This is a genomic window from Perlabentimonas gracilis, from assembly GCF_011174675.1.
Lineage (GTDB): Bacteria > Bacteroidota > Bacteroidia > Bacteroidales > Tenuifilaceae > Perlabentimonas > Perlabentimonas gracilis.
Genome location: NZ_JAANIG010000002.1, coordinates 1 through 193627, shown reverse-complemented (window position 1 = coordinate 193627; position 193627 = coordinate 1). Strand labels below are relative to the sequence as shown.

General features: G+C 43.4%; 156 protein-coding genes, 1 tRNA gene and 1 CRISPR repeat array. Of the genes, 65 read left to right on the top strand and 92 right to left on the bottom strand.

Going from position 1 to position 193627, the window contains the following annotated elements:
• Positions 1 to 115 precede the first annotated feature (115 nt).
• A CRISPR array of direct repeats spans positions 116 to 12567; the repeat unit is 30 nt; unit sequence ATTTCAATTCCACTATGGGATGATTGTGAG.
• A gap of 229 nt (positions 12568 to 12796) precedes the next feature.
• From cas2 to G8O23_RS02015, 16 genes are all read right to left on the bottom strand, one after another.
• A complete protein-coding gene (cas2, locus tag G8O23_RS02090) occupies positions 12797 to 13057 on the bottom strand; it encodes a CRISPR-associated endonuclease Cas2 (protein WP_166361267.1) in 261 nt (86 codons plus the stop codon).
• A gap of 55 nt (positions 13058 to 13112) precedes the next feature.
• A complete protein-coding gene (gene cas1b / locus G8O23_RS02085) occupies positions 13113 to 14117 on the bottom strand; it encodes a type I-B CRISPR-associated endonuclease Cas1b (RefSeq protein ID WP_166361261.1) in 1005 nt (334 codons plus the stop codon).
• A 55-nt stretch (positions 14118 to 14172) separates the two neighbouring features.
• Positions 14173 to 14811, bottom strand: a complete 639-nt coding sequence (locus tag G8O23_RS02080; RefSeq protein WP_166361260.1) for a hypothetical protein — start codon at positions 14809 to 14811, stop codon at positions 14173 to 14175.
• Positions 14812 to 14880: 69 nt separating this feature from the next.
• Positions 14881 to 15387, bottom strand: a complete 507-nt coding sequence (cas4, locus tag G8O23_RS02075; protein WP_166361259.1) for a CRISPR-associated protein Cas4 — start codon at positions 15385 to 15387, stop codon at positions 14881 to 14883.
• Between the two features lie 60 nt (positions 15388 to 15447).
• On the bottom strand, positions 15448 to 16518 hold the full coding sequence (locus G8O23_RS02070; protein WP_166361258.1) for a CRISPR-associated protein Cas7: 1071 nt from the start codon (positions 16516 to 16518) through the stop codon (positions 15448 to 15450).
• 12 nt (positions 16519 to 16530) lie between these two features.
• Positions 16531 to 17853 (bottom strand): hypothetical protein, encoded by a 1323-nt coding sequence (locus G8O23_RS02065; protein WP_166361257.1) that lies wholly within the window; start codon positions 17851 to 17853, stop codon positions 16531 to 16533.
• A 2-nt stretch (positions 17854 to 17855) separates the two neighbouring features.
• Positions 17856 to 20015, bottom strand: coding sequence for a CRISPR-associated helicase Cas3' (gene cas3, locus G8O23_RS02060; RefSeq protein ID WP_166361256.1), 2160 nt, complete (start codon positions 20013 to 20015; stop codon positions 17856 to 17858).
• On the bottom strand, positions 20002 to 20601 hold the full coding sequence (locus G8O23_RS02055) for a hypothetical protein (protein WP_166361254.1): 600 nt from the start codon (positions 20599 to 20601) through the stop codon (positions 20002 to 20004). The genes cas3 and G8O23_RS02055 overlap by 14 nt, the downstream gene beginning before the upstream one ends.
• A 59-nt stretch (positions 20602 to 20660) precedes the next feature.
• Complete coding sequence (gene cas6 / locus G8O23_RS02050; RefSeq protein WP_166361252.1) at positions 20661 to 21317, bottom strand: CRISPR-associated endoribonuclease Cas6; 657 nt, start codon at positions 21315 to 21317, stop codon at positions 20661 to 20663.
• A gap of 28 nt (positions 21318 to 21345) precedes the next feature.
• Entirely contained in the window at positions 21346 to 22266 is a 921-nt protein-coding gene (locus G8O23_RS02045) for a helix-turn-helix transcriptional regulator (RefSeq protein WP_166361250.1), read from the bottom strand.
• 102 nt (positions 22267 to 22368) lie between these two features.
• On the bottom strand, positions 22369 to 22695 hold the full coding sequence (locus G8O23_RS02040) for an HIRAN domain-containing protein (protein ID WP_166361248.1): 327 nt from the start codon (positions 22693 to 22695) through the stop codon (positions 22369 to 22371).
• A 126-nt stretch (positions 22696 to 22821) separates the two neighbouring features.
• Positions 22822 to 24075 (bottom strand): MFS transporter, encoded by a 1254-nt coding sequence (locus G8O23_RS02035; protein WP_166361246.1) that lies wholly within the window; start codon positions 24073 to 24075, stop codon positions 22822 to 22824.
• Between the two features lie 120 nt (positions 24076 to 24195).
• Complete coding sequence (locus G8O23_RS02030; protein ID WP_166361244.1) at positions 24196 to 25188, bottom strand: dihydroorotate dehydrogenase-like protein; 993 nt, start codon at positions 25186 to 25188, stop codon at positions 24196 to 24198.
• 114 nt (positions 25189 to 25302) lie between these two features.
• Positions 25303 to 26487 (bottom strand): SpoIIE family protein phosphatase, encoded by a 1185-nt coding sequence (locus G8O23_RS02025; RefSeq protein WP_166361242.1) that lies wholly within the window; start codon positions 26485 to 26487, stop codon positions 25303 to 25305.
• Positions 26488 to 26568: 81 nt separating this feature from the next.
• Entirely contained in the window at positions 26569 to 28434 is a 1866-nt protein-coding gene (locus G8O23_RS02020; RefSeq protein WP_166361240.1) for a [Fe-Fe] hydrogenase large subunit C-terminal domain-containing protein, read from the bottom strand.
• Between the two features lie 13 nt (positions 28435 to 28447).
• Positions 28448 to 28696: a (2Fe-2S) ferredoxin domain-containing protein gene (locus G8O23_RS02015; protein ID WP_166361238.1), complete on the bottom strand. Its 249-nt coding sequence runs from the start codon at positions 28694 to 28696 to the stop codon at positions 28448 to 28450.
• 359 nt (positions 28697 to 29055) lie between these two features.
• Here G8O23_RS02015 and nuoE point away from each other — a divergent pair, with 359 nt between their 5' ends.
• The 8 genes from nuoE (at position 29056) to G8O23_RS01975 (ending at position 38266) form a co-directional block, all read left to right on the top strand.
• Positions 29056 to 29523: an NADH-quinone oxidoreductase subunit NuoE gene (gene nuoE, locus G8O23_RS02010; RefSeq protein WP_166361236.1), complete on the top strand. Its 468-nt coding sequence runs from the start codon at positions 29056 to 29058 to the stop codon at positions 29521 to 29523.
• A gap of 42 nt (positions 29524 to 29565) precedes the next feature.
• Complete coding sequence (locus tag G8O23_RS02005; RefSeq protein ID WP_166361234.1) at positions 29566 to 31509, top strand: NADH-ubiquinone oxidoreductase-F iron-sulfur binding region domain-containing protein; 1944 nt, start codon at positions 29566 to 29568, stop codon at positions 31507 to 31509.
• Positions 31510 to 31545: 36 nt separating this feature from the next.
• The gene (locus G8O23_RS02000; protein ID WP_166361232.1) at positions 31546 to 33264 is read left to right on the top strand and encodes a [FeFe] hydrogenase, group A; all 1719 of its coding nucleotides are present in this window, start codon (positions 31546 to 31548) and stop codon (positions 33262 to 33264) included.
• A gap of 53 nt (positions 33265 to 33317) precedes the next feature.
• On the top strand, positions 33318 to 35312 hold the full coding sequence (locus G8O23_RS01995; protein ID WP_166361230.1) for a [Fe-Fe] hydrogenase large subunit C-terminal domain-containing protein: 1995 nt from the start codon (positions 33318 to 33320) through the stop codon (positions 35310 to 35312).
• A 33-nt stretch (positions 35313 to 35345) separates the two neighbouring features.
• Complete coding sequence (locus tag G8O23_RS01990; RefSeq protein ID WP_166361228.1) at positions 35346 to 35738, top strand: response regulator; 393 nt, start codon at positions 35346 to 35348, stop codon at positions 35736 to 35738.
• Position 35739: 1 nt separating this feature from the next.
• Positions 35740 to 36867, top strand: a complete 1128-nt coding sequence (locus G8O23_RS01985; RefSeq protein WP_166361226.1) for a sensor histidine kinase — start codon at positions 35740 to 35742, stop codon at positions 36865 to 36867.
• 134 nt (positions 36868 to 37001) lie between these two features.
• On the top strand, positions 37002 to 37628 hold the full coding sequence (locus tag G8O23_RS01980) for a redox-sensing transcriptional repressor Rex (RefSeq protein ID WP_166361224.1): 627 nt from the start codon (positions 37002 to 37004) through the stop codon (positions 37626 to 37628).
• A 32-nt stretch (positions 37629 to 37660) separates the two neighbouring features.
• Positions 37661 to 38266 (top strand): autotransporter domain-containing protein, encoded by a 606-nt coding sequence (locus G8O23_RS01975; protein WP_166361222.1) that lies wholly within the window; start codon positions 37661 to 37663, stop codon positions 38264 to 38266.
• Here the strand turns inward: G8O23_RS01975 and G8O23_RS01970 are convergent.
• From G8O23_RS01970 to G8O23_RS01960, 3 genes are read right to left on the bottom strand one after another with little or no spacing between them, the layout of a single operon-like run.
• The gene (locus tag G8O23_RS01970) at positions 38263 to 38973 is read right to left on the bottom strand and encodes an ABC transporter ATP-binding protein (RefSeq protein ID WP_166361219.1); all 711 of its coding nucleotides are present in this window, start codon (positions 38971 to 38973) and stop codon (positions 38263 to 38265) included. The genes G8O23_RS01975 and G8O23_RS01970 overlap by 4 nt on opposite strands.
• A gap of 2 nt (positions 38974 to 38975) precedes the next feature.
• Positions 38976 to 39731, bottom strand: coding sequence for an ABC transporter permease (locus G8O23_RS01965; RefSeq protein WP_166361217.1), 756 nt, complete (start codon positions 39729 to 39731; stop codon positions 38976 to 38978).
• The gene (locus G8O23_RS01960; RefSeq protein WP_166361215.1) at positions 39712 to 40665 is read right to left on the bottom strand and encodes an ABC transporter substrate-binding protein; all 954 of its coding nucleotides are present in this window, start codon (positions 40663 to 40665) and stop codon (positions 39712 to 39714) included. The genes G8O23_RS01965 and G8O23_RS01960 overlap by 20 nt, the downstream gene beginning before the upstream one ends.
• Positions 40666 to 40934: 269 nt before the next feature.
• Here G8O23_RS01960 and G8O23_RS01955 point away from each other — a divergent pair, with 269 nt between their 5' ends.
• From G8O23_RS01955 to hydG, 3 genes are read left to right on the top strand one after another with little or no spacing between them, the layout of a single operon-like run.
• Positions 40935 to 41189 (top strand): TM1266 family iron-only hydrogenase system putative regulator, encoded by a 255-nt coding sequence (locus G8O23_RS01955; protein WP_166361213.1) that lies wholly within the window; start codon positions 40935 to 40937, stop codon positions 41187 to 41189.
• Positions 41182 to 43605 (top strand): TonB-dependent receptor, encoded by a 2424-nt coding sequence (locus G8O23_RS01950; protein WP_166361211.1) that lies wholly within the window; start codon positions 41182 to 41184, stop codon positions 43603 to 43605. The genes G8O23_RS01955 and G8O23_RS01950 overlap by 8 nt, the downstream gene beginning before the upstream one ends.
• Before the next feature lie 20 nt (positions 43606 to 43625).
• Entirely contained in the window at positions 43626 to 45053 is a 1428-nt protein-coding gene (hydG, locus tag G8O23_RS01945; protein ID WP_166361209.1) for a [FeFe] hydrogenase H-cluster radical SAM maturase HydG, read from the top strand.
• Here the strand turns inward: hydG and G8O23_RS01940 are convergent, their stop codons facing one another.
• Entirely contained in the window at positions 45054 to 46562 is a 1509-nt protein-coding gene (locus G8O23_RS01940) for a M28 family metallopeptidase (protein ID WP_166361207.1), read from the bottom strand. It lies immediately after the preceding gene.
• Positions 46563 to 46928: 366 nt separating this feature from the next.
• Between G8O23_RS01940 and G8O23_RS01935 the strand changes: the two genes are divergently transcribed.
• Positions 46929 to 48302, top strand: a complete 1374-nt coding sequence (locus tag G8O23_RS01935) for a tryptophanase (RefSeq protein ID WP_166361205.1) — start codon at positions 46929 to 46931, stop codon at positions 48300 to 48302.
• Positions 48303 to 48976: 674 nt separating this feature from the next.
• Positions 48977 to 50320 (top strand): MATE family efflux transporter, encoded by a 1344-nt coding sequence (locus tag G8O23_RS01930; protein ID WP_166361203.1) that lies wholly within the window; start codon positions 48977 to 48979, stop codon positions 50318 to 50320.
• Between the two features lie 135 nt (positions 50321 to 50455).
• On the opposite strand, the gene G8O23_RS01925 is transcribed toward G8O23_RS01930, so the two are convergent.
• The 4 genes from G8O23_RS01925 to G8O23_RS01910 all read right to left on the bottom strand — a co-directional run bounded on the left by G8O23_RS01925 (position 50456) and on the right by G8O23_RS01910 (position 57983).
• Complete coding sequence (locus tag G8O23_RS01925; protein WP_166361201.1) at positions 50456 to 51661, bottom strand: hypothetical protein; 1206 nt, start codon at positions 51659 to 51661, stop codon at positions 50456 to 50458.
• Entirely contained in the window at positions 51654 to 53717 is a 2064-nt protein-coding gene (locus tag G8O23_RS01920; RefSeq protein ID WP_166361199.1) for a DUF1538 domain-containing protein, read from the bottom strand. The genes G8O23_RS01925 and G8O23_RS01920 overlap by 8 nt, the downstream gene beginning before the upstream one ends.
• Positions 53718 to 53836: 119 nt before the next feature.
• Complete coding sequence (locus G8O23_RS01915; RefSeq protein ID WP_166361197.1) at positions 53837 to 55306, bottom strand: potassium/proton antiporter; 1470 nt, start codon at positions 55304 to 55306, stop codon at positions 53837 to 53839.
• A 478-nt stretch (positions 55307 to 55784) separates the two neighbouring features.
• Positions 55785 to 57983: a RelA/SpoT family protein gene (locus G8O23_RS01910; RefSeq protein WP_166361195.1), complete on the bottom strand. Its 2199-nt coding sequence runs from the start codon at positions 57981 to 57983 to the stop codon at positions 55785 to 55787.
• A gap of 168 nt (positions 57984 to 58151) precedes the next feature.
• Here G8O23_RS01910 and ligA point away from each other — a divergent pair, with 168 nt between their 5' ends.
• The 7 genes from ligA to corA all read left to right on the top strand — a co-directional run bounded on the left by ligA (position 58152) and on the right by corA (position 64951).
• Entirely contained in the window at positions 58152 to 60170 is a 2019-nt protein-coding gene (gene ligA, locus G8O23_RS01905; RefSeq protein WP_166361193.1) for an NAD-dependent DNA ligase LigA, read from the top strand.
• 7 nt (positions 60171 to 60177) lie between these two features.
• Positions 60178 to 60738 (top strand): DUF6913 domain-containing protein, encoded by a 561-nt coding sequence (locus tag G8O23_RS01900; protein WP_166361191.1) that lies wholly within the window; start codon positions 60178 to 60180, stop codon positions 60736 to 60738.
• A 53-nt stretch (positions 60739 to 60791) separates the two neighbouring features.
• Positions 60792 to 61670: a 4-hydroxy-tetrahydrodipicolinate synthase gene (gene dapA, locus G8O23_RS01895; RefSeq protein WP_166361189.1), complete on the top strand. Its 879-nt coding sequence runs from the start codon at positions 60792 to 60794 to the stop codon at positions 61668 to 61670.
• Between the two features lie 346 nt (positions 61671 to 62016).
• A complete protein-coding gene (locus G8O23_RS01890; protein ID WP_166361187.1) occupies positions 62017 to 62427 on the top strand; it encodes a Fur family transcriptional regulator in 411 nt (136 codons plus the stop codon).
• 35 nt (positions 62428 to 62462) lie between these two features.
• Positions 62463 to 62960, top strand: a complete 498-nt coding sequence (locus tag G8O23_RS01885; RefSeq protein ID WP_166361185.1) for a bacterioferritin — start codon at positions 62463 to 62465, stop codon at positions 62958 to 62960.
• Positions 62961 to 63020: 60 nt separating this feature from the next.
• On the top strand, positions 63021 to 63737 hold the full coding sequence (locus G8O23_RS01880; protein ID WP_166361183.1) for a peroxiredoxin: 717 nt from the start codon (positions 63021 to 63023) through the stop codon (positions 63735 to 63737).
• A 71-nt stretch (positions 63738 to 63808) separates the two neighbouring features.
• Positions 63809 to 64951, top strand: a complete 1143-nt coding sequence (corA, locus tag G8O23_RS01875) for a magnesium/cobalt transporter CorA (RefSeq protein ID WP_166361181.1) — start codon at positions 63809 to 63811, stop codon at positions 64949 to 64951.
• A 2-nt stretch (positions 64952 to 64953) separates the two neighbouring features.
• Here corA and G8O23_RS01870 read toward each other — a convergent pair whose 3' ends face one another.
• From G8O23_RS01870 to G8O23_RS01805, 14 genes are all read right to left on the bottom strand, one after another.
• On the bottom strand, positions 64954 to 66036 hold the full coding sequence (locus tag G8O23_RS01870) for an AMP-binding protein (RefSeq protein ID WP_166361179.1): 1083 nt from the start codon (positions 66034 to 66036) through the stop codon (positions 64954 to 64956).
• A gap of 280 nt (positions 66037 to 66316) precedes the next feature.
• Positions 66317 to 67354, bottom strand: coding sequence for an o-succinylbenzoate synthase (locus G8O23_RS01865; RefSeq protein ID WP_166361177.1), 1038 nt, complete (start codon positions 67352 to 67354; stop codon positions 66317 to 66319).
• A 20-nt stretch (positions 67355 to 67374) separates the two neighbouring features.
• Positions 67375 to 68277 carry a 1,4-dihydroxy-2-naphthoate polyprenyltransferase gene (locus G8O23_RS01860; protein WP_166361175.1) on the bottom strand — a complete coding sequence of 301 codons (903 nt, stop codon included), beginning with the start codon at positions 68275 to 68277 and terminating at the stop codon, positions 67375 to 67377.
• Positions 68278 to 68289: 12 nt separating this feature from the next.
• Complete coding sequence (menB, locus tag G8O23_RS01855; RefSeq protein ID WP_166361173.1) at positions 68290 to 69108, bottom strand: 1,4-dihydroxy-2-naphthoyl-CoA synthase; 819 nt, start codon at positions 69106 to 69108, stop codon at positions 68290 to 68292.
• A 1-nt stretch (position 69109) separates the two neighbouring features.
• On the bottom strand, positions 69110 to 70792 hold the full coding sequence (menD, locus tag G8O23_RS01850; RefSeq protein ID WP_166361171.1) for a 2-succinyl-5-enolpyruvyl-6-hydroxy-3-cyclohexene-1-carboxylic-acid synthase: 1683 nt from the start codon (positions 70790 to 70792) through the stop codon (positions 69110 to 69112).
• Positions 70793 to 70800: 8 nt separating this feature from the next.
• Positions 70801 to 71910 (bottom strand): chorismate-binding protein, encoded by a 1110-nt coding sequence (locus tag G8O23_RS01845; RefSeq protein ID WP_166361169.1) that lies wholly within the window; start codon positions 71908 to 71910, stop codon positions 70801 to 70803.
• Between the two features lie 30 nt (positions 71911 to 71940).
• Entirely contained in the window at positions 71941 to 72348 is a 408-nt protein-coding gene (locus G8O23_RS01840; protein ID WP_166361167.1) for a hotdog fold thioesterase, read from the bottom strand.
• Between the two features lie 186 nt (positions 72349 to 72534).
• A complete protein-coding gene (locus G8O23_RS01835; protein ID WP_166361165.1) occupies positions 72535 to 73419 on the bottom strand; it encodes a mevalonate kinase family protein in 885 nt (294 codons plus the stop codon).
• A gap of 2 nt (positions 73420 to 73421) precedes the next feature.
• Positions 73422 to 74528, bottom strand: a complete 1107-nt coding sequence (locus tag G8O23_RS01830) for a diphosphomevalonate/mevalonate 3,5-bisphosphate decarboxylase family protein (protein ID WP_166361163.1) — start codon at positions 74526 to 74528, stop codon at positions 73422 to 73424.
• A complete protein-coding gene (locus tag G8O23_RS01825; RefSeq protein WP_166361161.1) occupies positions 74525 to 75439 on the bottom strand; it encodes a GYDIA family GHMP kinase in 915 nt (304 codons plus the stop codon). Before G8O23_RS01825 ends, G8O23_RS01830 begins: the two co-directional genes overlap by 4 nt.
• A gap of 9 nt (positions 75440 to 75448) precedes the next feature.
• Entirely contained in the window at positions 75449 to 76756 is a 1308-nt protein-coding gene (locus G8O23_RS01820; RefSeq protein ID WP_166361159.1) for a hydroxymethylglutaryl-CoA reductase, degradative, read from the bottom strand.
• A gap of 168 nt (positions 76757 to 76924) precedes the next feature.
• Entirely contained in the window at positions 76925 to 78067 is a 1143-nt protein-coding gene (locus G8O23_RS01815) for an acyl-CoA dehydrogenase family protein (RefSeq protein WP_166361157.1), read from the bottom strand.
• A 61-nt stretch (positions 78068 to 78128) separates the two neighbouring features.
• Entirely contained in the window at positions 78129 to 78914 is a 786-nt protein-coding gene (locus tag G8O23_RS01810) for an enoyl-CoA hydratase-related protein (RefSeq protein WP_166361155.1), read from the bottom strand.
• Positions 78915 to 78920: 6 nt separating this feature from the next.
• On the bottom strand, positions 78921 to 80513 hold the full coding sequence (locus tag G8O23_RS01805; protein ID WP_166361153.1) for a carboxyl transferase domain-containing protein: 1593 nt from the start codon (positions 80511 to 80513) through the stop codon (positions 78921 to 78923).
• Positions 80514 to 80827: 314 nt separating this feature from the next.
• Between G8O23_RS01805 and G8O23_RS01800 the strand changes: the two genes are divergently transcribed.
• Positions 80828 to 81043 (top strand): hypothetical protein, encoded by a 216-nt coding sequence (locus tag G8O23_RS01800; RefSeq protein WP_166361151.1) that lies wholly within the window; start codon positions 80828 to 80830, stop codon positions 81041 to 81043.
• Positions 81044 to 81050: 7 nt separating this feature from the next.
• On the opposite strand, the gene G8O23_RS01795 is transcribed toward G8O23_RS01800, so the two are convergent.
• Together G8O23_RS01795 and G8O23_RS01790 are read right to left on the bottom strand one after the other, a co-directional pair.
• Entirely contained in the window at positions 81051 to 81584 is a 534-nt protein-coding gene (locus tag G8O23_RS01795) for a hypothetical protein (protein WP_166361149.1), read from the bottom strand.
• Positions 81585 to 81747: 163 nt separating this feature from the next.
• Entirely contained in the window at positions 81748 to 82968 is a 1221-nt protein-coding gene (locus G8O23_RS01790; RefSeq protein ID WP_166361147.1) for an NAD(P)-dependent oxidoreductase, read from the bottom strand.
• A gap of 323 nt (positions 82969 to 83291) precedes the next feature.
• Here G8O23_RS01790 and nifJ point away from each other — a divergent pair, with 323 nt between their 5' ends.
• From nifJ to def, 5 genes are all read left to right on the top strand, one after another.
• Entirely contained in the window at positions 83292 to 86822 is a 3531-nt protein-coding gene (gene nifJ / locus G8O23_RS01785) for a pyruvate:ferredoxin (flavodoxin) oxidoreductase (RefSeq protein WP_166361145.1), read from the top strand.
• Between the two features lie 172 nt (positions 86823 to 86994).
• The gene (locus G8O23_RS01780) at positions 86995 to 89952 is read left to right on the top strand and encodes a sensor histidine kinase (protein WP_166361143.1); all 2958 of its coding nucleotides are present in this window, start codon (positions 86995 to 86997) and stop codon (positions 89950 to 89952) included.
• A gap of 60 nt (positions 89953 to 90012) precedes the next feature.
• Positions 90013 to 90780 (top strand): LytR/AlgR family response regulator transcription factor, encoded by a 768-nt coding sequence (locus G8O23_RS01775; protein WP_166361141.1) that lies wholly within the window; start codon positions 90013 to 90015, stop codon positions 90778 to 90780.
• Positions 90781 to 90791: 11 nt separating this feature from the next.
• Positions 90792 to 91220, top strand: a complete 429-nt coding sequence (ruvX, locus tag G8O23_RS01770) for a Holliday junction resolvase RuvX (protein ID WP_166361139.1) — start codon at positions 90792 to 90794, stop codon at positions 91218 to 91220.
• Positions 91221 to 91222: 2 nt separating this feature from the next.
• Positions 91223 to 91774: a peptide deformylase gene (def, locus tag G8O23_RS01765; RefSeq protein ID WP_166361137.1), complete on the top strand. Its 552-nt coding sequence runs from the start codon at positions 91223 to 91225 to the stop codon at positions 91772 to 91774.
• 27 nt (positions 91775 to 91801) lie between these two features.
• Here def and G8O23_RS01760 read toward each other — a convergent pair whose 3' ends face one another.
• The 6 genes from G8O23_RS01760 to tamL all read right to left on the bottom strand — a co-directional run bounded on the left by G8O23_RS01760 (position 91802) and on the right by tamL (position 99311).
• Positions 91802 to 92413 (bottom strand): L-threonylcarbamoyladenylate synthase, encoded by a 612-nt coding sequence (locus G8O23_RS01760; protein WP_166361135.1) that lies wholly within the window; start codon positions 92411 to 92413, stop codon positions 91802 to 91804.
• A gap of 76 nt (positions 92414 to 92489) precedes the next feature.
• On the bottom strand, positions 92490 to 93146 hold the full coding sequence (gene fsa / locus G8O23_RS01755; RefSeq protein WP_166361133.1) for a fructose-6-phosphate aldolase: 657 nt from the start codon (positions 93144 to 93146) through the stop codon (positions 92490 to 92492).
• Between the two features lie 45 nt (positions 93147 to 93191).
• Positions 93192 to 94664, bottom strand: a complete 1473-nt coding sequence (locus G8O23_RS01750; protein ID WP_166361131.1) for an alanine/glycine:cation symporter family protein — start codon at positions 94662 to 94664, stop codon at positions 93192 to 93194.
• Positions 94665 to 94693: 29 nt separating this feature from the next.
• The gene (locus G8O23_RS01745) at positions 94694 to 95149 is read right to left on the bottom strand and encodes a hypothetical protein (RefSeq protein ID WP_166361129.1); all 456 of its coding nucleotides are present in this window, start codon (positions 95147 to 95149) and stop codon (positions 94694 to 94696) included.
• A 12-nt stretch (positions 95150 to 95161) separates the two neighbouring features.
• Complete coding sequence (locus G8O23_RS01740; RefSeq protein WP_166361127.1) at positions 95162 to 96526, bottom strand: sodium-dependent transporter; 1365 nt, start codon at positions 96524 to 96526, stop codon at positions 95162 to 95164.
• 373 nt (positions 96527 to 96899) lie between these two features.
• The gene (gene tamL, locus G8O23_RS01735; RefSeq protein ID WP_166361125.1) at positions 96900 to 99311 is read right to left on the bottom strand and encodes a translocation and assembly module lipoprotein TamL; all 2412 of its coding nucleotides are present in this window, start codon (positions 99309 to 99311) and stop codon (positions 96900 to 96902) included.
• A gap of 175 nt (positions 99312 to 99486) precedes the next feature.
• Here tamL and G8O23_RS01730 point away from each other — a divergent pair, with 175 nt between their 5' ends.
• Positions 99487 to 100254, top strand: coding sequence for a TrmH family RNA methyltransferase (locus G8O23_RS01730; protein ID WP_166361123.1), 768 nt, complete (start codon positions 99487 to 99489; stop codon positions 100252 to 100254).
• Here G8O23_RS01730 and G8O23_RS01725 read toward each other — a convergent pair.
• From G8O23_RS01725 to G8O23_RS01695, 7 genes are all read right to left on the bottom strand, one after another.
• Positions 100241 to 101803 carry an NAD(P)/FAD-dependent oxidoreductase gene (locus tag G8O23_RS01725; RefSeq protein WP_166361121.1) on the bottom strand — a complete coding sequence of 521 codons (1563 nt, stop codon included), beginning with the start codon at positions 101801 to 101803 and terminating at the stop codon, positions 100241 to 100243. The two genes, G8O23_RS01730 and G8O23_RS01725, sit on opposite strands and share 14 nt — an antisense overlap.
• 10 nt (positions 101804 to 101813) lie before the next feature.
• Positions 101814 to 102548 (bottom strand): type IX secretion/gliding motility protein PorT/SprT, encoded by a 735-nt coding sequence (gene porT / locus G8O23_RS01720; protein WP_166361119.1) that lies wholly within the window; start codon positions 102546 to 102548, stop codon positions 101814 to 101816.
• A gap of 85 nt (positions 102549 to 102633) precedes the next feature.
• Positions 102634 to 103344 carry a bifunctional demethylmenaquinone methyltransferase/2-methoxy-6-polyprenyl-1,4-benzoquinol methylase UbiE gene (gene ubiE / locus G8O23_RS01715; RefSeq protein ID WP_219932368.1) on the bottom strand — a complete coding sequence of 237 codons (711 nt, stop codon included), beginning with the start codon at positions 103342 to 103344 and terminating at the stop codon, positions 102634 to 102636.
• An 18-nt stretch (positions 103345 to 103362) separates the two neighbouring features.
• Positions 103363 to 105585, bottom strand: coding sequence for a phosphoribosylformylglycinamidine synthase subunit PurL (gene purL, locus G8O23_RS01710; RefSeq protein ID WP_166361117.1), 2223 nt, complete (start codon positions 105583 to 105585; stop codon positions 103363 to 103365).
• 241 nt (positions 105586 to 105826) lie between these two features.
• Positions 105827 to 106192, bottom strand: a complete 366-nt coding sequence (locus tag G8O23_RS01705) for an acetyl-CoA carboxylase biotin carboxyl carrier protein subunit (protein ID WP_166361115.1) — start codon at positions 106190 to 106192, stop codon at positions 105827 to 105829.
• A gap of 12 nt (positions 106193 to 106204) precedes the next feature.
• Entirely contained in the window at positions 106205 to 107749 is a 1545-nt protein-coding gene (locus G8O23_RS01700) for an acyl-CoA carboxylase subunit beta (RefSeq protein ID WP_166361113.1), read from the bottom strand.
• Between the two features lie 244 nt (positions 107750 to 107993).
• On the bottom strand, positions 107994 to 109127 hold the full coding sequence (locus tag G8O23_RS01695) for a DEAD/DEAH box helicase (RefSeq protein WP_166361111.1): 1134 nt from the start codon (positions 109125 to 109127) through the stop codon (positions 107994 to 107996).
• 234 nt (positions 109128 to 109361) lie between these two features.
• On the opposite strand from G8O23_RS01695, the gene G8O23_RS01690 reads away from it, so the two are divergent.
• Positions 109362 to 110057, top strand: coding sequence for a YjjG family noncanonical pyrimidine nucleotidase (locus G8O23_RS01690; protein WP_166361109.1), 696 nt, complete (start codon positions 109362 to 109364; stop codon positions 110055 to 110057).
• Between the two features lie 45 nt (positions 110058 to 110102).
• On the opposite strand, the gene dnaB is transcribed toward G8O23_RS01690, so the two are convergent.
• Both dnaB and G8O23_RS01680 read right to left on the bottom strand, forming a co-directional pair.
• Positions 110103 to 111641, bottom strand: a complete 1539-nt coding sequence (dnaB, locus tag G8O23_RS01685; protein WP_166361107.1) for a replicative DNA helicase — start codon at positions 111639 to 111641, stop codon at positions 110103 to 110105.
• 157 nt (positions 111642 to 111798) lie between these two features.
• Positions 111799 to 113214 (bottom strand): sugar transferase, encoded by a 1416-nt coding sequence (locus G8O23_RS01680; RefSeq protein WP_166361105.1) that lies wholly within the window; start codon positions 113212 to 113214, stop codon positions 111799 to 111801.
• A 212-nt stretch (positions 113215 to 113426) separates the two neighbouring features.
• On the opposite strand from G8O23_RS01680, the gene G8O23_RS01675 reads away from it, so the two are divergent.
• From G8O23_RS01675 to gcvP, 3 genes are all read left to right on the top strand, one after another.
• A complete protein-coding gene (locus tag G8O23_RS01675) occupies positions 113427 to 114071 on the top strand; it encodes a protein-L-isoaspartate(D-aspartate) O-methyltransferase (RefSeq protein WP_166361103.1) in 645 nt (214 codons plus the stop codon).
• Positions 114072 to 114093: 22 nt separating this feature from the next.
• The gene (locus G8O23_RS01670) at positions 114094 to 114732 is read left to right on the top strand and encodes an MBL fold metallo-hydrolase (protein ID WP_166361101.1); all 639 of its coding nucleotides are present in this window, start codon (positions 114094 to 114096) and stop codon (positions 114730 to 114732) included.
• A 179-nt stretch (positions 114733 to 114911) separates the two neighbouring features.
• The gene (gcvP, locus tag G8O23_RS01665) at positions 114912 to 117779 is read left to right on the top strand and encodes an aminomethyl-transferring glycine dehydrogenase (RefSeq protein WP_166361099.1); all 2868 of its coding nucleotides are present in this window, start codon (positions 114912 to 114914) and stop codon (positions 117777 to 117779) included.
• A gap of 144 nt (positions 117780 to 117923) precedes the next feature.
• Here gcvP and G8O23_RS01660 read toward each other — a convergent pair whose 3' ends face one another.
• The 10 genes from G8O23_RS01660 to G8O23_RS01615 form a co-directional block, all read right to left on the bottom strand.
• Positions 117924 to 118313, bottom strand: coding sequence for a DUF2721 domain-containing protein (locus tag G8O23_RS01660; RefSeq protein ID WP_166361097.1), 390 nt, complete (start codon positions 118311 to 118313; stop codon positions 117924 to 117926).
• Positions 118314 to 118653: 340 nt separating this feature from the next.
• Positions 118654 to 119643 carry a D-alanine--D-alanine ligase gene (locus tag G8O23_RS01655; RefSeq protein ID WP_166361095.1) on the bottom strand — a complete coding sequence of 330 codons (990 nt, stop codon included), beginning with the start codon at positions 119641 to 119643 and terminating at the stop codon, positions 118654 to 118656.
• Positions 119644 to 120023: 380 nt separating this feature from the next.
• On the bottom strand, positions 120024 to 121091 hold the full coding sequence (locus tag G8O23_RS01650; protein ID WP_166361093.1) for an RluA family pseudouridine synthase: 1068 nt from the start codon (positions 121089 to 121091) through the stop codon (positions 120024 to 120026).
• Positions 121085 to 123031: a T9SS type A sorting domain-containing protein gene (locus G8O23_RS01645; protein WP_166361091.1), complete on the bottom strand. Its 1947-nt coding sequence runs from the start codon at positions 123029 to 123031 to the stop codon at positions 121085 to 121087. The genes G8O23_RS01650 and G8O23_RS01645 overlap by 7 nt, the downstream gene beginning before the upstream one ends.
• The gene (locus G8O23_RS01640) at positions 123028 to 123912 is read right to left on the bottom strand and encodes a PASTA domain-containing protein (RefSeq protein WP_166361089.1); all 885 of its coding nucleotides are present in this window, start codon (positions 123910 to 123912) and stop codon (positions 123028 to 123030) included. Before G8O23_RS01640 ends, G8O23_RS01645 begins: the two co-directional genes overlap by 4 nt.
• 263 nt (positions 123913 to 124175) lie before the next feature.
• A complete protein-coding gene (gene rpmH / locus G8O23_RS01635; RefSeq protein WP_166361087.1) occupies positions 124176 to 124334 on the bottom strand; it encodes a 50S ribosomal protein L34 in 159 nt (52 codons plus the stop codon).
• A gap of 157 nt (positions 124335 to 124491) precedes the next feature.
• Complete coding sequence (locus tag G8O23_RS01630) at positions 124492 to 124761, bottom strand: SemiSWEET transporter (RefSeq protein WP_166361085.1); 270 nt, start codon at positions 124759 to 124761, stop codon at positions 124492 to 124494.
• Positions 124762 to 124793: 32 nt separating this feature from the next.
• Positions 124794 to 125414 carry a 16S rRNA (guanine(527)-N(7))-methyltransferase RsmG gene (gene rsmG / locus G8O23_RS01625; RefSeq protein WP_166361083.1) on the bottom strand — a complete coding sequence of 207 codons (621 nt, stop codon included), beginning with the start codon at positions 125412 to 125414 and terminating at the stop codon, positions 124794 to 124796.
• A 7-nt stretch (positions 125415 to 125421) separates the two neighbouring features.
• Positions 125422 to 126033, bottom strand: coding sequence for an RNA polymerase sigma factor (locus tag G8O23_RS01620; protein WP_166361081.1), 612 nt, complete (start codon positions 126031 to 126033; stop codon positions 125422 to 125424).
• Positions 126024 to 127169, bottom strand: coding sequence for a glycosyltransferase (locus tag G8O23_RS01615; protein ID WP_219932366.1), 1146 nt, complete (start codon positions 127167 to 127169; stop codon positions 126024 to 126026). The genes G8O23_RS01620 and G8O23_RS01615 overlap by 10 nt, the downstream gene beginning before the upstream one ends.
• Positions 127170 to 127298: 129 nt before the next feature.
• On the opposite strand from G8O23_RS01615, the gene tgt reads away from it, so the two are divergent.
• Both tgt and G8O23_RS01605 read left to right on the top strand, forming a co-directional pair.
• On the top strand, positions 127299 to 128429 hold the full coding sequence (gene tgt / locus G8O23_RS01610) for a tRNA guanosine(34) transglycosylase Tgt (RefSeq protein WP_166361079.1): 1131 nt from the start codon (positions 127299 to 127301) through the stop codon (positions 128427 to 128429).
• Positions 128426 to 129520: an LptF/LptG family permease gene (locus G8O23_RS01605; protein WP_166361077.1), complete on the top strand. Its 1095-nt coding sequence runs from the start codon at positions 128426 to 128428 to the stop codon at positions 129518 to 129520. Before tgt ends, G8O23_RS01605 begins: the two co-directional genes overlap by 4 nt.
• A 10-nt stretch (positions 129521 to 129530) precedes the next feature.
• Here G8O23_RS01605 and thpR read toward each other — a convergent pair whose 3' ends face one another.
• Positions 129531 to 130091 (bottom strand): RNA 2',3'-cyclic phosphodiesterase, encoded by a 561-nt coding sequence (thpR, locus tag G8O23_RS01600; RefSeq protein ID WP_166361075.1) that lies wholly within the window; start codon positions 130089 to 130091, stop codon positions 129531 to 129533.
• 97 nt (positions 130092 to 130188) lie between these two features.
• Here thpR and elbB point away from each other — a divergent pair, with 97 nt between their 5' ends.
• Complete coding sequence (gene elbB / locus G8O23_RS01595) at positions 130189 to 130845, top strand: isoprenoid biosynthesis glyoxalase ElbB (RefSeq protein ID WP_166361073.1); 657 nt, start codon at positions 130189 to 130191, stop codon at positions 130843 to 130845.
• 70 nt (positions 130846 to 130915) lie between these two features.
• On the opposite strand, the gene G8O23_RS01590 is transcribed toward elbB, so the two are convergent.
• Positions 130916 to 131533, bottom strand: a complete 618-nt coding sequence (locus G8O23_RS01590) for a DUF4294 domain-containing protein (RefSeq protein WP_166361071.1) — start codon at positions 131531 to 131533, stop codon at positions 130916 to 130918.
• Positions 131534 to 131699: 166 nt separating this feature from the next.
• Between G8O23_RS01590 and G8O23_RS01585 the strand changes: the two genes are divergently transcribed.
• From G8O23_RS01585 to G8O23_RS01560, 6 genes are all read left to right on the top strand, one after another.
• Entirely contained in the window at positions 131700 to 132209 is a 510-nt protein-coding gene (locus G8O23_RS01585; protein WP_166361069.1) for an RDD family protein, read from the top strand.
• A 66-nt stretch (positions 132210 to 132275) separates the two neighbouring features.
• Positions 132276 to 132761, top strand: a complete 486-nt coding sequence (locus tag G8O23_RS01580; RefSeq protein WP_166361067.1) for a (4Fe-4S)-binding protein — start codon at positions 132276 to 132278, stop codon at positions 132759 to 132761.
• A 6-nt stretch (positions 132762 to 132767) separates the two neighbouring features.
• Positions 132768 to 132968 (top strand): CDGSH iron-sulfur domain-containing protein, encoded by a 201-nt coding sequence (locus G8O23_RS01575; protein ID WP_219932364.1) that lies wholly within the window; start codon positions 132768 to 132770, stop codon positions 132966 to 132968.
• Between the two features lie 25 nt (positions 132969 to 132993).
• Positions 132994 to 133434 (top strand): YbaN family protein, encoded by a 441-nt coding sequence (locus tag G8O23_RS01570; protein ID WP_394351916.1) that lies wholly within the window; start codon positions 132994 to 132996, stop codon positions 133432 to 133434.
• 164 nt (positions 133435 to 133598) lie between these two features.
• On the top strand, positions 133599 to 134867 hold the full coding sequence (locus G8O23_RS01565) for an arginine deiminase (protein ID WP_166361065.1): 1269 nt from the start codon (positions 133599 to 133601) through the stop codon (positions 134865 to 134867).
• Positions 134868 to 134927: 60 nt separating this feature from the next.
• Positions 134928 to 135116 (top strand): YgaP family membrane protein, encoded by a 189-nt coding sequence (locus tag G8O23_RS01560; RefSeq protein ID WP_166361063.1) that lies wholly within the window; start codon positions 134928 to 134930, stop codon positions 135114 to 135116.
• Positions 135117 to 135172: 56 nt separating this feature from the next.
• Here G8O23_RS01560 and sucC read toward each other — a convergent pair whose 3' ends face one another.
• Complete coding sequence (gene sucC / locus G8O23_RS01555) at positions 135173 to 136360, bottom strand: ADP-forming succinate--CoA ligase subunit beta (protein WP_166361061.1); 1188 nt, start codon at positions 136358 to 136360, stop codon at positions 135173 to 135175.
• A gap of 87 nt (positions 136361 to 136447) precedes the next feature.
• On the opposite strand from sucC, the gene G8O23_RS01550 reads away from it, so the two are divergent.
• Positions 136448 to 136987 (top strand): RNA methyltransferase, encoded by a 540-nt coding sequence (locus G8O23_RS01550; protein WP_166361059.1) that lies wholly within the window; start codon positions 136448 to 136450, stop codon positions 136985 to 136987.
• A 44-nt stretch (positions 136988 to 137031) separates the two neighbouring features.
• On the opposite strand, the gene G8O23_RS01545 is transcribed toward G8O23_RS01550, so the two are convergent.
• From G8O23_RS01545 to rpsO, 5 genes are all read right to left on the bottom strand, one after another.
• Positions 137032 to 138750, bottom strand: coding sequence for a tetratricopeptide repeat protein (locus G8O23_RS01545; RefSeq protein WP_166361057.1), 1719 nt, complete (start codon positions 138748 to 138750; stop codon positions 137032 to 137034).
• Between the two features lie 107 nt (positions 138751 to 138857).
• On the bottom strand, positions 138858 to 139487 hold the full coding sequence (locus tag G8O23_RS01540) for a deoxynucleoside kinase (protein ID WP_166361055.1): 630 nt from the start codon (positions 139485 to 139487) through the stop codon (positions 138858 to 138860).
• Between the two features lie 69 nt (positions 139488 to 139556).
• Positions 139557 to 141671, bottom strand: coding sequence for a prolyl oligopeptidase family serine peptidase (locus G8O23_RS01535; RefSeq protein WP_166361053.1), 2115 nt, complete (start codon positions 141669 to 141671; stop codon positions 139557 to 139559).
• A 245-nt stretch (positions 141672 to 141916) separates the two neighbouring features.
• Positions 141917 to 144040, bottom strand: coding sequence for a polyribonucleotide nucleotidyltransferase (pnp, locus tag G8O23_RS01530; protein WP_166361051.1), 2124 nt, complete (start codon positions 144038 to 144040; stop codon positions 141917 to 141919).
• A gap of 145 nt (positions 144041 to 144185) precedes the next feature.
• Complete coding sequence (rpsO, locus tag G8O23_RS01525; protein ID WP_166361049.1) at positions 144186 to 144458, bottom strand: 30S ribosomal protein S15; 273 nt, start codon at positions 144456 to 144458, stop codon at positions 144186 to 144188.
• A 304-nt stretch (positions 144459 to 144762) separates the two neighbouring features.
• Between rpsO and G8O23_RS01520 the strand changes: the two genes are divergently transcribed.
• The 11 genes from G8O23_RS01520 to G8O23_RS01470 all read left to right on the top strand — a co-directional run bounded on the left by G8O23_RS01520 (position 144763) and on the right by G8O23_RS01470 (position 160254).
• The gene (locus G8O23_RS01520) at positions 144763 to 146394 is read left to right on the top strand and encodes a glycerol-3-phosphate dehydrogenase/oxidase (protein WP_166361047.1); all 1632 of its coding nucleotides are present in this window, start codon (positions 144763 to 144765) and stop codon (positions 146392 to 146394) included.
• Positions 146395 to 146437: 43 nt separating this feature from the next.
• On the top strand, positions 146438 to 148066 hold the full coding sequence (locus G8O23_RS01515) for an FAD-binding oxidoreductase (RefSeq protein ID WP_166361045.1): 1629 nt from the start codon (positions 146438 to 146440) through the stop codon (positions 148064 to 148066).
• 62 nt (positions 148067 to 148128) lie between these two features.
• Entirely contained in the window at positions 148129 to 149691 is a 1563-nt protein-coding gene (locus tag G8O23_RS01510) for an FGGY-family carbohydrate kinase (protein WP_166361043.1), read from the top strand.
• A gap of 142 nt (positions 149692 to 149833) precedes the next feature.
• On the top strand, positions 149834 to 152329 hold the full coding sequence (locus G8O23_RS01505; protein ID WP_166361041.1) for an endonuclease MutS2: 2496 nt from the start codon (positions 149834 to 149836) through the stop codon (positions 152327 to 152329).
• 158 nt (positions 152330 to 152487) lie between these two features.
• Positions 152488 to 154272 carry a hypothetical protein gene (locus G8O23_RS01500; protein ID WP_166361039.1) on the top strand — a complete coding sequence of 595 codons (1785 nt, stop codon included), beginning with the start codon at positions 152488 to 152490 and terminating at the stop codon, positions 154270 to 154272.
• Between the two features lie 231 nt (positions 154273 to 154503).
• Complete coding sequence (locus tag G8O23_RS01495; RefSeq protein WP_166361037.1) at positions 154504 to 155760, top strand: efflux RND transporter periplasmic adaptor subunit; 1257 nt, start codon at positions 154504 to 154506, stop codon at positions 155758 to 155760.
• Positions 155761 to 155804: 44 nt separating this feature from the next.
• Positions 155805 to 156506 carry an ABC transporter ATP-binding protein gene (locus tag G8O23_RS01490; RefSeq protein WP_166361035.1) on the top strand — a complete coding sequence of 234 codons (702 nt, stop codon included), beginning with the start codon at positions 155805 to 155807 and terminating at the stop codon, positions 156504 to 156506.
• A 26-nt stretch (positions 156507 to 156532) separates the two neighbouring features.
• Positions 156533 to 156841: a hypothetical protein gene (locus G8O23_RS01485; protein ID WP_166361033.1), complete on the top strand. Its 309-nt coding sequence runs from the start codon at positions 156533 to 156535 to the stop codon at positions 156839 to 156841.
• 136 nt (positions 156842 to 156977) lie between these two features.
• Positions 156978 to 158333 (top strand): TolC family protein, encoded by a 1356-nt coding sequence (locus tag G8O23_RS01480; protein WP_166361031.1) that lies wholly within the window; start codon positions 156978 to 156980, stop codon positions 158331 to 158333.
• A 193-nt stretch (positions 158334 to 158526) separates the two neighbouring features.
• Entirely contained in the window at positions 158527 to 159339 is an 813-nt protein-coding gene (locus G8O23_RS01475; RefSeq protein WP_166361029.1) for a hypothetical protein, read from the top strand.
• A gap of 72 nt (positions 159340 to 159411) precedes the next feature.
• On the top strand, positions 159412 to 160254 hold the full coding sequence (locus G8O23_RS01470) for a hypothetical protein (protein WP_166361027.1): 843 nt from the start codon (positions 159412 to 159414) through the stop codon (positions 160252 to 160254).
• A gap of 70 nt (positions 160255 to 160324) precedes the next feature.
• Here G8O23_RS01470 and G8O23_RS01465 read toward each other — a convergent pair whose 3' ends face one another.
• Complete coding sequence (locus G8O23_RS01465; protein WP_166361025.1) at positions 160325 to 161728, bottom strand: TlpA family protein disulfide reductase; 1404 nt, start codon at positions 161726 to 161728, stop codon at positions 160325 to 160327.
• Between the two features lie 136 nt (positions 161729 to 161864).
• Here G8O23_RS01465 and G8O23_RS01460 point away from each other — a divergent pair, with 136 nt between their 5' ends.
• On the top strand, positions 161865 to 163901 hold the full coding sequence (locus tag G8O23_RS01460) for a thioredoxin domain-containing protein (RefSeq protein ID WP_166361023.1): 2037 nt from the start codon (positions 161865 to 161867) through the stop codon (positions 163899 to 163901).
• 29 nt (positions 163902 to 163930) lie between these two features.
• Here the strand turns inward: G8O23_RS01460 and G8O23_RS01455 are convergent, their stop codons facing one another.
• A complete protein-coding gene (locus G8O23_RS01455) occupies positions 163931 to 165964 on the bottom strand; it encodes a M13 family metallopeptidase (RefSeq protein WP_166361021.1) in 2034 nt (677 codons plus the stop codon).
• Positions 165965 to 166197: 233 nt separating this feature from the next.
• Here G8O23_RS01455 and G8O23_RS01450 point away from each other — a divergent pair, with 233 nt between their 5' ends.
• From G8O23_RS01450 to G8O23_RS01435, 4 genes are all read left to right on the top strand, one after another.
• Positions 166198 to 166584 (top strand): BlaI/MecI/CopY family transcriptional regulator, encoded by a 387-nt coding sequence (locus G8O23_RS01450; protein ID WP_166361019.1) that lies wholly within the window; start codon positions 166198 to 166200, stop codon positions 166582 to 166584.
• Complete coding sequence (locus G8O23_RS01445; protein WP_166361017.1) at positions 166571 to 167848, top strand: M56 family metallopeptidase; 1278 nt, start codon at positions 166571 to 166573, stop codon at positions 167846 to 167848. The genes G8O23_RS01450 and G8O23_RS01445 overlap by 14 nt, the downstream gene beginning before the upstream one ends.
• Before the next feature lie 73 nt (positions 167849 to 167921).
• Positions 167922 to 169256 carry a tetratricopeptide repeat protein gene (locus G8O23_RS01440; protein ID WP_166361015.1) on the top strand — a complete coding sequence of 445 codons (1335 nt, stop codon included), beginning with the start codon at positions 167922 to 167924 and terminating at the stop codon, positions 169254 to 169256.
• A gap of 61 nt (positions 169257 to 169317) precedes the next feature.
• Positions 169318 to 169788 carry a methylglyoxal synthase gene (locus G8O23_RS01435; protein WP_166361013.1) on the top strand — a complete coding sequence of 157 codons (471 nt, stop codon included), beginning with the start codon at positions 169318 to 169320 and terminating at the stop codon, positions 169786 to 169788.
• Positions 169789 to 169811: 23 nt separating this feature from the next.
• Here the strand turns inward: G8O23_RS01435 and G8O23_RS01430 are convergent, their stop codons facing one another.
• Entirely contained in the window at positions 169812 to 170573 is a 762-nt protein-coding gene (locus G8O23_RS01430) for a hypothetical protein (RefSeq protein ID WP_166361011.1), read from the bottom strand.
• A 245-nt stretch (positions 170574 to 170818) separates the two neighbouring features.
• Between G8O23_RS01430 and G8O23_RS01425 the strand changes: the two genes are divergently transcribed.
• Positions 170819 to 171550, top strand: a complete 732-nt coding sequence (locus G8O23_RS01425) for a phosphorylase family protein (RefSeq protein WP_166361009.1) — start codon at positions 170819 to 170821, stop codon at positions 171548 to 171550.
• Positions 171551 to 171553: 3 nt separating this feature from the next.
• On the opposite strand, the gene G8O23_RS01420 is transcribed toward G8O23_RS01425, so the two are convergent.
• The 8 genes from G8O23_RS01420 to G8O23_RS01385 form a co-directional block, all read right to left on the bottom strand.
• Entirely contained in the window at positions 171554 to 172609 is a 1056-nt protein-coding gene (locus G8O23_RS01420; RefSeq protein WP_166361006.1) for an NAD-dependent epimerase, read from the bottom strand.
• 90 nt (positions 172610 to 172699) lie between these two features.
• Positions 172700 to 174001: a nucleotide sugar dehydrogenase gene (locus G8O23_RS01415; RefSeq protein ID WP_166361004.1), complete on the bottom strand. Its 1302-nt coding sequence runs from the start codon at positions 173999 to 174001 to the stop codon at positions 172700 to 172702.
• A 6-nt stretch (positions 174002 to 174007) separates the two neighbouring features.
• Complete coding sequence (locus tag G8O23_RS01410) at positions 174008 to 174958, bottom strand: Gfo/Idh/MocA family oxidoreductase (RefSeq protein ID WP_166361002.1); 951 nt, start codon at positions 174956 to 174958, stop codon at positions 174008 to 174010.
• An 11-nt stretch (positions 174959 to 174969) separates the two neighbouring features.
• Positions 174970 to 175548 (bottom strand): acyltransferase, encoded by a 579-nt coding sequence (locus G8O23_RS01405; RefSeq protein WP_166361000.1) that lies wholly within the window; start codon positions 175546 to 175548, stop codon positions 174970 to 174972.
• Positions 175549 to 175594: 46 nt separating this feature from the next.
• Positions 175595 to 176734: a DegT/DnrJ/EryC1/StrS family aminotransferase gene (locus G8O23_RS01400; protein WP_219932362.1), complete on the bottom strand. Its 1140-nt coding sequence runs from the start codon at positions 176732 to 176734 to the stop codon at positions 175595 to 175597.
• A gap of 115 nt (positions 176735 to 176849) precedes the next feature.
• Positions 176850 to 178385: a ribonuclease Y gene (gene rny / locus G8O23_RS01395; protein WP_166360998.1), complete on the bottom strand. Its 1536-nt coding sequence runs from the start codon at positions 178383 to 178385 to the stop codon at positions 176850 to 176852.
• Between the two features lie 308 nt (positions 178386 to 178693).
• Positions 178694 to 179008, bottom strand: coding sequence for a cell division protein ZapA (locus tag G8O23_RS01390; protein WP_166360996.1), 315 nt, complete (start codon positions 179006 to 179008; stop codon positions 178694 to 178696).
• 17 nt (positions 179009 to 179025) lie between these two features.
• Positions 179026 to 179319, bottom strand: a complete 294-nt coding sequence (locus G8O23_RS01385; protein ID WP_166360994.1) for a hypothetical protein — start codon at positions 179317 to 179319, stop codon at positions 179026 to 179028.
• 135 nt (positions 179320 to 179454) lie between these two features.
• Between G8O23_RS01385 and G8O23_RS01380 the strand changes: the two genes are divergently transcribed.
• From G8O23_RS01380 to G8O23_RS01350, 7 genes are all read left to right on the top strand, one after another.
• Positions 179455 to 181194, top strand: a complete 1740-nt coding sequence (locus tag G8O23_RS01380) for a M23 family metallopeptidase (RefSeq protein WP_166360992.1) — start codon at positions 179455 to 179457, stop codon at positions 181192 to 181194.
• Between the two features lie 83 nt (positions 181195 to 181277).
• Positions 181278 to 181976 (top strand): hypothetical protein, encoded by a 699-nt coding sequence (locus tag G8O23_RS01375; protein WP_166360990.1) that lies wholly within the window; start codon positions 181278 to 181280, stop codon positions 181974 to 181976.
• A gap of 12 nt (positions 181977 to 181988) precedes the next feature.
• A complete protein-coding gene (locus tag G8O23_RS01370; protein ID WP_166360988.1) occupies positions 181989 to 183071 on the top strand; it encodes an anhydro-N-acetylmuramic acid kinase in 1083 nt (360 codons plus the stop codon).
• Between the two features lie 152 nt (positions 183072 to 183223).
• Positions 183224 to 184972 (top strand): dipeptidase, encoded by a 1749-nt coding sequence (locus tag G8O23_RS01365; RefSeq protein ID WP_166360986.1) that lies wholly within the window; start codon positions 183224 to 183226, stop codon positions 184970 to 184972.
• Positions 184973 to 185150: 178 nt separating this feature from the next.
• Positions 185151 to 185513 carry a 50S ribosomal protein L19 gene (rplS, locus tag G8O23_RS01360; RefSeq protein WP_166360984.1) on the top strand — a complete coding sequence of 121 codons (363 nt, stop codon included), beginning with the start codon at positions 185151 to 185153 and terminating at the stop codon, positions 185511 to 185513.
• 90 nt (positions 185514 to 185603) lie between these two features.
• Positions 185604 to 185677, top strand: a tRNA-Arg gene (locus tag G8O23_RS01355).
• A gap of 219 nt (positions 185678 to 185896) precedes the next feature.
• Positions 185897 to 186427: a hypothetical protein gene (locus G8O23_RS01350; protein WP_166360982.1), complete on the top strand. Its 531-nt coding sequence runs from the start codon at positions 185897 to 185899 to the stop codon at positions 186425 to 186427.
• Positions 186428 to 186430: 3 nt separating this feature from the next.
• Here the strand turns inward: G8O23_RS01350 and G8O23_RS01345 are convergent, their stop codons facing one another.
• The 8 genes from G8O23_RS01345 to G8O23_RS01315 all read right to left on the bottom strand — a co-directional run bounded on the left by G8O23_RS01345 (position 186431) and on the right by G8O23_RS01315 (position 193514).
• Positions 186431 to 186652 carry a helix-turn-helix transcriptional regulator gene (locus G8O23_RS01345; protein ID WP_166360980.1) on the bottom strand — a complete coding sequence of 74 codons (222 nt, stop codon included), beginning with the start codon at positions 186650 to 186652 and terminating at the stop codon, positions 186431 to 186433.
• A 64-nt stretch (positions 186653 to 186716) separates the two neighbouring features.
• Positions 186717 to 187556 (bottom strand): agmatine deiminase family protein, encoded by an 840-nt coding sequence (locus G8O23_RS01340; RefSeq protein ID WP_166360978.1) that lies wholly within the window; start codon positions 187554 to 187556, stop codon positions 186717 to 186719.
• Complete coding sequence (locus tag G8O23_RS01335; protein WP_166360976.1) at positions 187553 to 188215, bottom strand: hypothetical protein; 663 nt, start codon at positions 188213 to 188215, stop codon at positions 187553 to 187555. Before G8O23_RS01335 ends, G8O23_RS01340 begins: the two co-directional genes overlap by 4 nt.
• A 146-nt stretch (positions 188216 to 188361) precedes the next feature.
• The gene (gene rhuM, locus G8O23_RS17360) at positions 188362 to 188562 is read right to left on the bottom strand and encodes a RhuM family protein (protein WP_235942228.1); all 201 of its coding nucleotides are present in this window, start codon (positions 188560 to 188562) and stop codon (positions 188362 to 188364) included.
• Between the two features lie 34 nt (positions 188563 to 188596).
• Positions 188597 to 188806 carry a hypothetical protein gene (locus tag G8O23_RS17355; RefSeq protein ID WP_235942227.1) on the bottom strand — a complete coding sequence of 70 codons (210 nt, stop codon included), beginning with the start codon at positions 188804 to 188806 and terminating at the stop codon, positions 188597 to 188599.
• Positions 188807 to 188857: 51 nt separating this feature from the next.
• Positions 188858 to 192076: a type I restriction endonuclease subunit R gene (locus G8O23_RS01325; RefSeq protein ID WP_166360974.1), complete on the bottom strand. Its 3219-nt coding sequence runs from the start codon at positions 192074 to 192076 to the stop codon at positions 188858 to 188860.
• A 32-nt stretch (positions 192077 to 192108) separates the two neighbouring features.
• The gene (locus tag G8O23_RS01320) at positions 192109 to 192699 is read right to left on the bottom strand and encodes a hypothetical protein (RefSeq protein ID WP_166360972.1); all 591 of its coding nucleotides are present in this window, start codon (positions 192697 to 192699) and stop codon (positions 192109 to 192111) included.
• A complete protein-coding gene (locus G8O23_RS01315; protein ID WP_166360970.1) occupies positions 192696 to 193514 on the bottom strand; it encodes a PD-(D/E)XK nuclease family protein in 819 nt (272 codons plus the stop codon). The genes G8O23_RS01320 and G8O23_RS01315 overlap by 4 nt, the downstream gene beginning before the upstream one ends.
• Positions 193515 to 193627: the final 113 nt, after the last annotated feature.

Here is a 193627-nt window from a genome sequence, read left to right as displayed (position 1 = left end):
ACTACTTCAGCTTTTCGCTTTGATGTCCAGTAACTGTTCTTTTTCATACCGTCAGAAATTTAGCAATTTTTCTGCTCGGTTTTAATTGGGGCTAATATAACCCCTTTAGATTTTTATTTCAATTCCACTATGGGATGATTGTGAGCCCGTATCGCCCCGTTCACATCCAGCATATACCCAGATTTCAATTCCACTATGGGATGATTGTGAGACTATAGATAATGTTTAACCCTAAATACATCAATCAATTTCAATTCCACTATGGGATGATTGTGAGGTCGCCCAGCAAATCATCAATTGGTATAAATCCGTATTTCAATTCCACTATGGGATGATTGTGAGTATTGAGAATCTTGATTTAACCCTGTCTACCATAAAATTTCAATTCCACTATGGGATGATTGTGAGGAATTTCGGTTCCAACCATACGAAGCTGCTTGCTCTATTTCAATTCCACTATGGGATGATTGTGAGGTGGATGGTGGCCTAATTTACAACGACAGGTTTATATTTCAATTCCACTATGGGATGATTGTGAGGGTGGCACATCGGGTGTAGGCCTCACCCTTGAGGGATTTCAATTCCACTATGGGATGATTGTGAGTTTGCGCAGAAAAGACTTGAATTAGCACAAGCCTTATTTCAATTCCACTATGGGATGATTGTGAGCCAACAACCTGCAGGTGAGTTTGTGCCTATCGATATTTCAATTCCACTATGGGATGATTGTGAGTATGCCGATCGGCTAATTAAGCGATTGATGGATAAGTATTTCAATTCCACTATGGGATGATTGTGAGAATGCAGGTTGGGCAAATTGTTGCATCAACAGCACATTTCAATTCCACTATGGGATGATTGTGAGAAACACGCCTAATTCAACCATTAAATGAATAACCTATTTCAATTCCACTATGGGATGATTGTGAGTTAGTGCCAAAACAGGTAAGGGCAACGAGGTATTATATTTCAATTCCACTATGGGATGATTGTGAGTAGCCTTAAAACATCTGAAGTAAGCATTTGGGTTATTTCAATTCCACTATGGGATGATTGTGAGGCTAAAGCTAAACTATGCACAGCAATATGTACAGCATTTCAATTCCACTATGGGATGATTGTGAGTACTTTTTGGTTTTGCTTACAATCCGAATTTGGCTATTTCAATTCCACTATGGGATGATTGTGAGGGTTGATGTTTTTAACCCCATCGAGGAGTATTTTAAATTTCAATTCCACTATGGGATGATTGTGAGAACCGTGGCTACACGTGAGGATGTGCCTTTGGCCAAATTTCAATTCCACTATGGGATGATTGTGAGTCGGCCACGGTAAGGCAGTACGCTCCCATCCCGCTATTTCAATTCCACTATGGGATGATTGTGAGTTTCTCCCGCAAAAAATCATACGCTTTTTTTTTATATTTCAATTCCACTATGGGATGATTGTGAGAGTCGGTTCAAGCCTATATACCACACTTCACCCTAATTTCAATTCCACTATGGGATGATTGTGAGGTGAGACTTAAGCATCTCTTCAACTTCGCTATTGCATTTCAATTCCACTATGGGATGATTGTGAGGTATCATTACGTGTTGAGAAGTTGAAAAAACCTAAATTTCAATTCCACTATGGGATGATTGTGAGCCGCTACCCACGATAACACCACCTATGGATGTAGTGGATTTCAATTCCACTATGGGATGATTGTGAGCTTGCTTTCTTTAATCGCGAAGGGATGTTTTACAAAATTTCAATTCCACTATGGGATGATTGTGAGCAACGTTGTAACATTTAATTCCGAGGCCTGTTATGCATTTCAATTCCACTATGGGATGATTGTGAGGAGAAGTCGCCACCACCACCAAGAAGCATTGATACATTTCAATTCCACTATGGGATGATTGTGAGAGTAGTGCGACGAAACGCCAACCCACTTGGTAAAATATTTCAATTCCACTATGGGATGATTGTGAGGCAACTGGTGAGGATTGCAGCAGGTTTAAGTGCAGCATTTCAATTCCACTATGGGATGATTGTGAGGAATAGGGTTTGTAACGGTAGGCGCATACAAAAAGCATTTCAATTCCACTATGGGATGATTGTGAGTTCGGTGATTTGGGTTGATTCCCTTCGTATTTCTTTATTTCAATTCCACTATGGGATGATTGTGAGTTTTTACTGAGTGCAGTTTTAAGGAGCATAGCATATTTCAATTCCACTATGGGATGATTGTGAGCAAACTCTCAACGGCCGTTTTGGTGTCCATTTTAGATTTCAATTCCACTATGGGATGATTGTGAGATAAGGCAATATCTTTATTTGCCGACAGTAAATCTATTTCAATTCCACTATGGGATGATTGTGAGTAGTTCAACCAGCTCGCCAGTGGATAGCTTTCGGAATTTCAATTCCACTATGGGATGATTGTGAGTTGAAAACTCACGGGGTGATTTACCTTACCAGAGTTATTTCAATTCCACTATGGGATGATTGTGAGGAAAAAGTTTGGCAACCACCGCATTTACAATGCGCATTTCAATTCCACTATGGGATGATTGTGAGTCTTGTTTTTAATAAGGTCGTTGAGAATATCTTTATTTCAATTCCACTATGGGATGATTGTGAGAATAGTTGATAGCATCGTAAATGCGCTTTTTGCAAGATTTCAATTCCACTATGGGATGATTGTGAGCTTTTGAAGTTTTCGGGCGCACTCGGTAATTGACATTTCAATTCCACTATGGGATGATTGTGAGAATGAGGTTGCCGTTCTCGTCGACATGGAAAGCGTATTTCAATTCCACTATGGGATGATTGTGAGGTTATCTATCACCGTGTGAATTAACCCCTTGTTATATTTCAATTCCACTATGGGATGATTGTGAGTTAGCCTCGGCGGGAGTCATTGCTCAGGTGAGTTTGAATTTCAATTCCACTATGGGATGATTGTGAGGGTGTTGGCTCTGTACTCAGGAGAGGTAATTGCGAATTTCAATTCCACTATGGGATGATTGTGAGGAAGGCCAGGCACATGAGGAAAATACACCTCAGCATCATTTCAATTCCACTATGGGATGATTGTGAGCGGTTCGACGATAGCTTTACCTACGTGGATCTATTATTTCAATTCCACTATGGGATGATTGTGAGCAGGCCGAGGAGAAACTTAAGGTTTTGAAATACGAATTTCAATTCCACTATGGGATGATTGTGAGAGAAAAGGAGTAGCAAGAATTATGTACTATACCTATTTCAATTCCACTATGGGATGATTGTGAGAAAGGCAAAGTTGCGATTGCTAAATATGTTACCATATTTCAATTCCACTATGGGATGATTGTGAGTTTGTACAAAAAAAGCCCACCGGAGCGGGCTTAGAAATTTCAATTCCACTATGGGATGATTGTGAGGTCGCCATCACCACCCGGATCATCATTGTTAGTAAAATTTCAATTCCACTATGGGATGATTGTGAGAATGATTGCTGTTTGCATATTACTGTTACTTTGTCAATTTCAATTCCACTATGGGATGATTGTGAGGGCTCGATTTGCCGAGTTCCGTAGCCAGTTTACGCATTTCAATTCCACTATGGGATGATTGTGAGACTGTAAGAATGTCGATTGGGCTATTTTTTATTGAAATTTCAATTCCACTATGGGATGATTGTGAGAATAGCCCGTGCAGGCGACGATGAGGCCAAGAAGCATTTCAATTCCACTATGGGATGATTGTGAGTACCCGAAAGTAATGATGAGTTCCCGGACTCGCACATTTCAATTCCACTATGGGATGATTGTGAGGCAGGCGCAAGTGCGAGAGTCACTTGTTTCGAACATTTCAATTCCACTATGGGATGATTGTGAGAAAAAGGATTAGCCCCTTGGCGTTCTTAATTCTATATTTCAATTCCACTATGGGATGATTGTGAGTGCCATCCAGTATTTCATCCAAGTAATTGCTAACTCATTTCAATTCCACTATGGGATGATTGTGAGCTTTGGGTTCACCGAGAGCGTTGGTTACTTTCAGGATTTCAATTCCACTATGGGATGATTGTGAGAGCCCTCGATGTGGTAACCATCCAACTGGTAGAGTATTTCAATTCCACTATGGGATGATTGTGAGCCAACGAGCAGGTAGCTGATGGGCTACTCACCTACATTTCAATTCCACTATGGGATGATTGTGAGCACCCGAGGCCACGGCTTGGTTAATGCTATCCTTTATTTCAATTCCACTATGGGATGATTGTGAGGGCTAGAAAACAAGAGCAGATTAAGGAGTATGGCAATTTCAATTCCACTATGGGATGATTGTGAGGGCAATGTTTAAGTTCCAGCAGCTACTAGCTCCCATATTTCAATTCCACTATGGGATGATTGTGAGCGTGAGCGGCCGTTCCACCAACGAGCAGGTAGCTGAATTTCAATTCCACTATGGGATGATTGTGAGGCTCATACCGTGCCCTCCTGTAGCGTTAGTTCAAATTTCAATTCCACTATGGGATGATTGTGAGTCGAGAGCAGAACCGTCCCGGATGTGCATATAAGATTTCAATTCCACTATGGGATGATTGTGAGAAGCATTATCTTGTCAACCTGCTTTATAGTCCCGTATTTCAATTCCACTATGGGATGATTGTGAGCGTAGTCGTTCACCTGGCAGGTGGGAATAATATCGCATTTCAATTCCACTATGGGATGATTGTGAGTTTAGGACAATTAAAGAGTTTTTCGAAACGCATAAACATTTCAATTCCACTATGGGATGATTGTGAGAAAAGGATGATGCGTGTTTTCTATCGTGATGCCAAATTTCAATTCCACTATGGGATGATTGTGAGCTGGTATGCTGCTAAGCTGCTGCCCAAGGCTTTGGTATTTCAATTCCACTATGGGATGATTGTGAGTATTAAACTCGCCCCAAAGCAGGTACATAAAGGCAGATTTCAATTCCACTATGGGATGATTGTGAGTGTGAGCGTAGGCGAAATTACCGCCTACGCAGCAGGATTTCAATTCCACTATGGGATGATTGTGAGTTCCAAGTTTTAGTGGCAGCAAGAACATTGGTGCTAAATTTCAATTCCACTATGGGATGATTGTGAGAGAAATGGAGTTGCTTATAGAGTCCATAAGAAAGTAATTTCAATTCCACTATGGGATGATTGTGAGATGCGAAACCTAGCCAAGGTGCCAAATGCAACCTTATTTCAATTCCACTATGGGATGATTGTGAGTACCATTCCGTAGTAGCGTATTTTGGGGTGGTTAAATTTCAATTCCACTATGGGATGATTGTGAGAAAAATTGAGGTATTGAGCTTATCCTCGTCCTTAAATTTCAATTCCACTATGGGATGATTGTGAGTTTTACTAAGGGGCAGCTCTTGCATCATATCTTCAAGATTTCAATTCCACTATGGGATGATTGTGAGTTATCCGTCAGGTTTGCTTTCCCCCATCCGATGAAATTTCAATTCCACTATGGGATGATTGTGAGATTTTAAAGAATAACCAAACCAAATGCCGTTTTAAAATTTCAATTCCACTATGGGATGATTGTGAGTTTATGGCTCTGAACTTGCGGGTGCGCCTATTGCGCATTTCAATTCCACTATGGGATGATTGTGAGAAAACTATCTAAATTTAAGGTAGGGGCATTGTTTAATTTCAATTCCACTATGGGATGATTGTGAGATTTAAGATCCTTGCCCGATATGTATATGTTTTGCTATTTCAATTCCACTATGGGATGATTGTGAGCCGCTAGGGCGGGCTTTGAAAGGACAGGAAATTTTATTTCAATTCCACTATGGGATGATTGTGAGCCGTTTGCGCCCCGCCCGACCCGACGAGGATGGCTATTTCAATTCCACTATGGGATGATTGTGAGGTTTTAGTCTGTCCTTATCGGTTTGGCTAATATCAATTTCAATTCCACTATGGGATGATTGTGAGGGAGTTTTTCGAGGTTAGTTTTTTGAGCTTCGTTGCATTTCAATTCCACTATGGGATGATTGTGAGATTCATCAGTAGTAAGATTAGCTTCTATTAATGCATTTCAATTCCACTATGGGATGATTGTGAGTTTTGGTTCAATAATTGGGATTTTCTTTATTCTTTCATTTCAATTCCACTATGGGATGATTGTGAGATTTTGAGGAATTCAAAAAGCAATACTCTATTACCGATTTCAATTCCACTATGGGATGATTGTGAGGATGGTGATATCAAAAAGTTTTATCCTATTTACGACATTTCAATTCCACTATGGGATGATTGTGAGACCCAGTCAAAACTGTCGGTTTGCGACATAATAAGATTTCAATTCCACTATGGGATGATTGTGAGCATCCAACTCGTGTGTGCTGGCTGCGTACACCATTATTTCAATTCCACTATGGGATGATTGTGAGTTATCCGTCAGGTTTGCTTTCCCCCATCCGATGAAATTTCAATTCCACTATGGGATGATTGTGAGTTTTTAAAGAATAACCAAACCAAATGCCGTTTTAAAATTTCAATTCCACTATGGGATGATTGTGAGAAACACGCATCATCCTTTTCATATTTGGCAGACCGTATTTCAATTCCACTATGGGATGATTGTGAGCCTCTTCCCTGGACCTAATGAACTTGCAAAATACTAATTTCAATTCCACTATGGGATGATTGTGAGATCTCTAAAATATCAATAGACAACAGCCCGTTTATATTTCAATTCCACTATGGGATGATTGTGAGTTGAAGACCTTGACCGACTGTTTTGGGAACTTTTATTTCAATTCCACTATGGGATGATTGTGAGCATCAGGGTTACGTTCCAACCCTTTTTGCTGAGTGATTTCAATTCCACTATGGGATGATTGTGAGTGTCATTAACTCCACTTACAACTAAATTCACGTTATTTCAATTCCACTATGGGATGATTGTGAGGGAGTTTTTCGAGGTTAGTTTTTTGAGCTTCGTTGCATTTCAATTCCACTATGGGATGATTGTGAGATTCATCAGTAGTAAGATTAGCTTCTATTAATGCATTTCAATTCCACTATGGGATGATTGTGAGTTTTGGTTCAATAATTGGGATTTTCTTTATTCTTTCATTTCAATTCCACTATGGGATGATTGTGAGTTTATGGCTCTGAACTTGCGGGTGCGCCTATTGCGCATTTCAATTCCACTATGGGATGATTGTGAGATTAGACTATTCGTTTTACAACGAGGTTACTTTCACATTTCAATTCCACTATGGGATGATTGTGAGAAAAAAACGGAAAAGGAAAATCGTTGCATTCTTTCATTTCAATTCCACTATGGGATGATTGTGAGGCTTTCCCCCATCCGATGAATGGCTAAAAGTTAACATTTCAATTCCACTATGGGATGATTGTGAGCCTGACAGGTTTTTTAATTACTAAACATTCAGCAAATTTCAATTCCACTATGGGATGATTGTGAGCCTTAAGAAGTTCGTTTGATTTCAAATCCTTCTGTTATTTCAATTCCACTATGGGATGATTGTGAGCAAAAAACCATTAAGGGTAGTTCTAAAATTGACCAGATTTCAATTCCACTATGGGATGATTGTGAGTAAAATAGAACTCGATAAGAGCAGCGAGAAGGAGTATTTCAATTCCACTATGGGATGATTGTGAGTCTGCTCAGGCTTCATATACGACTGCCAGTACTCTATTTCAATTCCACTATGGGATGATTGTGAGGATTGCCCAGAGCCAATCTACTACTATGATGTAACATTTCAATTCCACTATGGGATGATTGTGAGCGAGGGTGAAAAATGGATGAGAGATAAACACCCAAATTTCAATTCCACTATGGGATGATTGTGAGTAATTCAAACATTGCTACCTTATTAACGATTCTTTATTTCAATTCCACTATGGGATGATTGTGAGACCCTAACCACCGCCTCTGCAACATTTTTTGTGAATTTCAATTCCACTATGGGATGATTGTGAGCAGCTCTCGTTACTGCTTCAGGCAAATTCATACAAATTTCAATTCCACTATGGGATGATTGTGAGCTACTCAGTGCGCCTACAAAGCCTTACCCAAATAAATTTCAATTCCACTATGGGATGATTGTGAGAGTTCTGCTACTGCTGTAGCCAAAAAATCTAAAGATTTCAATTCCACTATGGGATGATTGTGAGGCTTGGGTAACCAACACATTGCCTGCAGGGATTTTATTTCAATTCCACTATGGGATGATTGTGAGAACACCCGCCCAGCGTGGCGAACTGCTGTTGGCACATTTCAATTCCACTATGGGATGATTGTGAGTTAGGTCGGCAATTAAATCGCCATTGCTTAGCGCATTTCAATTCCACTATGGGATGATTGTGAGCCTCGGTTGTTGCGTTGTCTATAAGCATTTGCCACATTTCAATTCCACTATGGGATGATTGTGAGTATAATTGTATGTACTACGATCTTACCGCCGATATATTTCAATTCCACTATGGGATGATTGTGAGTGCGACGATACGGAAACCCCAAATTTAGCCATTGACATTTCAATTCCACTATGGGATGATTGTGAGATTAATAGCCTCAATCTGCCTTTCAATTATTTGGTATTTCAATTCCACTATGGGATGATTGTGAGTATTATATCATATTTGATATATTATTTTAAGGGCATTTCAATTCCACTATGGGATGATTGTGAGTGTGACGGGACACACAATAATAAAAAGCAGTGTTTAATTTCAATTCCACTATGGGATGATTGTGAGTGTGGCGCACGATATTCGCGAGGCTCGCATTTGTAATTTCAATTCCACTATGGGATGATTGTGAGACCCTAACCACCGCCTCTGCAACATTTTTTGTGAATTTCAATTCCACTATGGGATGATTGTGAGACATAAACAACAAGTTTTCAAACCGCCAAGAGTACATTTCAATTCCACTATGGGATGATTGTGAGTGAACTCCTTTTTAAACTTTACTCCATTAATCTTTTATTTCAATTCCACTATGGGATGATTGTGAGACAGCCCAAAACTATTAATAAACAATCTTTTAAAACATTTCAATTCCACTATGGGATGATTGTGAGGGGTTCGCTTTTCAACCCACACTTCGCCCTTTTCTAATTTCAATTCCACTATGGGATGATTGTGAGAATTCACTTCGCTTAATCATAGCCTTTAAAATTAGATTTCAATTCCACTATGGGATGATTGTGAGTAGCAACGCTCCCATTTTGGATAGACGATAACCCCAATTTCAATTCCACTATGGGATGATTGTGAGTGAAAAACGTTATCCCAACGTAAAGGTTTTAACCTAATTTCAATTCCACTATGGGATGATTGTGAGATGGCCGATGCCGATATGATTTACTCCGATACACCTATTTCAATTCCACTATGGGATGATTGTGAGAACCCTAACCACCGCCTCTGCAACATTTTTTGTGAATTTCAATTCCACTATGGGATGATTGTGAGAAAGCGCACCCAGCCCGAAAAGTTTATAAACGAATTTCAATTCCACTATGGGATGATTGTGAGTCTGCTCAGGCTTCATATACGACTGCCAGTACTCTATTTCAATTCCACTATGGGATGATTGTGAGAAGAAAGGGATAAACTACCGTTCAGGATTTTCCGCATTTCAATTCCACTATGGGATGATTGTGAGTCTCAACTTTTTCTTATCTGCACCGAAGGCAAAGTAATTTCAATTCCACTATGGGATGATTGTGAGACAAAAGCAGGTGCTTTATGCCCTGCTCGAAAAGGTATTTCAATTCCACTATGGGATGATTGTGAGAGAGATTGAAAAATACGGGGGATTTGATTGCAAGCATTTCAATTCCACTATGGGATGATTGTGAGCAAAAAACCATTAAGGGTAGTTCTAAAATTGACCAGATTTCAATTCCACTATGGGATGATTGTGAGATTCTTAATTTTCAAGCTTTCGTCGCACACAATAAATTTCAATTCCACTATGGGATGATTGTGAGGAGTTAGCAAAAGACATCCCGCAGGGGAAACAACGAGATTTCAATTCCACTATGGGATGATTGTGAGAAAGGCGATGCTTATGGCCTTATGCCCCTTGAAGATTTCAATTCCACTATGGGATGATTGTGAGACCTAGGTGCTATTGCCCTGTGCTGCGAGAATCACCATTTCAATTCCACTATGGGATGATTGTGAGGGTTTTCCTTGGTTAATCCGTCGAGTTGAGCAGCAAATTTCAATTCCACTATGGGATGATTGTGAGACGGAATGGTAGGTTTTGGCACGCAGTTTACTATTGAATTTCAATTCCACTATGGGATGATTGTGAGTTGCACTTAATAAACACCAGCCCAAAGGTTGCATATTTCAATTCCACTATGGGATGATTGTGAGAACGAGACCCCAAGTACAGAGACTTTTACCCTCTCACATTTCAATTCCACTATGGGATGATTGTGAGAACCTCCGTCACCTCTGGCTATATGCTCGATGTGAAATTTCAATTCCACTATGGGATGATTGTGAGGAGTGATAATTGCAACGCAGAGCGCGACCTTAAGCTAAATTTCAATTCCACTATGGGATGATTGTGAGAACGCTATGCTGTCCGAGGAGATTGAAATCAAGTATTTCAATTCCACTATGGGATGATTGTGAGACCACGGTATCGAACCGCTTGGCCGTGCCGTTCCATATTTCAATTCCACTATGGGATGATTGTGAGACAACCCTATCAATACCCCACTTATTGCTCAAGGATTTCAATTCCACTATGGGATGATTGTGAGACCGGAGAGGTAAACTTTTTCTTATGATGAAAGAGCATTTCAATTCCACTATGGGATGATTGTGAGGGCTGCATTTGGTGATGAAAAATCGTTGGTGCTATATTTCAATTCCACTATGGGATGATTGTGAGAGGCCAAGCAATGAAGGCACTAATTATGAACCCCGTATTTCAATTCCACTATGGGATGATTGTGAGAGTGCGACGCTAAAAAGTACGAACCACACCTTTATGTATTTCAATTCCACTATGGGATGATTGTGAGATTACCCAGCGGCTAACCCAAAAGGATATACGCAACATTTCAATTCCACTATGGGATGATTGTGAGCTAGCTTCGCCTTAATGTAGGGATTGCCCACCTCGATTTCAATTCCACTATGGGATGATTGTGAGACTGAAACCTACGAAGGAGCAAAAGCCGAGATTGCATTTCAATTCCACTATGGGATGATTGTGAGGAAACACGCCTACGTTGCTGCTCGTTGTGAAGGAATTTCAATTCCACTATGGGATGATTGTGAGGCAGGAGCAAGCAAGAAGAGTTCCCCAAAATAGAGATTTCAATTCCACTATGGGATGATTGTGAGTAAAGCGCACCCAGCCCGAAAAGTTTATAAACAAGTATTTCAATTCCACTATGGGATGATTGTGAGCGTGCGCTCTGCGATTGTTTTTTTAACATTCATCTTATTTCAATTCCACTATGGGATGATTGTGAGTGGCTCCGGTACTACCCTAATTGCATCTGAGCAAACATTTCAATTCCACTATGGGATGATTGTGAGACTCCGACGAGGTTTTTCTGAAAGCCTACCTAACGGATTTCAATTCCACTATGGGATGATTGTGAGTATTACCCATTTCCGAAGTTGAAGCCGTATTGAAAAATTTCAATTCCACTATGGGATGATTGTGAGGAGCAAGGTAATATCATACTATTCACAACCAAAAAATTTCAATTCCACTATGGGATGATTGTGAGACGTTGGAAACAACGGGGAAGATATGCCCAACCGAATTTCAATTCCACTATGGGATGATTGTGAGATTAGCTCGTTGTACCATTTGCCACGGGCAAATAGATTTCAATTCCACTATGGGATGATTGTGAGACATTGAGCGAACCAACTATAGCACCGCCAAGGGAATTTCAATTCCACTATGGGATGATTGTGAGTACCCAAACCGATACCTCGGGCGATATCAGGCTATATTTCAATTCCACTATGGGATGATTGTGAGAACACCGGCACGTAGAACGCCTGATCCTTCCTTCCAGATTTCAATTCCACTATGGGATGATTGTGAGACTACCCCCCGCCTTGTCGAACTTAAGCCCAAGGGATTTCAATTCCACTATGGGATGATTGTGAGCGATGGGGCGTTTGCGGAGCAAATCGTAGACGGTGATTTCAATTCCACTATGGGATGATTGTGAGAAAAATTGAGGTATTGAGCTTATCCTCGTCCTTAAATTTCAATTCCACTATGGGATGATTGTGAGAGTATTGCTGCTTTTCTTCGGCTGTTAATTCTCTTTATTTCAATTCCACTATGGGATGATTGTGAGAGCAGCCACAAAATCCAAGGTAACTAACCCACAGGGATTTCAATTCCACTATGGGATGATTGTGAGACAAACCGACACGTGTTTTGAAATTACCCAATTAGGAATTTCAATTCCACTATGGGATGATTGTGAGGATGTATTCCTTAATCTAATCAAAGTGAGTTCCGAATTTCAATTCCACTATGGGATGATTGTGAGCCGTAAAATTATCAAAAAAAAATATTGATTTACAGCCTGTTCGATAAATTAAAATGTAAAAATTAATGGCATTTGGTTGTCGAACCCTATTAATGGGATTACCCCAGGGGTTCGACAACTATTGTATCGTTATGGTTTTCAGCATGTCAAAGAACCTTGCCGCTCCTCAATTTAAAACAACACTAATTTAAACTTCTAATATTTATTAGGTCGACAACCCAACAAATTGCTATAGCATTGTATCAATGGAACTTCTCTCCTGGCCTAAAACCTCTTTCTCAAGCCATTTGCTCTCCCTGCTTTTAAAGAGGATTAAGCTGTCCTCATCATCCATAATTTCATCGGCTCTATGCTTGAGTTCTTTAAGCTTTACCTCTGTTATCTCTCCCTCAAAAACCGAGTTCTGAATCCAGTTCAAATACTTTCGACAAAGCTTTAGCATCTTTCCGGTGCGTTTCTGGTTAACGTCGTAAACTAGGATTATGTACATTTCTTTCATTTTAACCTGACAGGTTTTGAAAACCTGTCAGGTTTATAATAATTAACTACCACCACATCTTAAAGGGCTTATACTCCTCGATGCTAAGCAAATGCTTACTCAACTTATAGCACTCTAACTTTACCAAATGCTTGTAGCTCACATTCCGCTTTAGGGTGCGGTGCTGAATGGTCTCTCCAAGCCTGTCCTCAAAGGCTTTAATAAAAATCTTTTTGCCACTCTCGTTGAGCAGACATCGATTTAGCTGCTCGCTGAAATGCTTCGCCTGCAGCTCCCGCTTGTTTATCACCTTAAAAATTACTCTATCCACCAGTATTGGTTTAAATATCTCAGCAATATCCAATGCCAACGAGTATCTCCTTTCGCCAGGGGTGTGTAAATACGAAATGGTTGGGTTTAGTTGGGTTTGATGAATTGCCCGAAGGCACTGACTGTAGCACATCATATTGCCAAACGATATTAGCGCATTAATGGGATTTTGTGGCGGTTGCTTGGTGCGAGCGCCCATCTCAAAATCGTTTAGAATTTTGTTAAATCCCTGGTAGTAGCTTTGCCTAATATTCCCCTCAATGCCCATAAGTTCATCAACCTTTTTACACTCAGCAATACCCACTTGGTACTGCTCTATCTGATTTATTTCAAGCGAAAGATCTTTGCCTCGGGTATCGTAGTAGCGCAAGTTCTTTAGCATATTGTGCGATGCCCCATCGATAAACTTTTGTGCTATGGCTATTCGCTTAGCTTTGTTGGAGTAGTAATCGACCTGCGACACAATCATCCTGCCGGCCAAAAGCCCATCCTTGGCCATGAATGATCCGGTGTAGTTCTCGTAGTAGTCGAAAAAGTGAACGCAGATACCATTTTTTCCCAGGAAGTTGTATAGCGCGCTGTTGGCATCGAGCGATCCCAGCACGTACATATCATCAACACCCTCAACGGGGATATAACGAGGTTGTCCCTCCACGCCGTTTTCATCAACGGGGGTAAATTTTAGGGTATTGTCCTTACGGGTAAGGCGACCGGGGTTGAAGAGGTAATAGGATTTTTTCATAACGATTAATAATCCAAACCTGACAGGTTTTGGAAACCTGTCAGGTTACAAAACACTATTCAATTATTAAATGATCAATAAAATCGAAATCGATTATTTGCCTATGCGTGTCCACAAAATTGCCCTTCCCATCGAACCAACCCAACACCTGATTGCGATGCAACTTTGTGGGTTTGGCCGACACCAATGCCCCGTATGAGGACCATGGGTAATCCTTGTAATTATCGGTAAATCCATGGTGCACAGGGTTTGAGTGGATATAAACCACCAGCTGGCGGAAGTAACGTTCGCTATCGACCAGCTTACGGCGGAATGGGCGTTCGAAAAGGGTGCCTTGGCGGCCTTGCTGCCTGTTGAGGGCTTTGGCGTAGGCGTTAAAAAGATTCGAAAATCGTTTAGAAACCCAGAACGAATACTTCTCTTCTTTGTCCTTCCCCTCCAAACCTGACAGGTTTGGAAAACCTGTCAGGTTTTTTCCTGAAACCTCCTCCGCCTCCTTAATCCGCACCAGCAAATGGAAATGGTTGCCTAGCAAGCACCATGCAAAGGTATCGGCAATGGGTTCGATATGCTCATCGTACTTTCGCAGGAAATGCTGATAATTATCGGGACTATAAAACAGGTTTAGCCCATTTACACCCTTGTTGTAGATGTGGTAGTAGTTGCCAGCAATTAGGGGTTCGGTTGTTGACATATTTTTTTTAATTCGTTTTTTTAAACCTGACAGGTTTTCAAAACCTGTCAGGTTTGAAGATTTAAAAAATTACTCCTCGCCACTCCAGCAAAAATCGAAGTAGGAGCAGTTTTTGCAAATCGACTTTTTCTCTTTAGGGGGACATTCCTCGGCATTTATAATAATTTCAATTTCGTTTACAACGCTCACTATCTTTTCCCTATCGTCATCGGTCAATTCAACGGCTGCGGTATGACGTATTGTGGGATAGTCGAGTTTACCAGTTACCCCCTCAATACCCCTTTGCTCCAGTTTCCAGATATAGAACTTAACTTGCCAATGGTGGGCATCTTCCAACTTATCTGACTTTTTTGTTTCATGTATTACCTTCTCAAACGGATCGTAAAAATCAATTCTTATACCATCCACCTCAATTTCGGTAAATCTACTTGCTCTATGCTGATATGTATTCTCATGAATCATCTTACCCTCGTATACCAAGTCCGAAGTGTGCTCCATGCTTATGCCATTGGCAAATAGCCATAGCTTGCGACGACATATCCAATAGTAGGCGAAGTGGGTGCCGGTGATGTTCATTTTTAGATGGTTGGTTGTTTAGACCTGACAGGTTTTGGAAACCTGTCAGGTCTGAAAAAACTACAACTGATTCTCGTAATCAAACGCCATCATAAGTTCAACTAGGCGATTTTCGGCTTTTTCGAGGGCATCGGCACTACCAACTGAGCCAACAATGTAACTTGATGCTATTGGAGTAATGAAAAGTTCGGCCTTTGCTGTTTCGTCAATTTTTGGAACGGCTTGCAACCTCTCGGTATCTTCGCGTAAATCGCCCCTAATAGCGTATGCAATCTGGTTTGCATTGTCGCTTATAGCAAGGGCTACGGTTTCCATAAGGCTAAAGGTGCGCGCTTGGTTTGATGTTATGCGCCAGTTAACAATTGCTTTTGCCAAGGAGCGAATTATTGTTTCTCTTTGCTCTCTTGGGCATATTAGGCAATTACCAAAAATGTTGCGCCCTTCAATCCATCCCGCTGCCCTTAACTTCTCCTCAATTTCAGGAAATAGCTCTGGCTCAAGTCTATTGATTGATACACAGAAAAGGGTTCTAAGGTCAATGGCAACATCGAAAACGAATAAACCTGAGGCACGAGTTTGATCCTGAATAAATGCCCTGTTTGGCAAGCTTCTTCTGTTGCTTGTTAGCCATTCTTCGAGTTCATCTTTACTAAGTTCAGCACCTCTTTTCTTGTTATCGAGCCAGTAAACTTTCACCTCGTGATGCTCAGGGTGCGAAGTTCTGTCGAATGTTAAATTCTCGGTTGGATTTTCAATACCACCCAAAAGTGGATGTAAGGGGCGCATGGCTGAGATAGACAAAGGACTTCTTCTTTTTACTGTCATACTACCACTTTCGGCTTTCATGTAGCCGCCAAGCAATTGGTCTGAAAAAGTTGGGTCGCAAGGAGAATGTGGTTCTTTTTGACTAGCTTTATTCTCCTTCTTATCTATCTCCCAGTTAAAAGTAATTGCTGCAAATGGAAGGTTCAACGCCTCAATAATTGACCGTTTTACTTGTTGTCCACTCGAATACGCCATTCTGCGTCCAAACTGAGGGTCGAAGTAAAACTTCTGTCCTTCGTTTACTCCAAATACGGTATGCTCTGCATGACGAAGTCCTCTTAAGTAAATAAATGGTGAGTTGTTCATAGTTTCAAGATTTTAGAAGTTAGATTTTGATTTAATGTAAGAATATTCAAATCGAATAAGTGTGATAAATAGGGGGAAACTGTCGGTAGGCATTTTTAATACCTGTTCAACAACTTCCTTAAAGGAATCGGCATGTGCAGAATTATACCCTAATACTTGTGCCAGTTTGTCGATAAAACCTTTTAAGTTATTCGATTCACGGATTTCTTGGGATAAAGTTGAATATACCTTCTTTCCCCTCTCATCCATTTGTTCAAAATCAATGAGAGCATTAGCCACACTTGTGGCTAAACCTAATAGTTCAGTTTTGTTTAGCATAGCGACTATCCATATTTTAAAAAGTTGATAATTTGAGAATGATTCATTGTTGTTAAACTTGTAGTCTTTGCCCTGTGCGTAAAGTATTGAGCCTTTGGGCATATACTCGCGTAGTTTGGCTGGTTCCAACGCTTTTAGCCCAATGGTCCCTAACTTGCACGCTTGCTTGAAATTGTAAAAGGTGGAGAGAGTTTCGAGTTCTTCCTCATTAAGCACGGTGTCCTCACCCGAAAAAAGTTTATCGCGCAAATCGAAAATCTTATTCACCTGAGGTAGATAAAGATTAATAAACCCTAGTGTTGTATTGGTTTGCGATAGGTTGTAAGCGTATGCCGTAATCTTTTTGTTTGGGTACTTTTTTGCCAAGGCAAAAACAACTTTAGACCATTGCTGCGTAGGGATTGCAATTTTCCCTTGAACATCTGATGTTTCTATGTTCAAGTTATCATCAGGATAGTTGGGGTTAAAGTAAGGCCTCACCCAATGCCAAAGCCACTGTCCGTTCCATGTTTCAATTTGTTTATCCTTAACATTTGGAGTTTGTTTTAGGTACTTTCGATAGTATTTCCATCCATTGTATAGTGCCCAAAGTACTTCTTCCTCATCAATTAGCATTACATATCCTCCACTCACACCCACACCTAATGCTTCTCCAATCCAAGATGCATACATTTCATCTTGATTAATTTTAACAGCGATGTCGCTAACTTGTCCTGAGGTTGTACCTCCAACATCTTTTGCTTGTGAACCAACGAAAATTGCCATATTTGGAACATCTGTCTCGATACTCTTTGCCAGATTTTTGTACTGAGCCTTGGCTATGCTACCGTGTAATTTTACATCATCTTCCTTCGGTTTTTGAAAGAATGGAGAATTACCCACATGCATCAGGTGCTGCTCATTGTTGAAAAACAGTTCGAAGAAAACTGAGTCAAAAAACTCTTTAGCGGAAAGATTTGCACCTTCCTTTCGATTGTATTGACTGAGGAATTTCTTTCCTATATAACTTGTGTACATAGCTACAGTATATTATTGGGTTCAACTAATTGTAAGCCATAAATCTTATAATCCTCAATATTTTGGGGTACAACAAATGGATTTGAGCCAACATCGAGTTGCTCGTATTGAGTTCTGTATCGGGCTATGGATTTCCAGTTTATTGGAATATCCATTAGCTGACGCTCCTCCCAAGTTGCGGTTAAATATCTCTCTCGGTCGGCTTCTAGTATGCACGATGCGCTCTCAATCTCAAGGGCATCGACAAGTACTGCTCTTTTTCTGTTTGTTAGTTCGAGGATTGAGAATCTGTTGTTTTTGAAAATCAAGTGAATATCAATCTCCTTTGTGTCTAATTGCGGATAAACGGCATCAATCTTTTCCTGTAATAGTTTTTCCTGTAAAACTTCTCCATTACTTGGGAGTTGATTAAAACTTTTCTCCAAAATGTCCATCTTGTAAGGTAAAACATTTCCAGTGGGGGCAATAACGTGAACAGGCTTATAGTTCCCGATTGTATTCTTGTTGCGCTTTCTATTAACTCGTCCAAACCGCTGAATTAAGCTATCCAATGGAGCGCATTGGGTTATCATCCTGTCGAAGCTAATGTCGAGGCTTACCTCAACAACCTGTGTTGAAACAACTAAGCAAGGTGTAAGTCCATTTCCAAAGTCTTTGCCATCGCCATTAAACTCAGTTTTAAGCCTTGTCTCCAACTCAACCCTATCGCCTCGCTTAAATCTGCTATGGATTAACATTTTTGGGATATGGGGGTATTTAGATTCTAGTATTTGGAAAGCCTCCTGAGCTTTTTTAATTGTATTATAGATAACAAGAACCTTTTCTTTGTTTGCAAACGCTTCAGACAAGATATCCTCTATCGCCTCTTCGTGATCTATTTTGTAGATTTTGTGCCTATTGAAAGTTTCTAAAACATGGTCGGGGAGTTTTACTTGATAAACCTTGTCCTTCCCGCCAAGTATATCGAGAAGCTGTTTGTAAAGGTCTGTAGGCATTGTAGCCGTTCCGATATGAACCCTACAGTGTAGAAATAGAAGCATCTTAACAATTTCAAGCACCATCGACTTTGAGAAATCGGAATAGGTATGAATTTCGTCAAGAATGATATCGCACCCCTTAAGGTCGAGCATAACTGTTTCGAAGCCTGGAGTTCCAAAAATAATTGCAGCAATTTGGTGAGGGGTGAGCACTTTAACCGAGGACCCTACGAGGCTTTGAAGTAGGTGCTCCTCCAAATTATCGCCTACCACTATTTTAGAGGTTGCATGTTGCAATCGAATATCTTTATTCGGGATTGTGGCTTTCATTCGCTCCCACATTGCATTTATTGATGCTTGGAAAGGTAGGGTGTAAAATATTCTGCCTTTACATCGTTTTAGCAAAAAGTCGGTTTTACCCGCACCAGTTGGAGCAACAACAATAGTATGATTTCTACTATCGTCAGTACCTACTTTTGATAATGGATAAATATCGCTAGCTCGTTCAGAGTTAAAGTAAAAACTCAAATCTGGGATTTCAAAAAGGTGTTTTAACTCTTGTTCAGTGGTATCTGAAAATGCAGAAGCAAAGTGGTCGGCTGCCATTAGGAGTCCCCTTAAAGGCGACCATCCCACCTGTTTGGTTTCGCAATATGATGCTGCATACGTAAGTGCACCCGCTGCTTCGTTTTTGGATATATTTGCCTCAAATCCAAAATGGTTTAATATCATAAAACCATATAAACTCCACTCTTCCCAGTCTTTTAGGTGATTATCAATCCATTTCCTGTACTTGTTATCAATATCAACAATCCCCCTCTCACGGCTATCGTTAACAATCGACTTATGGTGTGCTACAACCATATCAATTATTGTATTCCACTCATTTTTGGGGAATGCAGGAAGAAAAGCAAGTGAGGATAGCTCATGCCTATGAACGTAATTATCATCTCGTTCTTCAACTAACGACTTGGATGAAATGTTTTTTATACGATTCTGGAAGTATGGGTGTGCTTTGCCCAAATCATGGAGTATGGCTCCCTTAGTGACCAAATATATATTAAACTCTTTACCCAAAGATTTTGAAAAACATTTAATAGCCGACACCACATGCTCAGTATGGTCGAGTAAAGTAGTCCCGCCATAATTTATACTTTTTGCAAGAATACTATTAAGCGAATCCATTGCCATCTCTTATAGGGTTTCCATACACAACCAAATCACCATACATTTCACTTGCATTGTCAAAGCGGTTATGTCCAACTTTAAATCCGTTTTGTTCATCAGAAAAGATTAACTCAAAGCCATTAATGCCGTTAAATTCCTCTTCGCTTATTTGGGTCAAGGTTACGGGGTGTAGTAAATCCTCGTTTCGGCACAAGCAAATGGTTTGCTCAAAAGCCCTTTCAGCATCCTCTTTTGAATTAAAAGCAAGGTATATATTAGGCTCAAGAAGTACTCCACGATTAATTATGCCAAAATTCTTGGCTTTAAAGTACTCTCTGCCATCGGAATCCTTCTTTTTCTCTTTTTGAAATCCTCCTTTCGACCAAGTTTTTTCTTGCTGCACATCTATTCCACAATAATTAATCCGGTGTCGGATAATCTTTTTTACAACTCCTTTCTCATCGAGCAACTCTGGGAACAATTTTTTCTCAATTCCTTCAACGATTGATGGTGTAAGGAATTGCTGGCTGAAAGTTTCGATGTCTCTAACCGCTGTCCAAGGTTTAATAAAACCGAATGGGCCTGAGTATTTTACTATGTACATAGCGTTATCTGTTTATAAACCTGACAGGCTTTGAAAACCTGTCAGGTTTGGTTAATCCATTACCTTATCGCCCCCAAACCAATCCCCGTTGAATTGCCTAACCCCACATTCCAAGCAAATTGCTTTGTTTCGGTTTTGGCATTTATTATTACCGGACACCAGCTGCAGATGTTGTTTACATTGTTGTAGACAAGGTTTTTTCGCTTGGCGTAGGGTGAATTAGAGTCAAAATGAATCTCAAGGCTCTCATCAATAAGGCCAACCTCTTTCATTCTGGTTTGTAGCGTTTCTTTTAGGTATTCACCAGCTTTTGGGTCATCGTAAAGAATATGGTCAATTCTATTATCAACCCTTCGCTTAATGAGAATTGGGCTAGCTACTTGAAAACTACTAACAGATGACAAATCTGGATCTTCCTGAATAACAAGTTCAACAACCTTTAAACCATCAAACATGGAAGGATCTTGCTGGATACCTGAAATCATTTTCTTTACTATCTCTTCTTCAAATGCGCTAAAGAAGAAGGAACTACCATTTTTAAAGTGTAACATTGCGTTATCTTTTTTCCCTCCAGCTAGCCAGGAAAAGGAAAATAGGGAAACATTTCCATGGTGATTGTTCCATCCTAACCATTTATGAATAGTTCCAACCAACTTGTGTTGGTGGTTAAATGGTACAATTTGACCATTGCTTTGGATTTTTAAATGTATTCTCATAAGTATTTATTTATTAAAACCTTAAGGTTTATATATTTACGTAACTATACGACCTATCAATCCAATTTCTAACCTTCTTTTCAATATACCTCGTTAATTCTAGGGGCTCAACTACCTCAACTTCTCCTAGCAACCCCAGAATAAATCGGCCAATACCCTCGAACGAATACACCGCACCATTATAAATTGCACCTTCCGTGTTTTTCTTAATATAATATGTTGTATCGGGGAATTCCTCTTCCATAAGTCGATGAGCTCGATCCGAAAGTTTTAAAACTACAGGGATTGGCTCTGTACCGCTCATACCAAAGGCATCAATTTGGCATTCCCCATGTTTCTCTTCGAACTGCCATTGAGAATCCGTTGTGGCAACACCCTCAATACGATCTATCTTGAATTGCTTTACCATATGCGAGTTCACCTCGAAGGCTATTAGGTAGGTATAATAGCAAAAAAACTTGATAGGCTCAATTAGCCTGTCGCTGGTTTTACCACTGCTTAGCGAATGGTAATTTTTAAGAATAAGCTGCTCCTTATTTTTTATGGCTTTGCGAACTGTGCTGATGTTTTTTGAAATACCTTGCCTATAGAGGGTCTCTGAAATCTCATCAATATCTGTTAGGGCATATAACTTGGATAGCAAGCTTTTCTGGAGTGGTCCACGCAGGGGACTGTTGGTTATGGCATCCTTTATGGCTGCTGCTTCCTCCAGACTGAAAATAATAAGATCCTCGGGTTTAAACTGAAACCTATCAACACGCTCAATGGAGAAGCAGTCGCCCTTCTTCTCAACTTCAAAACCTAAATCCTGAAGCAGCACAAAATAACGTTCTATGGTTCGTTCCGACACATCGAAATCATAGGCTAACGCGGCTTTAGTAACACCAAAAGGGGCTCGCAAACGCGAGATTAAGCTAAAGACTCTATAAATTTTTCTATGATCTACCATTTCCTAACAATGGATTTGTGCAATAAACTTACAAAAAAATACCATTGAATCAAATATTTACTAACCTGAATTATTGGCAGGAAATATCAGCAAAATGGCATTCTATGCGTTGTTTCTATTTATAAACACAGCTACCCTTACCTGCTCTTCTGGATTGCACTGGGGATACACCCCCTGTACTACAGCAGTAAATACATTGTAACCAGCATTTAGCATCTTACTAACTTCTCGGTTACTCGATCTGGGGATATACCCAAGCATATAATTGCCATGGTATATGGCCACTGCGTTTTTGTCGAATTTGTTGGAGGGTTCGGCAACCAGCTTAACCTCAGTTCCAATTGAAAGCTGATTGAATGCAAAGGCTCCATCGTAAAAAGTGAAGCCAGCAATATAAAAATTGGCAAAATGTTCTCTAACTCTTTCCATAACTTTTTTATTAGCAAAGTTATGACACACTTCCGACAACTTGTGTCGGAGAATGTAAAAAGTTTAGGAAATGGTTTAAGCTATAATTAAAAGCGCAATTGTTGGTGAGCAAAACTATACACACCCCTACCCTATCGCCTCTTTCACCACCTTTACCCTGCGAGAGTATATGGCAACGGCGGCAAGGCAAACTACACTGGATGCCAAAAGGGTGATTTGAACTCCAATGGAACCAGAGATGGTTCCAAGCAGCAAGCTGCCCAAGGGCGTTACCCCTAGAAACGACATACCGTAAAGCGACATAACCCTACCCCGCTTACCATCATCAACAATGGTTTGTATAAGGGTATTGGTTGATGCGTACTGCACTATCATTCCAAAGCCTGTAATGTATAGCAACACCAGCGAAAGGGTTACGCTTGTGGAGAGCGACATGCTCATAAGGCCTAAGGCAAATATGATTGCGGAGCCCAATATAAGCTTGGGCAGAGTTGATACGTTTTTTCGTGAGGCTAAGTAGATTGCTCCCGTTAATGCCCCGGCACCCAATGCTCCTGTTAAAAAGCCAAGGAGTTGCGAGTCGCCGCCCAGGATATCCTTGGCAAAAACGGGCATAAAAACCTGAAAGGGCAGACCAAAGAAACCAGTTGTAACCACCAACAGGAGTAGGTACCTAATTGGCCTAAACGAGAAGGCATACTTAGCTCCTTCCACCAAATCGGAAATCACGGAACCGTGCTTAACATTCCTATTTATGGTATCAATCCGCATAGCTAGCAGCGAGAACACCACTCCCAGAAAGCTTACGCCATTAATCATAAAGCAAATACCCTCGCCCACCCAGGCAATAAGGAAACCGCCAATCATTGGCCCGATAAACCGAGCCGAGTTGAAAAGAGTTGAGTTTAGCGCCACCGAATTTTGTAGCAACTCCTTGTCGCCAATCATGTCCACAAGGAATGCATGGCGGAAAGGGTTGTCGAATGCTATTACTATCCCGTTTAATGCTGCAATTAGGGCAATATGCCAAACCTGAACAGTATTGGTGAGTATTAGCGTTCCCATGGTAAATGCCAGAATCATAGGAACCACCTGTGCAACAATAAGCACCTTGCGCCTATCGAGCCTATCGGCAAAAACACCGGCAAAGGGAGTGAGGAAAAGCGCTGGTATTTGCCCCGAGAAACCGATTACGCCCAACCAAAATGCCGATTCGGTGAGACGATACACAAGCCACCCCAGAGCGATATTCTGTATCCACGTCCCCATTAGCGAAACTATTTGCCCCATGAAGAACAGTCGAAAATTCCTGTTTTTCAACGCTCTAAAGGCAAAGCCCACACGATGAAAGTACGATCGGATATCGAGTAAGCGATTCATTTGCTGTGAGTTAGAAGAGATATAAAAAAACAAGACTCCTGAATGAGGCAGGGTCTTGTTTTCACTTAACCTTTGCATTGCAAAGGTAGAAACGATAAGCTAAACGAAAAAATTTGGCGATTATCTTTTTAAATCCTTAAAGTGCTTCATGAACTGAACCCGCTCGAATGCAGCAGGGTCATAGCTCTTGGCCTGGCTCATCTTACCCTTAAACTCATCTATGCTCTTATAACCCATTTCAGTCATCCAGTCCTCAACCTGCTTAAGCATTAATGCAATTTGCTCAAAGCCATTCCTGTAAAGGGTCGATGCAATTTGGGTAACGGTTGCACCTGCAAGCAGCGACTTTACCACTGCATTTCCATCATGCACACCTGTTGATGCGGCCAAATCGCACGAAACGCGCTCGGCCATAATGGCAACCCAGCGCAAGGGCATGGCAAAGTCGCCAGCCGAGCTGAACACAGAACCCCCGGTGTACTCAAGGGTATTGATATCGAAATCGGGATTGTAGAATCGGTTGAATAGCACAATGGACTTAATGGGCGTTTCGCTAAGGCGTTTGATAAAGCTGCCCAGCGAGGCGTTGTATGGGCTAATTTTTACGCCCACCGGAATCTTCACCATGCTGGTTACCTGAGTAATAATATCAAAGTACAGCTTCTCGTTCTCCTCGGCACTTCTGCTAAAATCAGAAGGTAGTGCAAAGATATTTAGCTCAATGGCATCGGCACCGGCATCCTGAATGCGCTTGGCAAAATCGGGCCACTTATCGGCAGTTACACAATTTACACTGGCTATGATGGGGATGCTAACAGCCTTTTTGGCATCGGTAATAAGCTTGAGGTAATTAGCCACCGGATCCTCCATCTCATCAAAATCGAAGTATTCAATAGTTTCGGGGTAGATAAACCCGGAGGATTGCATCTTGTTCATATTGTCCTGAGCCTCCATGATGATCTCCTCCTCGAACAGAGATTTCAGAACTACGGCCGCAGCACCGTTTGTCTCAATGGCCTTAATGTTTTCGAGCGAGTTGGTTAATCCGGAGCTTGCTGCAATAATGGGGTTCTTAAGCTTAAGCCCCATGTAGCTTGTTGCTAAGTTGGTCATAGTATGTTAGGTTTTGGTGATCGAAATATGATGTAATTTACAAAAAATTCATCGATTGACACAAAAGCCTTAACAAACAAAAGGTCAAATAGCTCAAAACTTGGAAACTGAAGGCTACAGAAAGGTAAGCTTCACCTCTTTCAAAAATTTATCCTGCAGTAAGTTGGCCATACGCTTAATAACGGTACGACGGATTTCCAGTTCAACGGGCAGGCTTGGATCTTGGTGCGCCACATTAATACCTGTTCCAATAATGAAGTGTATCTCGTCGCTTTCGAGAATAAGGGTGATAATCTGGTCGGCAGGCCCTTTCCCGGGAATGGAAGTTTCGCTAAACTTTGAGAGGATTTCGGTTACCTTGCTTAGGGTGAGTATTCCCTCGGTTACCAGGTCAGCACCCTCCATAAACGAAATGGGGGGCAGATCCGGATCGGTAAACTCGAAGCTATCCTCAATCTCGAGGCCCAACTCGCGAGAAATGATATCGCCCGTTGTTGCCCCGCACACAACCTTTTTACCTTCGAATTCCTTGAACTTTTTGGCAAGCTTACTATCGTTCTCCTTTTCGAATGGGGGGCCAGAGCAAATAAGCAATTTACGAGGTTGCCTAAAGTATATGGTTGCAGCGCTAATATCATCCTTAGGGTGGTAGCCATCGTTAAGGTAGGCCATATTAACAAGCTTAGTGCTAAGCTTACGAGCCGAGATGTTTGCCTCGTTTTTTATTAGTCGCGCCACAAAATCCTGTGCATTCTCCAATCCCCATCCAAAGGGGTAATCCTCACTACCCATCCCCGATTGGGTTATGCCATCGCCCCATATCACAATCCTATCCTCCTTTTGTGGGGTGAAAGTACAATACCGAAGTTCTTTGCCTGCGTTTACTTCGCTTTGTAAAATTACGCATTGCCAACCGGGCTCAAACCTTTCATTACCTCGCATAACAACACACTCGGGGTTATCGTACTCCAAAATTCGAGTGGCACCACCGTGCTCGATGTCAACAATGGTAAATGTTGAGTAGCTCATTTGCCTAACGGAGCAAACGGGCAGGGTATTCATGATAATCTCGGCAATCTTATTGATCTCCTTATGCTCCTTGGTAAAACTTAACGCCATCTTAGCGGTAAGGGTTGCCAGCACATTTGCCTTAACGCCGTGCCCCATCCCATCGCTAAGCACCACTATGGTTCGCTCCTCGCCTAAAACCCTTTCGCTCAGGAAGACATCGCCACAAATCCTTTCCCCATCATGGTTTTTCTGCTGACAGTTTACCTCTATAAAAAAATTATCGGACATGAGTTGGTTGATTGGTTGGTTGACTGAACGTAACGGCTGTCAAGAATGATTTGCAATTGGATTGTTATTTACACCACTTCCTTAATCTTTTCCTTTATTCCCCTCCTTGTAAGTGTTGATTATTGAGTTAAGCATATGCTCCGTTTCGGCCGCCCCCTCACCTAGCAGGAATCCTATTTTCTGCACCATGGCCAAATTGATGTCAATGGCCTCGGTTATCCTCTTTACAACTTCCTCCTTACGTACCTCGGGGGCGTACATATCGCGAATTACTGCGCCAACAATATCGTTCTTCTTTATTGTAAATACCGATATGTTGAGCAAAACATCCTTGTAGTGAACATCTCTGTTCTTAATATCCTCGTTGTTCTGTATTACATACGAAAATAGGTTGTATATATTATACGGTATCAAGGTTTTAAGATCGGCACCCACCAGGCCGGGTACTATTTCGTTTATTTCTAAAGCATCGTCTCCCAGCAGGTCGATGAAGCTTTGGTTACTTTGAACAATCTTCAACTTCCTATTAACAATTACTAATGCCGAAGGCAACTTTTTCATCATGGTGGTGATGGTTTCCGAAGCATCGCGAGCAGCCTCCTGCTCTTCTCTAGCCAACTTTTCGGACTCGCGAAGAGCTTGCTGGGTTTTGGCAAGCTTGTCGTTAGTTGCGCGCAAGGTTTTAATATATTCCTGCCTGTTGGCTAGGGAGTAGTTTAGGCACATATCGGTATGGGCAAGCCCCGACGAAACGGCAACGGCAAAATCTCTACAACTTTTGTATCCACAGGCCTCACAGCCCGAGTCTTTACCCAGCGACTCCTTCCCTATCACTTTCAATATTTCATGTACCACCTCCTCCGAAGGGGGAGTTACCCTCTGGTCGTCGGGTTTAAACACGCAGCTAAAATCATGATCGGAATGCTTGGCAATGCTAGCCTCAAATGCTTTCTGATTGAATGTTTTTAACCTTTTATTTGCGTAGTTCACCACCATGGTTCGGCGAATGAACTTTTGACCACCTCTGGACATACCCGGCCCCATAAGGCAACCATCGCAGTAGAATAGGTTGAAGTGCCTGCTTATCTCCTCGGCACTACTTTCGAACTCCTTAACAGCATCCAGAATATTATCACGCCCCTCGGTGGTTATCACATCCCCGGTAAGCAGGTTCTCATCTATATCAACGGCTTGTAAAAGCCCATTGGCTATGGGCAGTAGTGAACCTTTGTACCCAATGGGGTTATCAAACTCGCTGTACTCCAGCTTACTTTCTTTAATCTCGTACTCATCAAATAGTTCGCGTAGTTCGGTAAATGTAAGTACCGAGTCGACCTTACCATCGCCTGTGTAGAGGAGAGCCTCCTCCTTGCTCTGAATGCAAGGGCCAATGTAAACCACCTTGGTATCATCGCCATACTCGCGATGAATAACCTTGGCTGTTGCTATCATTGGCGAAACGATTGGGGCAAGATTGTTTACTAGCTCAGGGTGAAACTTCTCCACCAACGAAACCACCACGGGGCAAACTGATGTAAAGAAATATTTCCCCTTAAAATCATCGAATAGCTTTTTGTACTCCCTCGCCACCAAATCGACTCCAAAAGTCACCTCACACACGTAGGTAAACCCAAGCGATTTGATCATCTGCACAAACTTGCGATAGTCGGTGATATCAACAAATTCACCCGAGATTGAGGGAGCAACAATGGCGGCCAGCTTCCCACCCTCCTTAAGCAGGCTCTTCACCTCCTCCTTCGACGATTTATATGATATTGCGCTAACGGGGCAAATGTTAATACAGCTTCCGCAGCCAATGCACCTTTCGGGTAGTATAACAGCGAAATTTTTCTCTGCTTTCACCTCAATGGCCTTAACGGGGCAAACCCTTACACAGGCAAAGCAGTTGATACATTTTGACTCGCTAATATTGAATAGTTGAGACATGATTGCGAATAGATTAATTTTCGAAAGTGGAGTTCAGAATATCGATGGCCTTTTGCTCATCAACATTGGTATATACCAAACCAGCAACCTTAAGGATAGGCCCCTCGGCACAATTACCAAAGCAGTGTCCCCCATGGAAATTTATGCGCTCCTGGATATTGTTGTCCTTAATGTATTGGGATATGGTTTTAAGCAAACCCTTATTCCCTCTGGCAAAGCATGAGCTGCCAAGACAAATTACAACTTCAACTTTCTCACTCATATCAACAATAATCGTTATTACATTAACAACAAAGATAATGATAAAAACAGTAGGGTAATTTATATAAGCCCGTGTTTTACATCCTCGTTGGTAAGCTGGCGTTTAAGCCCTTACAATAAATTACTGACAAACAAAATTTTATGTTTCAATCAATTCTAATTTTTCTCTGATATTAACTAAGTTAGAATGATTTAAAATTACAACCTTGTATTGCGCAATAGGGTAACAATTGCTAAATTGAAAGCGGTTAAAATAACCTATACGAATCGTACAACCTTATTTATCAGTGTTTTATATTTGTTATTTCGCAAACAATAAAGTTACAAGCATCAAAAACAAGTGTTGCAAAACACCCAGCTATGGAAAAAAAACTTAAAGAGCTACTGGAAAAGTATAGTCACACCTCAAGGGACAGCTTAATACCAATTCTTCAGGATGTTCATGACGAGTTGGGATACCTGTCGGAGGAATCACTATCGGCCATTGGCAAGCATTTGAATGTGCCCACAAGCAAGATATATGGTTTGGCCACTTTCTACAACCAATTCCGCTTTCAGCCAAAGGGTAAAAACCACATAAGGGTATGCCATGGCTCATCGTGCCACTTAATGGGAACGGTTACCCTACTTGAGGTCATCGAAAAGATACTGAAAATTAAGCCCGGTCAAACCTCGCGCGACGGCAAGTTTAGCCTCGAAGTGGTTAGCTGCGTTGGTGCATGCGCCCAATCGCCCGTAATATCTATTAACGGAAAGCCCTACGGAAAGCTAACCACAGAACGATTGGAGCAAATAATTGAGGAACAAAGCAGCATAGAGCCAGCATAGTATCCACTTTCAATAATAAACATTAAATAGCAAAGGATTTCAATGGAAAAGGTTACAGCCGATAGCATAAAGTTCTGCGTCGATAACATCATTGCTAGCCCCCCTGCCGAGGACATTAAGTATATTAACGATAAGCTATCAATACTCCGCAGAAACAACATTTCCATTCCCATTGTTTACCTGGGAATTACCAGCTCATCCATAGTGGCTGGAGCCCTAGATGTACGCGAGGCAATTGATGATTACATTTCCGAATCGGACATAGATATCGAGCTGATTGAGGTTGGTAGCATTGGGCTTTGCAGCCTTGAGCCCATAATGGATATACAGCTCCCCGGGAAATGCAGAATATCATTCCAACAGGTTACAACCGATCTGGTTCAGCAGATACTCGATGGCGTTCTTAACAACTTTTTACCCCCCGACAACATTCTTGCGCAGTACAGGAACCCAATTCATCAACCCTGGGCAAGTGTGCCGTTTTTCGATGAATTATCGTTCTTCGGGATGCAGCAAAGGCATCTGTTGGCCAACTGCGGATTCGTTAATAACCTTAGCATTGTTGATGCATTTGCGTTTGGTAGATACAAAACCTTTGCAGATGTTTTGCGCACCCATACCCACGACGAGGTTTGTAAAATAGTAGAGGCGAGCGGACTAAGAGGAAGGGGTGGTGGTGGTTACCCCACCGGCAAAAAGTGGAGAGCAACACTTGAAGCCGCTGCAAACCAGAAGTACCTGATTTGCAATGCCGACGAAAGCGACCCCGGTGCCTTTATGGATAGGATGCTAATTGAAAGTGATCCCCATCTGATTATTGAGGGCGTAGCAATCTCTGCCTATGCAATTGGCGCTAGCAAAGCCTACATATACACCCGAAACCGATACGAGTTTACCGTACAACGACTCGAAGAGGCTATTAGCCAGGCCTACGATGCAGGTTTACTGGGCTACAACATTATGGACAGTGGCTACAGCCTTGATATTTCGATAAGAAAGGGGCCCGGAGCCTACGTGTGTGGCGAGGAAACCGCCCTAATCCAAAGCCTTGAGGGCAAACGTGGCATGCCCACCCTAAAACCGCCATTTCCTGCAATAAAAGGACTTCATGGCAAACCAACCATAGTTAATAATATTGAAACGCTTGCTAACGTTCCGCTAATAGTAGCCAATGGTGCCGACTGGTACAGCAATATTGGGTCTGAAAAATCAAAGGGAACAAAGCTCTTCTCCGTGTCGGGTAAGGTGAACCAGGTATGCTTTGTTGAAGTGCCCATGGGTACATCCATAGCCAAGATTGTTGAGCTTGCCGGAGGGGTTAAGCAAGGTCGAACCTTAAAGGCGGTGCAAATAGGCGGTCCATCGGGTGGCGCGATAACTGCCAATGAGCTAAATACGGCCATCGACTTTGAACCGCTCAAGCAAATTGGAGTATCGATGGGATCGGGCGGGATAACCATATTTGACGACACGGTATGTATAGTTGACATGGTGAAATATTACATGCAGTTTATTCAAAACGAGAGCTGTGGCAAATGCATCCCTTGCCGCGAGGGGTCGCAACGGATGTGCGCCATACTCGATAATATCACCAAGCGCCCAAATAACGACGATCAGCATAGCACGCTAGAGCGTTTTAAGGGGGTTATACAGCTCGAAAGCCTTGCCGAAGTTATGCGCGACACGTCGCTTTGCGGCTTAGGGCAAACCGCCCCAAACCCAGTGCTTTCTGCACTTAAGAAGTTTCGCGATGAGTTCGAAGAGCATATATTCGACCGCAAGTGCCAGGCCAACGTTTGCCATAACCTAAGAACCTACTATATCGATGTAGAAAGATGTACCGGCTGCGCAGCTTGTGCTAAAAAATGCCCATCCAATGCCATCATTGGCACCCCCCGATCGCCATACTTTGTGGTTGAAGAAAAATGTATAGGTTGTGGCATTTGCGAAGAGGTGTGTAAGTTTTCGGCGGTATTTTACAAATAGTTCATCATCTTAAGGAGTACATAATACGCAAAGCGTATGAAAATTGAAGTTAATAGCAAAACCATTGAGGCTCGAAAGGGCGATACAATTCTTGAATCGCTTACCCGAAATGGCATAAAGGTACCTACCCTTTGCAATATCAAGGGGCTTTCGCCAACGGGTGCATGTCGTATTTGCGTTGTGGAAGTTGATGGCATAAGCAACTTGGTAACAGCCTGCTCATACCCGGTTGAGGAGGGTATGAAGATAAAGACTCACTCGTCCAAGGTACTTAAGGCGCGAAAGGTGCTTGTGGAACTACTGCTCAGCAGCCACCCCGACGACTGCCTGTACTGCGAACGGAATGGCACATGCGAATTGCAAGACTTAGCCATTGAGCTTAACATCCGCGAGCGTCGGATACCTGCCCGTAAGCTAAGGCATAGGCTCGATTTGTCGAGCCCAAGCATTGTCCGCGACCCAGCCAAATGTATCCTTTGTGGCAGGTGCGTTAGGGTTTGCGACGAGGTTCAATCGGTAGCTACACTCGAACCTGTTTACAGAGGCCGAAAAACCTACATAGGAACATCAATGAATCGTGATATCAACTCATCAAGCTGTATTACCTGTGGGCAGTGCATATTGGTTTGCCCAACGGGTGCGCTGCATGAGCATTCGCGAGTTGCCGACATCCAGGATATACTTAGCCATAAGGATAAAAAGGTGGCCATTCAGGTTGGTCCTGCGGTTAGCGTTTCCCTAGCCGAAGAGTTCAACCTAAAAGCAGGTAAGGATTTGAACGGGATTCTTTTCGCCATTCTCAAGACCATTGGCTTCGACTACGTATTTGACACGTCGTTTGCTGCCGACCTGCACATCATGGAAACATCCGCTCAGCTTCAGGAGCGAATGGTAACCAAAGAGAACTTACCTATGATATCGAGCTGCTGCCCAGCCTGGGTAAAATTTGCAGAACAATCGTATCCCGATTTACTCCCATTGATATCAACCAGCAAATCGCCACAACAAATGATGGGAGCCCTCCTAAAAAGCCACTTTGCATCACTGGAGGGGCTTGCCCCTAACCAGCTATATTCGGTTTCGGTAATGCCATGCATAGCTAAAAAATTTGAAGCACAACGCCCCGAGATGACCAGCAGAGGGGCGTCCGACGTAGATGTTGTAATAACCACTCGAGAGCTTGTCAAGCTCATTAAGCTATACGGCATTGATGTAGAAAGCATAGAACCTCAACATTTTGATAACCCCTTTGGGGTTAGAAGTAGTTCTGGCAAGCTATTCGCCAACTCAGGTGGTACAACCGAAGGTATTATTCGTACACTATATCACCAAAAAACGGGCAAGGAGTTAAATCAACCCAAGCTAAACGAGCTACGCTCTGTTAATGGAGTAAAAGATTTTACCCAAAAAATTGGCAAGGAAACACTTAAGGTAACAGTAGCCAATGGTATGACCAACGTGCGACAGCTACTCGAGTCAATTCGAAATGGGGAATGCGATGCCCACTACATCGAAATTATGGCTTGCCCCGGCGGATGTGTAAACGGTGGAGGACAGCCCTTAAGGGGTGTTGACAAGCATGTTAAGGCCCGTTCGCGAACCATTTACGACATTGATGAGTCGGAGAGTTTAAAATGTGCACATAACAACCCACTAATAAAAGATCTTTACACCAATTATCTCAATGTACAGGACAAGGAAAAGGTGAAAAAACTTTTGCATACATCCTACAAGCAAAGGGATGTGCTAGTGTAAAAACAATTCACAAGCATCAAATTTACCAGTAGGCAAAAGCAAAACCACATCTTATGACCACAGCAAATAACCATAAGCAACTGGTGTACACGGTTAAAGAGCTATGCCGAATGTGCTACACTTGCGTAAGGGAGTGTCCGGCAAAGGCCATAAGAATTTATAATGGTCAGGCCGAAGTGATATCAGACCGATGCATTGGTTGTGGCAACTGCATAAAGGTATGTAGTCAGGATGCCAAAGTGTTTTTACAAACCAGGCAAGATGTTAAAACCCTACTAAAATCGCACCCCAACGTGGCCGCCATAGTTGCACCCAGCTTTCCGGCTGAGTTTTCAGATATCCCTAACTCGCAAACTTTTGTGGGAATGCTAAGGGAAATGGGGTTTCATCACGTTTTTGAGGTGGGTTTTGGTGCCGATCTGGTGGCACACCAGTACAAAAAGTTGCTGGATAATCATAGCAGTGGCTACATATCGTCCGACTGTCCTGCAATAGTAAACTACATCAGATACTACCACCCCGAGCTTACCAACAACCTTATGCCCATTGTGTCGCCCATGGTGGCTATGGCCAAAGTGGTTAAAGCTATATACAGCGATGCCAAAATTGTTTTTATTGGACCATGCATTGCAAAGAAAGACGAATCGGACGAGGTAGATATAGGCTTAACCTTTAGGGAGGTAAGAGCCATGTTCGATAGCCTGGGGATCTTGCCACACTCCGTTACACCAGCCGATTTTGAAGAGCCAAGGGCAGGTAAGGGAGCCATATTTCCAATAACAAGAGGGCTAACCCAAACCATCAATATAAGTGACGACATGCTGGAAAGTAAGGTAATTGTTGCCGATGGCCGTAAGGGTTTTCAGGATGCCATAAAGGAATTTGAGGACGGATACTTAAGCAACCATTACCTCGAGCTACTTTGCTGCGAGGGATGCATAATGGGCCCAGGGATGAGCCCCGAGGGCAAACGATACCAACGACGCCAGTACATCAGCAATTACGTTCAGCAAAAGTTTAGCGTCGAAGAGGTAGCACGCTGGCAAGAAAATCTTGATAAGTTTAAAGACATAGACCTTACTCGGTTGTTTAGCCCCGGCGACAAGCGGTTGCCTTTACCCGACGAGGAGGAGGTGAACAGAGTGTTGGCATCTATGGGGAAGTTTACAACCCGCGATCACCTTAACTGCGGCACCTGTGGTTACGAAACCTGCATTGAGCATGCAATAGCAATTGTGGAAGGGCTGGCCGAAGTGGAGATGTGCCTTCCCTACACCATCGAAGAGCTGCATGAGACTATTGAGGATTTGGCCATTACCAATAAAAAGCTAGCCCAAGTGCAGCAGGCCCTAAAACATTCGGAGAAATTGGCCCATATGGGACAACTCTCGGCAGGCATCGCGCATGAACTTAACAATCCGCTTGGGATTATACTCATGTACAGCAATATCCTGCTTGACGAGCTCGAAGATGCACACCCACTCAAGAACGATATGAATCTTATCTCGATACAGGCCAAGCGATGTAAAAAGATTGTAAGCGGGCTACTCAACTTTGCTCGTAAAAACCAGATTAAGGTTGAGGATGTTGAGGTGAAAAAGCTAGTAGAAGACAGCCTCCTTTCAGTAATAATTCCCGATAGTATTCGAACAGAGGTCACCTGTAGCAAGGACTCCATTAGAGCTATGCTCGACTACGAGCAAATGATTCAAATGCTTTCAAATCTTATAAAAAATGCAGTAGAGGCCATGCCTAGGGGTGGAAAGGTTGAGGTTGATGTTACAGAAACTTCAGACGATATTGTAATTAGAGTAAAAGACTATGGTGTGGGCATACCCCCCGAAAATATTGATAAACTTTTCACACCATTCTTTACTACCAAAGGAATTGGGCAGGGCACAGGTTTGGGATTAGCTACAATTTATGGCATTGTAAAAATGCACAAGGGAAGTATTGAGGTCGACTCCAATACCGACCACAGCAAGGGGCCAACTGGCACCACTTTTACAGTAAAAATCCCCAAGAGCCTTGAACCTACAAGTGAATAATTAGCATGATACCAGACATAAAAATTATATACGATGAAGAATCAAAAAACAATCCTACTGGTTGACGACGATGTAGACTACTTGTTTCAGATGAAGTTGCAGCTTGAGCGATTCGGTTTTAAGGTTGTTATGGCCGAAAGCCAGAAGGAAGCAGAAGGGCTAATGTCGATAATTAAGCCCGATTTGGCCATCTTCGATCTCATGCTCGAGAGCGAGGACAGCGGTTTTATCCTATGCTACAAGATGAAGAAGAAGCACCCCGATGTGCCTATCATTTTGGCCACTGCGGTTTCAACCGAAACCGGATTCTCATTCGGAATCGGATCGGAGGATGAGCGCAAGTGGATTAAGGCAGACCTTTACCTTGAGAAGGGCATCCGCCCCGAACAGCTACAAAACGAGATCAACAAATTGCTAAAGATATAGTATGGAAACCCTTGAGGTACTAGTGGTTGATGATGAGTTTGGCATTCGCTCTGGTATAACCCGAATTCTACGTAGTTTTACGGTTAGCTATCCGTTTATGGACGATGACATTGACTTTAACATAACAGAAGCAGCTACAGGCGAAGAAGCTCTAGAGATAATAAACAACAAACCACCCGATATTGTACTACTCGATAACAAGCTGCCTGGCATACAGGGCGTAGAGGTACTGGAGTACATTAACAATCATCAGCTTAAATCGTTGGTGATAATGATAACATCTTACGCTTCGCTAGATTTAGCAGTTAAGGCCACAAATGTAGGAGCATACGATTTTGTACCAAAGCCGTTTACACCCCAAGAGCTTAAGGCCTCAATGGAGAACGCAACTAAGCATCATTTCCTGAGGCGAATGACCCGCAAGCTCCGTAAGGAGGGAAAGCAAGTTCGTTTTCAGTTCCTAACGCTACTTTCGCACGAGCTAAAAAGTCCGCTGAATGTGATTGAGGGCTACCTTAGGCTTATGCATGAGCGCCAGGCTGGCGATAGCATTGCCAGCTACGATAAGATGATAGACCAATCGCTGGCTAGGGTAAAATCGATGCGAACCATGATTATGGATCTTCTTGACCTAACTCGTATTGAATCGGGTGGAATGCAACGCTCTCTCCGAGAAATTGACCTTTGCCTTGTGGCCAAATCGGCCATCAGCACCATGATGCCCTTAGCGGTTCAGCAAGACATTGAAATTGAATTCAATGAGCAGGACTCTGTTCCCTACAACGCCGACTCCGAGGAGATGGAGATTATATTCAACAATCTAATATCCAACGCCATAAAATACAACAAAGCGAACGGCAAGGTGGTATGTAGCGTGACGATGGAGCCTAAGTATGTAGCGATTAAAATATCGGATACCGGTATTGGCATTGCACAGGAAGACCTACCCAAGCTGTTTATGGAGTTCTCACGCATCAGAAATGCACAAACCAAGGAGGTTAGTGGCAGTGGGCTAGGACTAAGCATCGTTAAACGAATTGTTGATCTGTATGAGGGGAAAATTGAAGCTGAAAGCACACTTGGCGAAGGTTCCAGCTTTTCAATACATCTCCCAATTAAAGTAAACTAAAGTAATAACACATCTGGAAAACAAATCGTTGGCTAGTCGTAGTAGTTAATTGTTAAATGACGTAACAGATTAAACCCATTTTTTATACTTTTGTTAAGCAATTTGGTTGATCAAAGAACTAACAATACACCTCGATGAAACTACCCGAAAAAACCGTTGAGCGCCTTAGCGAATATCGCCGTACCCTACTTGAATGCCTAACTAAAGGAAAAAACCATATATACTCACATGAACTTGCCGGCCTACACAACATCACCGCCGTTCAGGTTAGACGCGACTTGATGCTAATTGGGTACTCGAGCATGAAAAAAAGGGGTTACGATGCCCAGGAGCTAATTGAGGTAATTGGCAAGCTGATTGACCACCCCGATGGGCTAAATGTTGCCGTTATTGGTATGGGGAATCTGGGACGTGCAGTTACAACATATTTCACAGGCAAAAGGCCAAAGCTAAATGTGGTAGCAACATTTGATGTTGATGAGAATAAGGCTAATCGCGTAATCTCAGGAGTGAAGTGCTACCATATCCGCGATCTTGATGCCATTATTAAGGAAAATAAGATTGGCATCGCCATTATTAGCTCACCCCCAGACACTGCCGTTTCCATTACCGAACTACTTGTGGCCTCGGGTATAAAGGGGATCCTTAATTTCACCACTACCCCGCTAATGGTTCCCGACAATGTTTTCCTTGAGGAGTACGACATGATTACCTCCATGGAAAAGGTGGCGTACTTTGTTAAAAACATTGACAACAAGTAACTCTTCAAAAATCAAAGACTAACGTTTCAATCATGACACGCAAAGCGTTTGCTGTACTATATTTACTTTTTGCACTTCTTCCAATTGCTGCAAAATCGCAAGATAGCAAGTTCTTAGTCTCGGGCAGTATAGGTTTTTCAGTCACCGATAGTTACCATATTAGTGGATTTGATACTCACGGGAAATCCTCCTTGCTGGTTACCAATGGAAGCATCACTTTTGGCTACTTTGTGTCGGAACAATTCATGATTGGGGCTAGCATTTCGCACCAGTATTCAAGCTCTAAATACTCCAGCACTTACTACTCAAATTCTAGTAACTCAAGCAATACGGTTTCGCCGCTATTCCGCAGATATTTTAACTCTAACCTATTTACTCAGGTGCAAGTAAATTTGGGTGCAATTACCATTAACTACGCCCCAATCCCTGATAGTGAGTACGAAACAATTAACAAAACCCATAAAACCATTTATGGTTTGGGAGCAGGAATTGGCTACTCCCTAGAATTAAGCGAAAGCATTAGCATTGAGCCTAAAGTGTTATACCAAATAAACAGGCATAATTCAAGCCTAAGCAGTATGCCCGACGAAATTAAATTAATTGTAATCTCTGAAATTGGGCTAGTGTTCAGGTTCTAGTGGTTGAGCACCCTTAGTAGTTCGCTTTTTATCTCTGTATATTTTGGTGCCGATAAATCTCTACTAAAAAGCGAATCTGTAATGGTTTTATGGGCAACAACCTCAATTGGGGTTTGGTTAAAAACCACAATATTATGCCCAAGCATCAGCGCCTCATCAACATCATGGGTAACGAAGATTACGGTACGCTTATCGGTTTGCCAAATGCGGCTAAATGAGCGCAGCAGGCTCATCTTCAGCTTCACATCCAAGCCCTTTAGGGGCTCATCCATAAGTATCAAATCCGAAGGATAGGCAAAAGCTCGTGCTATGGCCACCCGCTGGCGCATGCCACCACTAAGCTGGCTTGGGTAGTAGCTGGCAAATCCGGTGAGTTCAACCAGCTTGATAAACCTGCTGGCAATGGTTTGCCTTTGGGTTTGGCTATAGGAATTGCGTAGCACAAATTCGATATTCTCCTGCACGGTTTTCCATGGTAGCAGACGGGTATCCTGAAAAATATACGATAATACCTTATCGTTAAAACCAACCAAGTTACCTCCGCTGGGCTCTACTAATCCTGCAATAATATTTAGCAGAGTGGTTTTCCCTCCACCCGATGGGCCAAGGATACAGGTTATTTCGCCCTCGGCAATATCGAGATTAAAATTGCTGAACAGCAAAAGGTCATCGTAGCTTTTATGTAGATTCCTAATTTGTAGTCCCATCGCTATCCCCTCCAAACTACTATTCGTTTCTCCGTTAACCTAATAATACGCTCAAAAATGTAGCTAAGCAGTACGGCGATTATGGTCCAGGCAATTACCGCATCAACATTCAAAAAGGTTTGTGCCGAGTGCATTACAGTACCAATGCCATATCGTGGTTGGCTAAGCACCTCGCCAATAATAATGGCGCGCCAGCCAATGCCCATGGCGCTGGATGCTCCGCTTATTATAAATGGCATGATGGCTGGAATGTAAACCTCGCGAACTATTCGCAGCTTTCCAATTCGGTATACCTGAGCCATTTCAACCAGCGATTTATCAACGCTCCTAATCCCATCAATTGTATTAGTGCAGATAAAGGGAAACATGGTGAGGATGGCGATAAATATGGGAACCGAATTGGCATTGAGCCAAATAAGCGCTAAAAGAATTATGGCGATAACGGGTGTTGACCTAAGCACAACCAGAATTGGCTTTAGAAAGGCATTAAAATCGTTGCTTATACCTGCAGCAATACCTAGGCTAACTCCAAAAACCAACGAAATGGCAAAGCCAAGTAATCCCCTTAATATGGTCGCTCCAACCACAAGCAAAAATTGGCTTTCGCCAAATAGGCTAAGTGTTTTTACCAGCGTATCCTCGGGGTGAGGCAGAATAAAATCGGAATCGAAATGCGCGGCCAACACCTTCCACAGCAGAAGCATAAAAGCAACAGCTGCAATGCTAATCCATTTGGTTCTACTGATAGAAATTCTCATTGGGCAACCTCCCTCCTACTATATCGGGGTTCATGTGGTAAAAAACATTCAAGTACGATTGTATCTCATTTTGAATAGTGCTAGCCCTTACAAAATTTAGGTTTGAACGTGGAATAGAATTCTTTGCCACCGCAACGTTAGGAAGTATATTATACTTAACAATTAGCTGCGCTGCACTATCAGGGTTCTGATTCACCCATTGGGTGGAATGCTCGTAACTTTTTAAAATCCTATCAACTAGCTCCTTGTTCGAATTAATCAACTCACCTTTAGCCATAAAAGCAGTTTGTGCTATGGGCATATCCATAATTTTTTGCCACTCGGCATTTAAATCGAATAGAGCCTTAACATGGCTATTGCGCTCCATAACAAGGCTTACCAGTGGCTCGGATATTACGCCCAGCGAAGCCTGACCAGCAGCCACAGCGTTGGCCAAATCGATATGTGTTGGAAAACGGTAATCGAGCCTAACGTCAACCTCAGGGTCTATGCCATTTTCAATTAAAAGATGTTTGAATAGCACATCGGGGGTCATTCCCTTACCCATCAGGTTTATGGTTTTTCCCCGTAGCATATCCCATTGGGTTATGGTGGAATCGGTGCCAAATAGGTATAGAGTGCCCCAAACGGGAATGGCAATTAGCTTGTAGTCAATTCCCCTGTTGTAGAGTATGGCGGCCATTGTGGTGGGAAGAATGGCAAAATCGGCGGTTCCATCTATCATCATTTTACGCACCTGAATGGGCTCGTTCAAAATCTCAACCTTAATGCTATTGTCGCTTACCTGGCTTAAACTATCAATAAGTTTTATCATCCCCATCGACGATGGCCCCTTTAGGGTAGCAATGGTTACATAGTCTTTGGATTTTGACTTTGAATTACAACCCAAAAACATAGTACTAGCCAACAGGAATAATATGAATGCAATTCTCATCGAATGGGGTTTTGTAGTGCAAAACTAGTTAAATGAATTTAATAATTGGCTAAGAGTATGGGATTGGATTTATACTCCAACCAAGCTTAATAGATAACAATAAGCCAAATCATCAATAATATGCTAACAAACATTTTGCAGTACAACAAATAAGGTGTACTTTTGTTATCAGATTAACAGACAATCTACAGGCAACAACTGAGAGGCGGATTTTGCTCCAAATCAAGGTTTTAACAACAATTATATCAATCTAATCCGGAGGTACTCTGATGGAAAAGAGAGTTGGAACTGCACTTATTCTGGTTGAAAGTCGTGAAAGCATTCAGCAGCTAAACGACATTATCTCACACCACTACCAAATTATTATAGCTCGCCAAGGGCTGCCCCGCAGCACTGGACAAAGTGTTATTTCGCTTGTTCTTGAAGGTACCACCGACGAAATTGGTTCTCTTACCGGTCAGCTAGGCCGCTTAAGGGGCATCCAAGTTAAATCGGTACTTTTAAAGAACACGCAGCATGAATAGATTTTTACTTTTTGCTTTAATTAGCATTGCGGCCTTTACACACAAGGCCAACTCTCAGGAATTTAAATTTCAGGGAACAGTTATCGACTCCGTTTCGCAGCAGGCCATCGAAGGGGTTGCCATTCAGGTAGTACCAGCAAATGCAGTAGGTAGAACATTTACCGCTACAACCAATGCCAACGGCAGGTTTACGCTTACATTACCTACCTACAGCTACCAGTTTAACCTAAGCATAATTGGCTATTCTCAAGTTCAACAGGTACTGGCCATATCAAACGAGACAGAAAAAACCTTTGAACTCACACCTCTACCCTTCTCGCTTGGCGAGGTGGTGGTATCGAGTTTTAGAGTAAACCGAAGCGTTAAGCAACTACCAACACCATTGGCTGTGGTTGGCAAGTACGATTACCAAAAGCACTCGGGCATAACCCTATCGAACGTTCTGGCCAACGAGCCCGGCATTGCCGTGGGTGGCGATGGCGTGTGGGCCACCAATATCAACATAAGAGGCTTTGCCGAAAACCGGCTGGTTACCCTAGTTGATGGCTTTAGGGTTGAAACAGCAACCGACCTTACCGCATCGCTATCGATGATTGATGTAAATGATATTGAGCGGGTTGAGGTTATCAAGGGAGCTCAGTCGGTGCTATATGGCACGGGCGCCATGGGGGGCATAGTGAATATTATTACCAAGGATGGTCATTTTGCCAGTCAGCCCTATATCAATGGGAATATTATTGGGGGTTTTGCCTCTGCCAACAGTAGCTACTCTGGCTACGCCAGCGTTAATGCGGGAGCAGACAGGTGGTATATTAAGGCCAACGGAACCTACACCGATGCCCAAAACGTTACCACACCAAAGGGCGAACTACCCAACAGCCAGTTTACCGCCAATAACCTATCGGCAAAGCTGGGATTTAAGCCTGCAGATAACCATATCGTTAAAGCACAATTCCAGCGCTACTGGGCTACCGATGTGGGAATCCCAGGTGGTAGCGCATTTCCTGGTCCAGCCACTGCCAGCTACAGCGATATTGGCCGTCAACTTTTCTCGGCTAGCTACGAGGTAACTAGCGTTTCGAATACCCTTTCATCACTAAAGCTAAGCTATTTCAATCAGTACATACTTCGCGATGTGCTGCTATTCCCAAATATTGTTACCGAGGTTCCCGTTCCCATTGGAACTCAGCGTACCACCCCACAATACTTTACTCCAACAGGCGAGCACCTGACCAATGGGTTACAGCTGCAAAGCACTTGGAACCTAGGTGAGAACAACACCCTAATAGCTGGTATTGATGCTTGGGAGCGCAACCTACGTACCCAACGGGAAAAGTATATTATGGTTGAAGTTTTTAGTACAAGTGGCGACCTAATGGTAACCAACAACATTGTGAGAGGCGAAACCCCTACCCCCGAGTCGACCTTTAGTACAGCAGGGATTTTTGTGCAAAACGAAAGCCGATTGCTCGATGATAGGTTAACCCTTATTTTAGGAGGTAGAGCCGATGGTATTAGAACCAAAAACGAGCAGAACTTTGATGTTGACTACCTAATTATAAACGGCAATAGAAACGACTCGCCACCTAACCAGCGAACAACCTTTGAGGCAGGTGAGCAAACACTTTTCTCGTGGAGCGCTAACGCTGGAGTTCTTTACAATGTAGCAACCGATATTGACCTGTCGGCAAATTTGGCCCGTTCGTTCAGAGCGCCATCGCTTGAGGAGAGTTTTAAGTTTATCGACCTTGGTAACCTTGTGCTTTTGGGTAACCCATCGCTTAAGTCCGAAAGTGGCTATGCCTCCGATCTAGGACTTAGGATCTGGAAACAAAACGTTACTGCACAGGTTGGAGTTTTTGCCAACTGGATTGATAATATGATTGTTGAAACGCCAGGCGAATATATCTACACCATAAACACAGGCCCAATGGAGGGCACAGTGGATACTCTCCCCGCTTTGGTAAATGCCAACGTAAGTAAGGCCCGACTTTATGGTTTCGACCTCAAGCTGCAGTACAAGGCAACAAGGAGTTTGGTAGTATTTGGTTCAGGAGCATATGTTAGAGGAGAAGATACGGAGGCTGCCACTAATCTCCCTCAAATTCCGCCCCTAAGCGGAAGGTTTGGGTTGCGTTACAATATCAACAGAATTGGTAACGTGGAGGCAAGCGTTTTTGGTGCAAGTAAGCAGGATAAGGTTGCAGAGGGCGAAACCACAACCGATGGCTACCATAGGATTGACATGGCCGTAAGCACCAACCGCTTTAGCGTTGGACTATCTAAAGTTCAACTATTTGCTGGTGTGGATAACCTCACCAACAACAGCTACACCAACCACCTATCCACCAACAGAGGCGCCATAAGCATTGAGCCCGGGCGAAACATTTACGTTAGGGCTAGCATCTCATTCTAATAGTATAAAGCCACTTTGCTATGAAATTTACTCCAGAGAAATACCTTATAGCCGACGAGCCAATGAAGCCCTTCATTGACCCTGCCGAGATATGGAATTACATTTACAGCACCGAATCGACTCCAGAGCGGGTGCGCGAAGTTATTGCCAAGGCATATAGTAAGAAAAGGCTATCGCTTGAGGAAACTGCCGTGCTGGTAAACACCACCGAGCCAACGCTTGTGGAGGAAATTCTTAACGCAGCACGCGACCTAAAGGAGAAGGTGTACGGTAATCGCATTGTGCTATTCGCACCGCTGTACATTGGCAACAAGTGCACCAATAACTGTTCTTACTGCGGATTTAGAGCATCGAACAAGGACGCTGTGCGTGTCACTCTATCCGATGATGAGATAATAAAAGAGGTTGAAGCCTTGGAGGATAATGGTCAGAAGCGGCTTATTCTCGTTTACGGAGAGCATAAGGACTACTCGCCCGAACATATTGCCAACAACGTGAAATTGGTTTACGGCATAAAGAAAGGAAACGGGGAGATACGTCGTGTGAACATAAACGCTGCGCCGTTGGATATAGAAGGATTTAGAACCGTTAAGGATGCTGGTATAGGTACCTATCAGGTTTTTCAGGAGACCTACCATCCCGAGGCGTACGCAAATTACCACCTAGGTGGTAAAAAGCGCGATTTCGATTGGCGCTTAACCAGCCTCGATCGTGCACAGGAAGCAGGGCTCGATGATGTAGGCATAGGCGCCCTGTTTGGCCTTTACGACTGGCGCTACGAAGTTTTGGCTCTGGTCCGCCACACCAATCACCTTGAGGCTTGCTACAACGTGGGGCCACACACCATCTCATTCCCACGCATTAAGGATGCAGCATCGATAAATACTCCGAAGGAGTATGAGGTGAACGACAAGGATTTTGTGAAGCTGGTTGCCATACTTCGCCTTGCCGTGCCCTACACCGGAATGATCCTTACTGCCCGCGAGTCAGCTGCAGTTAGGCGGGAGGTTATCCAGTTTGGGGTATCGCAAATTGATGGCGGAACGAAGTTGGAAATGGGCTCTTATTCAAAATCTAAAAACGAGGAGCAAAACCTTAACCGCGAACAGTTTATGATTAACGACAACCGTTCGCTGGGCGAGATAATCGAAGAGCTGATTGAGCACGAGAGTTTGCCCTCTTTTTGTACCGCCTGCTATCGCTTAGGCCGCACTGGCGAGCACTTTATGGAGTTCTCTGTTCCCGGATTTATTAAGCGATACTGCACACCCAATGCACTACTTACGTTAAGTGAATACCTAGTGGACTACGCAACTCCACAAGTACAGGAAAAGGGCTGGAAATTGATTGATAAAACTTTAGATAACCTCAACAATCAAGGCAATCCTGTGGAGATTAGGCGAAGGATTGAGAGGATTAAGCAGGGCGAACGAGATTTGTACTTTTAACTACTTGTCCATATCCCAAGGTTCTCTTTCATCGGCAAAATGCCGAATGGCAGAGTATACCAAATCAACAATCTTAGCCATACCACTATACGATAGCTTTTCGGGAGTATCGGAGGTTCTGTGGTAATCGCTATGCAGACCAGTGGTTAATATGTACGAAGGTAGCCCCAGCTTATCGTAATGATAATGATCGGATAATGAGTATACCGAAGACCCCGGAAGGGTTTCGGGATCAATTGATAGAGTAGAATCCCTATTCACATTTCTAAGGATATTGGCAAACGATTCTATTCTATTCTTGCCATTAAGGTACAAGTGCAACTTATCAGCATCATTCCTTGATGGCCGCCCCACCATATCGATATTGATAAAAGCAACCGTACTATCGACACAGAATAGAGGGTTAAGCGTGAAATGCTGGGACCCCAACAGGCCAATTTCCTCAGCTGTAAAGCTGGCAAACACAATATTTCGAAAGGGTCTGTAGCCATTCTGATAATCGGCAGCAATTAGCCGAGCCACCTCAAGCATAACGGCTGAACCTGAGACGTTATCGTCGGCACCGGGATACCACCTGTCTCCAATGGGTTCAAGATGATCGAGATGTGCCCCAACTACAATGTTTTGCTGAGTGATTTCTCTAGCAGGTATATACCCCACTACATTTTGCGTAGGAAACATATCAATATCACCCTCTAAATCGAATGTAACATACGATTTGCTAAGCTGAAAATTGAGGGAACTATCCTCACCCATCTTATCTAGCAAATCGCGTGGTGAATTGCCAAGGATAGTCTCGGCCAGCTTATTGGAGATAAAAACTATGGGTTTATTGTTCCTTGAGCTGGGCATATACGATCGAATAGGGTTCTCAATGTTCAGATCGATGCTGTAGTTTGCTAGGGACTTACTCGCACTTACATTTTTCGATATTTTATAAAAATCGTTATTATCCTTAGGGTTAGCAATTAGTACCAGTTCGCAACCTGTTTCCTTCACAAATCTTTGAATATTGAATAAGGACAAGCCCAACTTATCGACAAAAACTAGCAAAGCTTTTCCTTTCAGATCCATATTATCAAAACCATCCTCGTTAAAAACACCTCCAAACACAACCTCAATGTCCTTTTCCTTTGGTGGCAACTTGCCGGTATAGGCAAAATCTTCATTGAAATAAAAAACGCTATCGCCAACGGTAAGCCTCTCGGTTGCCCGAATTGTGTTGTACACATTGAAACGCTGCGAGTAGGTGGGTTTACCAAAGGTGGGCAAGCCCTTTAAACTATAAGTTGAGAAAAGGGAGTCGACATACCGTGCTGCCAAAACATCATGCCCCGTTAGGGTGCTGCGCCCCATTAGCGCAGGTGAACACAAGTACTCTACGTGGCTCCGTAGGTTTTGCTCAATGCCATCAACAATTTGAACAGTTTGAGCAATTGCCGCACCGTTGAGCCCAATTAGCAGTATGCCCACTAATATTTTAACCGATATCCTATTTTTGAAAAGCATCAATAGCATTTGTTTTATGTACCCAACCGACATCGAAATGCATAGCAATAATACCCTATGGCGATTATCCATATGCATAAAGCAGTGTTAGGCGATCTCAAGATGTTTGTTTTTCCAATGTCCTTTATCAAAGTTAGGAATTTATATGGTTATATTTCGAAGCTAATCAAAAATTTCTGTAAATTTGCGGGGTATTACACAAGCGTTTATGAAAGAACTAAAAGTAATATCGGTACTTGCACTGCACGTGTATCGCAATATCAAAAATCGCGACACCTTCCATTTCTAGTGGCTACATAGCTAGCCTCGCTTCATCCTTTTTTAACTTCTCGAAACATATTTCTTAATCAATAAAATATTATTGCTATGGAACTACCATTTGCAGAATCGTATAAAATTAAGATGGTTGAGACCATCCGTCGCAGCACCCGCACCGAGCGTGAGGAGTGGATTAAAACCGCAAAGTATAACCTTTTCAATCTGAAAAGTGATCAGGTATTCATCGACCTACTTACCGACTCGGGAACTGGCGCCATGAGCGACAAGCAGTGGGGCGCCATGATGGTTGGCGACGAGAGCTACGCTGGCGCATCGTCGTACTACAACCTAAAGAATGCCATTAAAAACATCTTGGGTTTCGACTACTTCATGCCAACCCATCAGGGTCGTGCAGCCGAAAACGTGCTATTCTCGGCGTTGGTTAAAGAGGGCGACTGCATCCCCGGAAACTCGCATTTCGATACCACCAAGGGACATATTGAGTTCCGTAAGGCACATGCCGTAGATTTAACCATTGATATTGCCAGCGATACCGAAGCTTACCATCCATTTAAAGGGAATGTTGATATTGATAAACTAGAGAAGTACATGGCCGAAAACGCCGCCAAGGTACCATTCATTATTGTAACCGTAACCAATAACACCGCCGGTGGACAACCCGTATCGATGGAGTGTTTGCGCGAGGTGCGTCGAGTTGCCGATAAGCACAACAAGCCCGTACTTTTCGACTCGGCTCGCTTTGCCGAGAATGCCTACTTTATTAAAATCCGCGAGAAGGGTTACGAAAACAAAACCGTGAAGGAGATTGTAAAAGAGATGTTCTCGTATGCCGACTTTATGACCATGAGCAGCAAGAAGGACGCCATTGTTAATATCGGTGGTTTTATCGCCATGAAATCGCAAGAAGTTTGGAGACAATGCTCAACCTACAACATTATGTTCGAGGGCTTTGTAACCTATGGCGGAATGGCGGGTCGCGATATGAATGCCCTATCTGTAGGCCTCGACGAGGGAACAGAGTTTGAGTACCTTGAAACCCGCATTAAGCAGGTTGAATATCTTGGCAACAGGCTCAAGGAGTTTGGCATACCATTCCAGTCGCCTGCTGGTGGCCACGCCATTTTTGTTGATGCCAACAAAATCCTCCCTAATGTTCCAAAAGAGCAGTTCCGTGCACAAACTTTAGCCGTTGAACTTTACCTAGAGGCTGGCATTAGGGGTGTTGAGATTGGGGCACTACTGGCCGACCGCGACCCAGAAACCCGTGAGAACCGTTTCCCCAAGCTGGAACTCCTTCGGTTGGCCATTCCACGACGCACCTATACCAACAACCATATGGATGTGATTGCCGTGGCTCTTAAAAACGTTTTCGATAGGCGCGATAGCATAAAGAGCGGGCTAAAAATTATGTGGGAAGCACCCATCATGAGGCACTTTACTGTGGAGTTAGACAAGGCTTAAGAGTATTAAACAAGCATAACTAAATTGGCGCAAGGTTCAAAAACCTTGCGCTAATTTTCTTTTAATAGCAAGTCCATATTTTTCGCACCCTTGTCTATTCTAGGTATATATTGACAAGGTCTATTACCAATTAGTCTAGCAACTTACCCATTCGTTTTGCAATAAAACCATTGGCGAACTTTGGGCTTAGCCTTTCTCATAATTCTATGTATATAGCATTACTGCCCAAATAAACTCTAGAAATTTTCTTCTCATTAACAATCACTAGTGTCCGACTAAGTCTTTTTTAAAATGATAATAATGTAATAGATTTAGCTTCGCTGCTACTTCGTGGTCTCGCTTCCTGCCTGACTGCGTCATTCAGGCAGGCGCTCGAAATCTATATTTATTAGTCGGTCAGTAGTGATTAACAATATAGTTTCTGATGCTTTAGTATAATAAGCCTAAACAGGAACTAACTAAAATCTTATGCATGGTGCCCAAAACGAAAGCGGCATCTATATTGATAAGCATCTGCATAGCGCTTTCGATGGTCAAAACCTTTTTTAACTTATTGGGATTTAAGTACTATTTTTGCAGCCCTTTAACCATGGCATAAACTTTTACCATTTTGTGCTGTTTCCTAATGAAATAATTTTCGCTTCACATTAAACAGAGAGTACCCCAGAATAATAATGACCGACCTAACCACCGGAAACGTAGCACGGCAAATACTCCGATTTTCAGTACCCATGCTGCTGGGTAATGTCTTCCAGCAGCTCTACAATATCGTCGATAGCATAATTGTGGGCAAATACCTTGGTAAGGAGGCGCTTGCTTCGGTTGGCGCATCATTCCCAGTAATATTTACCATTATTGCTCTAATTATTGGCATTGGTGGTGGTGCATCGGTTGTAATATCGCAATACTTTGGGGCTAAGGATAAGGAAAGCGTTAAGAAGGCTGTTGATACGCTAAATATCTTTTTACTGATTACTGGGTTGGTGATATCGGTAACGGGCATTCTATTTAGTAAATGGATATTCACCCTACTGCAGCTTCCCGATGAGCTAATGGATTCGGCAACTACCTACCTTAACATCTACCTCATGGGAATGTTGGTTTTCTTCGGATTTAATTCCATAACCTCTATCCTTAGGGGCGTGGGCGATTCCAAAAACCCACTATATTACCTTATTATTGCAACCGTTCTCAATATTGGGCTCGACTTCCTTTTTGTACTTGGATTTAATTGGGGAATTGCTGGTGCAGCATGGGCTACAGTGGTTTCGCAGGGTGTTGCATTTGTAATAGCAGTTGCACATATCAACCGAAAGCACAGCGTTATCCGCATTGATGTTTGGGGTATCAAATTCGACTGGAAAATATTCGTTCAAAGCTTACGGATTGGCCTTCCTACAGGAATACAGCATACCTTTGTTGCCCTTGGCATGATGGCGCTAACAGGAATTGTAAACACGTTTGGAACAAACGTAATTGCTGCCTTTACAGCAGCTAGCCGTATCGATTCGCTGGCATCGCTCCCCGCCATGACCCTATCGGTTGCCCTCTCGGTTTTTGTTGGGCAGAACATTGGAGCCAATAAGTATCAGCGTATTAACAGGGGGCTGAAAGTGGCGCTGGTCTTCGCTTCGCTTTTCAGCATTAGCATGACGGTTGTTGCGCTGTTCTGGTCGGAGCCACTGATGAAGATTTTTTCCAACGATCCCGAGGTTATCGCCATCGGAAAGGATTACCTTATAATCGTTAGTCTTTTCTACCTTCTATTCTCCACCATGTTTGTATACAACGGGTTGCTCAGGGGTGCCGGCGCCACGCTAATCCCCATGTTCATAACTCTGTTCTCGCTCTGGCTAGTTCGTATACCATTGGCGGTTTTCCTAAGCCGGTTTATGGGCGAAACGGGCATTTGGTGGTCCATACCCATTGCCTGGTTCTTTGGAGTTGCTGGAGCTATGCTTTACTATAAGTTTGGCAATTGGAAGGATAAGGGAGTGGTGAAAAGGGAAGTACGGTAAAGCAATTCAATCACCAAACCGACTTGCCAAAAATTGCATTCCCGCTTACTACACAACCAATCAGTATAATCTTTCACATTAGAGCAAGGCTTATCACGATAGAATTAGTAGAATTAAATCAAAGCCATAAAATTGCTAAAATGTATGAATGTAAGCCGCTGGTGAATCGAGTACCTGTACTCTCTCCGAATGCTTAATACCCACAGCGCTATGCTGTAGCAGGGCATCCACCACATCGTTGGTTTTCTCGGCCGACACGCTGAATGTACTCTGCACCAGCGAGGAAACCTTAAGTTCCTTAGCTCCCGACACAAGAATTTTTAGTCGCGATACGGTTGATCCAGTGGCACCGGCTTTCATCCCGGCATACTTCAGATGCTCCTCGGCATCCTCCTCGGAAACCACAGAGATTTCGCAATTGTCGTTGGGTAGCCAAAGTTGCTCATCAACCGCATCGGCGCCTGTGGTATCGAGACGTTTACGCCAAAAGGTATTACCCTTTATCTGGTCAATCGCTGCAATGATTTGCTCCATACTAGCAGCGTACTGCTGTCTACCAACACGCATTCTGCTATCGATAAGGCCAAAGCTAATTGGCGTCTGGTAAATAAAGCCACGTCCCGGCCTATCGAGCCGACCCTCTTCAAGCAGTAATTTGATAATACTATCAGTATCCTGCTCGGGCATTATAAGGTGAACCACCTCTTTTTCGGGCGATATGGTAATGCGGATAAGGCCTAACTGATCGCGCAGGTCGTTACTTATGCCATGTGTTATTAGGGGCACACAAACACCTAAATCTAAGGCCACCTTTGCCAACTTTTCGCCGCTACCAGTAACAGAAAGGACACAAATCACATACGAGAGTTTTCGCAGATAGGGGATATCATGGTTAACATTATTCTCCATCTCCTCGAAAGCAATGAATGGTGGTTCCTTCTTGGTAAACTCAATCAAGTCCTGTGAAAAAATGGTACCCCTACCGGGTATATTGAAATCCCCTGCCTTAACTAGGTAATCCATTACTTTTCGAGCCTGCTTACGCTGAACCGTAAATCGGAATACATCAACAGGTGTACTTTGCATTTTAATTGTTGAGCCGGGTAGCCCAAAACTTCTGGGGCTAATAAACTCCCTAGTAGTCCTACCCGTTTCATCGAAAATAGTATTAATGCCCAAGCTAAAGATCTGCTCAACGATTTTATCGCTAAAGAGTTTATTCACAATGCATGTAATCCTACTCACCCTATGAGGTGCGTGGGTTCCCTTATCGAGTTGGGTTTTCCAAACAGCTCTCGATGGAGAGAAATCTTTCTGAACTGTACTATTATCGCTATTCATCGTGGTTATCGGTTGAAGTGTTAACAATGCGTTTCTGACGTGCTCGGGTTATCAGTCCAAATGTAAGCACTGTCACAATAGGTGAAAACGATGCACAAGCCAAGATGCCAAAGCCATCAACAACGTTTAACTCGCCACCAATACTCAGCCCCATGGCTAAAACCAATGGTACGGTAACGGGACCAGTGGTAACACCGCCGCAATCCCAAGCTATGGAAGTAAACTCATCCTCGCTAAAGTATGTTAACGGCAGCAACAGAAGATAACCCGGAAGAATCATCCAAATGAGTGGAATGTCGTATAGGATCCTTAGCACACCCAGCACTAAACCAATACCTACCCCAAGCGAAACAACAAAAAGAATCTGTGAACGTTTTATAGCTCCCACGGTTAGTTCCTCAACCGTTATACCCAGTGCGTTTAGTCCTGGTTCGGCCATTGTCGCACCAAACCCCATCCCAAAGGCAAAAAGTAAAACAAGTAATATCCCCAAAAGGGTTAAGTTTGGCCCCAACAGGGGTTGCCGTTTAATTACATACTCATATATTTTGTTCTCCTTGTCGTATTTTTCGGGGAAAAACTCAATGGTTTTAACATCATCATTCTCTACAAGGTTGAAGAATTGTTTCGTTGTGCCATCAAGAGATATTGAAGAGAATACTAACGATGTATCAAAAGGGGTAATCATTTTACTTTCAATAAACTTAGCCTCCTTGCTAAATGCTCTGGGTAATTGTGCACCAACCTGTCCCCCCAATGGGCCTAAGCCCAACCTAATACCCGAAGTAAGCAAGGCCATACCAATTAGTGTAAACATAATCCCAAGCACAAACTCATCCTTGTATCGCAACTTTTCGCGAAGGAATAGGAGTAAAACAACCAATAGCAGGAGGGTTAGAGGTATAACAGCTTGAAGCGATATTTTTGACTCCTCCTTAAACACAGTTGATGCCGGTATGCCCGAGGCCACTTCAATGGGACCGGTCTTAACCGATGCAATAAATTTTCGCTCATCCTCCGATGCTTTACTACTAAGCCACTCATCAAGCGACATAGTGCCCAGTAGCTGTGTTAGGGTCTCAGGATTATTGGCTAAATCTTGAAGGGTGTTTTCGTATTGAGCTAAATCGGCAAAATACGATTTCCGACCAACCTCGCTCCCTCGTGTAAAAGCATGTTGTAACAGGGCATTATCATCATCAAAAAGTTTTAAAGCACTTACCCGATTCTGCTTTGAGAAAAAATGAGCCTCAGTTGTTTGCTCGGGCGATGCCGACCTAAGCGATATGCCTAGAATTAGAACGCTAAGAATTGGAAATGCTGATGCTAAGAGTATAATTCCAAAACCACCACTCGATGCCTTATTCTTACTTGCCGCTCTTGATACTCCAATCCCTAGGGCAAGAACCAATGGAACGGTTACTGCTCCAGTGGTTACCGCACCAGAATCCCATGCAAGACCAATGATTGAGTTTAAAATACTATCAAAAGAGAGGAAAAGCGAAAGCGCCAACACCACTGGAATAATGGTGTAGATAAATGGTTTTATTGATAACTCGTAGTAAAACCTAAACATACCAAGAGCCACTGCTAATCCAACACCACCCCCTATACTGTAAACCAATGCTTGAGTGTAACGCTCCAATAGCATGTATAGCATTGGTGCATCCCATGCGGTAACTCCTGCCCCTGCGGTTCGTAGGGAGCTAATAGCAGGTTCGGCAACGGTGGAGCCAAAGCCAAGGAAAATACCAAATACTGCAATAAACAGTATTCCAAATTTGGTGGGGAGTTTTACCCCTACCCTTTCGCCCAAGGGCATAAGTCCAAGCAGTAACCCCTCAAGGAAAAAGGCTAAGCCAAAAACCACTAGTCCAATTCCTCCTGCAATGGGCAATGCATCAGCTAAAGGCACCTGGAGAATTAGTACTTGAAAGGTAACTAGGTAAACAATTACAAAAGCAATAAGCCGAATCTGCTCAACAATACGATCCTTGGCATAGCCACCAAGCATCCCAAAAGCCGATTTAAAAGGGATTTTTATTCGTTTTTTCATCAGGTTTTTAAGGGTTTATTATGGAACTACCAAATTACAATAAAAATCGAAACCGGAAAAACAAAAACCCGATTATAAAACATAACAATAAGCAAAATCAGTCCAAGTTAGCTTGCTGATTAGTTAAAATTAATGTTCAAGCACGCCTGCACTTCCTGCATTCCGTTGTTCTGGTTACAAAGGATAACCAAAACATCGCCCTCATTTATTACAGTGGAGCCATTGGGGGTAATGTACTTACCATCGCGCTTTATCATGGCGATAATGGCCGAGTTTGGAAAGTTTAGGTCTACAATTTTCTTGTTTATAACCTTGGAGTCCTCGGGTATCTTTACCTCGGCGTAAGCCGTTTTCTCCTGCTCCGAAAGGAATACCTCCACCGGGCCCAATGGTTTCAGATTCTCGGGCAATGCCACATGAAACCATTTAGCAAGGGTTGATAGGGTTGTTCCCTGGACAATAACCGAGGTTAACGCCACAAAGAATACCACATTGAAAATTATACCTGCCTTATCGATACCAGCTATTAGAGGGTATGTGGCAAACACAATGGGCACAGCACCTCTAAGACCTACCCATGATATATAAAACTTTTTACGCACAGCCATACGGAATGGTAGTAGGCTCATGAATACTGCCACTGGCCTTGCCACAAGGATTAGAAATACTGATACTAAAAGCCCGAGCCCTATAACGGGTATTATTTGCGATGGGTTAACCAGTAATCCAAGGGTAAGGAAAAGTACAATCTGCATGAGCCAGGCCAAACCATCGTACATCTTCATAATGGTACGCTTATGCATAATCTCCTGGTTTCCTAGATACAGCGCGCAAAGGTATATGGCTAAAAACCCGTTGCCACCTATAAAGTCAGTAAATGAGAAGGTTATAAACATTAACCCAATCATTAGTACGGGGTAAAGCCCCTCGTAGGCAAGCTTTATCTTGTTGATAACAAATTTGCTGGCCACAGCAAAAACTGCTCCTCCTGCAGCCCCAAGCAACATCTGCTTTAGGAAGAAGGGTATAACACTCCCCAACCCCATATCGGGATTCATAACCAAGGTAAGAAAAACGATGGTTAGCGCATAGGCCATTGGGTCGTTACTACCACTCTCGAACTCGAGCGTTGACCGCAGCTTACTTTTAAGGGCAAGGCTTTTTCCACGGAGTATTGAGAATACTGCTGCAGCATCGGTTGAGGATACGATGGCACCCAGCAGCATCCCCTCGTAAATGGTGCATCCAGTAACAAGCCAAACAAAAATGCCAGTGGTTACTGCAGTTAGTAAAACGCCTAGGGTAGAAAGCGAAACGCCCTGCCAAAGCACTGGTTTAATGGTAGACCAATTGGTATCGAGACCACCAGAGAAAAGGATAAAATTAAGGGAGACAATCCCAATAAACTGAGCAACTTTTGGATTATCGAAGGTTATACCCCCCAACCCATCAACTCCAGCCAACATCCCAATCCCCAAGAAAAGAACTAGTGTAGGTACACCAAACTTGTAGGAGCGTTGTATAAGGATGATACTAATTAAAAGCAGCACCGAACCTACTAAAAGAATATTCTCTGCGGTAATTAACATACTTTGGGTATAAAAGAGAGTTAGTAATGCAAAGTTAATAAATTGTGAGGAATGAGTGGTAGGGGAATTTTAGTTGGAAAGTCTGAAAGCATGCCCTGAGCTTGCCGAAGGGTCGAAAGTCGAAAAGTCTAAAAGTCAAAAGTCAAAAGTCTAAAAGTCACAAGTCGTATGTGGAAAGACTAAATTTACCGACCACCGATTACCAACCACCGATTACTGACCATCTCGTCATCGTGGCAAAAAACGCCACTCTTACGAGACAGGCCGATTACTGACCACCGATTACTGACCACCGATTACTGACCACCGATCACCGACCATCTCGTCATCGTGGCAAAAAACGCCACTCTTATCTCGTCAACCAAAAGGTTTACGAGACAAGCAGAGACAGGCTGATTACTTATTACTGACAACTAACAACTGACAACCAACATCCAACAACTGACAACCAACATCCAACAACTGACAACCAACAACTCTAAACCTCACCTCCTACCCTAACCGCTTTCTGCACCCCCTTAATTCTGCCAAGGCGATACAGCAGGGTCTCCAAATGCTTTGTGTCCGACACAAAAACCTGAATACGTCCCTCGAACATCCCATTGGAGGAGTTCATGGAGAACGATCGCATATTTACCTTTAAATCCTTACTTATAAGCTCCGATATTCGGTTTACAATTCCCAGCTCATCAAAGCCCACAATCTTGATAGAGGTTTGGAATGAAGTATCGGCCTTGGTCTCCTTCCACTTGGCATTCACCACCCTGTACCCGTACTTTCGATGTAGCTGCGCGGCATTGGGGCAGCTGGTTCGGTGTATCTTTATGCCCTCGTTTATGGTGACAAACCCAAAAATGCTATCGCCAAAGATGGGATTGCAGCACTTGGCCAGCTTATAATCCACATCCACCAGCTTTTCGTCAATCACCAAGTAATCGGTTGATGACAACTCCTTACCATCCTTAACCCTTGGCTTGATCGGCTCCTCAGGTATTTGAGATTGATCAGCCTCATGGCTCTCAGCTTTCACAAGTACCGCTTTCAACTCGGTAAGGTTCACCCTATCGAGCGATATCAGCTCGAACAGCTCGGCAATACTCCTTAGCTTAAGATGTTTCTGAAGCGTGGCAATGGCCTCATCCGTATCGGATATTTTCCAGTTCTTGAGCCTACGGTAGAGCATCTCCTTGCCCAAGCTAAGCTGCTTATTCTTATCCTCGCGAAGGCACTGTTTAATCTTGCTACGCGCTTTTCCGGTGATCACAATCTGAAGCCAATCGGTTTTAGGCTTCTGATTTTTAGATGTGATTATCTCTATCACATCACCATTCTGCAAAGGCTGCTTAATGGGTACGTTACGACCATTTACCTTTGCCCCAACACACTTGCTACCCACGTCGGAATGGATATCGAAAGCAAAATCGAGAATGGTTGCCCCTTGCGGATACTTTCGCAAATCGCCATTGGGCGTAAAGGCAAAAACCTCATTTTGATATAGATTAAGTTTGAACTGATCAACAAACTCCTCGGGAGCACTCACCGGGGTTTCCAGTATTTCACGAACCTTTTCGACCCATTGATCGAGCCCTCGATCCTGCTTTATGCCCTTATACTTCCAGTGGGCAGCCAATCCGCGCTCGGCAATATCATCCATTCTTTTGGAACGAATTTGCACCTCAACCCATTTGCCATCGGGACCAACCACCGTAGTTTGCAACGATTCGTAGCCGTTGCTTTTGGGTACCGAAATCCAGTCGCGCAATCGTTCGGGGTTGGGAGTATACGAATCGGTGATAATGGAGTACACCTGCCAGCAGTCTGACTTTTCGCTATCTGGTGGACTGTTTAGAATCACCCTTATGGCAAACACGTCGTACACCTCATCAAAACCCACACCCTTCTTCTGCATTTTTTTCCAGATGGAGTAAACCGTTTTAGGTCGTCCTTTTACCTCAAAGTCAAATCCTTTTTTAGTTAGTTCACCCTCAATGGGCTCAATAAACTCGCGGATAAACTTATTACGACGCGTGGTAGTGTTTTTGAGCTTTCGAAGTATCATCCTGTAATCGGCCTCGTTGGTGTACTTCATCGCCAAATCTTCCATTTCGGACTTTAGTCGATAAAGGCCCAGCCTATGGGCTAAAGGAGCGTATAGGTGGTATGTTTCCCATGACAGCTTAAGCCTAATATCGGGTGGCATTGCGCTAAGGCTCCTCATCTCCTCAAGCCTATCGGCTAGTTTTATGAGTATTACACGCGCATCGGTCGATAGGGTAAGTATTAGCTCCCTAAAGTTCTCGGCCTGCTTGTTCGGATCCTTGGGATCGAGCGAGGTAATCTTTGAGAGGCCATCAACAATATTTGCTATGGTTGGACTATAGCGCTTCTCAATCTCAATAAGGCTGAGTAATTTGTCGGTAATGGTATCATGCAGTAGCGCCGCAACAATGGACGTCCCTCCCAAGCCAATCTCATCAACACAAATCCGGGCAACATCAATAAGATGATAAACGTAGGGATTGCCTGCTGCTGTTCTTTTGTCGGCATAAAGTTTTGTAACCTCTTTAATTGCCTTGGATATCTGCTTAACATCGTCGCGGGTAACGCTATTACGGCATGAGCGGAGTAACCCACGGTATCTGTTTAGTATCTGTTTTTGCTCTCTATCCTGTTGCATTCCTATGCTTTTTGAAATGTAAATGTAGCAAACAAGCGCTAACAAATGGCCAATTTATAGTATATTCTTCGAAGGTTAAAGCGTAAGATCGTTAACAAATACTAAAGGCGAGCTAAGGCTTACGACGAATGCATAAACTTAGTATCTTTATGCAAATTTTTGTATAGAATGATTCCAAAAGATATTTTTGCACGTATTGAGCGTTTACGAAAAGAGATTAACCGGCACAACCATTTGTACTACGTTGAGGCCAGGCCCGAGATCTCCGATTTTGAGTTCGATGCTATGCTCAGCGATTTGGAAGCCCTTGAGAAGAAATATCCTGAGCTAAAGGACAGCTCCTCACCAACCCAGCGAGTGGGCAGCGATATTTCCAAAGGGTTTCAGCAGGTTAAGCACAGGTATCCAATGCTCTCGCTGGCCAACACGTATTCGTTCGATGAGGTTCAGGACTTTCATAACCGCATAGCCAAATCGCTTTCGCAACCTTGGCAGTACGTATGCGAACTTAAGTACGACGGCACAGCCATTGGGTTAACTTACAAAAACGGGAAACTACTTCGCGCTGTAACAAGGGGCGATGGTGTACAGGGCGATGATGTTACGGCAAACGTAAAGACCATTCGCTCCATTCCGCTTACCCTAAATGGCAATGATTTTCCTGAGGAATTTGAAATCCGTGGCGAGATTTTTTTGCCCCACGCTGTTTTCGACGAAATAAATCAGAAACGTAATGAGCAAGGCGAAACGCCTTTTGCCAATCCAAGGAATGCCGCAGCAGGTACACTTAAGCAGCTAAATCCAAAAATTGTTGCCGAGCGCAAGCTCGACTGCCTACTTTACTTTATGCTGGGCGATAGTTTACCCTACGATAATCATTACCAAAATCTACTAAAGGCGAAAGATTGGGGCTTTAAAGTCCCTGATAATATTGAGCTTTGCAAGACGGTGGAAGAAATAACAAATTTTGTTGACCTTTGGGATAAAGCACGCAGAAAATTACCCTACGATACCGACGGCGTAGTTATTAAGGTAAATAGCTACCAGCAGCAGAACCAGCTTGGCTACACCGCTAAAACCCCCCGCTGGGCCATTGCCTACAAGTACAAGGCCGAACAGGTTAGCACCACACTGCTTTCAGTTGATTATCAGGTTGGACGAACTGGAGCCATAACACCAGTTGCCAACCTCGAACCCGTTCTGCTGGCCGGGACAACCGTTAAGCGAGCCTCGTTGCACAATGCCGATCAGATGGCGATACTCGACCTACATATTGGCGATACCGTATTTGTTGAGAAGGGCGGCGAGATTATTCCCAAAATTGTGGGGGTCGATGCAAGCCTTCGTGCTGCAAACAGTAGCGCCTTCGAATATATTACGCATTGTCCTGAATGTGGAACTCAACTGATTAGACCCGATGGCGAGGCCAAGCACTACTGCCCCAACCAGGCAGGTTGCCCACCGCAGCTAAAGGGGCGAGTTATACATTTTATAAGCCGTAAGGCTATGGATATTGATGGGCTTGGCGAGGAAACGGTAGACCTGCTTTTTTCAAAAGGACTAATTAAGGATATGGCCGACCTATACGACCTCACCTACGAACAGCTAATCGACCTTGACCGGTTTGCCGACAAGTCGGTCAAAAACGCCATAGCGAGCATTAAGCAATCAACAAAAATGCCCTTTCATAAGGTTCTTTTCGGATTGGGTATCCGTTACGTGGGCGAAACAACTGCCCGTAAACTAGCTATGCACTTCGGTTTGCTCGAAAAACTAAAAGAAGCTACCTTTGAACAGCTAATAGAAGTAGATGAAGTAGGCGAACGAATTGCCCAAAGCATCGTTACGTTCTTTTCGGATCCAAAAAATATTGAGTTGATCAAAAGGCTCGAGAAAGCGGGGCTAACCCTAGAATCAGAGAGCACAGAGGGCAATGCAGCAACAGGGGTTTTCCGCGGACAGTCGGTGGTTATCTCGGGAACTTTTAACCGAATATCGCGAGATGAGCTTAAGGAGTTAGTTATGCAACATGGTGGAAAAAACACAAGTTCCGTATCGGCTAGCACCAACCTACTAATTGCTGGCGACAAGATGGGGCCAGCAAAGCTAGATAAAGCGACAAAACTTGGAGTTAAGATAATTTCGGAGGATGATTTTTTTGAATTGATAAAACAGCCAAATACCTGATAAATCGATGTTTAAAAATTTAAAATTACGCGTTGGCCACAAAAAGCTTCGCAAGGAACTAACTAGTTTTACGAGGGAGAAGAAAGTTCACAACTTCGTTTCGGCTCGCAAGATTGCGATTGTATTCTATGCCTCGAGCAAGAATACTTTTCAGCAAGTTGTTGATTTCTCCGACTTTATTACCAAGCAAAACCTTGAGGTAACCCTGCTGGCCTATTGCCCCCAGAAGGAAATCCCCCAGGAGTTTCAACTCTTCGAGACCGTTAACCTTTTTACAAAAAAGGAAACAAATTGGTACGGAAAGCCCCTTGCGCCCTTCGCCGAGGAGTTTATGGCAACAAATTTCGATATCCTAATAGACCTATCAACCGAGGAGCTTTTTCCTCTCAAATGGGTTGTCTCTCTTTCGAAGGCTAAATTTAGGGTTGGTAATCTGAGCTATCCCGACAACCCCAACGATCTTATTATCAACATAAAGCCCAATGAGGATTTGAACTACCTTATAAGCCAGATAAAGCACTATCTAAACCTTATAAACAACCGATTTGCACAACAAGATGATAACTAGACTTGTACCTTTAGAAATTCATTATGGGTCTTTACAATTAAAATAATCGACATATGCCAAATAAGTTCAAAGGATTGGGAGTAGCTATGGTAACTCCCTTTACATCGCAGAATGAGATTGATTTTCCTGCCTTAGAGAGGCTAGTGGAGCATTTAATCAACGGTGGCGTTAACTATATTGTGCTGCTTGGCACCACCGCCGAATCGGTAACCCTAACCGATACCGAAAAACAGGAGTTGGTTAGCTTTGTGGTGAAAAAGAACAACGGAAGGGTTCCGCTAGTTGTTGGTATGGGAGGGAACAATACAAGCGCACTAATTAAATCAATCCACAGTTTTGATTTTACTGGCATAGATGGAATACTTTCGGTTACCCCATACTACAATAAGCCCACTCAAAAGGGCTTAGAACTCCACTACAAGGCTATTGCAGCAGAAACTAAGCTGCCTATAATACTGTACAACGTTCCCGGCAGAACGGGTGTTAATATGAGTGCCGATACCACCCTCAAGTTGGCAAGGGAAGTGAAAAACATTGTGGCGGTTAAGGAAGCATCAGGTAATTTAAATCAGCAAAGCTACCTACTACGCGATAGGCCAAGCGATTTCCTTGTGCTATCGGGCGACGATGGTTTAGCCCTCCCCCAAATGGCAATGGGTTTCGATGGAGTAATATCGGTAGTGGGAAATGCTTTCCCAAAACAATTCTCAAGCCTAATTGCATTGAGTAAAGCCGGGCAGCTACCCGAAGCACGTGAGCTTCACTATAAACTCACCGAAATTATCGACAACCTATTTGTTGAGGGAAATCCTGGGGGAGTAAAAGCAGCGCTAAATATACTAGGAATAGTTGATAATAATTTACGCCTGCCACTTGCGCCAGTTAGTGAAGCTACTTACAATAAACTTAAAAGTTTGATTGACAAGCTATAGTTCCTACCACCATTTTAATGCTAGTGCACTATCTTGATACTTATTGGTTATTTATTTAGGTTGTGATTAATTGGTTTGAAGACCGAAGTATGGACTTCTCGGTCTTCAAATTCCCGTCTTCCAACTTCTAACATCACTCTCCAGTGACCCGTCCTACAAAAAGAGACTCCTAAGGGGTCTCTTTTTTTGCACACCACCCACCTCTTACTATCAGTCATATAGTTTGATTTTAACAAACTTTTCAAAACAATTTTCAATAATCTATTGACAAAACACTAAACATTTTGTAAATTTACTTGTTCTTAAAAAAGAACTATTCCTATATAATCATTAATACACTTTGGCTATGGGTGCAGAAGAATTAGTTAAACACGGATTAAAGATTACTCCACAACGCATTGCGGTGCTTGAAGCTATGAAAACCATTGACGGGCATCCAACAGCCGACAATGTGATTGAGTTCATCAGGAAGAATCATCCCCACATTGCCATCGGTACTGTCTACAAAACCCTTGACGTATTTGTGGAGAAAGGTCTTTTGAAAAAGGTTAAGACCGAGAAGGATATTATGAGGTATGAGATAGCTAAGGACATCCATCATCATCTTTACTGCCATGATTCGGAGCGCATTGAGGATTACTTCGACCAAGAGCTAGACGATCTGCTTACCGATTTCTTTGCGAAGAGAAAGATACCAAACTTCACTGTAGAAGATATAAAACTCCAGATTACTGGTAAATTCTCAAACAGCAAGTAAAACTAAACCAAACAATCAACTTAAAATCACAGATTATGAAGGAAAAAAGTATCGAGCTACTTAACAAGGCCGTAGCCGACGAACTAGCAGCTGTACACCAATACATGTATTTCCATTTTCATCTCGATGACCAAGGTTACGACCTATTGGCCAATCTATTTAAGCGTACCGCCATTGATGAGATGCTTCACGTTGAGGATATAGCAGAGCGTATCCTATTCCTTGGTGGCGATGTTGAGATGGAGGTTTCGCAACCTGTGAAAAAAATTCATGATGTGAAGGAAATCCTTAAGCTGGCTGCCGAAATGGAGGAACAAAGCGCCAACGACTACAACCTTTGGGCTAACGAGTGCTCAAAGAACAACGACTCAGTTTCGAAGAAACTGTTTGAGCGTCTGGTTGAGGACGAAGAGCGCCACTTCAACCAGTACGACGATGAAATGAATAATCTTAAGAAATTTGGTGAGAACTACCTTGCCCTACAATCGATTGAGCGTAGTAAGAATTTAGGTAGCGGCAGACCCGCCGAATAGTAACTCTTTGCCAACAACATCAATCTATAAATTTCAACAAACAACAAAAAATCAATAAAAATGGAAGAGAAACAAGAACAAGTATTCGCAATGCCTCGCATTGGCGAAAAGGCTCCCGAGTTTAAAGCCGTAACCACTCAGGGTGAAATCAATTTCCCTGGCGATTACAAGGGCAGCTGGGTAATTCTTTTTAGTCACCCTGCCGACTTTACACCCGTTTGTACCTCGGAGTTCATGACCTTCGCCTCAATGGAAAAGGATTTTAACGCTGCCAACTGTAAGCTGGTTGGACTATCGGTTGATGGGCTTTACAGCCACATCGCTTGGCTACGCACCATCAAGGAGAAGATTGAGTACAAGGGCATGAAGAATGTCGAGGTGACCTTCCCTCTAATTGAGGATATTACCATGGAGGTGGCCAAGAAGTACGGCATGATGATGCCCGGCGAGAGCAACACCAAGGCCGTACGCGCAGTGTTTGTAATCGACCCCAATGGTATTGTTCGTACCGTATTGTACTATCCACTTAGCCTTGGTCGTAATTTCGATGAGCTGTACCGCATTGTAATTGCGCTACAAGCAGCCGATAAGTTTAGCGTTGCTACACCAGCCGACTGGCAACCCGGCGACGATGTTATTGTTCCCACAGCAGGCTCATGCGGCGTGGCCAAGGAGCGCATGGAGAGCAAGGACGAGGATACCCATTGCTACGACTGGTTCTTCTGCACAAAAAAACTAGATAAGCAGAAAGTGCTTGATGCCATTATTAAGAAGTAAGCTAATCGTTTAATTATTAAAAGTGACTACCTTTAGGTGGTCACTTTTTTGTTTCGAGTAAATCAACAAATATGAAACGAAAACTCATCAAGTCAGCATCAAAAATTAATGGACTTATTTCCTTCCATAAGGTGCCTCAACGGGTAAAGAAAAAACCGGGCGAGGCACCGGGTACCGCCGTGCATACAGGCCATAAGGTTTTAGATGATGTGCTTGTTACGGTACATGATTTTGATGAGAACCACTACATCAGCAAGGATATAAAAACCCTTGATGAAGCGGAGAAATACTTGCAAAGCGAATCGAAAACATGGATTCAGGTTCGGGGGCTGCACGATGTGGAGAAGTTACAACCCATATGGAAGCACTTTAAGCTACACCCACTTGTTGAAGAGGATATTGTTAGCATAAACCAACGCCCCAAGGTTGAACCCTACGACGAGTACATTTTTGTTGTACTCAGGCTGATAAGTCACATTAAGTCTGATGATGATGAATGGAAAAGCCTAAACGAGCAGGTAAGCATTATACTGGGGCAAAACTATGTTCTAACTTTTCAGGAGAGCGATGCACCAATATTTTCGCCTATTACCAAACGGCTCGAAATGGAGGGCACACGCTTACGCAGATTGGGGCCCGACTACCTGGCCTATGCCCTTATCGATTGCATTGTTGACCATTACTACAGCTCGCTCGATAATATCGATGAATCCATAGAGCGGATTGAGGAAGAGATAATTACCAATCCACAGAAGCACCATTTGCAACAAATACATTCGTTACGGAGCGAGCTTATGGCATTTCGTAAGTCGGTTTGGTCGCTGCGCGATGGGTTAAACTCCCTACTACGCGACGAGTCGCCCCTTATTAGCAAGGAGGTAAAACTATTTACCCGCGATGTGTACGACCACCTAGTGCAAGTAATTGAAACCATTGAGAATAGTCGCGAAATGGTGTACAGCCTTTACGATATGTACATGTCGAACCTGAGCAACAGGATGAACGAGGTGATGAAGGTACTAACCATAATTGCCACCATTTTTATCCCCCTCACTTTTATTGCAGGTATTTACGGGATGAATTTCAACCCCGAAACCAGCCCGTGGAATATGCCCGAGCTAAACTGGTACTTGGGGTATCCCTTTTCGCTTGCTCTAATGCTTGCTATGGTAGTTATTATGATTATGTTCTTTAGGCGAAGAAAATGGCTGTAGTTTTAGCTGGATAAAGTATCGCTTATAAAACATCTTAGGGTAATCCTATCAACCTTACCTGTTGGAGTTTTGGGTATTTGGGTCATTATAAATATTTGTCGGGGCATTGCGTAGGGATGAACAAGTTGTTTAATCTGAGCCAGCAGCGAATGTTTATATTCCTCAGTCATACCTGTTGACTCTACAGCCAGCACCACCGTTTCGCCCAACTTATCATCGGGTATGGAGCTAATAACCATAGCGCTTGTATGCAATTTGGCGATGGATTGTTCAACCTCCTCGGGCATAATCTTTATGCCTCCACTATTGATAACATTGTCGTACCGGCCCAGCCATCGGAATTCTTTACTATTCAACACCTCAACAATATCGTTGGTAACTAGTATGCCCTCAAAAAGATGTTTATTTTCTAGGGTTAGGCAACCTCTATTATCTATGCCGATAACTGTATCGCCAATGATGGTATAGAAATCCTTGCGTTGGCTGCCATTTACTTTTCGAAGTGCAATATGGCTGCTGGTTTCGGTCATACCGTAAGTTGCAAAAATATCAATGGGCAACTGCTGCACCTCCTTCTCAAGCGATGGGCTTACCTCTCCCCCACCCACAATAATGGATTTTACCAACGGTTTTTTCTTTAAGGTTTGTAGCGATTGGTGGAGTTGGAATGGTGTGAGGGCTGTAAAATCGATATAAGGATTGAAAGGTTGAATACCTGACTGTCTCTGGCAGGATTGGATGAATGGATGATTGATGAATGGGTTGCTTGAGGGCTCAACGGTAAGCAGATTCAATCCGGAGACAAAGGCTCTAACTATCATCATACGGCCAGCGATATACGCTGCGGGCAGGCAGAGCAAAGCGGAGCTTTGGCTATTTAGGTCGAAAAAATTGCAGGTTTGGCTTGCAGAGTACTCTAGCCATTTCTTCTGTAGCTTGATATTTTTAGGTTCGCCGGTAGAGCCGGAGGTTTTCACCTCGATATAATCAGCATCAGAAAGCCACTCCCGAATAAATATGTAGATATCCCTCTCCCACGTTGGGGTGGATTGTGAACTAACCTTCTCCTCACAGAGCTGAAGCAAAGTTTGCTGCGTGTAATGTTTGTTGTTTATTGTAAGCAAAACCAAATTCGATTACGTGTTGTACTTATGGGTTGTAAAGTTAGTGGAATTGTTGTTAAATTCTTTTGTATTGACGTTGCCATTTTACCTACCCTTGGCAGGGACCATCGGACGATGGCAAGTCAATCATCATTCACTCAATCACTCAATCACTCAATCATCAATATTCAATTTTCAATTTTCAAATATTGACGCTGACAGCTTGCCTGCCCATTGGCAGGGTGCTTCGCACGCTGTCAGGTCAAACAACTTCTCCCCATCTATTTGCTGGATTGTAAAACAATTCCGCTTCACGCAGCTGTAATGGCGATGAAATGTTATTGCTAAAAACCTGCCCGGTTCCAAGACCTTGAACCATTGATACGCTATGCGTAAATACCCATTGCGATATGGCATTTAGCCCAACGTTGCTTTCCAAGGCCGATGTGGCCCACCAGCCAATATTTTGGCCTTTGGCCAACGATATCCACTCGTTGCTCACTTCGAGGCCACCAACCAAGCTGGGCTTTAGGATTATGTACTGAGGTTTTATACGCGTTAGCAATTTGGCTTTTATTGATGAATTTGAAATGCCAATAAGCTCCTCATCCAAGGCAATAGGTATTGGAGAGTCGGAACAGATACGGGCCATCTCGTCCCACTGCCCCGCTGTAATGGGCTGTTCAATGGAATGGATATGATAATCGGAGAGCCTTTTCAACCGCTCCATTGCATCCCGTGGCGAAAATGCACCATTGGCATCGAGACGCAGCTCAAGATCATCGGGAGAAAACTCTTTTCGAATACTTTTCAGAAGTGAAATTTCCTCATCGAAGTTTAGCGCCCCCACCTTAAGCTTTAACACCCTAAAGCCACTATCCAACTTTTCGCGGATGCGAGCCTGCATTTCGGCTTTTGTTCCCATCCAAATAAGCCCATTTATGGGAATACCTCGAGTACCAGATGTGAAATCGGAAGGGAAAAGAATACCGCTTTCGTCATATTTTAAATCGAGCAATGCTGTCTCGAGTCCGAAACGAATCGAGGGAAAATCTTTTAGATCGGAGAGATTAGGGATTGCTCCCGCATTTATATCATCAACAACCTCCAGAATCTTCGGCTCGTAGCCATCGGTGTACTCGGGATTTAAACCAGGAATAACCGAACACTCACCAATTCCCGTTCTACCAACTTTAGCAATAATAAAAAACCACGATGGTTTACTATACAATGTCCCCCGTGAAGTTTGTCCAGGATTTAGAAATTGAAAATCGATTCTCTTTAAGGCTGCCCTAATCATCACTAAAATCTTACAAAATCTTACAAAATCATTCCAACGCCAAAAGTAACCGTAAAGATGAATGTTGCAAATGCCAATCGCTTTAGCTCTGGGTACAAATCGGCAGGATTTGAATGCCTGAAAACTGCCACCAGATTACTAATGAACAATGGGAAAGCAAGAACAAAAAGGAATTGGTAAGCAGAATGATAGTTGAAAATTACAAACACTGGACCCAAAAGTGCCGAAACAACAATCAATACCAAATGGTAAAACTTTGCTTTGCGATTGCCAAGCAACACCACCATTGTCCTTTTGCTTGCAGCCTTATCGCTCTCGTAATCGCGAAGATTATTCAAATTGAGTACCCCCGTGCTAAGCAAACCAATGGCTGCTGCTGGCATAATGTGCCAAGGGTTAAATGTTCCTGTGTGCAAAAAATGGGTTCCCATAACCCCAATGAGCCCAAAGAATAGGAACACAAATAAATCGCCCAGTCCCCTATAGCCATATGGATTTTTGCCAACCGTATATTTAATGGCGGCAACAATGGCAATAATTCCTAACACAAGGAAAAAGAGTACAACTCCAATATCTTTTCCTTTGGTTCCAAAGTAAATAAGCAACACACCAGAAATAAAAGCCAAAGCAATATTTATAAGCAACCCTTTTTTCATTTGTTTGGGAGATATCTCACCGCTTTGCACCATCCGCCGTGGGCCAATTCGATTATGGTTATCAGCTCCGCTTTTAAAGTCGCCATAGTCGTTGGCAAAATTGGATAGCACTTGCAGTAGAAGGGTTGTGATTGTGGCAAGGATAAATACGCTCCACAGGAAGTTTCCATCTGCCCAAGCAAGGAAACTTCCCATAAGCGGACTCGACACTGCCAAAGGCAGTGTTTTTAGTCGCGCCGCTTCAACCCATGCTTTAACTTTGCTCATTGTTACAACAGGTTATGGAAACCTAGGATATTTTTTAAAATCGGGATCGCGCTTCTCGAGAAAGGCGTGCTTGCCCTCCTGAGCCTCCTCGGTAAGGTAGTACAGTAGGGTTGCATTTCCGGCCAACTCCTGTATACCCGCCTGACCATCGAGCTCGGCATTAAGCCCCATCTTAATCATTCGAAGTGCCAAGGGACTACGCTTCATCATCTTTTTGCACCACTCTACAGTTGTATCTTCCAGCTGATCGAGTGGAACCACCTTATTCACCATTCCCATCTCACGAGCCTCCTCGGCGGTGTACTGGTCGCACAGGAACCAAATCTCACGCGCTTTCTTCTGCCCTACGTGTCGCGCTAGGTACGATGATCCAAAACCTGCATCGAAGCTACCAACCTTAGGCCCAGTTTGCCCAAAAATAGCATTATCGGATGCTATGGTTAAATCGCAAACCACATGCAGAACGTGGCCGCCACCAATGGCATACCCATTAACCATTGCAACTACCGGTTTGGGCAACGAACGTATTTGACGTTGCAAATCGAGCACGTTCAAGCGAGGAACGCCATCTTTCCCAATGTATCCGCCAATACTTTTCACATTCTGATCACCACCACTACAAAAAGCCTTATCGCCCTCTCCGGTTATAATTACCGTAAAAATATCATCGTTCTCCCTGCAAATCACCATGGCATCCTTCATCTCCTGAACGGTATCGGGAGTAAACGCATTATAATACCTAGGACGGTTTATGGTGATTTTGGCAATGCCCTCGAAGATTTCAAATTTTATCTCGCTGTACTCTTTTAGGGTTGTCCAGTTCCTTTTCATACTACTTGTGGTTAAGATATTTAAAGTATTGTTTGTATGTTTCTGCCGATGTGCTGCCCGATGTTTCAATATGAATAACAACAGCGCTGCTATTTGGTTTCAACGATTGGTCTAACGCATCGCTTAACGTTTCAAGATTATTTGCATTCAGATAGCTAACACCATATGATGCGCATAGATCTTTAATTTTTAATTGATGCGGTGCTTCGACAAAAGGTCGAATTTTCTCTACCTCTGACCCCGAATCGATAACCCGAAAGATATTTCCGCCTCCATTATCCATTACAATAATGCAGAGATTTTTGGGGAGATTATTGTTCCACAACCCATTTGAATCGTAAAGAAAGGCTAAATCGCCAATTAGCAGAATGTTCAGTTTGTCTGTTACTGCTGCAGCGCCAGCTGCTGTAGAGATGCAACCATCGATTCCCGATGTTCCTCGATTGGAAAAGTAAGAAATATCGGGTCGAGAGCTAAAAAGTTGGGCGTAACGAACTGGCGTGCTGTTTGCCAAATGTAGATTGATATTTGAGGGTAATCGATCAATAACACTTGCCCAAGCAGTTAAATCGGTAAAACCAGCCAATTGCAGGTACTCGTTATGGCGAATCTCGCTCTGCTTCTTAACATTCTGAGCAAATTGCGAATACTCGATATTTGGAGAGCCAGCCTTTGAAACCTCGCTGAAAAATTTCTCGGGTTTTACTCTAATATTCAGGCTAAGCGATTGGAATGTGTCGATAAACAGATCATTCTCATCGATATGCCAATGTTCCTGTGGGGAATACTGACGTAGATATTTTTTAAGCCTTTTGGATATTATGGAACCACCAAGGGTAACAACCAGATCGGGGCGAAAATCCTCAAGGTGCTCGGTGCTGAGTGAGGCCATGAACCGATCGGGTGAATAGATAAAATCATCACCAACTAAATTGGATAAGTTCTCGGCAAAAACAACCACTTCGTGGTTACTTGACATTTGGTTAAGTACGCTTTGCAACTTAGGGTTGCTATTGGAAAATCCGCAAATAACCAACCTTTTTTTTGCCTCCCTCCATCGAGTCGAAATTTGCTGCCAACTGTCTGTATCAATTTCCATTTCGCCAGAAATGGTGTGGATTGGTTTAATTGGCAAGTCGACTGCCGGAAGCGGATCGTAAAGGGGCTCTTTAATGGGAATATTAATGTGCACTGGGCCAGGAGAGCCTATTGTACTTAAGCCAATGGCTTCGTTAAGTGATCGTCTGAAGTACCACAAATCGCTCTGCTCCTTGGTGCTCGCAGGCATCTGAAACGATTTCTTAACATAATTTCTAAAAATATCGAACTGCCGAATAGTTTGCCCATCGTTTTGGTCAATCCATTCGGGTGGGCGGTCGGCTGTTAGAACCACCAATGGAACCTTTAGGTAAAATGCTTCGGCCAGCGCAGGTGCATAGTTAGCCACTGCAGTTCCCGAGGTGCAGACCAGCACCACAGGTTTCTGAAGCTGTTGAGCCATTCCCAATGCGAAATATCCTGCACTTCGTTCATCAACAATGCTAAAGCATTTAAAATTGGCATTTGATGCAAAGGCAAGAATAAGCGGTGCGTTTCGCGAACCCGATGATATGACCGCATGCATTATGCCATGTTCCAAGCAAATATGGGATATTTCGCTAATTCCTTGTAGAGCCGATGGCATAATGAATTCTAGTTTAGCGTTTCAACAATACTCATTAAAGTTCTTTTCTTGCTATTGGTCTCCTCCCACTCCTTTTCGGGATCCGAACCAGCAGTGATTCCTGCACCAAGGAAATAGATAAGTTGATCAACTCCGACCCTCATACACCTAAGGTTTACAAAAAGAGCATACTGCTTTTCAATGTTAAAGGTACCCAAAAAACCTGTATAGTACTCCCTATCGTGCTCCTCAGATTTAAGAATAATCTCTAAAGCCTCATCCTTGGGTAATCCACACACCGAGGGAGTTGGGTGAATGGCATCAATTAGTTCCACTATTTTACCCTGCAAAGCATCTAAACTAAAAGTGAAACGGGTTAAAAGATGCTCCACGGCTCCAGCCAGCTTTGTTTGCGGGCCTTGCCTCGAATACTGCTTAATTTGAAAACTTTCGAGGATTCTATCGATATATCTTGTTACAATCTCCTGCTCCTCCAACTCCTTTGCACCCCACTCTATATCAATGCTTTTACCATTATATAGCCTTGTTCCGGCAAGCGAAACGGTTGATACCACATCATCCTTAATCTGAAGTAATGGTTCGGGACTTGCACCTATCCATAATCCAGCGTCGGCAATGTGAATCATAAACACAAAAGCATCGGGATAGCTACGTTGGAGCTCTTGTAAGAGTAAGCTAGGGTTAAAACTTGTGGGTTTAGATTCAATGCTAATTCGCGATAGCACCAGCTTATCTAACCTTCCAGGATTTATTTTATTGCGAAACTCATCGACCTTAGCAAGGTACAATTCACGAGAAGTTTCACTTGGGCTGCAAACAACATTGGTTGTGCTGGGCTTTACTTTAACTAGATCATCATTGAAAATTGTGAACAAAGATTCATCAATGTTATTGCCCTTAATAACCAAATCAGGCTCAATGAGCCTGATGGGATGGTGCGATTCTATGTTGAAGGGCGCAAAGACAAAACCCGATTTGCCCTCCAACTCCATTAGATTAGCTAGCGCAATGGGCTCAGTTTTCCATTGAACCAATGTGGTTACCTCCTCCAGATCGGGAAGTTTATATGTTACAAAGGCAATTCTATTTTCAAGCGCAAACTGGTGAAAATTCATCATTTCCAATTACTGTGTTTCGGGTAATTTTTGCTATTTCTTCTCGACTAGCATATTAGATACCCTGCATATAGAGATTTTGCGACCATCATCGGCCGATATTACAACATCCCAAATGTGGGTTCGTGTGCCATTATGAGTTAGGGTGGCGTGAGCGTTTACATACCCTTCGGAAATTGTGCCAATATGATTTGCGCTAACCTGAAAACCAACAATATTGAATTTACTAACATCAACCAATGCAAGCGATCCAGCACCAGCAATAGTCTCGGCGAAAGCCAAACTGGCACCACCGTGCAGAATACCCATTGGCTGCAGAGTACGCTTATCCACTGGCATACGTGCTTTTAGCCCGTTTTCGCCTATCTCGGTAAATTCAATTCCCAAATGCTCAATCAAAGTATTAGCACAAAGGCTATTAAGTTCACTAACTGTTATCATTATAAAAACTATTATTCAGACAAATTTAGATTTTTTACTGCAATTCTTTTAGTAAAACCTCAAGTTTGATAGTAACAATAGAAATGTAAGGTGGTTTTAAACAGGTTACGATTTTAATTTTTTATCGTAAAAATTGACTTTCCAGACAACTACAGCTCACATACATTCCGAAAAGTTCCCCAATGCTTAAACAGATGAAATTCTAAGTTGATATTTCTTCTTTAAATAATCAACAGCATTCTCATTCCTGGCAAAGCCAAGCAAAAATCCACCTCCCCCAGCCCCACACAATTTCAGATGATAGTCTTCGGATTCAATTCCATCCTTCCATATCGACTGATACTCGGGCAGTATCATTTCATTTAGATGGGTTAGCTGAAATTGAGAAAGTTCCTTTAAAACAGCAAAAAACTCAGACTTTTGGCCACTCAAAAACAGATTTAACGCGAGGTTACTCAATCTAACCAAATCATTTTTTATCAGTATCTTAAATTCAAGGTCACTAACTTTATGGTTAAAGACACTCACAAAATCGGCTGTTGAACGACTAATCCCGGTATCAATAAGAAAGGGTTTAATTCCGAAGTTTTTAAAATCGAGAGCATTAACTCTACCATTTGTTTGTAAAATTGGTTTGTTAATATAGCTAACCAAAGGATCAAGACCCGAACTGCTCCCGTGAAAATAGGACTCTAAAGTGGCCAGGTTTTGTTTGGTCACTAAGAGGTCATCTTCATTAGGCTGAAAATATTGGTGGTAAAACGCGGCAACCAGCGCGCCAGAACTACCAACCCCGTAACCCAAAGGAATATTTGATTTAAAGTAAAGCCCGCTGGATAAATCGCGGCTAAATCGCTCAACATCAATATTGCCTTTTACTTCATATTTTTGGATATAATCCATAAATCCCATTAGAATCTGGTTCGATTTAACCTCATCGCTGTTGGGGTTACTATAATCGCTGTAAAAATCGAAGAAACCCGAGTATTCAGGGAATGGTATAAGCAAAGCATCCGAACCTTGCAGTACGGAGTACTCGCCAAACAGTAATATTTTGGAGCTAAACCTCATTGCTATTCAATTTGCGTTGGGCCAACGGAAATCTCATCGTCAATCCACCGGCCATTTTCGCAAAGGTTTAAAAGGTTACTTTCGATAAAACGAACCATCTGCTCGCACACTGATTGGGGATACAGTATATGAATATTGGGACCAGCATCAAGCGTAAAAGTAAAGTTGATATTTTCCTTTAGCCGAAATTCTTTTAGTCGCTCAATTGCCACAAGCGTATTGGGTTTTAAGAGAACTACCGAGGGGATTGATGACATCATCAGAGCGTGCAACGACATGGCCTCATTCTCCACCACCTGAGCAAAACCAGCCTCATTGCCACTTTGCAAATGGGCTAAAATCGATTTTAGATTCTCCTGCGCCTGATTGTATCGGGTGTAAGCATACTTATGATTTTCCATTAACGCATGACCACCAGTACTCGATAGCTCCTTTTGTCCCGAATCGATAATTAAAATAGCATCGTGGTAGGATTTGAACACAGGGTTTATGCCATTATCAACAGGAATGGCTACCTCGTTCGATGAATTAGAGATAGCATCGGTTTTGCCCCACAGGGCAAGTTTTCCGTAGGTTGAACGGCAAGCGCTGCCCGAACCCAAGCGCGCCAGAAACGAAGCTTTCTGGTAAAACTCATCATCGGATTGTAGGGTTCCAAAATATTTCTTTTCCATACTGCACAGACATAGCGCCAAGGCGCTAAACGACGAGGCCGATGAGGCAATTCCAGCGGAATGTGGGAACGTATTTGCACTATCGATTTTGAGCTGCAACTGGCTAAGAAAAGGCATATATGCCGATATTTTCTCGATATACCGAGAAATCTTTGCCTCGAACTTTTCGTTTCGTTTCCCCTCAAAGTAAAAATCTACATTCGACTGGTTACCATCTCTATGTTGATAATCAATACTAGTTTTGGTTTTGGAATGTTTTAGCGTAAAGCTAAGCGAAGGGTTTTGCGGTAGCTGGTCGCCGTACTTGCCCCAGTACTTTACCAACGCAATATTCGATGGGCTTTCCCAACTAACCCTACCACTGTAAGGCGAATTTAGGTCGATAAGATGCTTTGCATCTTGCAAGTATTTTCTGGTAAACTTATTCTCATTCATAGCGCAATATCGTAATAGGGTAAGATTACATCCAAACCCTTTGCTTTAAAATAGCTGTAAACATAGCTGGCCTCGCCGCTGTGGGTTGCCATAATAAAATCGCCACCCCATGCTCCCAGCGACTTTACTGAGCCATCGAAATCGGGAAACATTTTCCGTTTTACTGGTTCCAAACCCAACGTTTCGGCCACAATCTGCTCGTGCTTATCAACCAAAGCCTCAAACTCGCGGAGCGAAGCAGATTTGACAATTCTTTTTGATATGTCCGAAATTCTATCGGCCTCAACGTTTCGCCCTTTAACTTTTTGCCCAAGCTTTTCGACACTCGCTGACGAGTTCTGCTTTTGGCCAAGGTAGATAAAGTAGATTTTATTGAGGAAGTTTGGATTAAAATCAACCCTAACAACCTCTGGCTTTGGGGAGTTTCTGTAGAGAATAGGACTATCAGACATAGCGCAAGCCACATCGTATCCCGAACCATTGGTAGTGGCAAACAGCAACTCGTAGGGATTAATTTTGGCCCACTGGGCCAAGTTGGCAATTAGCGTGGAGCTACTGCCAAAACCCCATTCCATTGGGAACTCAACATTTGCCGAAATACTAACCGATTGTGAACCGTTTAATGCTGCACTTTTATCTTTCAAAAACCTTAGAAGTTTCTTGATAAACTCCGACGATTTGCGGTTGTTTGTTTCAACAGTACTTATATCGGCCTTTGAAAAAATTGCAGTGAACCAAAGCTTTCCTATTACAGCAGTTGACCAGTAAATCAAATTTTTCCCATCATCAACTAATTCCATATCCATTCCTTGACCAAGTTTTAGGGGAATGGCAAAAGCCGTTGCACCGATGAGGACAAAGTACTCGCCGGTGATTAGCAACTTGCCGTGGGAATAAAATTGATTGGGCATTGATAAACTTTATTTTCCTAAAAAATCCTGCACAGCCTTGTGCGATACCTTTTTATCTTTAAAAAATTTAGTAGCCTGTAGCTTTTGCTGCTCGGTTGCACCAAGAGTGTTTAAACTATTATTAAGATGGAACCGCATATGCCCCTTCTGAATTCCTGAAGTGGTTAGCGCACGCACAGCCGAAAACGTGTTGGCTAATCCGGCGGCGGCAGTGATTTCCATTAATTCACGAGCCGAAGGATTTCCCAGAATTTCGAGCGATAGCTTGGCCAGCGGATGCATTGTGGTTAATCCTCCTACAGTGCCTAAGGCCATTGGAATTCGCAGGGTATACCGGAACTTACCATTATCGATATCAACTGTGGTTAAACTTTTGTAATGTCCATCGCGCGATGCGTAGGAATGGCCGCAAGCCTCAACCGCCCTAAAATCGTTGCCTGTGGCAAGCGCTACGGCATCGATACCGTTGTAAATCCCCTTATTGTGGGTGGTTGCCCTGTAGATATCTATATTGGCAATATCAACAGCTGTTTTAAACTTTAGGGCGTAATCGGCTGGCAATAGACTACCCGACACCTCGGCTAGTCCCTCAATATCACATTCCACGTAACACTCCACAAGGCTTTCGGGTGTATGGTTCGAGAGGATTGCCATCACAATTTCGCAATCGGCCTCAGCACCTTCGAAATTATCTGCAAAATATTGTTTTAACGATTGCGCCATCTCCTCGAGTACCGAGTTTATTATGTTGGCGCCCATAGCATCGGCGGTTTCGAAACTCACCCTGATTTGATAGTAATTGGGTAGTTGGTGAGTAAAATCTAGTAGTTCGATTCCCGTTATGCCACCATTACGCTTCTTCATATTGGCAAGTAGATACTCCGAATCGTTTATCAAAATATCTTTGATTTTGGGAAAATGTTGGTTTAATACCGAGCCATTACCGAGCCACTTAAAGTGCACCTGTCCCACCTTTGTTGTGCCAACAACTTTTGATGTAAACCCACCCCTACTAAACCAAAACTTGGCAGCTGCCGATGCAGCGGCTACTACCGAACTCTCCTCAATAACCATTGGAACGAGATAGTGCTTTCCGTTGACCAGAAAATTTGGCGCAATGCTGTAGGGTAGCATATAGTTCGACAGCACATTCTCGCTAATCTCCTCAAGCCTAGCCTGAAGGTTAGAATCAGGAAGTTTAAAATGATTTAAAATCGAGAAATCATCCACAGTTTTTCCCAGAAAATGGGCCATCGAATCAACCTTCGCTTCGTTGGTTAGCTTTGAATAGCCATTTATGTAGTTTGATTTTTCCATTGTTTTTAGTTGGCAAAGACATTCACACAATCATTATAAAGTTGGCAATAAGCACGTAGCAGTTGTCAAAGCAAAATCAATCAACCTGCCCGCTCTACCTGCCGCCTGCCGGTAGGCAGGGTAGACAGGCCACTGGCGGGTCAATCAATCACTATAATTGAATAGCATCTACAAACTCCTACCAATAACCAGCTTTAGTATTTCTGATGTACCCTCGCCAATGCCCAGGATACGCTGATCGCGGAAAAATCGCTCCACATCGTTATCCTTAAATAGGCCGTAAGCACCAAAAACCTGAACTGCCTCGTCGGATATCTGCTTGGCAATTTCCGAGGTGTACAGCTTCACTATAGCAGCCTGTTTTTTAAAGGGTAAATTATTATCCTTAAGCCAGCAACTATAGTAAAGGTAGTTCCTTGCCAACTCCAACTTAATATCCATATCGGCCAGCTTATCGGAAATGGCTGGAATGTGCAATAGCGTTTTGCCAAACTGTTTGCGAACACCGGCATAGGCTTTGGCCATTTCGTACGCACCTTGAGCCAAACCTAATCCCACAGCTGCAATTGAAAGCCTACCAGAATCGAGGGTTTCGAGCATATACCGCATTCCCTTACCCTGTTCACCCAACAGGTTCTCCTTTGGCGCTAAGGTATTGCGGAAGGTAAGTCGGCCGGTATCGGCAGCACGCCAAACCATTTTGTTGGTTATGGGTTCGGCTAGGTACTCCGACTGCTCCCTTTCGACCAGAATTGTAGAAAACTCCTTGTTGTTTGAATCCTGACCTGTATTTGCCAAAAGGGTAATACCCATCGACAACTCCGAGGCTGAGTTAGTAATAAATACCTTTTGCCCATTTATAACCCATTGGTTGCCGTTATGCACTGCCGATGTTTCAACAGCACGGGCATCGGAACCTGCATTGGGCTCGGTTAGGCCAAATGCCCAGATATTTTCGCCAGTTACAAGCTTAGGCAACAACCTAATCTTCTGCTCAGCAGAGCCGTACTTGTAAATTGGTGCGATGCCCAACGAGTTATGCGCGGCCATGGTGGCAGCCTGCGAACTATCGACCCGAGCTAACTCCTCAACAGCAATTATATACGATAGTGTATCGAGATTGCGTCCGCCATATTCCTCGGGAAGGGTCATTCCGAATAAGCCTAACTTACCCATCTTGCGGGTTAGTTCGGCTGAAAATTCGCCTCGGTCATCGAGCTCTTGAGCCAATGGTTTTATCTCTTTCTCAGCAAAATCACGAACTTGCTCACGGAGCTTGTTGTGAAAATCATTTATTAGTGGATGGTTCATATTTTATTAAAATTTATACAATTCTCTTGTTCAACTTTTCACCTTACTACAATTAACAATCCTAACCCCAGTTTGGTTTTCGTTTTTCTAAAAAAGCTGATATTCCCTCAATGGCCTCATCAGATGTTTTTAATCTTGCAATGGATGATGCAGTAATCTCCATAATCTCTTCAGGTGTTGATGTTGAGTTCAATTTTTTAATTAGCACCTTAATCTCCTTAATACCCTGTGGAGATGCTTTTAGAACATCACTAACTATCGAGTCAAGTAAAGGCTCCACTTGCTGAGCAGAAACTGCAAAATCAACAAAACCATAATCAAAAGCCTCCTGTGCAGAAAACCGTTTACCTGTAAACATCAAATACTTTGCTGTTGATAGTTTTAGCCTCTTTAAAATATAGGGAAGAATTGTTGATGGCGCGATACCCAGCTTAACCTCGGCGAAGGAGAACACTACATTATCCTCAGCAATAACCATATCGCAAGCAGCGAGTAAGCCGTTACCTCCACCGTAAACATTACCCGTTGCTATACCAACAACGGGTTTTGAACTGCCGTATATTGTAGCTAAGCAATTTGCCCACTTCAGACCATCCTCCAAATTCTCATCGTACCCCATCTTGCTGGCCTGGAGCATAAGCTTTAAATCGGCTCCAGCGCTAAACGATTTCCCCTTGCCGCGTAACACAATAGCTCGAATGCTGCCATTCTTGTCCAATTCGGTAAAGCAATGGTTTATCTCCTCAAGCATTTGGATGCTTATGGCATTGTGCACATCGGGTCGGTTAAGCCAAATTGTGGCCACTCCCTCGCTAATATCAAGTTGAATATTACTATAGGTATTCATATCGATTTACATTCGGTAAACACCAGGTTTATAGTCGGGAGTGGGCTTGTTAACTGCAATGGAAAGCCCCATGGCAATCCAGCTGCGGGTGTCAACGGGGTCGATAATTCCATCGTCCCACAGGCGAGCCGTGGCAAAATAGGCCGAGGCCTCATCCTCGTAACGCTGGTAAATCTCCTTTTTAAAACTTTCAATATCAACCGAATCCCTTTGTTTAACGGTGCCTAACACCTCGGCTGCCTGAGTACCGCCCATTACGGAGATTTTGGAGTTGGGCCAAGTAAGCAGCAGGTTGGGTTTATAGGCCCTGCCAGCCATAGCGTAATTACCTGCACCGTGGGAGCGCCCAAATATTATGGTGATTTTAGGGACATTAGCATTGGCCACAGCGTGAACCATTTTTGCACCATCCTTGGCAATGCCACCGTGCTCGGCATCCTTACCCACCATAAATCCGGTGATATTATGTAAGAAGAGAAGTGGTATTTTGCGAATACTGCACATCTGAATAAAATGGGTTCCCTTAAGTGACGACTCGGAGAATAGAATACCATTGTTGGCAAGAATACCCACCGTTTGGCCCATTATTTTGGCATACCCGGTAACCAGCGTTGTGCCATAGGTTGGCTTAAACTCCTGGAATTGGCTACCATCAACCAGCCTAGCAATAATCTCGTAAGGGTCAATCCATCGCGAACTTTGATCGTGAATAATTCCGTACAATTCCTCAGAAGGATAAAGCGGATTTTCGTACTGCCCATTGCCAACGAAAGATTTTTGGGGTTTGGGAAGATGCTCGAAGATATTTCGACAAATCTGTATGGCCTCCTCCTCGGAACGGGCTAAGTGATCGGCCACTCCAGATATATGTGTATGAGCATATGCGCCCCCCAGCTCCTCGGCAGAAACCTCCTCGCCAATGGCAGACTTAACCAAAGGTGGGCCAGCCAGAAAAATGGTTCCCTGCTTATCGACAATGATGGTCTCGTCGCTCATTGCTGGAATATAAGCCCCCCCAGCTGTGCAGGAGCCCATTACCATTGCAACCTGAGGAATACCTGCAGCCGACAGTCGAGCCTGATTATAAAAGATTTTACCAAAGTGATCGTGATCGGCAAAAACATTGGCCTGTTCGGGCAAAAATATTCCTCCCGACTCAACCACATAAACACAGGGTAAGTGATTATCGAGCGCTATCTCTTGGGCTCTTAGATGCTTTTTAATGGTTTCCTTAACATAGGTTCCGCCTTTAACCGTGGGGTCGTTGGCAATTATCATGGTTTCAACCCCTTGAATAATTCCGATTCCAGTTACAATTCCGGCCGAATGAAACTTGTTCTCGTACATCCCATTGGCGGCTAAGGCCGACAGCTCGAAGAAGGGCGTACCCTCATCGACAAGGGTGTTTATACGCTCACCAACGGTCAGCTTACCCTTCTCCTTGTGCTTAAGCACATAAGGATCGGTTGTTCGATTTAACGTAGCCATAAGCCGAGCCCTGAAATCTTCGATAATTTGCGAAGTATCGTTGAGGTTTTTGGCATATTGCTTTGATGAAGTATCAACTTTTGACGGTATTACCGTGCCGCTATCGCTCATATCTTTAAAATGCTTATGCAGTATTGGCAAACTATTATTGATTATCAGAATATGATAACAATAGAAGTTTTAAAATGTTAATGGATTCACGGTTCAAAGGGGTGAAAAATTTTCACTCACATAACAAACCCTAATAAACAGCAACTATCAACAATACCAATGAGGTACTGCATATGGGATATGATTTATTATTCATAGCTAATAATATGAATAGAAGGATAAAATCTTGCGAAGACACAATACTTTTTCTACTTTTATCATCAACATATGCGATGAAAACTAACAAGAAGAAACAATAAGCTTAGAGAAGAATTATGGAAAACTTATCCTACATACTGGTGATAGCCCTTCATATCTTCACCATATACGATGCGCTGAGGTACTTAAGGAATAGAAATGGAGGGTTAAGGGTGTTACTGGCTTTTATACCACCTATATTGGGCCCAATTATTTACTGGCTTACTAAAAACGGCTCCATTTTCAACCAGCGAGAAAGAGTTTTTATGAAGCGTAAAAGGCGTTTCAGCTAACACGAACCTATTCTAGGTTCTTTATCTTCACATACTTTTGAATATTCCTATTCTGGAATGAACCACCATCGGAGCTACCAAAACCTCCTTCGGGGGTAGGTGGATATAGATTAACGAAAGGCTCCACCTGAAGCACTTCGAAGTGCATAGTGTAGGGCGGCGATGTGGTTGTAACCTCAAAAATCCCCTCCAACGCCAGCACGCTAGGTTTTGACTGGTCGAGCGAGATTGTATGAATATCGCCAAAATCAGAAGCAAAGTAGCGATATTTTCCCTGGTAGGTTTTAATCACCAATCGGTTGGTAGTATATAGTTCACCAAAGGTTTCGATGTAGTATGTGGAGTCAGTGCGAAACACCAAAAAGACAGAATCTACCCCATCAACCTCCTTCATAATTTCAGAAAGATTGCCGCGTGATGAGTACCACTCGCCTATCACGCTACGATCAACTTCGAACTCCTCGTCAACCTCAGTTTTCTTACATGCCCAAGCAAGCAGCAGGAGCAGTATGGCGAAAAGTAGCGTGAACCGAATGTTCATACAATGGCAATTTATGTTTACGATGTAAATATACAAAGAGAAGACTTTAATGAAACACCCAAATTAAATTTGATTTAAAAATAATTGAGAATCACGAAGAAACTTTAAAAAAATAGAGCGCTAAAATATAACGCTCTAAATCCAAAAAACCTGTATACAGACATTACTCTTTCCCCTCAAGGTAATTCTGAAGGTAACTATACAGTTCGGTTAGTTTACCATCCTTTAGAATGGTAGCCCTTTCCATCACCCCTTCCTCATCGTTGCCTAGGAAATGGGGAACAACGGTATTTACCATAATCTTACCGAAAAACTCGCTGGCATCGCGAGGCAGCTCTCCCGGCAGGTTATCGATGGTCATCATGGTAACATTTTTCTCTCCAGAAAAAGCTGGCACCTCATTATCCTGCTCAATGCTGTAGTCGTAAAACGGATCGGCAATGGTGGTAGCCCTAAGCGTTGAAGGGATGGGCCCAGGAATATCGCAGCTAACATCTGCAATTACTTTGATGCTGAAATTCGGATCGGCCATATCTTCCTTTCTAAAGAAGATGGGTGATCTGAAGTCCCAGAAATGGCATGCTACGAACAAATCGGTAACCTTGGTATAGGGGATAAAAGTTGACAAGTGATCCATAGGATTAGTAAGCCAGTGCTGCCAGTCAAATGGTCTGCCGTCTTTTCGCTGTGCGTAGTGCCAAGGATCGAGACGACACATTACAGGCTCATTGAATTGCTGTGTAAGGTACTCTTCTGGCTCCACCTCTCTTACGCCTAGCGTTCTGAAAATCTCTAGGGCACCACTAGCCACTCGCCCACCACCAGTAATTAATATTCTAGCAGATTGCAGCTTAATCTTTCTCAGCAAGCTAACCACCTCTTGGTAGTCATGGCAATCCTTAGCACGAGGCAATTCAAATTGTCCGGTCCGCTTTCCGTAGGCAATCAAGCCATTGTAAGCCCCAACAACCCCTGCCCAATGTCCAAAAGCCACCAATCGTTCGCCCTTTGGGTTAGTTAAATACTCATGATCTAAAAGGGTTATTCCTCTATCGGCCATTGCTTGTATCAACTTACGATTATGGGGTTGTTTTTTGGCAACATGTGCAAAAAACAGATAGGACTTACCGGGCAGTAAAGCCTCTATCTTAACCTCTTTCACCCCAATTAATAGGTCACAATCGCTCACATCTTCCTGCAGAGCAATGCCTGCATCAATGTACTCCGAGTCGGCGTAACAACGCAATTGGCTAGGTTGAGCAACAACCTCTACCTCCGGAAACATTTCTTTAAGCTCTTTAGCTTGTGCTGGTGGAATGGCCACCCTTTTATCGGGAGGAGTTTTGGTTTCCCGAAGCAACCCAATTTTAAAAGTCTTATCCATATTAATTATAAATTTCAGGTATCACACTCCTGCGAAGTTAGTAAATATAAGCAGAATAAGAAATGTTGATGCCTTACACCTAATGAATAGGAATAACATCTCAGCATTGATTTTACCAAAGGTTTACAACAACCCTAAACCTCAACCAATTCATTACCAAAATAATATTTAGCACTAGGTGGTAATTTGTTCGCAAACGTTTAAGTAAATAGCCTAACTGTTAAATGCTTAACAACATTTCATAATTCATGAATAATGCTTACCTTTGCTAGGCTGACATTAAACTTTCAAGCATCTATTTATCAACGAAATACACTTAAACAATGGGAAAAAACAAGAAGTTTATCACCTGTGACGGTAACTATGCGGCATCGCACATTGCCTACATGTTTAGCGAGGTTGCAGCAATTTACCCAATCACTCCTTCGTCAACAATGGCCGAGTACATTGATGAGTGGGCTGCTTTTGGCAGAAAGAATATTTTTGGAGAAACGGTAAAAGTAACCGAGATGCAATCGGAAGCGGGTGCGGCTGGTGCTGTTCACGGATCACTCCAGTCTGGTGCACTTACCACTACTTACACTGCATCGCAGGGGCTACTACTTATGATCCCCAATATGTATAAAATTGCTGGGGAACTTCTCCCCGGTGTTTTCCACGTATCGGCTCGTAGCTTAGCAGCACAGGCTCTATCTATCTTTGGAGACCACAGCGATGTGATGAGCACTCGCCAAACAGGTTTTGCAATGCTTGCAACTGGTGGCGTTCAGGAGGTAATGGATCTTGCAGCGGTTGCGCACCTTGCATCCATCAAGTCAAGGGTTCCTTTCCTTCACTTCTTCGATGGATTCCGTACTTCACATGAGATTCAAAAAATTGAGGTTCTCGAAACCGAGGAACTTGCCGACCTAGTTGACCGTGATGCCCTTCAGGCATTCCGCGACCGTGCCCTTAACCCCGAGCACCCTGTAACCCGTGGTACTGCTCAAAACCCCGACATCTACTTCCAGTCGCGCGAAGCAGCCAACAAGTACTACGATGTGCTTCCTGAGATTGTGGAAGACTACATGAAAAAGCTTTCGGAGATAACTGGACGTAAGTACGACCTATTTGATTACTATGGTGATCCTAATGCAGAGAACATCATCGTTGCAATGGGTTCTATAACCGACACCATTAAGGAGGTTGTTGATCACCTTACCGCAAATGGCGAAAAGGTAGGTCTAATTGCTGTTCACCTATACCGTCCATTCTCGGCTAAGCACTTCTTTAGGGCATTCCCCAAGAGCGCCAAGCGTATTGCTGTGCTAGACCGCACCAAGGAAACTGGCGCCAATGGCGACCCATTGTACCTTGACGTGAAGGATCTATTCTACGGAAAAGAGAACGCCCCCATTATTGTTGGCGGACGCTACGGTTTGAGTTCTAAGGATACCACTCCTTCTCAAATCATATCGGTTTTCGACAACCTAAAGATGAACGAGCCAAAAAATCAATTCACGGTAGGTATTGTTGATGATGTGACCTTTAAATCTCTACCACTTAAGGAGGAAGTTAACCTTGCCGACAAGGGAACTTTCCAAGGTAAATTCTACGGTTTAGGATCGGATGGTACTGTAGGAGCAAACAAGAACTCCATTAAGATTATTGGTGAGAATACCGACAAGTACTGCCAGGCCTACTTCTCGTACGACTCAAAAAAATCGGGTGGTGTAACCACTTCGCACCTGCGTTTTGGCGACAAGCCCATCCGTTCACCTTATCTTGTTAATACTCCCGACTTTGTTGCTTGCCACGTACCAGCATACCTAGGCAAATACGATATGCTAAGGGGTATTCGTAAGGGTGGAACTTTTCTGCTAAATAGCATTTGGGATACTGAAGAGACAAAAGCGAAACTACCTAACTCAGTTAAAAAAGTATTAGCAGAGAAGGAAGTGAACTTCTTCATTATAAACGCTACCGAAATTGCCGAAGAGATTGGTTTGGGCAACCGCACCAACACCATTATGCAAAGCGCATTCTTTAAAATCTCTGAGGTAATACCATACGACCTAGCCGTAAGCGCTATGAAGGAAGCTGTTGACAAGAGCTTTGGTCGTAAAGGTGAGGATATAGTAAAGATGAACTACGCTGCAATTGATAAAGGTGGTGATGTTACTAAAGTTGAGGTTCCTGCTGAGTGGGCTAAGCTTGAGGCAGAAAAACCTCACTCAAACCCCAACGCACCCGACTTTGTAAACAATGTAGTTACTCCAATCAACAACCTTAATGGCGATGATCTTCCTGTAAGCGCATTCATTGGTCGCGAGGATGGTACATTCCCAGCAGGTACAACCGAGTACGAAAAGCGCGGTATTGCCGTACACGTACCCGAGTGGATACCCGACAACTGTATTCAGTGTAACCAGTGTGCATATGTTTGTCCTCACGCAGCCATCCGTCCTTTCCTACTAACCGACGAGGAGCTAGCGAACGCACCTGAGGGAACCACCACCGTAAAAGGTAACGGAGCAACCAAGGAGTTCAACTTCCGCATACAAGTAAGTGCTCTCGATTGTACCGGTTGTGGTAACTGTGCCGATATTTGTCCTGCCAAAACCAAGGCTCTTGAGATGAAGACCCTCGAGTCTCAACTTGCCGAAGTTGAGCGCTTTGAATACATGGACAAGAAAGTGGGCTATAAGGAAACAGTACTTGACAAGAGCAAGAGCGTTAAGAATAGCCAGTTTGCTCAGCCATTATTCGAGTTTAGCGGTGCATGTGCCGGTTGTGGAGAAACTCCATATATTAAAACCATCACCCAACTCTACGGCGACCGTATGATTGTAGCCAACGCTACTGGTTGCTCATCCATCTACGGTGGTTCTGCACCATCAACCCCCTACCGTGCCAACAAGGATGGACATGGTGTTGCTTGGGCAAACTCTCTATTCGAGGATAACGCCGAGTATGGTTTTGGTATGGCTACTGGTATAAACAAGCTACGCGATCGCATTGCCGACAGAATTAACAAAGGGCTAGCCAACGGCTATAAAGAGGAAACCAAAGAAGCCATGAAGCTTTGGCTAGAGAACAAGGAAAACGCCGAAGGTTCGAAAGAAGCATCAGCCAAACTGATTGTTGCCCTTGAGAAAGAAAATGACGACTTGGCCAAGGAGCTACTTGCCCTTAAGCAGTACTTCATTAAGAAGTCGGTTTGGGTATTTGGTGGCGACGGCTGGGCTTACGACATTGGATATGGTGGTGTTGACCATGTAATTGCATCAGGTGAAGATATCAACCTGCTTGTACTTGACACTGAGGTATACTCCAACACTGGTGGACAATCGTCAAAATCAACTCCTGTTGCTGCTGTTGCTAAGTTTGCCGCAGCGGGTAAGCGAATCCGCAAGAAGGATCTAGGTATGATGGCTATGTCGTATGGATACGTGTACGTAGCACAGGTTGCTATGGGCGCTAACCACAACCAGTACTTTAAGGCCCTACGCGAGGCTGAGGAGTATCCTGGACCAAGCCTAATCATTGCCTACTCTCCATGTATCAACCACGGGCTAAGGAATGGTATGGGTGCAACCCAAAACCAGACCAAGCTTGCTGTTGAAGCTGGATACTGGCAAACCTACAGGTTCGACCCAAGGCTTGAGGCCGAAGGTAAGAACCCATTCCAATTCGACTCTAAAGAGCCAGACTGGAGTAAATTCCAAGAATTCCTTAAGAGCGAGGTTCGCTATACTACGCTTCAGAAATCGTTCCCCGAGGAGGCTATGGAGCTGTTTAAAGCAGCCGAAGAGAATGCTCGTTGGAGGTACAACTCATACAAGCGTCTTGCAGCAATGGAATACGGTAAATAATTCCTACTTCGCATAAGAAAAGGTGCCTTAATGGCACCTTTTTTTTTATCTAAACCAAAAGATTTGTAAATTGCACTAAGGCTGCCCCCAGACTGAATAGCACCTTAAACTAGTCATCAACCAATTGAACAATCCTGTGATAAGATTTCTGTTAACAACTCTGCTATTTTTAATGGCTTCTAGCTTTCCACAAGCACAAAATTTAGCAACAGGCCCCAAACCAATCCATAGGCAATTTAGCGTAGATGATGGATTACCCTCCAACGAAACATACCATATTGTCCAAGACTCCATTGGTTATCTTTGGATTGCCACTGCCAACGGTGTTAGCCGATTCGACGGTTATTCTTTTAAGAATTTTGGAGTGAATGAAGGTCTGGTGGAAAGCACCATCCATGAAATATTTATCGATTACAAAGGTAGAATTTGGTTCATATCGAGCTCAGGCCGATTGGCCTATTTTGAGGACGATGAAATTAAACCATTTGCGTACAACCATCGGCTTAACGACTACATTGCCCAGTCGCGTGGAACTATTAAAAAATCGTTTTATGTTGATACGCTTGACAATGTGAACATCTCGTTTAGAGGTATTGGACGCATTGTTATTTCAGCAGAAGGTATTGTAACTGAACCCCATGAAATTCAAGACGTAAGCATTATTGTTGAAAAACATCCAGATGGGCCACTGCTAGTATCAAACAAATCGATTTATGGGAGTCAATACAATGATCTGGAAGAGTTTAAAAAGAGGTTTCTCTTCTCATTTAGGCTTCCTAATGACACCTTCAACATTCAAAATACAAATGTTCGCTCACCGTTCCATTTCATTATAATTGAAGAATCTCACAATAAGTTGATTCTAAGTAATGGGGGAAGGGTAATGAAAGTTGAGAATAGAAACATTATATCCTATCATGATTTTGGTTATGAAGTAATTTGGACTAGCCTAGAATACAACAATAATTTATGGGTAGCTCCCATTGAAGGTGGTGTACACAGGCTGCATAATGGCCATTTCAATCATCCCAATAACCTCTTTATTCTGGAGAAGTACCAAATCTCATCTGTAGAAAGGGATCACGAGAATGGTTACTGGTTTACAAGCCTTGCCAACGGGATATTTTACATCCCCAACATCAATATCCTAACTTACAACGAAGAATCGGGACTTCCCAGCGAGAGAGTAAACACTGTATTTGCCAATAGAGCCGGCGTATATGCTGGTAGTGAGCAGGGCACAATTAGCCATATCCAAAATCAAAGCATAACCAACTACACCCTTAGAACAGACTCTTTAGGGGTTCTACCAATTAGGTTCATTGGCATTGACTCAACATCTTCCCACATATGGATTGGCACCAGCGCATATCTCCACTCAATGGATAAGAACAATAATGTAAAAGACTACTTTTCATCGCAAACAATGGGTAGTCACCCCAGAGATATGATTCATTCTAGTGACGGTGGCTACTGGATTGCGAGTAGCTGGGGTATTAGTAAGTTTGACGGAGAATCGTTTGTTTACACCTCACGGTTAGAGCATGAGTTCAGCGGAATAGTTAACTCTGTTTACGAGGACTCCACTCGCGCTGTGTGGATGGCTACCAACAATGGTGTGTGGAAGTATCATTCCAACATCTACGAATATATGGGTGAAAAACACTCCCTTTTTGCCCAATCGGCAAGTTACATAACCTGTACGTTCGACAAGAAGTTACTCGTATCAACAAAGGGAATTGGACTTTTGGTATTTGATGGAATTAACCTTTGGCAGATTACCCAGAGCAACGGCATTGCAAGTAACTACATCAACAAAATTTTTGTTGCCCCTTCGGGCATTTGGCTTGCCACAAACAGAGGTGTTAGCCTTATTACGGGCGATTTAGCTGGCAATTTTAATGTGACCAACATCAACACATCACATGGGCTACCAACCAATGAAACTACCGACATTTTTGTTAGAGGTAGCCTAGCTTATGTTTCAACCACCAAAGGGTTATCAGTAATAAATATCAATAATTTCAAACCTAACGAGGTTAGCACAAAATGCTTAATAACTGATTTCATTCTCAATGGGCAAAGTTACGGGTTAAAAGAACAACCTATTGAAGTTGACTACGGAAACAATACCATTGAAATTGACTACGTTGGTTTCGCATTTAAAAACTTTGGCCGAATCCAGTACCGTTACCGCTTTGATGGGCCTGAAGCCAAGTGGGTATATACCACTACCCCAACTTCAACCTTTAGCCAGCTATCACCGGGCAATTACTTCTTTCAGGTTCAGGCACAAAACTCCGATGGGATATGGGGCCAAACAGCCGAAATTCAGTTTACTATTAGGCCAGCCATATGGCAAACCTACTGGTTTATAATCATATCAACTCTTGTCTTCACTCTGTTTATCTACCTGATCTATCGCCTTCGCATAGCATCAATCAAAAAGCGTAACAACCTAGTAAACAACCTCAATGTGTATAAACAAAAATCGTTGAGGCAGCAAATGAATCCCCATTTTATTTTCAATACGCTAAACTCAATTCAACTTTACATTCTTGAAAAGGATCATATCAGCTCTCATAAGTACCTCACCAAGTTTGCCAAGCTAATGCGATTGATTCTCGACAACTCACAGGTTTCATCCATCCCACTAAAGGATGAGCTAGAAGCTTTAAGGCTATACCTTGAGCTGGAATCCCTAAGGCTATCAGGCAAGTTCGAATACTATATTGAGGTGGAGAACGACAAGCTGCTCGAGCTGCGGGTTCCCACGCTCTTGATACAACCCTTTGTGGAAAACTCCATTTGGCATGGCATTATGCTTAAAACCAAGCAAGAGGGTTGGGTTAAGGTTCACATAGCAGGTGTAAGCAACGTTTTAATATGTACAATAGAAGATAATGGTGTGGGCCGAAAACTGGCTCAGGAAATTAGAGCAAAGCAGGATCCCGAAAGAAAATCGCTAGGATTTAAAATAACTGCACAGCGTATCGATCTACTGAACTCTCTATACAAAGAGCGGTTTGATATTAAGTATTTCGATATCAATAATCCCGATGGTAGCACAGGCACCAAAGTGGTAATCAGAATACCTCAGGATGTGCTGGAAGAAAATGGTTTTGATTGAGCCACGATAACAAACTAGTGATAGATTTTTTGTAGTTTTGCACCGTAATAATCAGTGCCTATGCTAAGCGCCATAATCATCGACGATGAACAAGCAGCCCTACGAACCCTAGAGCTCTTATTAAATTCATACTGTCCCAATGTGAGCGTGGTTGCTAAAGGCCATTCGGTTGCCGAAGGGCTTGAACTGGTGAACAAGCACAACCCCGACATCGTTTTTCTTGATATCGAAATGCCTCAGGCCAATGGCTTTGAGCTGCTAGAACAGCTGCCCGATCTAGACTTTGAGGTGATCTTTATAACCGCTTACAATCAGTTTGCTGTTAAGGCCTTTAAGTACAGCGCCATTGACTACATACTTAAGCCCATTGATATTGAGGAACTGGTTAAGGCTGTTGAGAAAGTAACCGAAATTCGCAAAACAAAAATTAGCCCCCGTGAAAGATACAAGGCGCTATTTCAGAATATTGAACAAATTCTACCTCAAAAATTGGTTGTCCCAAATGAGGGTAATTACAAGTACGTAGATCTTAACGCTGTTTTAAAACTCGAAACCCACAAAAATCAATATACATTTACAATGGTTGGTGGCACTACCTTTACTTGTTCAACTGGGAATCTTGATGTGGAAAACAATTTGCTGAAGAAAGGGTTTATATCAACAGAAAAAGGAGTGCTAGTGAACCTGAACAAGGTTGAAAAGATCGATAAGAAAGGCGACGGAACCATTATCCTTGAAGGAGATTACCATGTTGCTTTAAGCCCTACCAACCGTGAAAAAATCATTTCACATCTCGAGAAGATAGTTCAAGCGGGTAAAAACGTCTAACATTCAAAACTTTGGGTAGAATAGTTGCACTTGATATTGGACGGAAAAGAACGGGAATTGCCGCAACTGATCCGCTACAAATTATTGCCAATGGGATTGCTACGGTTGCTACTGCTCATTTGTTCGATTTCTTTGCAAGCTACATTCAAGAAAACCCTGTTGAGCTCGTGGTTATTGGTATGCCAAAACAAATGAACAATGAGCCATCGGAAGCTGTTAAATACATCGAACCAGTTATAAATAGATTTAAAAAGCTACACCCCCAAATACCCATCAAGCTAGTTGATGAGCGCTTCACCTCAAAAATAGCGTTTCAAACCATGCTTGACGGAGGAGTAAAAAAGATGGACAGACGCGACAAGGCAATGGTTGATACCATTAGCGCAACCATTATTTTGCAATCGTATCTCGAAAGTTTAGATTTTGACAAACAGAAATAATAATGATAAAACCAGTTTACGTTTACGGATCGCCCGTATTAAGAAGGGTTGCACAGGATATTACCCCCGATTACCCCAAGCTAAAGGAGCTTATTGACGATATGTTCGAAACTATGTACCACTCCGATGGCATTGGGCTTGCCGCACCACAGGTTGGGCTCTCCATTAGGCTTTTCGTGATGGATGGGAATCCGCTTGCAGAGGATAATCCCGAATTGGAAGGATTTAAGAAGGTTTTCATCAATGCACATATTGTTGAGAAAGATGAGCACGAAACACTATACAACGAGGGTTGCCTAAGCATTCCAAACATTAGGGAGGATGTTGAGCGCCCCGAGTCAATTGTCATTAGGTATGTTGATGAGAATTTCACTCCCCATGAGGAGCGATACGATGGCGTTGCTGCCCGCATAATACAGCATGAGTACGACCATCTGGATGGAATTCTTTTTACGGACAAGGTTTCGACAATTCGAAAGCAGCTGCTAAAGAGTAAGCTCAATGCTATAACCAAGGGTAAGTTCAGCGCATCGTACAAGGTTAAGCTGGCATAGCGCTAACCATAATTGGTTACCAAAGGTTTACCATATAACCTCTCCTTTACCCTCCCTTACAAGGGTTGGCTCAGCCTCGGTACAATCAACTATGGTTGAGGGTATGTTTCCGCCATACCCACCGTCAATTACCACATCCACCAAATCTTGATACTTCTCGTAAATTAGTTCAGGGTCGGTGGTGTACTCAATAACTTCATCATCATCTTTCAGCGATGTGGTGAGAATTGGATTGCCTAGCAGCTTTACCAACTCCAGAATAATGGAGTTATCAGGAATTCGAATCCCAACAGTTTTGCGCTTGCTGATAAAATAATCGGGAACCCTGTTTAGGCCCGGTAGAATAAAAGTGAAAGGGCCAGGCAGGTTACGTTTTAGCAATTTGAATGTGCTATTGTCAATACGTGCGTAATCGGCAATGTGGCTAAGGTCGCTACAGATAAACGAAAAGCGGGCTTCCTTAGGTTTCATCTCCTTAATCTTTATAATGCGCTCCACGGCCTTTGGTTTGGAGATATCGCAGCCAATGCCGTAAACGGTATCGGTTGGATAGATTATCACACCTCCGTTTTGTAGAACATCAACAACCTGATCTAAATCTCTTGGATTAGGGTTCTCGGGGTAAATTTTTATTAGCATAGCCAAAAAAGTTAAAAAAATGGCACACCCTTACGTAGCGTAAAAAGTGTGCCTAAAGATATGGTAAAAAAGTTTACTAGCCGTTAACCTTCTTGTAATCTTCTAAAAACTTGGCCAAACCAATGTCGGTTAGGGGGTGCTTCAGTAATCCCAGAATGGCATCCAAAGGGCAGGTTGCCACATCGGCACCAGCCTCGAGGCACTGAACAATGTGCATAGTGTGGCGGATAGAAGCTGCCAACACCTGTGTACCATACTCGTAGTAGTTATAAACATCAACTATTTGGCGGATAAGCTCCACGCCATCGGTTGAAACATCATCGAGCCTGCCAATGAAAGGCGAAACGTAGGTGGCCCCAGCTTTTGCAGCCAAAAGAGCCTGCCCAACGGAAAAGACTAGGGTACAGTTGGTACGAATGCCATTATCGGTAAAATACTTGATGGCCTTTATGCCCTCCTTGGTGCAAGGCACCTTAACAACGATCTGCTCATGCAGTGCTGCCAGCTCCTTACCCTCACGAATCATCCCCTCAAAATCGGTGGCAATAACCTCTGCCGAGATATCGCCCTTAACAATGTTGCAAATATCTACGTAGTGCTGCTTTATGTTGGCCTCGCCCTTAATGCCCTCCTTGGCCATTAGCGATGGGTTGGTAGTTACTCCGTCGAGCACGCCAAGGTCGTTGGCTTCGCGAATTTGATCGAGGTTTGCTGTATCGATAAAGAATCTCATAACAATAAATATTTAGTTGATGGTTAGGGCGCAAAGATAAGAAATTTATTGTTGAGAGCTTTGTTGCAACTTGAGTTTGTGGAGATATTGCTTCATATCAAGCGAAACCTCGGGAGCAAGATACATTAACCCAATAATGTTGGGGAAGGCCATCCCTAGAATCATCATATCAGAAAAATCGATAACAGCTGTAAGGCTGCTGGATGCACCCACCACGATGCTGGCAAGGAAAAAGAAGTAGTAAACCAAATCGGACATTCTACTTTTTCCAGTTAATCTTGTTAATGGCTTTGCAAAAAGGAAATTAAACCCCTTAAGGCCATAGTAGGACCATGATATCATGGTGGAGAAGGCAAAAAGGAAAATGCAAAGCACCAGAATGTAAGGGAACCAAGGTAGTATGCTGCCAAATGCTGCGGCAGTGAGCTGCGCTCCCTCCAGCCCATCGGGGTTCACGTACAAACCAGTTGATACAATCCCCAAAGCGGTCATGGTACACACCACCATGGTATCGACAAACGGTTCGAGCAGGGCAACCATCCCTTCGCTCACAGGCTCTGTAGTTTGTGCCGCTGCGTGTGCAATGGGCGATGAACCAATTCCTGCCTCATTGGAGAATGCTCCCCGCTGAAACCCAACGAATAGTGCCCCAAAGAATCCTCCACCAATGGCCTCGAGGCCAAAAGCACTTCTGAAAATTAGCTTAAATATTGCTCCCAGCTCGCTAAAATGAACGCCAATGATATACATTGAGGTTACTATATAGATGATGGCCATAATGGGTACAAGCTTGCTGGTTACTCGCGCTATGCCCTTAATTCCGCCAACAACAACAAGCCCAACCAGGAAAGCAACCACTAAACCAAAAACGGCTCCGTACCCCTCCATCTGTGGAACTACATACTGCAGCTGGGCAAAAGCCTGATTCACCTGAAGCATATTTCCACCACCGAAAGAAGCGCCTATTACCAGAATAGCAAATAGAATGGCAAGGAAAATGCCCAGCTGTTTCCGCCCCTTACCCTCCAATCCTTTTCGCAAATAATACATTGGGCCACCCGAAACTTTTCCTTTCTCATCAATTACTCTGTATTTAACACCAAGGGTACATTCGGTAAACTTAAGCGACATTCCAAGAAAACCGGCCATTATCATCCAAATGGTTGCGCCTGGGCCTCCCAAGCTTATGGCTATAGCAACACCCGCAATATTCCCCAGCCCCACCGTGGCCGAAAGCGCTGTGGTAAGGGCCTGAAAAGGGCTAACCTCCCCTTGGCTTTGTTTGGACCTGTAACGACCCGATGCAAGCGCAACGCCATGCCCAAAAGCACGAATATTTATGAACTTCATCCTTATGGTAAAAAACAGGCCACCAACTATTAACCATAAAACAACAATAGGCGCAGCAGCGCCTATATCAATTCCTAATGCTTTTATGGGATCCCAAAACAAGATTTGCGAAAGTGCATCAACTACGGGTTGAAACATCTCATTGATTCGTTGATCAATACCTTTCATCAATCATTAGGTTTATGTTTGGATGTAGCTCACAATTGCTTACCGACAGCAACCGATAACTCCTCAAACCGTTGTTTTATCTGTTTCAGCTCCTTGTATTCAACATTATTGAAACGTAATGACTTTTTGCCTTCAGGCAAATGGATATCTACCTCATTTAGCTTAATCACAATCTTGTTTACGTCTTGTAATTGAATCGACTCGGGTGAACACTGCTTTGGAAGAAGGTAGCTAATGCAATTGCCTCCAAATTCGATGAAGTACCTAGTATTTCGTAATGCAATAGCATACTGTAAAATCACAACTAGACCTTGGAAGGCGATGAAGGTAAGACTTGCTCTTGAACCAAATGCATCGAACTGAAGTTCAAGTACAAACAATCGAATAAGGAACACGATTCCGTAAACAAACATCAATAACCCAAGTACATAGAAATACTTTGCAAATCTGTTCTTAAAAATCTTGTATAGGTATATCCGTTCCATAGCTACTAAAATTTACCCAAGGCCACCCCAAAAAATGCTGTAGATAAGTATGGCTGCAATGGCAACAGGCGCAACAAATTTCACAATATTTACAAATGCTAGAAAATACTTAGCCCTGAGTTCGCCCTCGTTAGTTAGCTCTTGCTTAATAATCTTTTTGCCCGCAAACCAACCAACAAACAGCACTATGAGAAGGCCTCCTAACGGAAGTAGAACATTTGATGCAGTGTAATCGAGCAAATCGAAAATACTTTTACCAAAAATCGTGAACTTATCAAGGGGGCCAAACGAAAGAGAAGCAAATACGCCTAAAACAGAAATAGATGCAGTGGCAATAAAAGTAGCCTTTCTGCGAGAAATTTTTAGCTCCTCGGAGAAGAAAGCCACCACCACCTCGAGCAGCGATATGGTGGAGGTTAGGGCAGCAACAGCCAGCAGTATAAAGAAAACAGCACCAAAGAAATCGCCGCCGGGCATCTGCTGAAAAATCCCTGGCAAGGTAATGAACACAAGGCTTGGCCCTGATCCTGGTTCAATGCCAAAGGCAAATACGGCGGGAAAAATCATAACCCCTGCCAGTATGGCTATCACGCTATCGGATATAGCTACCTCAACGGCTGTTGAGGCAAGATTCTCCTTCTTACTAAAATACGATGAGTAGGTAATAAGTGCGCCCATCCCCAAGCTCAACGAGAAGAATGCCTGTCCCAATGCGAACAGAATGGTTTTGCCTGTTACCTTACTGAAGTCGGGTTTAAACAGAAATGCCAAGCCATCCTTGCCCCCTTCGAGCGTAACGGATCGAATACAGAGTAGGATGATCAGAAATAGAAGTACCGGCATTAGCAGCTTGGTGTATTTCTCAATCCCTTTTTTCACACCAGCTAAAACAATAAGGGCAGTTAAAACCATAAACACTAGCTGCCAAGCAATGGGCTTAAGTGGGCTTGATATGAAACCAATAAAGTTTCGCTCCAAATCGGCTGGCGACTGACCAGCAAACCTATGTGATACAGAGCTTATAATGTACTCTAAGGTCCACCCAGCAACAGAGCTGTAAAATGCCAAAATAAAGAAGGCTGCAACCACGCCCATGAAACCAATCAGGTTCCATCGGGTACCTGGAGCTATTAGCGAAAACGATCCGTAAGCATTCTTCTGCCCTTTCCGGCCAATGGCAAATTCCGACATCATTACTGGAACTCCGATGAGCAGAACAAAAAACAGGTAAATAAGAAGGAATGCTCCACCTCCGTTCTCGCCTGCTACATAGGGGAACTTCCAAATATTACCAAGGCCAACAGCCGATCCGGCGGCAGCGGCAATAATTCCAAACTTACTTCCAAAGTTATCACGAGGGGTAGGGTTAGTAGGCATACTGTTAGGTTAATTTTACTGAAAAAATCACGCCAATTTGCAAAAAAATGTTGGCAAAGCCAAATAGAATCACAGCATTATTAGACGATTGGCAAACAAAAGGATTAATGGGGATAGGGTAGAATGATTGGTTGACCCGCCAGTGGCCTGTCTACCCTGCCTACCGGCAGGCGGCAGGTAGAGCGGGCAGGTTGGTTGGTTGGTTGAATGACCCTGCCTTTGCAGGCCCGCCTGACCGCAGTAGTTGGGCAGGCCCGCCTGACCATAGTAGTCGGGCAGGCAGGCAGGCTGCCATCGTCCGAAGGTTCCTGCCAAGGGCAGGCAAGCCTACCAGAGGCAGATAAACTGGCAGCGTCAATGATTGAATGATTGGCTAGAATGGATACCCTATCCCAAAATGAAACTTAAAATCGTTCCTGTTGTACTTCCTATCAATGGGTATCCAATGCTCATTGTTGTACACAAGCTCTCCGTTATCAATAGAAATAATACCGGGATCGTATAGCTTTATGCCCACATCGAACCTGATGGTGAAAAAGCCAAGGTTTAACCTTATACCTGTGCCTGTTCCCAAGGCAATCTCTTTGTAAAACCTGTCGGGACTAAAAACAGCGCCAGGCCTTTCGTCGTTCTTGGATATTGACCATATATTACCTGCATCTAAGAATAGCGCACCCTCCAACAGCCATACAAGGTTAAAACGATACTCAAAGTTAGCCTCTAGCTTAATATCGGCAGTTTGATTGGGGAACAGAAGCTGATCTTCGATGTAGGAACCGGGGCCTAAACCGCGCGCACTCCATGCTCGGACCCCGGTAGATCCCCCCGAAAAATACTTTTTCTCAAATGGCAAAGCAGCTGAGTTGCCATAGGGCAATCCAGCACCTGCATAAACCCTGTAAACGAAGGTATTATTCTCATCGAGGGATTGATTAAACACGTAGTTTACATCGGTTCTTACGAACTGAGAAAAGTTTGTATTAAAAATCTGATAGGCTCCATCTACCTTTTCAACTTCCATTGCATCAAATAGAGCATTAAGGATATTGCCCGATACCTCAAAGTTGTATCGAAGAACAGAGTAATTTCTCCGGGCCGACGACTGGTTAGAGTAAATAAAATTATACCCCGTAAGGGTTACTACCTGGTTTCGGTAGCTATTTGCTTCATAGCGATCCTTAATCTTATCCCAAAAATCGTCAGATATTGCAAGCAAGTTTATCACGTTAACCTCCAGCGGAGTGAACGTGTGGGTGAATCGGCTCTCGGAACGCCAGGTGTAGCTGTAGTTTGCACCAGCAACTGTTCGTGTGTACTCAGGCCTGTACTGAAAGTTATACGATGCCGTGATTTGTGTCCTGGGGGCATATCTATTTTGATACTCATCGATTTGGAAGGGGCTTAAGAACCTTGGAAAATTCAAACCCACCGAACCTCCCAGCTCATACGAGCCAGTAGTAACCTGGTCGCCCGACAAGAACTGCACCATCCCGCGGAGTCGAGTATCAAATATTTCGGCTCCTTGAAAAAGGTTCTTATGCTGATAGCTAAGGTTTCCTTCAACACCCACATCCGATGCGGTGTTGGTGCCTAACAAATCGACCTGATAGCTTTGCAGCGTATGTGGAGTTAGCTGTATGTAACAATTTAGCTTGCCAAAGTTTAACGAATCGTCAACCATATCATCTCCAAAAGTCAGAAAGTCCGAGCTTTGCCTAACTTCAGGGGTAGAGTCCTCCCTAAAAAATACATTTACAGCCCTGAACAACCTCAAGGAGTTAAGGTTATCCCTAGTTTTTTGCACAATGCTCTCGGAATATACCTGCCCCGGTCGGATTAGATTGGCATTACTAACAGTACTGAGCTTCACTCCAGTGGAAAGGGAATAGACAAATTGCTGATTGTCGAAATGAATGGTATCTAGAAAGTTGCCTTCCTGAAGATAGAAAAACTCTACGGGATCGTAATTTGTGTAAACGAAAACATTACTTATCTGATACTTTCTGTATGGCTGGGTTATGCGTTCTCCAAACTCATTACGAGTAAAGCGTTTTCTAATCACAAGATCGACATCAACCGACTTGCTACTCACACTCGTGTCGGCAGTAAAAGTTACAAAATCACGCGAGAAGAAGAAGTATCCCTGTTCCCTTAGCTTACTCTCAATACGCCTTCGCTCCTCCCTTAGTATATCAATATCGAACCTATCACCACGCTTTATCAACCGATTTGAGGTATCGCTTAACACCACATCTCTTATTAGGCTATCCTCAATAGCATAGTGGATATTTCTAATTCTATGGGGTGCTCCAGGCTTAACATTGTACTGCACTTGAGCTCTTCGCCTACCCAGCCGAGTTGTATCGCTAACATTGGCGCTGTAGAAGCCTTTGCTCTCAAGGTATCGAGCCAAGTTAAGTGCAGTTTGTTGAGTTTGAAATGTGTCGAGAATCACAGGCTCCTCGCCAATCTTTCGAAGCATACCACTAATGCCCTTCTCCTTTTCGGGGTTGGCCATATTAAAAAGTCGTAAATGCAGCCTAAACCCAAGCACACGCTTATTGGGCTTTTGCCTAACGTAGCGGGTTAGTTCGCCCTCTCTAACCTCCCTTTTACGGCTCTCCTCTTGGACAACAATATCAGCCTTATCGAGAAGATACTGGCCTTCGGGGATGTTTTTGGTGACGCTACAAGAGGAGGCCAAAAGCCCAATTAATAGTACTATTGTAGTCCCAAGCGGAATCGCTTGGCTAGAAAAGAAAATTGAAGACTTATTATTTGGCATCAAATTGCGGTAGATTACAGCAAAAATCACAATTCAAATTGTGTGTGAAAGATAATAATTCGCTTTGATAACTCGATTATAATACGATGAAAACCTACTACACAAAACAAGCCATAAGGCTACAAAAAGTGTTAATTCATCAAAAAAAATGGTAGGTTTGCTAAAATTTTTGGGTATGCTTACTGCAAATACAATTAAAACCATTCGTGCATTACAGCAAAAGAAACATCGCAAATTATCGGGGCTATTCGTTGCCGAGGGGCATCGACTGGTATGCGATTTACTTACATCGCCATTAAGGCTAGAGACCATATACCACACAAATAACTGGCAGCCTGACCGCTGCAGCTCGGACAATCGGTTTATTGAGATTAGCCCAAAGGATATGAGTAGGATTAGTGGGCTAAGTACTCCCACCCCAGTTTTGGCCATTGTCCACATACCCGCGCATCAAATCGAAATCAAGCACCTGGATGGCACTCTTGCGCTTGCCCTCGATAATATTCAGGATCCCGGTAATATGGGCACAATAATTCGACTAGCCGATTGGTTTGGCATTAAACATATTATCTGCAGCCACAATACTGCCGACGCATTTGCACCTAAGGTTGTCCAATCTACCATGGGAGCCATTGCCCGGGTTAGCATATTATACACTAACCTGGCCCAGTACCTTGAGGCAGCAAAAGACGCTGGCATAACCATTTATGGAACCTTTTTAGATGGCGAAAACATTTATACGCAACATTTAAACTCTGCTGGAATTATTGTGCTAGGGAACGAAGGTAATGGAATTTCGAATGAGGTTGAGAAATTGGTGAACTCTAGAATTACCATTCCCCACTTTTGTGACGATGAGAACACTAGTGAATCGCTCAACGTTGCAATGGCCACTGCCATTGTCTGCTCGGAGTTCCGAAGCAGATCCATTAAACGCTCATGAATCGGGCAACTGCTTCGGCAGAACGTTCCCCATCAACTGCTGACGATACAATTCCTCCAGCATAGCCTGCCCCCTCGCCCGAGGGAAACAAACCACGCACCTGAACGTGTTCGAGCGTTTCCTCATTACGGGGAATACGGATAGGTGAAGATGTTCTTGACTCTAGGGCAACAATCGTAGCCTCGCTGGTCACAAACCCCTTCATCTTTCTATCGAATTGTCTGAAACCTTCTTGCAACCTACTTGATATCCAGCTAGGCAACCACTCGTTAATGGGCGAAGATGTTAGCCCAGGATGGTAAGAGCAGCTTGGCAATGTAGTCGACACCTTGCCATCAACAAAATCGCTTAGCCTTTGGGCAGGAGCAATTACTCCTTTGCCAAGGCTATGGTTATAAGCTAGCTGCTCAAGATAGGATTGGAACTGCATACCCGCCAATGGTCCAAACTTCTCGTAGCCCTTTAGGTCATCGAGCCTTACCTCCACCACTATACCCGAGTTAGCCCAAGGCGAATTGCGAAGGGAGGGCGACATTCCATTTACCACAATTTCGTTTGACGATGACACGGCTGGCACTATGAACCCTCCGGGACACATACAGAAGGAGTACACCCCTCTACCCTCAACCTGCTGAACCAGCTTATAACTTGCAGCAGGCAGTAGTTCGCCCCTTGATAGCCCATGGTATTGAATGGAATCGATTAATGCCTGTGGATGCTCAACCCTTACGCCCATGGCAAAAGGCTTTGCCTCGAGCAGCACCTTATTTTTCCAAAGCATCTGGTAAACATCACGAGCCGAATGCCCAGTTGCCAATATAACGGCTTTGGCTAAGACGCTAGTGCCATTATTCAATCTAATACCCCTAACTCCTTTGCTATCGGTTAAGACCTCGTCGACCCTACTGCTAAATAAGAAGTTTCCACCGAACTGTTCAATGGTTTTTCGGATAGCCGATATAACTCGGGGGAGCACATTTGTTCCTATATGAGGATGCGCCTCATACAGTATCTCATCTTGCGCTCCATGCTGATGTAGTATTGACAGAATACGATTAATATCGCCCCTTTTCCTTGAACGGGTATAGAGTTTTCCATCCGAGAAGGTTCCAGCGCCTCCCTCACCAAAGGCATAGTTCGATTCAGGATCAAAAGTTGTATTTCTGTTTAGCAAAGCAACATCACGCTTACGGCTCGACACATCCTTCCCACGCTCAACAATTATTGGTTTTAGCCCTAATTCAATAAGCCTAAGTGCAGCAAAAAGGCCAGCTGGGCCTGCTCCCACAATCACCACCTCGGGCTTACTCCTTACATCCTGATATAAATACTTGTGGATGGTATCGGTTACAGACTCCCCCTTGGCGTATACCTGAACGCCAACATTCACCCTAACTTTGCCCCTCCGGGCATCGATTGACTTACGCACGACGTGCACATCGCCTATTGCCGAGGGGTGCTTGCCCAGCTTACGGCTTACCTGCTGCAAAATACTCTCAGCCGATGACGCCTGCTGTGGACTAAGGTCAAAAGTTAACTCAATGGGCATTTCAAGAGAGCTATTCGAAATGAAACGAAAGGGTTATTACCTGTGATTTTAGCCTGTGAATGGCTTCGGTGTACTTAATCTCCTGATCAGTAAGCTGCTGATAGTTGGGCGGGGCAATTGCGTTTCGATAGCCAGATGAGAACTTAAGCTCGGTGGAAAATTTGAAGAAGGTGAGGAAAAAATCAAGACCAAATCCAACCTCATAGTATATATCGCCTTTTATCAACCTTATGTAAACACCCTCCTCGATATTTAGCTTCTTGTAGGCAGCCATATCAATCCTAAAGTTGGTGCCAGCTATCAGGTATGGCCTTGTGTTCCACTTTCGCACTGCGGCATACTTAATCAGCAGAGGCATTTCAATGTAGGATGACTCAAGTTGCATCACTGTGGGCTCAACCTTTGGATCTTTGTCGTAGAAGTACAGGTCACGTTGTCCGAATGCCAAGCCGGGGAGGAATCGAAGATGTAGAGTGGGTATAATCCTAAAGTCGCTAACAACATTCACGTTAAAGCCGGGATACAGCGTACTGTTGTCAACAAAAATTGAATCGAACTGATTAACGCTACTCATAATCTGAAAATCCATGAAGTTTACCCCTAAGGAAAACCCGAAGCGCAATCGTTTCTCAAAATCATAGTCGGGATCGTTGAGGATTGGCTGGGGCTTGAGTTGGGAATATCCAACCATTCCTACACCAAAGAATAGCATTAGAAAGAATATGAAAACACTGGATTTTCTCATAAAAAAGTAGAATGCACAACAATAACGATTGAACAGGCTAATTATTATTGATTTGACTAAAACCTATACATATAAAGTATCCACGCTATGGCTTGGTTGCAGTATAAATTGCCGCTATACCAAAACTTTGCTGAACATATTGTGCATTTTTAAAACCTGACTGCTCTAACAGTTCATTAAAACTTTCTCTTTCGTTAAATGCCTGTACCGACATTGGAAGGTAAGTATATGCTGTTTTATGTCCAGACACCAACTTTCCCACCCACGGAAGCACCCTACTGAAGTAGAATTTATAGAGCCATCCAATTACGGCGTACTTTGGAGTGGTAAACTCAAGCACACTAATGGTTCCACCTGACTTTAAAACTCGTTGCATTTCCGACAGTCCCTTAATGGGATCTTCAAAGTTACGTACCCCAAAGGCAACCATAGCGGCATCGAACAAACCATTAGAGAAGGGGAGATCTAAGGAAGTTGCCTTTTGCATCGTGATCCGCTGATCGAGCTTTAGTTTTTTCAACTTTCTTCGACCAAACTCAAGCATCTCATCGGCAATATCAACACCAACTATCTGCACTTCGGGTAATCTTTTGGCCAATGCAATGGAAAGATCGGCAGTGCCAGTGGCCACATCAAGCACATGCTTAGCGTTTTGCTTAGCAATACTCTTAACCAACCTTTTTCTCCAGAGCTTATCAATGCCAAAGCTTAGTAGGTGGTTCAAAAAGTCGTACTTGGGGGCAATGCCATTGAACATGGCCTCAACCTGCTGTTCCTGAACGGTGAAATTGCTCACGGTATTCTTGATAATTTGCTACTTGCCAGTAATAAGTTCACCCAGCCTATTGTTATACTCCTGCTTCATGTCGGAGATGAATCCAAATGAAATATCATCAACCCTCACCTCGGATTTGGTAACGTGGCCAAGGGTGGTGAAAGGCACACCGCTCTCCATCATATGATCGATGAACTGCGTTTCGCGAGAGGGAGATACGGTAACAACCACGCGTCCCTGCGCCTCTCCAAACAGAAATGCATCGGGTCGGATCTCTGCGTCAGTTGTGATATCGAAACCAAGGTTGCGAGGAGCAGCGCACTCGAATAGGGCTACAAATAGGCCACCATCGGAAACATCATTTGCTGACTGTACCAGGTTCCTTCGGATAAGTTGGCTAACAACTTCCTGAACTTGGTATTCCTCTTCCAAGTTGAAGTAGGGTGCTGGCGAAGCTTTCACCCCATGGTACGAATTCAGATACTCAGACGATGCAATGTCGTTAAATGATCGGCCAATAAGGTAGATCATATGCCCCTTATCCTTAAAGGCTAGCGTTGTGTGATGATTCTTATTCTCGAGCAATCCAAGCATACCAATGGTTGGCGTTGGAAACACAGCCTCATCCCTACCCCCAATGGTAGATTGGTTGTAGAAACTTACATTCCCACCTGTTACAGGGGTACCAAATTTCTCGCAGGCTTTGCCCATACCCTTTATTGCATTTACAAACTGCCAGTAAATCTCAGGTTTATATGGATTACCAAAGTTCAAGCAGTTGGTTATAGCCAGTGGCTTACCGCCTGTACAAACAATGTTGCGTGAAGCCTCAGCAACAGCTATCATTGCACCAACCTCAGGGTCGGCCTTTACATAGCGTGAGTTACAGTCAACAGTAAGCACAAGCGCTTTATTTGTTCCTTTAACATTCACAACTGCAGCCGATGAGGGAAAGTTGGTGGTCATATTTCGGGTTCCCACCATGCTATCGTACTGCTCGTAAACCCAACGTTTTGAGGCTATATTTGGATGGCTCAACAGCATACGTGCCACTTCCTGAAGATCTTGAGGTTCTGAAACGGCGTTAATATCGAACTTTTTATACTCTTGGTAGTAAGCAGGCTCGCGAAACTCCCTTTCGTAAACAGGAGCACCTCCGCCAAGCACGAGCGATTCGGCGGGAACATCGGCAACCTTTTCGCCTTGCCAGAAAAACTCTAACCTATCCCCTTCTGTTACTTCGCCTATTTGAACACAATTTAAATCCCATTTCTTGTATACGGCCTCTACATCGGCCTCGCGCCCCTTCTCCACCACAATAAGCATTCGCTCCTGCGATTCGGATAGCAATATCTCCCACGCCTCAATATTTTGCTGACGTAGCGGAACCTTGCTCAAGTCTACCTTCATCCCACATCCACCTTTCTCCGACATCTCGGAGGTGGAGCAAATAATACCTGCAGCGCCCATATCTTGCATACCCACAATAGCTCCTGTTTTGATGACCTCAAGGCTTGCCTCCAGCAGTAGCTTCTCCATAAATGGGTCGCCAACCTGAATAGAAGGTATATCATCGGCAGAGTCCTCTGTAATGTCGGCTGAAGCAAATGTACTGCCATGAATACCGTCCTTACCAGTTGAAGACCCCACAATAAACACTGGATTGCCTACTCCCTTGGATATGGCCGAAACCACCATATCTTTATCAACAATACCGACCGACATGGCATTAACCAATGGATTGGTGTTATACGACTCGTCAAAGAACACTTCGCCTCCTACAACAGGAACACCGAAAGCATTTCCGTAATCGCCTATACCTTTAACCACGCCTTTGATGTGCCACTTGGTCCTATCGAGCGAAATATCACCAAAACGTAACGAGTTGAGCTGGGCAATTGGGCGAGCCCCCATGGTGAATATGTCACGGTTAATCCCCCCTACACCTGTTGCAGCACCCTGGTATGGTTCTACGGCACATGGGTGGTTATGCGATTCGATCTTAAAAGCACATGCCAATCCGTCGCCCAAATCAACCAAACCGGCATTCTCTGCACCGGCTTCAGCCAAGATTGCCTCGCCCTTGCGTGGAAGGGTTTTAATCCACTTGATTGAATTCTTGTAGGAGGCGTGCTCGCTCCACATCACGGCAAATATGCTAAGCTCTGTGAAGTTTGGTTCGCGTCCAAGAATTTGCTTAATCATCTCAAACTCTTCAGGCAGGAGGCCTAACTCTCTAGCGGTATCAACAGTAACTTCCATGGTATATTTTTAAAGTATTAAATTCCGAGCCAAAAATACTAACAATATATGATACTATTTAAAAGTTTTAAATGTTTTTGGGCTTAGCGAAGCTAAAGTACAGCCGCTAACCCTTTCCATAAACCAATGGCTACAACACTAGCTATCATAGCACAAAGGCAAGGATTAGAATGACAAATTGCGCGCTGTTAACATCCTGTTAAAAAAAAATCGGGGGCTCACACCCCCGACTCAAATCAATCTATTCGTACACTGCTATCACAAAACCTTTGGGGATTCGCTCTCCCTCCTTTACGTTTATGGTTTTGATTACTCCCGGAAAGGGACATAGCACCTTGTTCTGCATCTTCATTGCCTCAAAAATCATCAAAAGATCTCCTGGCTGTACCTTATCACCTTCGTTTACAGCAATGCTTATAATGGTACCCGGGATAAACGACTTAAGCTCCTTGAGCTTAGGGGCTTCCCATTTAACGCGCATCTCGTTCTTACGCGAGGTGAGGGTTCTGTACTTGGTCCCCTCAACCACCATCATCTTAAAGTCTGGATGATCTGCAATTTTAGGCTTTACTGAAGTTTTTTTCTTGGTTTTATTATCTTTTACCATGGCTTCAGATTTTTAGAATGGAGGAATTCCATGCTTCTTCCAAGGTTTATCAACCACTTTACTTACCGAAACATCGAGGGCATGAATAAGTAGCTTACGAGTTTCGGAGGGTTCAATTACCGTATCGATATAGCCCTTGGCTGCGGCCACATATGGGTTTGCAAACTTCTCTTTGTACTCCTTCACCTTGAGACGACGCATTTTATCGGGATCTTCAGCCTCAGTAATCTCCTTACGGAATATAATGTTAGCTGCACCCTCTGGCCCCATAACGGCAATCTCGGCACCGGGCCAAGCAAATACAAAGTCGGCACGTAGGTGACGCGAGCTCATAGCGATGTAACCTCCACCATAAGCTTTACGAAGGATTACGGTGATTTTGGGTACGGTGGCCTCACTGTATGCGTATAGCATTTTGGCTCCGTGACGGATTACACCGGCATGCTCCTGATCGACACCGGGCAAATAACCAGGCAGGTCAACTAGAGTGATTAGTGGGATGCTGAAGGCGTTGCAGTAACGGATAAAACGTGCGGCCTTGTCGGACGAGTCTACATCCAACACACCTGCTAGCATCAAGGGCTGGTTTGCCACAAAGCCAACGGTGTCGCCATTGATACGGCCAAATCCTACCACAATGTTTGCTGCCCAGTACTCCTGCACCTCAAAGAAATCGGAGTCATCAGCAACAGAACGGATTACGTCGCGCACGTCGTAGGGTTGCTTTGGATCACCTGGTACAATCTCATCGATATTGAACTCGGGCTTAGGATCCTTGGGCTCGAACTTGCGCGCCTTACGCGTGTTGTTCCAGGGGATATAGGTGATAAGCTTTTTAATCTGGTCAAAGCATTCCATCTCGCTTTCGGCAAAAAAGTGTGCATTACCAGTAATCTCGGAGTGAACCCGAGCACCACCCAGCTCCTCCATAGATATCTCCTCGCCCAGCACAGTTTTTATAACCTCTGGACCAGTGATAAACATTTTGGAGATGTTATCCACAGTGAATACAAAATCAGTTAGAGCAGGCGAATACACCGCACCACCAGCGCAAGGGCCCAAAATAACTGAAATTTGAGGTATAACACCACTGGCCAGCGTATTGCGGAAGAAAATTTCGCCGTAACCGGCAAGGGAGTTAACCCCCTCCTGAATACGTGCTCCACCAGAGTCGTTAATACCAATAAGTGGTATGCGCATCTTAAGCGCATAATCCATAATTTTTGTAATCTTTCGGGCGTGCATCAACCCGAGCGATCCCCCAGCAACAGTAAAATCCTGTGCAAAAATAGCAACGGGCGCACCGTAAATTGTACCAGTACCAATGATAACCCCATCGCCGTGTAATACTTTGGATTCCATTCCAAAGTCGCGTGCTTCATGCTCAACAAAGAGATCGTACTCGTTGAATGAATCCTCATCGAGAAGGGCAATAACACGCTCGCGAGCGGTAAGCTTGCCCATGGCCTGCTGCTTGGCAATTGCCTTTTCGCCGCCACCCTGAAGGATCTCCTCCTTTCGCTTTTGAAGCTCTAAGATTTTTCTTTTTAAAGGCATAATATTCCTTTATTGGTTAATATTTTAGGTTGCCAACCCAATAAAAAATACTGGCGAAATACGCCACAACATTAGTAAATCATTCTTAAAAATGACTCATAGTAGCCTAGCTTTTTGACAAAAAAAGTGTTACCCATACTGTATTTCAAACAGTTGTGCAAAGGGCGTAAAGAAAAATTCTGTTTTCACCGAAAACAACTGTACTTCTTTGTTTACAAAGATGTTAGGGTATATTTGTTTTGCACTACAGATTCTCGGGAGTGGGAATTCTGAAGATTTTGGCTTGCAAAAACTGTTCAATTTGCTTAAAAAGTTTTTGATCCATTTTGTTCACAAAGGTAAGGGCCACTCCATCGGATGAGGCTCGAGCTGTTCGACCAATCCGGTGAACGTAATCCTCAGGATCGTGGGGCACATCGTAATTGACAATCAAATCGATATCCTCAATATCAATTCCCCGAGCAATGATATCGGTTGCAACAAGAATTTGAAACTTGCGATTACGAAACTTGCGCAGCACATCCTCGCGCTCTTTCTGCTCTAGGTCGGAGTGGATGGCAAGCACACTCATCGATTCATTTTTCAAGGATTTTTCGATACTCCGCACCTTAATTTTGGTGGATGCGAATACAATGGCACTTTTCACATGCTCTTTTCCCTTAAGCAGATGCGATAGCAAACCTATCTTTTTGGAATCTTCAATAATGTATGCCGCCTGCAGCACGTTCTCGGCTGGCTTAGATATGGCTATATTGATTTCGATGGGGTTACTCATAATTTTTTTAGCCATCCCCCTAATGTTGGTGGGCATAGTGGCCGAAAAAAGTAGTGTTTGGCGCTTCACGGGGAGTAGCTTCACTATCTCCATAATATCTTCGTAAAATCCCATATCGAGCATCCTATCAGCCTCGTCGAGCACAAGGTGTTCAACCCTGTCGAGGGAAACATACCCCATGCGGATATGCTGAATTAGCCTACCGGGAGTTGCTATAATAAAATCGGCTCCGTTCTGAATTGCTATGCGTTGCTGTTCCCAGGTAAGGCTATCGTTTCCGCCATATACCGCTACAGAGCTAACGGGAGCATAATATCCAAAACCTTCGAGCTGCTGATCGATTTGCATTGCCAGCTCCCTAGTGGGCACAATAACCAACGTGTTGGTATAGTTTAGCCGCATGGGTAACGACGACAACTTATTCATAATGGGCAGTATAAAGGCTGCTGTTTTCCCTGTTCCTGTTTGAGCACAAGAAATTACATCCTTCCCCTCCATAATTGGGGGGATGGACTGTTGCTGTACGGGCGTGGGAGTGTTAAACCCCATTGCGTTAATGCCATCCATTATGGCAGTATGAAAACCAAATTCGTTAAATTTCAAATGTTCAGACAATTAAGTGATCAATAAGTAAAAAAGATTGTAGTAATAGTAGGAGTAATTTCTTTTTGAATCAACTCTAAAATATTTTACGGTGCAAATGTAGCTAAAAATAAAACGACATTGAGCAGTTGCAATCATTATATTGATAATCAGCAGAAATCGAGTGAAGAGGTTTGCAGTAATAATTTAAATTTAAAGTCACTATCTTTGTTGCGCTATTTTAACCTCTTTCTAATGAAGCAAACCTACAAGCACATATTCTGGGATCTAGACCGTACACTTTGGGACTTTGAGCAAAATATGCGGATTACGCTTAAGGATATTTTCGAAAACCACAATCTAAAAAAAGCAATTCCATCGCCCGACCACTTTATTGACACTTTTGTGGAACATAACAACAAGCTATGGGCTAGCTACCAACGTGGTGCGATGAAAAAGGAGGTGCTTCGTTTTAAACGTTTTGAGGTTACGCTTAAGGATTATGGTATAAGAGACAAGGTTCTAGCCGAGGTTATTGGCGATGAGTACATCAACGAGAGCCCAAAGAAAACGGCCCTAATCCCCCACTCCATTGAGATACTCGATTATCTCCACAGCAAGTACAAGCTACACATAATAACTAATGGTTTTAACGAGGTGCAATTCACCAAGCTTAAGCTATGCGGAATTGAAAAATACTTCGATAAGGTAGTAACCTCAGAGATATCGGGTTATCACAAACCACGCTCCGAAGCATTTGGCTACACCCTAGCCTCAGCCAATGCAAAAAAGCAGGAAAGCATTATGATTGGAGATGATATTGAGGCAGATATAATTGGTGCACAAAGGTTTGGCATAAACCAAGTTTACTTCAATCCCAGTGGGACTCCTCACAACGAGAAACCTACACATGAAATAGATAACCTTTTAGACCTGAAAAAAATTTTGTAGGCAACACAGAAAAAGGACAAACTCAAAGCCAATAAGCATCGCTTTTTAGTAAGGTATCTCGTCGTCGGATATGGGGCCAGTTAGAAAATCGAAATCGGAATTGGCCGATGCTGGCAATGGATCCTCATTCATTTTCGATCCAAAGGTAACTGCCTGAGAGGCAGCAGGTGCAGCATACGGAGCATACTCCATATCATCAAGATCGGAGAACTTGGCCTGCTCCTTACGGAACCTTAGACGAATATCGCCCACAGCACCGTTACGATGCTTAGCCACGATAATCTCGGCCAACCCAATCAGCGAGTTGCCCTCCTCATCCTCATTAAAACCGTAGTACTCGGGCCTATGGATGAACAGAACCATATCGGCATCCTGCTCAATGGCACCAGATTCACGAAGATCCGATAGCTGGGGTCGTTTATTTCCTCCTCGAGTTTCCACCGATCGGTTAAGCTGTGATAGTGCCAGAATGGGAACGTTGAGCTCCTTAGCTATGGCTTTTAACGAGCGAGATATTGTACTCACCTCCTGCTCCCTGTTTCCTCGGGTATCGGTGGGCCCAGTCATTAGCTGAAGGTAATCGATAATTATTATACCAATATCGTGCTGCGATTTGAGCCTACGACACTTCGCCCTGAGCTCGAAAATTGATAGTGCAGGAGTATCGTCGATCAGAATCCTTGAGTTTTGCAAATCACCAATCTTCACTGTTAGCTGAGTCCACTCCTGGGGTGTTAGCTTACCGTTTCGAATTTTTTCATGCGAGATACCAGACTCACTAACTATAAGCCTATTCACGAGCTGAATGCTCGACATCTCAAGCGAAAAAAATGCAACGGACACATCATGGTCCACAGCCATATTACGAGCCATTGAGAGAACGAAAGCCGTTTTACCCATCGATGGGCGAGCGGCCACAATAACCAAATCGGATGGTTGCCAACCCGAGGTCATACGGTCGAGTTCAGAAAAACCACAGGGCACACCGCTAAGCCCGTCCTCACGTTTGCCTGCCTCCTCAAGGTTTTTAAGGGCTTCGTTAACCAGCATGCTAATTGGAGCCGTTTCGCGCTTAATGTTACCCTCGGCAACCTTAAAAAGCTCCATCTCCGAGTAGTCGAGCAAATCATCTACATCAACCGTGTCGTCAAAGGCCTTAGCCTGTATATCGCTTGATACCCTAATAAGCTCACGCTGAATGTACTTTTGGGCAATAATCTTGGAGTGATACTCGACGTGCGCTGCAGAACCAACCCTAGATGTAAGCTGGGCCAAGTACACGGCTCCACCTACCTCGTCTAGCTCCTCCTTTTTGCGTAGCTCTTCGGTTACTGTATAAAGGTCGATGGGTTCGAGCTTGGTAGATAATTCGACAATTGCGCTAAATATTTTCTGGTGATTCTCCTTATAAAAGCTTTCGGGTTTGATAACATCGAGTACGGTTATCACAGCATCTTTTTCCACCATTAGTGCTCCTAGCACTGCTTCCTCAATATCGAGTGCTTGTGGTGGCACCTTACCCATATCAAGCCCCACCAAATTAGTAGAGTTCGTCTTCTTATTATACGCTCGCTTTTCGGCCATTGAAACAATTTTTTATTTACAAAAATAGGTAAGATGTATAGGAATCTATAAAATTTTGGGAAAGGGTTATCAACAAATTTACATAAAGCTGATTATCAGGAGCATTGAACCCATTGGGTTTTATTAGGGGTAAGCAATCGTATCATTGCCAAAATGGCTACACACCTCTGCCCTTAAAAACCGTGATTAGGGTGTAAATCATTATTTTAAAATCGACAAAAAGCGACATGTTCTCAATATACAGCAGGTCATACTTAAGCCTTTCAATCATCTCCTCAACATTCTCGGCATACCCATACTTAACCTGACCCCACGAGGTTATTCCGGGTTTCACCTTTTGCAAGTGGATATAATGAGGAGCCTCCTTTACAATCTGATCGATGTAAAACTGTCGTTCGGGTCTTGGGCCAACAAGCGACATATCGCCTTTAAGCACATTCCAAAAGTTGGGAATTTCATCGAAACGGGTTTTGCGGAGGAAACGCCCCAGCGGAGTAATTCGTTTGTCGTTTTTGGTAGATAATGCGGGGCCATTGGCCTCGGCATCGATATACATAGACCTGAACTTGTATATGTTAAAAGGCCTGCCGTACTGGCCAACCCGCTCCTGCGAAAACAGGATTGGCCCTCTTGAGGTAATTTTTATTGCCGCTGCAATAACAATAATTACCGGCAAAAGGATTAGTAGTGCGGTGAGTGATGCAAAAAGATCGATTAGCTGCTTGATCTTTTGCTGCCAGATAGGCATGAGGGCAAAAGATATATGTATTAGAGGAGTTCCAAATATTTGCGACATTTTCACCCTACCGGTTAAGAAGTCGTACATACTTGGGGTGGCCTTAACTGAAACATTGAGCATTAACAACTCATTTACAATGGCACTAAGTTGCTTGTTGTCCTTATGGTCCAAAGCCAAGATCAGCTCATCAATACTATGCTGATGAATAACGTTGCGAATGTTGGAGCAATTGCCGAAATTAGGCAACTCACGCGCCAAGCTCTCATTCTCTTTTTTACCAAGTCCAACATAGCCTACCACCTTGTTCCCAAGAGGGATCTTCTCTTCTAAAATTTCCCGGTGCACCTTGTATGCGTTATCACCATCGCCCACAATAAGGGTTGGAAACACTAACCTTCGGGTTCGTATTCGGCGAGTTGTAAGTGATGTTAGTATTAATCGGGGGAAATAGGTGCAGGCAAACTGCAAAATCAAAAGGGTGAAAAAGAGATGATAGTAGCTTTTGTAGGACGCAACAAAATCATCGAGGAGTAGGAGAAAGAAGATTATAACTGACCCCAGAAGGGTTATCCCCAGTGAAAGCCCCAACTCCTTTAGCCTAGAGCGCCGGAGAACATCGCGGTAAAAACCGGAAACAAAGAACAAAAACACCCAAAACAAAGGAAGGGCTACAAGGCCAATAATCACATTTACATCTAAATAAAAATCCACATCGTAGCCAAACAGCTGGGGCTCAACAACCATTTTTCGGTAGCGATGAAATAGCAGCCAAGCCACAAACGACCCGATAAGGTCGAATGCAACATACTTAATAACTTGAATTCTTTTATTCACTATTGGGAGTGGGTTTCGTTGCTCCGAAAATAGTTAATTATGCCAGATTATACTAGTGGCCAGCAAAAAATGTATGCAAAAAAGCAAAAATGGGATGTTAGTATGTAGGTGTACCGAAACTCCTGCTGTTAGCTTTTTTCACAACGGTTTAAGCACTATCTTTGCGGAAAGAATTGCATTAACAAATAATCGACTTAATTCAACACCTAACTATGGAGGACTCATTTAGGCACAAAGGATTGCGAAAGAAACTGGTTGACGAAATCCGTAGCAAAGGAATAAAATGCGAGAGAGTGCTTGCTGCCATTAATACTGTGCCTAGACACCTATTCATGGAGAGTGGTTTTCTCAACTTTTCGTACAAGGATTCTGCTTTCCCCATTGGAGCGGGGCAAACCATTTCTCAACCATACACCGTAGCATTCCAAACCGAACTACTTGATATTAAACCTCTGGAAAAGGTTTTAGAAATTGGCACAGGATCGGGCTACCAAACCGCAGTGCTTTTAGAGATGGGCGCAAAAGTATATACCATCGAAAGGCAGCATGAGCTGTACGTGAGATCGAAAACGTTGCTCGAAAAGCTAAACTACACCCCGCATTTCTTTTACGGCGATGGGTACAAAGGCAAACCCACATATGGCCCTTACCATAAAATATTAGTTACAGCCGGTGCTCCCGAAATCCCCGCAGACCTAATTAAGCAGCTTATGGTTGGGGGTAAAATGGTTATACCCGTTGGCGATAGCACAGGGCAAAAGATGATGATGGTGGAAAAAATATCAGAAACTGAAACCCGAATTTCGAACCATGGGCGCTTTGCATTTGTTCCTATGCTAAAAGGCACCAGCAAGTAGTAGAATTCCAAATCATATCAAAATGACAACTATTAAAACTTTTGTGTTCAACCCCTTCCAAGAAAACACATACCTACTATTCGACGAGACTAAGGAGTGTATTATAGTAGACACTGGGTGCCATAGCCAGGAAGAGCAGCAAGAACTCAGCAACTTTATTGAGGAAAACGGGTTGCAGCCTAAGCTGGCAGTGATAACCCACGGGCATGTTGATCATGTTATGGGCGTCGCGTACATACAGAAACAATACAAGCTTGATATAGCTGGTAACCCGGAGGATCTGCCACTTTTGCAAATGGCTACCACGCAAGCTATGATGTATGGCATGACCATTGATGATGTACCATCAATTAGCATTAACCTTAACGAGGGGGATGTGGTTGCATTTGGCAACACCAAGTTGAGTGTAATACAAACCCCTGGGCACTCCAAAGGCTGTATATGTTTGCATAACTCGGAGGAGAACTACCTCCTATCAGGCGATACGCTATTTAGAGGTTCCATAGGGCGAACCGATCTGCCTGGGGGAAACTACGAAGAGATAATTGAAAGCATAAAAGATAAATTGCTACCACTGGCTCCAGAAACTAGGGTTTACCCTGGTCACGGCGAACCAACCACCATTAGCTGGGAGAAAGAGAACAACCCATTCCTAACCTAATCGTGCCTAATTTTAATATCTGAAGCCACTTTTACTTTCTGTTTTAAAAAATCAGTATCGAGTACATGAAAATGTGTAAGCAATTTTCTACTTTTACAAAAAATTTGATATCGTCGCAATCGTTTTAGATAGGAACAACTAACATCTTAATAGTAATAACCAAGTAAAAAATTGTATATATGTCAACCGAACGCTTTGTTTCCCGCCACATTGGCCCCCGCGATAGCGAAATTGACGAAATGTTAAAAGCTGTTGGGGTTAAATCGATAGATGAACTTATTGACCAAACGGTTCCCAAGGGAATTAGAATGGAGAAGCCCCTAAACTTGCCCGAACCACTGTCGGAGAGCGAGTACCTTGGCAAAATCAAATCGATAGCATCAAAGAATAAGCTATTTCGTACATTCATTGGAATGGGGTACTACGGAACGCATACCCCGTCGGTAATCCTACGGAATATCTTCGAAAACCCAGGCTGGTACACCTCATACACTCCATACCAAGCAGAAATTAGCCAAGGTCGACTTGAGGCGCTGCTTAACTTTCAAACCATGGTTATGGATTTAACCAAGATGGAAATTGCCAACGCGTCGCTACTCGACGAATCGACTGCCGCCGCCGAGGCCATGCTCATGATGCACAGCCTACGCCCACGCCAAGCTGTTAAAGAGGGGCATAACGTTATTTTTGTTGATAGCGATGTATTCCCTCAAAACCTTGAGGTAATTGAAACACGCGCCAATCCACTGGGCATTGAGGTGGTAACCGGATGCTACAGCGAGTATGAGTTTACAGGCAAGGAGTTTGGCGTTATTGTACAATACCCGTCGGCAAAAGGTAACGTTCGCGATTATGCTGCGTTTGCCACTAAGGCTAAGGAGAATGGCGCATTCGTTTCGGTAATTGCCGACATTCTGGCCCTTGCACTTATTACTCCTCCAGGTGAGTGGGGTGCCGATATTGTTGTTGGCTCAACCCAACGCTTTGGAATTCCCATGGGATTTGGTGGCCCACACGCAGCCTACTTTGCTACTAAGGAGGAGTACAAGCGGAACCTACCCGGTAGAATTATTGGTGTTTCAATTGATAAGCATGGCAATAAGGCGCTGCGCATGGCGCTCCAAACCCGCGAGCAACACATTAAGCGCGAACGGGCAACTTCAAATATCTGTACTGCTCAAGCTCTGCTTGCCACTATGGCTGGTATGTACGCTGTATACCATGGCCCTGAGGGGATAAGGCGTATTGCATCCAATGCACACACAGCAGCAGTTACTATTGCCAACGAGCTGGAAAAACTTGGTTACAAGCAGAATGTAAAGAATATCTTCGATACCCTTGAGGTTGAACTACCTTCGGGCGTTAAGGCCGATATGATTAGGCGTAAGGCCATTGACAAGGAGATAAACCTTAACTACAAGAAAAACGGAACCATTGGCATTAGCACCGATGAGGTAACATCAATTACCGATATCAACAATATCATTGAGATTTTTGCTGAGGTTGCAGGTAAGCCTTCTGCTAAGGTTAACACTATTGACAGCAGTATCGCAATACCTGAAAACTTGAAGCGTAAGTCGGAGTATCTAACCGATAAGGTTTTTAACCTATTCCACTCCGAGACCGAGATGATGCGCTACATCAAGCGCCTTGAGCGCAAGGACATTGCCCTTAACCACAGCATGATTTCATTGGGTAGCTGCACCATGAAGCTGAACGCTGCCACCGAAATGCTACCCCTTAGCTGGATTGAGTTTGGCAATATCCACCCATTCGTTCCCACCGACCAGGCCCAGGGTTACATGAGCCTGATTTGTGAGCTGGAGCAGCTGCTTGCCGAAATCACTGGCTTCGACGCCGTTTCGCTGCAACCTAACTCAGGCGCGGCGGGCGAGTACGCCGGGCTAATGGTTATCCGCGAGTACCACAAAAGCCGTGGCGACAACCACCGAAATGTGGTGTTAATCCCATCATCGGCACACGGAACCAACCCCGCTAGCGCTGCCATGGCAGGTATGGAAGTTGTAGTTGTTGCCTGCGATGATGATGGAAACATATCTATTGATGACCTGAGAGCTAAAGCCGAGAAGCACAAGGATAACCTGTCGTCATTTATGGTTACCTACCCGTCTACTCACGGAGTTTTTGAGCCCGAGATTAAGGAGATGATAAAGATTATCCACGATAACGGTGGACAGGTATACATGGATGGTGCCAATATGAACGCACAGGTTGGCTTAACCAGCCCAGGCATTGTGCATGCCGATGTGTGTCACTTAAATCTGCATAAAACTTTTGCCATACCTCATGGCGGTGGAGGGCCTGGCGTTGGCCCAATTGGCGTAGCCAAGCATTTAACCCCATTCCTACCATCCCACCCAGTAGTGAAAACTGGTGGCGAAAAGGGAATACCAGCGATTGCCGCTGCTCCTTGGGGAAGCGCAATGGTTATATCAATCACCTATGGCTACATCTTAATGCTTGGTGCAGAAGGTCTGAAGAAGTCAACCGAGCTCGCTATTCTTAATGCAAATTATTTGGCCGCTAAGCTAAAGGGACAATTTGAGGTTCTTTACACTGGCAAGACTGGCCGTGTTGCCCATGAGATGATTTTGGATTGCCGCCACTTTAAGCAAGCTTACGGAGTTGAGACTGGCGATATTGCCCGTCGATTGATGGACTACGGATTCCATGCCCCCACCCTATCGTTTCCTGTGCATGAAACGCTTATGGTAGAACCCACCGAGAGCGAATCGTTGCAGGAGCTGGATAGGTTTATCGAGGCAATGATAGAAATCAAGAAAGAACTCGATGAGATTAAGGATGGTAAGGCCGACAAGGAGGATAACGTGGTGAAGAATGCCCCACATACTGTGATTGAGGTAACTGCCGATGAGTGGAACCACAGCTACAGCCGACAAAAGGCAGCCTACCCATTAAGCTGGCTGGCAGCTAACAAGTACTGGCCCACAGTGGGTAAAATTGACTCGGGCTACGGCGACCGCAACCTGGTTTGCTCTTGCGCTCCCATTGAGGAATATTTGTAATTTACAAATAGCATATTTGCAAAAGAAGGCTGCTTTTTAAGGCAGCCTTCTTTTGCTTTGACCAAAGACCAACAGCAATAGTAATGCAGCAAAGAAGTTGACTTACTATGAGAAGTATAGAATTGACTTTAGGCGATACAGGTATCACTTATTCTCAATATCCCTTAAATGAATATCGAGTGCCTTTACAGAAATCTGGATCTCCCATACCGAAAGAGCTAGCGAAGCAATTAGCAGTAGTAGTGCAACCCCAAATATTACCTCGGCCCAAACGGTTTCGCCAATGTAAATAAGAAACATGCTGAGGACGCAAAGCAAAAGGCTGGTAATACCCAGAATTTGCATATACCTTATGATATGAACCCTAATGCGTAGATTATTAATCTGTCCAAGCAACACGCTATCGGCATTCTGCTTGTACTGGGCATGCAAATTGCGTATTAGCTGTGCTAATGCCAAAAACCGGTTGGTATAGGCCAACAGCAGCAACGATATGGCCGAAAATAGCAGTGCAGGGGTGGTTAACGTTAGCATAGTTAGTGTATTATTTAGCAGAGGTTTAAAATCATTAATCAACCGAGGAATTTTACAAGTACGCAAAGAGAAACAATCATATAATCTTGTTATCGGATGTCAGTTGTCTGTAATCAGTTGTCGGTTCGGGAACGTTCAATCTATCTGTCAACTGGCTGGGAGTCTGCTAACACACCAATCAATCAGCCTTTTAAACGCCGACAGGTGCTTCGCACCCTGTCAGCCTGCCTGCCGGCAAAGGCAGGGTCAACCAATCAACCAACCTGCCCGCTCTACCTGCCGCCTGCCGGTAGGCAGGGTAGACAGGCCACTGGCGGGTCAGCCAACCTAATATAAACCCTTAGGCCTTCCTTGCAATCGCATCCTCAATCACCATTGAGAAAACATCGCCCATGGCAAGCCCTAAGGCCTCCACTTGCTGGGGAACGATGCTGGTTTCGCTCATCCCTGGCACGGTATTTACCTCTAAAAAGAACAACTTTTTATTGCTGTAGATATAATCGATACGGACAATACCACGGCAGCTAAGCCTATCGTAAATTTCGGACGAAACTGTTTGAATTTGGTCTGTTAGCTCATCGGGAATACGGGCAGGGGTAATCTCTTCCACCTGATTCTCGTACTTGGCACCGTAATCGAAAAATTCGTTTTTGGGAACAATTTCGGTTACCGGCAGCACCAGCGTTTTATTCTGTGTTTTCACCACGCCGCAGGTTAGCTCCACCCCAGGAATGAACTCCTCAATAAGAGCCACGGGATCCTCTGTGAACGATTTTTCCAGCGCAGGAACTAAATCATCAACATTCTTCACCTTGGTAATTCCATAGCTACTGCCGCTCTCGTTGGGCTTAACAAAAACGGGGAGCCCAAGCGACTTTACCACATCATCGGCATTAACATTTTGCCCCTTAACAATGCTTACACCTTTTGCTAGATGTACATCAATATCATAAAGCATCCGTTTGGTAGCCTCCTTATTAAAGGTTACGGATGTGTTCATCACACCACCTGTGGTGTATGGTATGCCCATCATCTCGAGGTACCCCTGAAGCAATCCATTTTCGCCCGGTGTACCGTGAATTGCAATCAATGCGCAATCGAAATGAATTTCCGCATTGTCAACACTGGCGGTAAAGGAGTCCCACGAAACAGGATAATCACCCTTGCTGGGATGTTTCAATGTAAACGAAGTGCCCTTAACCAGAATGGTATATACGTTATAACGTTGGGAGTCGAGCCATTTGGCAATTTGAGCAGCGCCTTTAAGCGAAATACCCTCTTCGGAGGAGTTACCACCCGCCAGAATGGCGATGTTGAGTTTTGATATCATAAGATGTTAAAATGAAAGATTTTTCTATTAGCAAAGATAATGAAAATGTTTTGCTAGTATGGGTGCGAGGGAACTAGTTGTCGGTGGTCGGTGATCGGTAATCGGTAATCGGTAATCGGTGATCAGTAAACGGCCTGTCTCGTAAGAGTGGCGTTTTTTGCCACGATGACGAGATAATCAGTGATCAGTAAACGGTAATCAGTAATCGGTAATCAGTAATCGGCCTGTCTCGTAAGAGTGGCGCTTTTTGCCACGATGACGAGATAATCAGTGATCGGTGATCGGTGATTGGTGATTGGTGATTGGTGATTGGTCTGTCTCTCAACTCTAAACTTTCAACTCTAAACTTTAGGCACTCTATGAACTTTCAACTCCCCCAACTACTCCTCTGAGAAACGTGCTGCCGTATAGGTTTTCCACCGTTCTATTACCTGAACCATATCGTTGGGTATATCCGACTCGAAGAACATCTCCTTACCAGTTGTAGGGTGAACAAATCCTAACGACTTAGCATGCAGTGCATGCCGAGGGCAAATACTGAAACAATTCTGAATAAACTGCTTGTACTTGGTAAACGTTGTGCCCTTAACAATTGAGTCGCCACCATATCGGTCGTCGTTAAAAATGGGATGACGAATATACTCCATATGCACACGGATTTGGTGGGTGCGGCCGGTCTCGAGTCGGCACTCAACCACGGTAACATATCCAAGGCGTTCGAGCACCTTCCAGTGCGTAATGGCATGCTTGCCATCGTCGCCCTCGGGGAAAACGTGCATCTTCATCCTATCGCGGGGGCTTCGGCCAATGTGAGCATCAACAGTTCCCTCATCCTCCTCCATATCGCCCCAAACCAGGGCCACGTAACGTCGCTTGGTGGTTCTGTCGAAGAATTGGCGGGCCAAGTGATTCATGGCAAACTCCGTTTTGGCTATCACCAATATGCCAGAGGTATTCTTATCGATTCTGTGCACCAAGCCAGGGCGTACATCGCCCGACTTGAAAAGAGGCACATCCCTAAGGTGATACATTAAAGCGTTTACTAGGGTATCGGTGTAGTTTCCGTGGCCGGGGTGCACCACCATACCAGCCTCCTTGTTCACCACAACTACATCGTCATCCTCGTACACAATGTTTATGGGGATATCCTGCGGAATGATTTCAATTTCCCGGGGTGGGTAGGCCATTACAATGGAGATGCTGTCGAGCGGCTTAACCTTATATGATGATTTAACCGCATTGCCATTCACCAAAATGTTACCAGCATCGGCAGCCGATTGCACTCGGCTACGGCTAATGCTCTCGAGCTTGCTTGTGATAAACTTATCGATTCGTACTAGCCCCTGACCCTTATCAACATCTATACGAAAATGCTCGTACAGTTCCTGCTGCTCACCACCCTCATCGTCAATTTCATCGTAAGGGTTACGTGTTGTTTCATCTACCATTTTAAAACTACAAGTTTCTGAGTTCCCACTATACGCCCATCGGCAACAACCCTTACGATGTATGTCCCATTGGTAAATCTTGATATATCTATTGGGTTTGTTACATACCTCTCGGAGTAAACCATCTGTCCCGATATACTATAAATAGTAACCTGAGCGTTGATAACACCAACGGGTAACTCAACGTTAAGCACATCACGAGCTGGATTGGGGTAAATATTGATTGATTGGGTGGGTGATTGATTGAGTGGGTGATTGGGTGATGAGGTTGGCGTTTCGTTTAGCTTACCAAACACTGGCCTAATCATAAGTGCACCCTCAAATTTTGTGTTCTCCCAATTGCCACTGATATTGTAGAAAAGATTCGAACGGCTGCTATTATTCCTGTCGAACCCCACGTTAAGCATATCGGTAGTGGTTTGTATCCAGCCAATGTAAAATGTTCCTTGGTCGAGCCAAAGTTCCTCATCGAGCCGGAATAGGGTAAACCTGTTAAGACTATCGGTAAAGAGTGGTCGAACTCCCGGCTGCTCGTAGATTAAATTTCCGGGTCTGCCATTGTTATCATCCCAAATGGCCAAACGGAAATACTTTTGGCTAGCATCGTTAAATGTACGATTGAAGTACATGTATACCCCCACCAAGTTATCGGCTTTATAAGTATTAAACCTGTAGGCTACCCTTCCGTTTTGAGTCCCCTCGCCATACAAACCGTAACCACTTTCGGCAGAACCGTCATCGTACGCGTAAAAGTTCTTAAAGTTTTGGGTGTACCGCAGCGTGTCGTTCCAGCGCAAATGCTGTGTAGAGGGGCTTATATCGGTAAGCAAGTAAGATTCCAAGGTGAAGCGAGCAGAATCGGACCAAGAGGATTTAAAATCATATAAAAAGAAACGGCTATAGCTAATGGTTTCGAGCATACTAATATTCTCGGCGCCACCTGAGAACGAATAGATATCGCCATTGGATTGATTGTGGATTCGGAATAGCCTGGTAATATTCCACGGAGTTACCCCCATATTGGAGTAGGTAATATCAAAGCTTAATGGGCTGTCAAGTTCGTTATCCTGCGCCTGCTGATTAAAATGCAGCCAAGGTATCTGCTCGTAATTATTCAATATGGATCCCAAAGGTTTGGTAAATGCGATATCATTAATAATTGTATCTCTATAGGTTCTGGCCTTATTGAGGTACACCATATCGATATGCCAATGATCGGAATTGCCCCTTAAGCCGGGCACGTCAGAGTTTCGGGATATTGATGCAATGTTGCGGAAACGGAAACGAAAATTGCCAACTAGAAACTGCTCATCGAGCACTGGAAAGTAGACCTTAAAAAAGGAACTGCTAAGGGTATCGGAAATAATCTCGCTATGCCTCGACCGTAACTTCTCATGCTGAAAAAGGGTATTATTCTCGTAGTCCACCCATGCAGCCCATACTCCCTCCCAAGTATCATCAGATGCATTGTAAAACTCGAGCAGCAACGAGTCCCTGATATCGGGCCAATTGCCAAGCCCCTTGGGCTGAAACTGAAAGCTTATGTATATGCTGGTGTCGCCTGGAAAATTTAGATTAATTGGCTGAGATGTTAGCGTGTCGGCCGAGAATTGAAAAACCGATGCATTATGGTGTAATTTGCCAGTATAATCTAATGCATCAAAGGTGGCCACCCCAATATTTGGAGGGTTTACAGCATACTTAGTGTTTACTAAAACATCCCTACCATCCCAAAGCGTGGATACGGGGTAGCTTAAACCTCGCGAAAAGTCGTCGTAAAAGGGCAGCTCTATCGTAGACTTTGCCTTAGGCTGCACCGTCTTGTTTGGGGTAAGGGGAATCGATTCGAGATCGACTAAAACCTCACCACCCGATTGAGCATAAACCCCACCAAGGCTCAAAATGGCAAAAAGAGTAAGAATGCAAAAAGATCTTATCATTCAATAATTTCTTCAAATATTTCTACAGCGTCGTTTGTGCTTGTAGCTGGCTCCTTTATGTTCTTCTCTACTGGAATTCGCGATTCGTTTTGGGTCAGCCATAAATCGACCTGAGCACCGAAATTGATAGCATTCTCCCCCATGGGATTAGGATTAGGATACTGACTATACACCCTAGCCTGCAGCGAGTCGAGGTTGTCGATAACGGTTGCATCAAAAGTCACACGTCCTAAGTTTAACGAAGCTTCGAGCAAAAGATTGCGTGCCTCAGACAAAGATAGCCCAATAACCCGAGGTAGAACCGATTTTTCATTCCTTAACCCACGGCCAAGCAGCAAGTCGATGGTAGAACCCTTGGGAATTTTCGTTCCTGGATCGACCTCATTACCACGGTAATGTTGCTCCAAAACGTTATTCACCGCAATATCGGGAGCAAAAGCTAAAAGCCCCACATCAAACCCCTGTAGATTTAGTGTAGAGATGGCTTGGCGTAGGGTAAGCCCCACAAGATTTGGCATCTCGACAAGCATGGGGTTAACAGCATTTGTGGTTATAAACACCCTGCGGTTGGCCTTAACATAGGTTCCAGGCGATGGGTTTTGCTCCACCACAGTACCGGGTTCGCGGGTCATGATGTAAACCGAATCGGTTACCTCTAGCCTTAGCTTTCTTTGCTTTGCTAGTTCGTAAGCTTTTTCAATCTTTATATTCGAAAAATCGGGAACGGGAAAACCCTTGCCATGCCTTGAAAATATGTGCAGAAATGTAAAGAATACTATTACTGCAGCTGCCACAATTCCCAGCGCTATTAGCGGAGTTTTAACGAATGGGTTGGAAAAAATTTTGACGAAATACTCTTTTACCTTTTGCTGCCATTCCATAGCTTAACGTTATTTGATTAGTTTGCTTATATAAACAAAAATCTATCGAGAAAATTGCGATTGGCTTATATCCTTGGCAAAATTAAAATTAAATCGATAAATGGCTACTACAAGTGGGCTTAATTAATACAAAATACTAGAATAGCAATGCTAGGCATAGCCCATTAAGACACCCCCAACCGCAAAACCCGAATGGTACAGCGATATAAATAAAAAGCTGACCGTTGGGGTCAGCTTAACTATCTTCTTTAGGCAGTATAGGGTTAAACCTTATGCCTTGGCTCGTCCGATACGGTAAGTCTTTTACGTCCCTTTGCCCTGCGGGCTGCCAACACTCTGCGTCCGTTTGCAGTAGACATACGCTCACGGAAACCGTGCTTATTCTTCCTTTTTCTGTTCGATGGTTGGAAAGTTCTTTTCATCGCTATAACGTCTTTAATTATTTATTTTAAGCTGATTACCAATATCAAAGGGCAATAAATCACCCGCATTTTAGGCTTGCAAAGATATAAAAGATTTTGAAAGGCAAAAAAGAAAACTTAAAAAAACCATGATTTTTATAACATTGTGATTGCCTTACTATATTTTTGGCTTAATCAACTCCCCTACTTTAAGGAAAAGGATAACTAGCGTTGGTATTAAAGTTACAATGTTGGCAAGAATAATAGGTAAATCGTTTTTAACAATTCCATACGATAACCATAGAATGACCCCAACAACAAGAATTACGTACATTAACAAAGAGATACTTTGGGTGTTACGTGTTTTAATCACTTTGTATGCCTGAGGAAAGAACGAAATTGTTGTGAGCGCCGCAGCGAACAATCCAAGAATCTGAATGGTATCCATATTTGTAAGATTAACAAAATTTGTGTGTATATCTACCTAGGCACAAAAACCACCTTTTTCTCCTCAAAGTACTCCTCCTCAAACAAATCGGAAATCTTCCAGCGTTGAACAGCTTTGCCAAGGGGAGCCAGCTCGGCGCGTATATCGCCACCTTTAAGTGCAATAATACCATTGGGCAAATGGTTGAAACCGCCGGGCTTAACCTTACCCCTAACCCATCCCATAATGGTTGGCATGGGGGCAACCGCACGGGTAACCACAAAATCAAAAGTATCTTTTAACTCCTCGGCCCTTGCCTTTTGGGCCACAACATTGGCCAGCTGCAAGCTGCTCGACACCTCGTTAACTACGGTTATCTTTTTGCCAATGGAATCTACCAATGTAAAGCTAACCGCTGGGAAAAGTATGGCCAACGGAATGCCGGGAAATCCTCCCCCGGTTCCCACATCGAGCACGCGTGTGCCTTTGGCAAAGGAAATTACCCTAGCTATGGCAAGCGAATGAAGCACATGGTGGATATACAGCTTATCGATATCTTTGCGCGACACCACGTTTATCTTGGCGTTCCAATCGCTATAAAGCTCTTGCAGCATACCAAATTGCTGCCGCTGCTGAGTGGTAAGCTCGGGGAAATACTTCAGAATAACTTCCATTACTGTGTTATGGCTTGTGTGGACTGTTTGACAGGATGTTAAAAAGCAACTCGCGGGCTCTAAAGAGTTGAGCCTTAACGGTGCCTAAGGGTAGCTCCAACTCATCGGAAATCTCCTCGTAGGAGTACTCCTTGAAGTAACGAAGCTCGATTAGCTTGCGGTAGCGAGGCTTAAGCTTCGAGACCACCTCCTTAACCAGCTGGATGTTTTGAATCTTAATAAGATTCTCCTCAGGATCGAGCGACCCCGATTGCAAATTAGTTGCAGGGATTGAGGAGACTCCATCAACATCCTCCGTGGGCTGGTCAATGGATATGATATTGGCTCGGCGCTTTCTAATGAAATCGATGCAGTTGTTGGTTGCAATCTTAAAGAGCCAGGTGCTAAACGCAAAGTTTGGGGTGTACTGATTGATGCTTTTAAAAGCCTTACCAAAGGCCTCGATGGTAAGATCCTCGGCATCGCTTTTATTGTTTACCATCTTAAGCAGCATGAAGTATATGGCATCACGATACCTCTCCAACAGCTCGGCATATGCCTTTTGATCACCATTAATAGCCTGATCAACAAGCCTTAAATCATACTTAGCTTTATCGGAAAGGTTAAGACCTATCTCCATTTACTACGTTTTTTGGTAAAACTATTTAACAACAAAAGTGAAGCCGTGCACACGGGTGAAAATAAATCATAAGCTAACGAAAGTAAAAATATTTTCCTTTCATTCAAACGATTCATTGCAATTTTTAAAATAATACTAACGAACAGCATCCTAAAAAGCATAATAGCACCAACAACTTCTAGGTAGTTTTGGTTCACCAGTAATACTATTCCTGCGGTCCAGAACATCAACCTCGACAAGGGCTCCAATCCTAGCCATACCTTTATCCCTTTACGGTACATAGGCGATGTGGTGAGATGCCTACGCTTTTGCCTAACCCAACCTTTTATTGAAGAGTTTGCCACTGAACGAGTATGCGCCATTTGCCCATACTCTACCGTTGTGTTACTTTTTAGGGCTACTTGCTGAACGAACAGATCATCGTCGCCAGAGGGTATATGGTTATGGTTGGCAAAGCCCTTATTCTCGAAAAACAATTCCTTTCTGTAGGCCAAATTTCGGCCAACACCCATATAGGGCAAACCCAACTTGGCAAAGCCAAGGTACTGCATTGCCACGTAAAACGCATCAATGCGGATTAATCGGTTTAGCAAACCCTTGGCAGGCATATATCCACCGTACCCTAGCACCATCTGATTTGGCGATTTAAAATTCTTGGCCATTTCGCGAATCCAGAACTCGCTATGGGGCTTGCAGTCGGCATCGGTTAGCAGAAGCCACTCATGCGATGCCGCTTTAATCCCAAGCGTTAGCGCTAACTTTTTACCATGATTAAACTTTAAATCGGGCTTTATTGATGTAGTTTTAAGATGTGGGTATCGAGCAGACAATCGTCTAAGCACCATATCCGTATCATCCTCGGAGCAATCGTCAACAACTACAACCTCAAAGTTAGGATACTGCTGTTCAAGTATAAGGGGCAAAAATTCCTCAAGGTTCTCCTCCTCGTTGCGAGCACATATAACAACCGATACCGGTGGAAGATCGGCATCTGCTCCTTTATATACCTTACCACTGCGAGCAGTCACCCTAATGAATACCAAAAAGTAGTAAAATAGCTGAACAAGTATTGAGAAAAGTAAAACCGAAAAAAATGCTAACTCGTAAGTCGTTAGCTGATAGATAAAATCATTCACAGCAAGGGGTGTTATATTATTCAGCAATTTTATTAAAGATTTTTGTCATAGGCAAGGTAAAACCCAAATCAAAAACATTTAAAACAATTTCTACTATCTTTGCGGCCTACAAATGATCAAATTACAGCAATGCAGTTCGACATAAAATCTTTTGCACCAAATAGTAACGCGCGAAGTGGGCTTATCACTACTGATCACGGACAAATTCCAACCCCAATTTTTATGCCCGTGGGTACCGTGGGCAGTGTAAAAGGAATAAACCACCGCGAGCTGGAAAACGACATTGATGCAAAAATAATACTGGGCAATACTTACCACTTATATCTTAGGCCTGGGCTTGACATACTAAAAGGTGTAGGAGGACTGCATAAGTTCATTTCATGGGACAGACCCATACTTACCGACAGCGGAGGATATCAAGTGTTCTCTCTGGCTGCAAACCGCAAGTTGAAGAACGAAGGGGCATATTTCCGCTCTCATATCGATGGTTCCAAACATTTTTTCTCGCCCGAGAATGTGATGGATATCCAACGTGTTATTGGCGCCGATATCATCATGGCTTTTGATGAATGTCCTCCGGGCGATGCAACTTACGAATATGCAAAAAAATCGCTCGACCTTACCGAGAACTGGCTCGATAGGTGCATTAAGCGATTTGACGAGACTGATCCACTTTATGGACACGCACAAACGCTTTTCCCCATCGTGCAGGGTTGCGTATACCCCGACCTTCGGCGTAGGGCAGCCGAATTCATATCAAAAAAGGATAGGGATGGGTATGCCATTGGCGGATTATCGGTGGGCGAACCAGCCGATGTGATGTATGAGATGGTTGAAGTGGTTAACGAAATACTTCCCAAGGAGAAACCCCGTTACCTTATGGGTGTTGGTACGCCAGAAAATATACTTGAGGCTATCGATCGTGGGGTTGATATGTTCGATTGCGTTATGCCAACACGTAACGGGCGTAATGGAATGTTGTTTACCAGCGAGGGAATCATCAACATAAAGAATAAAAAGTGGGCCGACGATTTTGGCCCCATCGATCCCAGTGGTTTAACTTTTGTTGACACAAGGTACAGCAGGGCATACCTAAGGCATTTATTTGTTGCCAACGAGATGCTTGGCCCACAAATTGCTAGTATGCACAACCTGGGTTTCTACCTATGGCTGGTTAGCGAAGCGCGTAAGAAAATTGAGAACGGTACGTTTAAAGTTTGGAAAGAGGCTCTTGTAAAAAAACTCTCGATTAGGTTATGAGCAGATTCGGTTTCAAAATCATCGATTTCTACATCATCCGAAAATTTATTGGGACATACTTCTATGCCATTGTCCTCATCATGGGCATTGCCGTAATTTTCGATTTGGCCGAAAAGATGGACGATTTTGTGTCGAAGGGTGCACCCTTAAAGGCAATCGTGTTCGAATACTACCTTAATTTCATTCCCTACTTTGCCAACCTTTTCAGCTCTCTGTTTACCTTTATTGCCGTTATCTTTTTCACTTCCAAAATGGCATACAACACCGAGATTATTGCCATTTTGAGCAGCGGGGTGTCATTCAAACGGATGATGTTCCCTTACTTTGTTTCCGCATTCATCATTGCCGTATTCTCGTTCCTACTATCAAGTTTTATCATCCCACCGGCCAACAGGGTTAGGCTTGAATTTGAGAATACGTATGTAAAGAAGCAGTACAGAAATACCGACAGGAATATTCACCGCCAGGTAAGGCCTGGCATATATGTATACATGCAGTCGTATAACACCCACAGCAACATTGGCCAGCGTTTTTCCATAGAGAACATTGTGGATGGAGAGCTTAAATCGAAGCTGATAAGTGACTACGTAAAGTGGGATACCACATCCAACAAGTGGGTGGCTCACAACTACCACATCAGGGAGTTTCAAGACACCAGCGAAGTGGTAAGGCACGGAACAACCATCGATACTACGATCTTCCTTTCCCCTTCGGATTTTAGCCAAAGGCTAAACATAGTGGAAACTATGAATATGTTTGAACTTGATGACTTTATTGAGGAGCAACGATTACAGGGGACAGAAAATGTGGATTTCTTTCTGATTGAGAAGTACAGCCGGGTTGCCTATCCGTTTTCAACGTTTATACTTACCATCATTGGGGTTTCGCTATCGTCGCGTAAAGTACGTGGGGGCATTGGGTTGCATATTGGCCTTGGCCTTGCGCTAAGCTTTAGCTACATCCTATTCATGCAGTTCTCCACCATGTTCTCGGTTAAAGGCGGTAATATTCCACCCATTGTTGCGGTTTGGATCCCAAATTTCCTTTACGCCATCATTGCCTTTGTGCTATACAAGTTTGCACCCAAGTAGTTCCTCAAACCTATTCTACAAAAAGTTTTTGAGAACAGTGCTTTGTGTAGGTTGCCCCTGTGGGAGTGAGTTCACTTTTATATAGAATTACTTCGTCAACAACTACATCCTGGTGGACGAGATGACCAAACTCCGACACCACATTAAGCACTTGCTTTCGACCGCCTTCCCCCTTTATCCTACCGATGGTAATATGTGGATTAAAACCCCTTTCATCGACAGGGTAACCCTTGGCAACAACAAATTGCTCAACCATTTGCTGTATATCATTTAAATCGTCACTGGGTTTAAGGCCAAGCCAAATAACCCTAGGGTTACCTTTGGAACCAAATGTTCCCACCCCATTTACTGATATGTTGAACACAGGGATTTGGGAAATACAATCGGTAAAAAATTTGCAAATATCTTTGGCTAACTCATCTGATGTATCTCCCAGAAAAAATAGGGTAACATGAAGGGTCGACAGATCTACCCATTTAATATTCTCGAACTTTAGCTCCTGCTGAAGCTGAGCCAGCAACAGTTGTTGTTCAGCATCAACCGGAATTTTAACTCCAACAAAGGTTCTCATTCTATTTTGAATTTTTTAACGAAACTCATAGATTATACCAAGGCTTAAAAAAGCAGAAATTACTATCTTAACGGTCAAATCAAAAATACGAATTGCTATGAGTAAAGACAAGAAGTTTGCTGTAGTTTTGGCTGGATGCGGTGTTTACGACGGAGCCGAAATTCATGAAGCCACCATGACCCTATACGCAATAGCATCGCAGGGCGGAACCTATGAGATATTCGCTCCCAACATCGACCAGCATCACGTTGTGAACCATATTACAGGTGAGGAGATGAACGAAAAGCGCAATGTGCTTGTTGAGGCAGCACGCATTGCCCGGGGAAATATTAAACCCCTTTCGGATTTTAAGCCCCACGATTTCGATGCCCTAATCTTCCCCGGCGGATTTGGTGTGGCAAAGAACCTTTGCACCTTTGCCTTTGATGGTGCAGACTGCAAGGTTAACCCCGAAGTTGAGAAGGTTATACTTGATACACACAAAGCCAAGAAACCCATTGGTGCCCTTTGCATTTCACCGGTACTGCTGGCCAAGCTAATTAAGGGCGCAACGCTAACCATTGGACAAGACGAGGGCACGGCAAAAGCAGTAAGCACCCTGGGTGCCAATCATCAAAACACCAACCACGGAGAGGTTTCAACTGACAAAGACAACCTACTCTTCACCACCCCATGCTATATGCTCGAGGCTACTATTGTTGATATTGCCAATGGAGCAAACGCCATTGTAAAGGAAATGGTTAAGCACATGTAATACCACACCGTAACACCAGAAAATGCCGCACTTTAGCGGCATTTTCGTTGATATATCTTTACACAAGCTCTTAAATTAGCCCATGCTCATATAGAATTATAATCTCGTTCAGAATCTTATCCTCTCCCACGCTATCAAACTCCGTCTTTAGGTTAGAACCAAATATCCGAGCAATTGTTTGCCAAAAAACGGCCGATACGCCACCCCTTAGTTCCCTAATCACGCTATAGGTTGTCTTGCCCACCTCCCTATCAATAAGTTTTATAAGCAGCCTTCCTTGCGAAATGGTTAGCTTTACCAGCTGATCTTCGAATTCCTCACGCAGCTCCTTTTCAACCTGCTTTACGTATGCTTTACGTTCAGCATCGGTCTTAAGGGTACGGTAGTGAACCTCCATTTCAGATATCTTATACTTGGCAACTTGGGCATAAGGGTATACCACCTTCATATTCCTTACCAAGCGTTGGTACTGCCTATAATCCCGCTTAGAAGCAAACTTGCGCTGTGGAAAAACTACCACCTGAGGAATAAGCACATTGGGAATTGTGTCCCCATCGAGTACCGTTATGGGAACAAATGTGTAACCATCCTTTTCAATAGGCCTCGACTGCGCTATGGCTTGGCTTTTAGGTATAGCAATAGCCACCAAAATAAAAATAAGAAATAATATAGACTGCAATGTTCTCATAATACCTATTCCCTGTGCATTTAAACGCTTTTACAAGCAAAAAGTTGTAATGCTCAGAACACATAGATACACAAAAAATGCCAAAAAGTTTTTGCATGTCAGATTTTTTAATGAATTTTCGGGCATTAACGTACATAACCCTATTTTATTAACAAAACTTAACGCTATGGAAACCTTGAGAGCATCAGAACAGGAAGATATTCAGTACGCAGGATTTTGGCTACGCTTTGCGGCCTACATTATCGACAAACTAATTCTAGGCGTTATGGGTTTTATTTTAGCCGTGCCCGCAATAATTATAATAGTAACCTTTGCTTTGGGATTAGATAACGTATCCGAACCAGTCGATTTACTTGCGGATGGAAACCTGCTAAAAGTTGGAGTAATAGTTGGCATTATTATGCTGCTTGCGCTATTCAGCATAGTTATTGGATGGCTATACTACGCACTATTTGAATCATCAAAACATGGCGCTACTTTGGGTAAACTAGCTGTGGGCATTAAGGTTACCAACTGTATGGGTGAGCGCATTTCGTTTGGCCAGGCAACTGGTCGTTATTTTGCTAAAATAATCAGCGACCTCACCGTGTACATTGGATACATAATGGCTGGTTTTACTGAGAAAAAGCAAGCCCTGCATGATATGCTGGCCAACTGCATTGTTATCAAAAGGTAAATTCTTTTTGATTTAATTGGAACTAATTCTCATTTTTGAGGAGTGATTTGTAATATGTGTTGACTAATGGAAAAAAATAACCGGAGTTACTCCAGTGATGACATAACTGTGTTTTGGAAACCTGGCGAATGTGTGCATGCTACTACTTGCTACGTGAAGTTGCTATCGGTTTTCAATCCACGTAATAGGCCATGGATAAATATGCAGGGAGCCCCAACCGAAGAAATTATAGATATTGTTAACCAGTGTCCTACCAACGCTCTTACATTTAAATGGAACGATCCGGAGAAGAACAACCAGGAGAGTTCACACAAAGTAGTTAAAGAGGGTAACGAACCTACAATACAGCCCAAGGAGGAAAAGCCTGTTGCCATTAGGGTGATGCGAAATGGGCCGCTTCTTTTCTCAGGAAAATTTCGCCTTGTTGGCGAGGATGGCAATGAGCTTAAATCTATGCAAATGATTTCGCTATGCCGATGCGGCCATTCTAACAACATGCCCTTTTGCGATGGGAACCACTTTAAAATTGGCTTTAAAGATCCGGAGGAATAATTAGCAATGAACTCGAAAAATCAAGACAAGATAAAAGGCACTGAAGTGCGCATAAACAGGAATGGCCCCATAAAGGTTATGGGCAAGTTCACGCTAACCAGCGTAAGCGGAGATACAATTACCCCCGAAGGAACCGACACCATATACCTATGTGCCTGTGGCCTTTCGGAGAATAAACCATTCTGCGACGGATCCCATAACAAGTAACAGGCAGGCTGAATTTCACTCGTAAATGCCCGATATTAAGCCCAAAAAAATCCGTAGCCCCTACCTGCGATACCTAATGGTATTGGGAGGAATCCTGTCTGTTGCCCTAGGGGTAATTGGCATTGTGCTACCAATACTCCCAACTACTCCATTCTTTTTGCTTGCAGCATACCTTTTTGTTCGTAGCTCAACCCGCCTGTATCGATGGCTCCTCACCCACAGAATTTTTGGAAACTATATTCGGAATTACATCCAAAACAAATCCATTAGCAAGGGGGTGAAAATTTTTACGCTTGCCCTGCTGTGGTCCACCATTCTGCTAAGCGTTTATTTAACAAGCCATATACCCTGGGTACAAATTCTTCTTATCCTTATTGCCATTGGCGTTTCGGTGCATATTCTTAGCTTAAACACTACCCGACCGAACAATGATATGCTAGACCAAAAAACAGATTGTAAGTGCTAACCCTTAAACAACGCTAAAAAACTTATTTAAAAAATAAAGGGACGTAACAGAAAAATTTCTGTCGCTTAACACCTACATTTTTGCCTAACTTTGTTGATTTGGGGATTATCTTTGCGAACACTTTGTGAATACATCTATTACACTTTATTTAAAAACCAACGCATATGAGTAGCAAGATGAGAGTAAATGTGAACTCCGAGGTTGGCGAGTTGCAAGGAGTGATACTGCATACGCCAGGGGCTGAAGTGGAGAATATGACACCAAACGATGCCCATAGGGCTTTGTATAGCGATATCCTAAACCTAGAGGTAGCACGTAAAGAGTACGCTCAGCTTAGCGGTGTGCTGTCTAAGGTTACCAAAACATACCAGGTTAGCGATCTACTTTACGAGGTAATTCGCAAACCTCAGGCCCGCGAGGAGCTTATTGGCACCATCTGCAAGCATGAAGGGGTAATGAGCCTACGCGAAGAACTTGCATCTATACCCTCGAAACAGCTAGTTACATTGCTGATTCAGGGACTTCCCTTGAAAAGAAATACCCTAACTAGCTTTTTGAGCAACGAAAGGTATGCGCTACAGCCCCTTTACAACTTCTACTTTACCCGTGATGCGTCCATCTCGATGTACGATGAAGTGCTCATTGGTAAGATGGCTAGCCCTGTTCGCGATAGAGAGTCTATCATTATGGAGGCCATATTCAACCATTCCGACACGTTTGAAACGAGCACCATAAACCCAACCTCATACAATACCAACGGAAATATCTCCATAGAGGGTGGCGACGTTCTTATAGCAAGGGATGACATTTTGCTAATTGGCAATAGCAGCAGAACTACCTCTCAGGGTATTGATTTTATTATAAGTAGATTATGCTCAAAAAATGATAACAGGGAGCGGCATATCGTTGTGCAGGAGTTGCCCTACAAACCCGAATCATTTATCCATCTCGATATGGTATTCACACTACTTGATGTGAATTCATGCATGATATTTGAGCCACTCATCACACGACCCAACAAGTACCAAACGGTTATGATTACCGTTCAGAACTGCAAGGTGAAGGAGATAAAAAATGTAGAGAATATTCTTGTGGCCTTAAAAAAGCTAGGGATGGACTTGGAACCCATTCAATGCGGTGGCACCAAAGACCAGTGGACTCAGGAACGCGAGCAGTGGCATAGCGGAGCTAACTTTTTTGCGGTTGGCCCAGGTAAGGTAATTGGCTATGGCCGTAACAATTACACCGCCGAAGAGATGAACAACCATGGCTACGAAATAATTCGTGCCAAGGAGGTAATTAGCGGCAAGGTAGATTTGGCCAACTACAACAGATACCTTATAACCCTCGATGGAAGTGAACTGCCCCGTGGAGGAGGTGGAGCAAGGTGCATGACTATGCCCGTTAGTCGCAAGGACATTAACTGGAAATAGAACACTTCAAACCTTTTCCACATTCATCTGTTTATATAAAAACTTTAAACAGATAAAGTTATGAAGAGAAATGTTGGAACAACCGATATGGTTATAAGGATCGTTATCGGAATAGCTATTGCAATTTTAGGAATAGTTTACCAAAGCTGGTGGGGTCTCCTAGCTATTATCCCCATTGCAACAGGTTTTATTAGGTTTTGTGGGCTCTACGCAATATTTGGCATTAAAACGTGCCCCGCAGATAAGTAAAAAAAGTAAAGGCCGCCAATTGCTTGACGGCCTTTACTTCTGTTTTCACGTATAGTTTACCCAACCAGTTCCTTCACTAAATCGGCAGCCTCTTGTAAGCTAATGGCCGAGTATACCTTAAGCCCACTACTGTCAATAAGTTCTTTACCCTCCTTAGCATTGGTGCCTTGTAACCTCACAATAACAGGTACTGATATATCACCAATCTCCTTGTAGGCATCAACAACACCTTGCGCAACCCGGTCGCAACGAACAATTCCACCAAAAATATTGATAAGAATTGCCTTCACGGCAGGATCTTTAAGGATAATCCTAAAGCCAGCAGCTACGGTTGTGGCATTTGCAGTCCCTCCAACATCGAGGAAGTTGGCAGGCTCGCCTCCCGATAGCTTGATAATGTCCATGGTAGCCATTGCCAATCCAGCACCATTCACCATACACCCCACATTGCCATCGAGCTTAATGAAGTTCAAATTCGACTCAGATGCTTCAACCTCTGTGGGATCTTCCTCATCTAAATCCCTCATATCATTTAAATCAGGGTGCTTGTACATAGCATTATCATCGATGTTAACCTTTGCATCGGCTGCAAAAATTAGGTCGTCGGATGTTTTGAACACTGGATTAATTTCGAATAAGGTTGAGTCGTAAGTAATGTAAGCGTTATACAAGCTGGTTACAAACTTCACCATCTCGGAGAACGCTTTTCCTGAAAGGCCCAGGTTAAAGGCTATACGGCGCGCCTGAAATGGCTGGATGCCCATTGGGTGAATTTCCTCTTTAAAAATTAGATGAGGGGTTTTCTCAGCTACCGATTCAATGTCCATACCTCCTTCGGTGGAGTACAACACCATATTTCGGCCTGTTGCCCTATTGAGCAGGATGCTCATATAAAACTCCTTAACAGGCGAAGGGCCTGGGTAGTATATACCCTGCTCAACCAGCAGCTTTCTCACCAATTTTCCATCGGGGCCAGTTTGATGGGTAACCAAAGTCATACCCAAAATATCGTTGGCATAGCGCTTAACTTCATCTAGGTTTTTTGCAATTTTCACTCCACCCCCTTTGCCCCTTCCGCCAGCGTGAATTTGAGCCTTTACAGCAATTGCATTTGTACCTGTGGAATTGAAAATATCTTTTGCTACATTTACAGCCTCTTCAACGGAGTGCACTGCTTTGCCTGCGGGTACAGAAACCCCAGCTCGTTTCAACAACTCTTTAGCTTGATACTCATGGATATTCATCAGAAAAAGGATTTGATTTGCGTGGCAACTAAAGTACAAAAAATAAGTTAATCTACTTAACCATAAACATATTTATACCGCTTAAAAATGACTAATGACCGCAAGTTAAATATCGAGGAGCTTAACCGAAAATCTGTAAGCGAGTTTAAAAATTCATCGAAATTCCCAATTGTTGTGGTACTCGACAATGTTAGGAGTCTCAACAACATTGGTTCAATTTTCAGAACTTGTGATGCGCTAAATGTTGAGAGAATAGTATTATGCGGAATATCGGCAACTCCGCCCCACCCCGAAATACATAAAACTGCACTAGGCGCCGAGAAATCAGTGGATTGGTTATACGTGGAGAGTGCTGTTGAATCTATTAAGCGGCTAAAGAATGATGGTTACAATGTGTATGCTCTGGAGCAAACAACAAACAGCATCGATTTGAGGTCATTTGTGCCAACGCCAAACAGCAAGTATGCCTTTGTGTTTGGCAACGAACTCAAGGGGGTATCACAGGATGTTATAAATAGCTGCAACGGAAGCATTGAGGTTCCTCAGTTTGGCACAAAGCATTCGTTCAACGTTTCGGTAACTGCGGGGATTGTAATTTGGGACTTCTTCGTAAAGTTTAATGCATAAAAAAGGGGTGCTTAGCAGCACCCCTTTTCTTATATGTAGCTTAACTACTGAACGATTGCTGTAAAGGCATCATTCTGGAAGTAGTTACGGAATTCTAGATCTTTAGTAGCGCGCGCTTTTAGAGAGGCATCTTTTCCAATGGCTGTGCGAAGATTGTTAAGAACCATATTCTCGTCGCCAATGCGTGCACCTACGATTGCTTGGCCATAGAAAGCTTTAGCCTCGTCAACCTTTTGGAAGGTATTCTTAGCAGCATCATTCCTGTTGCTAAGTAGCATAGCAAGACCCTGGTTGAAGGTATCGCTACCAGCAAAGTATTCAACTGCTGCAGGGTACTGATTCTTGATAATAGAAATAATACCTAGGTTGTATTTCACCTCTGAGCCAGCGTTTGTAGCGCCAACAAAAAGGTTCTGAGCCTTATCGATATCACCTTCTAGTAGAGCAACGCAACCCATATTGTTTTTAACTACAGGGTTATTCGCTTCGATTCCTATGGCCGACTCTAGAGCACTTTTCGCCTCAGCAATGTTACCATTTTTAAGGTTGATGTAACCAATGTTGTTGAAAGCACGAACATCGTTATGAGCTTCAGCAGCTTTTTTGTACACGCCAAGCTTCATCTCATCGTTTTGGCAAAGAGTAGCAGCGTAAAGCATCTCTTCAACATTAAGTTCGTCCATATTGTTGTTCTGAACCATTTCCATAAGTTCTTCGTCAGAGTAACCAATAACATCTACATTGGCAATCATTTTCGAACGACGAAGCTCAGGTAAAATTTTCTCTTGTAGCACAAGGAAAACTTTGCTCATATTTCTGATTTCTTTCTCACGAACCTCAGGGTCGGAGTGCATAGAAAGGACACGAAGAATAAGTTCCTTGTCTTGGATATCAGAAGCTTGAACTAACTTTTGGAAACCTTCCCAGTCTTCAGCAGTAGTTTGAGTTGACACGAAATCCTTAGCATCACCTTCTACTTTTGCTTTCTTGAAAACGCCTGATAGCCATTTTTCAGCACCTTTTCCTCGCTCGGTAGACAGCTTTTCGTTTAGTTGAAGTGGGCCTTCAGGAGAAGCGTAAGCCGAAACGTTAACACCCTTAAGTTCGAGATTCTCTTGAGCTGAGGCTTCCTTAATGAAATCCTCTAGCATTTTAATCTCGTCCTTGGTTAATTCTGAACGACGAACCTCTGAACGGTTAACCACAAAGTTGATCTGAGCTTCCTCTTTCTTAGGAATAACCCTTTGGAATTTGTCCTTAAGCATAATAGGCTTAGGATCGATCTCTACAAATTTTGAAGTAGCAATAACACCAACTCCTAATTTGTATGGCTCCTCAAAAGGAATCTCATCACCTTTATAAATAATTACAAAACGAAGTTCAAGCTCCGACTTCATCATCTCGTCGCTGTACTCAAACTCAATTTCATGCCTTACCGATCCACCAGCATCGTATGAAATAACTTGGTGGTTATCTTGCACGTCCTCACCTTGAAGCATCTTGGGCTCAAGAGGAAGCTCACCGCCTTCGTATACAAGAACTGGAGTAGCCTTAAGGATTGCCTTTTTGTTGAAATATTTGGCGGGGAAGGTTGCTTCAACAGTACCTTTAACCACATTTCCATGCACCTCTAGAGGGTTTGGAGTAACTTTTAGGTCAGTACCTTCAGCAAACTCTTTCATCTTATTAACACCGCCACAACTACTTAGAACAATAGCTGCCATGGCAAATAGTGCCATTACATTGAATTTGATTCTTTTCATAATTTATTAGTGTTTAATTTGGTTTCTTCATTATTGGTCAACAAGTCACAAATTTAATACTTCTTTGTTAAAAAGAAAACCTTTAGTATTAAAAATTGCGTTAAATCTTAAAAAGAAAGCCTTTGAACACCCTTTTTATGGCTTTTATCAAAAATTGCTGATCTAATCAACAAGTAATCGTCCTGGTTGTCAACAAAATCGAGTTCGGATGTATCTATAATCAGGAAGCTATAATCGGGATGCTGCTTAAAGAATTCGAAGTAGCCTTGTTGAATGGTTTCGAGGTACTCGGGGGTAATGGATTGCTCATAATCACGCCCTCTCTTTTTGATATTGCTAATTAGCCTATCTACAGGCACATGAAGATATACGTAAAGATCGGGCTTGGGTATGGAGCTGTAAATTATCTCGAAAATTTGTCGATACAAGTTGAACTCATCCTTAGCTAATGTGTTCTGCGCGAAAATGAGCGACTTCATAAAAAAGTAGTCGGCAATGAGCAAGGGTTGAAACAACGAACTTGCTCTAAGTTCGGCGTTTAGCTGCTTGTAGCGCTCGGCTAGAAACGATAGTTCCAACGGGAAGCTAAAGCGTTGCGGATCGTTGTAAAACTTGGGCAAAAAGGGATTGTCGGCAAATTGTTCAAGTACTATCCTGGCATTTAAATCATCTGCCAGCATCTTGGTTAGTGTAGTTTTACCTGCACCAATATTCCCCTCAATTACTAAATATTGCATAAGGACTGACCGGTAAAAAAAGGAGTTGGGGGTGTATCCAACTCCTTTTTCCTTTGTTTACTAATTGGATCAATATTGTATGTTCTCCCCCATATTGTAGAATATGAAGGAATAGATGTCGGCAGTTTCTTGAATCACTAAAGAGGTAGGCATACCTGCTCCATGGCCAGCTCGTGTTTGAATTCGAATTAGCTTAGGATTCGCTCCTTTTCTCTGCTTACTCTGCAGGGTTGCAATATATTTAAACGAATGAGCGGGCACCACCCTATCGTCATGATCGGCTGTAGTAACAAGTATTGCGGGATAATTTACCCCAGGGCGCACATTGTGAATTGGAGAGTAGTTGTACAAATTGAGAAACTGAATTGAATCTTCGCTGGAGCCATAGTCGTTGACCCAAGCCCAGCCAATGGTGAATTTATGAAAACGCAACATATCCATCACTCCCACTTGAGGAATTGCCACCTTGAATAGGTCGGGGCGTTGGTTAACAACTGCTCCCACAAGTAAACCGCCATTGGAACCACCCTGTATGGCCAGCTTTTTGTTTGATGTGTATCCCTGGTTAACAAGATACTCTGCTGCCGCAATAAAGTCATCGAATACATTTTGCTTATTGAGCTTTGTTCCGGAGCGATACCAGTTCTCGCCATACTCTCCTCCTCCTCTTATGTTGGCCAAAGCATATACACCGCCATTCTCAAGCCACACCAATCGAGAGGTGCTAAATGTAGGCTTAAGGGTTGCGTTGAACCCGCCATATCCATATAGTAGCGTTGGATTTTGTCCGTTAAGCTCTATACACTTCTTGTGAACAATAAACATTGGCACGTCGGTGCCATCCTTACTCTTGTAGAATATTTGCTTGGTTTCGTAATCGTCAAAATCAAAATCAATCTCAGGCTTAAAAAACACCTCCGACTCGTAATTATCTGTATCAAAAGAGTATATTACCGAGGGCACAGTGAAAGAAGAGAAGGTATAGAATGCCTTATTACTACTTAGCTGTGAACTTATACCGGAAACGGTTCCAAGCGTTGGCAACTTAATTTGGTGGAGCTTATCGCCGTCCAGATTGTAAACCTCAACCTTACTCTTTACATCCTCAATATAAGTAGCAATTATTTTACCTCCGGCTAAAACACAGCTCTCTAAAACATCTTTCCTTTCAGGAAGCACATCTCGCCAGTTGCCAATATCTAAGGTGTTTATGTTGATTTTTACCAACTTGTACTTTGGCGATTTGTAATTTGTAAGTACATATAGGTAGTTGTCCACGTGATCAAGAACTTGGTAATTGTACTCGAAACTGGTGGTTAACTTTAAGAAATCATGATCGGTCGATAGGTTTCTGATGTATAATGAATTACCGTGCGTAGATTCGGTTTCAGAAACTATCAAGAACCTTTCGTCGGAGGTTACCTGTGCAAAGTAATTTCGTTGGGGGTACTCCAAATTCTGGAAAATTAGCTTGTCGCTGGACTGTGGGGTTCCAACTTTATGGTAGTATACCTTATGAAACTCGTTAGCGCTGCTAAGCTCGGCTCCCTTTTGGGGCTCATCGTAACGACTGTAAAAAAATCCATCTTTATACCACTGAATGCCTGAGAACTTAACCCAATGCAACTCATCGGTCAAATCGGCTCCAGTAGCAATTTCCCTAACCCTAATTGTATTCCAATCGGAACCACCATCGGATGTAGCATATGCAATGTACTTTCCATTACGCGAAACGCCAATTGTTCCGAGGGATATTGTGCCATCCGCTGAGAATTTATTTGGGTCGATAAGAACCCTAGGCTCGTCGTCAAATGAATCTTGCACAAAAAGAACCCACTGATCTTGAAGGCCATCGCGCTGATAAGAGAATATCTTCCCTCCTCTAATGAATGGGGATGATTTTGCTGAGTAATCCCATAAGCTGCTAAGGCGCTCCTTGATGGATTCCCTAAAAGGGATTTTATCTAAATAATCGAACGTAACTTCGTTCTGGGCGGTTACCCATTCGGCCACTTGATCCGATTTATCATCCTCAAGCCAGCGATAAGGGTCGGAAACCTCCACACCAAAGTATGTGTCAACCACCTCTCCCCTAGGCGTTTCGGGGTATTTAACCGGACTCCTGTCGCAGGAGCTACTAAACAGTGCCAAGCTTGCAAGCAAAACAAAAATTATTTTTTTCATAGTCAGAAATATTTCTGAAAGTTATTTTTCCGTTCTTACAAAAATACACAAATGTTTATAAAATCTACAATGTAAAAGTAGTGATTTTTTTAAAATTGAAAATTAGAAGTTTAGATTATAGGGCTTTAAGCATTAATCTAAAAATATGATTTGAGTGTATTAATGTAAGCCCAAATTAATTTCAACATAAAAAAAGGGCATTCCTACGAATAGGCTGCCCTTAATTGTATCAAATTATAAAGATATTACTTCTGCTCTGGCTTGGGTAATAACACCTTACGCGAGAGCTTTAGCTTTCCGGTTTTCTTATCAATCTCAATAAGTTTTACCTCAACCATATCACCCTCTTTAAGCACATCCTCTACCTTTTCAACTCGTTTCCAGTCAATTTCAGATATGTGCAACAGGCCATCCTTACCAGGTACAATTTCGATAAAGGCACCAAATGGCAGGATTGACTTAACCTTACCGGTATAAATTTCGCCTTCTTCGGGAGATACGGCAATGCCCTTAATCCATTTAACAGCAGCATTACGAGCATCCATATTATCGGCAAAAACAGTAACCACACCGTGGTTGTTAACCTCTTCGATATTAATGGTTGCACCCGTTGTGCGCTGAATTTCTTGGATAATTTTACCGCCTGGGCCAATTACGGCACCAATCAAATCGCGAGCAATGCTAAACTGCTCAATGCGGGGGGTATGCGGCTTAAGGTCGGTGTTGGGCTCAGAGATTACTGCATTCATCTTACCTAGGATATGCAATCTGCCCTCCCGTGCTTGGCTCAAGGCTTGAGATAGAACCTCGTAGGGTAGCCCATCAACCTTGATATCCATTTGGGTTGCAGTTATACCATCCTGTGTACCAGTCACCTTAAAGTCCATATCGCCCAAATGATCCTCGTCTCCAAGAATATCGGAAAGTATGGCAAAACGAGCACCCTTGGGTTCAGAAATAAGTCCCATAGCAATACCCGAAACGGGTTTCTTTAGGCCAATACCAGCATCCATTAGCGCAAGCGATCCGGCACAAACAGTTGCCATCGATGATGACCCGTTAGACTCCAAAATATCGCTAACCACCCTTACGGTGTAGGGGTTGCTTTCTCCTGCTGGCACCATTCTTTTTAGTGCACGGTGCGCAAGATTACCATGGCCTACCTCCCTACGGCTAACACCGCGATATGGGCGGGCATCGCCAGTTGAGAATGGAGGAAAATTATAGTGCAGTACAAACTTCTCGGTGCCACGCTGAAGCACCTCATCGATAATTTTCTCGTCGAGCTTAGTACCCAATGTTACTGTGGTAAGCGACTGTGTTTCGCCCCTTGTGAAAAGAGCTGAACCGTGTGCCGATGGCAAGTAATCAATCTCACACTCAATTGGCCTAATCTGATCGGTTTTACGTCCATCAAGCCTAATGCTCTCATCGAGAATCATATTTCGCATGGCGTTCTTCTCTACATCATGATAGTATCGCTTAACCAACGACGCTTTAGCATCGCGATCCTCCTCTGGAAGTGTTTGCATAAACTCCTCCTTTATTGCAGAAAAGGCTTCGCTACGCTCGTGCTTTGCTAGCATCGATTTGGCGATCTTGTATACCTTGTCATAACAAAATTCTTTAACCTGGGTACGAAGCTCTTCGTCGTTGTTCTCATGGCAGTACTCGCGCTTAACAACACCTAGTTCCTTGGCAAGTTCCATTTGGGCAACGCAATGCTTTTTGATTTCATCGTGAGCAAACTTAATGGCCTCGAGCATTTCTGCTTCCGACACCTCGTTCATCTCACCCTCAACCATTAGAATATTATCATATGTAGCGCCCACCATCATGTCAATATCAGCCATTTCAATTTGGCTAAAGGTTGGGTTTACTATGAACTTACCATCAACACGAACCACTCTTACTTCAGAGATTGGCCCGTTGAATGGAATGTCAGAGATGGATAAAGCTGCAGAGGCAGCAAGACCAGCTAATGCATCGGGGGGGGTATCCTTTTCGGCAGAGATAAGGTTTATGGTAACGAATGTCTCCGCGTGGTAGTCTTCGGGGAATAGTGGACGAAGCGCCCTATCAACAAGGCGTGCTATAAGCACTTCGTAGTCTGATGGACGAGCCTCCCTTTTAAGGAATCCTCCAGGGAAACGGCCACCGGCAGCAAATTTCTCTTTGTAATCGACACTAAGAGGCATAAAATCAACATCCTCCCTAGCATCCTTAGCGCTTACCACGGTGGCAAGCATCATGGTGCGCCCCATACGGATCACTACGGACCCATCGGCTTGACGCGCCAATTTTCCAGTTTCAATTGTGATGGACCTTCCATCACCAAAATCGATCGTTTTCTTTACAACATTAAACATACAGTATCAAATATTGATAAATAATAAAAAAAGCCTTGGCATAAACAGAAAATCAGAAGAAAAGTTGCAATCCCTCTGATTTCCTCCACAAAAGATTACAGTAATTTCAAAAAAAGGCAATTGAAACAATTGCCTTCTTGTTGTTTTACTTTCTAAGATTTAACGCTTTAATGATTGCACGATATCTTTCAATGTCGCGATCCTTAAGATAATCCAAAAGTCTTCTACGCTTACCCACCAGTTTTAACAAAGAGCGCTGAGTTGCATAATCCTTACGATTTTTTTTCAAATGCTCTGTTAAATGACTGATACGGTGGGAAAATATCGCGATCTGACCCTCGGGGGAGCCAGTATCGGTATTAGACTTTCCGTACTGCTTAAAAAATTCCTGCTTCTGTTCTGCTGTTAAATAATTCATAGCTAATCAGTAAATTAGTGGGTATTTCTGTAGTTTGTTTCAAGCTGCAAAGATAATAACATTTTTTACAACGCACGAGTAAAGTGTAAACATTTTTTCAACAACACCTTGACTGAATGAGCAGATAAGCCCAAAGCAGGCAACAGTTTGGCCGATAATTTTTACTACCTTTAGGGAGCCCATTTCACCTCTTGCTCAAATTGGCTTAGTATTTTGAAATACATTTTTTTAACATTTGTTAAACAGCTTTACGCAATCGTTACCGGATATTTGTGATGCAAACATTAATCTGAAAAAGATTGCTATGGAACGATTTTTCGACATCACACCGAAACCTCACTACGATCTTATTGTAATTGGTGGGGGTATTACTGGAGCCTCGGTTGCCTACGAAGCAGCATCAAGAGGGTTATCTGTTGCCCTTTTTGAAAAGGGGGATTTTGGCCAGGCCACGTCTGCGGCCACATCGAAGTTGATACACGGAGGCTTACGCTACCTTAAGAACATGGAATTTGGGTTGGTGCGCGAATCGCTCACAGAGCGAAAGGTTTGGGAAAACATTGCCCCTAACTTTGTATACCCAATCCCATTCATGGTGCCCACCTACAACAATATCAAAAGCAACAAGCTTATCCTATTTATGGGGATGGTTTTATACGATATCCTTTCGTACGATAAGGGCTGGACTTGGGATAAGTCGAAAAAACTGCCGCTACATAAAACCATTAGCAAGAAGAAAACCCTTGAGTTGGAGCAATGCCTAAGGATCAGAGGCCTTACTGGATCGAGCATTTACTACGACTGCCAAAACATTAACCCCGAAAGGCTCACACTAGCTGTTATAAAATCGGCCATAGCAAAAGGAGCCAACGTAGCCAACTATGCAATGGTTAAATCCTTCATTAAGAAAGATGGAGTTATCAATGGGGTAAATGTTATTGATAAACTAACAGGCCAAGAACACAGCGTGCAAGGGAGGTTAACCATTAACTGCGCAGGCCCTTGGGCCGACATTGTGCTTAATAAGGGTATAGCCGATAACGAAAACAATCATCATATCCGCCGATCGGAGGGCATACATATCATCACAAAAAAGCTGTGCAACAAGCATGCTGTAACGGTTATGACTAAGGACCGAAGGCACATCATGCTAATCCCATGGCGCAACCACTCCCTTATTGGCACTACCGATAAAGAGTATAATGGTAATCCCGACGACTACCGAGTTACGAAAGAAAGTGTGCAAGGGCTAATTGATGACCTGAATGAGAATTATGGTTGTCAAAAAATTAATTATGATGATGTTGTATTTGCATACGGGGGGCTTAGGCCGCTGGTTGACGATCAGACTGAGGGTTCCTATGAGTCATCGAGAAAGTATGAGATTTACGACAATGCCAAGCAAGGGCTAAACGGGTTAATAACCATAGAGGGTGGAAAGTACACCACAAGCCGCAAGCTAGCCTGCAATGCTATGAAAGTTATAGGTAAGAAGTTAGGGCGAAAGCTGGGTAAATCAACCACCAAAAATGAGTTTCTTGCTGGTTGTGAGGTAAAAGATATGGATCTGTTTTTGGCTCAACTTTCAGCTCAACACCCAAACTTTAGCAGCGAAACGGTAGCGTATGTTGGAATGAACTATGGACAAGAAGCCTATAAAATACTAGACCTTGCCAGTAAAAACCCCCAATTAGCCGAAGTGGTTAGCAACGATGGTGAACTGCTGGCCGAAGTTGAGTATGCTATTAACAACGAGATGGCCAAATCGCTCACCGATATACTTTTTCGTCGAACCGGAATTGGAACATTGGGCCATCCTGGTGAGGAGACTCTCAATAAAGTTGTAAGTTTAGCAGCTACTAAACTTGGGTGGGACTCCCAACAAACTGAGCACGAAGTTGAGAATGCCAAGCTTATTTTCGAACTACCACAGTAAGACAATACCAAGTAAATCAACCAAAAACATATAAATTAAGATTATGAGCACAACATACAGAGATATACTTAAATGGGGTGATAAAAGGGAACATAAGGTAGACAAGCCCACTCTAAACCTTATTAAGGAAAAATTTAGCTTAACCGATCAAGACATCAACAACACCTATAAAACTGGGAACAATGAAGTTAAGGTTACCAAGGAGTGTACGTTAGACGCAAAGATTATTGAGCAGCTTACCGCAATTGTGGGCACCGAAAATATTGCTACCGATGATTACGCCCGTGCCTCGCATGCCTATGGCAAGTGCTATACCGATCTGCTTCACCTAAGGAATGGTAATATCCCCACCCCCCCCGATGCTGTAGTTTACCCCAGAAACACTGACGATGTTGTATCGATAGTAAAGATTTGCAATGAGCACAATATCGCCATAACTCCTTTTGGAGGCAGCTCATCGGTTACGCGAGGAGTTGAAACGCCCAAGGGTGGCATAAGCCTCGATATGACCAAGCATTTCAATAGTGTGATTGAGGTAAACGAAATAAACTCAACCGCTACAGTTCAATCGGGAATGTATGGGCCGGCATACGAGGATTTTTTAAATGAGCGGGGCTTCACCTGCGGTCATTTTCCACAGTCGTTCGAGTATTCAACCGTAGGGGGCTGGCTTGCAGCCAAGGGCGCTGGGCAAGCATCAACAGGCTACGGCAAAATTGAGCATATGGTACTGGCCGTTAAGGCTGTTACTCCCGCTGGCGTTATCGACACCAAATGCTACCCTGCCAGTGCACAGGGCTGGGATCTGCACCAACTATTTGCTGGTTCGGAGGGTACACTTGGGGTAATTGTAGAGGTTACAATGAAAATTCGCAAACATCTACCCCAAAACACCAAGCATGCCTCTTTCGTTTTCAAAAATTTTGAAACTGCTGTGGAGGCTATGCGGATTGTGATGCAAAGCGGCATTGGACTACCACACTTGTATCGAATCTCTGATCCCGAAGAAACTGAGGTGGCATTTAAAACCAAAGGCTTCGATGGTACATTGGCCGACAGGGCGCTGAATATGCTTGGCTACAAATCGGGCGAACGCTGCCTAATGTTTGTTGCCGTTGAGGGAGCAAAAGGATACACAAAGCAGGTAATAGGTTCACTTAAAAAAATTACCAGAAAGCGGGGTGGCTTCTTTATTGGTGCCAGCCCCACCAAAAAATGGCTTGAACAAAGGTATTCAAGCGCATACATGCGCGACCCTCTGATGGACTTGGGAATAATGACAGATACGCTTGAAACCGCAGTTATGTGGGATAAGCTAATCCCTGTTTGGAGCGCCGTAAGGAGCTACCTGAAAAGCCGCCCAAAAACCGTGGTTATGGTTCATATCTCGCACGTATACGAGAACGGGGCCAATTTGTACTTCACATTCCTAAGTCCAATGAAAAGAGAGGATGATGTAAAGGAGTACCTTGAGTATCACAAGGGCCTAATCGATACTATTAACGAGAGTGGCGGTTCCCTTTCGCATCATCACGGAGTAGGCAGGGCGCTTGCGCCTTGGATGGAAAAGCAGCTGGGAGCTGAGAATATGAAGCTGATGCAAGCCATTAAGAACCACCTCGACCCCAATGGCATAATGAATCCCGGAAACACGCTGGGGCTAACTCCATAGCTTTTCACTAATTTGCACCACGATAATCGTTGTAAAACCTCATTGCCAAAAGTTGCTTTGTGATGGATAAAAACATAGTTGTAATCGATGCGGGCACCCAATCCATTCGTGCTGTACTAATCGATTTAAAGGGAAATATCCTTCGGATCGAGAAAACGGAGGTTGAGCCATACTTCTCAACCGAGCCTGGTTTTGCCGAGCAAGATCCAGAGTATATGTGGGATGTACTTTGCTCAACCACCAAACGGCTGATGGAAAACATCGATGTTCCCGTGGAGAGCATCCAGGGGATGTCCATCACAACCCAAAGGGGAACAATTATCAACCTCGACAAGGATGGAAAACCTCTCCGACCAGCTATTCTCTGGCTCGACCAGCGCAAGGCAAAGCTACAGGGCTGGCCTGGTGGGTTTCTGAAACTAGCACTTAAACTAGTAAATATGTACGAGAGCCTTGCCCATGCCTTTAAGGATGGCGAGGCCAACTGGTTACAGCAAAACCAACCCGAGGTCTGGGCCAATACGCATAAGTATGTTTACCTCTCGGGGTTTTTTATCCACAGACTTTCGGGGAAGTATATTGAATCCATTGGAAGCAACGTGGGCTATATGCCTTTTAACTACAAGAGGCAGGAATGGTGCAAACCCGGCGAGCTAAACACCAAGCTATTCCCCATTGAGCGAGAGAAATTACCCGACCTAGTAAAACCATCGGAGCTAATTGGGCATATAACCGAAGTAGCATCGGAGCGAACGGGGCTTCCCAAAGGACTTCCCATTATAGCTTCGGCAGCCGATAAGGCCTGCGAGGTGCTGGGTTCGGGCTGCATCTCCCCCGAAATTGCCTGCCTTAGCTACGGCACCACGGCCACAATAGAAACGGTAAACCCAAAATATGTTGAGGTTGTTCCGTTCTTCCCCTCCTACCCCAGCGCAATGCCTAACCATTATAACACCGAGGTTATGATATACAGAGGCTACTGGATGATCAACTGGTTTAAGAAAGAGTTTGGGCACAAGGAGGTAGAGTTGGCCAAAAAGTTGGGTAAATCGGCAGAAGAACTGTTCGATGATATGATAAGTACTATTCCGCCTGGTTCCATGGGACTAACCCTGCAACCCTACTGGTCGCCAGGGGTAAAGATACCTGGGGTTGAAGCCAAGGGTGCGGTTATCGGTTTTGGTGATGTGCACACCAAAGCTCATCTTTACCGATCGATAATTGAGGGGTTAACCTATGCGCTAAAGGAGGGAGCCATACGAACACAGAAACGTAACGGAGTAAAAATTCGGAAGTTACGAGTTTCAGGCGGTGGGTCGCAAAGCGTGAATGCCCTGCAGATGACTGCTGATATATTCAATATGACCGTAGAGAAACCTCACACTTACGAAACCTCAGCCCTTGGTGCAGCCATAAACTGTGCGGTGGGCCTGAATCTGTACCCCAATTTTGAAACGGCTATTGATAATATGTGCCGAGTTGGTGAGGTTTACACCCCAATTCCTGAGAATAGCAAGGTTTACAACAATCTTTACAACAAGGTTTACAAAAAAATGTACAAACGCCTAAAACCTCTTTACGAAGATATTAGGGACATTACCAACTACCCAAAAAAAAGCGAGTAGCCATACAGCATTAGTAGATAGCACAATAGTTATCTCAACAGGAAAGACTTTAGCAAAAGTCTTTCTATCTTTGCCAAGCACCATACCTCCATCAAATGGTCTTGTCATTGGTGATGAATAACTACTAATTGCTCGCTATCGAATGCAAAATATTTACCCAAATAACTTTGAAGAAAAGATAGGTTTCGATCGCATTAGGGCCAAGGTTTCAAATCTTTGCCTTTGCGATATTGGTAAGCGTAAGGCTGCCTCAGCCTCATTCCTAACCGATTTCGAAGCCATTACGCAGGTTGTGGAACTCACCGCCGAAATGAAAACCATTTGCCAAATGGAAGACTCGTTTCCGGTGGATGGATATGCCGACACTACCCCTTTTCTTGAGCGTATAAAGCACGAGGGATCATGGTTAGACGAAACAGAACTATTCAGCCTAAGGCGCTCGCTCGATGCCATAAAATCAATCCTGACCTTCTTAAAAAAGGGCGATAAGCCCAAGTACCCCAACCTAGCCAAATTTGCTAGCGAGGTGGAGTACTTTCCATTTATTTCTGAGCGTATCGACTCCATTCTCAATCGATTTGGTAAGATTAAGGATAATGCATCGCCTGAATTGGCAAAGATTAGGAGTGAGATCACATCAAAACAATCATCGGTATCAAAGCGTATAGGTTCCATTCTAAAGCAGGCGCAGGCCGATGGTCTGGTCGATTCCGATGCTTCCACATCCATGCGCGATGGGCGTATAGTGATTCCCGTTTCGGCATCGAATAAGCGCAAGCTAAAAGGTATTGTTCACGACGAATCGGCTACAGGCAAAACCGTATTCATTGAACCCGTTGAGGTGGTGGAACTCAACAACGAGATACGCGAACTGGAGTACGACGAGCGTAGGGAAATAGTGCGCATTCTGGTTGAGTTTGCCGACACGCTTCGCCCTTACCTTACCGAGTTACTCCAATCGTACGATTTTTTGGGCGAGATTGATTTTTTGAGAGCCAAGGGGCTACTCGCCTCCTCGGTAGCTGGTGCAAAGCCAATCCTCCACTCCTCGCCAAGGGTATATCTACGCAAGGCTGTTCATCCCTTGCTTATGCTTGCCCTTAAGCGCGAGGGCAAAGAGATTGTTCCGCTCGATATTGAGCTGGATGACCAGAACCATATCTTGCTTATTTCGGGGCCCAATGCCGGCGGAAAATCGGTTTGCCTAAAAACCCTGGGCGTATCGCAGTATATGCTACAATGCGGCTTTCTTCCCCCGGTACTCGAAAATTCCGAGATGGGAATTTTCAACAAGCTTTTTATCGATATTGGCGATGAGCAGTCCATTGAGAACGACCTCAGCACCTACAGCTCCCACCTGTTCAACATGAAGTTCTTCCTGAAAAATGCCGACAGCTCCACCCTTGTGCTTATCGATGAGTTTGGTGCGGGAACAGAACCCCTGGTGGGTGGAGCCATTGCCGAGTCGATACTTCAGCAGTTTAATCAGCAAGGAACCTTTGGCGTAATTACTACACACTACAGCAACCTAAAGCATTACGCTGCCAGCGCAAAGGGCATTATCAATGGGGCAATGCTTTTCGATATGGGGCGGATTGAACCACTTTTTAAGCTAGAGATTGGGAAGCCTGGCAGCAGCTTTGCTTTCGAAATTGCTCGCAAGATTGGTCTCCCCGAGGATGTATTGAAGCTAGCCGAGGGCAAAGCCGGAACCGATCATATTAGCTTCGAAAAGCATCTCAAGGAGATTTCGCGCGACAAGCGATACTGGGAGCGCAAGCGTGATCAGATCAGAAAATCGACAAAAAAAACCGAGGAGTACGAAACCAAGCTTGCCGAGGAGCTGGAAACCATTAAGCAACAGCGAAAGGCCATTATCAGCAAGGCGAAAGAGGAGGCCGAAGCGATTTTGGCCTCATCCAATAAAATAATAGAGAACACCATCCGCGAAATTAAGGAATCGTCGGCAGAGAAAGAGCGGACACGCGTGGCACGACAGGGGCTCGAAAAGCATAAGGAGACGCTCCATGAGGTATCAACCGGAGTTGAACCAGCCATTGAGAAGAAGATGGAGCAAATTCGCCAACGTCAGCAGCGTAATCAGGATCGCAAGCAGAAACGCGATGGACAAATCCCCAGCCAAGAGGAAAAGGTTACTAAGCCAAAACCCATTGCGCAGGGCGATAAGGTGAGAATTGCCGGACAGGATGCCGTTGGTGAGGTAATGCAAATTGATGGTAAAAATGCCATTGTTGCTTTTGGGAGCATGCTCACTACCATCAAAGTAAATAAACTCGAGAGGGTTACCCTAACCGAATATCGACGAGCCGAAAGAACGGTAAAAAGCCCACAAACCGGCATTGGTTTCGACCTGCACAAAAAAAGGCTAAACTTTAAATCGGATATCGATGTGCGAGGCTACCGCACCGACGAAGCCTTGGAAACCGTTCAGGACTTGATTGACGAAGCGGCAATGATTGGAATAAGCAAAGTTCGCATACTTCACGGAAAGGGTAATGGTATACTCCGGCAAGAGATTAGAAATTTCCTGAAATCTATGCCCTATGTTAAGTCTTATGCTGATGAACACATCGATTTTGGGGGTACAGGCATAACCCTGGTTGAAATTGACACCTAACAGTTTCCCCATAGTACCATAGACTTCGATAGATTTAACCTTGGGGTTTGTAATTTGAAAATATTGGCTTACATTTGGTATAGAATTATCCTTTTTAGAAAAAAAGAATTTCTCTATAACGAATTACACCTTAAACAGAACCTAAAAAAACCTAAGCAATGAGTTTAAGTCTACAAAACATTTCAATTGTTTTTAACTTTTCAGACATTACGCAGCTGACCTATTTCGTACTTGCTTCGCTATTTGTAATCCTTGCCTTTCTCGGTTTTTTCAGATCGGTGGTTACTGGGGTTAAGCCAAACTTTATACTCGATCATAAGCGAGTGCATGATGAGTGGTTGACCCGAGGGTCATTCTCGGCCATACTCCTACCCATAATGGGATTCTTCATCTTTATTTTCAACGCCGTGGCCTGGGCAATATATGGTGTAATATCAATATTTGAGTTTTTGGGTTTCATTGGCAAGGCAATTTGGTGGGCAGTTATGTGGATGTGGAATGAGTTTATGCACCCCGTATTATTTTTCATAGCGAAGTTACTCTGGCATTACATTGTGGTGTGGAGTTGGAGGTACTTTAAGCTGGCAATTACGTTAATTCCCGAAGCGTTTAGCGCTAGTACTTTTAAGAATGGTTTTGTATCGGTGCTAGCGGTATCATTCGTTATGCTAGTTTTCCTTTACCTCAGCAGCATTCTACAGCTACCCTGGCTAATTATCCCGTTGGTGCTAGCAATACTATTTAGCGTGCTTTACTTCACTTTGTACACCCTTTTCAGCGATGATAAACGAACTTTTAATGAGTTCTGGACCGGCACTGTTATGTCTAAACTTGGCATTTTGGTTATTATAAGCATACTTAGCGCATCCATCATCACCGTATTTCATATGTTTGCCGGAACGGCAATACAGCTACCAATGCTTGGCTTATCGTACCCCGTTTCGTTAGTGCTTATACTAGTCCTAACCCTCACTGTAGTTGTTTCGCTGGTTATAAATGCCATTGCCCCAGCGTACACATCGCAGAACAATGGCGAGTTTGACAATAAAGATTTTCTCATCAACACAGGCATTAGGCTACCTCGTTTAGTAGGGTCAATTCCATTCATGCTGTTAGGTAGCCTAATCACTTCAATAATCACACTTATAATTGGAGCATTCCTATGGTGGACCACCAACACTATTAAAGCCTCGTTCTGTGAGCAATCGCTTAACAAGTTGAATAGTGAGCTTAGCATGGCCAATTCGCACTTTAGCGCATTCTACAACGTGAACTCACAAGCCAATATGGCTCTAGATTTTGCAGAGAAAAGGCTTAAGCGAATGGCCACCATTGAATCAAGAATTTATTCGTTAGAAATTTTCGAGGATGATTGGCTCAGGTTGATAACGAATTTGCCAAAGGGCATAAGGAGCACCAAAGGTGAAAAATTTACCCTCGAAAGATTAGAACACAATTATTCCGACCAATCCGTTAACGTTTCGGAGCAGATAGGGGAACTAGAGAAAGCTATTTCTGAGATTACATCTAAACTTAGGGCAAACCCCGACAACGAGGAATTTGCACAACAAATTGACAACCTTAAAGACCAACTCGATAACCTGAAGATTTACCGTGGCCAGCTAGAGTCGAAATTCATACTAGACACTAGCCTTACCCAAGCTCGCATCAGATCCATTAAGTACACTAACATTATGTGGGTAATTGGGACAATATTTGCCATGCTTGGATTGGTTCTCCTAAGCGCCATAGTTTTTGCTCCATACTGGGTCTACCAAACCAAGTTTTATTTCGACCTATATAGCTATTACCATGAGGGCAAATCGTACATCGCCGAACAGGTTGAATACTACCAGAGCAGAAACATCAACCAACCAATACTTGGTTTCTTTGTGCTACTTATTATTGGCATTATCATAGCAATTGCATCGATTATTTTATAGTTTAAATACAATGGAAAGACCCTTAAGGGGTGTAAACAATATCAGTTTACACCCTTTTTCCTTTTCAAAGGGTGTAACAGTGTGCGGAATCGAACATTCCTTGTTGCATATTCGAACACTTAAAACATTTAATATAGTTCATCTTTAATTTTATACATCTGTATTTCTGTACTTTATATATTATGGCACACTTAGTGATAAGTAAATACAAAACAAGAAAATCTTTAAATAATGGATAGAGTAATTAAGAAAAAAAGATGGCCTTTGAAAAAGGTTATATGGATAGTAGCCGGCGCAGCAGCTGTTCTTCTTATTGGATACTACATAGTATTCGCTGACAAAAGCTCGAAGCTTAACGTTGATTTGGATAAGCTAACAGTCGAAACGGTAGTTGAGGATCTTTATCGCGACTACATAACAGTAATAGGAACAGTAGCCCCAATACAAACCATTTATCTTGATGCAACCGAAGGAGGAAGCCGAGTTGATGAGATTATAACGCATGAAGGCTCATGGGTGAACGAGGGCGATATAATAGCACGATTTAGCAACACCAACCTTATTCTTGAGATCTCAAATTTTGAGGCTAACGTTTCGAGAGCTAACAACGAGCTATCGAACATCCGCCTGCAGATGGAGCGCACCACACTTGAGACCCAGAGCAGGTTGCTCGATTTGAACTTTGAGCTCATGGAGCGCAAACGCACCTACGAGAACAACAAGAAACTTTTTGATCAAAAGCACATATCCAACGAAGAGTACGAGCGCTCCAAAGAGGCCTACGAGCTGAACCTAAGGAGAATTGAACTTTTCCGGGCCAGCGCACGCCAGGACTCACTGTACCGCTTAACACAAATGAGAACTCTGGAGGAGGATGCCAAACGGCTACAGCAAAACCTTTCGGTTGTACGCAACAGGCTTGAGGCCCTAGTATACAGAGCACCAGTATCGGGCGAGTTGGCCTCGCTAAATCTGGAGGTAGGACAAGTTATTGGAATGGGTACGCGTATTGGCGCAATCCATGTGCTCGACTCCTACATGCTTAAGGTCGATATCGATGAGCATTACATTGCTCGAATCAACCGCAACCTAACGGGTGAGTGCGAATTCTCGGGCAATCTGTTCCCTGGCCACATCGCTAAGGTATATCCAGAGGTTCGTAATGGCCGATTCACAGTAGATATGGTTTTCGATAGCATTGTGCCGCCAAACATCCGTATTGGTCAAACATCAAGAATACGCCTTGAACTTGGCGAATCGATGATGGCAACACTTATTCCCAGAGGGGGTTTTTACCAGAGCACCGGAGGACAGTGGATTTACGTGGTTGACCCATCGGGCAAGTATGCCACCAAGCGCCCCATCCGCATCAACAGGCAGAACCCAAGACATTACGAGGTTACCGAAGGGTTGCAAGCAGGCGAAAGGGTAATTGTATCGAGCTACGACAACTTTGGAAATGTAGACAGGCTAATACTTAGAGACTAACATAGTACTCGGAAAAACACAAATAAACCTAACACCAAGTAGATATGAATAACAACAACTTCACAATTAAAACCAAAGAGCTAGTTAAAGTATTCCGCACCGAGGAAGTGGAAACTACTGCACTTAACAAAGTAGACCTCGAAGTTAAGGAGGGCGAATTTGTTGCCATCATGGGACCATCGGGTTGTGGTAAATCGACCCTACTTAACATCCTAGGCCTGTTGGACAATCCGTCGGGAGGTGAGTTCTACTTTAACGGGGTAGAGGTGTCGAAATTCAAGGAAAAGCAACGCACCAACATGCGTAAGGCCAACATCGGGTTTGTTTTCCAAAGTTTTAACCTGATAGACGAACTGACCGTTTTCGAAAATGTGGAGCTTCCATTACTCTACATGAACGTACCATCGTCGGAGCGAAAGCGTAAGGTTGAAGCGGTACTTGAACGGATGAAGATTTCGCATCGCAAAAAGCACTTCCCCCAGCAGCTATCTGGCGGTCAGCAGCAGCGCGTGGCTATTGCCCGTGCAGTAGTTGCCAACCCCAAGCTAATACTTGCCGATGAGCCAACGGGTAACCTCGACTCGGCCAACGGCGAGGAGGTAATGAACCTGCTGAGCGAGCTCAACAACGAGGGCACCACCATCGTGATGGTAACTCACTCGCCCAGCGATGCCGAAAAGGCTCACCGCATTGTTCAGCTGTTCGATGGACATATTGTTACCGAAAACGTAAAGAAAATCCTTTAGTACAGTAACTTTAAACTGTAGCCACTATGAAAGAGATATGCATACCAGTACCTGGCTTTGGGGAAGATCAGATTGCCGAAGTGTCTCTCACCATTGGCGAAAAGAAAGTGGTATACAGCTACAGGGTTGAGTCATTCCCTTGGAGTATCGACCAGCCAAATGAGGATTGTTCAGCATTAGCAGCCGATGATTATGAACACGCCACCCTTGAGCAGATTAATAATCTTCGTAAATCGTTATCGAACTACGACAAGGGATGGGAGCTAATACAGATTTTCACCCCGCGCAAAGGGGCAACCCATATACAGGTACTTTATCGAAAGTTGAATAGCTAATCGAAACACCCCATGAGCAATACTATTGAATTCATCTAAAAAACCTAGAAAGAACACTAAGCATTAGTATTAAAAATTCCGAATAGTATTGCTCATTTTTTCATCAGGCAAGCCATACATAAAACGTAATTACAACATGAAAACAACTAAAATCATCATACTAACCACTGCCTTACTGGCAATAATACTGCAAGGGATAGCCCAAGAAGGATGGAAACTGGAGGATTGCATTAGCCATGCCCTACAGAACAACATTCAAATAAAACGAAGCGAATTACAGGAGAAGGTTGCCCAGAAACAGTTCACGCAGAGCACATTTCAATTGGGCCCAAACCTTTCGGGTTTCTTAAACCATCAGTATTTAAATGGGTCGACCTTTAGCCAGTACGAGCTGGAATTTGTAAGGATGGAGAACCAGGGCGGTAGCCTAGGCATAAGCTCGGAGATCACCCTTTTTAACGGTTTGTATGGCTTAAACAATAGGGCTAGGCTAAAATATGTACTCGAGTCGCAGAAGCAGAATACCGAAGTACTAAAGAACAACGTAACCCTAAATGTTGTTGCCAGCTTCCTGCAGGTTCTGCTCGATACTGAAAATACAAAGTTGGCAAGCGAACAACTTAAGCTAGCCCAGCAACAGCTTACAAAGGCTGAGGTAGAGTTAGAACTTGGCATAATTGCGCAAGGGGAATACCTCAACCTCAAGGCTCAGCATGTAAATCAACAGGCTCTAGTTACCAATGCCAACAACCGGCTGAGGTATTCAACCATAGAGCTAGCCCAACTTTTAGAGTTGGAAAACCCCGATGAGTTTTCCATTGAGATCACCCCAATAATTATTTCAGATGATCCGAAAGAGCTCGATAATAAGCATACCTACATTCAGATTGCCGAAGTGAGGCCAGAAATAAAGCGGGAAAGATTTAACGTGAAGAGCGCCGAGAAACAAGTAAATATGGCCTATGGCCTACTAAGCCCAAGGATTAGCCTAGGTTACTCCTTTGGCTCGGGATACGACCAGTCGGCCTGGTATGGCCCACACGAAAATAGGATAGCGTATCCAGACTACACCTACGGCCAGCAGATTAAGGATTACTCGCAGCATGTGCTTCAGTTTAGGGTTTCGGTGCCAATTTTTCAAAGGCTTTCAAACCTTACACAAGTTAATCAGTCTAAAATTCATCTTCTGGATGCAAAATTTGCCCTAGAAGAGGCACAAAAGGCTGTGTACAAAGATGTACAAAGCGCTATTGCCGATGCCAGAGCCGCTTGGGATGGATACATAGCCTATAGCGAAGCGGTAAAGAGCTATCAGGAGCTATACAAGCAAACAGTAAATAGATTTGAACTGGGTATGGTGAATGCACTAGATGTTGGGGTTGCACAAAATAACCTAATACAAGCCGAAGGACAACTGCTGCATGCAAAATACACCTATATCCTACGAATGAAAATACTTGACTTCTACAGGGGCGTGCCTATAGCCCTGTAGTTTTGGTGGTTTAATTATAGGTTTAGTTTATGGTTTGTTGGTTAGCCCCGGGGTGGTTCCCGGGGCTTTTTTGTGTTTCTATTACAAAAACGATAAAACAATAGCTCATTATTTTTTTGCATAAAGGTTTATTTATATTAAATTTGATTAAGCATCAAAATCTATTAATAATTAACCTAACATTTTTTACATCATGAAAACAAGAAATCTATTGAGAAAAATTAGCGGAATGCTAGTTGTATTCGCGTTTATTTTTAGTGCATGTGAGGAAATTGAAACATCGAGCCTAACATTGGATCAGACTGAAACAGCAACTATTGAGGTTTATGTTTACGCCGAGCTCGATAAAACAAACTTTGGAATTGAATACGCACCTAACGATACCAAGGTTAAAATTTCAATTGCTAATTCTCAATTCAATCCAATGGCTCAAGGCTTTTGGACAACTACTGCTTTAGTTAGTAATGGTATTGTAGAGGTTGAAGTCCCAACTAATGCAGCAGGTGTTAATGTAACCATTGAACCTGAAGACTTTATCTACAATCAAGTACAACCCTATGGTTCTGGATCTACAACAATAGCGTACCGTTATTACTACAATACATTAACAACAGTTAATGTAAAGGCTGAGGAACATAAGATACTAGAGGTTACATACAGTAACACAAAAATGTCTGATCAAACAGAATTTGTAAGCAGAAGGTTCCAACTTGAAGCCGATTTAGATGCTACTGAAGCAGGAGTTGAAGTGGTTCCATCGGGCACAGTTGTGACCTTTTACAATAATGACTGGACAGCAACTGCAACAGTAGGTAGCGACGGTATTGTTCAGATTGATGTTCCTAGATCGTCTTTTATAAATGCTCGTTTTGAATATTCGAAAAAATTAGAGGCTGATCCTGTTGTAAGAAAGAATTACAGGTATAGCACGAATTTGGGTTCCTTTACTGAATCAAGTCCAACACCTCAGTATGTTAATTTTGGGTCAGGTGAACTTTGGGAATAATCATTTCAATCAAACACAATTTTGCTTGTAAAAAATACATAATGGCTAATAAATCAAGAAAAATTTAACGTAATGAAAAAAATACTAATCACACTTTCAATAGCCATATTTAGCTTAGCTTCAATAGCCCAAGAAGGGATTGATACCACGGAGGATACTGGTGCTAAGAACAATATGACTCTTCCCAAAGCGGGTGACATAGGAGTAGGGTTTGATGCAAGTCCCTTCCTAAACTATGTTGGGAATATGTTCAATGGAACAACAAACAATCGCCTTAACCTTAACGATAATACTCTTTACTTTCGGTATTTTCTTACCGGTAATTCGGCCATAAGGGCATCGATTAACTTGTCAACTTACATAGATATCCTTAAGGAATATGTTCCGGATGATGCTGCAATTTTTTTAGACCCTAATAGCAACAAACAACTTGTTGATCGGCGTATTGATAACTGGCATAGCTATGAAATGAAAGTTGGTTACCAACTTTACCATAATCATAAAAATTTTAGGGGCTTTTATGGAGCTGACTTAGGCTATCACTTCGAAAAGTATAGCAGGGTATATGAATATGGTAACCAAATGACAGAGATTAACTCAAGCCCTACTACATACTGGCATGGTAACACAGCCGTTCGTCCCCTTGAACAGAAAGCAGGTATCCAAAACAGCATAAGTCTAGGTGCCTTTATTGGCGGAGAGTATTATTTTATGCCTAGAGTTTGTGTTGGTGCCGAGTTTGGATTAGCTTATGGCATGACATTCGAGGGCCAAGGCTACGAAACCCAAGAAAGAATGGTTGGCACATTACATGTAGAAGAGAATATTGCACGAAATCCTGGCTCACTGAATATTTCTATGCAAACCCAATTTCCCTATTCATATGGAAATCTATATTTAATGTTTCACTTCTAGTTTAAACCTATTCACACTACAAAAGAAAGGCTGCAGATGATCTGCAGCCTTTTCTTATATATTTAATGCATTACAAAATCTCCTGCTCAATAAACCGCTCCAGTGATTCAATTCCAATTCGCTTGGCAACAATTTTTTTATCCTTATCGAGCACGTATAGCACTGGGGTGCTATAAATATCGTAAAGCTTATGGTAGCGCGATCCGCGAGTTGGATCCCAAACGTTTATCCATTTAAGCTCATTTGAATCTACATACTCCTTCCATTTATCCATCTCGCCCTGGGTATAAACAGCCACAACGGCCATACCCTTATCCTTGAACTTATTGTACAAATCGCGAAGCAGTGGAGTTACCCTTTTGCAATGGCTGCAAGATGGTTCCCAAAAGTAGACAACTGTAACCTCAGCATTTACCTTGTGCAACTCCTGCACACCTCCGCTGAGGCTTGCCATTCGGAAGTTTGGGGCAATTTGGCCAATCAGGTTGGGCTTTAAGTCCCCTACCCTTTCGGCAATTTTCCCTTTGGTCTCCTCGGTAATCCATGGCGTTTGACCCGACAGGAAGTACTTCTCGGCAATATGAACAAACACTGCATCCATACCCATAATGGATGAATTAGAAAACTTTGAAAAAAGATGCGTAACGATAAAACGGTACATATCATCGTTTGCTCTTGCCCTCTCAATAATCCTATCGGCGTAGGGTACTATGGTATCGGCTACGGGGATTAGCACCCTATCGAAATAGTTATCGATACGTCCTACAAAGAAAGGAGTACGGATAAGACCTGACTCCGAGAAATCGACATTGTCGAAATAATGCTTCTGATTATACCTTATGCTGGTAATCCATCTAAGGGAATCGGCATTGGGAGCATCATCCGGTATGCCAAAATCGGGGAACTCAACAGGTTTTAACGTATTAATTATGGCGGCTAGCATTGAGCCTTGGTTGGCTGCAACCGTTTCGTTCCACATAGTTTTCACGTCGCTATCCAGCGCTTCAATCTTAGCTACCAAGCCCTTATCAACCTCACCGGTTGCTTCTCTCTGCTCCTGGGCCTGCTTTTGTAGTTCGCCCATTCGGTTTTGCTTCTCGGCTAAAAACTTTCGGTATCTATCGAATGCCGTATTCTCTGGGGAGTTGGTAAACTTTAAATTTTGATTCACATTGTCAATCGATGTGGTTATGCCGAATTGCTGATTATCCTCAAGAATCAACTCGAAAAAGTTTTCGGGCAGAACCACAAAGTACATTCCACGGGGCAGTAGCGTGTCGCCCTTAAACACAGCTACCCCTTTCGAATTGGTTGTTGCCGTATCGGCAAGCAGCGTTTTTTCACCGTGGTAGTAGCCCAGCTGCAGCTTGGTATCGGCAAGCCCATCAACTTTCACCTCTATCCGATAGCCCTGGGCATTTGTCTCAGAAATTAATGCAGCTATTGCAATTGCTATAAAAATTATTCGACGCATAGTTTAACTTGTTTATTTTGATTAACAAAAATAGAAATTTTGTTACACTGTTCCGGACCATTTTGGTATTAATTAACAACAAATGGCTAAGGTATTTGTTAATCCATCATATCAAACATTATACCCTAAAATTTTTATGAACACTTCATATAATCATCTGGCATCGCAAACTAGTCCATACCTTCTGCAACACGCCACCAATCCAGTTAATTGGTATCCTTGGGGCGATGAGGCCTTCGCCAAGGCAAAGATGGAGAATAAGCTAATCCTCATTAGCATTGGATATAGCAGCTGCCATTGGTGCCATGTAATGGAGAAGGAGTCGTTCTCGAACCATGAGGTTGCTGAGTTTATGAACGATCATTACGTATGCATTAAGGTAGACAGGGAGGAGCGTCCCGATGTTGATCAGATATACATGAATGCCATTCAGATAATTACCCGTTCGGGTGGGTGGCCACTCAACTGTTTTACCCTACCCAATGGCAAACCAGTATTTGGGGGAACCTACTTTAAGCCTGAGGGCTGGCTCGATATTCTCAAAAGCCTTCACTTTGCATGGATGACTGAACCCAAAAAGGTGATAGAGGTGGCCGAAGAACTTACCCTGGGAATTTCATCCACAGAAATTATAGCCGAAAAAGCAGACTCTAACCCCATTAAACCAGAAATACTTACCAACTACGTTGACAACTGGAGCAAGCGTTTCGACAGTAGATATGGTGCCAACAAAGGTGCGCCCAAGTTTGCCATGCCCGGATCGCTGCAATTCCTCCTCGACTTTGCTGAAGTGGCTCAGGATGAGGATGTGAAGAAGCACGTAAAGCTCACCCTCGATAAGATGCAAAGCGGTGGAATATACGATCACCTGGGTGGCGGATTTTTTCGTTACTCTGTAGATGAGCAGTGGTATGTACCACACTTTGAGAAGATGCTCTACGATAATGCACAGCTAATCAGCCTTTACTCCAACGCTTACAAGCACTTTAAAGACGAGCAGTACCGGGCTACCGTATACCAAACTATAGATTTTATTCGGCGTGAACTACAATCGGCCGATGGAGCATTTTACAGCGCCATTGATGCCGATAGCGAGGGAGAAGAGGGTAAGTTTTACACCTACTCCAAGGAGGAAATTGACAACCTTCTTGGGCCCGATGCCGAGCTATTCTCCATTGTATATGGTGCCACAGGGTCGGGTGTTCACCTAGGCAAGAATGTTTTAAGGATATCGGCTTCGATAAATGAAACCGCTTGCCTTTTGGGTCTTTCCATCGATGATGTGGTTGAGAGGCTAAAGGCTGCACGCACTAAGCTATTCAACGCAAGGCTAACGCGCATTAGGCCAATTACCGACGACAAGGTTATCCTTTCATGGAATGCGCTAACCATTAAGGCGCTTGCCAATGCCTTTGTGGTGTTTGGCGATCAACGGTTCCTAACCCATGCCATTCGAACGGCAAATTTTATCGAAAACAAGCTAAGGTCAAACAATGGCACTCTGCATAGAATTTACTGCAAAGGCAAAACGACCATCCCAGCCTTCCTTGACGATTACGCCTACCTTGCCCAATCATACATTGCGCTGTACCAGTCTACATTCGATGAGGAATGGCTAACCAAGGCTAAACAGCTTACCGATATTGCCTTCGACAAGTTCTTCGATAAGCAAACGGATATGTTCTTTTTAACATCCTCTGAACACGACAATATCATTGTTCGCAAAATGGAGATTACCGACGGCGTGATGCCATCGTCGGGAGCAGTTATGGCCTCAAACCTTATTACGCTTAGCCAGTACTTCCGAAACGACTGGTATGCTGAGATTGCTACCCAAATGCTACACAACATTGTGGAGCAGCTGCACCGAGGGGGAGTTTACGTTTACAAGTGGGCACACGTATTTTTAAAGCACATTGCTGGTAGCGCAGAGATAGCCTTCTCGGGCAACGACGCTAAGCCAAAACTATTGGGGCTCATAAGAACGCTAACCTACCCGCACGTAACACCATATATATATAGTCAGCAATCGGAACTACCCATAGCCAGCCATACCATTGATGATGGTTTCTTTAACCTTTGTATCGGCAACACCTGCCTGCCTGCCACCGCAAACGCCGAGGAGGTTGAAATGCGAATTAAAAACGAAAGGCCCTTTGGCTCTCGCCATTAGGACCTTTCGAAATGAGTTAGCACTCCGTTCTACCAAATGGTAGGACGAACCTCAGGAGCCCTGTAAAGCGGATCGGCAGGATCTATCTCAAATGCATCGTAAAACTCGTTGATGTTGAACACAGCACCATTCACACGGAATTTACCAGGCGAGTGGGGCCCAAGCTTAACACTACTAATTAGCGCTTGGTCGCGAATTACCTGACGCCACACATTGGCATACGATAGGAAAAAACGCTGCTCTGGAGTAAAGCCATCAATTGGCTCAGGGCGTGGTTTTCCCTCCATAGACCTTTGCAATGCGTGGTACGCAATGGTTAGCCCACCGTAATCGGCTATATTCTCGCCAAGGGTAAGACGTCCGTTCAGGGTCATATCATCAATGGCCACAAATGCGTCGTACTGATCGATAATGGTTTGAGTAAGGTGGTTGAACTTCTCCGAATCCTCAGATTCCCACCACTCCTCAAGGTTACCATCCTTATTGTACTTACGACCCTGATCGTCGAAACCATGGGTAATTTCATGGCCAATAACCATACCTATGGCTCCATAGTTCACAGCATCATCGGCTTGTAGGTTGAAGAATGGAGGCTGAAGAATTGCTGCTGGGAAAACAATTTCGTTCATGGTTGGGCTGTAGTATGCATTAACGGTTTGTGGAGTCATAAACCACTCCGTTCTGTCAACAGGTTTTCCAACCTTATCCATATTCTGACGGAATCCGAAAGCAAAACCGCTCATAATGTTCTCAGCGTAACAATCTGCTGTAATATCTAGCTCGCTATAATCCTTCCACTTGTCGGGATATCCAATCTTAACATTCATGGCATCGAGTTTGGCAATGGCGCGCTCCTTGGTTTGATCGGTCATCCAGGTTAGGTTTTGCATACGATCGCGGTAAACCAACTTAAGGTTAGCCACCAGCTCGGTCATTCGCTCCTTGGCCTCGGGTGGGAAATTTTCCTCAACAAATATTTGCCCAACAACCTCGCCAAGCACCATATTTGCAGAACCTGCCACGCGCTCCCAACGGGGCCTATTGACCTCGCTACCGGAAAGCACCTTGCCGTAAAACTCGAAGCTCTGATCGACAAATGCAGAGCTAAGGTAGGGCGAGAATCTGCTCACAACATTCCAGGTTAAGTAATCCTTCCAGCTATCTACAGGGATTTCTGCTATCATCAACGAAATCTCATTAAAAAACGCAGGGTTATCAATAATTACATCCGAAGGAACATCAGCACCAATGGCAGCAAAGTAGCTGTCCCAGCTAATGCTTGGGCTTAACTTTTGCAATTCGCCCAACGATACCTTATTGTAGGTGCGATTGGGGTCGCGTCGCTCAAGACGAGTGAACGAGGCCTTTGCCAGTCGCTTTTCCAAGTCGAAAATGTTTTTAGCCTTTTGCTTTGCCTCCTCATCGGAGTTTCCAATAAGCATAAAGGTCTTCTCCAAATGATCGACGTAAGCTGTTCTAATTTCCTTTGAACGGCTATCGTTCGATAGGTAGTAATCGCGATCGGGCATACCCAATCCGCCCTGACCAAGGTTTAGTACTATTTCGGTGGTATTCTTTCTGTCCTGCCCGGCGTACACGCCAAAAAGAGGCGACACCCTAATGCTATGTAAGGCGGGAATCTCGCTAACTATGTCCTCAATAGATGACATACCCTCAATACGAGCCAACTTTGGCTTAATGGGCTCAAACCCTTTACTTTCAATGGTTTCCTCATCCATACCCGATAGGTAAAAATCGCCCACCTTTTGCCAACTCGACCCCTTGGGCTTCCGCTTCATTGTTGAAGCTTTCTCGAAAATACCTTTAAGCGTAACATTGTTCTCTTCCTGCAAAATATCGAACGATCCGTACCGCGATTTATCGTCGGGTATAACCGTATTCTTAACCCAGTTACCATTGGCGTATGCAAAGAAATCAACACCAGGCTTAACGGTTAAGTCCATATTCGCCACATCAAGAGCAGGCTTAACCTCTTTTTGGGGACCACTACATCCCACAAGCAATCCCACTGTCATTGTAATACAAATTGTTAGTAAACGCATAGTTTTTCATTAATGGTTTAGTCAAATTTGATGTAATATATGCAGTTTGGTTTAAGCCAATGATAAAATTTTAGCCACTATACTCACACAATTTATACATTTATTAAAAGAATATATTTATACTGATATTCTGTTCATTACAAAACTCCCAGAAATTACTTTAAAAATAAACTAACAATTTAGTTGTTCAACTAATTTATTAGTTATATATTTGTTTAAACAAAAAATCGAGTATGAAAGAACTAACAAAAGCCGAAGAGCAAGTAATGCAAATACTCTGGAAGATTGAGAAGGGGTTTGTTAAGGATATTATTGATGATATGCCAACCCCCAAGCCAGCGTACAATACGGTGTCAACCATTGTTAGGATATTGGAGAAGAAAGGGTTTGTGGGCCACAATGCCTATGGCAAAACCCACGAGTACTACCCCCTTATTAGCAAGAAGGAGTACTCCGGTAAGTTTCTGAAGGGATTTATTAAAAGTTACTTTGGCAACTCGTACCGACAAATGGTTTCGTACTTTGCCAAGGAGGATAACCTGTCCATTGAGGAGATGGAATCGATAATCAACCTTTTATCCGACGAACTAAAAAAACAAAAGCAAGATGGAAGCAAGTAGCACACTTAGCATACTGCTAAAGATTAGCTTAGGGATTTTCATATTCTGGGGTATTTGGTTTCTTTTTTTAAGGAATGTGAATAGGTTTGGGTTGGTACGCGGATTCATTTTACTAGGTGTTATCACATCGGCAGCAGGGCCATGGCTACTACCAGCAATACAAAGCATCTTTCAAATTAGCCCCCTGCCAAGCTATGGAATGGTAACCATTAGCATCCCGGAAGTTACAATAGGCCCAAGTGAGAACTCGATAAATTGGAACAGTATCTTTAGTATTGCCATACTTTCCATATCGGCTCTATTTGTTTTAAGGCTAGCCTACCAGCTAATTAAGATAGGGATACTCACCCAGCAAGGTAAGAGGTACCGTAAAGGTTCGATGCTTATTGTTGAGCACGAAAACGATACCCCACCCTTCTCGTTCATGAAGTACTGCTTTATTAATCCCCAAGGCATCCCTCAGGATGGCTTGGAAGATATCCTGAAGCATGAACAGGCACACCAGCAAAAAGGACACTCATTTGATATCATGCTATTCGAGGTTGTTGGAATAGTTCAATGGTTTAACCCTTTTTACTGGATGCTCCGCAAGGCCATAGTTGAGGTACACGAGTACCAAGCCGACAAAGCGGTTATCGACACTCAAACCGATCCACACGCGTATTTGGATACCATAATCTCCATTGCCTTTAGTGGGATAGCGCTGCCCATTGGCAATAATTTCAACAAATCACTAACACTAAAACGATTAGCCATGATGAACATCACACAAAAGACCAAGGGAGCTCTGCTGCGCTGGGCACTTGCCTTAGCCGTAGCCATACCCGCTGCATTTATAATATCGTGCGACAGCAACGAAATTGCAGAAACTGAAGTTAAGGAAGAGATAACTGTAGAACTTATCGCAAATGACGATGAGATAAGCAAGACCAGCGAGGCTGAGGGAGAAATATTTGTAGTTGTAGAAAAGATGCCTAGGTTCCAAGGAGGCGATATCAATAAATTCCTTGAGTACATAAGCAAAAACCTTCAATACCCTGAGATTGCAGCGGATAACGGTATACAGGGTAGAGTTATCATGTCGTTTATTATTGAACCTGATGGTAGGTTAACCAATGCAAAAATCCTTAGAGGAGCTGATCCATCGCTTGACAAGGAGGCTCTAAGAGTGGTTGAGTCGAGCCCCGTATGGACACCCGGAACTCAACGCGACGAACCAGTAAGAGTATCCTTTAACATCCCCATTCTGTTCACCCTAGAATAAACATATAGAGCGTTGCACACCCCGGGTATGCACTGCATACTCGGGGTTTATTACAAACCAACCCACCAAAACGATGGCTAAGTTTTCACTCCTTCTAGGCATAATTCTCCTGCTGGTTAATACATCAGCATACAATGCTCGCGCACAGGAGAACGATATTTCAACTGAGAATATTGGCATTATGGCCTACAACCTGTCAGACGAAGAGCTAATAGAGTTGCTAAAAGAGAGGTTGAGAACAGATAGCTTATCAACCCGAAACTGGGTAATGCTTGGTGGCTTATGGGAAAACCGCATGCAGTTCGACAGTGCTATAGTTGTATACCAAAGAGCAATAGCTATAGATAGCACGTGTACCAAATGCAAGCAACATTTGGCCAGCTCACTGGCTAACCTAGGGAAAAACGGTTGGGCATTACGCATTTACCAAGAAATACTCGAAGCTGACTCAAGCAATGTAAGCGTAAGGTCGCAGTACGCCCGTTTGCTCCGAAGAGATGGTCAATTTCTTGGGGCGTTCCTTCAGTTTGAACATCTACTACAAGCCGACACCCTTAACTCATACATCTGGGAGCAGCTGGGCGATTGCGCAATGCGAATAGATAGCATGGCTGTTGGACTGTATGCGTACAACAAGTCGTTTGAACTAAATCCAGCCAATATGCCCTTGTCCATTAAGCTTATCAATGGATTTATCAAGGCAGGTATTCCTCCATTCGAGGTAATGCCCATTGCAGATATTGCATACGAGCAGGATTCAACCTACGTGCCAATTGTTAGAACTAAAGGATACCTCTTCTTCCTATCGCAGGTTTACCCCGATGCTGAGAAATGGCTAGAAAAGGCCAGCATCATGGGAGACTCCTCACGCTTTACTCAAAAATTCTTAGGCATAAGCAAATATCATATTGGAAAACATTTAGCTGCAACCGAGTATTTAGAAAGAGCTTTTGAGAAAGACACCACCGACAATGTGCTAAACTACATCATGGCCAATTCGTACATCCAAATTGGCGGCTGGCCACGCGCCATTGAATTGCTTGACATTACCGAAGAGCTACTTACCCCAAACCCAAAGGAGGTTGCCCTGCTGTATGCTTCACGAGGCGAGGCCTATAAAAAGGCCAACCAGTACCAAAAGGCGATTGCCCAGTTTGAAAAAGCGTTGGAACTGCACCCCGAATACAAGGCTTACATATACGAAATTGGGATATGCTACTACAATGCCAAAGATTACGACAATGCAAAAAGAACTCTAGAGGACTTCCTCTTGTTTGCCGACGACTCAACAGCCATGAGGTCTATCAACGAGAGAGCGCCAATGGCAAAACATTTTATAAGAAGAATAAATGGGGAAACGTTTTTTCTTGACGGTACTAATGTAAAGATTAAGGAATCATCGGAATAATTGAGCAAATCACTCCACTTTTTCCTATTTTTGTCTGAATATAAAAATCAGTAACAATTAAATGAAGCAGACAAAAACCATAGCGCTGGTTGCACACGACAACCGCAAGAATGATATGATTGAATGGGTTGAGTGGAACTGGCAGAAGCTACTACAGCACAAATTGGTATGCACTGGAACAACAGGAAAACTGGTAGATGAAGCGCTTACCCGAATGCACAAGGGAGAGGGGTATCAGTTGGTATCAATCACAAAGCTTAAGTCGGGGCCTCTGGGTGGCGATCAGCAGCTGGGCGCTATGATTGCTGAAGGGAATGTGGATATACTCATATTCTTCTGGGATCCTATGCAACCCCAACCCCACGATGTAGATGTTAAGGCCTTGCTTCGCATTGCCAGCGTGTATAATATCCCCACGGCAACTAACCGCTCTACCGCCGATTTCATCATTGAATCGCCGCTGCTTGACCGGGTTTATATCAACAAAACGAAGGATTACAGTGGTTACATAAACCGCAACCTAGACATTTAGGGTTAGCAAGCAAGGTTCAACACCTACTTACTTCCAACCCTATTTTTCTTAATCTGATTGATAGTCCAATTAATACGCTTGGCATAGTAAGGGCTTGCCATAAGCGAAATGAACTCCGATATATCATCGAGGCGGGGAATTGCGGGTTCGCCAATGGCAATTAGGGTGTCCACAATCCTTTCGGTTTCCTTGGCATTAGTGGTAACCAAAAATCTCTCAATAAGCTGATCGACGGCATCTTTGCCATACGGCACCAACATATCGAAGTTTGCTTTGATAATAAGAAAGCTTACCTGCTGCTCCTTGTCGCTGGGTGTATATTCAGGATGAGATTCACTCAAAATTTTTGCTGCTTCGATCCTAACCAGCAAATCCTGGCACAATAGTAATTCGGACAGTTCGACAGGCGAAAGCTGTGCCATTTCCTGGGCAACTGTATCATTTAGGTTATGCTTTGGCTCCTCTCTTTTCTTGAGAAAGACCTGAGCTTTACGGGACAAACCGCCGCTAGCAGTTTGCAACACAGCAACAGGCACACCTCCGTGGTAGAAGTATATATCCGAAATTCTTAACGGTAAATCTTTTAGCGCAGGGATATCCGAAGGTTTTAACCACCAATACTCATTTAGAACATCAGGGAAACTCTTACGAGCCTGAAACCTAGCAACCTCAAGATCGACCCCGGTCCTAATATCCACAATATCTCCCTTTTGGAACCGAGTTGAGTATCGGTACGAAAAGAATTCATTTTCCCTATGATCTATAGCACCTTGGGGTAACTCCATACTATTGCAAGACTACTGATTCAATTGTTTTCTATTCATTTCAAAATGCAACACAATATACGACAATATGAAATAATACAAAAATTTTACCTCAGGCAATTACTAAAATATGCTACACATTTCTGATAACACTAAAGCATAAGACTTTATGGCGAGAAGAAGATTCTAGGCAGCAATACCATAGTGCAATCAAATCATCTTCTTTTACTAACTTTGAACCTCACTTTTAATCGATAGTTTACAGCATGACCAGCGTAAGCACCCCCAATATCCTTCTTGTAATGGCGATGCATGACGAAGCACTCCCGATAATTCGCAAGCTGGGTTTAAAAGATATGGGCTATTTAAGCCCTAGCTACACATTCGAACACTACTCGGGACACTTTAATGGTATTCAACTAAACCTAATTGTTAACGGCAAGTGCAAAGTGTTTAAGGTTGACCAAATAGGCACACAAGCTTCAACGCTAACCACTCATCTTGGCATTGAGACTTTTAATCCTAGTGTTGTTTTGAATGCGGGCACGGCTGGTGGGTTTAGGAGTGATAGCGCACAAGTTGGTGATGTTTACCTGAGCTACCCAACCGCCAACTATCACGATCGTAGAATTAACATTCCCGGTTTTAAGGAGTATGGTGTTGGGGTACATCCCACCTACAGTTGTCTGGGTATGGCAAATGATTTAGGCTTACGAACGGGCGTGGTAACCACCGGGAACTCCCTCGACTATACAGAGCAGGATATGGCTACCATAAAAAGTTACAACGGAGTTGTAAAGGATATGGAGGCTGCAGCCATTGCCTGGGTGGCTCAACAACACAACATACCATTCCTAGCCATTAAGTCCATTACCGATATTGTGGATGGAGAGAAACCCACAGAGGAAGAGTTCTTGGAAAACTTACACCAAGCCTCCGAGAGCCTATCGAAGCAAGTGGTTAGAGTACTCCAATGGCTTACTGAGGGTGGGGTATAACAATCACTCTACGCCGTAGTACTGTTTGTACCAGGCTACAAACTGAGCAACACCCAATTCAATTGAAGTGTTAGGTCTGAAGGCCAGTTTACCCCACAGATCCTCCACATCGGCCCATGTCGAGGGAACATCACCTGCTTGCAATGGCATATAATTCTTTTGGGCTTTTCGCCCTAAAGCATTCTCTATGGCATCTATAAAGTCCATAAGTTTTACAGGGCTGCTATTCCCTATGTTATATATCTTGTATGGTGCAACAGATGATGACGGGTTTGGCTTGGCTCCCGACCAAGTGGAATCCTTTGCCGGTGCGTTATCAATCACTCGAATTAGCCCCTCAACGATATCGTCGATATAGGTAAAATCGCGCTGCATATCGCCATTGTTAAACACATCAATGGGCTTGTTCTCTAGTATAGCCTTAGTGAATAGGAACAGCGCCATATCGGGCCTTCCCCATGGGCCATAAACAGTAAAGAATCGCAAACCTGTAGTTGGCAAACCAAATAGGTAGCTGTATGTATGAGCCATGAGCTCGTTGCTCTTCTTACTTGCCGCATATAAGCTTATGGGATGATCCACATTATGACAGGTTGAAAAGGGCATGGTCTCGTTTAGACCATAAACACTGGAGCTGCTGGCGTATGCCAAGTGTTCAACCCCGTTGTGCCTGCAAGCCTCAAGTATGTTGATAAAGCCAACGATGTTGCTGTCGGCATAGGCCATTGGATTCTCCAGGCTATACCTTACCCCTGCCTGTGCGGCAAGGTTACATACACGTTGAAACCTATGCTCCTCGAACAGCTTATTAATACCCTCCCTATCCTCAAGGTTTAGCTTAATAAAAGTATAGTTAGGGTGCTGGTTGCTAACCACTGGTATGCCGTACTCAATCGAACCCTGATTAACTCCCGTTTGCTTTAGCCGCGAGTACTTCAGGTTAACATCGTAGTAGCTGTTTATGCTATCAATCCCCACCACTTCATCGCCACGGGCAATAAGCCTTTTGGCTAAATGAAAACCTATAAAACCTGCTGTTCCTGTTACTAAAATTTTCATCTCGTATCTATCTGTAATTGGGCAGAGTACTTCTTAATGTGCTCCGCCAAACCATTCAAGTTTGAAAGCGAACCAGAGCACTTACAATAGCTATAAGCTCCAATACATTAATCCATTAGGTCTTTTCTCCCTAAAAACACCCTTCACATCAACAAAGATGCAATTGTCGGAAGCTATATTGTTGAAGTAGGAACTATCAAGGCTTAAGTACTGATTATGATTAACTGCCACAACTATAGCATCGTACTTACCCATTGGCTCCTTAGCTAATTTGTAGCCATACTCCTGCATTACCTCCTCGGCATCGGCATACGGATCAACGGCATCAATATTCTTAACTCCATACGACTTAAGCTCGTTAATAATATCAACTACTTTAGAATTTCGAATATCACTTACGTTCTCCTTAAAAGTAACACCCATAACAAGCACTCGTGCATCCTTCACATTCTTATCGTGAGCAATAATTTTCTTAACAATTTGCTTTGCCACGTATCCACCCATCGAATCGTTGATAAAACGACCTGCACTAATGATCTGAGGATGATAACCCAGCTCCTTAGCCTTGTAAACCAAGTAGTAGGGATCGACCCCAATGCAGTGTCCCCCCACTAGGCCAGGGAAGAACTTCAAAAAGTTCCATTTTGTGCCAGCTGCCTCAAGCACCTCATAGGTATTAATGCCCATACGATTAAATATGAGCGAAAGCTCATTCATGAATGCGATGTTGATATCGCGCTGGGTGTTCTCTATTATTTTGGCCGCTTCGGCCACCTTTATGGAGCTTGCCCTATGCACTCCGGCAGTAATGATTAACTCGTAGGTTTTGGCAATAATCTCTGCCGACTCCTCATCGCAACCACTCGATACTTTTACAATTTTTGTGAGCGTATGCTCCCTGTCGCCAGGGTTAATGCGCTCGGGCGAAAATCCCACCTTAAAATCGTCGATGTATTTCAGCCCTGATATTTTTTCAAGAAGTGGAACACAGTCCTCCTCTGTACATCCAGGGTAAACGGTCGATTCGTACACCACGTAATCGCCTTTCTTCAATACCCTAGCAACTGTTTCGGTTGCGGCTAGTACGGGTTTTAAATCGGGTAAGTTATGATCGTCAATGGGAGTTGGAACGGCCACCACGTAAAACTTAGCATCGCTTAGATCCTCGGCATTTGCCGTGTAGAGAATATCACAACCTTCAAATGCTTCTGATTCAAGCTCGCGACTAGGGTCAATGCCTTTCTTCATCAGTTCCACCCTGTCGGGCTTAATATCGAAACCTACCACCTTAAGCTTCTTGGCAAACTCAATGGCAATGGGCAAGCCAACATACCCTAGGCCAATAACGGCTAGCTTCTCTTTTTTATCAACAAGGTCTTTGTAAAGGTTCATAGCATTCTACAACTTTAGTTTTTTACAATATGGGTGATAATCGCCGGTAAGGCCAAGAGGCCTAGTATTACGAATATGATGAACTGTTTGTATTGAACCACGAGCATCGGCTAGACCATAGCCCTTACCCCTAAGTATCTCTTGGTAGCTCACGGTGTGTAGGTCGGTAAACCCGCCGCTAAACTCCAACTCCTCGCCCTCAATGTTTATAGAACGGAATGTTCGCTGACCCTTGGCCTTAATCTCATCGGGAACATCGTTGTAGTCGACGCTAAGAAACCAGCGCACCCTAGCGCGCTCAAGCGCAAGGTAACCTGCAGCCTTATCGGGTTGCGACACGTGCACGATGTTTTCTTTCACATTGCCAAAAATCCAGGTGAGCATATCGAAAAAATGCACACCAATATTTGTGGCCACTCCTCCCGACTTCTGTATGTCGCCCTTCCATGAAATGAAGTACCAACGCCCACGGCTAGTTATATAGGTAAGATCGATATCGAAAACTTTATCCTTGGGAGCCTCCTCAACCTTTCGCTTCAGCTCAAGGATGGAGGGATGATGGCGCAGCTGCAGGATGGTGTTAACCTTACGGCCCGTTTCACGCTCAATTTCTTCCAGCGCATCAACATTCCATGGATTCAGCACGATGGGCTTCTCGCAGATGGCATCGGCGCCATGGCGCAGGGCGAATCGGATGTGCGAATCGTGCAGGTAGTTGGGCGTGCAGATGCTCACGTAATCCATATGAACGCCTTGCCGCTTGAGCTTATCGATGTGCCTATCGAAGCGCTCGTACTCGATAAAGAAATCGGCATCGGGGAAATAGCTATCAATAATACCTACGCAGTCGTGCCTGTCGAGGCTAGCCAACAGGTTATTTCCCGTATCCTTTATTGCCTTTAGATGCCTGGGGGCAATGAACCCAGCTGAGCCTATGAGGCTAAAATTTTTCGACATATCAAATTAAATTACGAAAGCTTATCTACCTTACCCTCCCTAAGTTGGTACTTCACGTTGCTCTCGGGGCATACCGCTAGGCCTTTATCATTGAAGTTAAGACGATGACCAAACTCGCTCATCCAACCAATGTGCTTCGAGGGATTGCCTACTACCAGAGCAAAGGAAGGCACATCGCGTATCACTACGGCGCCCGCCCCTATAAAGCTGAACTCGCCAAGGGTAATACCACAAACTATGGTAGCATTGGCACCAATGGTGGCACCACGTTTCACCAGGGTTCTAGCGTACTCACTCTTCCTGTTCACCGCACTCCGCGGGTTGATTACGTTGGTAAACACCATGGAGGGGCCAAGAAATACATCATCCTCGCAAATCACTCCTGTGTATATCGATACGTTGTTCTGCACCTTCACGTTATTGCCAAGCACCACATCGGGCGACACTACAACGTTCTGACCAATGTTGCACGAATCTCCAATTGTACACCCGGTCATGATATGGCTGAAATGCCAGATCTTGGTACCATTACCAATCTTGCATCCTGGGTCAATAACTGCTGTTTCATGCGCAAAGTAGTTGCTATCCATACGCTTAGTTTTTGGGTAAACAAAGATAACCAAACGGCATCAATATCTACAATGATTTTATCACATTCTCGGCGATGAATTGTTGCATATCATCGTTCAGCTCGGTGTGCATCGGGAGAGAAAAAACCTGCTGCGACAACTCAAGGCTATTGGGAAAAACCTTGGCTGCATTGGCATCGACATAGGGCTGAAACGCTTTTTGCCGATGCAGCGGAATGGGATAGTACACCATGGCGGGTATTCCATTTTCTTTTAGGCTATCGATCAGCTTCTGCCTATTGCCGCTTAGCAGGCGGAGCGTGTACTGATGAAAAGTATGGTTGGACCAAGCTACGCGAGCTGGGATTTGCAGCTGAGCAACCGAACCCAACAGGTCGTCGTAGCGCTGGGCAGCCTGCTGGCGAGCAACGTTGTAGCTATCCAGATGCTTGAGTTTAACTCTTAGCACAGCCGCCTGTATGGTGTCGAGGCGTGAGTTCACCCCTATCCTATCGTGATGATACCTTACCCTCATACCGTGGTTGGCAATGGATCGAACCTCCTCGGCCAGAGCATCATCATTGGTAAAGATGGCGCCACCATCGCCAAAGCAACCGAGATTTTTGGAGGGGAAGAAAGATGTGCACCCAAAATGCCCAATGGTACCAGCCATCTGCGACTTTCCGTTGGAAAATGTGTAGGTTGAACCGATGGCTTGGGCTGTATCCTCCACAACAAAAATCCCATGCTGGTTGGCTAGCTGCATGATAGCCTCCATATTGGCACACTGTCCGAAAAGATGCACAGGGATGATGGCCTTTGTACGCGGGGTTATGGCATCCCTTAGGCTATCAATATCAATGGTAAAGTCGTTCATATCAACATCTACCAGTACGGGTTTTAGGCCAAGTAGCGCTACCACCTCCACGGTGGCAATAAAGGTAAAATCGGGAGTAATTACCTCATCGCCGGGCTTGAGCCCAAGCGCCATAAGGGCTAGCTGCAACGCATCGGTGCCGTTGGCACAACCAATTACGTGTTTTGCCCCTAAATAATGAGCCAGCTCCTCCTCGAATTGTTTTACGGGTTCCCCTTTTATAAAAGCAGTGTTATCAATAACACTCTGGATAGCGGCATCAACCTCTGACTTTATTTTAAGGTACTGGCCTTTTAAATCGACCATTTGAAGGTTAGCAAACTGAGACATACAGGTACATATTTTAGTAAGGAATAAAATTACAGAAAAAACTTAAACAGAAGCCCCATCAAGGCAAACGCCTTAACGGGGCTAATATTTAATTTAATTAGGCATCTTAATCTATCTACTTAGCATAGCTAATCGCTCTGGTTTCGCGAATAACAGTAATCTTAACCTGACCGGGATAGGTCATATCGTCCTGAATTTTCTTGGCGATATCGTATGATAGGCTTGCTGCCTCCTCGTCGGAAACCTTCTCGCTTCCCACGATTACCCTAAGTTCACGGCCAGCCTGAATGGCAAAGGTTTTGGTTACGCCAGGATAGTTCATAGCTAGGTTTTCTAACTCTTTCAAACGCTTTATATACGATTCAACCACCTCGCGACGAGCGCCGGGACGCGCACCCGAAATGGCGTCGCAAACCTGCACTATCGGTGCTATAAGGGTAGTCATCTCGGTTTCGTCGTGGTGCGAACCAATGGCATTACATACCTCAGGTTTCTCTTTGTACTTCTCGGCCAACTTCATGCCCAGCACTGCGTGTGGCAATTCTGGCTCGTCGTCGGGCACCTTACCAATATCGTGCAGCAATCCGGCACGTTTAGCCAGCTTTGCATTTAGACCGAGTTCTGTTGCCATTATGGCGCAAAGGTTAGCCACTTCGCGGGAGTGCTGCAGCAGGTTTTGTCCGTAGGATGAGCGATACTTCATCTTACCAACCAGCCTGATTAGCTCGGGGTGTAACCCGTGGATACCCATATCGATGGCGGTACGCTTACCAATCTCAATGATCTCCTCCTCAATCTGCTTTTGGGTTTTCTGAACTATCTCCTCGATACGAGCAGGGTGAATCCTACCATCGGTTACCAGTTGATGCAGAGCCAAACGGGCAATCTCGCGGCGAACAGGATCGAAAGCCGAAAGAATAATGGCCTCTGGGGTATCGTCAACGATAATCTCAACCCCGGTGGCCGCCTCGAGAGCACGAATGTTACGCCCCTCGCGGCCAATGATACGGCCTTTAATCTCATCGGAATCGATATGGAATACGGTTACGGAGTTCTCGATGGCCGACTCGGTGGCTACGCGCTGAATGGTATTTACCACCACCCGCTTAGCTTCCTTCTGTGCAGTCATCTTGGCCTCATCCATAATCTCATTGATATAGGACATGGCCTCGGTTTTAGCTTCGGCTTTAAGCGACTCGATAAGCTGCGCTTTGGCCTCCTCGGCCGAGAGCCCCGAGATTGCCTCCAGCTTATCGACCTGTGTTCTGTGGAGACGTTCAAGCTCTTCGGTTCGTTTATCGACAAGCGCTAGCTGGTTGCTGAGGTTCTCACGGATGGTGTCAACCTCGCGCTGTTTACGCTGGAACTCTTCGAATTTTTGAGAAAATGTTGTTTCGCGCTGCTTAAGCTTATTCTCAGCCTGCAGCAGCTTGCTGTTCTTCTCGTTGAACATCTTCTCATGATCGGTCTTAAGCTGAAGGAATTTCTCCTTAGCTTGTAGGATTTTCTCCTTACGAATAACCTCCGCCTCGGTTTCGGCTTCGCGAACAATGGCCTCTTTCTTTTTGGCAAGCAATCTGTTCCAAATGAGGTATGTTACAAAGCCGCTCACTATTAGGGCGGAAACGGCAATTATTATTTCAGTTAACATATTATTAGTATTAGTAAAAAAACTTAAAAGAACTGGGTATTCGCCAGTGTACTATATGTAAGCACAGCTGCTGTCCAACCATGCATTAAATGTCAAGACACAAAAAGCCCGCACTGCATTCCCTAATGATATTTGAAACCCCAAAATAGCATGGGTGGAGTGGCCGCCAATTTCGAACTTCCAACGTCTCAATTAAATTGAGATTTCAGCCAGGCTGAAATAAGGCCTGCTCTACATTAGCTTAAGTCCTTCTCCAATGATGATAGTGTTGAGTTTCGCAATATGTTAAGGAAACAGTGCGGGCAGTACTATTTTAAAGAACGTATATTACTCTTCACCAGATAATCGTCCAACCACTCATCCAATTCGCTAAGCTCGTCGATCACGGGCGCCACCTCGAATCGGTTCTCACTTTCAATTAGTTTTATCACAAACTGTAAAGCTGCCATGGCCAAGAAGTCCTGAAGATCCTTATCTTTATCAGTGTATCGGCTCTTGTACTGAGCCACCTTCTCGTTAATAAGCTTGGCAGCTTTTCGGATTTTCTCCTCATCGCTGCGATCGATCTTAAGAGGATAGTACCTATCAGCAACATTCACACGTATTGATAACTTTTCCTCCATCGACTTAATCTAATTAACTATCTGTTTAAAAGAGCAATGCAATTGTCAATTTCCCGCACAATCCTATTCACCCTAATTTTTGCATCGTGAGCATCCTCACTCGATGCAGCAAATGCATTGGCAATCTGCTGTTGATTATACTTCTTATCGAGCTCAAGGTAGGCGAGTTCACGCTCGTTGAGAATAGTCTCTAGCCTTGCGTTGTGCTCTGCCATCCTTTGGTTCTCTTCCTTTAAGCTTTCGTATGCAGAAATCAGCTCCTGAATCTTTGCTTTAAGACTTGTTTGAATTGGTTTCTGCGCTACAGACATATGCTCGATTTAAAGTATTACAAAATTACAACGAGTTTGAGAGATTATCAAAAAATGCGATCAAATTTTGCTCTAAGATGAGAAAAAACTTTTTAAAATACTAGCTTTGCCTTACTTAAAATTTCTGAACTAGTTATGCCTTACTCTTTTGCCATTTGGCTTACAACCATTATCACTCTTTGTGCCAGCGAACTTGCGCACGGACAACCCACCAACAGCCCTTTCGATTTACATCCACCGCTTAAGGGTGAACTTTTCCTATCGGGATCGTTCGGAGAGATACGAACCAATAGTTTTCACGCTGGGCTCGATTTTAGAACTGGCGGAAAAATTGGGCAAGAGGTATTCGCCTCGGAAAATGGGCACATCTCGCGCATAAGAGTGGGTGGGACTGGCTTTGGAAAAGCCATCTACATCCAGCACCCCAATGGGCTCACCACTGTTTACGCTCACCTCGACAGGTTTGCACCAGCCATTAATGAGTATGTGAAAGAACTTCAGTACGAACGTCAATCGTTTGAAATAGATATATGGGTTAGCGCCAAGGACTTTCCTGTAAAGCGAGGAGAGTTCATTGGCCTAAGCGGAAACACTGGTAGCTCAGGTGGCCCACACCTTCATTACGAGGTGAGAAGCACAACGAACCAAATTCCGATGAACCCATCGTTTAGCAATCTTCCCATTAGAGACAACCTTAAACCCGTTATCAACGGACTGTGGATATATCCACTCGACGACTCGAGCTACATCCAAGGTAAAAACAACCGGACCGAGCTAAATGTTCAGGGCCAAAACGGCTCATACACAATAAAAGACACCATTAGGGTTCAAGGTACCATTGGATTGGGAGTAAAAGCCTATGACTACATTAACCGGGGCAGCTTACGATGCGGAATATATGGCATTAGAAAACATATTAACAAACGATTAACCTATCAGTTTAGCGTTGATGAGTTCAGCTTCTCCGAAACACGCTATGCCAATAGCCATATCGATTTTGCCCTAAGGCAAGATGAGGGCAAGCGAGTACACAAGCTATTTAGAGAGCCCAACAACCTTTTTAGCGGGTATGGTTCGCCAGGTGGTAACGGACGATTGCAGGTTGCCAAGGATTCAGTATATCAAATCACCATTACTATTGAGGACTCATACGGACATACAGCATACTTAAATATGGTGATGCAGGGGAGCGACTTTGGAATTAAAAAACTAGATGAACCCACTCCTCCCCTACGCCCAGCAAATCCACTTTGGCTATTCTACAACGATAATAGCAAAGTAACAGAGTGGTTCAGCATTCAGTTGCCAAAAAATTCGCTATACGACAACATCAACTTCACCTACCAAATTACCGACACATTGAGCGGGTCGTATTCTCCAGTTGTCAGAATACACAATGCAAACACAGCCGTGCATAGGCTGTACACGCTTTCCATAAATGCCGATTCGGTTCCTCAGAACCTTAAGCACAAAGCGCTGATTGGTACTATAAATCGCGAGGGTAAGGTTGAATCGGCTGGAGGCCAACACACCGAAGGTTGGGTTGAAACACAGATAAACTTTTTTGGTGATTTTTTGATTGCCGTTGACACGATTGCTCCAACCATAACTCCACAAAATATTTGGGAAAATAAGGATATGAAGAAGGAGAAGACAATTGATATAAAGGCTGAAGATGACCTTAGCGGCATAGCCTCAATTGAGGGAACAATAAATGGAAATTGGGTACTGTTTGAGCATGACCCGAAAAATAATTTGATATTTTATGAGTTTGACAACAAGAGGCTCGAACGGAATAAAACCCATAAGCTAAAGCTCACAGTAACCGACAATAAAGAGAACACCAGTATTTTCGAATGCAAGTTTCTTTGGTAAGTATATTTTTAATTGAGAATACAACATGCCATGTGCATATATTTTGTTGTATTTTTGCATAGCAAGATTAACCAACAAACACTATGAAAAGTTTAATACTTACAACAATTAGCCTACTTACTCTTACTATAACTTCTCAAGCACAATCGCAAAAGTACCAAAACCGACAGCTAGCGCTTATTGCTTTCAACTACAACATTGCCAAAGATATAAAACCCAATTTTGATTCGTTTGCCCACCTTTTTCCCGAAGCTGAGAGTAGGCGCGCCGACAGGATGCTAGCGGTAACCAAAGAACGAACTTGGTATCTGATTAAGGCGCATCTTGAGCAGGAAACGGGTATGTACATATTACCAATAAATTCGCATGGCAGTAGCTTTAAATACGATGAGTACAACTTCCCTAACGTAAATATCAACAGGGCGCTTAAGCATGGTAGTACCAGGTTCTACCTTAAAGTTGACCTCACCATAAGTTCGGGTATACCCAAAGGCGAGATGGGCTATGGCGCAAGGGCAACTGTAGACACAACGCTTATGGAAGGATTAGACCAAGAAGGGGCATGCCTTCCCTCAATGACCATTGATGTTACCATTTATAACGATAGGGGAATTTTACCCATACAGAGGGTTAGCAGCACCATTACCGCCACTACCCCATGGGTTATGAACGACGACACCTTCAAGGGTCTGATTAACAGAGACGAGTACGAAAGAAACGACACCAATACGCTGCTTGGGTTAACCAATGTTACCATGCAGAAACTGCTTAGGCAGTTTTAACCTCCCTGTCCAATGGGGTTAACTCCATCCACAAGCAATACCTACAAAGCCATTGGGGTGATGTCGGGTACATCGCACGATGGCCTTGATTTGTGCCTAGCAGAGTTTATACATAATGGTGAAAGCTGGACCTATCGCATTCTAAAAACCAAATCGGTTGAATACGATAAGCCTTTGCAACAAAGGCTAATGGAAGCCTACAACCTTAGCGGGCGGGAACTTGCCATGCTAAACGCCTGGTTTGGAGTATGGATTGCAGATAAAATAAACGAGCTTACAAAGGATTTTACTGCAGATCAAATCGATGCTATAGGTTCGCATGGGCACACCATCTTCCATGATCCAACGCATGGCTACACCACCCAAATTGGGAGCGGTGCACATATAGCAGCCGGAACGGGCATACAGTGTGTATGCGATTTTCGTAGTGGCGATGTGGCTCGCGGCGGGCAGGGAGCACCGCTTGTTCCCATTGGCGATGAGCTGCTGTTTCCCAATTACGACATCTGCCTAAACATTGGGGGCATTGCAAACCTATCGTACAGCACCAATGACCAACGAGTTGCTTACGATATATGCCCTGCAAATATGGCGCTTAATAAGCTAATGGAACTTTATTATTCAATGCCCTACGATAAGGATGGTGAGCTGGGTAGGCAGGGAAATATTGATGAGTCATTGCTTGAGAAGCTAAACTCGCTCGATTACTACAACAGTAAAGTGTCGAAATCGCTTGGCAGGGAATGGTTCGAGAACACATTCTTCCCCATTATTGATATCCATAGCGCCAGCCCAGAGAATAAAATACGAACGGTTTACGAGCATATTGCGACCAAAATTGCTGAATCGTTTGCTGCAAAAGAATCGGGCACAGTGCTACTAACTGGTGGAGGTGCAAGAAACCCATTCCTTACCGATCTTATCGATGAAAAAACCAACAATTCATTAATTATCCCATCCGACGAGGTAATTGATTTTAAGGAAGCCCTGATCTTTGCTTTTTTGGCTGTTCTTTACCTCAGGAAAACCCCATCGAGCCTAGCAAGCGTAACTGGCTCATTAACCAACTCAATTGGTGGCTGTCTATACTACTAGTTTATTTCATAAAATTTTCGTTAAGCTTTCCTCCCCCAAGCCACTCTATAGTATGTGAGACAATAGTCATTTGCAATAAGGAACAGTCCCCCTTTGGTATTTGGGCTTTTTTCCTATTTTTGTGCAGAATACAAACCAAAAAAAGTGTATCTATGAAAACTTCCTTCAGACTTTTAGGCTTTGGGTTGGCAATGGTAGCCATGCTACTCTTACCCAAGGCACAAGCCTGTACAAACTTCCTTGTGACCAAGGGAGCGTCCGTTGATGGTTCAACAATGATAACCTATGCTGCCGACTCACACTACCTCTATGGTGAACTTTACTTTTGGCCTGCAGCTAAGCACGCTGCCGGAACCATGCTAAAGGTGTACGAGTGGGATACAGGAAAATTTCTTGGTGAAATACCCCAGGTTGCCGAAACATACCGAGTGGTAGGCAATATGAATGAGTTTCAGCTAGCGATTGGAGAGACTACCTACGGTGGTCGTAGTGAGCTGGTTGACACAACAGGGCTTGTCGATTACGGCAGCCTAATATACATCACCCTACAGAGGGCAAAGAACGCCCGCGAGGCCATTAAGATTATGGCTGAACTGGTAGAAACCTATGGCTACTACAGCAGTGGCGAATCGTTCTCAATAGCCGACCCCAACGAGGTTTGGATCATGGAGCTAATTGGCAAGGGAACAGACCTTAAAACAGAGCGCCGCACCAAAAAAGTTTACAATGCCAACAAGGGCGCAGTATGGGTAGCAAAGCTTATCCCCGACGGCTACGTAAGTGCCCATGCCAACCATGCTCGTATTACAACCTTCCCCAAGGAGGATGGAAAAACCTCAATCAGCTCAAAAAATTTGGATAAGATTTTTGACAAAGATGTTAAGGTTGTTTATGCCCATGATGTGGTTGACTTTGCCCGCAGCAAGGGCTACTACAGTGGCGATGGTTCGGACTTTAGCTTCTCCGACACCTATGCACCACTCGATTTTGGATCGGCACGCTTCTGCGAGATGAGAGTATGGGCCTTCTTTAAGGATATCGACAAGAGCATGTGGAACCATTTTGAGTACGCCAAGGGGCATGATATGGCTAACCGTATGCCACTATGGATTAAGCCTGAGAATAAAATTTCGGCGCTGGATCTAATGAATTTCATGCGCGATCACCTTGAGGGCACCGAGCTAGATATGAGCAAAGATCCTGGTGCTGGGCCTCATGGCCTACCCTACCGCTGGCGTCCGCTAACCTGGAAATACGAGGGGAAAACCTACGTGAACGAGCGTGCTACTGCAACTCAGCAAACGGGTTTCTCTTTTGTAACTCAAAGTCGTAGCTGGTTACCCGATCCTGTAGGTGGTATACTTTGGTTTAGCGTTGATGATGCTGCCACAACCGTATACACTCCCATTTACTGCGGATCGACCCGCACCCCCGAAACATTTGCCGTTGGCAATGGCGATATCCACACCTACTCTGCCGATGCTGCATTTTGGGTTTTCAACAAGGTGGCCAACTTTGCATACCTTCGTTACGACGTGATGAGTGCAGATATCCGTAAGGTACAGCAACAACTGGAGAATCATTACACCACAATGACTCCTGCCATTGATAAGACGGCCAAAAAACTTTATGAGGAAGATCCTGAGTTGGCCCTAGAGTTCCTTACTACCTACTCTGTTAATACAGCCAATGCGCTGGTAGCCAGATGGCAGAAGATGTTCGAATTCTTGCTAATTAAGTATATTGATGGTAACATTAAGCAGGAAGAGGATGGCGTTTTCAAGTGGAACAAGTATGGTGGAGCGCCAGCAAGGATAGGTAATCCACAGTATCCTGACTGGTGGAAGAAACAAGTAATTGAGGCAACCGGCGACAAGCTGCTAATGCCCGAAGAAGACTAAAAAGCAAAAATTAGTTGCTTAGTAAAAAAACTGTCCATAGGGCAGTTTTTTTACTGTGGGCTATTTTGTTACAAATATTTTTTATACTTTTGCGGCACATTTTTCAGCGCAATCTCTTACTTGGCAACTGAATATTAGTAACATTGCGTGTTGTGGAACAAACCTTAAAAACAATAAAATGGAACTTATTAGAATTGCGGAGCAAGCATTTGAGGCAAAGCAGCAGCATCCCGAGTTTAAGAGCGGTGATACCGTAACCGTTCACTACAAAATTAAGGAAGGAAACAAGGAGAGGATCCAGAGCTTCCGCGGAGTGGTTATTCAGCGTAAAGGCAGTGGAGTAACCGAAACTTTCACCGTGCGCAAGGTTTCTGGTGGTGTAGGTGTTGAGAGGATATTCCCATATCACTCACCATTTATTGATAGTATTGAGATTAACAAAACTGGTAAGGTACGTCGTGCTAGGATTTTCTACCTACGCAACCTAACTGGTAAGAAAGCTAGGATCAAGGAGAAGATTGTTAGAATCGAAAAGAAATAGCAAACCCAAAAAAATCCTCGAAAATTCGGGGATTTTTTTAACTCACCCATTCGGGTTTTAAAATAAAGTGCTATATTTGCACCCGCAAACGGCTCCGTAGCTTAACTGAATAGAGCACCTGACTACGGATCAGGAGGTTCCAGGTTTGAATCCTGGCGGAGTCACTTAAAAACGAACCACTTACAGAGTAATATTTGTAAGTGGTTTTTTGTTGTGCACACAAAACGATTTACTTCTTCGAAGGCCAAGATATTCTTTTTCATACTTATACCCCATTTTCTCATTACCTAAGATCTACCAAGAGCAAATTCCACATACTTAAAAACTATATCCATCGAAGCGTCATAGTTTGACGTAATCATACTGTACCTTTAAAGCAAAAAATGGAAGCGAAATACAACTTTATTCTTGCCGATTTGCTCTGGAGCTTTGACGCCAAAGAAATTCCAACCAATTTACTCCGGGGCTTTGATTACAATGAGTTTATTGATGGGTTTACTGAAGAGATGATACGAAAGGGAGCAACCCTTGATGTCGATTTCCTTTGCCATAACAAATTCTCGACAAAGAGATACGCCAAGCTGAAAAAATTGTTGAATAAGTGCCTTGATGCGAGAAGCCTTAAACTACAGTGCGTCAAAAATCAGGACTTCGAAGGGGCGTCATCACATAGGAATAAGGAGCGTGAGCTACTCTCCCAAATTGAGAACGAGGGCTTTGGCCTCTCCTTCACACAGCAAAACGAATACGCCCTTTACCATGTTGATGTGGATACAAAGAATAGAAATGTAAGGTTTACCGTTTATTCCAATGGGAGTGAGTGCGAAACTTTCTTATTGGATATAGCTAAAAGAGTGGCAGAATGTACGGGAAAGAAAATGGGTGACAGTTCAAGCCAACTACCCACAACCTAATCTCTATTCAACCTCATCAAGTAGAGTTTTACGTGGAATGGGAACTGCTCCCACCCAATGTCCAAACAACCGGAGCACCTGATTCACCTTATCGAGCCGTAAGGTCTCCTTGCCCTGCTCCATTTCACGGACAAAACGCAAACCCACTCCGGCCTTTTCGGCCAGAGCCTGCTGGGTAAGCCCTGTGGCAGCTCGCCTTTGCTTTAAAAATTCGCCTAGTAGCATAACTATACCTTTTCGGGTATAAAAACGATGTTTTGTATATGTTTTATACCCGTTCGGGTATATTTTATTGAGATAAGATTCCCCATGATATACAATTCAACACGCCACCTTCCTCAGCAATTCTATTTATTTCGACCGTTTTGACAGTGCTAGTTTTAAAAACCGATTGAATTAGATTATACGCTTTTGCATCAAGATTATCATCATTAAACTTTGGCAGTATGATTAAATCACCAACATGAAGGTAATTGATGTAGCATCCTAAAGCCGAGATTGTCTTATTTGATTTTGGCTCAGACCAAGGTACCTCAATGTAATTTAGGTTATGTTCTATTATGACCCTTTTAATTCCCTTTTGCCAATATTTATATTCATTCTCGAGCTCATTTATCAGGATTGTATCCCGACCAACGAACCTAACCATACCATCTGCATGGCCAGTCATATCGCATTTAACTTGAGGTATGACAATTACTTCAGCTTTAAAAAACTTTTCGAGTTGATCAATTAGCTTTACCTGAGGTATTTCCTCATTCTCATCAAAAATCCTATCGGATATCATTACCCTGTTGTGCCAACGAACAACATTGCCCCCATCGAGGTTGATGTTGCTGAACTTAGCTGGAATGCCATTGCTTTGGCAAACCAATTTGGGGTCCGACTGGGCAGCAATATCCTCGGGCTCTTTGTGGTACGAAGGCTCGTATCGAAAACCAACAAACTCCCCCTCACCTATCTGTATGGGCATATAATCGCGACACCAATAGCCTTTGGTGCTTTTTAAAAGTCCATGGTTTACTTTATGCTCATTAAGGATAGATGAAATTCTAGCGTACTCCTCTGGAAAGGTTGATCTAAGCAATCCCGAGAAGTACACGAAGTTGGTTTGGCTATCGATGATCATTTCTTTGTAAATATTAAGTCGGTCAAGTTGCCAATTATATTGCTTTCCCTAAGCCGGTCGTGCCAAACCATAGCAATGGCTTTGCCAATAACTGCAAATTCCTCGGCTGTAAACTCATCGGTTTTGGCATTATTGCACCAGTAGCATGACATAACGCTATTCTCTTTGGAATACTCTAGGTTGGAGTTTTTCCTATCAATCTCCAGCGACCAACCCCGCTCATTCTTCTTAAATAATTTCCGCTTAGTTGCAAGCGACTCCACATCGTTGATGGTTAAGCCGCAGTAGAAACAACTTTTCTGTTCGAGCAGCTGCTCGAAATCTTGTTCAGGAAAAACCTGGTTGAAGTTCTGGATGTAACCAGCCTGAATCAACTCAATAGCACTCTTATTCTTTTCCTTATAGCTATTCATCCATTTGTATATCTCATCAACCGTTTTGTTACCAATATTTTTTGTCCGTTCGGTTTGCCAGTACTCTGCGGTGTATTTTTCAACTAGCTCAGGGGTTATTGAAAATTTATTGAAACGCTCAGCATCCAAATCGGCTTGATCACCCGCAGATTCTAAAGCCATTTCGAAAACATACAGGTTTAGCCTGGTTTCGAAGCTCCGCTTAGCAATGGATTTATACAACGACACTTTTTTGCTCTTTTCCATATTCGCTTTTTGATTAATTGTTAAACATTTAAATACGTTTAATCTTGTGATAACGAAATTACAAAAACCAGACTTAACGAATGGACATTTTACTGTTAAAGAGAGGTAAAGTTAGGATAGATTTTTTTTATTTATTAAATTATTTATCAAATACTTAGACCATCTCTCGAAATATCAAAACCATTGCGATTCTTGGCAGCAAATTTATTTCTGTATTGGGATTCGGTGGCCCAAATACTTAATGCGGTTGCCCCTTGGCTATTTACTCTGTAGCCCCCTGATATTATTGCATCAAGATTATAGAATTTAACCTTTCTTCTCCTGTGTTTACCCTTTAATTGCGCCATGTTGAGTGGTATGTGCAAAATTTGCACATACCACCTATTCATCTAATTCGCCCGATTTAAAAATATTGCCAATATGCTTTGTAACAACCGTTCTTTCAACCCCAAACAGATCCGCAATTTTCTGCTGGGTAAGCCAAATGGTCTCGTTCTGCAGGTATATCTCCACCTTCACTTCGCCGTTTGGAGTGGTATAGTGAAGTATTTGGTTGAAGCCTTGGGTTGGGTTTGGGGTGGTTTTCTTCATTGAATATTTATAGGTTAGACTAGATTATCATGTTAAATATGGCTCTCATTATCAGTAAGTCCCATAAATACTAACGCCCCCACCATAATATTGCTGTTTGAGATGTTCGTATATCATATTAGTAATCAAATCAACTTCATCTGATTCATAGGTTGGGTATGGTAAACTTTCGAAAAGCGTTTTGTTCACGGCATTGAAAACTGCTGCTGCGGTTACGCTTTTTTCGGACCATTGCACAATTCGTAGCTTATCTTTTTTCAGCTCTTCGAGGAGTTCAATGGCAATTTTCTTTACTCGCTTCTTTTCCTGTGGAGTGAGATTTGGCTTGCGGAGCAAATCGAAAATGGCCTTCTGTTCATCGGTAAGATTCTCTCTCTTTGTCTCAACTTCCTCCTTTGTGTATGAATTAACTAGCTCTATTAAATTCCGAAAAACCTCTTTTACTGCCGCTTCATCCTTGCCCTTATTGTACTCTTCAATTATCTCCTGATAACGCTTGTAGTAGTTAACAAGCATAGGATTGCGCTCGACCATTCGTTTTAGCTCTTGCTCAACTTTGTCCTTTAACGATTTAACGGCAGCATTCTTATTCTTGGTGTTTAGAAAATACTGCTCAAGTAACTCGAAGTTTAGATTACTAAGATCGATAACGCTTCCAATCTCCTTGCTAGGCTCTGCAACCATATTCTCAATTGACTGGTCAACCACATTCTGAATCTTTCTCATTATATCGGTTACATCGGAACTTTGAACGTTATCCTCTATTGCAGAGTACAATGCGTTGATTGCGTTGCGCTTTGGTGTGTATTCGTTTAAAACTTTATCAGGCTGTAAGGCCTTGTACTTCTTGAAAACTTCGCGTGCTAGAATCTGAAATTTGTTCTTAGTTTCATCATTTGTGTAAATGGCATTAAGTCCTTTCTCTATTGCTGCTAACTTCTGCAAACCATCGGTGCTTACCAGTTCAGTTAGGTTAAACTCCACCTCGTCGAGAAGGAACGACTCTATTGCAGCCATTGCCTCATCGAGCAGTTTTACCAGCTCTTCCTTGGGCATTACAGGTGGCTCGTCAATGGGCTTGCCATCCGATGATCCGCCAGTTCCGTAAATTGCCAGCGCATCGAGAAGTGCCGAATAGGTTTCGATGTAATCCACAATTAAACCGTTATTCTTACCCTCGCTAATACGATTTGCTCTGGCAATGGCCTGCATAAGGGTATGCGATTTTAGTGGTTTATCGATGTACATGGTTGAAAGGGTGGGCACATCGAAACCTGTAATCCACATGGCGCAAACTATCACAAAGCGGAAGGGATCGTTGTCGTCCTTAAACCGCTTTTCAAGATCCTGCGAGTTCATCTTTTCGCGATGTGGCTCAATATCCAAATCCCATTTTTGGAATTTCTGTATCTCGTTCTGCTCGGAGCTGACCACTACGCATATTTCCGTTTCCTTTATCCATTGCAGCTCACGCCCCTTTTCCAGCATCTCCTGATCGCCATACTTCCCTTTAGCAATTTCCTTCTCCACTTGCTCAATGTAATCGATCCAATGCTTCTGTATAAGGTCGTACATCTTAACTGCTGTAATCTTATCGATGGCAATAAACATCCCCTTGCCCTTGTACCCCCTGTTGCAGAAATGCCAAACCACATCCTTGGCAATGGAATTAAGCCTTTTGTGTGCAGTAAGTATTGGGTATTCTCTGTAAAATAGTTGTTCAAGCCTGCTCCTCTGATCGCTATCCAAATCCTCGCTCTCTGCATCGAGCACGCCCCTTATCTGCTCATTTATTTCAGGGTTTTTCAGTCCAAGGTACTCGCCACGATTCTCGTAGTAAAGCGGAACGGTTGCGCCATCGTCAACGCTACGCTTAAAGTCGTATCGCGACACATAATCGCCAAAAATGCGTTTTGTAAGCTCATCGCCTTTGAATAAGGGAGTGCCGGTGAAACCAATAAACGAAGCATTGGGCAACGCATTACGCAGATTCATTGCTAGCTGTCCGCCTTGGGTACGGTGCGCCTCATCGGATATTACTATGATATTATCACGCTGGGTAATTTCATGGTCGAAGTTGAACTTGTGGATAAGTGTAAACAGGTAGCGATGCTCCGAGCCTAGCAACTCCTGTAAATGGTTTCCGCTACTGGCTTTTAGCGAGGTCTTTGAACCCGATTTAATCTGAGGCACAGCACCAACCCCGCTAAAGGTTCCGTAGATCTGCGTATCGAGCTCGTTCCTATCGGTAACCACAAGAAATGTGTAGCTACCAGTAAACTTTCGGTGGATTTTTTGGCAGAAGAAAACCATTGAGTAGGATTTACCGCTTCCCTGCGTATGCCAGAATACGCCCAGTTTCTGCTTCTCCTCAAGGGTAATTTTACTCATTTGGTGCAGCTGTTCCTTAAGCTTAAAATTCTCAATGGCTTTGTTTACCCCAATAAACTGGTGGTTGCGAGCAATAAGCTTAACTGGCGAACCGAGCGAAGTATCGAAAAGGATAAAGTTCTCGAACATATCCATAAACCTACTCTTTTCGCACACACCCACAATAATTCTATCCAATGCAACAATGCCCTCATCGTCCTCGGTAATACGTTTCCACTCGTGGAAGTGCTGGTACTTGCCCGTAACGCTACCAATACGGCTCTCCAAGCCGTTGCTTAGCACAACAAATGCATTGTAGTAGAATAGCTTGGGGATAACATCCTTGTAATCGGTAAAATTCTCGTTGTAGGCATACTCGAGCTTGCGGTGGGCTGCCTTCAACTCAATAAAGAGTAGCGGAATGCCATTAACAAAGCCAATAATATCGGGACGGCGCTCGCGGTTGCTTTTACCCTGTATCCATAGCTGGCGAACCGCCAGAAAGTTGTTGTTTTCGGCATTGCTAAAATCGAAAACCTTTAGCGTTTTGCTTTTTACCTGCTCGCCCTTTTCGTTCACAAAATCAACGGGAATGCCATTGCGTAAGAACTGATATTTCTCAAAGTTAATCTCTGCCAGCGATTTGGTAACACTCTCCTCCAGCAGCTTATCGTAAGCTTGCAGGTAGGCCTGCGGCGGAAGGTTTGGGTTAAACTCCTGTAGCTTCTCCAAAAAAAGCCTTTTAATTACAACCTCTTTCCTGCTTAAGCGGCCCAACGTACTGCCCTCTCCGTAGGTCTCCTTGTTGTAAGTAATCATAGTATCCCAACCCAGCTGATTGAGAAACAGATCCATTGCGGTTTGCTCTATTAGGTGGTCTTCGGAGTATTCGTAGGGCATTAGATTAATCTATTAAATCAACTATTATGAAATCAGATTTTTTCTATTAATTCATCAATTATAGAAGTTGATTTAATAACCAAGGCTACTAAATCTTCTGTAAATTGCTGAACAATCTCCTCACGACATTCAGGAAGTATTTTTTTCAATTCTCTATTTATATCATTGCTAATATCAAAACCTGCTGAGTTTCTTTTCCAAACAATAAATCTTCCCTCGTCACTTCTTATCTCATAACCATAAAGATTATCGAGCACTTCTTCTCTAATCTCAATAGCTTTCTGAAAGGATAGTTTCTTTGATTCATTATTATGTTTTATACCAGTATATGGATTATTTGTAAATGCATATACGAACTTAATTATTGGCAAATGCTCTCCCTTAAACCATTCCTGTTTATAAACTTCTATTATGTTTTTGTTGTTGTTATACTTAACCACAAAGTTATCTTTACTTTCAGATTTTAGCCTTTCTTCTACTTTGAGGGAAACCTCAAGCCTAAAACTCTTTATTAATTTAGCTTTAATCATTTCAAAATTAGAAACAAGCGATAATAGGTTTTCATAGTTGTCAGGTTGAGTTAGAAATTTATAGATTTCTTCTTCATAATTGTTTGTACTCATAAAGATAAAATTGTTTTAATATATTGATTAATAGTTTCACTTACAACTGCTGCTTTATTCTTTTTAAGTGACTCGTTTAGTATTGAAACAATATCTTCATAATAACTCCAGCAACTTATTGCATTTTCTAAACGAAGTTGCTGGAATAGTTTGTTAGAGATTGATCTTTCGGAAGGTTGTCGACCATTAACAGTAAGGTATATTAAGTGGAAATTACCATTGGAGATGAATAACTCGTCTTTTATTCTTTTGTAATACCTTTCAAGTTGTTGAAATTCATCGTGGTGATAAATTTTATTTTCAATTATTATTACTCGACCAACACCCTTGTACCTATATCGAATAATAATATCAACTTGACCAAAATCGCTTCTTTCTTCTTGCTTCAAATAAATGTCATTAATAAACTCAGTGTCAATCCTTCCTTTAAATAGATGAGAAATAAAAGTGTTGAAAAACAATCGTCCTTGACCATGGGAGCCATTTGTATCTAGCAAGTTAGATAAAAATGGAGTATGAACTTTTGTTTCATAATGAGCAATATTTAAAGTTGAAAATATATTGAAGTAAGGGGCTTCATTCTCCAAATAAACTAACGCATTTTTTTCAACAATTCGAAAATTCTTTAACAAATGTCCGTAGTTTTCCTTATCAACACCAAGCCTTAGTTCTTCATACTGCGATTTGATTTGCTTTACTCCACTTACAAGATTATTGAAATAATACCTTAAGTTGTCAATCTCAATTTGAGGCAATTCTTCATTAATTTCTTGATAACTATTTAAAAAGGTGATATCAAAATTGTCTTCAACCATTTTCCTCAATTTAATTTATATGATTATCCGCTAATGTGCCTAAATTATTATATTTGTACAAAATATATTGAAAATGAATTTTATAGATTTTGTAAAGCAGCATCCTGATGAGA

What these genes read in the sequence shown, in the direction of transcription:
- cas2 (WP_166361267.1), bottom strand. Translation starts at nt 13,057, where the DNA reads ATGTACATAATCCTAGTTTACGACGTTAACCAGAAACGCACCGGAAAG.
- cas1b (WP_166361261.1), bottom strand. Translation starts at nt 14,117, where the DNA reads ATGAAAAAATCCTATTACCTCTTCAACCCCGGTCGCCTTACCCGTAAG.
- G8O23_RS02080 (WP_166361260.1), bottom strand. Translation starts at nt 14,811, where the DNA reads ATGTCAACAACCGAACCCCTAATTGCTGGCAACTACTACCACATCTAC.
- cas4 (WP_166361259.1), bottom strand. Translation starts at nt 15,387, where the DNA reads ATGAACATCACCGGCACCCACTTCGCCTACTATTGGATATGTCGTCGC.
- G8O23_RS02070 (WP_166361258.1), bottom strand. Translation starts at nt 16,518, where the DNA reads ATGAACAACTCACCATTTATTTACTTAAGAGGACTTCGTCATGCAGAG.
- G8O23_RS02065 (WP_166361257.1), bottom strand. Translation starts at nt 17,853, where the DNA reads ATGTACACAAGTTATATAGGAAAGAAATTCCTCAGTCAATACAATCGA.
- cas3 (WP_166361256.1), bottom strand. Translation starts at nt 20,015, where the DNA reads ATGGATTCGCTTAATAGTATTCTTGCAAAAAGTATAAATTATGGCGGG.
- G8O23_RS02055 (WP_166361254.1), bottom strand. Translation starts at nt 20,601, where the DNA reads ATGTACATAGTAAAATACTCAGGCCCATTCGGTTTTATTAAACCTTGG.
- cas6 (WP_166361252.1), bottom strand. Translation starts at nt 21,317, where the DNA reads ATGAGAATACATTTAAAAATCCAAAGCAATGGTCAAATTGTACCATTT.
- G8O23_RS02045 (WP_166361250.1), bottom strand. Translation starts at nt 22,266, where the DNA reads ATGGTAGATCATAGAAAAATTTATAGAGTCTTTAGCTTAATCTCGCGT.
- G8O23_RS02040 (WP_166361248.1), bottom strand. Translation starts at nt 22,695, where the DNA reads ATGGAAAGAGTTAGAGAACATTTTGCCAATTTTTATATTGCTGGCTTC.
- G8O23_RS02035 (WP_166361246.1), bottom strand. Translation starts at nt 24,075, where the DNA reads ATGAATCGCTTACTCGATATCCGATCGTACTTTCATCGTGTGGGCTTT.
- G8O23_RS02030 (WP_166361244.1), bottom strand. Translation starts at nt 25,188, where the DNA reads ATGACCAACTTAGCAACAAGCTACATGGGGCTTAAGCTTAAGAACCCC.
- G8O23_RS02025 (WP_166361242.1), bottom strand. Translation starts at nt 26,487, where the DNA reads ATGTCCGATAATTTTTTTATAGAGGTAAACTGTCAGCAGAAAAACCAT.
- G8O23_RS02020 (WP_166361240.1), bottom strand. Translation starts at nt 28,434, where the DNA reads ATGTCTCAACTATTCAATATTAGCGAGTCAAAATGTATCAACTGCTTT.
- G8O23_RS02015 (WP_166361238.1), bottom strand. Translation starts at nt 28,696, where the DNA reads ATGAGTGAGAAAGTTGAAGTTGTAATTTGTCTTGGCAGCTCATGCTTT.
- nuoE (WP_166361236.1), top strand. Translation starts at nt 29,056, where the DNA reads ATGGAAAAAAAACTTAAAGAGCTACTGGAAAAGTATAGTCACACCTCA.
- G8O23_RS02005 (WP_166361234.1), top strand. Translation starts at nt 29,566, where the DNA reads ATGGAAAAGGTTACAGCCGATAGCATAAAGTTCTGCGTCGATAACATC.
- G8O23_RS02000 (WP_166361232.1), top strand. Translation starts at nt 31,546, where the DNA reads ATGAAAATTGAAGTTAATAGCAAAACCATTGAGGCTCGAAAGGGCGAT.
- G8O23_RS01995 (WP_166361230.1), top strand. Translation starts at nt 33,318, where the DNA reads ATGACCACAGCAAATAACCATAAGCAACTGGTGTACACGGTTAAAGAG.
- G8O23_RS01990 (WP_166361228.1), top strand. Translation starts at nt 35,346, where the DNA reads ATGAAGAATCAAAAAACAATCCTACTGGTTGACGACGATGTAGACTAC.
- G8O23_RS01985 (WP_166361226.1), top strand. Translation starts at nt 35,740, where the DNA reads ATGGAAACCCTTGAGGTACTAGTGGTTGATGATGAGTTTGGCATTCGC.
- G8O23_RS01980 (WP_166361224.1), top strand. Translation starts at nt 37,002, where the DNA reads ATGAAACTACCCGAAAAAACCGTTGAGCGCCTTAGCGAATATCGCCGT.
- G8O23_RS01975 (WP_166361222.1), top strand. Translation starts at nt 37,661, where the DNA reads ATGACACGCAAAGCGTTTGCTGTACTATATTTACTTTTTGCACTTCTT.
- G8O23_RS01970 (WP_166361219.1), bottom strand. Translation starts at nt 38,973, where the DNA reads ATGGGACTACAAATTAGGAATCTACATAAAAGCTACGATGACCTTTTG.
- G8O23_RS01965 (WP_166361217.1), bottom strand. Translation starts at nt 39,731, where the DNA reads ATGAGAATTTCTATCAGTAGAACCAAATGGATTAGCATTGCAGCTGTT.
- G8O23_RS01960 (WP_166361215.1), bottom strand. Translation starts at nt 40,665, where the DNA reads ATGAGAATTGCATTCATATTATTCCTGTTGGCTAGTACTATGTTTTTG.
- G8O23_RS01955 (WP_166361213.1), top strand. Translation starts at nt 40,935, where the DNA reads ATGGAAAAGAGAGTTGGAACTGCACTTATTCTGGTTGAAAGTCGTGAA.
- G8O23_RS01950 (WP_166361211.1), top strand. Translation starts at nt 41,182, where the DNA reads ATGAATAGATTTTTACTTTTTGCTTTAATTAGCATTGCGGCCTTTACA.
- hydG (WP_166361209.1), top strand. Translation starts at nt 43,626, where the DNA reads ATGAAATTTACTCCAGAGAAATACCTTATAGCCGACGAGCCAATGAAG.
- G8O23_RS01940 (WP_166361207.1), bottom strand. Translation starts at nt 46,562, where the DNA reads ATGCTTTTCAAAAATAGGATATCGGTTAAAATATTAGTGGGCATACTG.
- G8O23_RS01935 (WP_166361205.1), top strand. Translation starts at nt 46,929, where the DNA reads ATGGAACTACCATTTGCAGAATCGTATAAAATTAAGATGGTTGAGACC.
- G8O23_RS01930 (WP_166361203.1), top strand. Translation starts at nt 48,977, where the DNA reads ATGACCGACCTAACCACCGGAAACGTAGCACGGCAAATACTCCGATTT.
- G8O23_RS01925 (WP_166361201.1), bottom strand. Translation starts at nt 51,661, where the DNA reads ATGAATAGCGATAATAGTACAGTTCAGAAAGATTTCTCTCCATCGAGA.
- G8O23_RS01920 (WP_166361199.1), bottom strand. Translation starts at nt 53,717, where the DNA reads ATGAAAAAACGAATAAAAATCCCTTTTAAATCGGCTTTTGGGATGCTT.
- G8O23_RS01915 (WP_166361197.1), bottom strand. Translation starts at nt 55,306, where the DNA reads ATGTTAATTACCGCAGAGAATATTCTTTTAGTAGGTTCGGTGCTGCTT.
- G8O23_RS01910 (WP_166361195.1), bottom strand. Translation starts at nt 57,983, where the DNA reads ATGCAACAGGATAGAGAGCAAAAACAGATACTAAACAGATACCGTGGG.
- ligA (WP_166361193.1), top strand. Translation starts at nt 58,152, where the DNA reads ATGATTCCAAAAGATATTTTTGCACGTATTGAGCGTTTACGAAAAGAG.
- G8O23_RS01900 (WP_166361191.1), top strand. Translation starts at nt 60,178, where the DNA reads ATGTTTAAAAATTTAAAATTACGCGTTGGCCACAAAAAGCTTCGCAAG.
- dapA (WP_166361189.1), top strand. Translation starts at nt 60,792, where the DNA reads ATGCCAAATAAGTTCAAAGGATTGGGAGTAGCTATGGTAACTCCCTTT.
- G8O23_RS01890 (WP_166361187.1), top strand. Translation starts at nt 62,017, where the DNA reads ATGGGTGCAGAAGAATTAGTTAAACACGGATTAAAGATTACTCCACAA.
- G8O23_RS01885 (WP_166361185.1), top strand. Translation starts at nt 62,463, where the DNA reads ATGAAGGAAAAAAGTATCGAGCTACTTAACAAGGCCGTAGCCGACGAA.
- G8O23_RS01880 (WP_166361183.1), top strand. Translation starts at nt 63,021, where the DNA reads ATGGAAGAGAAACAAGAACAAGTATTCGCAATGCCTCGCATTGGCGAA.
- corA (WP_166361181.1), top strand. Translation starts at nt 63,809, where the DNA reads ATGAAACGAAAACTCATCAAGTCAGCATCAAAAATTAATGGACTTATT.
- G8O23_RS01865 (WP_166361177.1), bottom strand. Translation starts at nt 67,354, where the DNA reads ATGATTAGGGCAGCCTTAAAGAGAATCGATTTTCAATTTCTAAATCCT.
- G8O23_RS01860 (WP_166361175.1), bottom strand. Translation starts at nt 68,277, where the DNA reads ATGAGCAAAGTTAAAGCATGGGTTGAAGCGGCGCGACTAAAAACACTG.
- menB (WP_166361173.1), bottom strand. Translation starts at nt 69,108, where the DNA reads ATGAAAAGGAACTGGACAACCCTAAAAGAGTACAGCGAGATAAAATTT.
- menD (WP_166361171.1), bottom strand. Translation starts at nt 70,792, where the DNA reads ATGCCATCGGCTCTACAAGGAATTAGCGAAATATCCCATATTTGCTTG.
- G8O23_RS01845 (WP_166361169.1), bottom strand. Translation starts at nt 71,910, where the DNA reads ATGATGAATTTTCACCAGTTTGCGCTTGAAAATAGAATTGCCTTTGTA.
- G8O23_RS01840 (WP_166361167.1), bottom strand. Translation starts at nt 72,348, where the DNA reads ATGATAACAGTTAGTGAACTTAATAGCCTTTGTGCTAATACTTTGATT.
- G8O23_RS01835 (WP_166361165.1), bottom strand. Translation starts at nt 73,419, where the DNA reads ATGAGGTTTAGCTCCAAAATATTACTGTTTGGCGAGTACTCCGTACTG.
- G8O23_RS01830 (WP_166361163.1), bottom strand. Translation starts at nt 74,528, where the DNA reads ATGAATGAGAATAAGTTTACCAGAAAATACTTGCAAGATGCAAAGCAT.
- G8O23_RS01825 (WP_166361161.1), bottom strand. Translation starts at nt 75,439, where the DNA reads ATGCCCAATCAATTTTATTCCCACGGCAAGTTGCTAATCACCGGCGAG.
- G8O23_RS01820 (WP_166361159.1), bottom strand. Translation starts at nt 76,756, where the DNA reads ATGGAAAAATCAAACTACATAAATGGCTATTCAAAGCTAACCAACGAA.
- G8O23_RS01815 (WP_166361157.1), bottom strand. Translation starts at nt 78,067, where the DNA reads ATGAACCATCCACTAATAAATGATTTTCACAACAAGCTCCGTGAGCAA.
- G8O23_RS01810 (WP_166361155.1), bottom strand. Translation starts at nt 78,914, where the DNA reads ATGAATACCTATAGTAATATTCAACTTGATATTAGCGAGGGAGTGGCC.
- G8O23_RS01805 (WP_166361153.1), bottom strand. Translation starts at nt 80,513, where the DNA reads ATGAGCGATAGCGGCACGGTAATACCGTCAAAAGTTGATACTTCATCA.
- G8O23_RS01800 (WP_166361151.1), top strand. Translation starts at nt 80,828, where the DNA reads ATGGAAAACTTATCCTACATACTGGTGATAGCCCTTCATATCTTCACC.
- G8O23_RS01795 (WP_166361149.1), bottom strand. Translation starts at nt 81,584, where the DNA reads ATGAACATTCGGTTCACGCTACTTTTCGCCATACTGCTCCTGCTGCTT.
- G8O23_RS01790 (WP_166361147.1), bottom strand. Translation starts at nt 82,968, where the DNA reads ATGGATAAGACTTTTAAAATTGGGTTGCTTCGGGAAACCAAAACTCCT.
- nifJ (WP_166361145.1), top strand. Translation starts at nt 83,292, where the DNA reads ATGGGAAAAAACAAGAAGTTTATCACCTGTGACGGTAACTATGCGGCA.
- G8O23_RS01780 (WP_166361143.1), top strand. Translation starts at nt 86,995, where the DNA reads ATGGCTTCTAGCTTTCCACAAGCACAAAATTTAGCAACAGGCCCCAAA.
- G8O23_RS01775 (WP_166361141.1), top strand. Translation starts at nt 90,013, where the DNA reads ATGCTAAGCGCCATAATCATCGACGATGAACAAGCAGCCCTACGAACC.
- def (WP_166361137.1), top strand. Translation starts at nt 91,223, where the DNA reads ATGATAAAACCAGTTTACGTTTACGGATCGCCCGTATTAAGAAGGGTT.
- G8O23_RS01760 (WP_166361135.1), bottom strand. Translation starts at nt 92,413, where the DNA reads ATGCTAATAAAAATTTACCCCGAGAACCCTAATCCAAGAGATTTAGAT.
- fsa (WP_166361133.1), bottom strand. Translation starts at nt 93,146, where the DNA reads ATGAGATTCTTTATCGATACAGCAAACCTCGATCAAATTCGCGAAGCC.
- G8O23_RS01750 (WP_166361131.1), bottom strand. Translation starts at nt 94,664, where the DNA reads ATGAAAGGTATTGATCAACGAATCAATGAGATGTTTCAACCCGTAGTT.
- G8O23_RS01745 (WP_166361129.1), bottom strand. Translation starts at nt 95,149, where the DNA reads ATGGAACGGATATACCTATACAAGATTTTTAAGAACAGATTTGCAAAG.
- G8O23_RS01740 (WP_166361127.1), bottom strand. Translation starts at nt 96,526, where the DNA reads ATGCCTACTAACCCTACCCCTCGTGATAACTTTGGAAGTAAGTTTGGA.
- tamL (WP_166361125.1), bottom strand. Translation starts at nt 99,311, where the DNA reads ATGCCAAATAATAAGTCTTCAATTTTCTTTTCTAGCCAAGCGATTCCG.
- G8O23_RS01730 (WP_166361123.1), top strand. Translation starts at nt 99,487, where the DNA reads ATGCTTACTGCAAATACAATTAAAACCATTCGTGCATTACAGCAAAAG.
- G8O23_RS01725 (WP_166361121.1), bottom strand. Translation starts at nt 101,803, where the DNA reads ATGCCCATTGAGTTAACTTTTGACCTTAGTCCACAGCAGGCGTCATCG.
- porT (WP_166361119.1), bottom strand. Translation starts at nt 102,548, where the DNA reads ATGAGAAAATCCAGTGTTTTCATATTCTTTCTAATGCTATTCTTTGGT.
- purL (WP_166361117.1), bottom strand. Translation starts at nt 105,585, where the DNA reads ATGGAAGTTACTGTTGATACCGCTAGAGAGTTAGGCCTCCTGCCTGAA.
- G8O23_RS01705 (WP_166361115.1), bottom strand. Translation starts at nt 106,192, where the DNA reads ATGGTAAAAGATAATAAAACCAAGAAAAAAACTTCAGTAAAGCCTAAA.
- G8O23_RS01700 (WP_166361113.1), bottom strand. Translation starts at nt 107,749, where the DNA reads ATGCCTTTAAAAAGAAAAATCTTAGAGCTTCAAAAGCGAAAGGAGGAG.
- G8O23_RS01690 (WP_166361109.1), top strand. Translation starts at nt 109,362, where the DNA reads ATGAAGCAAACCTACAAGCACATATTCTGGGATCTAGACCGTACACTT.
- dnaB (WP_166361107.1), bottom strand. Translation starts at nt 111,641, where the DNA reads ATGGCCGAAAAGCGAGCGTATAATAAGAAGACGAACTCTACTAATTTG.
- G8O23_RS01675 (WP_166361103.1), top strand. Translation starts at nt 113,427, where the DNA reads ATGGAGGACTCATTTAGGCACAAAGGATTGCGAAAGAAACTGGTTGAC.
- G8O23_RS01670 (WP_166361101.1), top strand. Translation starts at nt 114,094, where the DNA reads ATGACAACTATTAAAACTTTTGTGTTCAACCCCTTCCAAGAAAACACA.
- gcvP (WP_166361099.1), top strand. Translation starts at nt 114,912, where the DNA reads ATGTCAACCGAACGCTTTGTTTCCCGCCACATTGGCCCCCGCGATAGC.
- G8O23_RS01660 (WP_166361097.1), bottom strand. Translation starts at nt 118,313, where the DNA reads ATGCTAACGTTAACCACCCCTGCACTGCTATTTTCGGCCATATCGTTG.
- G8O23_RS01655 (WP_166361095.1), bottom strand. Translation starts at nt 119,643, where the DNA reads ATGATATCAAAACTCAACATCGCCATTCTGGCGGGTGGTAACTCCTCC.
- G8O23_RS01650 (WP_166361093.1), bottom strand. Translation starts at nt 121,091, where the DNA reads ATGGTAGATGAAACAACACGTAACCCTTACGATGAAATTGACGATGAG.
- G8O23_RS01645 (WP_166361091.1), bottom strand. Translation starts at nt 123,031, where the DNA reads ATGATAAGATCTTTTTGCATTCTTACTCTTTTTGCCATTTTGAGCCTT.
- G8O23_RS01640 (WP_166361089.1), bottom strand. Translation starts at nt 123,912, where the DNA reads ATGGAATGGCAGCAAAAGGTAAAAGAGTATTTCGTCAAAATTTTTTCC.
- rpmH (WP_166361087.1), bottom strand. Translation starts at nt 124,334, where the DNA reads ATGAAAAGAACTTTCCAACCATCGAACAGAAAAAGGAAGAATAAGCAC.
- G8O23_RS01630 (WP_166361085.1), bottom strand. Translation starts at nt 124,761, where the DNA reads ATGGATACCATTCAGATTCTTGGATTGTTCGCTGCGGCGCTCACAACA.
- rsmG (WP_166361083.1), bottom strand. Translation starts at nt 125,414, where the DNA reads ATGGAAGTTATTCTGAAGTATTTCCCCGAGCTTACCACTCAGCAGCGG.
- G8O23_RS01620 (WP_166361081.1), bottom strand. Translation starts at nt 126,033, where the DNA reads ATGGAGATAGGTCTTAACCTTTCCGATAAAGCTAAGTATGATTTAAGG.
- tgt (WP_166361079.1), top strand. Translation starts at nt 127,299, where the DNA reads ATGCAGTTCGACATAAAATCTTTTGCACCAAATAGTAACGCGCGAAGT.
- G8O23_RS01605 (WP_166361077.1), top strand. Translation starts at nt 128,426, where the DNA reads ATGAGCAGATTCGGTTTCAAAATCATCGATTTCTACATCATCCGAAAA.
- thpR (WP_166361075.1), bottom strand. Translation starts at nt 130,091, where the DNA reads ATGAGAACCTTTGTTGGAGTTAAAATTCCGGTTGATGCTGAACAACAA.
- elbB (WP_166361073.1), top strand. Translation starts at nt 130,189, where the DNA reads ATGAGTAAAGACAAGAAGTTTGCTGTAGTTTTGGCTGGATGCGGTGTT.
- G8O23_RS01590 (WP_166361071.1), bottom strand. Translation starts at nt 131,533, where the DNA reads ATGAGAACATTGCAGTCTATATTATTTCTTATTTTTATTTTGGTGGCT.
- G8O23_RS01585 (WP_166361069.1), top strand. Translation starts at nt 131,700, where the DNA reads ATGGAAACCTTGAGAGCATCAGAACAGGAAGATATTCAGTACGCAGGA.
- G8O23_RS01580 (WP_166361067.1), top strand. Translation starts at nt 132,276, where the DNA reads ATGGAAAAAAATAACCGGAGTTACTCCAGTGATGACATAACTGTGTTT.
- G8O23_RS01575 (WP_219932364.1), top strand. Translation starts at nt 132,768, where the DNA reads ATGAACTCGAAAAATCAAGACAAGATAAAAGGCACTGAAGTGCGCATA.
- G8O23_RS01570 (WP_394351916.1), top strand. Translation starts at nt 132,994, where the DNA reads ATGCCCGATATTAAGCCCAAAAAAATCCGTAGCCCCTACCTGCGATAC.
- G8O23_RS01565 (WP_166361065.1), top strand. Translation starts at nt 133,599, where the DNA reads ATGAGTAGCAAGATGAGAGTAAATGTGAACTCCGAGGTTGGCGAGTTG.
- G8O23_RS01560 (WP_166361063.1), top strand. Translation starts at nt 134,928, where the DNA reads ATGAAGAGAAATGTTGGAACAACCGATATGGTTATAAGGATCGTTATC.
- sucC (WP_166361061.1), bottom strand. Translation starts at nt 136,360, where the DNA reads ATGAATATCCATGAGTATCAAGCTAAAGAGTTGTTGAAACGAGCTGGG.
- G8O23_RS01550 (WP_166361059.1), top strand. Translation starts at nt 136,448, where the DNA reads ATGACTAATGACCGCAAGTTAAATATCGAGGAGCTTAACCGAAAATCT.
- G8O23_RS01545 (WP_166361057.1), bottom strand. Translation starts at nt 138,750, where the DNA reads ATGAAAAGAATCAAATTCAATGTAATGGCACTATTTGCCATGGCAGCT.
- G8O23_RS01540 (WP_166361055.1), bottom strand. Translation starts at nt 139,487, where the DNA reads ATGCAATATTTAGTAATTGAGGGGAATATTGGTGCAGGTAAAACTACA.
- G8O23_RS01535 (WP_166361053.1), bottom strand. Translation starts at nt 141,671, where the DNA reads ATGAAAAAAATAATTTTTGTTTTGCTTGCAAGCTTGGCACTGTTTAGT.
- pnp (WP_166361051.1), bottom strand. Translation starts at nt 144,040, where the DNA reads ATGTTTAATGTTGTAAAGAAAACGATCGATTTTGGTGATGGAAGGTCC.
- rpsO (WP_166361049.1), bottom strand. Translation starts at nt 144,458, where the DNA reads ATGAATTATTTAACAGCAGAACAGAAGCAGGAATTTTTTAAGCAGTAC.
- G8O23_RS01520 (WP_166361047.1), top strand. Translation starts at nt 144,763, where the DNA reads ATGGAACGATTTTTCGACATCACACCGAAACCTCACTACGATCTTATT.
- G8O23_RS01515 (WP_166361045.1), top strand. Translation starts at nt 146,438, where the DNA reads ATGAGCACAACATACAGAGATATACTTAAATGGGGTGATAAAAGGGAA.
- G8O23_RS01510 (WP_166361043.1), top strand. Translation starts at nt 148,129, where the DNA reads ATGGATAAAAACATAGTTGTAATCGATGCGGGCACCCAATCCATTCGT.
- G8O23_RS01505 (WP_166361041.1), top strand. Translation starts at nt 149,834, where the DNA reads ATGCAAAATATTTACCCAAATAACTTTGAAGAAAAGATAGGTTTCGAT.
- G8O23_RS01500 (WP_166361039.1), top strand. Translation starts at nt 152,488, where the DNA reads ATGAGTTTAAGTCTACAAAACATTTCAATTGTTTTTAACTTTTCAGAC.
- G8O23_RS01495 (WP_166361037.1), top strand. Translation starts at nt 154,504, where the DNA reads ATGGATAGAGTAATTAAGAAAAAAAGATGGCCTTTGAAAAAGGTTATA.
- G8O23_RS01490 (WP_166361035.1), top strand. Translation starts at nt 155,805, where the DNA reads ATGAATAACAACAACTTCACAATTAAAACCAAAGAGCTAGTTAAAGTA.
- G8O23_RS01485 (WP_166361033.1), top strand. Translation starts at nt 156,533, where the DNA reads ATGAAAGAGATATGCATACCAGTACCTGGCTTTGGGGAAGATCAGATT.
- G8O23_RS01480 (WP_166361031.1), top strand. Translation starts at nt 156,978, where the DNA reads ATGAAAACAACTAAAATCATCATACTAACCACTGCCTTACTGGCAATA.
- G8O23_RS01475 (WP_166361029.1), top strand. Translation starts at nt 158,527, where the DNA reads ATGAAAACAAGAAATCTATTGAGAAAAATTAGCGGAATGCTAGTTGTA.
- G8O23_RS01470 (WP_166361027.1), top strand. Translation starts at nt 159,412, where the DNA reads ATGAAAAAAATACTAATCACACTTTCAATAGCCATATTTAGCTTAGCT.
- G8O23_RS01465 (WP_166361025.1), bottom strand. Translation starts at nt 161,728, where the DNA reads ATGCGTCGAATAATTTTTATAGCAATTGCAATAGCTGCATTAATTTCT.
- G8O23_RS01460 (WP_166361023.1), top strand. Translation starts at nt 161,865, where the DNA reads ATGAACACTTCATATAATCATCTGGCATCGCAAACTAGTCCATACCTT.
- G8O23_RS01455 (WP_166361021.1), bottom strand. Translation starts at nt 165,964, where the DNA reads ATGCGTTTACTAACAATTTGTATTACAATGACAGTGGGATTGCTTGTG.
- G8O23_RS01450 (WP_166361019.1), top strand. Translation starts at nt 166,198, where the DNA reads ATGAAAGAACTAACAAAAGCCGAAGAGCAAGTAATGCAAATACTCTGG.
- G8O23_RS01445 (WP_166361017.1), top strand. Translation starts at nt 166,571, where the DNA reads ATGGAAGCAAGTAGCACACTTAGCATACTGCTAAAGATTAGCTTAGGG.
- G8O23_RS01440 (WP_166361015.1), top strand. Translation starts at nt 167,922, where the DNA reads ATGGCTAAGTTTTCACTCCTTCTAGGCATAATTCTCCTGCTGGTTAAT.
- G8O23_RS01435 (WP_166361013.1), top strand. Translation starts at nt 169,318, where the DNA reads ATGAAGCAGACAAAAACCATAGCGCTGGTTGCACACGACAACCGCAAG.
- G8O23_RS01430 (WP_166361011.1), bottom strand. Translation starts at nt 170,573, where the DNA reads ATGGAGTTACCCCAAGGTGCTATAGATCATAGGGAAAATGAATTCTTT.
- G8O23_RS01425 (WP_166361009.1), top strand. Translation starts at nt 170,819, where the DNA reads ATGACCAGCGTAAGCACCCCCAATATCCTTCTTGTAATGGCGATGCAT.
- G8O23_RS01420 (WP_166361006.1), bottom strand. Translation starts at nt 172,609, where the DNA reads ATGAAAATTTTAGTAACAGGAACAGCAGGTTTTATAGGTTTTCATTTA.
- G8O23_RS01415 (WP_166361004.1), bottom strand. Translation starts at nt 174,001, where the DNA reads ATGAACCTTTACAAAGACCTTGTTGATAAAAAAGAGAAGCTAGCCGTT.
- G8O23_RS01410 (WP_166361002.1), bottom strand. Translation starts at nt 174,958, where the DNA reads ATGTCGAAAAATTTTAGCCTCATAGGCTCAGCTGGGTTCATTGCCCCC.
- G8O23_RS01405 (WP_166361000.1), bottom strand. Translation starts at nt 175,548, where the DNA reads ATGGATAGCAACTACTTTGCGCATGAAACAGCAGTTATTGACCCAGGA.
- G8O23_RS01400 (WP_219932362.1), bottom strand. Translation starts at nt 176,734, where the DNA reads ATGTCTCAGTTTGCTAACCTTCAAATGGTCGATTTAAAAGGCCAGTAC.
- rny (WP_166360998.1), bottom strand. Translation starts at nt 178,385, where the DNA reads ATGTTAACTGAAATAATAATTGCCGTTTCCGCCCTAATAGTGAGCGGC.
- G8O23_RS01390 (WP_166360996.1), bottom strand. Translation starts at nt 179,008, where the DNA reads ATGGAGGAAAAGTTATCAATACGTGTGAATGTTGCTGATAGGTACTAT.
- G8O23_RS01385 (WP_166360994.1), bottom strand. Translation starts at nt 179,319, where the DNA reads ATGTCTGTAGCGCAGAAACCAATTCAAACAAGTCTTAAAGCAAAGATT.
- G8O23_RS01380 (WP_166360992.1), top strand. Translation starts at nt 179,455, where the DNA reads ATGCCTTACTCTTTTGCCATTTGGCTTACAACCATTATCACTCTTTGT.
- G8O23_RS01375 (WP_166360990.1), top strand. Translation starts at nt 181,278, where the DNA reads ATGAAAAGTTTAATACTTACAACAATTAGCCTACTTACTCTTACTATA.
- G8O23_RS01370 (WP_166360988.1), top strand. Translation starts at nt 181,989, where the DNA reads ATGGGGTTAACTCCATCCACAAGCAATACCTACAAAGCCATTGGGGTG.
- G8O23_RS01365 (WP_166360986.1), top strand. Translation starts at nt 183,224, where the DNA reads ATGAAAACTTCCTTCAGACTTTTAGGCTTTGGGTTGGCAATGGTAGCC.
- rplS (WP_166360984.1), top strand. Translation starts at nt 185,151, where the DNA reads ATGGAACTTATTAGAATTGCGGAGCAAGCATTTGAGGCAAAGCAGCAG.
- G8O23_RS01350 (WP_166360982.1), top strand. Translation starts at nt 185,897, where the DNA reads ATGGAAGCGAAATACAACTTTATTCTTGCCGATTTGCTCTGGAGCTTT.
- G8O23_RS01345 (WP_166360980.1), bottom strand. Translation starts at nt 186,652, where the DNA reads ATGCTACTAGGCGAATTTTTAAAGCAAAGGCGAGCTGCCACAGGGCTT.
- G8O23_RS01340 (WP_166360978.1), bottom strand. Translation starts at nt 187,556, where the DNA reads ATGATCATCGATAGCCAAACCAACTTCGTGTACTTCTCGGGATTGCTT.
- G8O23_RS01335 (WP_166360976.1), bottom strand. Translation starts at nt 188,215, where the DNA reads ATGGAAAAGAGCAAAAAAGTGTCGTTGTATAAATCCATTGCTAAGCGG.
- rhuM (WP_235942228.1), bottom strand. Translation starts at nt 188,562, where the DNA reads ATGGCGCAATTAAAGGGTAAACACAGGAGAAGAAAGGTTAAATTCTAT.
- G8O23_RS17355 (WP_235942227.1), bottom strand. Translation starts at nt 188,806, where the DNA reads ATGAAGAAAACCACCCCAAACCCAACCCAAGGCTTCAACCAAATACTT.
- G8O23_RS01325 (WP_166360974.1), bottom strand. Translation starts at nt 192,076, where the DNA reads ATGCCCTACGAATACTCCGAAGACCACCTAATAGAGCAAACCGCAATG.
- G8O23_RS01320 (WP_166360972.1), bottom strand. Translation starts at nt 192,699, where the DNA reads ATGAGTACAAACAATTATGAAGAAGAAATCTATAAATTTCTAACTCAA.
- G8O23_RS01315 (WP_166360970.1), bottom strand. Translation starts at nt 193,514, where the DNA reads ATGGTTGAAGACAATTTTGATATCACCTTTTTAAATAGTTATCAAGAA.